177 protein-coding genes, 2 tRNA genes, 16 pseudogenes and 2 other annotated features (2 of these 197 running past the window's edge) are annotated in these 230,686 nt (G+C 42.9%); of the genes and pseudogenes, 81 read left to right on the forward strand and 114 right to left on the reverse strand.

The annotated features are described in order from the left end of the window. Positions 1–684 carry the 3' portion of a glycerophosphodiester phosphodiesterase gene (locus tag JMX03_RS08125; protein WP_201595997.1) on the forward strand. It extends 93 nt beyond the left edge of the window, so only the last 684 of its 777 coding nucleotides appear in the window; the start codon falls outside the window, past its left edge; the stop codon is at positions 682–684. 681 nt (positions 685–1,365) lie between these two features. Continuing rightward, positions 1,366–2,544: an acyl-CoA desaturase gene (locus JMX03_RS08130; RefSeq protein ID WP_406947742.1), complete on the forward strand. Its 1,179-nt coding sequence runs from the start codon at positions 1,366–1,368 to the stop codon at positions 2,542–2,544. Between the two features lie 302 nt (positions 2,545–2,846). Here JMX03_RS08130 and tnpA (JMX03_RS08135) read toward each other — a convergent pair whose 3' ends face one another. Then, entirely contained in the window at positions 2,847–3,245 is a 399-nt protein-coding gene (gene tnpA / locus JMX03_RS08135) for an IS200/IS605 family transposase (protein WP_068405507.1), read from the reverse strand. 83 nt (positions 3,246–3,328) lie between these two features. Between tnpA (JMX03_RS08135) and JMX03_RS08140 the strand changes: the two genes are divergently transcribed. The 10 genes and pseudogenes from JMX03_RS08140 to JMX03_RS15335 form a co-directional block, all read left to right on the forward strand. Next, entirely contained in the window at positions 3,329–4,636 is a 1,308-nt protein-coding gene (locus JMX03_RS08140) for an RNA-guided endonuclease InsQ/TnpB family protein (protein WP_201596001.1), read from the forward strand. A gap of 137 nt (positions 4,637–4,773) precedes the next feature. Continuing rightward, positions 4,774–6,246: pseudogene (locus JMX03_RS08145) on the forward strand (protein adenylyltransferase SelO). Positions 6,247–6,692: 446 nt separating this feature from the next. Continuing rightward, complete coding sequence (locus JMX03_RS08150; RefSeq protein WP_201597922.1) at positions 6,693–9,008, forward strand: NADP-dependent malic enzyme; 2,316 nt, start codon at positions 6,693–6,695, stop codon at positions 9,006–9,008. A gap of 165 nt (positions 9,009–9,173) precedes the next feature. Next, a complete protein-coding gene (locus JMX03_RS08155) occupies positions 9,174–10,361 on the forward strand; it encodes a tRNA nucleotidyltransferase (protein ID WP_201596003.1) in 1,188 nt (395 codons plus the stop codon). A gap of 50 nt (positions 10,362–10,411) precedes the next feature. Further along, positions 10,412–11,209 (forward strand): pteridine reductase, encoded by a 798-nt coding sequence (locus tag JMX03_RS08160; RefSeq protein ID WP_227695489.1) that lies wholly within the window; start codon positions 10,412–10,414, stop codon positions 11,207–11,209. A 78-nt stretch (positions 11,210–11,287) separates the two neighbouring features. After that, positions 11,288–11,364, forward strand: a tRNA-Ile gene (locus tag JMX03_RS08165). Between the two features lie 170 nt (positions 11,365–11,534). Beyond that, entirely contained in the window at positions 11,535–12,806 is a 1,272-nt protein-coding gene (locus tag JMX03_RS08170) for an integrase family protein (RefSeq protein ID WP_201596005.1), read from the forward strand. An 86-nt stretch (positions 12,807–12,892) separates the two neighbouring features. Continuing rightward, positions 12,893–14,173: pseudogene (locus JMX03_RS08175) on the forward strand (IS256 family transposase). 43 nt (positions 14,174–14,216) lie between these two features. After that, positions 14,217–14,414 (forward strand): annotated as a pseudogene (locus JMX03_RS08180) (transposase); the annotation flags it as partial. Positions 14,415–14,861: 447 nt separating this feature from the next. After that, a pseudogene (locus JMX03_RS15335) lies at positions 14,862–15,072 on the forward strand (restriction endonuclease subunit S); the annotation flags it as partial. 353 nt (positions 15,073–15,425) lie between these two features. On the opposite strand, the pseudogene JMX03_RS08190 reads toward JMX03_RS15335, so the two are convergent. Then, positions 15,426–15,968 (reverse strand): annotated as a pseudogene (locus JMX03_RS08190) (IS3 family transposase); the annotation flags it as partial. An 82-nt stretch (positions 15,969–16,050) separates the two neighbouring features. Here JMX03_RS08190 and tnpA (JMX03_RS08195) point away from each other — a divergent pair. The 5 genes from tnpA (JMX03_RS08195) to JMX03_RS08215 all read left to right on the forward strand — a co-directional run bounded on the left by tnpA (JMX03_RS08195) (position 16,051) and on the right by JMX03_RS08215 (position 20,727). Beyond that, positions 16,051–16,446 (forward strand): IS66-like element accessory protein TnpA, encoded by a 396-nt coding sequence (gene tnpA / locus JMX03_RS08195; protein ID WP_201596007.1) that lies wholly within the window; start codon positions 16,051–16,053, stop codon positions 16,444–16,446. Continuing rightward, positions 16,443–16,787: an IS66 family insertion sequence element accessory protein TnpB gene (tnpB, locus tag JMX03_RS08200; RefSeq protein ID WP_201594492.1), complete on the forward strand. Its 345-nt coding sequence runs from the start codon at positions 16,443–16,445 to the stop codon at positions 16,785–16,787. Before tnpA (JMX03_RS08195) ends, tnpB begins: the two co-directional genes overlap by 4 nt. A 42-nt stretch (positions 16,788–16,829) precedes the next feature. Next, a complete protein-coding gene (tnpC, locus tag JMX03_RS08205; RefSeq protein WP_201596009.1) occupies positions 16,830–18,587 on the forward strand; it encodes an IS66 family transposase in 1,758 nt (585 codons plus the stop codon). A gap of 1,018 nt (positions 18,588–19,605) precedes the next feature. Beyond that, positions 19,606–20,091 carry a hypothetical protein gene (locus JMX03_RS08210; RefSeq protein WP_201596011.1) on the forward strand — a complete coding sequence of 162 codons (486 nt, stop codon included), beginning with the start codon at positions 19,606–19,608 and terminating at the stop codon, positions 20,089–20,091. A 69-nt stretch (positions 20,092–20,160) separates the two neighbouring features. Beyond that, complete coding sequence (locus JMX03_RS08215; RefSeq protein ID WP_201596013.1) at positions 20,161–20,727, forward strand: hypothetical protein; 567 nt, start codon at positions 20,161–20,163, stop codon at positions 20,725–20,727. Between the two features lie 114 nt (positions 20,728–20,841). Here the strand turns inward: JMX03_RS08215 and JMX03_RS08220 are convergent. From JMX03_RS08220 to JMX03_RS08260, 9 genes and pseudogenes are all read right to left on the reverse strand, one after another. Beyond that, a protein-coding gene (locus tag JMX03_RS08220) for an IS3 family transposase (protein ID WP_227695493.1) occupies positions 20,842–22,061 on the reverse strand; the annotation gives its coding sequence in 2 pieces (ribosomal slippage) (positions 20,842–21,776 and positions 21,776–22,061; 1,221 coding nt in all). Next, positions 21,670–21,786 (reverse strand) — a sequence feature (AL1L pseudoknot). (Overlaps the previous gene by 117 nt.) A gap of 341 nt (positions 22,062–22,402) precedes the next feature. Continuing rightward, positions 22,403–23,521 carry a 5-methylcytosine-specific restriction endonuclease system specificity protein McrC gene (mcrC, locus tag JMX03_RS08225; RefSeq protein ID WP_201596017.1) on the reverse strand — a complete coding sequence of 373 codons (1,119 nt, stop codon included), beginning with the start codon at positions 23,519–23,521 and terminating at the stop codon, positions 22,403–22,405. Further along, positions 23,511–25,559, reverse strand: a complete 2,049-nt coding sequence (locus JMX03_RS08230; RefSeq protein WP_201596019.1) for an AAA family ATPase — start codon at positions 25,557–25,559, stop codon at positions 23,511–23,513. The genes mcrC and JMX03_RS08230 overlap by 11 nt, the downstream gene beginning before the upstream one ends. 101 nt (positions 25,560–25,660) lie before the next feature. Next, on the reverse strand, positions 25,661–28,807 hold the full coding sequence (locus JMX03_RS08235; protein ID WP_201596021.1) for a DEAD/DEAH box helicase: 3,147 nt from the start codon (positions 28,805–28,807) through the stop codon (positions 25,661–25,663). A gap of 87 nt (positions 28,808–28,894) precedes the next feature. Continuing rightward, positions 28,895–29,642, reverse strand: a pseudogene (locus tag JMX03_RS08240) (IS5 family transposase). A gap of 105 nt (positions 29,643–29,747) precedes the next feature. Continuing rightward, positions 29,748–31,121 (reverse strand): EH signature domain-containing protein, encoded by a 1,374-nt coding sequence (locus JMX03_RS08245; protein ID WP_201596023.1) that lies wholly within the window; start codon positions 31,119–31,121, stop codon positions 29,748–29,750. A 5-nt stretch (positions 31,122–31,126) separates the two neighbouring features. Further along, on the reverse strand, positions 31,127–31,861 hold the full coding sequence (gene zorB1 / locus JMX03_RS08250; RefSeq protein ID WP_201596025.1) for a type I Zorya anti-phage system protein ZorB1: 735 nt from the start codon (positions 31,859–31,861) through the stop codon (positions 31,127–31,129). An 18-nt stretch (positions 31,862–31,879) separates the two neighbouring features. Then, positions 31,880–33,952, reverse strand: a complete 2,073-nt coding sequence (zorA, locus tag JMX03_RS08255) for an anti-phage ZorAB system protein ZorA (RefSeq protein WP_201596027.1) — start codon at positions 33,950–33,952, stop codon at positions 31,880–31,882. A gap of 374 nt (positions 33,953–34,326) precedes the next feature. Further along, complete coding sequence (locus JMX03_RS08260) at positions 34,327–34,815, reverse strand: hypothetical protein (protein WP_201596029.1); 489 nt, start codon at positions 34,813–34,815, stop codon at positions 34,327–34,329. A gap of 160 nt (positions 34,816–34,975) precedes the next feature. Here JMX03_RS08260 and JMX03_RS08265 point away from each other — a divergent pair, with 160 nt between their 5' ends. The 8 genes from JMX03_RS08265 (at position 34,976) to JMX03_RS15145 (ending at position 48,859) form a co-directional block, all read left to right on the forward strand. After that, positions 34,976–37,759 carry a class I SAM-dependent DNA methyltransferase gene (locus JMX03_RS08265; protein WP_201596031.1) on the forward strand — a complete coding sequence of 928 codons (2,784 nt, stop codon included), beginning with the start codon at positions 34,976–34,978 and terminating at the stop codon, positions 37,757–37,759. 63 nt (positions 37,760–37,822) lie between these two features. Beyond that, entirely contained in the window at positions 37,823–40,024 is a 2,202-nt protein-coding gene (locus JMX03_RS08270; protein ID WP_201596033.1) for a DEAD/DEAH box helicase, read from the forward strand. Further along, positions 39,978–41,369, forward strand: coding sequence for a GIY-YIG nuclease family protein (locus tag JMX03_RS08275; protein WP_201596035.1), 1,392 nt, complete (start codon positions 39,978–39,980; stop codon positions 41,367–41,369). The genes JMX03_RS08270 and JMX03_RS08275 overlap by 47 nt, the downstream gene beginning before the upstream one ends. 308 nt (positions 41,370–41,677) lie before the next feature. Next, positions 41,678–43,138, forward strand: coding sequence for a DUF3375 domain-containing protein (locus JMX03_RS08280; protein ID WP_201596037.1), 1,461 nt, complete (start codon positions 41,678–41,680; stop codon positions 43,136–43,138). A gap of 65 nt (positions 43,139–43,203) precedes the next feature. After that, on the forward strand, positions 43,204–44,178 hold the full coding sequence (locus tag JMX03_RS08285; RefSeq protein WP_201596039.1) for a DUF4194 domain-containing protein: 975 nt from the start codon (positions 43,204–43,206) through the stop codon (positions 44,176–44,178). Between the two features lie 11 nt (positions 44,179–44,189). Beyond that, entirely contained in the window at positions 44,190–47,579 is a 3,390-nt protein-coding gene (locus JMX03_RS08290; RefSeq protein WP_201596041.1) for an ATP-binding protein, read from the forward strand. 4 nt (positions 47,580–47,583) lie between these two features. Next, a complete protein-coding gene (locus JMX03_RS08295) occupies positions 47,584–48,570 on the forward strand; it encodes a DUF3322 domain-containing protein (protein ID WP_201596043.1) in 987 nt (328 codons plus the stop codon). Between the two features lie 13 nt (positions 48,571–48,583). Next, entirely contained in the window at positions 48,584–48,859 is a 276-nt protein-coding gene (locus JMX03_RS15145; RefSeq protein ID WP_265090463.1) for a DUF2220 domain-containing protein, read from the forward strand. Positions 48,860–49,666: 807 nt separating this feature from the next. Here JMX03_RS15145 and JMX03_RS08305 read toward each other — a convergent pair. After that, positions 49,667–50,758: pseudogene (locus JMX03_RS08305) on the reverse strand (FAD-binding oxidoreductase); the annotation flags it as partial. Positions 50,759–50,824: 66 nt separating this feature from the next. On the opposite strand from JMX03_RS08305, the gene JMX03_RS08310 reads away from it, so the two are divergent. Continuing rightward, positions 50,825–52,380 (forward strand): IS3 family transposase gene (locus tag JMX03_RS08310; protein ID WP_201596047.1). Its coding sequence is split into 2 segments (ribosomal slippage): positions 50,825–51,290 and positions 51,290–52,380, totalling 1,557 coding nucleotides; the frame shifts between segments, so codons are not numbered across the junction. A 36-nt stretch (positions 52,381–52,416) separates the two neighbouring features. Here JMX03_RS08310 and JMX03_RS08315 read toward each other — a convergent pair. The 4 genes and pseudogenes from JMX03_RS08315 to JMX03_RS08330 form a co-directional block, all read right to left on the reverse strand. Next, positions 52,417–52,731 (reverse strand): annotated as a pseudogene (locus JMX03_RS08315) (FAD-binding oxidoreductase); the annotation flags it as partial. 85 nt (positions 52,732–52,816) lie between these two features. After that, entirely contained in the window at positions 52,817–54,283 is a 1,467-nt protein-coding gene (gene hglS, locus JMX03_RS08320) for a 2-oxoadipate dioxygenase/decarboxylase HglS (RefSeq protein WP_227695499.1), read from the reverse strand. A gap of 70 nt (positions 54,284–54,353) precedes the next feature. Next, positions 54,354–55,625: a 2-aminoadipate transaminase gene (locus JMX03_RS08325; RefSeq protein WP_201596049.1), complete on the reverse strand. Its 1,272-nt coding sequence runs from the start codon at positions 55,623–55,625 to the stop codon at positions 54,354–54,356. Between the two features lie 300 nt (positions 55,626–55,925). Further along, positions 55,926–56,858 carry a LysR substrate-binding domain-containing protein gene (locus tag JMX03_RS08330; RefSeq protein WP_201596051.1) on the reverse strand — a complete coding sequence of 311 codons (933 nt, stop codon included), beginning with the start codon at positions 56,856–56,858 and terminating at the stop codon, positions 55,926–55,928. A 384-nt stretch (positions 56,859–57,242) separates the two neighbouring features. Between JMX03_RS08330 and JMX03_RS08335 the strand changes: the two genes are divergently transcribed. After that, positions 57,243–58,517 (forward strand): dicarboxylate/amino acid:cation symporter, encoded by a 1,275-nt coding sequence (locus JMX03_RS08335; RefSeq protein ID WP_201596053.1) that lies wholly within the window; start codon positions 57,243–57,245, stop codon positions 58,515–58,517. 969 nt (positions 58,518–59,486) lie between these two features. Here the strand turns inward: JMX03_RS08335 and ppc are convergent. From ppc to JMX03_RS08380, 9 genes are all read right to left on the reverse strand, one after another. Beyond that, a complete protein-coding gene (ppc, locus tag JMX03_RS08340; RefSeq protein WP_201596055.1) occupies positions 59,487–62,261 on the reverse strand; it encodes a phosphoenolpyruvate carboxylase in 2,775 nt (924 codons plus the stop codon). A gap of 166 nt (positions 62,262–62,427) precedes the next feature. Further along, entirely contained in the window at positions 62,428–63,570 is a 1,143-nt protein-coding gene (gene lldD / locus JMX03_RS08345; protein WP_201596057.1) for an FMN-dependent L-lactate dehydrogenase LldD, read from the reverse strand. A 251-nt stretch (positions 63,571–63,821) separates the two neighbouring features. Beyond that, positions 63,822–65,063, reverse strand: a complete 1,242-nt coding sequence (gene fucP / locus JMX03_RS08350; RefSeq protein WP_201596059.1) for an L-fucose:H+ symporter permease — start codon at positions 65,061–65,063, stop codon at positions 63,822–63,824. Positions 65,064–65,105: 42 nt separating this feature from the next. Further along, entirely contained in the window at positions 65,106–65,441 is a 336-nt protein-coding gene (locus tag JMX03_RS08355) for an L-rhamnose mutarotase (RefSeq protein WP_201596061.1), read from the reverse strand. 58 nt (positions 65,442–65,499) lie between these two features. Beyond that, positions 65,500–66,276: an SDR family oxidoreductase gene (locus tag JMX03_RS08360; RefSeq protein ID WP_201596063.1), complete on the reverse strand. Its 777-nt coding sequence runs from the start codon at positions 66,274–66,276 to the stop codon at positions 65,500–65,502. 66 nt (positions 66,277–66,342) lie between these two features. Beyond that, positions 66,343–67,167 (reverse strand): amidohydrolase family protein, encoded by an 825-nt coding sequence (locus JMX03_RS08365; protein ID WP_201596065.1) that lies wholly within the window; start codon positions 67,165–67,167, stop codon positions 66,343–66,345. Positions 67,168–67,352: 185 nt separating this feature from the next. Further along, positions 67,353–68,639, reverse strand: a complete 1,287-nt coding sequence (locus tag JMX03_RS08370; RefSeq protein WP_201596067.1) for an L-fuconate dehydratase — start codon at positions 68,637–68,639, stop codon at positions 67,353–67,355. 149 nt (positions 68,640–68,788) lie between these two features. Further along, positions 68,789–69,631 carry a fumarylacetoacetate hydrolase family protein gene (locus JMX03_RS08375; RefSeq protein WP_201596069.1) on the reverse strand — a complete coding sequence of 281 codons (843 nt, stop codon included), beginning with the start codon at positions 69,629–69,631 and terminating at the stop codon, positions 68,789–68,791. A gap of 58 nt (positions 69,632–69,689) precedes the next feature. Then, a complete protein-coding gene (locus JMX03_RS08380; RefSeq protein WP_201596071.1) occupies positions 69,690–70,442 on the reverse strand; it encodes an SDR family oxidoreductase in 753 nt (250 codons plus the stop codon). 143 nt (positions 70,443–70,585) lie between these two features. On the opposite strand from JMX03_RS08380, the gene JMX03_RS14990 reads away from it, so the two are divergent. Both JMX03_RS14990 and JMX03_RS14995 read left to right on the forward strand, forming a co-directional pair. Continuing rightward, positions 70,586–70,921: a FadR/GntR family transcriptional regulator gene (locus JMX03_RS14990; protein WP_227695509.1), complete on the forward strand. Its 336-nt coding sequence runs from the start codon at positions 70,586–70,588 to the stop codon at positions 70,919–70,921. Then, the gene (locus tag JMX03_RS14995; protein ID WP_227695518.1) at positions 70,903–71,307 is read left to right on the forward strand and encodes a FadR/GntR family transcriptional regulator; all 405 of its coding nucleotides are present in this window, start codon (positions 70,903–70,905) and stop codon (positions 71,305–71,307) included. The genes JMX03_RS14990 and JMX03_RS14995 overlap by 19 nt, the downstream gene beginning before the upstream one ends. A 1,108-nt stretch (positions 71,308–72,415) precedes the next feature. Here the strand turns inward: JMX03_RS14995 and JMX03_RS08390 are convergent. The 3 genes from JMX03_RS08390 to JMX03_RS08400 all read right to left on the reverse strand — a co-directional run bounded on the left by JMX03_RS08390 (position 72,416) and on the right by JMX03_RS08400 (position 76,660). After that, positions 72,416–74,098, reverse strand: coding sequence for an NAD-dependent malic enzyme (locus tag JMX03_RS08390; protein ID WP_201596073.1), 1,683 nt, complete (start codon positions 74,096–74,098; stop codon positions 72,416–72,418). Between the two features lie 508 nt (positions 74,099–74,606). After that, on the reverse strand, positions 74,607–75,674 hold the full coding sequence (locus JMX03_RS08395; protein WP_201596075.1) for a maleylacetate reductase: 1,068 nt from the start codon (positions 75,672–75,674) through the stop codon (positions 74,607–74,609). 68 nt (positions 75,675–75,742) lie between these two features. Next, positions 75,743–76,660: a LysR family transcriptional regulator gene (locus tag JMX03_RS08400; RefSeq protein WP_201596077.1), complete on the reverse strand. Its 918-nt coding sequence runs from the start codon at positions 76,658–76,660 to the stop codon at positions 75,743–75,745. A 192-nt stretch (positions 76,661–76,852) separates the two neighbouring features. On the opposite strand from JMX03_RS08400, the gene JMX03_RS08405 reads away from it, so the two are divergent. The 5 genes from JMX03_RS08405 to JMX03_RS08425 all read left to right on the forward strand — a co-directional run bounded on the left by JMX03_RS08405 (position 76,853) and on the right by JMX03_RS08425 (position 81,530). Further along, positions 76,853–78,013, forward strand: coding sequence for a muconate/chloromuconate family cycloisomerase (locus JMX03_RS08405; protein WP_201596079.1), 1,161 nt, complete (start codon positions 76,853–76,855; stop codon positions 78,011–78,013). A 32-nt stretch (positions 78,014–78,045) separates the two neighbouring features. Further along, positions 78,046–78,336: a muconolactone Delta-isomerase gene (gene catC / locus JMX03_RS08410; RefSeq protein ID WP_201574503.1), complete on the forward strand. Its 291-nt coding sequence runs from the start codon at positions 78,046–78,048 to the stop codon at positions 78,334–78,336. A gap of 129 nt (positions 78,337–78,465) precedes the next feature. Next, positions 78,466–79,389: a catechol 1,2-dioxygenase gene (catA, locus tag JMX03_RS08415; protein WP_201596080.1), complete on the forward strand. Its 924-nt coding sequence runs from the start codon at positions 78,466–78,468 to the stop codon at positions 79,387–79,389. 304 nt (positions 79,390–79,693) lie between these two features. Beyond that, the gene (locus JMX03_RS08420) at positions 79,694–80,521 is read left to right on the forward strand and encodes a SphA family protein (RefSeq protein WP_201596082.1); all 828 of its coding nucleotides are present in this window, start codon (positions 79,694–79,696) and stop codon (positions 80,519–80,521) included. A 61-nt stretch (positions 80,522–80,582) separates the two neighbouring features. Beyond that, positions 80,583–81,530 carry an IS256 family transposase, variant Zn-binding type gene (locus JMX03_RS08425; RefSeq protein WP_455233743.1) on the forward strand — a complete coding sequence of 316 codons (948 nt, stop codon included), beginning with the start codon at positions 80,583–80,585 and terminating at the stop codon, positions 81,528–81,530. 183 nt (positions 81,531–81,713) lie between these two features. Here the strand turns inward: JMX03_RS08425 and JMX03_RS08430 are convergent, their stop codons facing one another. The 3 genes from JMX03_RS08430 to JMX03_RS08440 all read right to left on the reverse strand — a co-directional run bounded on the left by JMX03_RS08430 (position 81,714) and on the right by JMX03_RS08440 (position 86,192). Beyond that, entirely contained in the window at positions 81,714–83,168 is a 1,455-nt protein-coding gene (locus JMX03_RS08430; RefSeq protein ID WP_201596084.1) for an aldehyde dehydrogenase family protein, read from the reverse strand. A 156-nt stretch (positions 83,169–83,324) separates the two neighbouring features. After that, the gene (locus tag JMX03_RS08435; protein WP_201596086.1) at positions 83,325–85,127 is read right to left on the reverse strand and encodes an acyl-CoA dehydrogenase C-terminal domain-containing protein; all 1,803 of its coding nucleotides are present in this window, start codon (positions 85,125–85,127) and stop codon (positions 83,325–83,327) included. Between the two features lie 63 nt (positions 85,128–85,190). After that, entirely contained in the window at positions 85,191–86,192 is a 1,002-nt protein-coding gene (locus JMX03_RS08440) for a TRAP transporter substrate-binding protein (RefSeq protein WP_201596088.1), read from the reverse strand. Positions 86,193–86,273: 81 nt separating this feature from the next. Between JMX03_RS08440 and JMX03_RS08445 the strand changes: the two genes are divergently transcribed. Then, positions 86,274–87,829, forward strand: a protein-coding gene (locus tag JMX03_RS08445) for an IS3 family transposase (RefSeq protein WP_201596090.1) whose coding sequence is annotated in 2 segments (ribosomal slippage) — positions 86,274–86,739 and positions 86,739–87,829 — 1,557 coding nt in all. Because the reading frame shifts where the segments join, the coding sequence is not laid out codon by codon here. 649 nt (positions 87,830–88,478) lie between these two features. On the opposite strand, the gene JMX03_RS08450 is transcribed toward JMX03_RS08445, so the two are convergent. The 17 genes from JMX03_RS08450 to JMX03_RS08530 form a co-directional block, all read right to left on the reverse strand. Further along, a complete protein-coding gene (locus tag JMX03_RS08450) occupies positions 88,479–89,384 on the reverse strand; it encodes an MBL fold metallo-hydrolase (RefSeq protein ID WP_201574496.1) in 906 nt (301 codons plus the stop codon). Positions 89,385–89,414: 30 nt separating this feature from the next. Beyond that, positions 89,415–89,870, reverse strand: coding sequence for a MarR family winged helix-turn-helix transcriptional regulator (locus JMX03_RS08455; protein WP_201574494.1), 456 nt, complete (start codon positions 89,868–89,870; stop codon positions 89,415–89,417). 50 nt (positions 89,871–89,920) lie between these two features. Further along, the gene (locus JMX03_RS08460) at positions 89,921–91,816 is read right to left on the reverse strand and encodes a feruloyl-CoA synthase (protein ID WP_201596092.1); all 1,896 of its coding nucleotides are present in this window, start codon (positions 91,814–91,816) and stop codon (positions 89,921–89,923) included. Between the two features lie 511 nt (positions 91,817–92,327). Beyond that, on the reverse strand, positions 92,328–93,158 hold the full coding sequence (locus JMX03_RS08465; RefSeq protein ID WP_201574490.1) for a p-hydroxycinnamoyl CoA hydratase/lyase: 831 nt from the start codon (positions 93,156–93,158) through the stop codon (positions 92,328–92,330). 667 nt (positions 93,159–93,825) lie between these two features. Then, entirely contained in the window at positions 93,826–95,118 is a 1,293-nt protein-coding gene (locus JMX03_RS08470) for a TRAP transporter large permease (protein WP_201573378.1), read from the reverse strand. Continuing rightward, the gene (locus JMX03_RS08475; protein WP_201596094.1) at positions 95,115–95,642 is read right to left on the reverse strand and encodes a TRAP transporter small permease; all 528 of its coding nucleotides are present in this window, start codon (positions 95,640–95,642) and stop codon (positions 95,115–95,117) included. The genes JMX03_RS08470 and JMX03_RS08475 overlap by 4 nt, the downstream gene beginning before the upstream one ends. 227 nt (positions 95,643–95,869) lie before the next feature. Further along, positions 95,870–96,523, reverse strand: coding sequence for a 3-oxoacid CoA-transferase subunit B (locus tag JMX03_RS08480; protein WP_406947704.1), 654 nt, complete (start codon positions 96,521–96,523; stop codon positions 95,870–95,872). Next, entirely contained in the window at positions 96,520–97,191 is a 672-nt protein-coding gene (locus tag JMX03_RS08485; RefSeq protein ID WP_201596096.1) for a 3-oxoacid CoA-transferase subunit A, read from the reverse strand. The genes JMX03_RS08480 and JMX03_RS08485 overlap by 4 nt, the downstream gene beginning before the upstream one ends. 45 nt (positions 97,192–97,236) lie before the next feature. Beyond that, a complete protein-coding gene (pobA, locus tag JMX03_RS08490; RefSeq protein ID WP_201596098.1) occupies positions 97,237–98,424 on the reverse strand; it encodes a 4-hydroxybenzoate 3-monooxygenase in 1,188 nt (395 codons plus the stop codon). Between the two features lie 58 nt (positions 98,425–98,482). Continuing rightward, on the reverse strand, positions 98,483–99,103 hold the full coding sequence (gene pcaG, locus JMX03_RS08495; protein ID WP_201596100.1) for a protocatechuate 3,4-dioxygenase subunit alpha: 621 nt from the start codon (positions 99,101–99,103) through the stop codon (positions 98,483–98,485). Between the two features lie 3 nt (positions 99,104–99,106). Then, positions 99,107–99,835 carry a protocatechuate 3,4-dioxygenase subunit beta gene (pcaH, locus tag JMX03_RS08500; protein WP_201596102.1) on the reverse strand — a complete coding sequence of 243 codons (729 nt, stop codon included), beginning with the start codon at positions 99,833–99,835 and terminating at the stop codon, positions 99,107–99,109. A 63-nt stretch (positions 99,836–99,898) separates the two neighbouring features. Beyond that, entirely contained in the window at positions 99,899–101,071 is a 1,173-nt protein-coding gene (pcaDC, locus tag JMX03_RS08505; protein WP_201596104.1) for a bifunctional 3-oxoadipate enol-lactonase/4-carboxymuconolactone decarboxylase PcaDC, read from the reverse strand. Positions 101,072–101,073: 2 nt separating this feature from the next. Beyond that, complete coding sequence (gene pcaF, locus JMX03_RS08510; RefSeq protein WP_201596106.1) at positions 101,074–102,282, reverse strand: 3-oxoadipyl-CoA thiolase; 1,209 nt, start codon at positions 102,280–102,282, stop codon at positions 101,074–101,076. Positions 102,283–102,588: 306 nt separating this feature from the next. After that, the gene (locus tag JMX03_RS08515; RefSeq protein WP_227695522.1) at positions 102,589–103,380 is read right to left on the reverse strand and encodes a class II aldolase/adducin family protein; all 792 of its coding nucleotides are present in this window, start codon (positions 103,378–103,380) and stop codon (positions 102,589–102,591) included. A gap of 59 nt (positions 103,381–103,439) precedes the next feature. After that, complete coding sequence (locus tag JMX03_RS08520; protein ID WP_320158305.1) at positions 103,440–104,327, reverse strand: TRAP transporter substrate-binding protein; 888 nt, start codon at positions 104,325–104,327, stop codon at positions 103,440–103,442. Between the two features lie 209 nt (positions 104,328–104,536). Further along, positions 104,537–105,592 carry a TRAP transporter substrate-binding protein gene (locus JMX03_RS08525; protein WP_201596110.1) on the reverse strand — a complete coding sequence of 352 codons (1,056 nt, stop codon included), beginning with the start codon at positions 105,590–105,592 and terminating at the stop codon, positions 104,537–104,539. Between the two features lie 225 nt (positions 105,593–105,817). After that, positions 105,818–107,188 carry a lyase family protein gene (locus JMX03_RS08530; RefSeq protein ID WP_201596112.1) on the reverse strand — a complete coding sequence of 457 codons (1,371 nt, stop codon included), beginning with the start codon at positions 107,186–107,188 and terminating at the stop codon, positions 105,818–105,820. Between the two features lie 48 nt (positions 107,189–107,236). On the opposite strand from JMX03_RS08530, the gene JMX03_RS08535 reads away from it, so the two are divergent. Continuing rightward, complete coding sequence (locus tag JMX03_RS08535) at positions 107,237–108,025, forward strand: IclR family transcriptional regulator domain-containing protein (RefSeq protein ID WP_201596114.1); 789 nt, start codon at positions 107,237–107,239, stop codon at positions 108,023–108,025. A 296-nt stretch (positions 108,026–108,321) separates the two neighbouring features. Here the strand turns inward: JMX03_RS08535 and JMX03_RS08540 are convergent, their stop codons facing one another. Further along, positions 108,322–109,986, reverse strand: coding sequence for an alpha-keto acid decarboxylase family protein (locus tag JMX03_RS08540; RefSeq protein ID WP_201596116.1), 1,665 nt, complete (start codon positions 109,984–109,986; stop codon positions 108,322–108,324). A gap of 272 nt (positions 109,987–110,258) precedes the next feature. Between JMX03_RS08540 and JMX03_RS08545 the strand changes: the two genes are divergently transcribed. Next, a tRNA-Gly gene (locus tag JMX03_RS08545) sits at positions 110,259–110,333 on the forward strand. Between the two features lie 376 nt (positions 110,334–110,709). Here the strand turns inward: JMX03_RS08545 and JMX03_RS08550 are convergent. Continuing rightward, entirely contained in the window at positions 110,710–110,937 is a 228-nt protein-coding gene (locus JMX03_RS08550) for a helix-turn-helix domain-containing protein (RefSeq protein ID WP_201596118.1), read from the reverse strand. Positions 110,938–111,134: 197 nt separating this feature from the next. Here JMX03_RS08550 and JMX03_RS08555 point away from each other — a divergent pair, with 197 nt between their 5' ends. The 8 genes from JMX03_RS08555 to JMX03_RS08590 all read left to right on the forward strand — a co-directional run bounded on the left by JMX03_RS08555 (position 111,135) and on the right by JMX03_RS08590 (position 117,603). Next, positions 111,135–111,350, forward strand: coding sequence for a hypothetical protein (locus JMX03_RS08555; protein WP_201596120.1), 216 nt, complete (start codon positions 111,135–111,137; stop codon positions 111,348–111,350). 16 nt (positions 111,351–111,366) lie between these two features. Beyond that, a complete protein-coding gene (locus tag JMX03_RS08560; RefSeq protein WP_201596122.1) occupies positions 111,367–112,611 on the forward strand; it encodes a site-specific integrase in 1,245 nt (414 codons plus the stop codon). Continuing rightward, positions 112,608–112,901 (forward strand): hypothetical protein, encoded by a 294-nt coding sequence (locus JMX03_RS08565; protein WP_201596124.1) that lies wholly within the window; start codon positions 112,608–112,610, stop codon positions 112,899–112,901. Before JMX03_RS08560 ends, JMX03_RS08565 begins: the two co-directional genes overlap by 4 nt. A gap of 114 nt (positions 112,902–113,015) precedes the next feature. Continuing rightward, a protein-coding gene (locus JMX03_RS08570) for an IS3 family transposase (protein WP_406947705.1) occupies positions 113,016–114,235 on the forward strand; the annotation gives its coding sequence in 2 pieces (ribosomal slippage) (positions 113,016–113,292 and positions 113,292–114,235; 1,221 coding nt in all). Next, positions 113,291–113,407 (forward strand) — a sequence feature (AL1L pseudoknot). It overlaps the preceding gene by 117 nt. A 38-nt stretch (positions 114,236–114,273) precedes the next feature. Continuing rightward, complete coding sequence (locus JMX03_RS08575) at positions 114,274–114,711, forward strand: hypothetical protein (RefSeq protein ID WP_201596128.1); 438 nt, start codon at positions 114,274–114,276, stop codon at positions 114,709–114,711. Positions 114,712–114,853: 142 nt separating this feature from the next. Beyond that, on the forward strand, positions 114,854–115,915 hold the full coding sequence (locus JMX03_RS08580) for a WG repeat-containing protein (RefSeq protein ID WP_201596130.1): 1,062 nt from the start codon (positions 114,854–114,856) through the stop codon (positions 115,913–115,915). A 211-nt stretch (positions 115,916–116,126) separates the two neighbouring features. Continuing rightward, positions 116,127–117,101, forward strand: coding sequence for a WG repeat-containing protein (locus tag JMX03_RS08585; protein WP_201596132.1), 975 nt, complete (start codon positions 116,127–116,129; stop codon positions 117,099–117,101). Positions 117,102–117,345: 244 nt separating this feature from the next. Then, entirely contained in the window at positions 117,346–117,603 is a 258-nt protein-coding gene (locus tag JMX03_RS08590; protein WP_201596134.1) for a hypothetical protein, read from the forward strand. On the opposite strand, the gene JMX03_RS08595 is transcribed toward JMX03_RS08590, so the two are convergent. After that, positions 117,600–119,154 (reverse strand): IS3 family transposase gene (locus JMX03_RS08595; protein WP_201596136.1). Its coding sequence is split into 2 segments (ribosomal slippage): positions 117,600–118,698 and positions 118,697–119,154, totalling 1,557 coding nucleotides; the frame shifts between segments, so codons are not numbered across the junction. The genes JMX03_RS08590 and JMX03_RS08595 overlap by 4 nt on opposite strands. A 559-nt stretch (positions 119,155–119,713) precedes the next feature. Between JMX03_RS08595 and JMX03_RS08600 the strand changes: the two genes are divergently transcribed. The 9 genes from JMX03_RS08600 (at position 119,714) to JMX03_RS15340 (ending at position 130,554) form a co-directional block, all read left to right on the forward strand. Next, entirely contained in the window at positions 119,714–120,481 is a 768-nt protein-coding gene (locus tag JMX03_RS08600; protein ID WP_201596138.1) for a hypothetical protein, read from the forward strand. A gap of 35 nt (positions 120,482–120,516) precedes the next feature. Then, positions 120,517–121,203: a hypothetical protein gene (locus JMX03_RS08605; protein ID WP_201596140.1), complete on the forward strand. Its 687-nt coding sequence runs from the start codon at positions 120,517–120,519 to the stop codon at positions 121,201–121,203. A gap of 122 nt (positions 121,204–121,325) precedes the next feature. Continuing rightward, positions 121,326–122,396: an HNH endonuclease gene (locus tag JMX03_RS08610; RefSeq protein WP_227695531.1), complete on the forward strand. Its 1,071-nt coding sequence runs from the start codon at positions 121,326–121,328 to the stop codon at positions 122,394–122,396. Positions 122,397–122,401: 5 nt separating this feature from the next. Continuing rightward, positions 122,402–122,872 (forward strand): class I SAM-dependent methyltransferase, encoded by a 471-nt coding sequence (locus tag JMX03_RS08615; protein WP_201596142.1) that lies wholly within the window; start codon positions 122,402–122,404, stop codon positions 122,870–122,872. 327 nt (positions 122,873–123,199) lie between these two features. Then, positions 123,200–127,210 carry an ATP-binding protein gene (locus tag JMX03_RS08620; protein WP_201596144.1) on the forward strand — a complete coding sequence of 1,337 codons (4,011 nt, stop codon included), beginning with the start codon at positions 123,200–123,202 and terminating at the stop codon, positions 127,208–127,210. Continuing rightward, positions 127,194–127,901, forward strand: a complete 708-nt coding sequence (locus JMX03_RS08625; protein ID WP_201596146.1) for a hypothetical protein — start codon at positions 127,194–127,196, stop codon at positions 127,899–127,901. Before JMX03_RS08620 ends, JMX03_RS08625 begins: the two co-directional genes overlap by 17 nt. 1 nt (position 127,902) lies before the next feature. Continuing rightward, complete coding sequence (locus JMX03_RS08630) at positions 127,903–129,294, forward strand: hypothetical protein (protein WP_201596148.1); 1,392 nt, start codon at positions 127,903–127,905, stop codon at positions 129,292–129,294. Beyond that, a complete protein-coding gene (locus JMX03_RS08635) occupies positions 129,291–130,235 on the forward strand; it encodes a DUF7281 domain-containing protein (RefSeq protein WP_201596150.1) in 945 nt (314 codons plus the stop codon). The genes JMX03_RS08630 and JMX03_RS08635 overlap by 4 nt, the downstream gene beginning before the upstream one ends. A gap of 100 nt (positions 130,236–130,335) precedes the next feature. After that, on the forward strand, positions 130,336–130,554 hold the full coding sequence (locus JMX03_RS15340; RefSeq protein ID WP_227695919.1) for a 5-methylcytosine restriction system specificity protein McrC: 219 nt from the start codon (positions 130,336–130,338) through the stop codon (positions 130,552–130,554). A gap of 85 nt (positions 130,555–130,639) precedes the next feature. On the opposite strand, the gene JMX03_RS08645 is transcribed toward JMX03_RS15340, so the two are convergent. After that, positions 130,640–131,425, reverse strand: a complete 786-nt coding sequence (locus JMX03_RS08645; protein ID WP_227695532.1) for a Y-family DNA polymerase — start codon at positions 131,423–131,425, stop codon at positions 130,640–130,642. 435 nt (positions 131,426–131,860) lie between these two features. Between JMX03_RS08645 and JMX03_RS08650 the strand changes: the two genes are divergently transcribed. The 4 genes and pseudogenes from JMX03_RS08650 to JMX03_RS15000 form a co-directional block, all read left to right on the forward strand. Then, the gene (locus JMX03_RS08650) at positions 131,861–132,112 is read left to right on the forward strand and encodes an IS630 transposase-related protein (protein WP_201596153.1); all 252 of its coding nucleotides are present in this window, start codon (positions 131,861–131,863) and stop codon (positions 132,110–132,112) included. After that, positions 132,109–132,594, forward strand: coding sequence for a winged helix-turn-helix domain-containing protein (locus JMX03_RS08655; RefSeq protein ID WP_201594188.1), 486 nt, complete (start codon positions 132,109–132,111; stop codon positions 132,592–132,594). Before JMX03_RS08650 ends, JMX03_RS08655 begins: the two co-directional genes overlap by 4 nt. A 44-nt stretch (positions 132,595–132,638) precedes the next feature. Continuing rightward, positions 132,639–133,145: an IS630 family transposase gene (locus JMX03_RS08660; protein WP_201596154.1), complete on the forward strand. Its 507-nt coding sequence runs from the start codon at positions 132,639–132,641 to the stop codon at positions 133,143–133,145. 13 nt (positions 133,146–133,158) lie between these two features. Beyond that, a pseudogene (locus tag JMX03_RS15000) lies at positions 133,159–133,299 on the forward strand (IS630 transposase-related protein); the annotation flags it as partial. A 28-nt stretch (positions 133,300–133,327) separates the two neighbouring features. On the opposite strand, the pseudogene JMX03_RS08665 reads toward JMX03_RS15000, so the two are convergent. The 10 genes and pseudogenes from JMX03_RS08665 to hsdR form a co-directional block, all read right to left on the reverse strand. Beyond that, positions 133,328–133,519, reverse strand: a pseudogene (locus JMX03_RS08665) (transposase); the annotation flags it as partial. 362 nt (positions 133,520–133,881) lie between these two features. Further along, on the reverse strand, positions 133,882–134,175 hold the full coding sequence (locus JMX03_RS08670; RefSeq protein ID WP_201596155.1) for a YkgJ family cysteine cluster protein: 294 nt from the start codon (positions 134,173–134,175) through the stop codon (positions 133,882–133,884). Then, on the reverse strand, positions 134,175–137,723 hold the full coding sequence (locus JMX03_RS08675; RefSeq protein ID WP_201596156.1) for a GTPase: 3,549 nt from the start codon (positions 137,721–137,723) through the stop codon (positions 134,175–134,177). Before JMX03_RS08675 ends, JMX03_RS08670 begins: the two co-directional genes overlap by 1 nt. A gap of 141 nt (positions 137,724–137,864) precedes the next feature. Next, entirely contained in the window at positions 137,865–138,386 is a 522-nt protein-coding gene (locus JMX03_RS08680; protein ID WP_201596157.1) for a hypothetical protein, read from the reverse strand. A gap of 4 nt (positions 138,387–138,390) precedes the next feature. Further along, the gene (locus JMX03_RS08685) at positions 138,391–139,266 is read right to left on the reverse strand and encodes a GTPase (protein ID WP_201596159.1); all 876 of its coding nucleotides are present in this window, start codon (positions 139,264–139,266) and stop codon (positions 138,391–138,393) included. Positions 139,267–139,427: 161 nt separating this feature from the next. Continuing rightward, positions 139,428–140,072, reverse strand: coding sequence for a DeoR/GlpR family DNA-binding transcription regulator (locus tag JMX03_RS08690; RefSeq protein WP_201596161.1), 645 nt, complete (start codon positions 140,070–140,072; stop codon positions 139,428–139,430). 110 nt (positions 140,073–140,182) lie between these two features. Then, positions 140,183–141,019 carry a restriction endonuclease subunit S gene (locus JMX03_RS08695; RefSeq protein WP_265090497.1) on the reverse strand — a complete coding sequence of 279 codons (837 nt, stop codon included), beginning with the start codon at positions 141,017–141,019 and terminating at the stop codon, positions 140,183–140,185. Positions 141,020–141,037: 18 nt separating this feature from the next. Next, positions 141,038–141,514 (reverse strand): annotated as a pseudogene (locus JMX03_RS15150) (restriction endonuclease subunit S); the annotation flags it as partial. A gap of 61 nt (positions 141,515–141,575) precedes the next feature. After that, positions 141,576–143,165: a type I restriction-modification system subunit M gene (locus JMX03_RS08700; RefSeq protein ID WP_201596165.1), complete on the reverse strand. Its 1,590-nt coding sequence runs from the start codon at positions 143,163–143,165 to the stop codon at positions 141,576–141,578. A 164-nt stretch (positions 143,166–143,329) separates the two neighbouring features. Beyond that, positions 143,330–146,926 carry a type I restriction-modification system endonuclease gene (gene hsdR / locus JMX03_RS08705; protein ID WP_201596167.1) on the reverse strand — a complete coding sequence of 1,199 codons (3,597 nt, stop codon included), beginning with the start codon at positions 146,924–146,926 and terminating at the stop codon, positions 143,330–143,332. A 715-nt stretch (positions 146,927–147,641) separates the two neighbouring features. Between hsdR and JMX03_RS15005 the strand changes: the two are divergent. From JMX03_RS15005 to JMX03_RS08720, 4 genes and pseudogenes are all read left to right on the forward strand, one after another. After that, positions 147,642–147,746, forward strand: a pseudogene (locus JMX03_RS15005) (IS5/IS1182 family transposase); the annotation flags it as partial. Beyond that, positions 147,726–148,088 carry a hypothetical protein gene (locus tag JMX03_RS08710; RefSeq protein WP_201596169.1) on the forward strand — a complete coding sequence of 121 codons (363 nt, stop codon included), beginning with the start codon at positions 147,726–147,728 and terminating at the stop codon, positions 148,086–148,088. The pseudogene JMX03_RS15005 and the gene JMX03_RS08710, both read left to right, overlap by 21 nt. A 108-nt stretch (positions 148,089–148,196) precedes the next feature. After that, entirely contained in the window at positions 148,197–148,514 is a 318-nt protein-coding gene (locus JMX03_RS08715) for a DUF1244 domain-containing protein (protein ID WP_201574472.1), read from the forward strand. A 301-nt stretch (positions 148,515–148,815) separates the two neighbouring features. Then, a complete protein-coding gene (locus JMX03_RS08720; protein ID WP_201596171.1) occupies positions 148,816–149,343 on the forward strand; it encodes a peroxiredoxin in 528 nt (175 codons plus the stop codon). Positions 149,344–149,737: 394 nt separating this feature from the next. Here JMX03_RS08720 and JMX03_RS08725 read toward each other — a convergent pair. The 13 genes and pseudogenes from JMX03_RS08725 to rluF form a co-directional block, all read right to left on the reverse strand. Beyond that, positions 149,738–150,163 (reverse strand): annotated as a pseudogene (locus JMX03_RS08725) (NAD(P)/FAD-dependent oxidoreductase); the annotation flags it as partial. A gap of 63 nt (positions 150,164–150,226) precedes the next feature. Continuing rightward, positions 150,227–151,030 carry an IS256 family transposase, variant Zn-binding type gene (locus tag JMX03_RS08730; RefSeq protein WP_455233744.1) on the reverse strand — a complete coding sequence of 268 codons (804 nt, stop codon included), beginning with the start codon at positions 151,028–151,030 and terminating at the stop codon, positions 150,227–150,229. A 159-nt stretch (positions 151,031–151,189) separates the two neighbouring features. Further along, positions 151,190–152,062 (reverse strand): NAD(P)/FAD-dependent oxidoreductase, encoded by an 873-nt coding sequence (locus JMX03_RS08735; RefSeq protein ID WP_265090464.1) that lies wholly within the window; start codon positions 152,060–152,062, stop codon positions 151,190–151,192. A 100-nt stretch (positions 152,063–152,162) separates the two neighbouring features. Beyond that, positions 152,163–153,188, reverse strand: a complete 1,026-nt coding sequence (locus JMX03_RS08740; protein WP_201596173.1) for an ornithine cyclodeaminase family protein — start codon at positions 153,186–153,188, stop codon at positions 152,163–152,165. 141 nt (positions 153,189–153,329) lie between these two features. Then, positions 153,330–154,733 (reverse strand): FAD-binding oxidoreductase, encoded by a 1,404-nt coding sequence (locus tag JMX03_RS08745; RefSeq protein WP_201597939.1) that lies wholly within the window; start codon positions 154,731–154,733, stop codon positions 153,330–153,332. 208 nt (positions 154,734–154,941) lie between these two features. Next, on the reverse strand, positions 154,942–156,228 hold the full coding sequence (amaA, locus tag JMX03_RS08750; RefSeq protein WP_201596175.1) for an L-pipecolate oxidase: 1,287 nt from the start codon (positions 156,226–156,228) through the stop codon (positions 154,942–154,944). A 15-nt stretch (positions 156,229–156,243) separates the two neighbouring features. Beyond that, on the reverse strand, positions 156,244–157,446 hold the full coding sequence (gene nhaC, locus JMX03_RS08755; protein ID WP_265090465.1) for a Na+/H+ antiporter NhaC: 1,203 nt from the start codon (positions 157,444–157,446) through the stop codon (positions 156,244–156,246). 26 nt (positions 157,447–157,472) lie between these two features. After that, entirely contained in the window at positions 157,473–157,700 is a 228-nt protein-coding gene (locus tag JMX03_RS15010; RefSeq protein ID WP_227695538.1) for a hypothetical protein, read from the reverse strand. A 191-nt stretch (positions 157,701–157,891) separates the two neighbouring features. Continuing rightward, positions 157,892–159,382, reverse strand: a complete 1,491-nt coding sequence (amaB, locus tag JMX03_RS08760) for an L-piperidine-6-carboxylate dehydrogenase (protein WP_201596177.1) — start codon at positions 159,380–159,382, stop codon at positions 157,892–157,894. Positions 159,383–159,541: 159 nt separating this feature from the next. Beyond that, the gene (gene hglS, locus JMX03_RS08765; RefSeq protein WP_406947743.1) at positions 159,542–160,930 is read right to left on the reverse strand and encodes a 2-oxoadipate dioxygenase/decarboxylase HglS; all 1,389 of its coding nucleotides are present in this window, start codon (positions 160,928–160,930) and stop codon (positions 159,542–159,544) included. Between the two features lie 133 nt (positions 160,931–161,063). Beyond that, a complete protein-coding gene (locus JMX03_RS08770; protein ID WP_201597941.1) occupies positions 161,064–162,335 on the reverse strand; it encodes a 2-aminoadipate transaminase in 1,272 nt (423 codons plus the stop codon). Between the two features lie 209 nt (positions 162,336–162,544). Further along, positions 162,545–163,474 (reverse strand): LysR substrate-binding domain-containing protein, encoded by a 930-nt coding sequence (locus JMX03_RS08775; RefSeq protein ID WP_201574458.1) that lies wholly within the window; start codon positions 163,472–163,474, stop codon positions 162,545–162,547. Positions 163,475–163,797: 323 nt separating this feature from the next. Continuing rightward, positions 163,798–164,796 (reverse strand): 23S rRNA pseudouridine(2604) synthase RluF, encoded by a 999-nt coding sequence (rluF, locus tag JMX03_RS08780; RefSeq protein ID WP_201596181.1) that lies wholly within the window; start codon positions 164,794–164,796, stop codon positions 163,798–163,800. Between the two features lie 281 nt (positions 164,797–165,077). Between rluF and JMX03_RS08785 the strand changes: the two genes are divergently transcribed. Continuing rightward, positions 165,078–166,073 (forward strand): diaminopimelate dehydrogenase, encoded by a 996-nt coding sequence (locus JMX03_RS08785; RefSeq protein ID WP_201596183.1) that lies wholly within the window; start codon positions 165,078–165,080, stop codon positions 166,071–166,073. 280 nt (positions 166,074–166,353) lie between these two features. Here JMX03_RS08785 and betT read toward each other — a convergent pair whose 3' ends face one another. The 17 genes and pseudogenes from betT to JMX03_RS08870 form a co-directional block, all read right to left on the reverse strand. After that, a complete protein-coding gene (gene betT, locus JMX03_RS08790; protein ID WP_201596185.1) occupies positions 166,354–168,399 on the reverse strand; it encodes a choline BCCT transporter BetT in 2,046 nt (681 codons plus the stop codon). 276 nt (positions 168,400–168,675) lie between these two features. Continuing rightward, positions 168,676–170,376: a choline dehydrogenase gene (gene betA, locus JMX03_RS08795; protein WP_201596187.1), complete on the reverse strand. Its 1,701-nt coding sequence runs from the start codon at positions 170,374–170,376 to the stop codon at positions 168,676–168,678. 116 nt (positions 170,377–170,492) lie between these two features. Beyond that, positions 170,493–172,031 carry a betaine-aldehyde dehydrogenase gene (gene betB / locus JMX03_RS08800; protein ID WP_227695541.1) on the reverse strand — a complete coding sequence of 513 codons (1,539 nt, stop codon included), beginning with the start codon at positions 172,029–172,031 and terminating at the stop codon, positions 170,493–170,495. Positions 172,032–172,171: 140 nt separating this feature from the next. Then, positions 172,172–172,744 (reverse strand): TetR/AcrR family transcriptional regulator, encoded by a 573-nt coding sequence (locus JMX03_RS08805; RefSeq protein WP_201596189.1) that lies wholly within the window; start codon positions 172,742–172,744, stop codon positions 172,172–172,174. A 516-nt stretch (positions 172,745–173,260) separates the two neighbouring features. Then, on the reverse strand, positions 173,261–173,974 hold the full coding sequence (locus JMX03_RS08810) for a DarT1-associated NADAR antitoxin family protein (RefSeq protein WP_201596191.1): 714 nt from the start codon (positions 173,972–173,974) through the stop codon (positions 173,261–173,263). Between the two features lie 612 nt (positions 173,975–174,586). Beyond that, positions 174,587–175,846, reverse strand: a complete 1,260-nt coding sequence (locus tag JMX03_RS08815; protein WP_227695543.1) for a YeeE/YedE family protein — start codon at positions 175,844–175,846, stop codon at positions 174,587–174,589. A 279-nt stretch (positions 175,847–176,125) separates the two neighbouring features. After that, complete coding sequence (locus tag JMX03_RS08820; protein WP_201596193.1) at positions 176,126–176,773, reverse strand: glutathione S-transferase; 648 nt, start codon at positions 176,771–176,773, stop codon at positions 176,126–176,128. 98 nt (positions 176,774–176,871) lie between these two features. Beyond that, positions 176,872–178,191, reverse strand: coding sequence for a short-chain fatty acid transporter (locus tag JMX03_RS08825; protein ID WP_201574444.1), 1,320 nt, complete (start codon positions 178,189–178,191; stop codon positions 176,872–176,874). 144 nt (positions 178,192–178,335) lie between these two features. Beyond that, positions 178,336–179,466 carry a CaiB/BaiF CoA transferase family protein gene (locus JMX03_RS08830; RefSeq protein ID WP_201597947.1) on the reverse strand — a complete coding sequence of 377 codons (1,131 nt, stop codon included), beginning with the start codon at positions 179,464–179,466 and terminating at the stop codon, positions 178,336–178,338. 16 nt (positions 179,467–179,482) lie between these two features. Continuing rightward, positions 179,483–181,654, reverse strand: a complete 2,172-nt coding sequence (locus JMX03_RS08835) for a 3-hydroxyacyl-CoA dehydrogenase NAD-binding domain-containing protein (RefSeq protein ID WP_201596195.1) — start codon at positions 181,652–181,654, stop codon at positions 179,483–179,485. A gap of 57 nt (positions 181,655–181,711) precedes the next feature. Continuing rightward, entirely contained in the window at positions 181,712–182,920 is a 1,209-nt protein-coding gene (locus JMX03_RS08840) for an acetyl-CoA C-acetyltransferase (RefSeq protein ID WP_201596197.1), read from the reverse strand. A 102-nt stretch (positions 182,921–183,022) separates the two neighbouring features. After that, a pseudogene (locus JMX03_RS15345) lies at positions 183,023–184,173 on the reverse strand (acyl-CoA dehydrogenase family protein). 229 nt (positions 184,174–184,402) lie between these two features. Beyond that, the gene (locus JMX03_RS08850; protein WP_201596199.1) at positions 184,403–184,906 is read right to left on the reverse strand and encodes a hypothetical protein; all 504 of its coding nucleotides are present in this window, start codon (positions 184,904–184,906) and stop codon (positions 184,403–184,405) included. 317 nt (positions 184,907–185,223) lie between these two features. Further along, positions 185,224–185,808: an alpha/beta hydrolase gene (locus JMX03_RS08855; protein ID WP_201596201.1), complete on the reverse strand. Its 585-nt coding sequence runs from the start codon at positions 185,806–185,808 to the stop codon at positions 185,224–185,226. Positions 185,809–185,865: 57 nt separating this feature from the next. Beyond that, entirely contained in the window at positions 185,866–186,780 is a 915-nt protein-coding gene (locus JMX03_RS08860) for a hypothetical protein (RefSeq protein ID WP_201596203.1), read from the reverse strand. A 559-nt stretch (positions 186,781–187,339) separates the two neighbouring features. Beyond that, positions 187,340–187,561: a hypothetical protein gene (locus tag JMX03_RS08865; protein ID WP_201596205.1), complete on the reverse strand. Its 222-nt coding sequence runs from the start codon at positions 187,559–187,561 to the stop codon at positions 187,340–187,342. A gap of 15 nt (positions 187,562–187,576) precedes the next feature. Beyond that, complete coding sequence (locus JMX03_RS08870) at positions 187,577–187,942, reverse strand: hypothetical protein (protein ID WP_201596207.1); 366 nt, start codon at positions 187,940–187,942, stop codon at positions 187,577–187,579. A 223-nt stretch (positions 187,943–188,165) separates the two neighbouring features. Here JMX03_RS08870 and JMX03_RS08875 point away from each other — a divergent pair. Next, positions 188,166–189,447 (forward strand): annotated as a pseudogene (locus tag JMX03_RS08875) (IS256 family transposase). Positions 189,448–189,638: 191 nt separating this feature from the next. Here the strand turns inward: JMX03_RS08875 and JMX03_RS08880 are convergent. Then, positions 189,639–190,346: a hypothetical protein gene (locus tag JMX03_RS08880; RefSeq protein WP_201596209.1), complete on the reverse strand. Its 708-nt coding sequence runs from the start codon at positions 190,344–190,346 to the stop codon at positions 189,639–189,641. 455 nt (positions 190,347–190,801) lie between these two features. Between JMX03_RS08880 and JMX03_RS08885 the strand changes: the two genes are divergently transcribed. The 6 genes and pseudogenes from JMX03_RS08885 to JMX03_RS08905 all read left to right on the forward strand — a co-directional run bounded on the left by JMX03_RS08885 (position 190,802) and on the right by JMX03_RS08905 (position 195,651). Then, the gene (locus JMX03_RS08885) at positions 190,802–192,001 is read left to right on the forward strand and encodes a sugar transporter (RefSeq protein ID WP_201596211.1); all 1,200 of its coding nucleotides are present in this window, start codon (positions 190,802–190,804) and stop codon (positions 191,999–192,001) included. 474 nt (positions 192,002–192,475) lie between these two features. Next, positions 192,476–192,916: pseudogene (locus JMX03_RS15350) on the forward strand (YbfB/YjiJ family MFS transporter); the annotation flags it as partial. 46 nt (positions 192,917–192,962) lie between these two features. Beyond that, the gene (locus JMX03_RS15355) at positions 192,963–193,184 is read left to right on the forward strand and encodes a hypothetical protein (RefSeq protein WP_227695545.1); all 222 of its coding nucleotides are present in this window, start codon (positions 192,963–192,965) and stop codon (positions 193,182–193,184) included. A 132-nt stretch (positions 193,185–193,316) separates the two neighbouring features. Next, positions 193,317–194,000: a glutathione S-transferase family protein gene (locus JMX03_RS08895; protein ID WP_201596215.1), complete on the forward strand. Its 684-nt coding sequence runs from the start codon at positions 193,317–193,319 to the stop codon at positions 193,998–194,000. Between the two features lie 23 nt (positions 194,001–194,023). Further along, on the forward strand, positions 194,024–194,884 hold the full coding sequence (gene yghU, locus JMX03_RS08900; protein WP_265090498.1) for a glutathione-dependent disulfide-bond oxidoreductase: 861 nt from the start codon (positions 194,024–194,026) through the stop codon (positions 194,882–194,884). A 182-nt stretch (positions 194,885–195,066) separates the two neighbouring features. Further along, a complete protein-coding gene (locus JMX03_RS08905) occupies positions 195,067–195,651 on the forward strand; it encodes a TetR/AcrR family transcriptional regulator (RefSeq protein WP_201596219.1) in 585 nt (194 codons plus the stop codon). A 36-nt stretch (positions 195,652–195,687) separates the two neighbouring features. Here the strand turns inward: JMX03_RS08905 and JMX03_RS08910 are convergent, their stop codons facing one another. From JMX03_RS08910 to hppD, 8 genes are all read right to left on the reverse strand, one after another. Further along, the gene (locus tag JMX03_RS08910; RefSeq protein WP_227695547.1) at positions 195,688–196,428 is read right to left on the reverse strand and encodes an ABC transporter ATP-binding protein; all 741 of its coding nucleotides are present in this window, start codon (positions 196,426–196,428) and stop codon (positions 195,688–195,690) included. A gap of 28 nt (positions 196,429–196,456) precedes the next feature. Further along, positions 196,457–197,689: an ABC transporter permease gene (locus tag JMX03_RS08915; protein ID WP_201596221.1), complete on the reverse strand. Its 1,233-nt coding sequence runs from the start codon at positions 197,687–197,689 to the stop codon at positions 196,457–196,459. Continuing rightward, positions 197,686–198,990 (reverse strand): efflux RND transporter periplasmic adaptor subunit, encoded by a 1,305-nt coding sequence (locus JMX03_RS08920; protein ID WP_201596223.1) that lies wholly within the window; start codon positions 198,988–198,990, stop codon positions 197,686–197,688. The genes JMX03_RS08915 and JMX03_RS08920 overlap by 4 nt, the downstream gene beginning before the upstream one ends. Before the next feature lie 149 nt (positions 198,991–199,139). Next, complete coding sequence (locus JMX03_RS08925) at positions 199,140–200,000, reverse strand: HpcH/HpaI aldolase/citrate lyase family protein (RefSeq protein WP_201596225.1); 861 nt, start codon at positions 199,998–200,000, stop codon at positions 199,140–199,142. Between the two features lie 257 nt (positions 200,001–200,257). Beyond that, positions 200,258–201,661, reverse strand: coding sequence for a Na+/H+ antiporter NhaC (nhaC, locus tag JMX03_RS08930; RefSeq protein ID WP_201596227.1), 1,404 nt, complete (start codon positions 201,659–201,661; stop codon positions 200,258–200,260). A 92-nt stretch (positions 201,662–201,753) separates the two neighbouring features. Beyond that, positions 201,754–202,095 carry a 4a-hydroxytetrahydrobiopterin dehydratase gene (locus tag JMX03_RS08935; RefSeq protein WP_201574416.1) on the reverse strand — a complete coding sequence of 114 codons (342 nt, stop codon included), beginning with the start codon at positions 202,093–202,095 and terminating at the stop codon, positions 201,754–201,756. A 142-nt stretch (positions 202,096–202,237) separates the two neighbouring features. Continuing rightward, positions 202,238–203,053, reverse strand: coding sequence for a phenylalanine 4-monooxygenase (gene phhA / locus JMX03_RS08940; RefSeq protein WP_201596229.1), 816 nt, complete (start codon positions 203,051–203,053; stop codon positions 202,238–202,240). A gap of 231 nt (positions 203,054–203,284) precedes the next feature. Beyond that, positions 203,285–204,385, reverse strand: a complete 1,101-nt coding sequence (hppD, locus tag JMX03_RS08945) for a 4-hydroxyphenylpyruvate dioxygenase (protein ID WP_201596231.1) — start codon at positions 204,383–204,385, stop codon at positions 203,285–203,287. Positions 204,386–204,533: 148 nt separating this feature from the next. Between hppD and JMX03_RS08950 the strand changes: the two genes are divergently transcribed. From JMX03_RS08950 to JMX03_RS08985, 8 genes are all read left to right on the forward strand, one after another. Beyond that, on the forward strand, positions 204,534–205,463 hold the full coding sequence (locus JMX03_RS08950) for a LysR family transcriptional regulator (RefSeq protein WP_201596233.1): 930 nt from the start codon (positions 204,534–204,536) through the stop codon (positions 205,461–205,463). A 156-nt stretch (positions 205,464–205,619) separates the two neighbouring features. After that, positions 205,620–206,816 (forward strand): amino acid aminotransferase, encoded by a 1,197-nt coding sequence (locus JMX03_RS08955; protein WP_201596235.1) that lies wholly within the window; start codon positions 205,620–205,622, stop codon positions 206,814–206,816. Positions 206,817–207,087: 271 nt separating this feature from the next. After that, on the forward strand, positions 207,088–209,274 hold the full coding sequence (locus tag JMX03_RS08960; protein ID WP_201596237.1) for an FAD-dependent oxidoreductase: 2,187 nt from the start codon (positions 207,088–207,090) through the stop codon (positions 209,272–209,274). 214 nt (positions 209,275–209,488) lie between these two features. Continuing rightward, positions 209,489–210,796, forward strand: a complete 1,308-nt coding sequence (locus JMX03_RS08965) for an ABC transporter substrate-binding protein (protein WP_201596239.1) — start codon at positions 209,489–209,491, stop codon at positions 210,794–210,796. Beyond that, a complete protein-coding gene (locus tag JMX03_RS08970) occupies positions 210,793–212,565 on the forward strand; it encodes an ABC transporter permease (protein ID WP_201596241.1) in 1,773 nt (590 codons plus the stop codon). The genes JMX03_RS08965 and JMX03_RS08970 overlap by 4 nt, the downstream gene beginning before the upstream one ends. 117 nt (positions 212,566–212,682) lie before the next feature. After that, complete coding sequence (locus JMX03_RS08975; protein ID WP_201596243.1) at positions 212,683–213,327, forward strand: ATP-binding cassette domain-containing protein; 645 nt, start codon at positions 212,683–212,685, stop codon at positions 213,325–213,327. 191 nt (positions 213,328–213,518) lie between these two features. Continuing rightward, positions 213,519–214,160: a CDP-alcohol phosphatidyltransferase family protein gene (locus JMX03_RS08980; RefSeq protein ID WP_201596245.1), complete on the forward strand. Its 642-nt coding sequence runs from the start codon at positions 213,519–213,521 to the stop codon at positions 214,158–214,160. A gap of 50 nt (positions 214,161–214,210) precedes the next feature. Continuing rightward, the gene (locus tag JMX03_RS08985) at positions 214,211–215,002 is read left to right on the forward strand and encodes a sterol desaturase family protein (RefSeq protein ID WP_201596247.1); all 792 of its coding nucleotides are present in this window, start codon (positions 214,211–214,213) and stop codon (positions 215,000–215,002) included. Between the two features lie 7 nt (positions 215,003–215,009). Here the strand turns inward: JMX03_RS08985 and JMX03_RS08990 are convergent, their stop codons facing one another. From JMX03_RS08990 to cobT, 3 genes are read right to left on the reverse strand one after another with little or no spacing between them, the layout of a single operon-like run. After that, positions 215,010–215,570, reverse strand: a complete 561-nt coding sequence (locus JMX03_RS08990; RefSeq protein WP_201596249.1) for a histidine phosphatase family protein — start codon at positions 215,568–215,570, stop codon at positions 215,010–215,012. Positions 215,571–215,605: 35 nt separating this feature from the next. After that, complete coding sequence (gene cobS / locus JMX03_RS08995) at positions 215,606–216,502, reverse strand: adenosylcobinamide-GDP ribazoletransferase (protein WP_201596251.1); 897 nt, start codon at positions 216,500–216,502, stop codon at positions 215,606–215,608. After that, the gene (gene cobT / locus JMX03_RS09000) at positions 216,502–217,569 is read right to left on the reverse strand and encodes a nicotinate-nucleotide--dimethylbenzimidazole phosphoribosyltransferase (RefSeq protein ID WP_227695556.1); all 1,068 of its coding nucleotides are present in this window, start codon (positions 217,567–217,569) and stop codon (positions 216,502–216,504) included. Before cobT ends, cobS begins: the two co-directional genes overlap by 1 nt. Before the next feature lie 110 nt (positions 217,570–217,679). Between cobT and JMX03_RS09005 the strand changes: the two genes are divergently transcribed. Continuing rightward, positions 217,680–218,879: a glycerate kinase gene (locus tag JMX03_RS09005; protein ID WP_201596255.1), complete on the forward strand. Its 1,200-nt coding sequence runs from the start codon at positions 217,680–217,682 to the stop codon at positions 218,877–218,879. Between the two features lie 2 nt (positions 218,880–218,881). Here JMX03_RS09005 and JMX03_RS09010 read toward each other — a convergent pair whose 3' ends face one another. After that, positions 218,882–219,751: a LysR family transcriptional regulator gene (locus JMX03_RS09010; protein ID WP_201596257.1), complete on the reverse strand. Its 870-nt coding sequence runs from the start codon at positions 219,749–219,751 to the stop codon at positions 218,882–218,884. 90 nt (positions 219,752–219,841) lie between these two features. Between JMX03_RS09010 and JMX03_RS09015 the strand changes: the two genes are divergently transcribed. Then, a complete protein-coding gene (locus JMX03_RS09015; RefSeq protein ID WP_265090470.1) occupies positions 219,842–220,345 on the forward strand; it encodes a lactoylglutathione lyase family protein in 504 nt (167 codons plus the stop codon). A gap of 371 nt (positions 220,346–220,716) precedes the next feature. Then, the gene (locus tag JMX03_RS09020; RefSeq protein WP_201596259.1) at positions 220,717–221,541 is read left to right on the forward strand and encodes an enoyl-CoA hydratase; all 825 of its coding nucleotides are present in this window, start codon (positions 220,717–220,719) and stop codon (positions 221,539–221,541) included. Between the two features lie 59 nt (positions 221,542–221,600). Here the strand turns inward: JMX03_RS09020 and JMX03_RS09025 are convergent, their stop codons facing one another. The 9 genes from JMX03_RS09025 to JMX03_RS09065 form a co-directional block, all read right to left on the reverse strand. Next, positions 221,601–222,761 carry a flavin monoamine oxidase family protein gene (locus JMX03_RS09025; protein WP_227695564.1) on the reverse strand — a complete coding sequence of 387 codons (1,161 nt, stop codon included), beginning with the start codon at positions 222,759–222,761 and terminating at the stop codon, positions 221,601–221,603. A 70-nt stretch (positions 222,762–222,831) separates the two neighbouring features. Continuing rightward, positions 222,832–223,536: a cupin domain-containing protein gene (locus tag JMX03_RS09030; RefSeq protein ID WP_201596261.1), complete on the reverse strand. Its 705-nt coding sequence runs from the start codon at positions 223,534–223,536 to the stop codon at positions 222,832–222,834. 35 nt (positions 223,537–223,571) lie between these two features. Then, positions 223,572–223,985 carry an alternative ribosome rescue aminoacyl-tRNA hydrolase ArfB gene (gene arfB, locus JMX03_RS09035; RefSeq protein WP_201596263.1) on the reverse strand — a complete coding sequence of 138 codons (414 nt, stop codon included), beginning with the start codon at positions 223,983–223,985 and terminating at the stop codon, positions 223,572–223,574. A gap of 166 nt (positions 223,986–224,151) precedes the next feature. Beyond that, positions 224,152–225,678, reverse strand: coding sequence for an acetyl-CoA hydrolase/transferase family protein (locus JMX03_RS09040; RefSeq protein WP_201596265.1), 1,527 nt, complete (start codon positions 225,676–225,678; stop codon positions 224,152–224,154). A 206-nt stretch (positions 225,679–225,884) separates the two neighbouring features. After that, positions 225,885–226,313 (reverse strand): tetratricopeptide repeat protein, encoded by a 429-nt coding sequence (locus JMX03_RS09045; protein WP_201596267.1) that lies wholly within the window; start codon positions 226,311–226,313, stop codon positions 225,885–225,887. A 370-nt stretch (positions 226,314–226,683) separates the two neighbouring features. Next, the gene (locus tag JMX03_RS09050) at positions 226,684–227,169 is read right to left on the reverse strand and encodes a hypothetical protein (RefSeq protein ID WP_201596269.1); all 486 of its coding nucleotides are present in this window, start codon (positions 227,167–227,169) and stop codon (positions 226,684–226,686) included. 194 nt (positions 227,170–227,363) lie between these two features. After that, the gene (locus JMX03_RS09055; protein WP_227695566.1) at positions 227,364–228,401 is read right to left on the reverse strand and encodes a histone deacetylase family protein; all 1,038 of its coding nucleotides are present in this window, start codon (positions 228,399–228,401) and stop codon (positions 227,364–227,366) included. A 281-nt stretch (positions 228,402–228,682) separates the two neighbouring features. Continuing rightward, the gene (locus JMX03_RS09060; protein WP_201596273.1) at positions 228,683–229,444 is read right to left on the reverse strand and encodes an SDR family oxidoreductase; all 762 of its coding nucleotides are present in this window, start codon (positions 229,442–229,444) and stop codon (positions 228,683–228,685) included. A gap of 72 nt (positions 229,445–229,516) precedes the next feature. Further along, positions 229,517–230,686 carry the 3' portion of an acyl-CoA dehydrogenase gene (locus JMX03_RS09065; protein WP_201596275.1) on the reverse strand. It continues 663 nt past the right edge of the window, so 1,170 of the gene's 1,833 nt are visible here — the last part of the coding sequence; the start codon falls outside the window, past its right edge; its stop codon occupies positions 229,517–229,519.

Here is a 230,686-nt window from a genome sequence, read left to right on the forward strand (position 1 = left end):
CGCTTACAGTCACGCGGCTTGGCAGGGGTTGAGCTTGATGTGCAGCTAACCTCTGATGGCCACTTGATTGTCTTTCATGACGATACCCTACAGCGGCTATGCGGGCTACAGTCACGCGTTGATCAGCTGAGTTTGGCTGAGATTCAGCGCCACTTACAGTTTGGGCATCAAATTATTACCTTAGATAGATTAGCTCAAGCATTGCCAATATCGGATCAAACATTACCCCTACAAGAGCAGTCAGCGCTGGCTCAATTTGCCCATATCGAGCTGGAAATCAAAACTCATGACAGGACAAACTATCCCAAATTGATTGGGGCATTGACGCGTTATTTGATAGATACTCCGCTTGCCAGCTTACCTATCGTCCTGACCACCTTTGATATACAACTCCTTGCCCAACTACAGCATAATACCCTACTGTCAAAAATCCCACGTGGCTTGCTCATTCGCACGCCAGAATTGCTCGCTTCTGCACCAAACACTGCGCTACAACTGGGCTGTACCCAGTTAGGTATCCACTACCCACTTCTGACTCAAGCTATCATTGCCAATGCTCATCGTTACGGCTTGCCCGTGAGCGCGTGGACGGTCAATGATATCGAAACCATCAAACAGCTAGTAAAATGGCAGGTTGACTTTATCATCACCGACATCCCAACACAGATTTTGTCGCCTGTTTAACCCCCCTGTCTCATTTCAAAACGCGCTTTGATGGTTTCTCAACTTCATGGCGTAGTTGTTGTAGCATAGGTGTCATGGCCTAGTTTTTTATAGCTTGGCAACAGAGCTGATACACAGACATGATAAACTCACTCTCTATAGAATACGATAGTGTCCATTTGTATGAACCTCTTATCGAGCAATACTCTGTATTTGTATAAAAGACTGATAAATATCAGCTTTTTCAGTCACCTTATGAGCTAACGATGAGTGGTCATTGAGCTACAAGAATTCGCTTATCGTTACACTTTTGCTTAATTCCTGAAAGCTAGTAAGGTATTAATCTCATATAATCTATATATTCATACAAGTTATTGTTATTTAGCAATATTTTTCTAGTGTATGACTGTTCACTTTCTCCTCTATTTAGGTTAATATAGGGCCTGAAACTAATATCGTTAGGAATATTACATGATTGCAAAAAAAGCAATTGGCTTACCGCTTAAAGGCTTACGTTTCGCTATCAAATCTGGCGACACCATTTTACAAAATGCGACCGTACAAGCGTCGCGTTTTAAGACTTGGTTTGATGATGCCAAAGCGAAAGGTGCGCTCGATGAGCAGCCTACTACCAAACGTAGCTATGCAAGCACAGCTAACCCAAGCGATGTCGCATTGAACGATGAGGCTGTGACTTTAAACGTGCGTGAGCTTGAATTTAAAAAAGCACCGATAAACTGGATACCTGCAGTGTTCTTGGTATCGACGCCGATTGCTGCGGCAATCATCACACCATGGTATCTTATGACTCACCAAGTCAGTGCGCCAGTTTGGGGCGTCTTTGGTGCCTTTATGGTGTGGACAGGCCTTAGTATTACGGCAGGCTATCACCGCCTCTTGGCACACCGTGCCTACAAAGCGCACCCTGTCGTCAAAAACTTTTTATTGCTGGGTGCAACCTTAGCAGTACAAGGCTCTTCGTTTGATTGGGTCTCTGGACATCGTAGCCATCACCGTCATGTCGATGATCGCCTAGATGATCCGTACTCAGCTAAGCGTGGGTTTTGGTTTAGTCATATTGGCTGGATGCTACGCAACTATCCAAGTGGTAAGTTTGATTACAAAAACATTCCTGACTTGACCAAAGACAAAGTGCTGCAAATCCAGCATAAATATTATGGTCTGTGGGTACTGGCTACCAATATTGGTTTGGTATCAGCAGTTGGTTGGTTGATCGGTGATGTCTGGGGCACCTTAGTATTGGCTGGCTTGCTACGTCTGGTACTGACTCATCACTTCACCTTCTTTATCAACTCACTGTGTCATATGATTGGTAACCGTCCTTATACGGATACCAATACGGCGCGTGACAACTTAATATTAGCCATCTTTACTTGGGGTGAGGGTTATCATAATTACCATCACTTCTTCCAATACGACTATCGTAATGGGGTTAAGTGGTGGCAGTACGACCCAACCAAATGGTTGATTGCTGGCTTGTCAAAAATTGGCTTAACCACTGAGTTACGTACTGTAGATGACACAACTATCAAACATGCTGAAGTACAGATGCAGTTTAAGAAGGCTCAGAAAACAATTGATGACTTAAACGCTGACAACATCGACGTACCTCATGCGATGCAGAGCTTCCAAGATCGTATTAAGTTTGAATACGATGCCTTTACGCAGACTGTAGAAGAGTGGCAAGCGCTAAAAGCGAAAGCCGTTGAGATGAAAAAGACTGAGTTTGCAGATCGTTTACATGAAGTAGATGACAAGCTGAAGCTTGAATATGCCAAGATTGAAAAGAAAATTCATGAGCATAATGATAACTTAAAAACAGCTTTCCGCTCGATTGGTCATAGCAGCAGAGCCGCATAAGCATGGCTGATTGAGTCTTGATTGAGCACAAATATTGTAACGTTTCTCCTACCCTCTATCTGCTACAGATAGAGAGTTTTTTATGTCTTAAAATTAATAGAAACATCTATCTAAAGCCTTTAAAAAGTAAATTACAAGATACGGACAGAGCCTTGTGATGTCGTATTCTAGCTATGTTATAGTGAGGTTATTTACTTTTATTGATGAGGCGCTTAGTCCTTCATTGATTAAAAGCATTTGTCTATCAATCTAACGAAAGAGGACTCCACCCGACGCTAGGGTGGAGGTGAATTTCGTATAGCCTAACTCTGCTGATTTTGAATGTATTGCTTAATAATCTCCAACGGCGCTCCGCCACATGAGCCGGCAAAGTAAGAGCGTGACCACAAAACAGGTTTATTGTAAGCTGCTCTTAGGTCGATAAAGTTGGCTCTCATGCGCCGACTTGTGACCGACTTTAAATTATTAACCATCTTACTTAGTTGTACCGTTGGCGGGTATTGAATCAGCATGTGAACATGATCGCCTTCACCGTTACATTCCTTGAGTTCTGCACCAAAATCCTTGCATATCTCAGCAACAACTTCTTTAAAGTATTGACGATGATTATCAGCTAAAACCTTTTTGCGGTACTTGGTGATGAACACCAAATGCACATGCAGATTATAAGCAGAATGACGGTTTTTATATATCTCACTCATTATAATAAATACCCTTTATTGTTTATGTTATATAGTATAACATGGTATAAATAACGAACACACTGACCAATAAAGCGTTCATTATGAAAATTAATAAAGCATATAAATTTAGGCTTGAGCCTAATGCAGAACAAGAGGTTATCTTAAATAACCTTGTTGGTTCTGCACGTTTTGTTTGGAATCAAGTGCTTGCGGTATCGTTTGAGATGTTTGCTAAAAATGAGTTTATTAATGCAACCAATTTGGTTAATAAAATCATGGATATTAAAGCAAATCCTGAGTTTGCGTTCTTAAAAACAAGCTCTAACGCGGTGTCTTTACAACAAAAAATTCGTGATCTCGCTTCTGCTTGGTCACGCTTTTTTGACCCTAAAGCTCACGCACGATTGAAAGAGAATAAGAAAAAACCTAAAAAGCCTAAGTTTTTCAAGCTTACTGATGGCACAGAAATCCAATTACGCCCACTAATGCCAAGATTTAAACGCAAATCAGATGGGTGTGATTCAATACGCTTAGTGCAGTTTGATAAATATTGCCGTGTTGAAGGCAATCGTGTCAAACTACCGAATAGTGTAGGGTTTGTGAAGTTTAGAAAATCGCAAGACATTCTTGGGATAATTAAAAACGTCACCATCAGCAAGAAATCCGGTCATTGGTACGTGTCGTTTGGCACAGAGCGGGAGTTGGCCCAAAACCCAATTCATCCCTCTAAAACCGCCGTAGGGATTGATTTAGGGGTCGCTAAACTGATTGCTACCTCAGATGGCCAAGTTATCAAACCCAAAAACAGTTTTAAAGCCAATCAAATTAAACTGGCTGCATTACAGCGCCAACTCAGTAGGAAAGTCTTATTCAGTCAAAATTGGAAAAAGCACAATCGCAAGATTCAAAAACTCCATCATCACATCGCCAATATTCGCCATGATTACTTGCACAAAATCACCACCACAATCAGCAAAAACCACGCCATGATTGTCTGTGAGGATTTAAAAGTAGTTAATATGTCGAGATCTGCCAGTGGTTCGATGGAGAAGAAAGGAAAAAACGTCAAAGCCAAGTCAGGATTGAACAAATCCATTTTAGATCAAGGTTGGGGCATGATGATTGATATGATGGATTATAAGCAGCAATGGCACGGCGGGTTACTGATTAAAGTAAACCCGCGTTATACAAGCCAAACTTGCTTTAAATGCAAGCATGTTGCAAAAGAAAATAGACGTACCCAAGCAAAATTTGAGTGCGTTGAATGTGGTTATATTGCGAATGCAGATGTTAATGCAGCTCGTAATATTCTTGCGGCAGGACATGCCGTTTTGTCTGTCGAGGGAAGATGCAGTAAAGGTCGCCCGTTGAAGCAGAAAACTTGCGACGGTCGTGAGAAAGTCGCCTAAGAGCTTTTGCTTTTAGAATCCCCCGCTTGAGCTTGTCGAAAGTGGCGGGAGTATGTCAAAGTCATTTGTTTTACAATCATCTGCTTAAAAGTCACAAAATATAAATACGTCTTTACCTAATTAGGAACCGCTTATCTATGCGCTACCATAATACTTACGTCCATCTAGATCCACGCTTATATCATCAGCAGCCACCAACACCCTTAAAAAACCCAAGGGCTGGACACTTCAACCTGTCAGTCGCAGAGCAACTCGGCTGGACAGAGGATGAAGACCTAATGGCACGCTGGGTCGATATCCTCGGTCCAGGCGAGTTGATCTGCGACTGACAGTTTGAACCTCTAGCCATGGCCTATGCAGGTCATCAGTTTGGACAGTGGGCGGGACAGTTGGGCGATGGACGCGGCTTACTCATGGCGCAAGTATTAGATGATAACGACCAATTGCAAGACTTGCACCTCAAAGGCAGTGGCTTGACGCCTTACTCAAGAATGGGCGATGGACGAGCCGTATTACGTAGTACCATTCGTGAATACTTGTGTAGTCATGCGCTCAATCAGCTTGGTATCCCCTCCTCTAACGCCCTTGGATTTGTGGTATCTGACACACCCATACGCCGCGAACGTATGGAAGCAGGTGCGGCATTGATGCGGGTGGCCGATAGTCATATTCGCCTTGGCCATATAGAGTGGATCGCAAGCTTCGCACCTGACTTGCTCAGTGAGTTTACCGATTATATGATCGATACTTATTATCCAGAGTGCCGAGACAGCGAAACGCCAGTGTTGGCATTTTTGCAAAAAGTGGTCGAGCGTACGGCACGCATGATTGCTGACTGGCAGCTGATTGGTTTTGCCCACGGGGTCATGAATACTGACAACCTTTCAATCACCGGTAGTACCATGGACTTTGGCCCGTTTGGCTTTATGGAGCGCTTCAATCCTGCTTGGATTAACAACCACTCTGACCATACTGGACGCTATGCCTATCAAAACCAGCCAGCCATCGGACACTGGAATCTCAACACTTGGCTTCCGCACTTTATGCGCTTAGAGGGCGTGACTCGCGAAACGCTGGCCGATTGCCTAGCACCTTATGAAGCCACCTTTATGCAGCACTATCAACAAGGGCTGTGCCGCAAGCTTGGGCTACCACATCAAAGCGAAAGCCTAGCCTTAGCTTTTGAATGGCTGACGTTATTAGAAGACAACTTGCTAGATTATACCAATGGCTTCCGCGCTTTATTAGGATTGGTTGCCCCAGATGAGCACCCTTATGAGCAGCAATTACTGCTGACATTGATAAGCGAGCTCCAAGGTGAAGCCTTACAAGCTTGGGAGGATTGGTCAACACGCTATTTGGTACAGATACAATCGTTTCCAATTGAACAAGTCATCAACAGCCTCAAGACCAACAACCCAGCTTATGTACTGCGCAATAGCATGGCGCAGCGTGCTATTACTGCCGCTGAACAAGGACAGTTTGAAGAAGTGGCTCGATTATATGACCTGCTTGCTAGCCCATATACCGTACAGGATATCGCCACAGCATTGGATAGTAGCCCACCTGCTCCTAATGCGCCGCAAATGCCGATAAGCTGCTCCTCCTAAATGCTTGATTATGTTTGCTTGTGTGTTCTGATGATTAGCATGGGCTTATAACCAAAGACTGACGGTTTGTATTTTTATTGAAAAAAGTTAAGTTTTTTATCACTATCAACTGGCTAAATGTTCGTTATCAATTTATGATATATTTTGCGCATCCCATCATAGTTGACTAGGCAGTGAATTAGCAAAAATGCTAGAATGGTTATTTTTGTTAGCTTGCTGTTTTAGGATGTCAACTAAGCGCAGATTATCGCCAGTTTACTTTTGCATTACCTTTTAATAATTTACTTGCAGCTGCTTGGTTTATATCGGTCTGTTAGCGCTTATTCATAGCGGATTTGATTGCCATTAAGCAAACTGCACTTAATGATTTTTAGGTCAGGCGTTAACTCATTTATTTGTCACATTTTATTTTATTTCAATTTATTCCAACCATGGCCATTACTATGATGAATGACGATACCAATTTGAATACGGATAATCCTAATATGGAAAAAGAGCAGTTTGAACAAGCAGCTCTGCATTACCATGAGTTTCCTAGACCTGGTAAAATCTCGGTCACCCCTATCAAGCAGCTGGCAAACCAGCGTGACTTAGCACTGGCTTATTCGCCAGGTGTCGCAGTGCCTTGTCTTGAGATCGAAAGAGATCCAAAGCTGGCTGCCAAATATACAGCACGTAGCAACTTGGTTGGTGTTATTACTAACGGTACTGCCGTACTGGGATTGGGTAATATCGGTCCGTTGGCCTCAAAGCCAGTGATGGAAGGTAAAGGGGTACTATTCAAAAAATTCGCTGGTATTGATGTCTTTGATATCGAAGTGGCACAAAACGATCCTGACAAATTCATCGAAGCCGTTGCTGCTCTTGAGCCAACATTTGGCGGTATCAACCTAGAAGATATTAAAGCACCTGAATGTTTCAAAATCGAGCGCGAATTGCGTAAACGTATGAACATTCCAGTATTCCATGATGACCAACATGGTACTTCGATCATTGTTGCCGCTGCCATGCTCAACGCTTTATTATTAACAGGCAAAAAAATCGAAGAGATTAAAGTTGTCTGCTCAGGCGCTGGTGCAGCTGCCATCTCATGTCTAGACCTAATCTGCGCCCTTGGCGTTGATGCTCATAACATTCTAGTATCTGACTCACGCGGTATCATTAGTACCAGTCGTGAAAACCTTGATGAATCCAAGCAGCGCTATGCTCGCGACACTGACGCCACTACCATAGAAGAAGTCATGGACGATGTGGACATGTTCTTGGGTCTATCTATGCCAGGTATCTTGAGCACAGACATGGTTCGCCGTATGGCAAAAGATCCTATCATCTTTGCACTTGCCAACCCAATCCCTGAAATCATGCCAGAACTGGCCCACTCTGTACGCCCAGACGTGATTATGGCAACTGGTCGTTCAGACTATCCAAACCAGGTCAACAACGCCTTATGTTTCCCTTACATCTTCCGCGGTGCATTAGATGTAGGCGCAACAACTGTCAACGAAGAGATGAAAATCGCTTGCGTACGCGCAATCGCTGCCATGGCACACGTTGAAGCAACACCAACCACCAACGTCAAAGACATTGAAGCGATGAAGAGCTTTGGTCGTGACTACCTCATCCCAGGACCACTAGAGCCAAACTTAATCATCGAGATTGCCCCTGCTGTTGCAAAAGCAGCGATGGACTCTGGTGTGGCAACACTGCCGATTGAAGACTTTAATGCTTATCGTCAGCGCTTATCTGAGTTTGTATACAACTCCGCATTTGTAATGAAGCCAATCTTTGCCCGTGCTAAAGCAGATCCTAAGCGTATCGTATACTGTGAAGGTGAAGATAGAAACGTGCTATTGGCTGTACAGGTGGTCGTTGATGAACATCTGGCTCAACCAATCCTAGTTGGCCGTCCTGCCATCATCGAAAAAAATATCGAAAAACTGGGCTTACGCCTAAAAGACGGTGTCAACGTCACTATCGTCAATCAAGATGATGACCCACGCTATAAAGAATACTGGAAGGGTTATTACGAAAACAACAAACGCAATGGCGTTAGTATCGAGCTTGCCCGCCGTGATGTGCGCCGAAAAACTACTCTAATTGGTTCGCTATTGGTCGAAAATGGCGATGCTGATGGTATGATTTGTGGTACATTCAGCCATTACCATTTACACTTAAAATACGTCCAAAACGTGATTGGCAAAAAAGCGGGCGTGAGTGACTTTTATGCGATGAATGCAGTGCTCATGCAAGATCGCAATATCTTTATCGCTGATACTTATGTGCATGAAGACCCTACTGCTGAGCAATTGGCAGAAATGACAGTACTGGCTGCTGAACAACTACGCCGCTTTAGTATCACCCCGCGTGTGGCTTTGGTTTCGCACTCAAATTTTGGTACTTCTGATCGTGCCAGTGCAGTAAAAATGCGCAAAGTCTATCAGCTCCTAAAAGAGATGGATGTAGACTTTGAGTTTGATGGTGAGATGCAAGGTGATGCGGCACTCAGTGAACAAATCCGCTTAGAAGACTTCCCATCAAGTGAATTTAAAGGAGCGGCAAACCTGCTGATCTTACCAACACTTGACGCGGCAAACATTGCCTTTAACTTGCTAAAAACGGCAACTGCCAGTGCTTCTATCGGCCCTATCTTGTTAGGGGTGAACAAGCCTGTTCATATCTTAACGCCATCAGTGACAGCTCGCCGTGTGGTCAATATGACTGCGCTTGCAGTTACTGAAGCACAAGACTTAGAAAGTGAGTAAAAACAAGATCTAAAAGACTCGCTACTAATCATTATTGGTAGTGGTCTGTTATACTAAAACCAGTCAACGCCGTCGTAATAAATGGCATTGACTGGTTTTTTTTGCCTGAAAAAACCGTTTCTAAACTCAAATATGAATGCGTTCAATAATAAAAAAGAGGATGTCATGCAAGTTTATCTCGTTGGTGGTGCTGTCCGTGATCAGCTATTAGGTCGTCCTATTACAGACAAAGACTTTGTCGTCGTCGGTGCCACAATAAAAGAGATGCTAGCGGCAGGCTTTCAACAAGTCGGCGCAGACTTCCCAGTATTTTTGCACCCAACCACCCAAGAAGAATATGCATTGGCTCGTACTGAGCGTAAGCTTGGTCACGGCTATCAAGGCTTTAGCGTGCATGCCAGTCCTGATGTCAGCTTAGAAGAGGATTTGCAGCGCCGAGATCTCACTATCAACGCCATGGCGATTGAAGTGACTAGCTTAACTGACGATACCCCACTGACCGGTAAGGTGGTTGATTATCATGGAGGGCTTGATGATATCGGTAGCAAAACCTTACGACATATATCAGTGGCTTTTAGTGAAGATCCACTACGGGTACTACGAGTCGCGCGCTTTTATGGACGCTACTATGATTTGGGCTTTCAGATCGCTGAAGAGACCCTCTCTCTGATGCGAGAACTGGTCAGCTCAGGCGAGCTTGCACACTTAAGTGCAGAGCGTATCTGGCAAGAATCAAGCCGCGCGACGATGCAAAGCTCTCCGCAAGTCTACTGGCAGCAGCTTTATGCCATTGGCGCTTTGACTGAACACTTTGCCCCCTTGCACGATGCTTGGGATGACGCAGATGTCAGAGAAACCATACAGACCGCATTATACTTTGCCGGTCAGATGCAATTGAATTTATCGCAGCGTTGGGCACTACTGATGGCAAGCCTTGATAAGCCGTTGTTTCATAAAATATCTGATAAAGAAACTCATACTGCAAAAGAGATCATTAAAATAGGCAACAGTGCCAAAGTCCCCAAAACACACGCTCAGTTTGCCACTTTATTCGTAGCCCAAGCTCAAAGGTTAAATGTCATAGAAAAGTTAAACGCTGCCGAAAAGATCGATCTGATACAAGCTTGCAGTGCTCATAAAGACCCGAGCAAGCTTTCACAACTATTGGTCACCAGCCATGTATTGCAGTTGGCACGTCAACACAGACAGATGATGCTCGCTCTCAATAGCTTCCATGCAGTCACCATCGCTGATATCGACCCTGAGCTAAAAGGAGCGGCGATTGGTCAAGCCATGAATGAAAAACGTATCGAGCACTTGCTTGCTATGGCACACTCTAATAATCATAGCTAAAACCGTCTTGGCTAAACGAAATACGATTAGACGATGGAAACTTTATTTTTATGACAATGAAATTGACTGTAAAGCCTGATAACAGCCCTGTAATGCTAGTCACTGGTAGTGCCAAACGTATTGGCGCTGCTATCATTGGTGCCGCACATGAGCAAGGATATCGTGTCATTATCCATTGCCATAATAGCCAACAACAAGCTCAAGAGTTGGCAGATGATCTCAATAACATTCGCTCTGCTAGTGCTGCTGTCGTCACCGCCGACCTAGCACTAGTCAACGATGACAGCTCATTACATCAATTTGTCCAAACTATTATAGCAACATTTGGTCAGCTTGATGTATTGGTGCATAATGCCTCACGGTTTTATCCAACGCCTGTGGGCCGTATTGGCTATGATCAATGGGACGAACTCATTTTGACCAATGCCAAAGCGCCCTTGCTACTCAGTCAAGCCCTCCTACCCTATCTACAAGTACAGCACGGATGCATCATCAGCCTGCTCGACATTCATGCTCATGATAAGCCGTTTAATGGCTATACTGTTTACAATATGGCAAAGGCTGCCCACCGTATGATGGTACAATCTCTGGCGCTAGAGATGGCGCCTCATGTTCGCGTTAATGGCGTTGCTCCAGGAGTGAACATCCTACCTGACACAAATAGTGATCAGGCACTAGATAGTGAGCTGCAACAAAATGTCACCAACTCCATTCCTTTGCAGCGCATTGGGACACCAGAAGATATTGCCCAGTGCGTGCTTTATTTGGTTCAGGCCAGTTATATCACTGGTGAAATCATCGCTATAGACGGTGGCCGTGGCCTAACTTTGGCGGGTAATGGCCATTAATCATTAATAATGTCAAAACTATGCTTATTTGTACTTGAAAATTTAAAAAAATCAGGTATCATTGTGCGTCTAACGTTAGGGCCCATAGCTCAGTTGGTTAGAGCAGAGGACTCATAATCCTTTGGTCGTAGGTTCAAGTCCTACTGGGCCCACCAACTTCAAACCCTTACAGTCATTGACTTGTAAGGGTTTTTTATTGTCTAAAATTTATGCGAACGCATGGACTTAGTTGGTTTTTTGATACTATCTTGATACTTTGACCCTTATAGTAATTAAAGTATGATACTACTAACACTATGGTTATATACTGCTGCATGGGTGATATATGAAGGTTAAACTTACCAAAAAATTTATAGATTCAGTAGACTATACCGCTAAAGGTACTGAAATCTATATGGACGATGTGTTAACTGGTTTTGCGCTACGTGTGGGCAAACAATCCAAACGTTATACATTACATAAGCGTATTAACGGAAAGCTATATAGAGATGAAGTGGAAGAAACGCACTTGATTACGCTAACCGAAGCACGTGAAAAAGCCAGCATAATGATGGCTAATATAAAAAAAGGTCTGCATGTTTATGACGGGCTTCATGAGGTCTTGGAAGAGCCGAAAGATAAGACCAATAATGTACCAACACTGAGAGATGCATATACCTACTTTAAATCAGCAAAGACTAGCTTAGCTAAAGGCACTATTGACACTTATGATGGTCAAATACTAAACAAGCTAGATGATTGGCTAGATATATCTTTAAATGATATATCTAAGTCAATGATAAGTGATAAGCATAAAGAGATAAGCAAGCATAGTAAAGCTCAGGCTAACGCAACTATGAGAGCTCTAAGGTCAGTTTGGAATTATTGTCGTGATAGCTTTTTAGATGATAACGAAGACTTTTTAATTAAAGAGCAACCAGTACGCATACTTAACGCCAAGAAAGATTGGAATATAATTAAGCCGCGTACTAAACATGTTGAAGAAGAATATTTAGGTATGTATCTCAAAACACTTTTAAATTATGTTGATAGAAGCTCACACCTGCAAGCGCCCCATAGCAATAATGCACGAGATATCATGCTACTTTTTATGTTCACTGGTGTGCGTTTAAATGAAGCGCAGCCCTTAAAGTGGTCTGACGTCGACCTTATAGCTGGCAGGATAGTATTCAAAGCTACAAAAAATGGTTCTAATTATCATATGCCTACTAGTGATATCTTACAAGCTCTGCTTGAAGAAAGATTCAGATTAAGCGCTGGCAAGCAATGGGTATTCCCGAGCAACTTGAAAGCTAGCGATGACCATATAAAAGATTTAAGCCGTAGTTATAAGGCCATAAGTAATCAAACAAACTTGTATATTACACCACATGATTTGCGCCGCACTTTTGGAACGGTAGCTAATAACTCAAGCATCAGCTATCCAGTCCTTAAACGCTTGCTCAATCACCGTGAAGCTAAATCAACCGATGATGTTACCCTGCAATATATCCAAGTGTCACAGCGGCAACTAAGAGACGCTTCAAATTCAATAGAGTCTTTCTATTGTCGGCATGCTGGCATGACACAAAGTGATTTTATAAAACAACTTATATAAAGAAATACTTCACTTGTCATATATTTGCATGAGCCTTTCCTAAAAAGTGTGTAACTGCTTATAATCCACTAACAGGAGAATAAGCAATGACTAACCAATCTGACATCAAGAAACTGGCTGAGCAAATGGCCAGCAGCATGAAAAGCTTCGATGACATCAAAGACTTTCAAAAGCAGCTCATGCAATCTTTTATCGACACTGCCCTAGAAGCAGAAATGGAAGACCACCTCGGTTACCCCAAGCATGAGAAAGCCGATAAACCTAATAAGCGCAACGGGCACACTAAAAAGACCGTCCGCAGTGACACAGGCGATCTTGAGATATCCACCCCAAGAGACCGTGATGGCGCTTTTGAACCTGCCTTAGTGCGTAAGCATCAAACCCGTATTAGTGGCCTTGATGACAAGATCATATTTCACTACAGGCATAGCCTTCCGTCTTGCGCTTCGGGCAAGTGTCTCCCAGACACTTGCTGATCCTCGCTCATACGCCAAAGGTCAAACCACCACCGAGATTGTAGAGAGTATCAAAGAGCTCTACGACGTCGACATCTCAAGCAGCTTGGTTTCCAGAGTCACTGACAACCTCTTGGATGACATCACCGCTTGGCAGAACCGGCCACTGAGCAGTGTTTATCCTATCGTCTACTTAGACTGCATTGTCGTCAAAGTTCGTCAGGACAAGCAGATCATCAACAAAGCTATCTATCTGGCCTTAGGCGTTGCTCTTGATGGTAAAAAAGAGCTGCTTGGCATGTGGCTATCAGAGAATGAGGGCGCTAAATTCTGGCTGGGTGTTCTCACTGAATTGCAAAACCGCGGGGTTCAAGATATTCTTATTGCCTGTGTAGACGGCCTAAAAGGCTTCCTGATGCCATCAATACGGTCTACCCTAACGCTCAGGTTCAGCTGTGTATCGTGCATATGGTGCGCTATTCGATGAAGTTCGTACCTTGGACGGACAAGAAGGCCGTAGCAGCTGATTTAAAGGCCATCTACGGTGCTGATACGCTTGAGATGGCAGAGGCCAATCTTGAACACTTTGATGAGGTGTGGGGCGATAAGTATCCGCATGTCATCAAGTCTTGGCGTAATAACTGGGAGGGCTTAACGGTATTCTTTGGCTACCCTAAAGACATTAGAAAAGTCATATATACCACCAATGCTATCGAGTCGCTAAACAGCGTGATTCGAACGGCGGTGAATAAGCGTAAGGTGTTTCCCTCTGATCAGGCAGCATTCAAGGTAGTATATCTGGCAACCCAGCAGGCATCGTCAAGGTGGTCGATGCCTATTCGTAACTGGACGTCTGCTCTGAATCGCTTTATGATTATGTTTGATGATCGTATCAGTAAGCATTTAATCTAAACGGCAGTTACACAGAATTCGGGATGGTCTCGCTCAGTCAGTCATACCTGTTAAGTCGAACTCTAAAAGCTGTAACGACACACTAGATTGGTATTTGTATCGTTGCCGTCATTTGGTAGAAAACGCTTTTGCTAGATTGAAACATTTTAGGGGCATTGCCACGCGATATGATAAGCTCAAAGATAGCTATGCAGCGGCGGTAATGCTCGCTTGTGTCTTTATCTGGTTGCCCCTGATTTGAATTCTATACACACCCTAACTGGCAAGCGGTTTTTTTCAAGTATAAGAAAGAAAGCACTAGACACTGATGAGCAGTTAGCTGCAAGTCAGAAATATGGAGTTATTCCACAGTCATTAATGATGCGCTTAAATATCAATATTCGATTCAAAAGTTATGTTAGCGTTAAAAGGTACGGACTCTTTTCGTCATGTTGAAAAGGATAACTTTGTAATCAGCCTTAGAAGTTTCGAGGGCGGGATTGAGCACAGTGACTATACAGGCTGTGTGTCGCCTGCATACACTGTACTAAAATCGAATATTGATATTAAAGCGCAGTATTTCAAATACTTGTTTAAAAGTGGACCATATATTTCTGCGCTTCAATCCTCTACTGATAGTTTAAGAGATGGTAAGTCGATTTCATACGATCAGTTCGGGGCAATTCCTTTACCTAAATTAAGTATAAAAGAGCAAGAAAAGATTGCCAGCTTCCTAGACTATGAAACCGCCAAAATAGATATCCTTATCGAAAAACAGCAACGTCTTATCGAATTGTTAACCGAAAAGCGTCAAGCGGTGATTAGTCATGCGGTGACCAAAGGTTTAAATCCTGATGTGCCCATGAAAGATTCGGGTGTTGAGTGGTTGGGTGAGGTTCCTGAGCATTGGATTAGTGCTAAGTTAAAGTATTACACCAATCAAATCGTCGATGGAGCTCATTTTACGCCAACTTATACAGATAGTGGGGTTCCCTTTCTCAGAGTTTCAGATATTCATGGAAGTACTATAGATAAAAGCAATATTAAATATATACCTTTAAGAGAGCATAAAGTACTAATTGAACGATGTAACCCAGAGAAAGGTGATTTATTACTGTCTAAAAACGGAACTATTGGTGTGCCCAAAGTTGTTGATTGGGACTGGGATTTTAGTATATTTGTCAGTTTGTGTTTGATCAAATTCAAACCTAAACTTCTTTCGAGTTATGACCCATGCTGTCAAATCCGTAGAACCAAACTTGGGAGATTTTAATTACGCAGCCTGACGATAGTAGTCAAACCACACCTGTCTTGGCGCTCGATAGCCCAAGCCCTTTTGAATCCTAGTCTGATTATAATACAGCTCAATATACCCAATGATATCGCTAGTGGCTGCAAACCTCGTTTTATAATCTTGATGATATACTAGTTCATTCTTCAAGACGCCCCAGAAGCTTTCTATAGGTGCGTTGTCATAGCAATTACCTTTGCCGCTCATTGAGCCTGTAAACTTATGCTGCTCGATAATCTTATGGTACGCATGGCTACAATATTGGCTACCTCTATCTGAATGAACAATCAGTCCTTGAGTAGGTCGTTTGTTCTTGATTGCCATATTGAGTGCACGGCATACTAAATCAGCGGTCATGCGCTTATTGATAGCGTAGCCGACAAGCTCTTTGGTGTATAAATCTTTCACTCCAGCTAAATATAACCAGCCCTCAGCAGTCCAGATATAGGTAATGTCGCTGACCCATGCTTCGTTAGGACGCTTAGCGTCAAACCTCTGATCTAAAACATTGTCATAGACCAGCTTGGTAAGCATCCGACCATCCCATCTTTCCCTCACTTAAAAAATGCGAGATAGTGTCCATGAACAAATAATCGTGGACACTAACATGACAACACAACCACCTAACAAACCCAAACGAAGAACTTACAGCGCTGAGTTTAAAGAACTTTTAGTACAAGAAGCTGAAAGTTCAGGGCGATCAATTGCCAGTATCGCTCGAGAGCATGGCATTAACCAAAATCTTCTACATAATTGGAAACGCCAGTATCAGCGCACGCAGACTCAAGCTGACACATTACCTGGTGCTATAAACAGTCCTCATGATCCAAACCCGCACTTTATCCCAATCCATCTTGAACCTCAAGCAACTCATCTGTCCTCACCCTCCGTCATACAAAACATCAAACTGCAAATCAGAGCCCCAGGACCTGGGTCCATAAGCCTCACTATTGCCCAAATAGACACCCAAAGTTTGATTGACCTACTACGAGGCCTACAATGATACCCATCACTCACATCTGGCTATCCACCGCGCCCATGGACATGCGATGTGGCAGCGGCAAACTACTGGCGCACATCATCACCCAGCACCAAGGCATCCGCCCTCACTGTGCCTACCTGTTTTACAACAAAGCAGGCACACGCCTAAAAGTATTCATTCATGACGGACTTGGGGTTTGGCTTTGCAGCCGTCAGCTAGACGACAGCAAGTTTCATGGCTTAACCAAGCAGCTCACCCCCACTCAAACCGGCATCAGCATCAACCGTGAGCAATTTAATGCCTTAATCAGTGGATTGCCTTGGCGTAACATGGGCAAAGATACATTGACCCCCATCCTATAAATACCCGATGACAGGCAAATAAAACTCTGGCAACATAGCACCATGACTGTTGCCACTCTATCCGACTTATCGAAAGACCCCATTTACGCCGAGCTCCTGGTGAAAATCCACCTGCTTGAACAGCGTAATGAGCACCTGCAACAACAGATTGTTCAAACGAACACAAGCCACGATCAACTACAGCAGCTTTTTAACCAAGTGGTTGAAGAAAACCACAAGCTATATGAACAAGTGCTTGAACTCATCGAAAAACAAAAGCGGCTCATCCATCAACTGTATGGACAAAAGAGCGAAGGCTTAAGTGCCAAACAAACCCACTTAAATCAGGAAGCTGCGCAAGAAGATTTATCTGCACTAGAACAAATCCGAGATGACTACCGCAGCGACTTAACCCAAGATCAGCTTGCCAAGCTGCCTGCGATTGAACGTACTGAGGCAGAAACCCTCATTAATGAGGGTGAGCTTAAAGCCGCCAAAGAGATCACAGATGAGCTGCCAGCTTCAGCCACTGATCAGCCTAAAAAAGCAAAGCGTGCTAAATACACGGTTATTCCTGACAACCTTGAGGTGAAAACCTGGGTTCATGAACCACTCACCACCGTCTGTGACTGCGGCTGTCAAATGAAGCGAATTGGGGAGGATAAACAGGACAAACTTGGCATTATCCCTAAGCAGTTTTATATTGAGCGTCACATCTACCCAAAATGGGTATGCCGTGAGTGTGAGATCATTCATCAAGCGGCGGCACCCAAGCAAATCATTAACAAGAGCATCGCCACCCCTGAGCTGCTTGCTCACATTCTCATTAGTAAGTATGCAGACCATCAGCCTCTATATCGGCAGAATATTATCTATCAGCGAAGTGGGGTAACTATCCCCGATGCTACTATGGCAGACTGGGTAGGACGCTGCGGCGTTGCCCTTGAGCCTTTAGTCAGTCGCTTGCATGAACTATTACTGTCTGAGCCTATCTTACATGCCGATGAAACACCGGTGTCTATCATGAAAAACCCTGTGAAAGCCGGCAGTAAATCATTAAAGAAAGGCTATATTTGGGCGTATCTCACGCCACAGCACAACTCATTAAAAGCGGTGGTGTATGACTTTGCCCAGAGCCGTCGTAATGAGCACCCTAAAGCCTTTTTAGACAAATGGCACGGTAAGCTGATTTGCGATGATTACAGTGGATATAAGTTTTTATTTCATCAAGGCGTGAGCGAAATCGGTTGTATGGCCCATGCACGGCGTAAGTTTCATGAATTGCACGTTACTGGACAAAGTGTTATTAGCATTGACGCATTAGCGTTATTTAGGCAGTTGTATGCGGTTGAACGTGAGATTGATGAGCGATTTGACAAAAACACATCCCTAATGCCAAGAGATCCCCAGATAGTCCGGAAAATCAGGCAAGAGAAAGCCAAACCGATTGCGGATAAGCTGCACCAATGGTTACAAGAAAAAAGACAGTTAACCACTAAGAATGCCAGTATTACTAAGGCGATTGATTATTGCCTAAAACGTTGGCAAGCGCTGACTTGTTATTTGGATGATGGGAGGTTGCCGATTGATAATAATTGGGCGGAAAATCAGATGCGCCCGTGGGCGCTTGGGCGTAAAAACTGGTTGTTTGCCGGTTCGCTACGAAGTGGGCAGCGTGCTGCGAATATTATGTCAATCATTCAATCCGCTCGCTTAAATGGCTTGGATGTGTCTGCCTATTTGACAGACGTGCTAAGACGCCTGCCTATTCAAGATGATCTAGATGAGTTGTTACCTCATCTCTGGATGCCATCGCAATAGGGGATGGTCGGATGCTTACCCAGCTTGTTGTGGTTTGAGTCAGTAGTGACTTTAAAGCGCTTATGACGACGGCATTTGATGCCGTGTTCCTCTTTGATGAGCTATGCCGTCAAATCCGTAGACATTAACTTGGGAGATTATAATTTTAAAAATTTTTGATCTGATGTTTATTTTTATTAAGGGTTATTTTTGAAATTAATATCAATAGCGAAGAATTATTCAATGGTAAATTAGACCAAATATTAATCTAAACTATATCTTATCAGGTGGCACACACACCAATGATATGGTGTCCAAAATATCAATAACACATCCATATAACATGGATTTGCTTTACTCTGATGAGTCGAAAACCCCCTATATGCTATTATTTGTACAACGTAGCAGGCTGAAGTATGAAATTGACTTTTCTCAAGTTATGTTGTTGATATTGGAGTTTGACATAGGTAGCCTCAGGTTTAAATCTCTGCCAAATACATAAAGCGGCTCTAGCATACGAATTTACATACAAATCATCCTTAATAGGATTGGCAAGTTTTTGCCTAACCCTAATTTTATTATTTTTCATCGTTTTTATAAAAATAGTGAATATAATTCATGTTATCCATTAATCATGTAGGTGTTAAACGCTTTAGTATTGTGGTGCTTAAAATTGGAGAATGGCTACTAGTTTTAAATATTTTCAGATTATTTTAAGCACAAAAGAACCTCTTAAAGCCACAATTGATATAGCTTTAAGAGGTCATTATTTTTTAGGATTTTACTAGATGATGAGCTCAAAGATGAGGTCTTGGGGTTTGGATTTTTACTTTAGTATTTTTATTCTTAACCTCTTAAGCTCTGAAACCGACTAATAGCCTTCACTACTAAAAACGGGGATATGCTTTAGGAGTTCAAATTCGATTAGCAACCGTTCGTCGGTTAAGAAAATAACCGGTATTTCAGACGCTATAATCAACTCATCAGCAAGGCACTCATTTGCTTTTTCTGAAATTAAAACTCACAAAAGGATATATTTATGAAGCTCAAAAAAATACTGATGATTACTCCATTGTTATTACTTTCTATTAACGCTATTGCCGGCATGGGTGATGTTAATGGCAGTACCAAATGCACCACCGTTGATTCTATTAGTAAGAAGAAGGCTCTCGTAAAAGCTTGTACTTACGATGGTGCAGTAGGAGGAAGTATGAGTTATGCAATTAGCCAACTAAATTTTAAACTGCCTAATGGTAGTACTTATCGTACCGTCAATAATGCTACGTTTGATTTTGATAAAAATGGAAACGTCCAAAATTTAAAAGAAAGTATTTCAGTCAATGGTAAAGCAGCTGAAATAATAAATTTACATCATAAAACATTTAAAAAAATCTCTGATAAAGAAATAGAAAATCGTTATGAAAAGAAAAACCCTAACTTTTCTGATGTTTTACAATGTTTCAAATACATCAAAAAAGACACTGCTTTCTGTGTGCCTTATGAATTTATTAGCAGCATCTCATAACAAGTATTTGAATATAATACGTTCTTTACTCTGTACTTTAACTACCAACATTTATCTACTGGAGCAATTATGAAATCCATATCTATAACTTCTTTGGCCTTATTAGCGACTGCATCTCTACTATCTACTACTACTCTAGCCGCCCCCATCTCTTCTAAAAATATAAGCAGCTACAAAAGCAATGATATGGTTCATGTGTTTGGCTGGATGGAAGATGCTTGTTCTGGTGAAAAGCCACCTTATAAAAAGATTGCTGCTAAAGACACAGCATTTACAGACAGCATCAGAGGCCAAAAAGCTTATGACAATTTCGTAAAGCCAAAAGCGCAGTGGTTATCAGAATATCGAAATATGATAAAAGATGTGAAAATGAAAAAAGGTGAACCATACACTGAATACCGGGTAATTTTTAATAAAGGCGTTACCTACCGCAGTCAGCCTCTAGAGGAGTATATATTCAGCTTTATACCTGAATCATCAGGGGGTGAAACTGTTTTAAAGTTTGCATCGACTGCGACTGTACCTACCATTATGCCGAATTCTCAAACTCGAACCATGGAATACTGGGGTGAAATGGAAAAAAGAGGGGCCGAATACGACTCTAAAAATAAAACGGTCACCTGCGAGTTTTGGTAAATAGGATTTTTGAGTAATGACCTTTGCTGTCAAATCAGTAGACATTAACTTGGGAGATTATAATTTTAAGAAATTTGAACCGCCCCGACTTTATCGGAGAGTGATTTACTTGAGTCAGGCAGCTTTGTCTGACTCACAAAGACTATCATAGTATCGTCTCTCAAACTCAAAAGGCGACACATAACTAATCGTACTATGAATGCGAGTTTTGTTAAACCAATCGACCCATTCTAGGGTTGCTAATTCAACATCGTTCACACCTTGCCACTGCTGTTTTAAATATTCAATCACCTCTGTTTTATAAAGCCCGTTAACCGTTTCAGCCAACGCATTATCGTATGAATCACCCGTTGTACCAACAGATGCAATGACGCCAGAATCAGCCATCTTATCAGTATAGCGAATGGATAAGTACTGAACGCCGCGATCACTATGATGAATCACATCTTTAGGATGGTTTCTGTCTGCAATGGCTTGGTTTAGTGCTGCCATCACCATATCAGTGTTCATACGATCTGATACTTTCCAGCCAACGATAGCGCGAGCAAACACATCAATGATAAAGGCGGTATAGACCCAACCACTCAATGTCTTTATATAGGTAAAATCAGCTACCCATAGCTGGTTAGGGCGATAGGCATTAAAGTTACGATTAACCAAATCATCAGCACGCTTTTGATCGTCACGAGACTTAGTCGTTATCTTACCTTTACCTCGCCAAACACCCTGCATGCCATGCTGCCGCATTAACCGCTCTACAGTGCAGCGTGCAGGATGTATACCCTCTGCTTTCAACTGTTTCCAGACTTTACGAGTACCATAACGGCACTTGCTATCACTCCAGATCCGCTGGATTTCACCAAGGTAGAAGTCGTCATGCTGACTACGCTGTGAACGCTTTTCAGGACTCAATTCTAGCTCTTTAGCACGATAGTATGTGGATGGGGCAATCGGCAAGACTCTACAAATAGCTGGAATGCCATAAATAGATTTATTCTCGTCGATGAATTGAACCATCACTAAGGTTTGCGGTCTATTTCCGCCTGGGCGAAAAAAGCGGCTGCTTTCCTTATGATCTCATTGGCTTGCTTTAATTCTTTGTTCTCACGTTCAAGCTCTTTGATACGCTCGGCTTGGCTTTGAGCTTGAATCTTTGCAGGAATGGTTTTATCAATGTGCTTTTTATGCCATGATCGTAGGGTCTCAGGCGTGCAACCTATCTTTGGTGCTATGGCTTTGATGGCAGACCAGGTGGATGGATAGTCGTCTTTAGCTTCAATTAGCATACGGACGGCTCGCTCTTTCATTTCAGGGGTATAGTTTCGTGTTTTCATTGTCGTATTCTCTCAGAAAGTTGAGTCTCCGACAATCTCGGGGCGGTTCAATTTTGATCTGCAGTTTATTTTTATTAAGGTATAGTTTTAAAATTAATATCCATAGCGAAGAATTATTCAATGCTAGAGTAGACCAAATATTAATTTAAACTATACCTTATCAGGGGGCATATACCCCAAAAACCATGGTGTCCAAAATATCAATAACATCTCCATATACCATGGATTTATTTACTCTGATGAGTCTAAAAACCCCTACATACTATTACTTGTATAGCATGAAAGGCTGAGGTATGAAATCCGATTTTCTCAGGTGATGTTGTTAATATTGGGGTTTGAGTTTAATTAATTCTGATGACTTTTAACAACTGCTCTCGAATTCCCACAGCAGATGTTGCCAGATTCACAGTAGAAAATTGAATTTTATGGTTATCAATAACAACATACTCATTCACATCTTCCCCTATCGAAGGATGAATAAATAGACCACTAGCATTCTCATTAAGAGGGTCATTACTGTCCTCTTGAGATCTTAGGTAGGAATACATCTGATACAGGTATCCACTTCTTAATGTTTCATCTCGATACCACCCACTTGTAACCACAGCATTGAACTTAGTATCGATAACGATGCGATGTGCTGATTCAATATTATCAATGATGATGTCCGTCTTCATATTAGGAAGGATATTATCCATACCTAAGCTTTTATCACTTATTTGCCACTTAAGCACTTTCCCCGAGCTTACTCTATAACATTGATTTGACAGAACCGTAGCATAAAATCCAGCTACCCCTTTTTCAAAGAGTTTGCGCAGCCACGGTAGATTGTCTCTCTGTGCTGAAGACAACTGCCTTGTACCTTTAGATTCTGTTGGTAAGGCCAGATTAAACGCTAGATGTGCAGCCGTTACCATTGGCTTATCTTCAGCATCATGTCTCCCAAACCTATCCACTGATACCTCACTACGACTGGGGCGTGTTTGACTGACACCCATTCGTCTTAGACGTATATCTAGCGATCGACACCAATGAGCCAAATCTTTACGTTTAACGACTTTAGAGATAGCCTCAAGAGCCGCTCGGACATATCTATTACGCGGCGTATCAATAGTTAGCTCATCAAAGCAGCAGGCGACCTTACCCCGCTCAAGCAACCTGCCTCTTTCAGTACCTATAAGGTCTATTCTGCCACGTACACGACTGAGCACAGCATCACGAGACTGATAGCTATAACTTAGGTTACGTTGAATGCGATGTTCGACCCGTCGACAAAGCATTTCGGCGATTAAGTCTGGAATATCATCAGGGTTCTCTTCAACTGCAATATTTGCAACGTCAAGCTCTCTATAGATATCTGATGCATAGAACATAAGAAGCCAAAGATTACGAACAGGTATCTTGCCTATATAGTTAACATCATCAGAGGACTCTATAGCTATGTCTTCTTTAACTGGCATATACTTGCAACCCTTCAGTCAAGCGCTTTTGGGCTTTTCGAGATTTCTCAAGATCATCGAACCAATACTCATCGAGCAAAGGACCTATCTCTGTTTCTACCACTTCAACGAACCACTCTTTAGCATCTGTGATATTCATACCAACGGCTGGCGTCACATAACTATGACCTATTTGGAATTGAGCGCCAAGACTAGGATCTTTAGTAATCTCATCATTCAAAGCACTAATTCGCTGCTCAATGTTATCTAAGAATTCTGAGTCAATACCATTCTTATCTCTTACCCAATCACGCCAGGCTTTACCAAGTATCGGTTCAAGATCGATAAAGGCAAAACGACGACGCAAGGCCAGATCAACCAATGCAAGCGAGCGGTCAGCAATATTCATTGTGCCGATGACATATAAATTACTAGGTATATAAATACGTTCACCAGCAGTTTTTCTATAAGACAGTTCTAACGCTTCATCTGGCGATCTTTTATCGGCCTCAAGTAACGTGAGCATCTCACCAAATACTTGAGCCGGATTGCCTCGGTTAATCTCTTCGATGACGATGACATATTTTGACTCAGGATCATCTATGGCAGTTTTAATCACTTCCATAAAAGGACCATCTACCAATGTCAGCTTGCCCTCACCTGATGGACGCCACCCGCGAATAAAATCTTCATAGGATAGGTTTGGATGAAACTGCACAGCTCTTACCTTACTGTCGTCACGTTGACCGATCAAAGCAAAGGCCAATCTTTTTGCAAGCCAAGTTTTGCCAGTACCGGGAGGACCCTGTAGTATAATGTTTTTCTTAGCTTGAAGACGCTTAAGTACCATCTCAATCTTAGATTGAGGTAAAAAACATCCGTCAGCTGTAATATCATCAATAGAGTAGCTGTCAGGAGCTACCAGTGTATCAGTCTCAGAATCCGTTTCGACATCAAGATCATTGACCAGATCCTCACTTAGTAAGCGATATACTCCCTTACCAAGTGACTTCATTTCTCCATCTTTGACCATTTTGTTTAATAGGTATTTAACATCTCTTTCAATATCACTGTTCTTAGGGTACCTTTCTTTAATATCATCAGTAAATCTTTCTAAAAACTCATCTATCGTAAATTCATAAGACTGCTTTTCATTACAAAGCTGTTTTACTTGAGAAGGAATCATCTCTTTCCAATTCTTTTTAGAGACTTCATCAGTCTTACCCGTACCATGCGCATCATCTAAAACCGTCTCTGATCTATCTAAATCTAATAAGCTATCACCCATCTCATAAACATAAAACATCTTATCAATTACACCGAAGTGTCTATCTTCACTCTCCAATCCAAGCTCATCAAAAATAGTGGAATCTAACTGCTTTGCAAGTTTAATATAGGTTTCAGGATTACTATTATTTTTTCGCAATTTTTCTAAACCAACAAATTTAAAGCCTTCTGAACAATAACCATTGGTCAATGGAAAAGCAGTTGGGAAAATTGGATAGATAATATTGGCAACTATATTGGTGGTAATGTGGTTCACACTAAAATCCAAGCCTGAATCTAAATATAGTTGTCTTGCTTTTTCTTTATTAGCTTTATCAGACTGGTATAGCTCAGATAGACATTCGATAAGATGTTTAAGATTAGTAGCAAATTTAATATATTCTATTTTTAGAATATCACTTAAGTCTGCGTATTTAATGACTCCAAAGCTTCTATAGAATCCGCCAGCAGCAACCGATGACGATGATATATCATGCTCTTTAGGAGGGTTTAAATCTTTAATCTTATCCAAATAACAATCTTTAGCCACTATCATATGATTTTTTATAACGGAGTTCTTATCTTTTATGAGGTCTAGCTTCTTTTCAAATGGAACACCTATACTGAGTTTCAAAATATTTACTACAAAATCTACTGGATGATTATTTATCTCATCATCAGTGGTCTGATTAACATATGCCATTATAAATTCTGCTGAAAGCGTGGCACCTAGCTTTTCAACTTCGATATAATTGAGGTCTTTTGTTCTATCATACAAATTTTGTAAGTTCATTTTTACCCTATTCAAGATTAGTGGCTAATTTTGAGTTGATTCTGCTAGATGAAAATTTATTGATACCAGTGCTTAAGCGCCTTTTTTGTTAAAAGTCTTACTCAATAAACCGACTGAATCAGCTCTTGTGTGATTTCAGTGTTTGGTTCTAACATATCATCAGCAAGACGACGCTTACTAGATAACAGCTTGTCCAGTTTAACTTCAAAGGTTTCAAAATCCTGTGCTGAGATAGACGGATAGTACACATAGACCTCTTTATCTTGTCCAATACGATACGCCCTATCTGTCGCCTGGTCTTCTTTAGCGGGGTTCCAGCTCCTTGTATAATGAATCACATGATTTGCCTTTTGAATATTCACTCCGAAGCCAACTGCCGCCGTGGATAAGATAATTGCATTAAACCCTTCTATTTCTTGAAACTTATCAATAGTTGCTTGCCGAGTTAACCCTTTTTTACTGTCGGTATTTGTGTCGCCGTTTACAGTCGTCACATTTAAACCATATCGCTCAAGTAAAAGTCGCTTTATAAATACTTGAATGTCTCTAAACTCAGTAAAAATAATAACCTTCTCATTTTTTTGTTTTATGAGCTCTAAAGTCTCTATTAGCCATTTAGCTTTAGGCGAGTCATTGATCGTTGCTTGCTGATGTAGCTTTAAGGGATGGGCACAAATCATCCGCATATCATGTAACGCTTTCAACATAACGCCTTTATTGCCTTGCTCAGATAGACTTTGAGTGTCATTAGATACTTGCTTATACAACGTACGCTGTAACTGTGAAATTGCAATATCCTTACAGTCATCAACCTCATGCTTCGCTGGCAACTCAGCGACGTCGTGTTTCATACGTCTTAACACTTGCGGCTCAATCAATTGACGAAGATTGTTAATTATTGCGCTATTCTCATCCTCTTTTCTCTCAATAGGTCGGCGGTACTCTTTGTTAAACTCAGTTAAAGAGCCGAGCAAGTTTTCTTGTATAAAGTCAAACAAGCACCATAGATCCACCATTGAGTTTTCTACAGGTGTGCCGGTACAAGCAATCTTAAAGTCAGCTTTTTGGGCTTTAGCAGCTTTGGTGACCATAGCGGTGGGTACTTTAATTTTTTGTGCCTCATCGCAGACCATAACGCTCCAGTCCACTCTCCCTAAGGAGAACTCAAGATCTCGCATGGTTTCATAAGTGGTGAGCACAATATCTGCACTGCCCAACCAATTATCTTCAAGTAGCTTTGTAATGCCATAATCATCTCTTAGTTGAGAAGATATTAAGTGCTTAGGTATTTTTCGCTGTTTTAAATTATCACCATATAGACTCAACACTTTGCCAAACTTGGCACTAAAAAATCGATTGATTTCAGATTCCCAGTTTTCTAGCAACGACACGGGCGCTACCACCAACGCAGGTTTTTTATCTTCTGCTGTTTCTAGGATTTCTCCGATAAAACAAAGTAACTGCAGCGTTTTTCCTAGTCCCATGTCATCGGCTAGCAAGCAGCCACTCACCTGCATAGGCGCATATTGATATAGATTTTGTAGCCAAGCAACACCATACTCTTGATGCTTTTTCAAGCTAAACTCTTGGTCTCTAAAGCTTGACGGCATTCTCGCTGCTGGGCGATTTTTTTCATCAAGGCTCAGTATTTCAGCTCGTTGCTTGGTAAAACCAGCCTCATCAATATTATTGGCAATCAATAAGGTGGATTTTTTCTTTTTTTCAGCTGCATCTGGTTGCTCTTGCTCAGTATTACTCTCAGCTGCATTCTCATTTTTTGAGTCACAAAGCTCATCTAGCAAGCTCTTTGCTTCGTCTAATGTAATAGATACATCGCTATCTGGATGTTGTACGAAGTCCGACCCCTTTAATTCTGCCTGCTCGATGCGCTGCTTAAGTCGTTCGGTAGTAGTCTCAATATCATTATTAGCAGTCAGCTGAGATAAAGTAGCGGACTCTTCAATAAGGTTCTGTGGTAACCATTGTGACTCGCCACTATCTTTTTGAATGGCTTCAGAACTCAACTTTTCGGCTTCACCAATACCAATTACTCGAGCGCTGTAATTATTTAAATCTAGTACATTTTTAGCTTGCAAATCATCTTCATACTGCTGAATATTTTCTAGATCATTTTTAAGTGCGGCTACTTGATCATCTAAATAGCTGGTTCTATCGATGTTATAGCCCGCCCATAGAAAAATAGGAGATGTTTTCTCATAAGCAGCTATAAAATGCTCAGCCTGCACTACATTGGAGAGCGCTAATAAAATAGGGTCTTTTTCTCGATTTGAGTTTTCATGCAGTGTCAGCTGAGCTGAAATAAAATATGATGATTCATCGTAAGCTTTATCTATACTCATACGATAGCTATAGATTTCCGCCTCTTCTTTCGACTGCTCGAAACCCTCTGAAGATATGACTTCAACTGCGTCATCACCTAACTGAGAAAAAGGGTTATGCAAAAAAGTCTGTGCACGCTCACCAGCTATGCGCCGATTGGGCATTTTTTTGATTTCACTGAGTACGCTTTTGACTTGTGGCTCGATGATGACGTGCGCTAGACCGCCTTCTGGCAAGCTGATCGTATATTCACTTTGAACGTCATTATAGCTATCGAAAGTTTGTAGCCAGTTTGCAGGCGCGTCTTTAAAGTCGGGCTGTACTTCAACTATCGATTCTGTGCTCACTAAGTTTTTACGAAGATTAAGTTGCAGTTCCTCTGGGGCGAGCACGATAGTTTTACGTAAAAACTCGTCTAAATTGGCTTCACTTTTGTTTGCTAGACTACGTATCTGTGCCCAATATTTTTGATTTAATGCTTTGTCTTTATCCGTGACACGAGAGAATGCTTTGATTTTTTCAACCAGTTTCCAGACCGACTCGCTTAATAGATATTCTTCTCCAGCAATACTAACAATAGCGCCTTCTCGTTTGACTGACCCTTTAAATTTAATCTTATTTTTATCACACCAGCCATCAAGAATGATTTGGAAATCTTCGTCACTGAGACCATTTTCACTACGAATAACTGGGTATAGCTCACTTGATACTGGTAAGCTCAATAAGTCGATAACACTATCATGTTCAGGGTCTTGCTGTATCTCAAAAAGAGCCTCCCATGGCAAGATATAGCCATCATCTGACTGATAAGCGAGCTCTTCATCCGTTAAGCTTTCCCAATAAAAATCTGCATCTGTTTTGGCTGCCGATTTATAGCTATGTTTTAAACCAATGTCATCATATTGCAATGGCGCAGGCTCGACACTATTGACTACAGTTTCTGATGTTGCGGTCTGCTTATTTTTATTTCTTTTCCAAAATGCTAGGGCGTGTCATCAATTAAGCCAAACGACACAAGAAACTAAGTGAATGGCACTAAGGAAATGACTGGCTAACTTATCATAGCGAGTGGCAATCGCACGATACTGCTTAATCTTGGCAAAGAAGTTCTCTATTAGGTGCCTCGCTTTATAAAGCTCTTTATCGAAGTCTCTTGGCTGCAGCCGATGACACTTAGATGGTATAACTGCATTACCTTGCACTGCTTTAATCGGTTCAATAACGCGGGCATCAGCATCGTAAGCTTTATCGGCAAGCCACGTTTGGCTAATACTGACATCAAGCAATTCATCTGAGCCACACAGATCATGAGCTGCCCCACCTGTTAGATAAAAGCCAGTAGGATTGCCTAGCGCATCTGTTCGAGTATGTATTTTAGTCGTCAGTCCACCTTTGCTGCGTCCAATGGCTTGATCCCTTTTTTTCCAGCACTGTGCTGGTGGGCTTTAACAATCGTGGCATCTAGCATGGCATATTCGTCATCGGTTGTTCAGAGAGTTGATTAAAAACCTGCTCCCATACGCCTTTTTTTGACCAGCGACTAAAACGAGTATGAATCACTCTGAAGTCGCCAAAGCGTTCAGGTAGGTCACGCCAAGGTATGCCGGTCTTGTAACGGTACAGAACCGCTTCTACGAACAAGCGGTTATCCTTTGCAGTAACACCAACGTCACTTGGTTTACCAGGTAGAATGTCTTTAATTCTCTCCCATTGGTCATCACGTAGGGCATGTCGTCTTGTCATAGTCATTGAGCTCAAATTCCTAAATACGATCTAAGTATAGCTTATTCTGAAATATCTATGCTAATTGATGACACGCCCTAATTTCATTAAAGATACTCTATAGTTTTAATCTGGAAATATTCCTAATTCTTGCAGTCTGCGATCGAAGGATTTCTCCCAAGCTCCTTGATGTGATAAGTAAAACTGAGCCTGAGAAGTTGACTTTAAGCTAGTAATCTCTACTTTACCTGTTTTTCCCTGAAAAGGAGGGTACGGAAGCTTACGATAAAAGTAGGTCGCATTATTCATTTCAGAGAACTCTACTATATAGAACCCCCCTATTTTTATCATAAAAGCGTTTGCAGCATTACTTTTACCAACAATCCTTTTAAATCGCCCAGCATTATTTCTCTTAAACTCTGCTTGTTGCGCTGTTGGATAACGCATTGCTTGATCATTTAAGAATATTTCTGAAAGCGTGACTTGTTTGAGAAATCTCATCCAGTAATTAAACCTTCGAACATCGGCACTACTACCAAAAACGGTAAAGAAGGCTTCTAAATCTGCTCTAACAAACCATTGAATCACCATTTTTTTGGTATCCAGGCTGACGTTACGCCAGCCTGCCGATGAGTCGTATTGAGGATTACCCCACTGCGTCAAACAGATGCTCTTTAAGACTTCATGTACTATCGTACGTCTTGAGGTTGTTGCATAACGTTCAAGTAGCGCTGTTAAGATGTCTTTGGTATAGATTGGGTTTTGTTCTAATAAACGCAGAAAGCGAGGGATGGCTTCGAGGTAATCGTCCTCTCTCATCGTTTTAACAGACTTGATAGATGAGCTTACTAAACTATCCCAAAACCAACTATTCGGTGCGATACTTAGGCTTTCTAGCTGACTACTTACTCTTTCCTCATCGCTATTATGTAAAAAGTTACGAATGAATTTTTTGGAAGGGTCTGCTGATAGTAGTTCAGGATGTTCAGTTAACGTCGTTAGCCATTTTTTAGGACGTGTGGTGGTTTGAAATAAAGAGGAACGGTTGGTACTTAAGATATTTTTGAGCCCAAGCCAGTTATTAGGCCGTTTGTTAATTTCATCTTGCTCTACTGCAAAATAACTATAAAGCAAAGGAAAATAAACGGCCTTAAGCAATTCAGGCTTCATGTTATTAAACTGCTCAACCAGCTGGCTACCTATGAATGTAAATAAAATTTTATCTTCGTAATTTGACAGTTTCTTACTCAGTGACCATGCTAGATTCTTCCAATCACGCTTGGTCAGATACTCTGTGCCATGTCGCTCTAGCTTTTTAATAGAATTGATAATTTTTGCTTCAATAGGCTGAGTATTTTCCATATCATCAAACTTACGCTCAATGATATCTAAGGTCTTTATCAATTTATGCGGTCTAGCAAATTTGTTTTGTGCTTGAGCAGGCTCAGAAAACCTCTCAACGCTCTGGTTTAGTCTTTGCTTTAAATCAGCGATACTCATCACATCTACCTTGGCAACTGACAGCTTTCAACAGCAATAGAATCAAAGGTTGGTTGATCCTCGATATCCTCTTGTTCTTTTAAGCCATAAAACTGCATTCGTAGCTCAACGCGGCGTGAGGCTTCTTTACTGTCTTTTGCAGCGTTAAACGACACTCCACCTGCTAAAAACAACTGCTTTATTTGACTTTCTTGCGCAGCAGTTAAATTAAGCTCTGGGTTGAATTTTGGGTCAAGCAAACTACACATGACCCATTCTGAGCGCCGCAAGCTTAAATTTAGGTTATATAAATATGAGCCATCCGTATCTGTAAAGCCTTCAATCACGATTTGTTTGAACCATTTTTTGCCATTTTCACTATTGGCTGCATCTAAGACTACAGGTACTAGGGCACTTAATGCTTTTACACCTTCTGAATTTAATCGATAGTCATTATGACCAAAGCGGCCAGCTTCACCAAAATTAATACGGTTTTCTTTACAGTCGACGGTAACCAGTTGATCTTTTAAAGTAGGATCATCTTTAATACTGGTACAAATATCTAAAATCTCTGAGCTGCGCTCTTTTTCTGCTTGGGTGGCTTCATTGATCTTTTTGGTCACTACCATTAAAGACACCGCCATCACCACCAAAAACAAGGTCATAAGCGCGGTCATCAAGTCAGCAAATGATATCCAAAAAGGTTTCTCACCCTCATCTTTTGGACGGTGCTTTTTTGCGTATCTATTATTACCAAACATTAGCGATACACTCCAAAATTACAGTCTGACTTTTTGGGTCAAATCTTCAAGATCTTCTACCACATTCCCTAGACCCTCGACACCCGTTGCAAGACGTTTGACCGCCTGATCAAGGGTATTATCAAAGGATACCAGTGACTGGTTTAGGCTACTTTCAACAGAGCTACCAAAACTATCAAAGCTTTTCACTAATACATCGCTGACTTCTGTTAGATACTCTTGCATCTCTGCCTTCACTTGATTAAGCGCGGTTGTCATACCTTGCATATCATTAAGCATTTGACTGCTCATGCCTGCCTCAGATTTTGATTGCTGAATGAGACCCTCGAGTGTTTTGATGGCAAGATTAACGCTATTTTGAGAGTTCTTATAATCTCTGACCAACTCAATCAAGTTGCTGCTGGCGTTAGTCATATTGATTGAGGTGGTATTAACCTGTGCAATAAGTTCTGAGGATTTTTCAGTAACCGTACTCAGCGAACTACCCGCTGTCGTAAACTGCTCGGACGCTCTGCGCATTTTTTCTGCGCCCTCGTTCATACCAGTGATACTGTCTGTAGTGACTTTAGACAGTTTCTGGATATTCTCTTTATGCATTTGAACGGCGTCTTGGCTGTGCGCTATCAGCTCTTTAATCTCGCCACCTAAGTTATCAATGAGCGTTGTTGACTGCTCGTGCAGTTTTTGTTGGTTGTCTGATATTAGGCGATCTTGCTCGATGCACTGTTCGGCAACATTTGCCAGCAGACCTGACATGGAGGCGCCCAAATCTGAGACGAGCTCTGACATCTTACTATTTAGCTGTTCTGCAGCTTGTAATCCTTGCTCACTCATCTTGGCGGAACCTGTAGATAGGTTTTCTACCATATCGTTCATTTGAGCTGCCATCTCATTTTGCTTTTGATGGATACTCTCCATCATGTTTGTCATTTGCGTCTCTAGCGTCTTCGTTGATGTTTCACTATTGACTTGCATATCTGTAATGAGCTGAGAAAACCCTGACTGCATCTCACGCATAGCGGTGACAGACTGCGTCATCATCTCACTCATGCCATTCATTTGACTGCCAAATGTCGTTTCAAGCTTACTCATAAAGGCGGTCAACACATCAGTCATTAGTTCCTGTACTGCTGATCCTTGATCGCCACTCACTTGCTGCACGCTCGAGGCAATCTTATCTAAAGGACCTTGCAGATTATCGGTAATAGACTCGCCAATCTGGGTTGCCATCGACTGACTGGTTTGCGCATAAGACTCACTTAAATGAGTCGCAAAAGCTGTCTGATTCTTTTTATTCTCATCAACCAGATTGGTCATCATGACCTTTAGCTCATTTACTAGACTGTCTTTGAGCTGGCGAGCATTGGCTTCGTTTGCTTGCGACGATTTTAATAGTTTGGCTAAATATTCCTCACCGCTGTCATCAGGAATAAAGGCATTATCAATAGCTGTGTTTAACCGCTGTAATTGCGCGTAGCACTGTCTCAGCCATGACTTTTCACGCCATGTGATAAGCATAGCGACCAGAATAGCCAATCCAGACGCCATGAATGCCTCAGCAACGCCAGTCAGTAGCAGATTTAGACTGTCTTGAACCGTGTCAGGACTGCCAGCAGGATCAAAGGCTAGTAGACCGATGAGCAAACCTGCAAAGGTAACAATAATACCGACACCTGTAATCATGCCGGGCAAATGCTTATAAAACTCTACCTTTAATGGTACATCTACGACGATGGATTCTGTAAAAAACGCTTCACTTGGTACGGTTGCATGTGAGTGAACAACCCTATCTTCCCCATCTACAGTCTCATAAGTATCATGGAAGGTTTTTTTGTAATTCGACCAAGCCTGTCTTAATGACAAATGACTACTAAACTTCTCATCTAATAAACCCTTATTTATTCCAGATTGATCATCAATGGCTTCTAGTTCATCGGCGACTTGTGATAGCTTATTATTTAATGCTCTTGCAGGTCTTAAATAATTAAAGAAAAATCTAACACCTACATAACTAACAAAAATCAGAATTAATGTTGGGAACAAATAATACTCTTGCGAGACTTGCGCTATTTTTAACCAATTTAAATCCATCGATACCATCCGTCTAATCACATAATAGCTTGAACGCTTTTATAGTCATTCCGTTTTATTTGACTACAGTAAAACCAGAATTAGCTCAATAAAAAGACCGCCATCAAAGTTTCATGACAGCGACCCACATCTTCAATTACAAGCTGTAACTCATAAAAACACAATGGTAACATGAACAAATGACTAGAAAATGATTGAAAAAAATAGTATTTAGGAAATAGAAGATAGTTCTGAGGGTTTATGATTATGGTAGAGAGGGAGTAGTAGACATCATACTCAATGATAATTATGAAATCTAGGTACCTTTTATAAGGCAGATATAGGTAATTTGACTCTGATGATGTTTAGCGAATTTGGAGGTCTTACCCGTATTATTAAAGTTGAAAGCGTTTCAAGTCAGGATATAACTGCCTAGTCAAATCATAAATCTCATCTTCTGCCGCAATACCTTTTTTATCAGGATTTGGATAAAGAGCAGCAGTAAGAATCAATCGAGGAAGCTGCAAATACTCAGCAAACACTCTCTCCAGCTCTTTTCTTAGAAATTCAAACCAAAAAGTAGTAATTTCTGCGGGTGTATGAGGGTCAGGTATCACATACGTAAATAAATCTGCATTAAGACAATACTGCATACGGAACGACGCTGCCATACGATCATGCAACCACTGCAAAGTTCTATGATCAAAACTTACAAGCCCATCACGCAAGTCACTCAACTCTGTACGAACATTAACCACGGCTTCAGCTTCACGATGCTTAGCACTAGCAAAGTCAATGATGATTCGTAATGCTTCTCTATAGCAATCATGTTGGATCCATCCGATACGGGTAGAATCACCGTGAAAATAGTCACTAACTATCATTACCAAGTCTCATTAATAAAATTCTAGTCTTATTATTGCAAGTGATAAGATGCTGTATCACCTCATTCAAAGCAACTAAACCTTTAAATCTTCTAAGATAGCGCTATAATTGCACATTAGCCTGCTTATTTACACCCGTAATTCATCTACAGAGACAACCATGGCATTTAACCAAACCCAGTTTTTTGAAGATTTAGAAAAATTAACCACCAAAGTCATTGTTAAGAATAAAAAAGACGACTTTATATACGATTTTCTAACGCTGCTAGATGTCTCAAAATCTACGATAACCTCACTTAAAAAGAATGACGGTCGTTTTAACGTCGCAGCCAATCCTGAGGCTGGCGAGGTTGCCAATAAGCATCGTATCTACTTTAAGCCTGTAGATGAAGATCAAGACCTTGCTAAAGCACTAAGTAAGGTGATGAACAGCCCAATCATCAACCAGCACAAAATCCGTATGGTGATGGTAACGGACTTCAACACCGTACTGATTAACGACACTAAGTATGATGAGACGCTTGACTGCGACTTTACCGATCTTTATAAAAACTACCATTTCTTATTGCCACTTGCCGGCCTAGAGCGTGCACGTGAGTACTCAGAGCACCCTGCTGATGTACAAGCGTCAGAGAAAATGGGTCGCTTGTTTGACCATATCCGCAAGCTTAACGAGTTTAATACTGCTGATGACTTACATGCTCTCAATATATTTTTGACGCGACTACTATTCTGCTTTTATGCTGAAGATACGGGTATTTTTAAAGCAGACCAGTTCTATGACGTGATTGATAGAACCACCAATATAGATGGCAGTGACGTCGATAGCGTCTTGTATGAGCTGTTTGAGGTTTTAGACTTACCTGAGTTTAGCACCGAGCGCGATGCCAAGCCCACTCACCTAAGCGCATTCCCCTATGTGAACGGCAGCTTGTTCGAATATCAGTTTGCCATTCCGGAGTTTGATGCGCGTACCCGCCGTATCTTACTAGAGTGCGCACGTTTGAGCTGGGCCGAGATTAACCCCGATATTTTCGGTTCCATGTTTCAGGCAGTGATTGACCCTGAGCAGCGTGGCAGCTTAGGACAGCATTACACCAGTGTTAGCAATATCATGAAGGTCATACAGCCACTATTCTTATATGAGCTACGTGCAGAGCTAGACACGGTCATAGCGCTGAGTCATGACAATCGCCATAAGAACAATAAAGCCGAACGCTTAGATGCCTTACTTACCCGTATAAGCCAAATCAAAGTATTTGATCCAGCTTGCGGATCAGGCAACTTTTTGATCATTGCTTATAAAGAGCTGCGTAAACTAGAGATTGATGTATTAAAAGCACAACGCGACTTACTAGGCTCTAAGGACAATCTGCTGGGTCTAGGCTTTGATAGTGTGGTCAGCTTAGATAATCTGTACGGTATCGAGTATGACGACTTTGCCAGTCAAATTGCGCGTTTGTCACTATGGCTCGCTGAGCATCAGATGAATGTGCTATTCGAGCAAGAGTTTGGTGCATCTCAGCCAATGCTGCCACTCAAAGACAGTGGGCACATTGTTTATGGCAATAGCTTGCGTATCGATTGGAATGAAGTATGTCCAAATAATGGCAGTGATGAGATTTATATTATTGGTAATCCACCGTTCAAAGGACGGAAAAATCGTACAGAGGACCAAACAAGAGATATGGAAGTAACTTTTAAAGAATTTAAAAACTTTAAAAATCTTGATTATGTCACATCATGGTTTTGGAAAGGCGCACAGTATATTGCAGATTCAGATGCAAAACTCGCGCTCGTATCCACAAGTTCAGTTGTTCAAGGGATACAAGTTTCAATATTATTCCCTGATATTTTTGAATTAGGAATAAGTATCGATTTTGCTTATCAGTCATTCCCTTGGAAAAATAGCGCTAAAGATAATGCAGCTGTACACGTAGTTATAATTGGCCTATCACCAAAAACCAATAAAAATAAGAAAATATTTAAGCTTATAGGTACAAATTGGCATACAGAAAATACTGACAGTATTAACCCTTATTTGATGACTGGCAATCCTATAGCTGTTATCTCGCGAACATACCCATTTACTGATATTTCACAAGTTGTTGATGGGTCTAATTACACTAAGTCAGAACCTCTAATCATGGATACTGAGCAGAAGAACGAAATCTTGAACAAAGAGCCCGATTTAGAAAAATGGATTAGGCCTTTGCTTGGCTCTAAAGAATTTTTGCACGGCATTCAAAGGTGGTGCTTTTGGCTTGTTGATGCATTAGAGGACGACATTAGTAATTCTAAAATACTAAGCGATTTAGTAGAACAAGTTAAAATTGATAGACAAAATAGTAAAAAGAAAGATACTAGAGAAAAAGCAGTATTGATTCCTCACCTATTCCCTGAAATAAGACAACCTACGGATGGAAGTTATCTTCTAATTCCGAAAGTATCTTCGGAAAGGCGATTTTATATTCCAATAGGTTTTTTCGATAGCAATGTCATTGCTACAAACAAGGTGAGTATTATTCCTAATGGATCATTATATGATTTTGGATTAATAACTTCTAAAATGCATAATGAATGGATGCGGCTGGTAGCTGGTCGATTAGAAAGCCGTTATAACTACTCAGGAACCATCGTCTACAACACCTTTCCCTTCCCTGACGCCACAGACGAGCAGAAACAGCACATTGAAAGTCTTGCGGAAGAAATTCTACTCGCTAGAGCCAGTAATGCTGGCATGACATTAGCTGAGTTATACGATCCGGATAAGATGCCTGAGGACTTAAAACAAGCGCATAGCAACCTCGATGATGCGGTGGACAAGCTGTATCGCATGCAAGGATTTTCCAATACCGAAGAGCGCTTGGCGCATTTGCTGGCACGTTATGAGCAGCTTATCGAAGCGGAAAAGCAAAGTAAAATCAAAAAGAAGGCTAAGTAGCTCTTTATACGAGCCGCAGCCTAAAAAATAATGCCACACATCTTGTCTATAGTAGAGTAAACCATGTCTCAGCCCGTTAATATCTTAAATCAAACTTACGCCCGCACGGGTCAAAGCAAGACACATAATTCGATGGGTATGCGTGAAATGCAGGCACGTGCGTTCGAGAAGCGTAATAGCCAATATTTGCTTATCAAGTCGCCACCTGCCTCTGGTAAATCACGCGCCATGATGTTTTTGGCCTTAGACAAGCTTATCAACCAAGGGATAAAAAAGGTCATCATTGCCGTGCCAGAGATGAGTATTGGTAAATCCTTTAAATCAACAGCGCTTAGTGACTTTGGTTTCTTTGCCGATTGGGAGGTGGCTGATCGCTATAACTTATGTTTAAGTCTCGCTCAAAGTGATACTCGCAAAACTGCTATCTTCTCAGAGTTTATCACTTCAGACGTCAATGATAATTCTCTTCCCCAAGTCCTAGTCTGTACTCATCACAGTTTTAGATATGGCTTTGATAAGATTATCGAAGATGGCGGCAGTATTGAGCTATTTAACGATGTACTTATCGGTATTGATGAATTCCATCATGTATCAGCAGATGACTCTAACCGCTTGGGAGCCATACTCGATAGCATTATGACGCAGACTAGCGCGCATATTGTGGCAATGACGGGTTCTTATTTCCGTGGTGACTCAGTGCCTATCTTGTCAGATAGCGATGAAGAAAGGTTCGATAAGGTGACTTACACCTATTACGAACAGTTGAATGGTTATGAGCACCTAAAATCATTAGGACTCGGCTATCACTTTTATAAAAAGTCATTCTTTGATGCTTTAAACGAGTGCTTAGATACCAGTAAAAAGACCATCATTCACATTCCTAACGTCAATAGCTTAACCGCTGAGACAGACAAGTATGAGACTGTTGGTCGCATCATAGATATTATCGGTGAAAGTGAATCTCGTGATGAGAATACTGGTGTCATCACAGTACGAACACACGATGGCAGACGCTTACTACTCGCAGACCTAGTCACTGATGACGCCATAAGAGTGAATACACAGGCTTACTTAGCGGATATTACCTCTCGCGAGCAGATGGACATCATCGTAGCTCTTGGGATGGCAAAAGAAGGCTTTGACTGGGAATATTGTGAACACGTATTAACCATTGGTTATCGCGGTTCTCTGACCGAGGTAGTGCAGATTATTGGACGCTCAACACGCGATAGCGCAGGCAAACACCATGCCCAATTTACCAACCTAATCGCTGAACCAGAAGCGGATAAGTCTGAGGTGACAAGCTCTGTTAATGACTTACTAAAAGCCATTACCTTGTCGCTGCTTATGGAGCAAGTGCTTAAACCTAATATCAACTTTAAACGTCGTAGTGAGATAGACATATTAAGCACGTTAGACTTGCCGGCAGGTACCATTATTATTGATGATACTATCAATCCTCCCTCTGATCGGGTGATGAATATACTTAACCAAGACCGTGAAGAGATATTGGCTCAGCTATGCCAGAACGCAGATCATATTAAAAAGTATATCGCCGCCGAAACCAATAACGTCGAGACCGAGGCTGTATCGGATACCGTCATCCCAAGTATTATTCGTAGCAAATACCCGACATTAGATGCCAATGAAGTACGGCAAGTACAAGAAGGCGTCATGCAATATATGGCCATTAACCGCCAAGGTGGCGTGGTTGAAGGTAAGGATATCCCTGAAGATGCGATCATCGAAAATGAGCGCTGTTTCATTAAGCAAGGCACAGAGTATGTAGATATCGCTACTCTAAATGCTGAACGAAAAAGTCAGCTCAATGAAAACGACATTATTAAAGAGCGCCACCTGCCAGCTAACGCAAAAATATATAACCCTAAAACCAAATCAAGCAGCAGCAATGACTCAAATCCTAGCAACGGCTTTGTGAAGGTTGGCAGTAAGTTTGTCAATGTGAACAACCTTCCCATCGATCTCGTGAAATCGGTCAACCCCTTTCATGATGCGTATGAAGTCCTCTCCAGAACCGTCGATAAAGAAGTGCTACAAACCATTAACGATGTCGTGCATGCCAGCCGCTCTACCGTCACTGAGGCAGAAGCGGTACTAATGTGGCCAAAGATAGTTGCGTTCATAAAAAATAAAGGTCGTCAGCCTAATAGAAATTCAGAAGACGCTATCGAGCGGCGCATGACTGAAGTTATCTCCTATGTCAGAAACCAAAAAGCTAAGCGAGAAGCCAATAGTCATGATTAAACTCGATGAAATCTATCAAAGTCGTGAGTACAAGACACTAGACGATATTTTTTTAAATGACAGTACTGGTCTACTAGACGATATAAAGCCTGCTACCAAAAGCTCGGCAAATAACAGCGTTTTAGCGCAGCAGTTTGACAGTATTAACGTTTTTATCGATCAACAGGGGCGCGTGCCTAGTAGCAGTGCTAGCGATATTAATGAAAAGATAAATGCTCGCCTCTTAGCTACCATACAAACCAACCACGCAAACTCGCAAGAATTGCTAGCTTTAGATAAGCATGGTTTATTGGCTACGCAAAGTACTACTTCTACCCTATCTGACGACAAACCGACTCTCTCAGATATAAGCGTGAGTAATAAAGATGATGGTTCTGAAAAGGCAGTCAGCGCTAGCACTAAAGAAGCTGAGCAGGTAACCGTGGCTGTTAGCGAGCCACCTGTTATTTACAGTCTAGATGATATTTTCAACAGTGATGACCTAGGGATTTTTGACAACATCCATTCTGAAATCTTAGTCAGTGATAGTCAGCTCAATTCTCGCAATACTTATGACCAGTACGATGATGAAGAAATAGCAACTCGTTTTGAATGTAAGGACTTTTATAAGTTTGAGGCAACCTTTGAGCGTATATCTCAAGCCATTCAAACGGGGGCTTTTACTAAAACTAACTTTTCATCAGTGAAAGATATCAACATTGGCAGCGTCTTCGTCTTAAACGGGATTTTGTGTTATGTAGCGGATATATACCAAGCAGAGAATCGAAAGAATGAGCGTAACCAGCAACGACTTCGTCTGGTATTTGCTAATGGTACTGAGTCTAATATGCTCATCCGCTCATTGGCTACCGCTCAATATAAATACGAAAACAGCTACCAGTTATTAATCACTGATCCTGACTGGATGGATGATGAGCTCGCCAAAAACTTTGGGGACGAGCGACAACTTACCGGTGTCATCTATGTTGCTAAGCTGACTGAGACCCCAAATGACTTAGCGCACTATAAACATCTGCACAAAATTGGCTTCTCAACCCTTACAGGAGAAGCGCGTACTAAACACTCGATTAGGGATACTGCTTTCTTGCAACAGCCCGTAGATATCATAGCTGAATGGCAAGTCTATGATGCCAATGCTCGTAGTGTGGAAAGTGTCTTGCATGCCTTCTTCTATGATCAAAGAGTCAAGGTATCTTCAAAAGCAGCAGATAATAATCTTTACAAGGCTACAGAGTGGTTCAATGTTCCCCTTGATGAGATTGAAAAAGCCATTAACTTAGTTATCGCTGGGGACATTAAAGACTATCGAATGGATAGTGCAGCTGGCAAGGTGGTTTTGAAGTAATGAGCGCTTGCAGCATTAACTTATATCCATATGTTTAAAAGTTATCAGATGTGATTACCTATAATATTACGGGTCTATAAATAGCATTTATAGACATACTGATTATCAACCACAATATGAAAATACTATGGTGATAATTCATCTAAGCCTGTTTATATAAAGCTAGCATTACAACTTGCTAATCATAATATTTGTCAGGTGGTTTTGTAAAAGTCGGGGTTTGATAATAATAAAAATAGACTGACAAGCATATTTGTCATATTAAATAAATTTGGGGTTAATTTTCTCTATCCGATAAGGAATCTAGTGTGAGTTTTCAAGGTCTATCTGCTAAGTATCGGCGCTTATATCAAGAGCATGCAGGATGGCGACTGATGCGAGCAGACAATGCACCGCACATAATGGCGTTTATCTCTGATCTATTCAGTGAACATAGCGAAGTGCCCTATAACCGAGCTAAATTACTATTAGAGGCGCAAATTGAACACAGTCGTAATCTTGGTATTTGGGAAACCCAAACCAACGCTACTGCTTATCTTAATCAATGGATAGCTCAGGGCTGGCTTCGTGAACTTGATGATCTATTGACCAAAACTGATGCAACAGAAATGGTGATACGCTTTTGTCGTGGGCTAGAAGAACGTAGTATTGGTGTCAGTGCCTCGCACTTGCGTATCGTACAAGAAGCTGTTCGTGATTTTGTGGTTGTTACCAATGAAGATACTGATAGTCGAGTTAAGTTACTTGAAGAGAAAAAAGCAGCCATTCAGCGTCAAATAGACGATTTGCAGGCAGGTGTGGTACATACGTTGAGCGACAATGAACAGCGTGAATATATCCGTGAAATATACCAGCTTGCTTCACAACTCACCGGTGATTTTAGGTTATTAGAAGAACAAATACGTAAACTTGATAAAGACATTCGCATACAGATGATCGACGACGCTACTTCAAGAGGCAATCTGCTAAATGAAGTTATGAAACAAGAAAATGTGTTATCAGAGACCGAAGCTGGCAGTGCTTTTGAAGGGTTTTTTCAACTATTATGTGATTATAACCGTGTCACAGAGTTTCGTGAGCAATTGCAGTATGTCTTACAAACACCAGCAGCAAAGCATTTAAGCTTACATCAACGTCAGTTTTTAGCGGATTTGATAGCAGAGCTGAGCCGTGAGAGCGAAAGAGTACTTCGCATTCGCAGACGTACCGAACAAGAATTAAGAGCCTATATTGAAAGCGGCGCAATGAGCGAAAACCGTACCGTAGGCAAACTCATCAACAAGCTTGAGCAGTTGGCGGTAACCTTACGTAATGAAGAGTGCAACTTAAAATCAAACACCTCATCGTCATTGTCTGTGGGTAAGATTGAGTTGTCATCTCCAGACTCAATCAGACTAAAACAACCCGATGAGCGGCTACAAATGGGCCTCACAACACCTCATATTAATAGCCGTGAGCCAAGCGTCAAGATGCTTGCGAGTCTAAACTCAGTTAAAGTGCAAGAAGTGGCCATAAAAGTAAAGTCTATGCTCATGCAGAACAGTCCGCAAACCATTTCTCAGCTTATTCATCAACTACCCATTAGTGAAGGGCTTGAAGAATTGGTTGCTTATATTCGTATTGCCCGCGCCGTAAAAGCTACTGAGCTTGCATCAATGGAGGAAGTTATCATTAATGACAATCAAGGCAATATGTTACGTGCCAGCATACCAACAATGCTACTAACGCCTTCTTTATTCCCTGAAAATATTGAAGATTTATCGCTGTAACCATACCTTTTAATAAGGCTAGTTATAAAATACTAATGACGACATACTGAATATAGAGGATTAGAATGAGTGTATCCAATCATTTTTTTGACATGGTCATTGGTACCAACAGTGACACTGCCGTTAGTAGTAATCATGATAAGGAATCTACATCAACGAATGAAAACGAAAATATTAGTCCTGATGGCGGAAGTGTTAACGATGAGTCTGCGATTAAAAATACTATGCTAGACCCTATGCCTGGCGATGCCAGTCGCGTCTTAGTACATATTATGCGCCATGGGGTTATTTTTCATGCGCAAAAACCTAATTTATATCATTCATTATGCCGATATCAGTCGATGATTCAGCGCCATTTGTCTGAGGTCTACTTAACCTTAGTTTTAGATGAGCGGCAAGGTATTGCTTTTATTGCTCGTTCTGATAGTGAGACTTCAGGTAGCAGCCAAGATAGCTTTGATTCAGCAAGTACAAGCGGCCCTAAAGACCTGTTAGCAGATGAGCTTATAGATAGTACTGATGATCACACTCATTCGCTGATTAGCAAACGCACACTAACCTTATATGACACCTTGATATTATTAATGTTGCGAAAATATTATCAAGAGCGCGAAACCAGTGGCGAACAAAAAATCATCATCGACATTGAACGCCTGTCATCGCTACTTACCCCTTTTTTACCATTAACTGATCATACCAGCCGAGATCTCAAAAAACTGAGCGCGCGACTCAAAGAGCTTAGCCGTCGCCATTTATTAAGTAGCATTCGCGGCACTGATGATCGTTACGAGATAACGCCTTTGATTCGTTATGTGGTCAGTGCTGATTTTTTAGAGAGTATGCTCGATGAATATCTGCGCTTGGCACAAGGTACAACAAATACAGAATTAGAGTCACCTACTTTTGAAAATGACGATTTCGAAGATAAAAAATATTCTCAAGATGACTCCTTAAACAATCAATCTGTTAACAAAATGAAATCCAAAAAAACCTCCAACAATCAATTTATAGACAATCAGTCCGATTTATTTGGCGAATGAGGATAAATATAATGCAACAATCACCAAATGACGCGACTCTGAATATCACGCCACTTAGCCAAATACGTTTAGCTAAACTTTCTGTATTTAATTGGGGATCATTCAATGGATTACATACAGCCAATATTGACATGGAAGGAACCCTTATCACAGGAGATAATGGCTCAGGTAAATCCACCTTAATTGATGGATTAATGGCACTGCTCATGCCTGCTGGTAGAGCGGCTTTTAATGTCGCAGCAGCGCAAAATGATAAAAGTGACCGCTCACTAATCAGCTACATGCGCGGCAGTTTTGGCTCAGCGCATGATGGTATCAACACTAAGGTAAAAAGTAAGCGCGATAAAGGCGTCATTACGGGACTATCTGCTGAATACCTCAGTGACGATGGTCAGAAAATGACTTTATTGGCCCTATTTTGGACAACGGTCGCTAGTAACTCGTTAAGTGATGTGAAACGACTTTATGTCGTAGCACAAAAACAGTTGCCATTGGCAGAGGTGTTAGATCAGTTTGCTCAAGGCAATGTCCGTAAATTAAAACAATGGTTAAGTATGCAGCCAGAGGTAACTTGCTGTGATGATAATTTTAGCGACTATCAAGAGCTGTACCGACGCATGCTCTATATGGACAACCCAAATGCGCCGGCCCTACTCTCACGAGCGCTGGGTCTAAAAAAGATTGATGATTTAACTGAGCTGATTCGTACGTTGGTACTTGAGCCAAGTGGCATTCGTGACGACGCCAAAGAGATTGTGAAAGAATTTGGTGATTTGGTTGCCATTCACACTCGCCTGCAGGATGCCAAAGAACAAGTTACCCACCTTGAACGCTTACCAAAGCTTGCTGATGATATTGCAAAAACGCAATTGATTATTGACGACACTACTAAGCAAAAACAAGCATTACCGATCTATTTTGCTCAGTGCTACGCCAAACTGTATCAACAAAAGCAACAGCAGTTGTCACAACAACTAGAACAGTTAGAGCGCGAGCTTTCACAAATTGAACAACAAGAGCGTGATACCACTGACACAGTAAATCGCTGCCGTGATGAATATATGAACCTCGGCGGCAACCGTATTGACAGTCTAAAAAAAGACATTCAAGCCACTAAAGATACCTTAAACCGCACCAACGCCACCGCCTCTCGTTACCAAACACTATGCCGTAACCTAAATATTAAAACCACTTTAGATGAGCAGACCTTTCACAGCAATATTACTCAAGCTAATGGCGTACAAGAACATCTCGCTAAGCAAGAAGCAGACCGTGAACGTGAATTTGGTGACTGTGCCATTGCTTTAAATGAAACTGAAGAACACCATCGAGAGCTATCACAGGAAATTGAAGCGCTTAAGAGCCAACCCAACTCTAATATTCCACCTAAGTTTAATCAACTAAAAGACGCTATTTCCCGTAGCTTAGACATTGATCCTAATACACTCATGTATACCGGTGAATTGGTCGATATAGAAGAAGACGAACAAAGCTGGCAAGGCGCTATCGAGCGAGCGCTTGGAGGACTAAAAACCACATTACTTGTGCCAGAAGAGTACTACTCGCTTATTACTAAATGGCTCAATAGTCAGCACACAGGGTTACATGTACGTGTACAAGTGGTATTAGATAACCATGATACTAACAGCCATAATGAATTTAAAGCTGAAGGTTTTTTGCGTAAGCTAAAATGGCGCACTCACCCTTATTGTGACTGGCTCAAAGCATTTTTATCTCGTTATGATTTACTGTGTGTGGCCAACACCGAACAGCTCGACCGCACTACTTTTTCAATGACTCAGCAAGGATTGATTCATAAACACAAAGGACATTTTGATAAAAAAGACTTACAAAGTATTGATGATAGACGTCACTGGCAACTGGGCTTTAGCAACAAAAATAAGCTAGCTTTGCTGCAAATAGAAATAGAGCAGCTCAAAACAAAGCTGCAAGAAGATAGTAAGCACTGGAAAGATGCACGCGCAGCCATGCATAGTGTGAGCGAACAAATATCCTCATGGAAGAAGCTAGAGGAATTTGAATGGTCACAAATTAATGTACCGTATTGGCAACAAAAACTGGAATATGAGGAACATGAGCTGAGCGCTATTGAAAACGCCCAAGGCGATTTAAAGCAAGCGAAAATCCGCCTTGATAGTGCTAAAGAATCCTTGTCTAGAATTGCTCAAGATAAAAAAGAAAAGGTGCGCCAAAACGGTGCAAAAGAGCAAGAGCTATCATCTTTGCAAAAAGAACTTGATAGCTCTAAGAGATTGGCTGAATTAGGATTAGATGAGCAGGTAAAACAGCAGTTGACGGCTTTGATTGGTGATATTGAGCTTAACGACCTCAGCTATCAAACGAAAATAACCAATCAGTTTGAAGAAAAAATAGGCGAAAACCAAGGTAGGCTCAACAAATATACTAATGCAGCTATCGGCGTTATAAGTAGCTATAAATCAAAACCACAATGGCAAGCTTATACGGTTGAATGGGAAACGGGGCTGAATGGTATGGATGACTATATCGCCCATTTGAACCAATTAAATAATGAGGGTTTACCTGAATTACTGGATGAATTTAAAAAACGCTTAAACAAACATGCCACTCAATCGCTGGCACGTCTAAGCAACCATTTATCCATGGTGCATGATGACATTCGTCGGCGTATTGGACATATCAATGAGGTGTTAAAGAAAACTGAGTTTAGGCAAGACTCTCATCTTAAGCTCAGTTTAAAACGTGAAAACTTCTTGCATGTACAAACCTTCAACCAAAAACTCAATCAGGCTCTCTCTGCGGTGAACGACGATGACCACACAAGAAGGTTTTACCTGCTCAAAGAAGTCATTGACATATTGGATAAAGCTACTAGCTCAACTTCGAGTACCACCCTTGAAAGCTTACGTTTATTAGATCCTCGCTATCAGCTGGCATTTTTTGCTGAAGAAATTGATAACGATACACAAGAGGTCTTGGATGTGCTTAGCTCATCAAGTGGTAAATCGGGCGGCGAAAAAGAATCTTTTGCAGGTATGATTGTAGCAGCAAGTCTAGCTTATGTTTTAACACCTGATGGCTGTGATATGCCGATATATAGTACCGTGTTTTTGGATGAGGCTTTTTCTAATACTGCCGAACAAGTCAGCCGCCGTGTGCTAAAAGTATTCAAAAAGCTAAACATTCATGTCAACTTAATCACCCCATTTAAGAACCTAAATTTGGCACGTGAATCTGCCAAAAGCTTACTGATTGCTGAGCGTAACCAAGAACATCATGAAAGCCGCTTATGCGAAGTTACTTGGAAAGAGGTGGATGACATCCTGGCAAAGAATAAGCTTGACCAGTCCTCCCAAGACAACCAAGAAATTGCAGAATTAGGTATTGAGCTTTATGACTAAAGGGATGGTAACTATAGAAACACCAAATTGGGGTTTGATGCCTGCAGCAGTCATCACACAACTAAAAAAGCGTGAGTGGGACAATCTATCACGCCTTAAAGCCCGTTTAAAAAATGAAAGAGCCTTCCCTATTGTCATAAGCCTAAAGCCTCCCAAAACAGGTAATGAATTACTCAACCATACACTGCATTTCCACGAGTTTGTGCAAGCGTGGCGCAATTTTGCTTTCGACGATATGGTGCAATGGCAGAATAGTAGCTTTCGGCATTTTTCTGAACAGACCATTCCTATCACTTTGATCATTCCTAATATTCAAGTAATGTCTGAAATATTAGGCGCATCGGCACGCCAGCAGCTTAAAGACTGGCAAAAAAAACTAAGCTACCTTCATACCGAAATGTCTAAAGGCATGATAATGTCATCTGCTAGCAGTACAGATAAGATTGCAGATAGCTGGCAAGAGACTTTATTTTTCGCTCTCATTGAGATGTTAGAGGTTATTGATAACTTAAGTGCTGATGATCTAAAATTACTGGTTGCGCTTATACCGCAATTAAAAAAAGGAATGGGTACTGGGCTATACTTGCGTGCATTGCCAGTATATTACGTTGATACCAAATTTATCGAAAGCTATCACAAACTTATCGAAACCATACTGGAAGCCTTTTATTCTGGGCAAGTCAAAGAACAAGGCTTAGCTTCTTGGCTCGGATGTTTGGATAAGCCTAAAGGCTGGTTAATGGTACGACCTTTGTGCCCTGATACAAAATATGCTTTATCTGGCTTGCCTATTTTAAGATTACCGATAGATGTTCTACATAGCCAAGCGCTGCCTGCTAAACATATTTTAGTCGTAGAAAATGAGCAATCTTGCTTGGCGCTCCCAGAAACAGAAAATACTATTGCAGTTGCAGGTGGTGGTAAAAATATTAATTGGATGGATGCTGGCTGGTTACAACCAAAAGAAAGTGGCGTACTGGGGCGATATTGACTCTGAGGGTTTGATGATATTAAGCCGGGCTAGAAAACATTGTCCAAAGTTGACCGCTATCATGATGGACGACCAAACGATAAAACAGTTTATCAATCGTATGGTAGATGAGCCGGACTCTATAAATCATGAGCCAACACACTTAACTCATGACGAGTTAACATTATTTACAGAATTGCGCCAAGGAATATATGGCTTTAAAAGGTTAGAGCAAGAAAGACTGCCAAGTGAATATATTAAGCAAGCAATAGACAAGTGGCTCAATAGGCCTATCCCATATTCTTTGTAACTGCCATTCATTAAAAGTACTAAAAGGGTTTATAACAGTTTATTCTTTAAAATTTGATTCTTTTATCTATAAATATAGTCAATTATTTTCAAAAACAAAACGCGATTATAAGTAAAAACTATGATATTTACCTATAATCGCATTTCATGGCGATTTATTTTCGTTGTTACTTATAGTTATTTAGTTTTGAGCGTTGTATTGTCGAATGACATTAACAAAGATATAGAGCTAACTATGCATATTAAAAGAAAAAAGTGGACAGAGTACACGAGTGATGAACTAGCGTTCATGAGAGAAGCTGTTGCGAACGCTTCTGCTGATACTCCATTCTCACCTGAGTACGCCGGCGCGTATCTGAACAAATCCCCCAGTACGTTACAGTACATGCGCTGCCATAAGTCTGATGCCATAACATACAGTAAAATTGGCGGCCACATTGTATATCGGCGCAAAAACCTGGATACTTATCTGGATAGCTGTGAGAAAAAATTCACATCCAACCTTTAATTAATGACTATAAATAATCTCTAACTTGTCCATCAACAAGCTACTTTTTTATTAGCTTATTGATGGACAAGTTAGAGATTAAAAGACTTCACTATAGCATTCGTACATTTTTTTGATTGCAGTTGCCATGAGCTATGCCTAAGAAAACAGATATAAAGTTTCTTCGACATAGCTCATGTTTTCTTAAGATAAAATTAACAATAGTGGAATTTGAATTCTCCATATAAAAAAGACGCTAGACTTAATGTTTAGCGTCATTTTTTATGTCATCAAACTTATTGTGATAATAAATTGAAGCAATTACATATCAAAAATCTTACCACGGTTCATAATATTATTGGGATCAAATACTTTTTTCACTGCGCGTAAATACTCAATCTCAGTCTCGCTACGGCTATAATTCAGATACGGCTTTTTGGTCATACCAACGCCATGTTCTGCAGAGACCGAACCGCCGTATTTTTGTACCGTTTCAAACACGTATTTATTGACGATTTGACACTCGCTAAAGAAATCATCTTTGCTCATGTTTGCAGGCTTTAAGATATTCAGATGCAAGTTACCATCACCGATATGACCGAACCAACAGACCTCAAAGTCAGGGTAGTTGCTACTGACGATATGATCAATCTCGGCGATAAATTCAGGCACATAGCTGATAAGTACCGAGACGTCATTCTTATAAGGGGTAAATACTGAGATGGTTTCAGAGATATACTCGCGCAGCTTCCACAGCTCTTCAGCTTGCGCCAGACTCTGACTCATCACCCCATCGACGACCCAACCTTGCTCCATGCACTCCTCAAAGATAGCCATGGCTTTGTCCATGATCGGCTCATACGGCGCCTCAAACTCTAGCAGGGTATAAAACTTGGTGCGCGATTCAAACGGCTCTTGTACTTGACCGTGCGCCATCAGCTTATCAATCGCCACATCGTCAAAGAACTCAAACGCGGTCAAATCAATTTTCGCTTGAAAAGCCGATAGCACATTCATGACATCATTAAAGTTGTCCATGCCTAAGACCATGACGTTTAAGTCTTGCGGCTGACGCTCAAGCTTGATTTGTGCATGAGTGACTAGACCAAGCGTACCTTCGCTACCGATAAATAATTGGCGTAAATCATAACCAGTCGCGTTTTTCACCATACCGCGATTGAGCTGCAAGATATCGCCTTTTCCCGTGACAACCGTTAAGCCCATAATCCATTGACGGGTCATGCCATAACGAATCACTTTGATACCGCCAGCGTTGGTGCCGATATTACCGCCAATTTGACTGGAACCCGCTGAAGCAAAGTCGACGGGATAGTAAAGCTCTTTTGATTCGGCGAATTGTTGCAGCTGCTCAGTGACCACGCCGGCTTCAATCTCAACCATGCGGTCAGCAGGACCCCCTATGGCAGGATAGTTGTCACCCCTAAAGAATAATCCAAATGGGGGCAACAAGGACACAACATGCCACGTTATAGTGAAGAACGTAAACAAACTATACTCAGTAAACTGCTACCCCCACTGAGTCTAACTATTGCCGAAGTTTCAAGAGATGAAGGCATCGGACTACAGACCCTGTATAATTGGCGTGCCCAAGCTAGAGAACAAGGTCACCCTATGCCATCAAACCACAAAACCCCCGATGACTGGTCAAGCGAGACCAAACTTGCCACCGTCATAGAGACCAGCACCCTAAGCGAAGCTGAGCTTAGTGAATACTGCCGCAGCAAAGGCCTCTATGCCGAACAAATCAAAGCTTGGCGCATGGACGCCCTCAAAGGCTTTAGTAGCAGCAAACAACAAAGCCTTAAAGACAAGCGTCAACAACAAACCGATCGCAAACAGATCAAGCAGCTAGAGCGTGAGCTTTCTCGAAAGGAGAAAGCCTTAGCTGAAACCGCCGCCTTGCTGGTACTGCGAAAAAAGCTGGATGCGTTTTGGGAGGAGCGCGAGGACGACTGACCTCGCTTCCAGAGCGCAAACAATACATCGCATGGATACAAGAAGCCAATCAATCAGGTGCCAGAGTGACTCTTGCCTGTATTGAGGTGGGCATCAGCATACGCACCTATCGGCGTTGGTACCGTGCTGGTCACCTCACGCACGATAAACGGCCTGACGCCGTGCGATTAGCACCCAAGAACAAACTGACAGAGGCGGAACAAGCTGCCATTATTGCCGTATGCAATCAGCCCCGCTTTGCCAGTTTGCCGCCCACCCAGATCGTACCGACTCTGCTGGATGAGGGGGTATACTACGCCTCTGAATCCACCTTTTACCGAGTGCTTAAAGAGCATGAACAACTGGCTCATCGAGGTCGTGCTCTGGCCCCTCGAGTATCTAAAGCCCCAACAACCTTCACCGCGAATGGCCCCTGCCAAGTGTTCTGCTGGGACATCACCTATTTGCCAAGTCCAGTACGGGGGCAGTTCTATTATTTGTATATGATTGAAGATGTCTATAGCCGTAAGATTGTTGGCTGGGAGGTTTATGACCACGAGTCAGGTGTACTGGCAGCCCAGCTACTTGAGCGTACCTTAATCAGTGAGAATGCGCTGCACACCGGTGTGGTACTACATTCAGACAATGGGGCACCGATGAAAGCACAAACCATGCGCATGAAAGCGTATGAGCTTGGGGTACTCACGTCATACAGCAGACCGCGGGTCAGTAATGATAATCCTTTTGCAGAGTCGCTATTTAAAACCTGCAAGTATCGCCCTAATTGGCCCACCGAAGGCTTTAAAAGCGTTGAGGCGGCAAGAGCATGGGTGCTGACATTCACACGTTGGTACAATAATGAGCACAAGCACAGTCAGCTTAACTTTGTGACACCGCATCAGCGTCATACGGGTGAGGATAAGGTGATACTAGCCAAACGTCATGAGACGATGCAGCGTGCTAAAGCTGAAAATCCCATACGCTGGGGTAGTCAAGAGGTAAGGAACTGTAAGCCTGTGGGTCCGACAACACTAAATCCTGTAAAAGAGCAACAACAGCAAAGATTAAAAGCCGCTTAATTCGGCTTATGGTGACAACTACCTTGAAAAACTCCGAGGATAAAACTGTCCAATATGATTCATCTTATCCATACTAACGACAATCTCACCATTGGCAGCGACGGCACCCGCAGACAGACCGGTACGACCGCCACTTGGCGTTAAGACAACATTGTGCTCATTGGCAAGGAGGACAATCGCTTGCACTTGCTCGGTGGTCTTTGGAAAGATAATGGCAGCAGCGGCAGGCGCAAAGTGCTTGGTCCAGTCTTTGCCCCAATGCTCGAGGCTCTCAGGGTCGGTTTTGATTTGGCTGGGGTCGAAATGATGGACATCAATGAGAATTCTCAGAAGTTTATTCACTAAAAACACTTCCTAATATAATGAATTAGATTTATGAAGCTATTACTAGATTAATAAAACTAATCTAGTAATAGTAAATTATATGTACCAGTATTTATATAGAAGATTTTAATCTACATAAGCATTCGTGAAGGCTTTTAGCTTGTTGATCAGCATACAAAGCTAATTCATCATACACATGTACTCCGAGTGCTTTTTCAAATTCGTTTTGATTTGAATTACCTTCATAACTGCTTTGTTTATCATCGTGAAGATTAGACTGAAAAATTCCTGCAGCGCTTACTGGTAAAAAGTCCTCATAAACGATGGGCTCAAGACGAACAATACCTTGCTCAATCAATTGAGTCATAGTTTTCTTTGAGATAGAGTCACCCGAATAACTCTCTTCTAAAGAATTTAGATTTAACTCATAAGCAGCGCTACTTGGATATGGAGAATCATTGACCGCTTGATAGTAAAAGTAGGCTAGTCCTTCATCATGTAGTGTTCGATAGTCATCGGGAAAGGCTTTAAATACACTCTCTAAAATTTGATAATACTGTAAAGCATTGCTTTCGTTCGGAGTTACGCCTAATTGGCTGCGTGCTTGACTAAGCAGCTGGTCATATAGCGCTCTACCCTTTGGCGTTAATGCCACACCGCGCTGCTCAATCTCACCAAATCGTGCAGTATGATGACCCTCTTCATACTCGCCATTTGGATTTTTAAAACTAACCGTTTCTTCTAGCGCTTTAAAACTTGTCTGTCTTAATAAAATTGGACAATCCCGTTTTGGTGGCCCTTCAATAATTGCTTTTGGCGGAATACCTTTTGCCTGCATACCTTGCTGTACAGTATCTATATCCAGCGTTCTAGGGGTCAAATGATTAATATGCGGGCCTTTAAAGCCAACTACGTCAGCAATAAGGCCATGTTGCTCTAATAAGCGTTGATATAGCTCTTTTGACACCGGCGTTTTATCATGCCAGCGAAAGGTCTCTAAAGCCTCTGTTACAAACTGCTCACCTTCCTCTGACGTTAAACCGCCCTGCTCTTCAAAGCGTTCAATAAGTCTAATAACATTAGCGGTAAATATTTGACGATTAGCTAATGCCGCTATGGCTTCTTTTTTTAATACTTCATCACCAATTAAATCTAAACGCAATAAAGAGGTGAAAACTCGAAATGGGCTTTGATTTAAGTCTTGTGCATCAATGGCCCGAAAAGCAGTAGAGTGAACTGGCACACCAGCGGGTGCTAAATCATAATAGCCAACAGGATACATACCCATGACGGCAAAGAGACGACGCATCATGTGGAGCTCAGCCGCTGTCCCCAATCTAATCGCTCCGTGACGCTCCATACTGATTCTATCAATCTCTCCAGTGTGCTCTAACTGCTCCTTAATCTCTGGATGTTGGGTTAGCATCTCCGTATTTACTTCAGCGACTAAATCGAGCAAATCGCCATACAATGGGACTTCGGATTGATACATGGCTGACATCGCCATTGAAAACTCATGGCGAATAGCATTGCTACCCTTTAACTTATTACTTTCCATAACATTTTTATTATTGTTCATAAATATTTATCCTTTTTAAATATTAAATACAGATATAAACTGCGGCGGCAACAACCATTAGGAGTGCAAATTAGACAGCAGGGCTTTCATCAGGAATAGCGCCGAGCACCTTCTTTAAGATATCGAGGCCGGCTTGTAGGGTTTCAGGCTCGATCGTCAGTGGCGGTAACAGACGAATAATATGTCGATGTTTACCACTAGGCATGAGCAATAGGCCCTGCTCACGCGCTTGGTTTAAAACGCGCGCCATTATACTCGGATGAGTGCCATATTCAGAATGACGAAGCTCAATACCACGCATAGCACCAATACCAGTGAGGCCATATAGCCAAGGAGAGACGCCTTCCTCTTGCCACTGAGCAATGGTATTCTCAATCGTTTGTGTATATTTATCAGCAGATTCCCATATCTTGTCCTCTTGCATGATATCTATAGTCGCATTTGCTGCTGCACATGCGACCGGATTACCTGAATAAGTACCTCCTAAGCTACCTTTAGGTAAGCCATTCATCACACTAGCTTTACCTATTACAGCACCTAAAGGCAATCCTCCTGCGATACTTTTACCTAGTAGTATCATATCCGGTTCGATTCCTAAGTGCGGAAATGCAAATGGTGACCCTGTACGACCATAGCCCGATTGAATTTCATCCATAATCAGCAAAATACCGTGGTCATCACAGAAAGCACGTAGATATTTAGCGAATGATGGCGACATTAATTGGAAACCACCTTCACCTTGTACGGGCTCTGCGATAATGGCGCCAATATTGTTGACATCCGTTTCTACTTCGAATAAACGGTTTAAAGCAACAATGGCCTGCTGATCACTAACTTCATTGTCTGGGCTGGGAAAAGGAATATGGTAGACACAACTCGCCAAAGGTCCCAGCCCGCGCTTATAGGGAGCAACCTTACCATTCAGATTAACAGCAGCAAGTGTACGTCCATGAAAGCCACCATCAAAAGCAATGACGCCGACACGATTGGTTTTGAGACGCGCAACTTTTATGGCATTTTCAGTGGCTTCTGCACCGCAGTTGGTGAGCATACCTGCAAGCTCACCACTAATAGGTATGATTTCACATAATCGCGGCATAAAGGTTTGATACGGTGTATGAGCGGCCGCATTATAGGCATAATGAATGAGGGATTGGGTTTGGTTAATAATGGCACTAACAATTTGAGGATGACAATGACCAAAATTTAAGACCCCTATACCACCCACAAAATCGATATAGCAGCGGTCATTAGTGTCCCAAACTTTTGCATTAACGCCTCTAGTCAAGGTCACTGGATGTACCATCGTAAAAGCATCTGTAACATTATGCATCTTATCCATGAGCTCTTTTCTCTTCCTTAAGTTAGATGCTCATTTCAACAAAATATTAGCTACTCAACAAACGAATAATAGTTGTACTTGCATTCCTTTTATTCATTACAACAACAATCTCATCCGGCAGTACTATTAAAAATAGCAGACCCTATTATTTATATATATTAACTTTGAAATATAGATCTCGATCAAAACTATATTTTTAGTTGAGTTAAAAAGTAATTAATTTTGATTTAAATATATGTTTGATAAAGTCTTAATTTAGGATTAACTCTATATAAGCAACAATAGTTAGAAAGTTCATCTCTATTCATTACTAGGCTCAATATAACTTTCGATATAATTTGAAAGCCACTCCAAAACCATCCTTACTTTGTATGAGTTACCTAAGGATAGCGGATATGTAACATAGTATGAGCCTCGACCTTGCATTACATAGTCAAATACCTTTACTAGATCTTTAGTTTGCAACTCAGATTCTATAAAATGAGATGGAACCAAAGCTATACCGTAGCCAGCTAAAGCTGCTGAAATACAGGCTTGAAAGGTATCAAAACGTGGCCCATCGATCGTTCCTTCAATATTAAGGTCCTGCTGTTTAAAGTATTCATACCATGCATTAGGCCTTGAGTTAAACTGTATGAAATTATAGTTATCTATATTTTTAAAGCACATATCTCGATTTTGAAAATATGTCGGATTACATACAGCAATGCTATACTCATCGAATAACTTAACACTCTCCATTCCGTCCCAAATTCCTGTACCGTATAAAAAGGCAATATCTACGTTTTGATCTTCTGAAAAAAACGGGCCTACCTGCTCTATTATCTCTAAATTAATTGAAGGGTGTTCTTCACCAAATCCCTTCAAAGCAGGTATCAACCAACGAGAAGATAATGTAGGATGCGAAACAATTCTAAGTAACTCACTATCATCATTGTGTGACAGTAAATTAGTGGTCGCTGCCTCAATATGTTTTAGGATATTTAATACTTCAATATAGTAAACTTTGCCGGCAGGTGTTAACGAAATTTGCCTTGATGTTCGATAGAACAAGGCTGTATTTAACATCTCTTCTAATTGAGTTACTTGTTTACTAACGGCACTCTGAGTCATATGCATTTCTTGAGCGGCATAGGTAAAACTAGAGTGCCTAGCAGCTGTTTCAAAGCATTGTAAAGCTTTAGTCGAAGGATAAGCTCTAAAACCTAAAGAACTACTCGTATCAGTTTTCATAATTTACTCTTACTCCAAAATATTAGCTATAACTATGTCCATAAAATCTATATCTTCATTGGTAAGAAAAAAAGGAATGCTTTCCATAATTTTATTCGCTTGTTCCAACAATTTAGGATGTTTAATATCTTTAAATCATATGTAGATGCTACTTTTAGGTATGCAAAACTTAACTGTAGAAACATTTAGCTAAAAAACATGAGTTATAAAAAAGTGGGCAATGGAGTTGCCTACAGTCACAGTACCCTCCTAGCTACACTAAAATTAATTTACATCAAAAAGGAGTGGACAATGGAATGTCTGCAATCACAATATTCTCTTGACCATCTCAATAAAATCGCTTTTGCAATATCTATTAAATATTGTAAATAATCGGAGATAGCAATGAGAAAAATCTGGCGTTGGTACATGAGTATGTCGTTCATGGTCAAAATGACCGGCGGCTTTTTAATCGGAATCTTGCTTGGAATTGTGCTTGGTGAACATAGTAGCTTTCTAGCGCCACTTGGTACCCTATTTTTAAACCTATTGAAAATGATCGTGATCCCGCTTGTAATATTTTCTTTGATGGTAGCGGTTAATCACTCAAACCCTAAAGAGTTAGGTCGTATAGGATTAAAAATATTTCCCTTCTACCTTTTTTCCACAGGTATTGCAGTAGTAATCGGCATCATCTTAGCTAAAGTCACAAACCCAGGGGCTGGTTTTTCTTTGCCTACAGAAGTTGTTATGGATACTCCTGTTCGCCCATCCTTTATAGATACAATACTGAATATGGTGCCGAGTAATATTTTTAATGCTCTTGTTCAAGGTAATATTCTAGCAGTAGTTTTTGTTTCTGTCATAGCTGGCTTAGCTATTTTGTTTATGCGCCACTCATTGGACAAAAAACAGCAAGAAATGGGCGAGTTCTTATTTAAACTCCTCGAAGCTTGTAATGAAGTCATATCTAAAATTCTTAATGGTATCTTAATATATGCCCCTATTGGAGTGTTAGGTATTACGGCTAATACATTTGGAACTCAAGGACTAGACACTGCTATCGCTCTTGGGAAGTTTATCGGCACTTCATACCTTGGAGTAATTATCCTGGTTGGAGTGGCGTTCCCAATAATGATGAAATTGTTTGGTATTAAAGTTATCCAGTTCTACAAGGATATTAAAGAAGCTGCTTTTACATCATTTGTTACTAGTAGTAGTATCGGTACTTTACCAGTTACTATTAAATGTGCAGAAAAGGCCGGTATTGGTGAACGAGTTGCAAAGCTCACATTGCCTATTGGCGCAACAGTAAATATGAATGGTACAGCAATACGGTTTGGTGTTGCAGTTATCTTTGCCGCAGAAATTATGGGGATGACTTTATCAACGCCAGAGTTGGCTACTATCGTTATAATCGGCACTATGGCAGCTATCGGTACTGCTGGCGTACCAGGGGCTGGATTGATTGGTATGTCTATCGTCTTTACACAAGCAGGCTTACCAATTGAGATTGTGGCACTGACGGCAGGTATTAATATCTTAGTAGATATGATCTTCACTTTTGGTAACGTTGTTGGAGATTTAGTTGGTGCCAAAATAGTTGATCAGACTGAGAAGTGGAAAGGAGATACTGTTGAGGAAAACCAAGTAATTGTCACTTCAAAAGCTGTAATGTAAGGAGCTAATTATAGTTTATTAGATTCTGATAAGTAAGATCAATGTAGGTTTATTAGCGCTACATATAACTCTCGGTGAAAGAAAAATATTCACTATCATATCAACTTATCAATCAACTTTGATTAACTTACTTTAATTATTAAGCTTAATTGATAATAGGCCTAATATACAAAAACCCTTACAGCTATTAGCTTGTAAGGGTTTTTATTGTCTAAAATTTAGTAAAGTATAACTATATAAAAATTATTTAATACTTTGTTATCTGAACCGCCCTGACTCTATAGGAAGCTTCTTTAATGGTTGGATTAAGCTTTGCATTTGCACTGAGACAGGAATGGCTTGGTCTATGTGTTTTTTATACCATGATCGCAGGGTTTCAGGTGAGCTGCCCATCTTTGACACTATGGCTTGGATAGCTACCCAAGTGGAAAATAGTTGTTTGCTACCTCAGTCAGCATGCGAACGGCGCGCTCTTTAATCTCGGAATTTTAGATTTTGGTTTTCATTGTTCTACTCTTTCAGAATATTTAATCTCAAGCGGTTTAGTCCAATTTTATTATGCTAATACTGGAAGTATGTAGCTTGATTTTTATCGTTAAGATACTTGATTAAAACCTCCCAAATCTATTCCTACATATTTGACAGCATAGCTTAACGGACCCCCTACCTTCAAACCCGTATAAACAAATTTTGGTTATGCAGCCTGACGATAGAAATCCATCCACATCTGTCTTCGTAATCTATAGCGCAATGGAATTAGTGAAAACTGAATTATTCCATACAGAGTGATTTGTCATAACGTTTCTTATAAAAACAAAGATTAGTCCCTTATACAGATGTTCAACTACTAGCATAGCTCAGATATCTAAATTAGTTGCCCTCTATACCTCCTCAACCTTCTTAATTTAATTAAAGGAAGTCAATGTATTTAGGTTATAAGTTAGATATCTGAACGTAATTCTCTATTAATTAACCCGTATTGCGTAGACCCGCTGCCAAAGCATTGATACTACGGATTAATGGATCTTCAACAGCAAGATCATCGTCATCATATATAGCGTCTTTTTGTCTGGCACGTTTCAACAACTCGATTTGGATATAATTAATCGGATCTAAATAAGCATTTCGCCATTGTAGGGACGCGGCAAGGCTTTGCTGATGCGCCAATAACGATGTCTGATTGAGCAAAGAGTTCAAACCTGAGAAGGTTAGATGATGCTCATCGATTACCGCTTGCATAATCTTTTCACGTAATCCCTCATCTTCACATAACTGACTATAAGCCTGAGCAATGCTCATCTCAGACTTAGTAAACGCCATTTCAATATTGCTAATAAATACGTTAAAAAATGGCCAGCAACTGTTCATCTCTCTCATTAAAGCTTCGTCTTCTTTAACGCTATGAAGAGCACTACCTACGCCATACCAAGCTGGTAGGGTAAAGCGCGCTAAAGACCAACCAAACACCCAAGGAATCGCCCGCAAGGTTGTCTTACTTGGCAGCCCTTTGTTACGGTGCGCTGGGCGCGAGCCTATATTTAATAAAGAGATTTCCTGCACTGGTGTCACTTGTGAGTAGAACTGATAGAACCCTTCGGTATGGTCCGTAAGCGTACGATAACTTTGTTCACCCGCATCTGCTAAACGTGCAAAGAGTGCTTCATAAGTTGGCAGCTCAGGTGGCTGCACTACAAATCTTGTTGAACACGCTTTGAGGGTACCAGTGATGCCCATGGTAAGCTCAAATACAGCGGTATCGGTGTTGGCATATTTGGCATAAAGGACTTCACCTTGCTCAGTGACTTTAATTTCTCCATGCAGTGTCCCTGCGGGCTGAGCGGCAATTGCATTATGTGTTGAGCCGCCACCACGACTGACAGAGCCACCGCGCCCATGGAAAAGGCGTGTTTTGATGCCATATTCAGCAGCGATACGATTGATGGTTTGCTGCGCGCTATAAAGCTGCCATGCAGACGTAATAATACCGCCATCTTTCGATGAATCTGAATAGCCTAACATGATTTCTTGGGTATTATCTGAGTGCGCAAGCAACCCTCGATATAGCGGATTGTCCAACACGGCAGGTAAGATCTTATCGATATTTTTAAGATCTTCGATGGTTTCAAACAAGGGTGCGACGGGTAAGTCAGCAGACAGCTGACCTGCATCATCAACCCTGCATAAGCCTGCAAAACGCATCAGTAGTAAGACTTCTAATAATTGACTGGCATTATTGGTCATCGAAATGACATAACTGCCAAACGTATCTTGCCCGACCAGCTTACGTAATGTTGCCACTGAGTTCATCAAGGCTAATTGTTCACGGGTTTTATCAGTCAAGTTATCGGTATAAATGAGCGGTGTACCAGGCTTTTCAAGTAAACGCGTCAACCACTCTTGGCGCTCGGTTTCACCCAGAGTCTGATAGTCTGGTAAGTTCGAGGCATTGGCGAAAATATCGGCGATCACTTCACTATGATAAGACGACTCTTGGCGGATATCGAGTGCTGCCAAATGAAAGCCACAGGTTTTGACCAGACGAATCGTATCGAGTAATAAGCCTTCGCCATGTGCTTTGTCATGAGTATTGACACTTTGACGGATGATGCGTAAATCTTCTAATAGCTCTTGTGGGTTGGCGTAAGCATCGTGTGCGGCGTCAAGGTCTGCACCTTTACTTTGAATGTGACGATTGGTCGCTTTTATTTTGGCAAGGATAATCGATAACAACCTTCGGTACGGCTCATTGTTGTAATCATCAGGATTATAATAAAATACTTTTTGATCGAGAGTGGCGTATTCCTTTATACGAGCATAAACGTCTGGTGCAATCTCAATAATGGTATCGCTGTGAATAAGTTCACGGCGCAGTTTTTTTAGCAGCACTTGATAATGACGCAGCACGGTATCAGCATGCATCAATACGGCCATTTCTGTGGTGTCATGAGTGACAAAGGGATTGCCATCTCTGTCGCCACCTATCCAAGAGCCAAAACTCATAAAGGCAGGTAATGGGTAGTCTGTTAGCTCTGGATAAATATCAACAATGGCGTCTTTAATATTACGATAAACCTTTGGAATGGCATTGAATAAACTGGCATTAAAATAATGCAGGCCATTATTAATTTCGTCATAGACTAAAGGCTTACGCGTACGCACTTCATCCGATGACCATAATAAATCAATCGTCTGCGCCGTTTTCTCTTTCGCTTGTTCGTAGGCAAAGCTGTCTTCTGCAAGATTGTTTAAGGCATCGCTGTGCGTAAACAGACTTTGTAATAGATTCATGGTCGTACGGCGGCGCGCTTCAGTAGGATGGGCGGTAAATACGGGTATAAATTTCAGCTGCTCAATCAGCTCTTGCATTTGGGCAGGTTCAATATTGCGTTCGCGACATTCAAGCAAGGTGCGGCGAAACGAGCCTTCCCAGCTTTGATCGGATTGCATACGCAAGGCATGACGCTGCTCGCGTAAGTAATTTTCTTCACTTAAATTGGCCAAGAAGAAATAGATAGAAAAGCTGCGGATGACGTTTTTTAAGGTTTGATTGTCTAAAGAAGCAATGAAGTCGATGAGTTGTTGCTGGTTCGCGTCGTTAGGCTCACGGCGTTGTTGAATAAAACCTTTACGCAGGGTTTCAATCGTATTAAGTGTTTCTTCGCCCGTCTGGCGAGAAATTGCATCTCCTAGGAATGAGCCTAATAAGCTGATGCGTTCGCGTAATACGTCGTTATCGATAGTCATCCTTAACCTTCTCGTTAAATTAGTGGGTGAAATAGTCGTGTGGTTTTAAGAGTAATTATTCTATGACAAGCCACTTAACATGTTTATGTGGTTCTTGAAGCTCTCGGTAATCATCATTCAAGACAATAAGCTGATTTCATATATTTATAGGCTCTGCACGCTCGGTTTAATTACTCAGTTTGACCAAACAGTCTGAGTTAATATCAGAAATAGTTTTGGCGCCAGTCAAGGTCATCGCGACGCGTATTTCTTTATCTATCAGCTCTAGCAGATTACTTACTCCTGCACCGCCATCCGCCGCTAAAGCATATATAAATGCGCGTCCTAGCATACAGATATCAGCCCCTAAAGCCAACATACGTACGACGTCTAAGCCACTGCGTATGCCAGAGTCTGCTAAAATTTTAATCTCTCCTTTGACGGCATCGGCAATAGAAGGCAGAGCACGCGCACTTGATAAAACACCATCCAACTGTCGTCCACCATGATTGGACACAATTATACCGTCTGCACCAAAACGTACAGCGTCTTTGGCATCTTCTGGGTCCAAAATACCTTTGATGACCATAGGCCCATCCCAGTATTCACGAATCCAATCTAAATCTTTCCAAGAAATAGAGGGATCAAAGTTATTACCTAGCCAGCCTATATAGTCCTCAAGCCCTGTAGGCTTACCTAAATAAGTAGAAATATTACCCAAATCATGCGGTCGACCTTGCAAGCCCACATCCCAAGCCCATTGTGGATGCGTCACAGACTGTAAGTAACGGCGCATAGCTGAATTTTTACCACTCATACCAGAGTGCGCATCGCGGTAGCGTGCCCCTGGTACTGGCATATCTACCGTAAAGACCAATGTCGAACACCCCGCAGCTTTGGCACGCTCCAGAGCATTTCGCATAAAGCCTCGGTCCTTTAATACATAAAGCTGAAACCACATCGGACGGTTGATTTTAGGTACCACTTCCTCAATCGGACAAACAGAAACCGTTGACATTGTAAACGGAATGCCTTTTTGATCGGCTGCCATAGCTGCCTGTACTTCTCCGCGGCGGGCATACATGCCCGTCAAACCGACGGGTGATAACGCTACTGGCATAGACAGAGTTTCATTAAATAACTGCGTCTCTAAGCTCAGTTGTGACATATCATTCAGTACACGTTGCCTAAGAGCAATCTGTGATAAATCTTCAGTATTACGTTTTAAGGTATATTCATCATAAGCACCGCCATCTATATAATGAAACAAGAATGGTGGCAGTCGGCGCTTGGCAGCAGCTCTGTAGTCATTTGCAGATGAAATAATCATACGTTTGCCCTTTTGTATTCTATTCAATCTCTAGATCAATTCTGGAAACTCAAATTATGAGATGTGTTTTCGCACAAATATTTTTAATTTAATAAGCGATAACGCCAATGCACACTAAATCTGATACATGGCGCAAATCACTAGTATAAATTACTTTCTGAAAATCTTAGTAGACTCATAGCAGAAGTAAGTTTATGCCAGTGATTATGCAGCAAATATATATAAAGTGGATTGCCTGTATATACGCCACTTTAATTAACTACAGTTTCTGCTTTAACTAATGCTGTATTTTTATAGCTGAAGGCATAAGCTAACACTATAAGGAAACAAACTAATGGCAAGACATAAGCAATATGAGTCCCAAAATGATCAGCCATTTTACCCATAAAGTATGGCATCACAGCACCACCTACAATTGCCATAATCATAAACGAACTGCCAATCTTAGTTTTAGAGCCTAGATTCTTCACGCCCATTGCAAAAATGGTTGGAAACATGCTCGACATAAAGAAGAAAACTGCGATTGCAGCAATGACGGCAATATAATCAGCGCCTGAAAGAATCACACCACAGAGTACTGTATTAATAATGGCGTAGATCATCAACAGTTTGTTTGCCGCAATTTTAGACATCAATGCAGTGCTTACGAAGCGTCCAATTAAAAATGCAAGCATCGCAATGGACAAAAAGTAAGCACCTTGCTGGCTCGAACTTTGAGGCCACGTTTCTACCATCAGGTTAATGAAGAATGCACCCACACCAACTTGGGCGGCCACGTAGAAAAACAGCGTAATGACACCAAATTTAAATTCGCTATGTGACCACAATGAAGCGCTATTATTTCCAACATTAGCTGCATCGAGTTTCGCTTCGTTTTCACGTAAGTCTGGTAGTTTGGCTTTGGCAAAAAATGCAATTAGCACAATAACAACAAGCGCAATGCCAACATAGGTATAGGTTACCGCAGTAAAATCGCCTGAAGCTGCTTTACCGCTCTCGCTAAAGAAGAATAAACCGCCAATTAAGGGACCAAAAAACTGGCCAAGACCATTGAATGACTGAGACAAGTTCAGACGCTGTTCTGCGGTTGCAGGATCACCCAGTGCAGCCGAATATGGGTTGGCTGCTGTTTCTAGACAGCCCAAGCCTAAAGCCAGTACAAATAATGCGAATAGAAAAAAGCCGAAAGTTAACTGCATGGCTGCCGGTACGAATAGCAAAGCACCAATAGCATATAAGGATAAGCCTAAAAGAATACCAGCTTTATAGCCTTTTTTATCGATAAACAAACCTGCAGGTAGGGCAATAACAAAATAGGCGCCAAAATAGGCGGCCTGAATTAAGCCTGACTGCGCTTTAGTAATGTGCAATGCTTCCTGAAAATGCTTATTTAAAACATCGACTAAACCATATGAAAGGCCCCACATAAAAAACAGTGTAGTGACCAAGATAAAGCCCAATCGGAATTGTGGTTCCGTTATTTTTGCCTTCATGTTTTGCATCCTTGTAGATTGTTACGTCCTTGTAGTTTTGATTTATGGGTTTAAATCAAATATTTTTTTCATCTCTATCCACTTTTCATTTGCTGTAGCGCTTTGTAATGGCTGCTGAAACTGAGACATCAATATCTCCCATTCCACATTTTTCGGCTCAGACAGCGCAATCTTGTTGGCTACAGCTGGATCATAATCATCTCGAGTGTCCATGATCATAAAAAGGCGGTTTTCTATTTGCCAAATTTGCATATCTAGCACACCGCGCTGCTTAATATTGCTAGCAATTTCAGGCCAAATATTTTGATGAAAATGCTGGTATTGCTTTACTTTTTCTACATCCTTGATGAGATCAAGCGCTAAACAATAGCGTTTCATTTAAGCTCTCCTGCTTAAGGTTTTCTAGCGAGACTAACTCATGGCCAAGCCCGTTTAATTAAGTCAATGCTCGATCTAAGTGGGTATAACCGCCATCTACAAATAGCAATTGACCGGTGGTATGCGACGCGCGTTCTGACAATAAAAATACTGTAGTGTCTGCGATTTCTTGATCGGTAGTCATGCGATGACCAAAGGGGATATTTTTGGTAATTTGATCCAATTTTTCTTGCGGATGATCAAAGCTATTAATCCAACGCTGATAAAGCGGTGTCATGACTTCTGCTGGTAATACGGCATTCACGCGCACACCATCATTGCGATACTGCGCCGCCCACTCTCGAGTTAGCGCCAAACGACCCCCGTTAGATGCTGCATAACCACTGGTATGGCCTTGACCAGTTACCGCCACTTTAGAGCCGATATTCACGATACTGCCTTTACTGTCTTTGAGATGAGCAATGCAGTAATGCGCCATAACAAAGTAGTGAATTAGATTTTTATCTAGCGACTGTTTAAAAGCTTCTACACCTTCTTCCAGGCCCACATTATCATTGACACCAGCGTTGTTGACTAAGCCATCAAGGCGACCATACTTCTCAACCACCAACGCCACTTCTCGCTTGCACGCCTCTTCATGCTGCAAGTCCAGCTTATGGAAGGAGTAGACAGCTTGCTGTTTCTCTAACGCTTCGATAAACGCCGGATTTAAGTCTGAACGCCCAAAGATAGCCACTACAGCCCCTTCTTGCGCCAACGATAAACTGATAGCGCCGCCAATACCTGCACCACCACCTGTCACGATAAATACTTTATTCTTTAGTTTTAAATCCATTTAAACGTACTCCTGATTTTTTTTGATATTAATGTCTCGAATTCACCTGAACTAACTTATATATTTTTATAATTTATACAGGCGCTGAGCGGTACCACTCTCGACTTGTAGACGCTCTGAATCACTCCACTCCCGTGACCACTGTTGCCAAAAATCCATCAACTGCGTATAAGAATGCGTGGCATAAGACACGGGCCAGTCTGAACCCCAAACCAAGCGCTCTGGACCAAACAGCTCTAATGCCATATCCAGATGGGCTTGGAAATCTTCTGCCTTACAGTTGGGACCACCTTCAGTGACTAAGCCGGAAATTTTTAGATTGACATGCTCTAATGGCACAATGCGTTTCATCATTTTGATCCAACACTCAAAATCGGCTTTGCTATACATTTGCGGCTTGGCTAGATGATCGACCACCAGCTCATAGCGGTCATGACGCTGGCAAAATTGTACGGCTGCATCGAGATCTTTTTGATGGATTAGCACACCGTATAACAATTCTGCCTGCTGAATTTTTTCAACGCCTGCGTTAAACCCTTTATGATGGGTCATATACGCACTAGGATTTTTTTCGTCCTGTAGCATATGGCGAAAGCCTTTCATCTTTGGATTACGCTTAAAGACCTCCAACTGCTTATCGGCATCCCGTTCAAAATCAAACCAACCAACGATCCCTTTTATCAACTCATGTTGCTGGGCAAGGTCATTGAGGTAGTCATTTTCTGCTGCACATGGTCTTGCTTGCACTGCGATAATACCGTCGATATTGTCGGTAAGTTGAGGGCATAAATCCTTTGGCAACATATCCTTTGCAATGGGCGCTAAATCCCCCTGAATCCAAGGAAAATCATCCGCAGAATACTGCCAAAAATGTAAATGGCTGTCGATCACGCAACACTCCTTGTTAACGGCTTTTTATATATCTGATAATCTCGTTTAAGCAATCATAAAAGTATTAATTCGAGAAAACCTCATTGCAATCTTTGATTTAACACTTCCTTGACTATTCGCATACCAGTAATCCTTTGATATGAATCGCTTTAAATTCTCTTAAAGCGATTAGACTTATCTTTTATTTATGCCTGTTCTTTGCGGAATAAATACTGTTGAATGGAAGCAGGCTTCATTTCAATTGAGAAGCCTGGCAACTTCGGTGGCATATAAGCAGCGTTTTCAATGACACAAGGCTCAACGAAATGCTCATGTAAATGATCGACAAATTCTGTGACACGGTCATCTTTCTTGGCAGAGAACCATAAATAATCAATCATGGATAAATGCTGAACATATTCGCACAAGCCCACACCACCGGCATGTGGACACACTTTCAATTCATATTTTGCGGCCATTAATAACACAGCCATCACCTCATTAATACCGCCCATACGGCAGGCATCAATCTGCACTACATCGATGGCTTCGCGCATAATGAACTGCTTAAACATAATGCGGTTTTGACACATCTCTCCTGTGGCGACCTCAATAGGAGCAATGGCCTGACGGATAGCACGGTGGGCTTCTACGTCATCTGGAGAAGTGGGCTCTTCAATAAACCAAGGCTTGGCAAACGCCAATTTCTGCATCCAATCGATGGCCTCTTGACGTTCCCAAATTTGGTTAGCATCGACCATCAAGTGGCGGTCTGGGCCCATAATTTCACGGGCAATACTCACGCGGCGAATATCTTCTGCCACATCACGGCCGACTTTTAACTTAATGTAATTAAAGCCTTCGTCTATCGCTTCTTGACACAGACGGGCTAGCTTTTCATCGCTATAACCCAACCAGCCTGCAGAAGTGGTATAACAGGGATAGCCTTCTTGCAGCAGCGTTTGCTCACGCTGATCTTTAGAGGGGGCATTCGCTTTTAATAAGGTCAGCGCTTCATCAGGAGTAATACAGTCGGTGATATAACTGAAATCAATACATTCCACTACTTGTTCAGGGGTCATGTCAGCTACCAGCTTCCACACCGGCTTACCTTCACTTTTGGCCCATAAGTCCCAAATGGCATTGACCACTGCGCCGGTTGCCAAATGCATTGCGCCCTTGTCCGGACCAATCCAACGCAGTTGGCTGTCTGATGTCAAATGACGCCACATTAAGGCTGGGTTTTGTTTAATTTCATCGATATCTAAGCCGACGACTAGGTGACGCATCGCTTCGATAGCCGTACAGCAAATCTCATTGCCACGGCCAATAGTAAAGGTCAGGCCATGACCGGACAGCGCCTCATCGTCTGTTTTTAAAATGACGTAAGCGGCAGAGTAATCTGGATCAGGATTCATAGCATCCGAGCCATCTAGGTGTTGCGATGTGGGGAATCTAATGTCTAAGACTTCAAGATCTGTAATTTTAAGCATGATAAAAATCCATTTTTAACGTCATTTTTGGCGAGTAGCATCGATAATTAACATCGACAAGTCATATTTTTTGCAAACAAAGCCTCTACATGCATCGATTACCATGCAAGTGAAAAACAGGAGGCTAGATTTAAATTACGGAATGATAGTTATTGGGCAGCAATCACGTTTTGATGCTGCTCGCCCAACCCTTCAATACCAAGGCGCATCACTTGTCCCGGCTTGAGATAAACGGGTGGAGTCTGCCCTAGGCCGACACCTGGCGGAGTGCCTGTCGAAATCACATCACCGGCTTGTAGGCACATGAATTGGCTGAGATAGCTAACGATGGTTGGGACATCAAAAATCATAGTATTGGTATTACCGTCTTGATAACGGTGACCGTCTACTTCCAACCATATTTTTAAATTATGAGGATTTTCTATTTCATCTTTGGTCACTAACCAAGGACCGGTTGGACCAAAAGTAGGACAGCCCTTGCCTTTGTCCCAAGTGCCTGTACCTTCAAGCTGAAAAGCTCGCTCAGATACATCGTTAATGACGCAATAACCCGCTACGTGGTCCATAGCTTTTTCTTTATCAATATAACTGCCGTCCTTACCAATGACTATACCAAGCTCAACTTCCCAATCGGTTTTAAATGAGTTGCGCGGAATCTCGATATCATCGTTTGGTCCAACCACTGCGCTGGTCCATTTATTAAATACGACGGGTTCATCAGGCACTTCTGCACCCGTTTCAGCCGCATGATCTGAATAGTTTAGGCCGATACAGATAAACTTACCGATATTATTCACACACGCGCCTATCCGTACATCGGCGTCTACTTTCGGCAATGTACTGAGATCTAAAGCACGGATTTTATCCAACTCAGTTGCTAATACTGGACCATTAATGTCGCTGACCACTGTAGATAGATCACGAATGTTGCCATCTTGATCCAAAATACCTGGTTTTTCCTGTCCCTTTACACCAAATCTTAAAAGTTTCATTGCTGTTTCCTTTAATATCTCGATTTTAAAATAGTTTTTTAATCAGTCGAACATGGCTTTAATTTGACCAACCACCGTCAATCATATTGATTGTGCCTGTGGTAAACGCAGATTCATCGCTAGCCAAGAACAGCGCCAAAGCAGCAATCTCTTCTGCCTTGCCGACTCGGCCCATTGGCTGACGCGCCACAAATTGCTGGTACACCTCGTCTACGGTTTTATTTTGCTCTTTCGCTTGTGCTTCAATACGTTGATGCAACGATGGTGAATCTACTGTACCTGGGCAAATAGCATTGCAACGAATGCCCTGCTGGATATAGTCTGCAGCAATAGCTTTAGTCATTCCCAAAACAGCAGCTTTAGTCACGCTGTAGGAAAAGCGGTTTGGTACGCCTTTTATGCTCGATGCCGCAGAAGACATATTGATGATAGAAGCATTGCCCTTTTTGAGCATCGCCGGTAGAAACGCGGAAATCATGTGGTACATCGAGTCCACATTAATCTTAAAGGCACGGTCCCACTGCTCTTGGTCGCATTCTAAAATTGAACCTGCAGGCACCCAGCCCGCACAGTTGAACAATACATCCACGTCTTGATATTTTTTTGCAAATTCAAATATTTGCTCTTTATTTGTGACATCTAGATTTTCAACTGTAATGTTGTCGGACTGTGCTTTCAGCTCATTAAGCAGTTCTTGATTAATATCCGTAGCAATCACATGCGCGCCCTCACTTGCAAATGCCAATGCAGTGGCTTGACCAATGCCCTGAGCAGCTGCAGTGATGACACAATTTTTATTTATTAATCTCATTTTTCTTCCTTGATTTTTACTTTATAATAAACTAAGTTCGAAATTGAACAGACCAATAAGCGGTCCAACCAGTAAGTGGTCCAACCAATTTACAATGTTTTTATTAAATTGGCAAGACCAATTTTTAATTTAAGTTGAAATTTATGCAGAATACTCGTATTTATCAAAATATATTTAATAAAATTCAAGACGATATAAAAGCTGGAGTTTATAAGATTGGGTCTAAGCTTCCACCTGAAAGGGACTTAGCACTTCAACTAGGCGTTAGCCTCACCTCAGTTCGAGAAGCTATGATTGCTTTGGAGGTCAATGGAATTGTTGAAGTGAAATTAGGAAGTGGCGTATATGTCATCAATGATCATCAAGATGCTGCCAATCCACAGACAGGGTTTAATACAACAGTGCATCCGTTATTGCTGCCATATTTACAAGAAGATGCAGTAATACGCCCTTCGAAATATTGGAAGCGCGACTGCTGATTGAGCCTCATTTAGCAGAATTAGCCGCCAGAAACCGTACAGAGGAACAATTAGAGAGTATTAAAGAAGCTTTTTTAATGAATGTTCGGGATAATTTAGAGCATTCTACCGAGCATATTGGCGACCGTTTATTTCACATCCGCATTGCTGAGTCTAGCCAAAATGATGCCTTCGCCTTTTTTCTCAATTTCTTGCTCAGTAAACACTACACAGAATTCTTTAGCCGAATGCGTAGTTTATATACTCCCGAAGATATGCCACTACGCTCACAGTTGGAACATCAAGAAATCATGACAGCCATTCAAAATAAGGATGCTCAATCAGCCCACAACGCGATGAAGAAACATCTGCAGAATGTAATTCATATATTCGAAGGTTCTCAATGAACCGCCACGATAATATCGAAAGATTTTTTAGTGGAATCAGGCGGCTTTTCCTGACGGGATTAAATTCTCATAATACTGCTAATCGAAAAGTGGCACATGATTAGGCACGGCTGTATATGAGCTATGCTGAAGAAAGCATAGAACCAAACTAGATAAACTAAGAACTCGATAATGAATTTGTTATGGTTAAGGAAGTGCAAAGCTACAGTACGGAATTTGAAGCAGACGCTCTCAAGAAGATAACAGACAAAAAGGTAATCTAAGTGCGACAGCTCGTCAGTTAGGAATAGCGATACAAACGTCATGTTCTTTAATCTCGGTGGTATAGTTTCATACTTATTTAAAATGCTCTGTCGCCGAGACTCCCTCCAAGCAGTTTACCTCCTAATATATTTTAGCTAGGCCATATCTAAAAACAAGTCTATCTTGCTCTTAGCTTTCTTGATACTTTGAACTAAATATTTATCCTTTACTGTTAATCATTAATAGATAGTAGCCATAACTATTTAGACTTTCAGAGAGTATCAATACTATTAATTTGATACTATTTTGATACTCTAAATTTATTGATAAGCATATCTACTTGTTGATAGGTATATTTTTCTTTTAACCTAATCCTTTAACAGGAAAGGCTTTCAGACAATAATTGCAGCTAATTATCGCCATCCATTGTGTATTGTTGTTGTAAAAATAAGGACTCATAATCCTTTGGTCGTAGGTTCAAGTCCTACTGGGCCCACCAAATTCAAACCCTTACAGTCATTGACTTGTAAGGGTTTTTTATTGCCTATGACTTAATGAAATCTAACAAAAAAGCCCAATGCTACTTTATATAGCACTGGGCTTGTCTGCATCTAACACCACTTCCAGAAATTAGAGTATAGTCAGCTGAATGTAAAATTGTTATGGATTTAAACGCGCTACTGTTATAAATTTTACTTGCGTGCTGCGTACACAGAGGCTGCGCAAAATTCATCCCAGTAGCGCTATGACATTTTTAGAGTGTATCGACTATAACGCGTAAAACTTGTGCAAGTACTACTCCTAGTAGGCTTAGCAAGTTTGACAAAGTTAATCGTACTTTTTGGGTTTGGTATAATTTGCAAAGTTAAAAAGAAGTACGACGATAGTTACGATACTCAGGTAACCAAAAATTCGCTTTTAATCGGCGTTCTAGATTCTCCGCCGTAACTGGTAATGCAAGCTTATCTTTAACCGCTTGTAGGGCTACGGCATAAGCGATTTCTTTACTAATTTCTTGAATAAACCTAATTGGCGGTAGTATGGCACCGGGTGCCTTTTCGTACTGCACTGAGATATCTGCGAGGGCTTGGCTTGCCGCCATTAACATATTGTCGCTAATACCTGTCGCCCGTGCTGCTAAAACACCAAGACCGATACCAGGAAATATATAGCTGTTATTACATTGAGAGACCTCAAAAGACTGACCGTTAAAAGTGGTATTAGCAAATGGGCTACCTGTTGCGATAATGGCGCGACCATGGCTCCAATTCATCACCTCTTGCGGTGTGGCTTCGACACGCGAGGTAGGGTTTGAGAGCGGTAATACAATTGGGCTTTCAGTATTAGCGCATAAGGACTCAATCACCTCTTGAGTGAACAAACCTTTTTGGCCGCTAACACCAAATAATACCGTTATCTTTGCTTGTTTGACCACTTGTGCTAAACCCAGTTTTTGACTCTTGTCCCAATGTTCAATAGCGGACTGCTTTTGCACCAACGGCTCTTGGAATCTTTGTAGTTCTGTCATGCCATCAGTGAGCAAACCATAACGATCAACCATAAATACTTGGCTACGAGCCTGCTCTTCAGTCAATCCTTCGCGCTGCATTTGGCGAATGATATGCTCCGCAATACCGCAGCCCGCTGACCCTGCGCCTAAGAACGCTATTCTTTGTTGACTTAGCTTTTCACCTTTATTTAGGCACGCTGCAATCAAAGTACCGACCGATACTGCAGCAGTCCCTTGAATATCATCATTGAAGCAGCATAATTGGTCACGATATCTATTCAATAACGGCGTGGCATTTTCCTGTGCAAAATCTTCAAATTGTAATAACACCTCTGGCCAACGACGCTTAACGGCTTGAATGAATAAATCGACAAATTCATTATATTCATCGCCAGAGATGCGTGGATTCCTCCAGCCCATGTACATAGGATCATCAAGTAGCTGTTGATTATTGGTACCGACATCTAGCAAAATGGGCAGACAGTAAGCGGGGCTGATGCCTCCACAAGCCGTGTACAGAGCCAATTTACCAATGGGAATCCCCATACCGCCAATACCTTGGTCGCCTAAGCCCAATATACGTTCACCATCAGTGACTACGATTACCTTGACATTTTGTTTGGTGGCGTTTTGCAGCATATCATCGATTTTATGACGCTCAGGATATGAGACAAATAAACCCCGTTTACGGCGATAAATTTGCGAGAATTTTTCACACGCTTGACCAACCGTTGGCGTATAAATGAGCGGCATCACTTCCTCTATATGCTGCTCAAGCAAATGATGAAATAAGGTTTCATTGGTATCTTGTATATTACGCAGATAAATATGCTTATCCATTGCATTGGTGAATGAGCGCATTTGGTGATAAGCCCGCAGAGACTGCTCCTCAATCGTTTCAATGTTGTGAGGCAATAGCCCTGTTAAATTAAAGCTATCACGTTCTTCTGATGAAAAAGCACTACCTTTATTCAGTAAAGGAGTCTCTAATAGAGCGGGTCCAGCAACGGGAATATATAAGGGACGCTTGTTTGGCATAATAAAATCTTCTTATTAAGGACGTATGAGTAAAAACAATGCTAATGCTGCATTATACATAGCATCCGCCCATACTTAACAATAGATAACAAATCATTTTGAGTGAGCATGGCTCTAAAGTTTATTACTTATACATTTACCTCAAACTAATGTTGTTTTCTTTCCGGAAGTGGATGAAAGGGGTCGATTAACAAGTCAATATTCTTAGTCATTCAAAGACTATTAACGCTATTGATTTTGATACTCTAAATTTATTGATAGGTATACCTACTTGTTAATAGCTATGATCATCTTGTACTCTACACCTTTACATCAAGGAACTTTCAACCCATAGTTGCAGCTATTTATCGGTATATATTTTGTTTATGGTTATTGTAAAAATAAGGGTTTTTAATCCTCCGATAGTAGGTTCAAGTCCTACTGGATCTGCCATATTTATACCCATAAAGAACAAGCCTTTTTCATAGGATTATGAGAAGTTGCGGACTATGTAGAGTTATGGCAATTCTTAAGCAGGCGGCAAACCTTTATAGGCTTTTTGTAATAGACCTTCTAGCTCGTCGTAATGGTATTCACGAGGATTATAATAAGGACTGTCACACACAATCCTTGCTACTTCCGCTGGACCTGTTTCGGGCAAACCAATATCTTTTAGTGCTAATTCAATACCTAAAGACTCGTTTAAACGGTAGATTGCTATACCAACTTCTTCACGGCTACTGACACCCAAAGCCTCTACCAGTCTATCCATGGCTTCACTATCAGCATGGCGGTTGTAATGGACTGAATACGCAAGCGTAATGGCATGAGCCTGCGCATGCGGTAAGTTGAAAGTTCCCCCTAAGGTATGACAAATTTTGTGGTGAATGGCCATACCAACTGAGCCAAGACAAACGCCAGCCAACCATGCACCATAGCTTGCTTTTTGACGGGCTGAGATATTCGTAAGGTCTTTGACAATCACAGGTAAGGCAGACTTGAGCGCTTTGATAGATTCAATCGCCATCAGACTGACGATAGGGTTTTTATCCTCAGCATAAAGTGCTTCTACCGCGTGCGCCATGGCATTCATACCTGAGCACGCTGAGATATCGGCAGGCAAGGTTAGGTTTAGCTCTGGATCATAAATCACCACCTTAGAGAGCACATGACTGTCTCTCCCCGTGGTCTTTAGATTGTTTTCTGTCAGACCATAAATGGTTGTCATCTCACTACCGGCATAGGTAGTCGGTATGGCAACGATGGGCAGCTGCATCTTCAGTGCTATCGCTTTAGCAAGGCCAATCGTAGAGCCACCGCCCAAAGCCAGACAGCAATCAATGTCATGGTCTTGGGCAAATGCTACCGCCTTGTCTGCCACTGCTATTGGTACATGCATGACGGCGTGCGGGTACACGCCTGCACAGATCCCTTGTAATTGTTTTGCCAGTTTATGACCCGCCTCTTTTTGACCAGGCGTCGTAATAATCAATACTTTATGATAACCCTGATGCAGTAAGATATCTTTGGTTTCAGCTGACTTCCCTACACCAAAATGAACGTCAATGGGTAGAGCTTTATAATGAAAGTGTTGCATAAGATCGTCCTTAATCCTTACGGTCTATTGAATTCGATATTAAAAGACTAAGCGTGTAAAATGGTTGCTCAAATTTGCTCACGTTTATAAACAAAGCCTTCTTCTTCATAAACCTGGTACGTGACTTCTAACAAGGTTTTCAATAGCGCTGACTTGTCAAAATGCCGAACGTTCATAATCACAGGCGATGTTAGAAGTCCTTGCTCGAGTGGCAGATAGCCAATTTCTTGACCGCGTAGGTTTTGCAGTGATTTGGGCACGATGGTCATACCCTCGCCTGCCGCCACCAGACCCAATGCCACATGCATTTCACTCACCTCAAAATAGCAACTGGGCTTTAAGTTATTTGCTTCGAACAATCCTAATATATAATCAATAAAACTGGGGCGCGGCGTCTTCGGATAGAGTAATAAATTCTCATTTATCAGATCCGCAATATCAACGCTAGTGCGCCCTTCTTGAATGATAGGATGGTTGATGGGTACAGCCACCACTAAAGTCTCTTCTCTTAATAATATACGTCTCACAGAGGCATCTTCAAATAACAATCTGCCAAAGCCCACATCGATATCTCCACTGGTCAACGCCTGTGTTTGCTGCCATGAGTTAAGCTCATGCAGCTTAATCTGCACGGTGGGATAAGCTTGGCGAAAGCGAGAGATTATCTTTGGTAGTGTGCCATACAAAATTGAGGCAACAAAGCCTATCGATAAGGAGCTATCAAAGCTGCCCTTGCGCATGGTCATGGCTCGTAAATGATCAGACTTTTGCAATATTTGTAGGGCATGCTCATAGAAGAAACCACCTGCCTCAGTTACTTTAAGAGGACGCTGATTACGATCAATTAAAGTGACGCCCAACTCTTCTTCTAGCTGTTTTATTTGTCGACTAAGCGGCGGCTGTGAGATATATAAACGCTCCGCCGCTTTATTGAAGCTTTTTTCCTCCACTACCGCCACAAAATAACGTAAATGCCTAAGTTCCATTGGCTACCTCTTGTTTTAATGAGCGACTTGCTATTTCGAATACTTTCAACTAAAAATTTTATCGGTAAGTTATAACCATAGTATACCCAAAAGGTATCAATATTTGTTAAAACAAGTCTTAGACAAGCTTAACCACAACGCCTATAGTGATATAAAGAATGCAGAATTACTTATTAGCGCTTGAGGATAGATATGATTCGTTCAATTAATACCTTGCTGGTACCGATACCGACTATTCGAGAGCATAAGCTTGCTTGTACAGTCATGAGAGAGCAGGTGCTGGTATTGGTGCATATCCAGACCGAAGATGGCTATGAAGGTTGGGGCGAAGCGACTACGATCGGTGGCCTAAGCTATGCTGAAGAAAGTCCTCATAGCATCAAAACCAATATTGATACCTACTTTACGCCGCTGCTATTGACAGAGCAGCCCGCTACTTCTGCCAAAGCCATGCAGCTCCTCAATCTGCATATCAGTGGCAACCGTTTTGCCAAGTGCGCGATTGAAACGGCCCTACTCGACATCGAAGGCAAACGCTTAGGCCTACCTGTCAGTGAGCTGATCGGTGGGCGTGTCCGGGATCGTATCGAAGTGGCATGGACGCTTGCCAGTGGTGATACTGCAACTGATATCGCTGAAGCCAAGCAGATGGTCGCACAGAAGAAACACCGTATCTTTAAGCTAAAAATCGGTAGCAATCCTATTCTTGATGACGTCAAACACGTATTGGCAATCAAACAAGCCATGCCTGATTGCCGCATTACCGTCGATGTCAATCAAGCATGGACAGAGCTTGAAGCCATGAAAGGGATTAGCTTACTCCAAGCTGGCGGCGTTGATCTAATAGAACAACCTGTATCAATGCGTAATAAAGCAGCACTCAGACGCTTAAAAGAACACTTTGAGGTTGCCATCATGGCGGATGAAATCGTCCAAGATCCTCAGAACGCTTTTCACTTAGCAGCCGATCACTGTGCTGATGTCTTTGCCGTAAAGATTAATCAAGCTGGCGGACTAAAAGCGGCTTGCCTCATCGGTCAAATGGCACAGCTAGCAGGTATTGAGCTCTATGGCGGCACGATGCTTGAAGGTCCTATTGGCACAGCCGCATCAGCGCATGTGTTTTCTACTTACCCTAGCCTAGGCTTTGATACAGAGCTTTTCGGGCCACTATTACTAACCGATGATGTGCTGGCGCAACCACTTGATTATCATGATTTTGGTCTAACGGTGCCTACAGGCGCTGGACTGGGTATCGAAGTCGATAAGGACAAGGTCTACCACTATGCTGAGCACAATGCTGCAGCCCTACCCAAGCTTTCTGAATCAGAGAAATATACTGCTAAATCTTAATTGCAACAACAATAACTAATAAGGAAGTAACTATGTTATATCACGTCAGAATGGATGTTTTAATCCCAACAGATATGGATGCTGATAAAGTTAATGAGCTCAAAGCCACCGAAAAAGCCCTCTCACAAAAGCTGCAAGAGCAAGGTAAGTGGCGTCATATTTGGCGTTTGGCTGGCGAGTACTCTAACTTCAGTATCTTTGATGTCGAAAGCAATGAAGAGCTACACGATATCATGATGTCGCTACCGCTTTATCCCTATATGAAGGTCGAAGTGACGCCTTTATTACGTCATCCCTCATCTATCCGTGATGACGACAGCTAAAACTTAGTAACTAAAACTTAGCAACGGTTTAGTAAAAAATTAATATTGATACCCTTCAACAGATCGAAAACATTGAGTAAGACTACTCAATTACATACCTTTTAAATAGTCCTCAACAAGGAGAGAGACATGGAACACAAGCAAATTGAAGCATTGGCCGAAAAGTTTGTTAAAGGCAAAATCGACTATCCTGAGCAAGTCAATCCACGCGTGCAAGAGATTACTCTACGTATCGTCACTGACTTGATGAAAACCATCAATGACCTACATATCACTGCTGATGAATACTGGAGCGGTGTGGAATACATTGGTGACTTAGGCAAAGAAGCAGGTCTGCTATCGCCTGGTCTGGGTTTTGATCATTTTATGGATTTGATGATTGAAGAAGATCTGAAAGCAGAAGGTCTTGATGGTGGCACAGTACGTACCATTGAAGGGCCTCTCTATGTCGCTGGCGCGCCAGAAGAAAAAGGCTTTGCTCGCTTAGATGATGGCACTGAAGATGGCGAAGGTACGGTGCTATTTATGCAAGGCACCGTTTATGGTGAGGATGGTAACCCTATCCCCAATGCCAAGGTTGAGGTATGGCACGCCAATAGCTTAGGCAACTACTCTTTCTTTGATGAGTCGCAGTCTGAGTTCAACTTACGTCGGACGATCATCACCGATGAAAATGGTAACTATGGCTTCCGTAGCATCGTACCACTGGGTTACTCTGTACCGCCAGAAGGTATGACTCAAAAGGTATTGAGTGCGCTTGGTCGCCACGGTCATCGCCCTGCGCACGTGCACTTCTTTGCCAGTGCTGATGGTCATCGCAAACTAACCACCCAAATCAATATCGATGGCGACGAGTATCTATGGGATGACTTTGCCTTTGCCAGTCGTGAAGGATTAGTTCCAGAGATTACGATGGTTGACGATGCTGACAAGCTTAAAGAAAAAGGTCTGGATAAGCCATATGCCAGTATCGATTTTGATTTCCATTTAGTTAAAGATATTGATAAGCCAGTACAAGGCAGTGAAGTCGAGCGCCGCCGAGTTCAAGGTTAAACGTCGCTGATGACAAATCAGATTTAATTGTGCAGCTTGATGTTAACGCTGTTTTAGCATCAAGCTTACCTAATACTCTCTAATATTATTAGGACAAAGTCTGAATAACCCAAACTTTAGTTATAAAACTTTTCTATTATCTCCTACCTTAATCCCCTAACCTGCAAACTTCTTGCACGACTCATCACTAACTTTTGCAGCCATGTTTTTAAAGCTTAAAAAACTTTTTTTGCAAGAACCTTTGTCCTAAAAATCATCTTGGTAGATATTCTACTATATACGCAAACATGAACAAGGATGTTCTATGAAAAACCCTCTCAAAAAACTGACTTTACTCATTGCCGCTTCTAGCTTACCATTCATTGCCTACGCTTCTGACTCCCACTATGTACCAGGTATTGAAGGCGTCAAAGGTAGTGTTGTGCCGCCACCTGGTGTTTATTACAAAGGCTATGTCGTAAACTATAACGCTGATAAAAATGAAGCATTACCCGCTGACAGTGAGGTCACCGTTACTGCGCTTGCTAGTAGAGTAGTCTGGGTGACTCCGCAAAAACTATTGGGTGGCGATCTAGTACTGGAAGCCATCGTGCCTATGTTACAGACTGATCTCAAAGTTGGTGGGCAAGATATCGACAAACGGACAGGTCTAGGCGATCTTTATGTAGGCGGCGTATTGGGCTGGCACGGTGATAGATGGGATGCAACCACTGGTATTGGCTACTGGGCTGATACAGGAGATTATGATAGTCATCGATTTGCAAGCCCAGGCAAAGGCTATGATTCAGTCATGCTGACCCTTGGCGGTAATGTCAAACTCAACCAACAAGGCGATATTAATCTTAGTGCTTTGGGTCGCTATGAGATGCCTGATGGTGATGATCTAAATGATGAGTTAATCATTGAGTGGGGTCTAAGTAAAAGCTATGGCTTGCTCGATGTGGGCCTTGTAGGTTACAACACCTTTGAGACCGGCGACGGCGAAGAAGAAAGAAATGCGCTTGGTCTGTCTGTAGGATACTTCTCACCTGCCAATCTACTGGGTGGTGACATAGCAGCCTACAAAGAGTATTCAAACAAAGACACTTTTGAAGGTCAAGTGATACGGGCCTCCCTAACCAAAGTTTTTTAACATTTTTAGGTGTAATGGACAAAATTCATGCTGGTGTAGGGTCTAACGCTATATACTGTCTATATTTGCAAGGAATCAACGCTATGAATCAAAAAACTGCCCTTTTTGTAGTAATAAACACACTAAAAAGAATGGACGCAAACTAGGCAAACAACAGTACCAATGCCTATCTTGCAAACGGCAGTTTTTAGGGGGCACAAGACTCAATAACCAAATGCTTTGGACTGAATATACGCAAGGGAAACAGACGTATAAACAACTGGCTGACAAGTACCACTGTAGTCTTAAAACCATTCAAAGACGCTTAGACAAAGTGAGTATTGAGTACCAAATCAAACGACCTAAGCGTGCTAATATCATCATGGACACGACCTATTTTGGCCGTGGGTTTGGTCTCATGGTATTTATGGACAACGCCACTAGAATGGTTCTCCATTACGCTATAGTCAGTCATGAAACCAATAGTGCCTATAAGCAAGGGGTTGATTACTTAAAGGTGCTAGGCATTGATATACAAAGCATCACCTGTGATGGTAGACGAGGACTTAGAACGCTATTTACCAGTACTCCTTGTCAGATGTGCCAGTTTCATCAGATACAAATAGTGACTCGCTACCTGACTCGTCGCCCTAAGAATATCGCTAGCATTGAGCTTAGGCAGCTTACTTTGACCCTAACACAGCTTGATAAAGCCGCGTTCATAAAGTGCTTAGATCACTGGTACCTGACTTACGAAGCCTATCTCAGTGAACGTAGTACCAATGAGGATACGGGTAGAACTTGGTACACGCATACGCGTCTTAGAAGTGCTTATCGTAGCCTGCGAACCAACAGTGATTGGTTGTTTACTTATCAAGAATATGAGCACTTAGATATACCAAATACAACCAATACGCTTGAAGGTTTATTTAGTGAGCTCAAGCGGCAATTACACAGTCATCATGGCTTAAATGAGCACCGTAAGTTACGGTTTATTAAAGACTTTTTACTCTCAAAGTCACGCAAATAGCATGAATTATGTCCATTAGCGACTACCTTCTACTTTTTAGCATGAATTTTGTCCATTACACCACAAAATTGGATTTCTAAGGGAACATATTAGAAACAAAAAAACCATGACGACCTTATTATAGGCCATCATGGTTTTCTTAAATCACTAGCAACACTGACGATGCGTGGATTTGACTACCCCTTAAACTGGATACGGACGTTGCTGAGTCTGTACCGACACCCACTGATAAGTGGTGAACTCATCAAAAGTGATATGGCGACCGAAACGGCCAACACCTGAGGCCTTTTCGCCACCAAAGGCAATGCGCGGCTCATCATTGACACTCTGGTCATTGATATGAACCATGCCCGTCTTCCAGCCAGCGGCAAACTTCTGCGCACGGGCGATATCAGCAGAGTGCACTGCGCCGCTCAAGCCTGCACTGGTGTCATTGGCCAGACGCAGGGCATCTTCATCACCTGTATGCGAAATCAAGGTGGCGACAGGACCGAACATTTCGGTACGGGCAGAATAGACACCATTGCTGCCTTTTAAGACATACGGATAGACAAGAGCGCCTTCGCGTTTGCCTTCAAGTAGCATTTCCGCACCCTCTTCGATTGCCCGCTTGACAGCTTCTTCAACACGCTTCGCTTCATGCTCGTCGATTAGGGGTCCGACCAGTACATCCGCTTGTGAAGGATCACCTACTTTTAGGCCTTTAGTATATTTGACAAACTTTTCTGCAAACTCATCAAAGACAGATTCATGAACGATGATGCGGTTCACTGACATACAAATCTGACCACTGTGCAAGAAGCGACCAAAGACCGCTGAGCGCGCGGCATAATCAACATCGGCATCTTCTAGAACGACAAACGCATTGTTACCACCAAGCTCTAAGATGGAGCGTTTGATTTCACGACCTGCCATTTCTCCTATGCGCTGTCCGACTTCAGTAGAGCCTGTAAAGGAGATAATATTGGGAATTGGATGTGTATAGAGGGCATCGCCAATCTCAGATGTCTTGGGTACAACAACTGATAGCGCACCCGCTGGCAATCCTGCTTCTTCAAATATTTTGGCCAGTAGGATACCACCGGTAATCGGCGTGGTAGAGGCAGGCTTTAGCAATACCGTGTTGCCACTGGCTAAGGCTGTTACGACTGAGCGCATAGCTAGGAACATTGGGAAGTTAAAGGGACCGATGACGGTCACTACTCCGGCAGGTTTACGAATGATGTGGTTTATTTTATTGGGGACGGCTGAGCGCGCAACGGTAGTTTCCAATAAAAACGGATATTCTGCTGCAACTTTAATCACGCCAATACAAGCATCGACTTCAACATTGGCTTTTATCACGGTAGAGCCAGACTCACGTACCAGTAAATCAATGAGCTCTGCACGGCGATTTATCATTACTTGCGCTGCTTGCTCGATAATTTGGCTCATGGCATAAGGGTTGGTCTCACGCCACTGTTGTTGTGCCTTTTCAAGCGCCTCATAAGATTCGTTGAGATCGTCTAGGCTGGCGGCTTTGAAGGTTGCAATCTCTTCACCAGTGAAGGGGTTACTGGTTACGATTTCGTGGCTTGAGGTACCATCGCGCCATTCACCATTGATGTAGTTATGATGTAGATTGTTATAGTTAGACATGTAAATTCCTTTTTTAAATGACTACAGAAACTGCTCTTATTTACTTAATATGGAAAACTTATCATTTTCACCCTTTAAGCATAATAGCAGGGATTTTGTCAGTAGTACTAGAGCGTGTCCTAGATACTTAACGACGGGTTTATATTAACTTTTGATTCACATATGATTAAAATAGGCCAAGTCAAAGGCCATCATAGACTCACTTCCTGCTTGAGCCATTGCTATATTTGACTGCATACGAGGTAAAATATGATCGATAAAATAATCTGCCAATTTCAATTTATTAGCATAAAACACTTCATCCTTGCCTTGGCAGGTCTTCACGATCATCACATACATATAAGCAAAACAAAGATAACCGACAGCATGTAAGTAATTCACGGCACAGCCATTCACTTCATCTTTACGCTCATTGATGTTCATTAATAACGTTTTGGTCAAACATTCAATATCATTGGCAGCATTCAATGTGGCCTGTTTGATGCCATGCTCGGCTTGCATGTTCGCAATATAACCGCGTATTTCAGCTAAAAAATCAAAAAGCATTGCGCCACTATCTCTGGCAACTTTTCGCCCTAATAAATCTAATGCCTGAATGCCGTTAGCGCCTTCATAAATCTGTGCAATTCGAGCGTCGCGCACAATCTGCTCCATGCCCCACTCACGAATATAACCATGACCGCCAAATACCTGCTGGCAGTCAACCGTTGCTTCGAAGCCTTTATCGCTCAAAAAGGCTTTAGTGATCGGTGTCAATAAAGCAACACGATTATTTGCAGTTTCGACGATTTGCTTGTCATTACTATATTTTGCAATATCCAACTGTTTGGCAACATACATCGCAAAGCAACGAGAGACTTCGGCATGGGATTTTGCATTGAGCAGCATCCGACGTACATCTGCATGGTGGATTAAAGCATCTGCTGGCTTATCAGGGTTTTTTATACCTGAGTCACTACGACATTGTAATCGATCATTAGCATAGGCGACTGCATTTTGATAAGCCAACTCTGTGACACTAATTCCTTGAACCCCAATAGCGAGACGTTCGTAGTTCATGATAATGAACATAGAGGCAAGCCCCGTGTTTTCCTCACCCACCATCCAACCCTTGGCCTTGTCAAAATTTAAGACACAAGTGGCTGAGCCTTTGACACCCATTTTATGCTCGACAGAACCGACAGAGGCAGCGTTGCGCTCACCACTCTGATAGTCACCATTGTCGTCTTTTTCAACCAAGTATTTCGGCACAATAAATAAAGAAGTACCCTTAGAACCAGCAGGTGCGCCTGGCGTTTTCGCTAATACCAAATGGATAATATTTTCAGTCAAGTCATGGTCGCCAGCGGTAATAAAGATTTTACTTCCCGTAATATCGTAGCTTCCTTCTTTATTAGGAACCGCTTTGGTTTTGATAAGTCCTAAATCCGTGCCCGCATGTGCTTCGGTCAAGCACATAGTGCCTGCCCATTCACCTGAGTATATTTTCTCTAGATAAATATTTTTTAATTCTTCAGAAGTTGATTCTAATAGACATAGACCTGCACCTAGGGCAAGATTGGGATAAAGTGCAAAAGCTTGATTGGCACTAAACATCATCTCTTCTTGAAACATAGATACCATCTTAGGAAAACCTTGCCCGCCATATTCTGACGTTGCACCTAAGCCAATCCAGCCTGCATCTTTATACTGTTCATAAGCTTGTTTGAACCCTGTTGGCGTCGTTACCTTGCCATAGCCTTCTGAATCGTGCGAAAAGCCCACACCTTCTTCATCACCACTACGGTTTAATGGCAGCAGGACGTTTTTAGTGAATTTCGCTAACTCCTCAAGTACCATGTTTACAGTATCCATGTCAATGTGACTGAGGCTTTCATTCGCTTGCCAAAATGATGGTGCCTCAAAAACTTCGGTAAGTAAAAATTGCATTTCTTGTAAAGGAGCGTTGTAGTTACGCATAAAACTTCCTTCTTTTAGAGGATAAAATGAAATAACGGACTTTAACGTCTATATGAATAACTTTTAAACCTTACAAAAATCACTGGCTTCTTTTACTTTTTTATATATTGCATCAGCATCGGCACCATCTCGACTCACTGAATCAAGATATTTTTGGGTTCCTTGCTTTAATGGTCCCGACCAAGCAGGGTCATTTAGTGGGTCAAGAATATCAACGATAGTACTGCCTGCCTCTTTAGCATCTTGGAGTGCTTCTATATCCATTTTACTAATCACATCACCTACCATTTTAGAAAAAATCATACCCGAGTTATCATCCAGTACTTTTTTCAAGTCATCAGGTAATGAATCATACTTTGCTTGGTTCATATTCATAACAAAGCTTGATGAATACAAGGGAATATTAGTGTGATTATCAATGAGTTCGTTTACACGAAATATTGGCACACCATCCCATGGCAAGCTCAGTCCATCGATGACGCCACGCTGTAGAGAAGTGTAAATATCGTTCGCAGGTAATCCTACAGGTGCTGCGCCCATAATTTCTATGATGTCACCAGCTACGGCAGATGGGCGGCGGATACGCAAGCCTTTCATATCTTCAGGTGTGGCGATTAACTTAGTGCTATGTAGCACACCCGGACCCAGACCATATAGAGCTAAGACGTGAGAGTCTTCATATTCACTAGAGATAGTACCGCTATCATATAATGTCTGCATAAGACAGCTCATCTGCGAAGCTGAGTTTGACATACCAGGTAATTCAGCAATTTGTGATATTGGAAAACGACCACTGGTATAACCTTGCAGCTGTATACCAATGTCTACCCTACCATTCACTGCTGCATCATAAGTCTCAGACGCTTTACTTAGTGTGGAGCTAGGAGAGTTTTCGATTTTAATACGGCCATTCGACTCTTCTTCTATTTTTTTAGCCCAAGGTTCAAATGCTTGAGTATTCATTGCTGATGGAGCAGGCATAAAGTGCGACATACGTAATACAACCACTTCATCAGAATCAGAACCTTTAGTTTTTGAACCACTATCACAAGCCGTTAGGCTCATTGGAAAAATAAAAGACCCCCCTATGGCAGGATAGTTGTCACCCCTAAATAATAATTCCAAAGGGGACAATGAGGACACATCATGCCACGATATAGCGAAGAACGTAAACAGGCTATACTCAGCAAACTGCTACCCCCGCTGAGCCTAAGTGTTGCCGAGGTTTCAAGAAGTGAAGGCATCGGATTACAGACCCTGTATAATTGGCGTGCCCAAGCTAGAGAACAAGGTCACCCCATGCCAACGAACCATAAAACCCCTGATGACTGGTCAAGCGAAACCAAGCTTGCCACCATTATAGAGACGGCCACCCTAAGCGAGAGTGAACTTAGCGAATACTGCCGCAGCAAAGGCCTATATGTTGAGCAAATCAAAGCGTGGCGTACTGACGCCTTACAAGGCTTTAGCAGCAGCAAACAACAAAGCCTGAAAGACAAGCGTCAGCAGCAGAGCGATCGCAAACAGATCAAACAACTCACCCGAGAGCTTGCTCGAAAAGAAAAGGCTTTAGCTGAAACTGCCGCCTTACTGGTACTGCGAAAAAAGCTGGATGCGTTTTGGGAGGAGCGCGAGGACGACTGACCTCGCTTCCAGAGCGCAAACAATACATCGCATGGATACAAGAAACCAATCAATCAGGTGCCAGACTTAACCTTGCCTGTATTGAAGTTGGCATTAGCATCCGCACCTATCGGCGCTGGTACCGCGCAGGTCACGTGAATGGTGATAAACGGTGTGACGCCGTGCGCCAAGCTCCTAAGAATAAACTGAGCGCCTCTGAACAAGCCGCCATTATTGCCGTGTGCAATCAGCCCCGCTTTGCCAGTCTGCCGCCCACCCAAATTGTACCGACCCTGCTTGATGAGGGGATATATCATGGCTCAGAGTCTACCTTTTATCGGGTGCTGAGGCAGCATGAGCAATTGGCTCACCGCGGTCGTGCACTTGCCCCTAAAGCCTCAAGCGCCCCAAAGACCTTTACTGCCACTGGCCCTTGCCAAGTGTTCTGCTGGGATATCACCTATCTGCCAAGTCCGGTACGGGGTCAGTTCTATTATTTGTACATGATAGAGGATGTCTATAGCCGTAAAATTGTTGGCTGGGAGGTTTATGACCACGAGTCAGGTGTACTGGCAGCTCAGCTGCTTGAGCGTACTTTAATCAGTGAGAATGCATTGCACACTGGGGTGGTGCTACACTCAGACAATGGGGCACCGATGAAAGCTCAAACCATGCGCATGAAAGCGTATGAGCTTGGGGTACTCACCTCTTACAGCAGACCGCGTGTCAGTAATGACAACCCGTTTGCAGAGTCTTTATTTAAAACCTGCAAGTATCGCCCTAATTGGCCCACCGAAGGCTTTAAAAGCGTTGAGGCGGCAAGACGATGGATGCTGAGCTTCACGCGCTGGTACAACAATGAGCATAAGCACAGTCAGCTTAACTTTGTGACGCCCAATCAGCGCCATACGGGTGAGGATAAGGAAGTACTGGCGAAGCGTCTGCTCACGATGCAGCGCGCTAAAGATGAAAACCCGATACGCTGGGGAACTCAGGAGGTGAGGAACTGCGAGCCTGTAGGGCCAACAACGCTAAACCCTGTAAAAGAGCAACAACAGCAAAGATTACAAGCCGCTTAATTTAGCTTGATGGTGACAACTACCTTGAAAAACTCCGAGACAATGCAAATATGGGAAGCAGTTTTCGAAAGTTAAATTTGGTCTTGGGACTAAAGCTATTGTTAGACATAATCAAATCCTTTTGATTGAACGGTTGAGAGTGATATCGCCTTCTTGAATCACACATTTACTGACTCAGAGAGCTTCTCTTATTAATAAACTTATTCAGCTCATCAGTAATAGTAGGTTATAAAGAAACTTTATAACTAAAAATGATATTATAAATAAAATACCTCAAAAAACCTTTATTTGGGGATATGATAAGTCCTAACATCATTACTTGTCAAATAATTAAATCAAGAAGATTGACAATATTTTAACTATACTTCTATTTTTTAGTACAAGCTATTACTTACAAACTTGATTGTTTGTGAGTGCTATTGAAGTAAATTTTATTAATAAAATGGAATGTAGGGAGCGCGTATAATTTTACAGAAGGTATCTTTTGCGCTAGTGAATTTAGAGGGAGAAGTCACTTTATTGGTTATTAAAATCAAATCTGAAGGTAGGTTTGTTTCTGCAGATAAATATCATTCAAATGGCTAACCATATACAAGCTTAGCCATTTTTAACCCATTTAGAAGCTCATCGATTGAATTGAGGACATGTCCTAGTACTCATCTAGATCATTTGCTAACACCACTTCCCCATTATAAAGCGCTTTTATCTCTGAATAAGCCGTTTCAATAGGGGCGCCATAATGTAAAACATGAGTTAAGACCAGTAAGTTGGGCTTAGCTTTGTTGGCTATTTTGGCCAGTTCGCTGGTCAAAGTATGAGATGAATGGTGATAAGCTTGCCAATCAGGCGTTAAAGCTTTCCAACCTTTCTCACTGATGACTTCATGAATTAAGATATCCACACCTTTTGCTTTTTCGGTTAGGGTCTCACTGTAAGTCGTATCGCCTGAAAAAACTATCGTCTTATCAGGGGTCGTTATTTTATAACCATAGGCAGGTTCTATATCACCATGATTAACGCTAAAGGCTTCTACTGTGACATTGTTGTTATCAAAAACAATACCGTCTTTGGGAATTTCATTCACTGCAACTTTATACATGGTTGGGTCACTGACAGGCTGATTACCACCAGTACGTAGGTCTATATCTAGTTTCTGCATCTCATAATAGCCATTGGTCATATCTTGCAGACCCTTTGGTCCGTATGCATTTAATCGATTCTCACGCCTCCACCAGTAGGTAGCAGCTAACTCTGAATAATCCATAGTATGATCGCTATGTAGGTGTGACAAGAAAACATGCTTGATCATGGGGGGATTTAATTCAGGCGCATTCATAGTTTTCCACGCTTGAATGGCACGTTGCACTGTCCCATGGCCTGCATCGAACAAATATGCTTCATTGTCATAAATAATAGCGAGTCCCGAACCAGCTCGTTCAGCATTGGGTACAGGCGTACCCGTCCCGAGCATAATGACTCGAGTTTCAGCTTGTGCCAGGCTTGCTGAGAACGTAAAGATAACGAAAAGCGAGATCCATTTCATAATTTTGTTCATAATATATTCCCTTTTTAATTTGTCATACCTTTAAGCATCCTCTTTGAGATTCGCTATCAATCGTTGGACAGTGGCTTTTAGCATTAGCACATTCTCAGCTGGTATCCCTGCCAACATTTTATTCTCAAACTCCATCGATTTCACCTTACATCTTTCATAGATTTCCTGCCCTTCTGACGTCAGTCCAATAAGGAGAATACGTCCATGATTAGGATCATCACATTTGCTTATCCACCCCTTTTCTTCCATCGTTTTAATGATTTGATTAGAGGCTTGAGGACTGATAAATGAACGTGAAGCCAATTTAGCATTTGCCATCTCACCATGTAGGTGTAGATTTGATAGCATGGTAAACTGGGGTAAGCTCACTCCCATTTCTGATAGTGCTTCGCTAAGCTGTTGATGAATAAGCTTATCTAGTTTTCCTATACTATAACTCACGGTTGGGGCATTGCTGATAAGCTTATCTAGTGCTATGTTTTTCAATTTACTTTCCTTACTCGGCAATGTTAAATACTCTGGTGACGCATGTTAGGCTATTTGGCTAAAAACCTCAATTTATCTACTTCTTGTCCGTATAATGCATTGAGTTCTTGCTTTCTATTGTTGCGTAATTTTCGTTGATTGAGCGTTCCCTTATCTGTTTTCTCACCTTCAACAACACTGGCTTGATTTTCCATCAGATAGATACGGGCGATCCTTTTTGAACTCGCGTCACACCCATCGTTAATCTTGTTCATAAAGTCGCTAAACCATGTTTGTACTTTATCGTGTTCTAGCACCTCTTTTAGCTCGGCATCGCTCAGCCCTGTTAGCTTCCGAGCGGCTTTTTCTTTTATAAATACCAAAGCACCGATTTCGCTTTTTCCTTCACCAGTCAATACTGCGTCTTCAATCAAATCAAGGCCTTGCATTACTATGCGGCCTCTTAACTCCCCAACATTGACAAAAGTACCTGTCATTAATTTAAAGTCTTCAGCAATACGGCCGTCATATACCAAGCCCTCTAAAGGATCGTCAGGGTTATAAAACACTAGCCCATCCCCTGTACAGTAAAAACCTTCTTCATCAAAGCTAGCAGAAATATTGGGGTCAGTAGAGTCATGTCGCCAATACCCTGACATAACATGTGGCCCTCTAATACGTAACTCTAGTTTGTCCTGTACAGGAACAAGTTTGATCTCAACTCCAGGAGCAGGAAAACCAACAAAACTGGCAGTAGCATTCGATGGGCCTGTTGTAAAAGTACAAGATGGTGAGGTTTCAGTCATGCCCAACCCTGCCATAATGCGAATTTTTTCGCCGCAGTGTTGGTAGCTGATGTCACAAAGTTGTTGCCAAAGCTCTGGCGACAATCCTGCTCCACCAAAAAAGTATAAGTCAATGTTTTTGAAAAAGTTATCTCGCAATACCTTATCTTCTTCCAAAGCATTGGCAAGCATAGCCCAGCCTATTGGTACGTTGAAGTATTTGCTTGGAGAAATCTCTTTAAGATTACGAATTGTCTCGTCAAATTTACCTACGACAGGACGGCCATCATCAATATAAAAAGTCCCGCCATTATATAAGGCAACGCCAAGGTTGTGACTACCTCCAAAAGTATGATACCAGCTCAACCAATCAATCAGCACCAGCGGCTCTTCTTCTGTTAAGCGTAGCGTTTGCTTAAGCATTTGTTGGTTACTACACAGCATACGATGGGTAGTCGGTACCACCTTAGGATCGCCTGTCGAACCTGAGGTAAACAGGAATTTTACAATACTATCGGTGTTGATCTGATGATGTTTTTGCTCAACTTCCTCAGTTGCGTTCGTCATCACAAAGTCGTTGAAATGAAGGCATGATTCGCCATCAAGGTCTCCTGTCGAGGTGATGATAGGTTTATCTAGCTGACCACACGCCTTGAGCTGACGTAAAAAACCCTTGCCATCACCAGCATAAAACAGCGCTGGTGTGAGTTTATCAATTACGTATTGCAACTTATCAGGCGTTTTGGCGAGTAATGAATAAGCAGGTGCGATCAAAGTGAAAGGAGCGCCAGCAAGCATGGCACCAAACATCAGCAAGAATACTTCCAATGAGTTTTCAGACAATATCATCAGTGGGTTTTCTGCTGAAAGGTCGTATTCAAGCAATGCTTGAGCGATGTTTCGAGTCTTCTGTAGTACTTCACTGTAGGTGATTTCTATCCAGTCGCCGCGTTCACCCGTTTCGGTATTGAGCTCACGTTGGGCGATAAGTATTCTGTCAGGATATTTTTCAGCATACTCATATAGTTTATCGAATAGACACTCTGGATAGTCCTGCAGTTCCTCAACAGCGTTGATATAAATAATCTCGCCTTCTTGTGCGCTTTTATAGTGAACTGAAACTTCGTGACTACCAACAGAAACCGCTCTTTCTGGGTAGCTATGATAGGTAAATTGGGCCATGAAGTACTCCATTAGTCTTGATTAACTTCTTCCTTGTTTTTTACTGCATCATATCGGATATGTATTTTGGCGTATGCTCTTCAGTGTGTTCACTGAATCAAAGCTACTAGAGTTGATGTAACAGATTCCGCTTTCGATGCAGATGGTAAAACTTATATCCTTTACCATTTTTGACTAAAGACTATGAAAGCAGCCCGAATCCTATCGAGTTGACTTTCGTAATAGCCTTGTCGCCACCTATTTGTCGTTTTAAGAAACAACTGTGGCTGAAAGGTTTTCAATATATGGCTTCATCTCTGGGGAAATACCATTAAGCCAGTTCAGGCTAATAGGTACGTAACGAATGTTGGAATTCCTTTTCCAGAATGGAGCTAAAGTTAGTCGAGCTTATTTCTCTGCTATTTCTTGAGTTTAAAAAATATTGAGATCCCTCTATCAAAAAGGGACCTCAGGATATAAAGATTGGGATGAATTATATGCTTTTTCTCATAAAACAGAAGGTGTAAAAATTTTAACGCTTATAGGTTTGTAATCCTGGTTTGATGCTTTTTTCGTCAAGGAACTGACGCATACCTTCAGCACGACCATTTTCTGGATCACGCATGAGACACTGATCAAGCTTAGCGTAGAGATAGTCTTCGTTTTGATCCCAAGTAAGCTCTCGGCAGCGCTTAAAACCATTTTTTGCATAGCGTAGAACCACTGGGTTTTTCTCTAAAAGAACTTTTGCAACTTTCTCTACTTCAGCTTTCAGCTCATCAAGTGGCACACTCTTATTTACCAAACCCATTTGTTCCGCTTTTTTACCTTTAAATGGTTCGCCCGTCATAATGTAATATAAAGACTCGCGGTGACCCACAGTGTCTGCCATCGCTTTGCTAACGAGGTTGCCTGGAGGGATACCCCAGTTGATTTCTGATAGACCAAAGGTTGCTTCATCGGCACAATAAGCTAGATCACAAGCGACTAGTGGCGAAAAAGCACCACCGAAACACCAACCGTTTACCATAGCAATGGTCGGCTTATTGTACATACGTAAAAGCTGCCACTGCCATCTACAAGCGTCTCTACGCGCTTTCTCTTGAGCAATTTCAGGTTGCCCATCTGTCTCACGGAAATACTCTTTGAGATCCATACCTGCAGTCCAAGCACTACCTTCGCCTGTAATAACGACCACACCTGCATCTGGATCTTGCTCTAGAGTCTCTAACACCTCTATCATTTCTCGGTTAAGCGTTGGACTCATGCTGTTGCGCTGATCCGGACGATTTAGTGTCACCCAAGCAATGTTTTCGTTTACTTCTACTTTGACGGTTGTCCAGCGATTTTCATAATCTGACATAGTGTGCTCCTTTGTTCGTTTGATTACTTTCCTTGGTAGGTTTAAGTAAGATTACCCCCACTATCAACATCTATCATCAAGTAATTAATTGTATGAGTTAAAAAATCAATTATGTATGACGGGCTATTGATGTTTAACTCATATTATCAACAAACTTTATAACTTGCAAAGACTTTTCTGAGAACTATAGGATATTTGTATTATTAATCATTCACTCTTAAAGTATAGATCACGGATAATAAACATCGAAATCTCCTAAGATACAGCTGTTTCTATATATTTTCTATTCAAACACAATGAACCCACCCCCAAAGCAACTTGATAAATTAAGAATATATAAAATAAAGCTAATTGATAAAAATGGTCCTGTCATAGATTGGATGAATGCTTAAGTAAACGTAGCATTAACGTGTAACGACTAAGACTGCATATATCAAAAAGTAAAACCACTAAATACCCATAGTTAAGGAATTTTAAAATCGCTACAAGGCGACCGACCGCAGATAGTACACTGAGTACATCTAGGGCGGTTAACACCGTAGCGGTTTAAAAGTACTCTGACTATACGTCACATATATTCACTGATCTATCTCACTCATACTTATATGCACAAAAAAAGCCATGTCATCACAACATGGCTCTCATTAAACAACAACAGCAATCAACCCTACGCCCCAAGCAGTCCTAATGAAATCACCGGGAAAGCCAGCAAGATAGCAAGCCTAACAAAGTCAGAGACAATAAAGGGCGCCACCCCCTTAAACATATCCGACAGCTTGATATGCGGTGCCACCGCCTTAATCACAAAGATATTCATCCCCATCGGCGGCGTAATCAGTCCAAGCTCTACCGTAAGTACCGCAATGATACCAAACCAGATCGGATCAAAGCCCAATGCTAGGATGATAGGGAACACCACCGGAATGGTGATCACCAGCATCGCCAAGGCATCCATAAACAGACCGAGCAGGAAGTACATCAGCAAGATAGCAAGCAGAACAATCATCGGACTGACGGCCAGTCCTCCAATCCAGGTGGCTAACGAATAAGACAGACGCGAGACTGAGATGAAATACCCTAGGGCTTCTGCACCCAGTAGCATAAAGAACACCACGGCAGACAGTGCTAGGGTTTCAATCAGTGACTGCTTCAGTCCTTTTAGGCGCATGCCTTTGGCAGCGGCATAAGCCCATGAGGCAAAGGCGCCGACTGCTGCGCCTTCGGTTGGGGTAAACAGACCAAAGAAGATACCGGCAATGATGACGACGAAGATAAAGCCAAAGGGGATGAGTCCGGTTAGGGACAGCAGTTTGTCTTTCCAGGGTGTCTTCTCGCCGCGCGGGGCGAGATGCGGTTTCCAGCGTACCATGATCATGACGGTCAATGAGTACATGACCATGCCAAGGATGCCTGGTAGGAAGCCGGCGATGAACATGTCACCGACTGACTGTTCGGTTAGGATGGCGTAGACCAGTAAGGCGATACTGGGCGGAATCATGATGCCAAGGGTGCCACCAGCGGCTAAGATGCCACAGGCAAAGCCGGGTTGGTAGCCGTATTTCTCCATTTGCGGTAAGGCGACACGGGTCATGGTTGAGGCGGTGGCAAGGGAGGAGCCTGAGATGGAGGCAAAGATGCCTGAGGAGCCAATGCCTGCAATACCTAGGCTGCCTCTGACGCCACCAAAGATGGTGCGGGTGGATTCAAAGAGTTTGCCTGCCATGCCTGAGTGGGTGGCAAAGACGCCCATTAAGATGAATAGTGGGATGGCGCTGAAGTCATACTTTGCTAAGACGTCGACTGGGAGGTCTTTGAGCATTTGTAGGGCCCCGTCTGGGGAGGTGACGGCGCCAAAGCCGACGAGGCCAACGCCGAGCATGGCTAGGGCGACGGGTACTCTGACGACGACCAGTATGATCATGACGATTAAGCCGATGGCTCCGATAATTTCTGGGCTCATGCGCCTGCCTCCTCGGCGTCAAAGAATTCGCCTGTTTTAAAGATGTTGATGGATTCGATCAATGAGCGGATGGCCAGTAGTAGGCTGAGTACTGCGCTGAGCACGTAGATGGGCATCATGGAGATTCTAAGGTCTTGGGTGACTTTGCCAAATTCTATGGCATCTAGGGCGCTTTCATATAGTCCCCAGGTGAAGACGAGTCCGATAAGGAAGAAGCCCATCATGAAGACGCCCATCATGTAGCCTTTGAGGGCTTTGGACATTTTTTGGGTGAAGACGTCGACGATGATTTGTGAGCGTTCAACAAAGGCGGCAAAGGCGGCCAGTAGGGCGAAGAGCATGAAGTAGGAGACGATCTCGACGCTGCCTTTGACGGTGAAGCCCATGTCGCCGCCGGTGAGTTTGAAGATGTAGCGGGCGCCGACGTCAAGGATGGTGACGAGGACGATGATCACTAGGCTGATGCCGCCGATAAACTGACACAGCCTGGAGATGAGGGTGCTGAGTTTGGTTAAAAGTATCATAAGAGTATGCCTTGTAGGTTAGACTTTACAGGTGGCGCTGGCGGCCATATGATCTGAGAATAGAGGTGCTTTGACCTCCCCTGTATTATTAAGGCTAGATACTTTACTATCAGCGAAGCGAGACATTGTAAGTCTGGTTGTGTTGCGTGAAGTAGCTTTCGCTACTTCACGTTTTGAATTTGTTTTCATCATGGAATCCCTTCTTGATGGTTAGATATTGAAATTTATTACGTGTTGTCGATTAGTTTAGCGCCTGTCTTATCTTGCAGCTCCTCAAAGGTTAAGCCATCGATCATTTCGCGTACGACCAAGCCTTTATCAGTGACATTAATCACTGCCAGATCAGTGTAGATGCGATTGACGCACTTTTCACCAGTGATAGGCAGCTTAAGCTTTTCAACAATTTTAGGATCGCCATTTTTGCTGACATGATCCATCATGACATAAACCTCTTTCGCACCAACCGCTAAGTCCATCGCCCCACCTACTGCGGGAATATCTTGTGGTCGACCTAAAAACCAGTTAGCAATATCGCCATTCTCAGCGACTTCAAAGGCACCTAGTACACATAGGTCGATATGACCACCGCGAATCATTGCAAAAGAATCGCCGTGATGGAAATAACTACCGCCTTCTAGCAAGGTGATATATTGTTTACCAGCATTGATTAAATCGCCGTCCTCTTCACCCTCAGCAGGTTCAGGGCCCATGCCCAATACACCGTTCTCACTGTGTAAAAAGATATCTTTATCATCTGGTAAAAAGTCGGCAACTTTCGTGGGCTGGCCAATACCCAAGTTTACGTACATGCCTTCTTCAATATCTTGAGCAACGCGGCGGGCGATCTCATCTACTGACCATGGTGTCTGTTTAGTCATCATGCTTTTGCTCCAATACAAACGACTTCATGAACGAAAATACCTGGGGTGACGATATGCTCAGGATCTAAAACGCCAAGCTCCACCACTTCGCTGACTTGGGCTATCGTATGACTGGATGCAGCAGCCATAATAGGCCCAAAGTTGCGGGCAGCTTTATTGTAAATCAGGTTACCCCAACGATCGCCTTTCAATGCTTTAATGAGCGCAAAATCGCCTTTGATAGGGTATTCCAATACATAGTTGACACCATCAATGGTGCGCGTCTCTTTACCTTCAGCAAGCAAGGTTCCATAAGCTGTCGGGGTATAAATCGCACCAAGGCCACTACCGCCTGCTTGAATGCGGGCAGCCAAAGTACCTTGTGGCACTACTTCCAGCTCAATCTTGCCTGCTCGGTAGAGATCATCAAAGATATATGAGTCGTGCTGACGCGGGAAAGAGCAGATTATCTTACGGACACAGCCTGCCTTTAGTAACGCAGCTAACCCTGTATCACCGTTGCCTGCGTTATTATTAACAATCGTTAAGTCTTTTGCATTACGCTCAATCAGCGCGTCAATCAATTCTGCTGGCTGTCCAGCCAAACCAAAGCCACCTATCAAGATGGTGGCGCCATCATTGATATTGCTGATGGCTTCGGCCGCAGATTCTGTTATTTTGTTTAACATTGATTTGTCCTATAAAAAAGAAGCAAAAATCTGAGTCTGAATGGCTTATTCTAGCTCTTCAAACGGTAATCCAACGTAGTTCTCAGCAATGGTTGTCTTCCCTGCTTCTGAGTGAATGAAATAATCAAACTCAGCTTGTTGGACACGGAAATCAAAACGACCAGCACTTTCAAAACGGTGTAAGAACATGGTCATCCACCATGAAAAACGTACCGCTTTCCAGACACGGGCTAAGCAAATCTCTTGATAGCGTGGAATCAGATCCGTACGGCCTTCGTTATAGATTTTGACAAACAGACGGAATGCTGTTTCTACATCACTGGCGGCAAGGTTTAAGCCTTTAGCCCCTGTTGGTGGTACGATATGCGCCGCATCACCCAACAAGAATATTTTGCCATACTGCATGGTTTCACAGACATAAGAGCGCAGGGGTGCGATGCTCATCTCTAACGCAGGACCTGTGACTAAGCGCTCTGCCATTTCTGGTGGAATACGGCGCTTTAACTCATCCCAGAACTTTTCTTCATTCCAGTTTTCCATGGTATCGGTATCAGGCACTTGCAAATAATAACGACTGCGGGTCTCTGAACGCATTGAGCACAAGGCAAAGCCTCGCTCATGGGCACAGTAGACCAGCTCATCATGTACTGGCGGCGTATCACTCATCAGACCGAGCCAGCCAAAAGGATAGACCTTTTCGTACTCTACCAGCTTGTCATGTGGAATGGATTTGCGCGTTACGCCGTGAAAACCATCGCAACCAGCGATATAGTCACAATCGATACGGAACGGCTCATCATTATGATGGTAGGTCACATAAGGGTTGTCTGAATCAATGTCGTGTAGCTTGACGTTATCAGCTTCATAGACAGTGACGCCGCTAGCTTTTTCACGCTCTTCCATTAAGTCGCGAGTCACCTCTGTTTGACCGTAGACGATGACGTGTTTGCCGCCGCTGTACTTTTCTAGATCTAGATGATGATGCTCACCTTGGAAACTAAAATCAGTCCCCGTATGGATAATACCTTCTTTATCCATACGCGCGCCCGCACCTGCTTCACGAATCAAGTCTGCTGTACCTTGCTCTAAAACACCGGCACGAATACGACTTAAGACATAGTCTCCAGATTTTCTTTCTAAAATAATATTATCAATTCCCGCTTTGGTCAGTAATTGACCGAGCAATAAGCCTGATGGACCGGCGCCGATGATGGCAACTTGAGTTTTAGTCATGAAATCCCTCTCATTATCTAATTAGAATGTTGATTAATATTTATAGAAAATATTGATGTTAAAAGTCAAAAAATACCGTTTCACCGTCACCTTGTAGGTAAATATCAAAACGATAACGCGGCTTACCCTCGCCTGCTTTGACTGCTATTAAGGTCTGACGGCGTACGTCCGATGGAATACCATTCAGGATTGGGCAGTTATCATTGGCCGCTTGTTCGTCATCGAAATAGGCTCTGGTTTGTAGATGGATATTGATACCACGGGCAAACACTGCGATATTGACATGCGGCGCCATTGGCTTACCATCAAAATCTACTTGCCCAGGTTTGATGGTATTAAAATGAAAATCACCGTTTACTGCACAGGCGCTACGCCCAAAACCACTAAAAGGTTTTTTATTATCAAAGTTGGCAATATAGTTGCCTTGACTGTCGGCTTGCCAGATTTCAATTAAGGCATCACGCACCAAGTCGCCATTGCCGTCATACACCCGACCAACCAACTCAATATGCTCACCTTCGGCGCCTTCTTTGGCCAAATCCTGCCAGATCTCATCTGCTCGTGATTCAAAACCAGCAATCTCTAACGCCAAGCCGATATGTACAAAAGGCCCTGCCGTTTGCGATGCTGTTTCGCGCAATAAACCCGTTTCATCTTGTAATTTGTATTGGCTATACATGTTTTACTCCTCAAAATAGGTTTGTAATGCGCCGCGAACGACAATGTCAAAACGATACGCTAAGCAGTCCATGGGTTTACTCATGGCCATATCTAAGCGTGCAATCATCGTTTCAACGGCTTCTGGATCTTTTAATACTTGTACAATAGGGCACAGCGGAATGAGAGGATCACCTTCAAAGTACATTTGGGTGATCAAACGCGTTGAGATCGAAGGCCCCATGACCGACACGTGAATATGCGCTGGACGCCAAGTATTGATATCATTGGGCCAAGGATAAGGGCCTGGACGTACGGTACGAAAGCGATAACGACCATCAGCATCGGTAATACAACGACCAACACCACCAAAGCTCGGGTCTAATGTGGCTAAATAACCATCTTTTTTGTGGCGGTATTTACCACCCGCGTTTGCTTGCCACATCTCAACCAAAGTATTAGGCACCGGCTTACCGAATTGATCAATCACACGGCCATGCATAATAATGCGCTCACCAACAGGCATGCCTGCTGCAGACCCTTCGGTACGAAAGTTCATTAATAAATCATTGTCGTATTGACCAAGCTCTAAACCATCAAAAACAGGACCACTGCGCTCAGAAGGACTGGCATTTTGGATGCTGACCAGTGCTTGGCGCGGCGAACGCGTCACCGATGTTTTATAGCTTGGCGTGTATTGTGCTGGTTGCCATGCCCGATCACGAGCAATAAAATAAGGATACTTTTGACTCATTATGGTTTTCTCCATTCTTATAAAGCGACCTTTATGTAGACAGTTTGCTTTACAGTGTTAATTTTAAGAAGTTGCATGGCCCCAGCCATTGTCCTTGGCCAAAGAAAAAGCATGGTTGGCTGCTGGTACGCCAGCATAAATAGACACATGCATCAGTACTTGACGCAGCTGATCTTCATTGATGCCTAGACGCTTTGCAGTACGCAGGTGCAAACCAAGCTCTCCATCACGTCCTAGTGCTGCTAATATGCCTGTGGTAATCATGCTGCGTTGCTGTACCGTAAGGCTTGGATTTCCCCATAACTCGCCCCAAGCATTACGGGTGATAAACTGCTGAAATGGATTGTCTAATGTGGTCGCATTTTTAGAGGCTCTTTCGACATGCTCCTCTCCTAAAATACGCTTACGCTGTACCAAACCTTGCTCATAGCTAATACCCGTTTGACCAACAGTCGCGCGATCTGCATGGGTTTGATTATGCTCAACCAATAGGCTTGGCGCCTCAACCGATGGCACATGACCTACCCCTGCAAAGACGCTTAGGCTGGCATCAGCAAATTCAGCTTTCAGTGACTCTAAAGCAGTGACAGGCGTTGAGACATCATCTGCACCCGCTATCAATGCCACACCATTAGCATAATCCGCTAGCTTTCCGCGATTATCGACCTCTGCTAATGCTTCACAAAGCTTGGCATAGCTTTCATCATCGCTGCGTGACAATTGTACTTGCCAGCCTTGTAATACATCAGGATTCTGCTCGACATAACTTGGTGAAAACCAGCGCGGCACAATGGCTTCTGCCATTTCAGCCAAGCCCAAGCGACGCACATTGTCAGCACGCTCAGCCCAAGCTTCTTTGGTGCCGATCACCGCACCGGTATTGGTGAGCCAAACTTGCTCTAAACGCTGCGGTGCTATCTGGCATAAGCTTTGACCAATGACACCGCCAATTGAAGTACCAATAAAATGAAAGCTATCAATGTCTAAAGTGTCAGCCAAAGCAAGAACATCGCGCGCAAGCAGTTCAGCTGTCAGTCCCTCTGCCGCAGCGCCGCTACTACCGTGTCCCGGTAGATCCCAGCGAACACAACGATAATGCCCATGTAGCTCATCACAGACTTCATCCCAAACATCACGGCTCATTCCCAATGGATGCGCCATAAATAATGCCGGTAAATAGGTTTCGCCACTATCTTGATAGCCAATCAGGTGAGCGTCTGTTGTCAAAAATGCCATTACTATTCTCCTACTCTTGAAACGACCAAGGCAATGCCCTGCCCAACCCCGATACACATGGTACAAAGCGCCCGCTCTTTTTTGCTATGCTGTAATTCATGGATAGCCGATATTAATATACGCGCGCCCGATGCACCCAGCGGATGACCCAAAGCAATGGCGCCACCTCTAGGGTTAATGCGTTCGTCACGATCATCAAGTCCCAACTCACGGGAACAAGCCAACGCTTGTGCAGCGAAAGCCTCATTCAGTTCGATGATATCGATATCATCCAAACTGAGATTGAGCCGCTTTAATAGCTTTTGAGTGGCAGGTACCGGTCCGATACCCATGATCGTTGGCAAGACACCGGCCGTTGCCATGCCTTCGATTTTTGCCACAGGCGTCAAGCCGTATTTCTTTACGGCGGCGGCACTAGCAACCAACATCGCGGCAGCACCATCATTAATACCTGAGGCATTGCCTGCGGTGATTGTGCCATTCTCATAGATAGGGCGTAGCTTTGTTAAAGCGGCCATATCAGTATTCGGACGTGGGTGCTCATCTTTATCTACGACGAGTGGCTCTTGCTTACGCCTCTCGATAGTAATAGGAGTGATCTCTGCGTTTAGACGACCGTCATTTTGTGCTTCGGTGGCTTTTTGTTGCGACCATACTGCAAAAGCATCTTGATCTTCACGCGAGATATTGTATTTTTCCGCTAGATTCTCTGCGGTACGTGGCATCGCTTCTGTGCCATACATCTCATCAAGCTTTTTATTAATAAAGCGCCAGCCCATGGTCGTGTCTTGTAGTTTCTGACTACGATCATAAGCTTTTTCTGGTTTACCCATCACAAATGGCGCGCGCGTCATCGACTCCACACCGCCAGCCAGTGCCAACTCTATCTCACCACTGGCAATCGCGCGAAAAGCCGTGCCCACTGCATCTAAACCAGAGCCACACAAACGGTTGATAGTCGTTGCCGGCACTTGCTCTGTTAAACCAGATAGCAAGCTACTCATACGGGCAACGTTGCGATTGTCTTCACCACTTTGGTTGGCACAGCCCATGAACACATCTTCGATCGCGCTATGGTCAAATTCAGGTGCATCTGCCAATACAGACTTAATCACTTGTGCAAGCAAGTCATCTGGACGGATATCAGCCAAAGAGCCACCATAGCGGCCTACCGCTGAACGTTTTGGATGACAAATATAAACTGCTGTCATGTTTCTCTCTCCCTAGAGATGATGTTAGGTCGGTTCATTTCTCATTGTTCATTGTCGTGACTTAACTATTACACGATTCGATGATCATCACAATTTAATAACACTCATGACTTAACGATGATCACTACCAAAAACAATCACGACCAAATTTGTTCTATATAAGAATTGTTGTTCGTATAGTGAATTAACTTAACCCTTTTCTAGCCTTCTGTCAATATGGTTGACTTGTTTTTCAAAAAAAAACCTACGGATTACCGTAGGTTTTATTCATTTCAAAAAACTGTATAAGTCATTTGCATGGTCTTGTTATCTAATCCAGTTAGGATCAAGCCTACTCATCAAACGATAATACGCTGGCCACTCAGGCAGTCTAACCTCAGCACCGCCTTGGGCGTCACCACCTTCAAACTGCTCTCTGGTTTTAATCATGGCTTCTTCACTGGCTTGCAGTAACTCACTGCCTGATGCCATGACTTTTAACTGAACCTGACAGCCTTGTATAATTTGGTACATTCGCATAAATGCCCAAGCCACATCAGGCCCAGTAGTAACAACTCCATGATTGTTAAGCATCAAGGTGTGATTGGTCGGGCCTAGCGAGTCTACCAATCTTTGCTGCTCGCTTTCATCCAGTACGATGCCTTCAAAGTCATGGTAGCCAATACGATCGTAGAACATAAAGGCTTCTTGATATAAGGGCATAAAGCCACACTTGAGCGCACTTACTGCTTGAACATCAGGATTATGGGTATGCATGACGCAGTGAACATCAGGTCTACCCTTATGCAAGGCCGTATGAATAACACTACCAGCTTTATTGATAGGATAAGGTGAGTCATCAACTTTATTGCCATCAAAATCTATTTTTACCAGATTTGAAGGGGTGATTTCACTGTATAGAAGACCAAAGGCATTAATGAGTAAGTGCTCAGTACCTGGGATTCTATATGAAATATGATTATAAACTTGAGTCGTCCATCCATAATAATCAACCATCCTATAGCACAGTGCTAACTCTACTCGAGCCTTCCATTCAATATCGCTATAACCTGCAGGCGTCACTGCTGAGGCAAAAATATCTTTCATAGTCTGATCCATAATGTCCTCCATAACTCTTATCAACGATATGCTTTTTTGACTAAGAACTCTGCTACGCTTTAAACTTTACAAGCCGCACTGGCTGCTTGAGCTTTTTCATAGACACCTTGCGCGTCCAGTCCTTGAGCTTCAAGATTGTCTAAATAGCTTTGAATCTCTGTCTTGAGTATACCGCTCCAAGCAGAATCGTTTAATGGATCAGGAATCTCTATCATCGTATCACCGCGAGCTTTGGCCTCAGCAATCACTCTGGTATCTTCGCTATCAAATAAATTACCTGCAACCTTTGCCATCTCCATGCCTGAGTTGTCATCGATGACTTTTTTGAGATCATCAGGCAAGCTTTCATACTTACCTTTATTCATCGTCACAAGCAAAGCTGAGCCATATAGAGGCATGGTCGTATGCGTATTGGTCAATTCAGCCAACCTAAAAGCACCTGCCGCATCCCAAGGCGTACTCACGCCATCAATGACGCCACGCTGCAAAGACGTATATTGATCAGATGCTGGCATACCAACAGGGGTGCCACCAGCCGCTTCGATAATGTTAGCCGCTATCTCTAACGGGCGGCGAATACGCATGCCTTTTAAGTCTTCTGGCTTGCGGATAGGCTTATCAATAGTATGAAAAGCGCCAGGTCCTGACGCCATCATAAATAACGGGTGCGTGTCCTCATACTCACTTGCTATCACATCATCATACAAAGTTTGTAGCATACAGCTTAATTGAGTACCTGAGCTTGACAGACCTGGCAGCTGAGTAATCTCAGTCAATGGAAAACGGCCACTGATATAGCCTTGAACCTGAGCGCCTATATCAACCGTGCCTTTAGCCGTTGAATCATAAGTGATGTCAGGCTTACTCAAGGTTGCTGAAGGATAAATCTCAACCTTGAGCCTACCAGCTGATTCGTCTTCGATTTGTCTGGCCCATGGCTCAAACACATCCTTATGTAGCGCGGCTGTAGAGGGCCAAAATGAGAGAACCTTAAGATTATAGCGTCCTCTTTAACCGCCCCTTCAGGCTGACCTGAACAACTTGCAAGACCCATAGCAGACGCTACCAATAAAAACATAGCACTGGTTTTAAATTTATTAGACATTGTTATTTCTTCCCTGTAAATAAACTGTATCTAATTTTTATTATACATACTTTAGGACTTACAAGCCGCACTTGCTTCTTTGGCTTTTTTATAGACCATTTGTGCATCTAATCCAAGTGCTTCAACGTCTTTTAAGTACTTTTGCGTGCCTGCTTCTAATGGGCCTCTCCAAGCAGGATCATTCAATGGATCAGGGATGTCTATCATCACATCACCTTTCGCTTTGGCTTCAGCCATAAACTTATCATCTTCTGCATCGAACACTTTACCGGCAAGAGCCGCCATCATTTTTCCAGAGTTATTATCGATGACCTGCTGCAGATCCTCTGGCAACCCTGCATATTTATCCTTGTTCATAGTGACCACAATAGCCGAGCTATAAAACGGAATATTGGTATGGGTGTTTGAAAGCTCAATCAGTTTAAATGACCCCATGGCATCCCATGGCAGACTCAAGCCATCAAGCACACCACGTTGTAGTGACGTATATACGTCAGTAACAGGCAAGCCTACAGGTGTACCACCTGCCGCTTCAATGACGTCTCCAGCGATGGCAGATGGACGGCGAATACGCAAGCCTTTCAAATCATCTGGTTTGTTGATAGGTTGGTCAACCGTATGAATACCTCCAGGACCCGTACCCATCATAAATAGTAGGTGTGTGTCCTCATACTCACTTGATATCACCCCATCATCATACAAGGTCTGTAGCATACAGTTCATTTGCGTTGCTGAGTTAGATAGACCTGGAAGCTCTGTGATTTGAGTCAATGGAAAACGGCCAGCGGTATAGCCTTGAAGCTGCGAGCCTATATCGACCATGCCTTTAGAGGCTGCGTCATAGGCAGCGTCGGCTTTACTGAGGGTTGCAGAAGGGAAAATCTCAACTTTCAATCGTCCGTCTGACTCTTCTTCAATCTTTTGCGCCCAAGGAGCAAAAACCTCTGTATGCGTCGCTGAAGTCGCTGGCCAGAAATGGGCAAAACGTAAGGTAGTGGTTTCTTTAGAGTCTACAGCACCATCACTAGCGGTATCATTTGATTGCGAGCAACCAGCGATACCAATCATAGCGGCTAAGGCCATACTAAGTGCGAGAGTCTTCTTCATCATGAAATCCTTTTTGATGGTTAAATATAATTCTAGTATAAAGCTCTAGTATCAAGTCAGGCGCAGCTTGCTTGATGGCAATCATGAAAACAACTTTGAGGAAATGCACAACCAAACCATTAGGAGTCGGTTTTTTTGTTCTTCATTAGAATAGTTGTTCGTATATCGAATTAAGGTAACCCTTTTCTATCCTTGTGTCAATCTCGTTATTTGATTTATTACCCTCTATTTATCATCTTTTAGAGTCGGAATTAATTTTTCAATGGTTTGTAATATCATTTGGCACTGTCTATCTGCAGCACCGCTATAGGTTAAAGGCGATAGAATGGCTTTAAGTTCAGCGCTATTGTTATTGGCATCGCTATCTATAGACTGCGCTTCTAATAAAGCTAAGAGTGTCTGCACAAACCCTTTGTGTTCGCTATGCGCTTCTTGGCTGGCTTGCTCTATCAAAGGATAAGCTTGCTGTTGGTTGTGTAAGAAATAGCGCTGCAAAGGCTCAATAAGATAAGCGTCGCTATTTAAATCAAGGTTGGCGGCCATGCGTTCTGGATAGACTTGCAGACCTTGTAGCAAAGTCTTCAGATAGGCTGCTGCACCTGCGACTAAAGCCACTCCCTCGGTTAAAGGTACCCAACTGGCATGCCATTGGCCTAATGCACGCTCAAAAGGTTGAGCCGTTGTATTACTAATCACACTCAGATGGCCATGCATTCTTAAAGTGGCTGTCTTAATTAAGGCACACAATACAGGATTGCGCTTATGGGGCATTGAAGATGATCCGCCCATCCCTTTAATCGCAGGCTCGGCCACTTCACCCAACTCAGACTGACACAGTAATGCGATGTCATCAATGATATTTTCCATCGCGCCTGCACAGGCATCTAATGCGGAAGCGATCGCATGAATCGGTTGCCTATTGGTATGCCAAGGTAATAATGGCAGTGACAAACCAAGTAGTGTGGCGACTTGCTGGGGTAGCTCATACTGCTCATTCTCTGGATCACTGACCCCAACAGGCCCACCCCATTGCAAATAAAAGCCTGATTGCTCTAATTGTGCTAAATTTGGCATCACAGCGATTAATGATGCCGCCCACTGTGATACTTTTACGCCAAAAGTAATCGGTAAGGCTTGTTGCAATAACGTCCTACCCGCCATCGGTGTCGTGCTGTGAGCTTCTATCAATACAGCGCACGCTTGCAGCACATCGATCAAGTCATGATTGATGCGTGTTAGTGCTGGCTTAAGCATCATCATCATCGCGGTATCAACCACATCTTGACTGGTGACTGTTTTATGAAAATAAGGTTTTATTTCTGGAGGTAACAAAGATTTGGCTTGGGCGACAAAAGGAATGGCAGCATTGCCACCCAAATAAGTTTGTGACCCAATCGCCTCAATATCAAATAAATCTATCGTTAATGCTTGCTTAGTTTGCTGTAGAATACCTGTAGGAATGAGGCTATGATGTTCTCTGGCTTCTATGATAGACAGCTCAAAATCCAACATCGCTTGCACAAACAAACGATCAGAAAAATCTTGGGCAATGTCAGGATGTACAAAAGGCTGATTGATTAATTGAGTAATGTGCATTTAAAAACCCTAATTTTAGTCATCATTTATTGGTAATTATTAAACATCATGCATAAAGAACAAGATAAGAAAATACCCTTCGATAGTCCAGACTTTGTGGCCTCTCTTGCAGCAGGTCTAAACGTATTACTGACTTTTGATGAAAGCCACTCTAGCATGACACTGAGCGAAGTCGCCGAACGTGCCAATATAGACAGAGCAAAAGCCCGACGCTATCTATTAACCTTGCACGCGCTTGGTTACGTGCATAAAGACAAGCGCCAATTCAGCTTGACACCGAAGACGTTAAGCATTGGTGCCAGCTATTTGGGCGGCGTACATCATCATGATATTATTCAGTTTTATCTTGAGCGCGTGACTGAGCAGACAGGAGAGTCTTGTTCTTTTGCGGTATTGGATGGCGATGATGTGGTTTATATCGCCCGCTCTGCCGCCAAACATCGCTTATTGTCTATCAGCATCTCAGTTGGCACAAGGCTTCCTGCTGCCTATACCTCGATGGGCCGTGCTATTCTTGCCAACCTGCCTAATGAACAGCTTGAAAGCTATGTCGATAGCGTTGAATTGGTTTCACACACCCCCCACAGCATTACCGATCGCAATCAGTTTCTGCAAGCGCTACAACAAGCAGCAGAGAAGCAATATGCGGTCGTAGATCAAGAGCTGGATACGGGCTTACTGTCTCTAGCACTTCCCGTCTATAAGGCAAACAAGGAACTCATTGGTGCCATTAATATTAGCACTAACGCCTCACGTATTTCCCATGACGCTCTAATGGAGCAGTTTTTGCCCATATTACGGGATTGCGCGGCACAAATCCAAACCTACTATGTTTAAGGGCAGTTTAAGCAAAAAATTTAGTTTAAGCGCAAAATTTAAGTACAAGATTTAAGTACAAGCTAAAAATCACCCTACCTAACTAGCCGCTATTTAATAGTTAAGCATACTGTGGACTTATGAATGAAAAGCCATGTCGACCACCTGTTAATCGCTTAATTTATCATATTAATGAACGCCTAGAGCACAATAACTGACAATAAAAAGTAAGCGTCATCAGACATAAAAAAGCCCTACTCAGCTTATTGCTGAATAGGGCTTTTGGATTCTAAAACCTAAGGTATTTATGAAACGACTTATGATGGCTTAAGCGCCGCACTGATATCTGCCAGTAGTGGCGGGATATCATGCTTATCTGCAATTACTTCTAACATCACTAGTTTGTCTGTCGTTGCAGCCGCTTTTTCAAGGGCAGACTTCAACTCACCAGGCGTTTCTGCTTTGAGAATTAAGCTGTTTTCTTCGGTGGCACCAAAGGCTTTTGGCATTACCTGCCAGTCGCATTTAGGGATGTCATTATAGGGTTGGTTTTCGCCATGAATGGCTCTCTCAACCGTATAGCCGTCATTATTGACCAATACAATCACAGGGTTAATGCGCTCTTTAATCATCACTGCGATCTCTTGTACCGTCAGTAAGGCTGAACCATCCCCAATTAATAACACACTACGCTTGTTCGGCGAGGCAATGGCAGCGCCCAAACTTGCTGGCAGCGTATAACCAATGGACCCCCACATCGGTTGCCCATAAGAGGTCACCCCTTCTGGCAGACGCACATCACTGATACCAAAGTAAGCCGTACCTTGATCAGAGAACACCACGTTATTATGATTTAAGTGATCGGCAATGATATGCCAGAGGTCATCTTGACGAATCGGCTCATCGTCTTTACCGTTTTGCTCGTGCGGCTTCATCTCTTTACAGAACTGCTTGGGTACAATTTCAATACCCGACGTCATGACTTCATGCAATGCTTGCAAAGAGTCCTTTAGCGAAATCGGAGCAAAGTTTCGACCGCTGATAGATGCACGCTCATAATGCAAATCAACCACCACCTCCTCATTGATGTCTTGGCTAAAGCCTGCCGTGGTGGTATCGGTGTAATGCACACCAACTTTTATCAAACATTCGCAGTTCTCTACGGCATCTTTGACGACTGGACGTGACGCCACACCAGCGTAGGTACCAGCCCAACGCTCGCTGTTCTCATCAAGGAGTGTTTTACCCCATGACAGCGTGGTGTAAGGAATGTCGGTGTCAGCAATGAGGGCTTTGAGCTGATTTTGCAGTCCTAAACGATGCACCATCAAATCTGCCATAAGCGTGGTAGTTTTGTTCGGTAAAAACTCTATCAACGCTTGTTTAAAGTCTGTCAAAGCTGCTTGACTGGTGATATCTTCTTGACTGTCATCAAGCTTGGTCGTCGGTGGGTAAATAGGCGTTTTTGCCACATCTGGTGGTAGTAGCAAATAGCCTGGACGATGCTTTTTGAGTATTAAGCGAATGACTCGATCAATCTCTGAGGCAGCATTTTCTGGTGTGATTTTGGCACGCGCCACAGTGACCGGCTCAACCATTTTTATAAAGTGGTTAAACACGCCATCACCAAGCGTATGGTGGATGCGGCGCTTTGAATCTTGTAGCGCTGTGCTGGGTGCACCGACGATATGCAATACTGGCGCGTACTCGGCAAAAGAGCCTGCCGTGGCATTAATCGCTGATAGCTCGCCCACACCAAAGGTCGTCACCATGGCAGCAAACCCACGCTCACGTGCGTAACCATCGGCAGCGTAGCCAGCATCTAGCTCATTGGTATTACCCACCCAGCGCAACTTATCAGAGGCGATAACATTGTCTAAAAACGTTAAGTTAAAATCACCAGGCACACCAAATATCTCAGTCGCACCCGCCTCGGCGATGCGATCGAATAAATAATCAGCGATGGTATATTGTTGAGTCATTTTTCATCCTTTGACTTATCATTATAAGTATTATTGATTGTGAATTTGATTGGGGCTAATTATAAAATGCATACCTGCTCATTTATTTTTTACAAAGCTTTTGGAATATATATTATAAAAAACTGTTATAACATATATTCGTAGCCAGATAATATGCCTATTTTGCTAAATTTTACTTTTTTTCGTGATGGGTGTTGACAGTTCAAAAAAAATGCGTATAATACGCCTTCATCATCTGATGTTACGTAGCTAACAAATAACTTGATGATTCAGCGGGATTAGCTCAGTGGTAGAGCACAACCTTGCCAAGGTTGGGGTCGAGAGTTCGAATCTCTTATCCCGCTCCAAATATCTAAGAAGCCTCACTTAACAGTGAGGCTTTTTTTTGTCTATTTTTCGGGGGTTGCAGAGAATAATTCAAATAATATTCTTAGGCCTAGTTAAGTTTATCTAACATATTAAAAGCTCAAAAATCAGCACCGTGACCAAAACGTGACCATTTCGTGCCCACGCTATAAACACTGATTTCGTAATTGACCCCAACTTACTATTCCCATCTTTATAAAGAACAATGCTAAAAAATATTTTCTTAGCATCATTTCCCCCTTTCAACTGCTCCTGTAAGTTGAGTTCATAGCATGACCAAAACGTGAAAAAGTTAATATTATAAATAAGGCCCTGTAACTTATTTCTCTACGCATCTATTTTAAGTTTTAAAGATCCTCAAGATTCTTCATCATCATCTTTAGTATTTGGCTTATAAACAAACAAGTCACCCACCTGCACGTCCAAAAATTCACATAACTGATCAATAGTGTTGAAATCAATTCTTGATGATTCATCATTATATAGCTTATGCAAGGTTGATTTACTCATCCTGGTTGCTCTTACTACATCCGCCACGCGTAGCTTTTTCTCTGCCAAGATTATAGGAAACCTGGAAATGATCATAAAAAAATACCTCTTTTCGGGTAAAAATGCTTTACATTGAGGTAAAAAGGTAATATAGTACACAAAACGGTTACTAATTACCTTTAAGCGGGTAAATAGTGACCGATATTTCAAAGCTGCATTTTTACAGGTTGATAAAATAATTTTTATTCTATCACTTAATGCGATGACTTAATAACTGAAAAGAGGTAAATACTATGAGTAACACTTATTTAACAACTGATGAACTAGCTGAACTTATCAAATACGATCCGCGTACCATTCGCAATCAACTGAAAGACACTGTATTGATTGAAAACATCCATTACATACGTCCCTTTGGCGGTCGCAAAATTTTGTATGTCTGGGAGCGTATCGAAGAGGATATGTGTAAGCCTGTCATGAGTGCTATTAACGGTATGGCACTTCAATAATATAAGGAGAATTACTATGGCTACTATGCGAGGACGGTTTGGAAAGCTAGTCGTTGACTTCCGCTATTTAGGCAAGCGCTGTCGAGAAAAGACTAGCTTGGAAGACATTCCAGTTAATCGTAAAAAATTAGCGCAAGTAATGAAAAAAATGGAAGCAGAAATAACCTTGGGCATTTTTGACTATGCCGCTTACTTCCCAAAGAGTGAGCGGGCACAGGAAATGATGGCACTGGCTGATAGAGCGGAGGCTTGTATCAGTCGTAATCCAACCTTTAAGCAGTTTTCAGAGATTTGGTATGAGGAGAAGAAGATTGAGTGGCGACCGAGTTATCAGTACAAGGTGCAGACGATCCTTGATAAGTATCTGTTACCTGAGTTTGGTGGCAAAGCGGTACATGCCATAAAAAAACCAGACTTGCTGACCTTCCGTAGCTCCCTCGCCAAAGTTCGTTACGGTAAAGATGGCCAGTCAAATCTGTCAGTATCACGAATCAACGAGATCATGGTACCACTGCGTATGATACTACAAGAAGCAGCCGATCGCTATGAGTTTGAGACGCCTTATAAAAACATCAAGACACTCAAACAAGCTCGTCCAGATGTAAACCCATTTACATTGAGTGAGGTATGGCTGTTTTTAAAGCATGTGCGTGCGGACTATAAGCCCTACTACACTATCCGCTTCTTTACGGGGATGCGTACCAGTGAGATTGATGGGCTGAAATGGGACTGTGTTGATTTTGATCGGCGTGAGATTCGTATTCGCGGTGCATTAGTCAATGGCGAGATGGGTCCGACAAAGACGCTTGGCTCACAGCGTGATATTGCAATGTCGCAGCTGGTATACGACGCCTTACAGGAGCAGAAGCGACGTACCTACGGTAAATCAGAGTTTATCTTCTGTAATAGTCAAGGTAACCCTTTGGAGTATCGTAATGTGAATCGGCGGGTATGGAAACCCACCCTTGCCCTCCTCGGTCTCAAACACAGGCGCGCTTATCAGACTCGGCATACCGCAGTGACACTTTGGCTGGCTGCTGGTGAAAATCCTGAGTGGATAGCTCGGCAGATGGGTCACAGTAGTACTGAGATGCTGTTTCGGGTATATAGCCGCTATGTGCCTGACGTGACTCGCCAAGACGGCTCAGCGATAGATAACTTACTGCTAGCAAGTAAGGAGAAGCTCATAGGCGCATCGAATAGCTCTGAGACTATAGGCTTAACCACAAATGTTCAAACGGACAAGGAGACGTCACAATGAAAATCATCAATTATGACAAACTGTTTGGCGAGTTTAAGCCTGATGGTGCGATTAGTAAGGATGCTAATCAGATTGCTAATGCATTGATGCGTGAGTTTTACGTTCCATCGGGTTATAACCTAGCACGCTTCTTGGGAGTGAAGCACTGCTTTAATAACGATATTGCGATGCGGGTATGGGTGCAGAAGCGCTTAGATGTGAATTTTGACTATATTGTTGAGGATATGAGTGATCAGCTTCACAGGGAGTTTTATAAGCTATTACCGCAGTCTAGTTATAGCGGCTACTAAGGAGAATATGATGAGCGTAAAGCTTCAGCCGAATATGACGCAGAATGCGCGAGATCTAAGAATCTGAACCGCCCCGGTATTGTCGGAGACTCAACATTCTGAGAGAATACGACAATGAAAAGACAAACCTACACTCCTGAGATTAAAGAACGCGCCGTTCGCATGCTGATTGAAGCGTCGAGCGACTATCCTTCTACATGGTCAGCCATTCAGGCCATAGCGTCAAAGATTGGCTGTACGCCTGAGACACTGCGATCCTGGCATAAAAAGCACATAGACCAAACTATTCCCGCCTCAGTACAAGCTCAAAGTGACAAAGAGCGTATCAAAGAACTTGAACGAGAGAATAGAGAACTCAAGCAAGCCAATGAGATTATACGTAAGGCTGCTGCTTTTTTCGCCCAGGCGGAGCTCGACCGTCCACCCAGATAATGGTTCAGTTTATTGATGACTATAGAGGTAGTTATGGGATCGAGCTGATTTGTAGAGTACTACCGATTGCCCCGTCAACCTATCACCGTGCTAAAGACCTAGAGTGCTGCCCTGAAAAGCGTTCACTGCGCAGTCAGCATGACGACTACTATCTCAGCGAGATTAAACGTATTTGGCAGAATAGCAAGTGCCGCTACGGCGCTCGCAAAGTCTGGCAGCAGATGAAAGCTGACGGGTTAAAGGTTGCTCGGTGTACCGTAGAGCGTTTAATGAGCCAGCATGGCCTACAAGGTGTCTGGCGCGGTAAGGGCAGGATTACCACCAACAGCCGTGACGACCAGAAGCGTGCTGATGACTTGGTTAATCGTAACTTTAGCGCTCATCGCCCTAACCAGCTCTGGGTGGCGGACTTCACCTATATCAAGACGACAAGCGGCTGGGTCTATACCGCTTTTATTATTGATGTGTTTGCTCGCGCTATTGTGGGCTGGAAAGTATCGAATCGCATGAATACCGATATGGTGATGGCAGCATTAAATCAAGCAATAGCAGACAGAAACAATCCCAAAGACGTGATTCATCATAGTGATCGAGGGGTTCAGTACTTATCTATTCGCTATACCGATAAGATGACGGACTCTGGCGTGATTGCTTCTGTTGGTACAACAGGCGATTCATACGATAATGCACTGGCTGAAACGGTCAATGGACTCTATAAATCTGAGGTAATTGACTATTTAAAGCAGAACTGGACTGGTGTGAACGATGTTGAACTGGCAACCCTTGAGTGGGTGGATTGGTTTAATAAAACCCGTTTACATGGCACGATTGGATATGTGTCACCCTTTGAGTTTGAAAAGCGGTATTATGATAATTTAATCCTGTCAGGCATTGCTGCCTGACTCAAGTAGATCAGCCTCCGATATAGTCGGGGCGGTTCATGATTTTTTTGATGGGTTGGATGGAGGATGCTTGTCAGGGTAGTACACCACCGTACGACAAGATATCAGATCGTTATTATGCCTTTAAAGACACGGTTATCGATATGGATAACTCACGTGCCAGACCGTCTACTCAATGGGCATCAGAGTACCGCACTCAAATTCAAAATATCATAAAAAGTACAGATGGCTCTTACGTCACTTTTTCACTGCAGCTAAAAAACGCCTACTATCGAAAACAACCTTTAAAAGCCATAGAGATTGGCTATCGCGAGGGAACTGAAGGCGCTCATGCAAAACTAATCTTTGCACCATCTGCAAACGTTCCCGCCATCATTTCAAACTTTAAAGCTCGTAGAGTTGAAGGCATGGGTGGTATGTATGATAGTGGCGCTACTTTTAATGCTAGAGAGATCAGCATTAATTGTGAGCTGTAAGTCATCGCCCCTCAGATAAATGCATAAACAGCTTCTTAATGAGCGCGTATCTTAATTAGGAAGCTGTTTGCTACCAAGATTTGACGCTAAATTGCTATTAAGCTATCAATAAACACCATAAAAAATAAAAAGGACAGCTCGTATGCTACGGAAACAATTGATTGTTTTGTCAGTAATGACAAGCCTTACCCTCAGCGGTTGTAGTAAAAATGAGTCGGTTTCGGATATCGAAAAAACCAACAATGATATCAGTGTCGAAACAACTGAAGCTCCTATAGCGCCTGGGCAAGAAACCATAATATCAGAGGAAGAGAATTTAATTACCCCTGAAGATAAGCCTGATTTGGTTCACTACACAGTACCAGGTGGTGAGTATTCAGAACAATGTGGCTTTAAGAATGAAGCAGGTGACGTAATAGTAAAAGCAGAATATGACTTTTGCGGTGGTTTTAATGAAGGAATGGCTTACCTTCTAAAAAAGAACATGAAGTCTGATTCTGATGGAGGCTATTATATTGGATATGTCAATAGCTCAGGTGAGATAGTTATACCAGTAGATATAGCAGCCGATTACGGTTGGATGTTGGATGCTAGAGATTTCTCTGAAGGATTAGTAGCGGTATTAAAAAAAGATAAATGGGGCTATATGGACAAAAAAGGCAATACCGTAATCTCATTTGAATATGAGACTGCATCTGACTTTTCTAATGGTTTAGCTACTGTATCAAAAGATTATAAGTACGGCGCTATCAATCACAATGGTAAGGAAATTATCACCCTTAAATACGGTCATCTAGGTGAATTTGAAGAAGGTTTGGCGGCGTTTAATGCAGTAGATTCAGATAAACAAGGGTTTATTAACACCAAAGGCAAAGTAATAGTAGATCCAGTTTGGAATCAAGCAATGCCCTTCTCAGAAGGCCTAGCTGCTGTCGCTAAAGGCGATTATGAAAATGCCAAGTGGGGATTTATCGACACTACAGCAAAAGTGGTGATAGAGCCTAAATACGATTATGTTTCTATTGATCCAGGTGGTGACTCACCTGATGTCATTGGCGGCTATTTTAAAAATGGCACTATAGAAGTTTATCAAGAAAATGAGAATGGCCAAGTAACCGCGATTACTATTGATAAAAATGGTAAAGAGCTTAAGCGTAAGAATTATGACTACTTATCAGACGTACTTGAACAGAGCTATAACTAATCACTCAATGAGGCGTAAAAATAGTCTATTTATTTAAAACTTGAGTAAAAATAAATTTGTATATTTGTCTTTTATTCAGCCGAAGATCCCTGTTTTAAAGACTCGGCTAGAATTACCGTTCGTCGGATTACTAATTTTAAGCTAAAACAGCCGCTATAATTTCAAATGTAAATCGCACTTAAACAAAATTTAACTATTAGGAATGTCACTTATGACTTTATACCCTACCTGTCTGCTCCCTGTAACTGCCATAATCAGTTTAACTGCTTTTGCACTACCTGCTCAGGCATACGAAGGTGAATGTAAGCCACCAAAAACGAATTATAGTAGCGTTTCCTGCACCTCTGATGACAACTTATTTGTTGCAGACAATGACAACTATAGACCTCAAGCTTTGTTAAATAGACAAGGCAAAGTGGTAGCAAGTCTAAAAGGCTATGATGTTATCGATCACTGGGGTATCAAGGATGGCGTTTTTGCGGTAATGAAAAACGGTAAAGTCGGCTACATGAATACCCAAGGTAAGCTGGTAGTACCAACTATTTACGATAGTATGCAAGACCCTGATGATAAATACGATGAGACTTGGGCTGAATCACCATCACAAAATCGTATCGTAGTATCCAAAAACGGTAAGTTAGGCATTATCGATACCTCTAATAAGGTCATCATGCCTTTCACTAATAAATACAACTCTATTGAGTCGTTCAGTGAAGGTATGGCTCCAGTAGTATCGAAGTCTTATAAATGGGGCTTTATTGATACCGATGGTAAAGAAGTTATTGCGCCTCAATATGATGCTACTAATGGTCACTTTGGCGGTGTTTATGGTTTCTCTCAGGGTTTAGCTGGTATGAAAAAGGGTGATAAATGGGGCTATATTACTAAAACAGGTAAAGTCGCCATCCCCTTTGTCTATGATGAAATACGTCCGTTTAGCGAAGGTATCGCTGGCGTTTTGAAAGGTGGTAAATGGGGGTTTATTGATGGCGCGAACAAAACCGTGATTCCTTTTAAATATTCAGATGATAATGTTGAGCGCTATAGCGTTAACTATATGGGCGCAAGCTATTTTATTTTTGAAGATAATGTAGCACAAGTGGCCACTATAATCAGAAAACGGTATGTATCAATAAAGCGGATAAGAAGGTGGCTTGTCGATAGATTGGGTTGGCCTTATTGCTAGGAGCAGGTTAACTCAATTTACTTTTCTATATTCTGTATAGTCATTATTCAATGTCAGTTAATACAATTTTATTGTGATTAACATATCAATAATATAATAGACATTTTAAGCATTAAAAGATAAAAAGCTCTTGAAGCTATATTGTGTCAAATGCTGGAGAATAAAAATTTTCAGGTGAGCCAACTAATACTAGGGTTTTTATCTACTAAAATTTAGACTTAAAAAAAACAAAAGGAAAATGCTTATGCAAGTTACTAAGAAAGCAATCATTGGATTAGCTTTATCTGCTTTAAGCTTCACCACTGTGAATGCCACAATCAAAAATGCTGGAGATTTCTTCAATCAAGCGGAAGTAGAGCTTTTTGACATACCAATAGGTGATGGATACCGATCGACAACTTGGTACTCAAAACCGTTTACCGTGGACTCACCTAGTGATCGTAGTAAGAAACCTAGAGTTACGGAGTTTTTCAAGGTAGTTGTCACCATCAAGCTAAATTAAGCGGCTTGTAATCTTTGCTGTTGTTGCTCTTTTACAGGGTTTAGCGTTGTTGGCCCTACAGGCTCGCAGTTCCTCACCTCCTGAGTTCCCCAGCGTATCGGGTTTTCATCTTTAGCGCGCTGCATCGTGAGCAGACGCTTCGCCAGTACTTCCTTATCCTCACCCGTATGGCGCTGATTGGGCGTCACAAAGTTAAGCTGACTGTGCTTATGCTCATTGTTGTACCAGCGCGTGAAGCTCAGCATCCATCGTCTTGCCGCCTCAACGCTTTTAAAGCCTTCGGTGGGCCAATTAGGGCGATACTTGCAGGTTTTAAATAAAGACTCTGCAAACGGGTTGTCATTACTGACACGCGGTCTGCTGTAAGAGGTGAGTACCCCAAGCTCATACGCTTTCATGCGCATGGTTTGAGCTTTCATCGGTGCCCCATTGTCTGAGTGTAGCACCACCCCAGTGTGCAATGCATTCTCACTGATTAAAGTACGCTCAAGCAGCTGAGCTGCCAGTACACCTGACTCGTGGTCATAAACCTCCCAGCCAACAATTTTACGGCTATAGACATCCTCTATCATGTACAAATAATAGAACTGACCCCGTACCGGACTTGGCAGATAGGTGATATCCCAGCAGAACACTTGGCAAGGGCCAGTGGCAGTAAAGGTCTTTGGGGCGCTTGAGGCTTTAGGGGCAAGTGCACGACCGCGGTGAGCCAATTGCTCATGCTGCCTCAGCACCCGATAAAAGGTAGACTCTGAGCCATGATATATCCCCTCATCAAGCAGGGTCGGTACAATTTGGGTGGGCGGCAGACTGGCAAAGCGGGGCTGATTGCACACGGCAATAATGGCGGCTTGTTCAGAGGCGCTCAGTTTATTCTTAGGAGCTTGGCGCACGGCGTCACACCGTTTATCACCATTCACGTGACCTGCGCGGTACCAGCGCCGATAGGTGCGGATGCTAATGCCAACTTCAATACAGGCAAGGTTAAGTCTGGCACCTGATTGATTGGTTTCTTGTATCCATGCGATGTATTGTTTGCGCTCTGGAAGCGAGGTCAGTCGTCCTCGCGCTCCTCCCAAAACGCATCCAGCTTTTTCGCAGTACCAGTAAGGCGGCAGTTTCAGCTAAAGCCTTTTCTTTTCGAGCAAGCTCTCGGGTGAGTTGTTTGATCTGTTTGCGATCGCTCTGCTGCTGACGCTTGTCTTTCAGGCTTTGTTGTTTGCTGCTGCTAAAGCCTTGTAAGGCGTCAGTACGCCACGCTTTGATTTGCTCAACATATAGGCCTTTGCTGCGGCAGTATTCGCTAAGTTCACTCTCGCTTAGGGTGGCCGTCTCTATAATGGTGGCAAGCTTGGTTTCGCTTGACCAGTCATCAGGGGTTTTGTGGTTCGTTGGCATGGGGTGACCTTGTTCTCTAGCTTGGGCACGCCAATTATACAGGGTCTGTAATCCGATGCCTTCACTTCTTGAAACCTCGGCAACACTTAGGCTCAGCGGGGGTAGCAGTTTGCTGAGTATAGCCTGTTTACGTTCTTCGCTATATCGTGGCATGATGTGTCCTCATTGTCCCCTTTGGAATTATTATTTAGGGGTGACAACTATCCTGCCATAGGGGGGTTATGACAATTTTTGTTGAGTCAACAGGATACTATGGTGCTTTTGCTAACCCAGTAACTATAAATTGTTCAGAACCTACCAAATCCTTTATTCACCTATTGAATGACAATAAGAAGATCAGTTTAAAAGAGTCTATGTCTTATCCCGACACTCCTGAAAAAACTTTCGATACGACTTTCAAGAAACGTATAGATAGAGATATAGTTGAGGCAATTTTCTCTCATTATTGTTCATAAGTAGAATATATTTTAAAAAGAACAAGATATATTTAATTGACATTATTCTTTTATTAGTGAAAATTACTAATCTTAACCTTCATACTTACGGTTTTTAATAAAATCTATGCTTTCATTATCAACTATATAGGAGCTAGCTATTTTATATTTAATAAAAGTATTAGTTGAGATTAGTATTTATATTTACTGGTCTCAACTCACTAAATAACTAGATTCAAGTTTTTAAGTTAAAAATTTATATTTTAAGGAAATTTTCAATGCAAGCCAATCACATTTTATCCATATTTGCCCTAGCTAGTCTTGTTACTCTCACGGGTTGCTCTGATAAGACGCCAATAGAGGAAACGACTGATGTCGCTACTCCTGAAGTAGCAACTTCTACAGAAACGGTTGTTGCTGAATCAGATGCCACTACTGAGTCTGTAGCAGAGGTAGAAGTTGTCGAAGTGATTGATGAAAACCCTCCTAAATTTGCTCAAGTCACTGACTACTTAGCACTAGAACCAGAATCCAGTTGGAATTGGGAAAAGCTGGCTAGTATATCTGCTGTTAAAGAGTGGGATCCTAAAACACCTACTAAAGATGAGTATTCACCTGAAAAGAATCAATACTACATTTGGGGCGGTTTAGATGACGTTGGTGGCATGAGAGTTATAGGTACAAAGGCACAACCCGAAATAATAACTATCGGCTCTGGACAGTCAGTAATGGAGGATGAGACGGGTAGTAAAGTTTATAAAGTTGAAGATCTGTTTAGAGCGAGTGAGCTTACTCGGGTAAAGTCAAACTGCGATAAAGGCGAAAACGAGCTTTTCTCACAACAGTTTTATAAATGGGAAAAGCCAGGACATCAGCCACTTTATATCTATTCCATCATAGACCAAGCCAATGCTGGCACCTCAAGCGATGTCGGCATTGCCAAAAGCTTAGCTACCTTTTTTGAGTCTGATTATAGTGACGCGCTTTATGATCTGAGAGCTTCAGATGCTGACTACAACGATGTCACTTGTACGTTTGATCTTTAACGCATCTCAAATCTAAAAAATTAATGGACTAAATTATGAAAGCAAATAAAACAATAGTGACACTCGCTATCGGCGCCCTTATCACTTTATCTGGCTGCGCTGAGAGTCAAACCATGGGCAGTACCGTAGTCAATAGTGTGGGCTCGCTAGTAACAGAAGTAGTCAATGGCACGGTAGAAGGCGTTAGACAAGGATTAGGAGGCGCAGCAACTGCTGCCACTAAAGACAGTAGTACTAGCAACACTCATTCCGCTTTGCCTGCAAACGATATGGTATATCTATTCGGCAGCATGGAAGGAGGTTGCTTAGGAAAAGACATGCCTTTTCAGACATTTGACCAAAGTACGTTGACGTTAGAAGATAGCATTAAAGGCGTGAGTAATGGCTATAATTATTATGTTAAGCCAAGATCAGAATGGCTATCAGAATATCGTGATACGATAAAAAATGTAAGAATATATGAAGGTAATGAATATACACAATATCACGTGATCTTTAAAGATGGTATAAAATATCGTGACCAACCATTAGAAGAGTACATTTTCATGTTCCGTCCTGAATCTTCAGGTTCTGGTGAAATCTTAAAATTCTCGCCAACCGCCAATATCGCTACTATTTGGCCAAATTTTAGGTCTTATAAGATGGAGTATTGGGGTGAAATGATAGATATGGGCGCAACTTATAACCCTAAAAATAAAGCTATCACTTGTCTATTTGACTAAACACCTTTTAATCTTTACAACGTTTGCAGCTTAATTAATCTTAAGCTGTAAATGATTACTATGACTTTATTAGGATTATTTAACGATGTTTATACTAGAATAAGAATATTTTGAGAAACATAATGACCACGGACATCCCAGCTTTTGACTTTCAGATAAAGTTTATAAAATACATCCAGTGGTTGCTGGAGTCTGGCTCATATACCTCAACCTATAAGTTTGCCTTACTCATGTCACTGGTGAACGTTGCGATTGAATCAGGAATTCATGGTAACGAGACATTATTTATCAGCTATGAGCATCTGGCTGAACAGTATATCAAACTTTATTGGAAACAGTCCCTACCTTATACGCATAACCATAGCTCTAATGAAGAAACCGCTTTTATTTTGTCTCAGAATACTGGACGACAAGCTGCTATCATTAATAGTATTGTTGAGCTGCAAGCTAAGCAAGCCAATATCAACAAAGCAAAAGTGCATCATACACAAGAATGGCAAGCCCTCAAAAAATCAGTCGCTCAAACCATCCGCAAATATCCGGCTAAGTTTTTGCAAACCCCTGAAAATATAGAACGTACCTTTTTGTACCATTACGATGACAAGAATAACAAAGGCGTTTTGCTCAATCAGGGGATAGCCTACTGTCTGGCTCATTTTAGTCACATTATCTTTAAATTATGTCAACAATACTGGACTGATTTCGTTCGCAGTAATAAGCACAATCACTTGGTGTTTGATCAAGATACTGATCTAAGACACTTTCTATTTGGTCAATCGCGGCAAGCCTTATCCAGTCTTTTGCCCATGCTAATAGATATACAAGACTGTCAATGCTTTTACTGCGGCAGGCCTTTAAGTAAAGACATGGAGGTCGATCATTTTATCCCTTGGTCAAAGTATCCTAACGACACCGCGCATAACTTTGTGCTCGCCGATCGCCGTTGTAATAATGCTAGAAGAGACTACTTAGCAGATATTCCTTTTTATGAGCGTTGGTTACATCGTAACTCTATCTATCATCAGGAGATCAACAGCTTTGCTATAGGGAAAGGCTTCGTTGCAAACTATAATAAGACTAAGAAGATCAGTGAATGGGCATATAATTTGGCAATCGAAAATGGGGACTTGGTTTGGCAACCGCCAAAACAGCTCGAGATTATCAGTAAAGCAATGCCTAGCTTATCATTATGACAGATATGCAGCGACTCACTAGACAGTACTATGCTGACCATGCGATAAGCTATGCTAATAGTACCTATCAGGTCGATATGAAAGAGCTCTATCAAATATTTATTGATAATCTACCTGATAGCAATCAGCATATTTTAGATATTGGCTGCGGTTCAGGTCGTGATGCCGCGCATTTCGCAAACTTAGGTTATAAGGTTATGGCTATTGATGGTAGCCAAACGCTAGTCGATTGGGCAGAGAGCCATTATAATGAGCAAGTTGAGTGGCAATGTATGACCTTCGAACAAACTCCATTTCAAGTTTGGTATAAGCGATTTACAGGTATTTGGGCATGTGCTTCTTTGCTTCATGTACCTTACGTCGAACTGCCTTTCTTATTCAATAATTTGCTTAATACACTGAAAGATAATGGGGTTTTTTATGCCTCTTTTAAATATGGCGATCGGCGAGCACAAAGTTATGCGCGGTGTCGTTAGGATACTTTGACATGAGGCTCGTATTGATAAGATTATTGCAAGTCTAGATAATTCTATTACTCTTATGACTTGGATAACTGAAGACCAAAGAGCTAATATATCAAAGAAATGGCTAAATTTAATGATCAAAAAGCATAATAATCAATTATTATCTGGTAATGACACATTTCTTAAATGAGTTGCTAGCTCATTGTTATCCGGTATATAGCTTATAGGCTTAGCCTAAATGTGCTTTAATAGTAGTGTTTTAAAAACATCAGGTTAATTTATTTTACTGATATGACCATATAACTAAATATTTAGAACTAAAAATATTAGAGAGCTTTTATGACAGTGACAGGCTTGACCTCTATTATATTGCATGACTCTTATTTTAGAGGCAAACGCACTCGTATCAATTGTAACGGACATACCAATAACACAGGTGATAATGGTGCTGGCAAGACATCAGCGCTCATACTCATTCCCATCTTTTATGGTCAAGAGCCTAACAAGCTCATCACCCGAGCTGGTAATAAATCCAACTTCGTTGAGTATTACTTACCGTCCAATCAAAGTCTGATCGTTTATGAATACACGCGTCAGCAAGCAAGTGATATTCAAACTTACTGCGTGTGCTTGTACCGTAAACGCAACGAAAACCACTATGCTTATCGCTTTATCAGTGGCCGCGCGGAAGACACTATCTTTCATCCAGATATTGCCCATCTTTTTACTAAAAACGATTCTAGTCATGACATCTTGCGAGAGCTCTATGTCAAAGACGGTATTGAGGTCAGTAGCCAAATCGATAATATTATCGATTATCGGGACATTATCCAAGGGGATTATCAAAATCTGCGTAAGCGCAATAAAAAATCTAGCTTTATCAGTTACCCAAGAGCTTATGGCATTGCAAAAGAGCGCGTACAGCATCTTGGGGTCTTAACGTCAGTTGTCCTGCGCCATGACAAACTCTTAGCGCATTTTAAGACCATGCTCGTCGATTGTTTTTTAAGAGATCAAATCAGCTTTCAGCAAACCCCTATTCATAGCAAAACCAACAACAAAAGTAGTCAAAAAAATGAAGGGTTGATTAATGATCTGCGCAGTCTTAAAGCCTTTGAGCAGCATCGCGAGGCTATCAAAAATGCCAATCAAAATGCCATAGACTTATTAGAGATTTGGCAGTCTCTTGCCTCCCATAGCCATATTAGCAAGCGCTATATTGCAAAAATAGCAGAACATAGGACGCAACTGCTTAGTTTACAAGCGAGCCTTAATAAACAGTACCACTCTGTTCAGCAGTCGTTTGATAAGCAAATTGATGCCCTTAAGACGGAGCAAAATGACTCAGAGATAAATTTAAAATCAAAACAAAAATACTTAGCAAGCTTACAGGCGCAAAAAGATAGTTTTGAGCAGCAAGACATTGAGCAAAAAAGACAAGCCCTCTCCAATCTTAATGAGTACGAGCAGCAATTAAGGCAGCAGTTGACTCTACTTGATGATTTACAACAGTCGTTTGATAAGCAAAAACGCGACTATGACTCCAAGCGGTTAACACTCAGTACTGAGCTTAACGATACTAGCAGCCGTATCAACTTACAAATTGAGCAGATTAGGCAGAGTGCTGAAGAAGAACTACGTCAAACTGAGTCCGATAAAGACAATCAACAAAATAAAAATGAAGCTCGTCTGCGCGCTCGCAATGAACTACATCAAGAGCAACTGACAAGTCTGCAGCAGCAAGCCCGTCCTATTGAGCTGGCAATAGAGATGATCGCTCATAAAGTACTGACTCCCGATGAGCAGGCCTATAAAGATCAGCTAGACGATGAGCTCACGCAAGCCAATAGCCAGGCTAGTCAATGGCACTCAGAGTTAGAGACTCTACATCATGAATCGGCTGATCTAGATAAGCAGATACAATCGCAAGATGAAGAGGCGCAGCGCTATGAACAGCTGGCAAAAAAGATAAAAGATAAAATTAAAACGCTTGAAAAACAGTTAAATCCAGAGAGTGGCAGTTTATTGTCGTTTATGAAGTCTAATGCCTCAGCAGGGACCTCTAACTGGCAACAAGATATTGCCAAAGTGATCCACCCTGAGCTGATCCATCGCACAGATCTAAGTCCGCAGTGGCAAGCTGAATTGAGCGACGATATATATGGGTTAGCGCTCAATCTTGACGCTATTGAAACGCCTGAGTTTGCTCAAAATGATCTGGCATTGCGAAGTCGTATTGATGCTCACGTTATGGAACTTACAGAAGTTGAGCAACGTTTACAAGATATTGCACAAGCGACGACGCTTCTTCGACGCAAACGTCATAGCATGGATGCGCAAAATTCATCTATTAACAATAAACTCGCTCATAATAAGGACGCTATAGACGCTATCAAAAGCCGTCAAGGTGAGTTTGAGCAGATCTGTGCTACAAAACGCCTGCAACGCCTCGAGGAACAAGAGACAAAACTTAGCGAACATAAGAATCAAGTGCGCCTGCTCAAAGAAAAACAGTCTCAAGAGCAACAACAGATGATGACAGAGAGTCGTCAGCGCTTAGATACCTTCAAAGATTTAATGGAATCAATTAAGCGCCGCCGAGATGACCAGATTGAAGAAAAGAAAAAGCTCATCAGTGATGCTGAGAAAAATAAAAACCAGCAAGAGTCTTTGTTACAACAATCGTATCAGCAAGCCCTTAAAGAAGAAGGCGTCGATACCGATACCTTAAACCAAGTTAAGAGCGAGGCAGAGCGGTTACAAGCGCGTTATAACACAATCAAAGCTTATGAAGGACTGGTTGAAAAATATGAGCGCTGGCTAAAACTTGAATGGGTTGAAGCGCCTAATTACCAAGCGCAAATTCATGACTTGACCGATAAGTTGATGAGCTTAAAGGATGCTATCGATACCAAACAGATGGCAAAAGAACACGCTTTAACTAGAAAAAATCATGAGCTCAAACAAGTGAGCAAACGGCTTCACCACTTAGGCGTTCAGCAAGCAAGTGTGGAGACTTGGCAAACCAAAGCTCGTCCCTATACTTCTTATTTACGAGAGCTTGAGACAGTCTATCAGCAAGCCAAGCTGGCTGATCAGTTGCCTGCCCTAGCACAGCTACGACATCACTCTAGCTTAAATTTTAATGATGCAAACACACAAAATATTGATCTTACTGCTTTAGAGTCTGAGACCCGACTCCCTGAATTGTCGCTGAATTTAGATAGCGATGACGTCCCTTGGCTCACCAGTATCAATAAACTGGTTCCCGAATGCCAACAAGCACTCGATAAGATCAAAAAAACAGCGAGCACCCTACACAATGACATGACCCAGCATCTAGGCAGTCAGGTACACCAAGCATGGCAAAATAGACAAAACCAATATAGATATCAACGTATAAAAGAGTCTAATAGCACTCAAAATCAAGAACATGATACGCACGTATTATCGCCCGAAGTAATCGCCTTACTCGATGTGATGTCGCTACAGATGGTGGTCAATGAAGATCTAGTACAATTAGAAAAAATCATTCACAGCTCATTTGTCACTATCGGTCTCGATATAAGTAACTATTACGGCTCTTTAAACAGCATAAAGAATAAAATCAGTACGATAGGTAAAAGACTGGCAAAAGATATCAACACTCAGCATAAATTTGAGGCGTTAAGTGATATTCGTATTGAGCTGAACTCCAAGATACATGAATATGCAATCTGGAAAGACTTAGAGCGCTTTGATCGTCATTACCAAGACTGGGAGCTTACACGCAATCAGCTACCAGACGAGGCCTTTATCAATAGCTTTGAGCAAGTCATCACTTCATTTAAGCAGTCGCAGATAGACCTAAATATCGATAGCTTAGTCGAGATGACCATTCAGATCACCGAAAATGGTCGGCAAGTACCTATCAAAACCGATAATGACTTACAAAATGCCAGTAGCACTGGGCTATCGATGCTTGCTGTCATCGTGGTGTTCTGTGGTATGACACGCTACTTGTGTCCAGATAGAGACGTCACCATACACTGGCCACTCGATGAAATCGGTAAATTATCGGGTAAAAACACCGTTTTACTTTTTGATTTGATGAAACAGTATAACGTCACCTTATTCTGTGCTCAGCCTGATGCGACTCCAGCGCTCAATCGCTTTTTTGTCAATAAAAACCTGTTAGATCTTAAAGAGGGCGTGCGTCAGTTTGAAGTCAAGCGAACCACTACGCGTAACCCTTTATTATCTCTAGCTGATACACAAAGCTCGGCTCATCATGCAACTACTCTCACCGATACCGCTTTACCGCAGGCCCCTATGTTAGCTGAGGAGGTCAATCATGAGTCAAACCTTTAGCCAAATTACCCTGCATTTATTATCAGGACATATTATCGATAAAATGACTCAGCCGGCTATGATGAGTTGGCTCGAAGAAGAAGACAACCTTGCCAGTATGCAAGATTATTTATCAAAGATGAATCGTCAAGTGTTATTGACCTCAGATAAACAAGGCGCTTACTTAGGCTATATGGATATCAATGAGAAAGACAGTAATAAAGCCATCCGTCAGTCGTTTAATAAGATGAGCGTGCTACTTTACCCGCTCATCTTGTGGTTGCGTTTGGTACGCGGTGCTACCGATAGCAGTCGTCCTCTACAAGCAGGTGATATGATTAAGCTATCTGATTTGCTCGCTAGCATCGAGTCCTCAAAGCAATTAGAGCTACAGCTGGCCGATATCACAGCCAAACTTGGTCGCCAAACTAAAGAAGCCAAAAAACAACTCAATAGCCTCGTTGAGTACCTTGAAAACGAAGGCTACTTACATTCAGTCAGCTCAACTGGCGCGTTATATAAAGCCACTGCAAAATGGTCGCTACTCTACGATCAATTAGAATACATTAGTAAGTATCAACACTTGCATCCCTCTAAAGACGAGCAAGATGGTGCTCAAGACAGTTATCAAAATAGCTTTGAGTTGTCTGCTACCGACGTCAATACGCCTGCAACAAGTATCGACCTCAACGATGACGAGATTGAGACTTAGTATGGCGAATCCTAATTCATATCATACGCAAGCGTCGAGCAATCATCATGCGAGCCATAAAAGCGCTGAGCACGAGCAAGCCTACTTGCCAGCGGTAGATAGTAAAAAAGCCACTAGAGCGTTATTAGCTCATATCGACATCGCTACCTACGCAAGTCTTGAACAAAGTGGCACCATTGATGACATTGCTAGTAATGAGAAAGCCATCACTACCTTAGCCAATAACAAGCTTGGCTTTATGATTGATGAGCTACACGGCTTTCAACTATCAGGCGCGGTCAATCGCTATATTCAGCATACCACCCAAACCAGCCGGCTACGCGCCTCGAGTCAGACTCTGGCAGGTCTGGTTGAAGAGCTTGAAAGTAAGATTGAGACCTATCATACCTTGAAACAACGCGGTAGTAGTGATGTCGATTACTTTGAAAGCGATATCAAAGAGTGGGTCGTACAAATCATTGATGAGATGGCACAGGCGACCTTGCACTTCTCTTATCAAGTGCACAATGTGCTCAACGTCATTGCTGATCTGGATGTGCGTATCCATGAGAACGAGAATGCCCTAAAAACTATCGATAACTTAAACATTGTTTTTCGCCATTTAAGCGTGGACAAGCTTGCTACCTTGTCGAGAGACGATGATTTTTTGCAGCCCTTATTATTAAGACTGCTCAAATCCAAAATTGACCAATCCATTGCAGAGCTGATCCAAGCCGGTCATCAGCTTCGGCATAACTTGATGCAACTGCAACAAGACAGACGCATGCAAGCGCTCAATCAAGTGGTTGACGACTGGTATCAACATTTTACCAAAAACCCCACCTTTGCCCCTGATGTTAGCTTGATCATGCATGGTGCGCCTTGCTTCAATGTCGCCGAGCCGCTCACTCTGACTACCCATCCTGATCTAGACGACCCTACCCATGATGCTTTTATCTCCCAATTTGGCGAGCAAATAGCCGATCAGTTAAAGCCCTTATCTGGTCAAGATGATGGCACCCTTGCCGATAAAGACAATAAAGCCGTCATTGATGATGTGAGTCAACAACAAACTCAAGTAGTGAGCATATCGCCATTTTATCAAGCTATTGAACAGTTCTTTGAAGCCTTAACATTAATAGATGGCTTAGCAACACTATCTGGTATGCAAGCTTGGCAGACGTTTTTCGGCGATGCTAATAGTATAACTATCGATGATATAGAGATTACTTTAGAAGACTGGTTGCTAGGTCTGGTCAATCATTTCTATACTCATCAAAGTATCTTTGAGCCGAAACTTGATTTGAGTTTTGAGGAGCGTGCGTTAGCTCATTACACGGGGAATCATATCGTTGCCGATATCACAGTCAGTCATACAAATGCAGCCTCCGCCTTTAAAAGTGAATTACTATGACCATTAAGCTGACCCGTCAAGAGCAAAAGGTGATCGAAAAGCTACTGGTTAAACGGCCAAAAAGATGTAAAGCCAATAAGACGCTATTAAAGCTAGTCGGGCAAGGATTTGGAGAATTATGTGCAAACCATACTATAACCTACAGCCAAAAAGACTTTGCGGATCTGGCAACCATCATCGACAAACAAAACATCGCAGATGATCAAACCGCACCTAACCCGCTAAATGCCACCTCCAATCGATTAGAGGTCGCTACGTACCGCGCTGATGAAAAATGGAGCCAAGCCAAAGTCTTTGCTCAGCAAATACTTATCGTTGGAATGGATTGCCCAATTCCATTATCAAAACCTAGCAGCAATGACACGCCCCCAAATCCTGCTCAGCAGGCTGTTGATCAGTATGAGCGCTATGATATACCTGCGACACCTATCGGCGTATTACCTTCAGTGCTACCTGAATTTTTGGATATCAGTCGGTTTAACAAGCTAATCATTATCGAGAACGGTCAGCTGATGACGCATTGGTGGCAATGGCGCGGTAGTTTACCTGCTAAATGGCAAAGTAGCTTACTAATCTATAGAGGTCATGGGGATAATTTGTCTTGGCTTTTAAGCATTCTGCCAAAACTACCAACTGCTTGTGAAGTGTTATTGAGTTTTGACTTAGACTTGTCAGGACTTAGAATGACGAGCCTCTATGCAAAGCTATGTTCTGGCAACGTTAGTACATTACTGCCTGAACTAATCTTTGCATCACAGCCTATTATACCGCTTTACAACCAGTCACATAAAATCACTGAGCAAATTGATGGTGCTCCTGCTTCATCTTTGCTAGATCCTCTACAGCCTGTCTATAAGACACTTGTCGATCACAATATCGCATTGATGCAAGAGCATTTATTGCAAGACGTTACGGTAGAGTGGATCGAAATCGTGTTGTAATCTATTTAATATGGAAGCGTTACCATCAGAGTGAGAATCGTTACCTGATGGACACGAAATGGAAGTGAATTGACAGCTCTAATAGCGAAAAAACTTTGATCTGAGCCAAAGTGATATTTATCAAATGTTTGCTTACGGGCATAAGTACCTATCTGGCAGTGGTGATTTGATACTTATTTATCCTAAGCACGAGAAGCTTGTCCTACCCATGCCTTACTTTAGGTTAGATAAAAGCCTACGGCTTTGGGTCATTCCCTTCTGTATAGAGTCTGATAGGTTAGTTCATGGAACATGGATAGAGCATTTTTCGCCACTTTAGATAAATTCATCCCCTGAATTCACGTCGATTATTTTCAGTACTACTATTGCTCTATCTGCTAAAAACTTAAATGTACCTCTTACCCTCACCGCTTAAACCGCCTAATACTACTCGCCACCACCCCAAACAACTCAAGCGATCCTTTAACCACGATGTCAGTATAGTTGTCATTGTGCGCTCGCAGTATGATGTGCTCACCAAGTATCAATTGCTTGGCAGTAAAGCCATCATCTACCAGCGCAATCACAATGTCTTTATGACAAGCTGTCAGTGTGCCCATTTCATTAAGCCTAACTTTATAACGACGACCCACACCCCAGACCTCACCAACATCGGTGATTTGCATGATACGTCTTATCCATCTTAGATTATCTAACACGCAAACGCTTTTAGTGGCGGGATGCTTCTTAGCGGCATAATTAGCAAGCTTCGCCATGGTATTAGTACTACTCATACCCACACATACTGGAATGCCGGTGTACTGCTCGACAATAGCTTTGAGCTTAGTACCATACGCGTTTAGATCAGTCATCGCAGCCAGATAATCAGCTAAGTATAAAAAGGCTTCATCGATAGAATAGACTTCAACGGTAGGACACAGTTTCTCAAGCGTACTCATCATCCTGTGAGACATGTCAGCGTACAGGGTGTAGTTTGAACTAAATACGATAACGTCGTTCTTCTTGCAAAAGTCTTTGACCTGAAAGTACGGCACACCCATCTTGATACCGAGTAGCTTTGCCTCGTTTGAGCGAGCAACCACGCAGACATCATTGTTAGACAGCACTACTACTGCCTTACCTCTTAGATCAGGACGAAAGAGCTTCTCACAGTTGGCATAAAAGCTGTTGCAGTCGATGAGCGCATACATAGCTGTCTCAGTATGTGAAGGACAAAAAAAGGTATACCCAACCACGAGCACTTACGTGATCAGAGATATCTTTGATTGTAGAGATAACATGCTTGAGAATTTAAGAGTAAATAAACTGTAGACGACGATGGTTGTCGTGAGGGTTTGAATAATACTGTGGAATCGTAAATTTCTAACTAGTAATTATACTCAACATTGAATAGAATCTATATTCACAATTCACAAACACTCTACTCTTTTTTATTAATTAATAATGGCGGTTTAATCATGGCAGTAGAATCAAAATTTCGTGAAGATACAGTTATCTATAAGCTGACCTAATTATTACTCATTAAAAAAATCATAAAAACTGACAACTGTTTTAAAAGTTTATATAGTCTAACCCAAATAAAACCGATACAATCCTATTAACAATTGCATTTAATGAAATAAACGATGACTTATTCAATAGACTATCGCAAACAGGTACTTTCTAGCATCGCTGATGGTATGACCATACGAGAAGCTGCGCTATTTTATGGACTTAGCACCAGCACCATTCACAGCTGGCAGCAGAACCTAGCTCCTAAAACAACCAGAAATAAAGCCCCAACTAAAATACCTGATGACGCATTGATTGAAGACGTAAAAAGATACCCAGATGATTATAATACCAAACCCAAAATATATAGTATAATCCACTTATGACTATACCAATACATAACCTAGAAGACCATGACTTTGGCAAACACTCAAAGACTGAGCGCAATCCCAGAGCCCGACTACGCCTGCTCATCTTATACCAATATAGTATAGGCAAAGCCACCAACGATATTGCCAAAGACCTCTGCATACATCCTGAAACTGCCAGACGGACATTGAAGCGATATTATGAACGAGGACTTGAGAGTCTCTACGATCGTCATCGTCGAGGTCGTCGCAGCAAATTGGCAGAAGCAGACACAGCCGCTTTTAAAGCCATGATAGTCTCTGAACAAGAAAAGCGCGCTGGCGGTCGTCTAACCGGCAAAGACATTCAGCAATTGGCTAAAGAACACTACAACGCTCACTACACCGTTAACGGTATCTACGAGCTACTCAAGCGTATTGATATGAGTTGGATAAGTGCTCGTAGTCAGCATCCAAAAGCCGACCCACAAGCTCAAGACGCTTTTAAAAAAACTTTATAGCACAGGTTAAGGCGTCACTGCCTACTGATGTGAGCCTAGATCAAGTGGATATCTGGTTTCAAGATGAAACTCGAATAGGACAACAAGGCTCATTGACCAGAGTTTGGCATTACCGCGGTGGGCGACCTCGACTGATCAAGCAGCAACAGTTTCATTCCGCTTATCTGTTTGGTGCCTTTTGTCCAGCGACAAAGAAGGCTGTCGGCTTAGTACTGCCTTTCGTTAATAAACACACCATGTTATTGCATATGCAAGAGATTAGTAAAGCCGTTCCAAAAGGACGTCATGCGGTGGTGGTGATGGACGGCGCATTATGGCATCAACCAAGCTTGAAGCAGGCTAATGTCACTATGCTTAAACTACCGCCTTATTCACCTGAGCTCAATCCCTCTGAGAGAGTATGGCAGTACCTTAAGCAAAATGAGCTATCTAATCGTTGTTATGACAGTTATGAGGCTATTGTCGATGCCACTTGCTTGGCTTGGAATAATTTGCTTAAACAGCCACAAAGAATTCGGTCGTTAACTGCTCGTACCTGGGCGCAACTTTAATTGTTGGGTTTGGTATAACTATGAAAGAGCTCGTCGCTTGAACTGTAGTCAAACGGGTATCTTTAATGCTTTAAAGCGTCTTGGTATCAGTCAAAAAAAAGACCTTAGAACATCCAAAAGCGTGTCCGATAAAAAGAGCGGTATTCCAGAGTAGGCTTGATCGCTTTACGCAGCAAGGCTATCCCATTGCGCTTGTTAGGCTTATCGACTTTCTCATGCTTAGGATAGCCAAGATGCTCTTCCATCTCAGCTTCAAGAGCGGTATCTATAAAGGATTGCATGAGCTGCTTCTGGAAGTCTTTGATGTCATCGAAGCTTTTCATGCTACCAGCCATTTGCTCGGCCAGTTTCTTGATGTCAGTTTGGTTAGTCATTGCTTATTCTCCGGTTGGTGGATTATAAGCAGTTACACAAAGTTTGGGAAACTCGCATAAAAATTAATAAGAAACCTATACCACGTTCTCTGATCCTACAGGGCTTTCAAGACTTCAATAATTGTTTAAATCTTAATCAGCATACTTTTTGATACACCACCAGAATTTAATCTAAATGGCAGTTACACAGAATCTGGGATGGGCTCCTCGATCTTCAATAGTATTCTCATAACTACCCTTTGGCATCGGTAATCCACTCTGTTTGTAACTGTTCTTATTTATGGGGGGATTGTTTTGATTTTACTCAAACCTTAAAAGCGATGAAAAAACCTGAAACCTTTATAATAAGAAGTTTCAAGTGATTATTTTTTAATACTATTTTGGATGGCGTCCTTTCCAAGGTTTGTTTTGCTATTTAGCTCACCGCAAACTTGAAGATTAAGTTCAACAAATTCATCCCACTCATAGATTTCGATTAAATTGGCTTTATAGTAATCCTCTACTCTACAAACTAAAGGTCTATCTTCATAAATAGTGCAGAGCAAGGTGCTTTCATTGAAATGACGACAAGCACCATCCCCTCTGTCCAAAAATTTAGTTTCCTCGCTTTTATGCACATTTTTACAACATTGGCCACAAGCAATACATGGAAACATCAAGAAGCCTTACTAGTTAAATTTTTCTGAATGCCATACAAGCGTTCGAGTAGAATACTGTTAATTTTGTCAATCTCGCTAAATTCATTTTGTAGTAAATTTAGTTTTTCAATAATATTATTATAGAAATCATCTATTACATTATAAAATGAGAATATAACATCTCTTGCAAAGGTTTGAGATATTTCACTTGAGATATCTTCAGTTTGTTGCTCCCACCTTTCATACGCTCGCTTTTGGGCTTCTTGTTGCTGCATCAATTGCTTAGTTTCTGGATCAGTACCGAAAATTTCACGAGCTGACATAGCTATTGTTACTGCGACTCCTATATAAGGGATATACTTAGACACCGTTTTTGCTGCAATTTTTTCAATCACTTCTTCGCTAATATTTTTCATCAGTTTTGGCATCGCAGTTTTAAGTGCTGTAAGACCCATTACAATGTGTTCTACTTTGACACTATCTTGCAAAGACTTGGACAGGCTATCCATCTTATCAAGTTCAATTTTGACGCTATTAGAGTCCTGTTCAAAAGTAAAACTCTGAGAATCTTCATTATTTAAATTGCTATCTATAACAGAGTCATCAAACTTAGGTTTTACATTAAGCTCAGGAATTTTAGCCTGTAAATTATCGACATCGGCCTTAATTGCTGTTCCCTGAATATCAATATCATCTTTCAATTCAGTGGATAATATCTCACAGCTTTGCTCAAGCTCTTGCCGAATAACAGACTTAATATCTGATTTCTCGTTGTAAAGCCATTTTTTTATTTTTTGATATAACTCTTTTTCTTTACTTTCAACATTACCACGCGTTTGCCTTCTTAATTTAACTCGATTATTTGTAATATCTCTTATCAACTCATCGTAATTTTTTACGATATTACTATCTGTAGTTGACTCAAGATCACTTACAACATCATCTAGATAAGATAATAAAGTTTTTGCTAAACGCTCATTAATATCGAAGCTTGTGATTGTTGCTAGAAAGTCATTAAGCTTTGATTCAAAATCTATATAACCTGTACTATTTAAGAAGCCTGCTGATCCACTTTTGCGAGCAGCAAGCGCAGCTTTAGCATTTAATCTTGAAATAGGGATTTCACTTAAAATACTATCAAGCCCAAAACTTGGCGCTAACTCTTGGATTTTTTGATGAGTCTGATCTTTTAAAACTAGATAGTCTTCATCGGATAACGGATGTTTCTCATTAAATACTAAAAATACTTTTTTATTTTTAGCCAATAGCTCTAGCATCGCATTAAGCGTTTTTTGCTCTTCAACCACACCAATTGGATTCACAACAAAAATAATAGCATCTGCTTTTAGCATCTCTTGTATAGTAATCTTTTCGTGTTCTGCAGGTGCATCTATACCTGGTGTGTCAATGATTTTATAACTACCACACGTGTACTCTGCTATCGTATCGGTGACAGGAACATCGCCAACTTCAGCAACTGCCTCACCCACCATAGCATTAATTAAGGTGCTTTTTCCCGCGTTATAAACACCATACACCATCACTTTTAAATCTGGATTAGCAATTTTATCTTCAAATATGGCTTGTACTTTGGAAAAGTCATTATCCTGACTATTCAATTGAGGGCTGTCTTCGACGATAGCTTTAAGCTCTTTATAATCATTAATCAGTTGTTTTAGTAAATATTTATTTTTCATATGTTTATGTCCGTCCAACCTATTTAATTGTGATTCTATTGAGTGAGTTAAGTAACTAAAATAATCAGACATTTCAATAGTCTCATTTTTTAATGATTTTATTAAAGATTGTAATTCATTCAAAAAGTTATCGAAGACATTTGCTTTGTAACTATTCATCTGATTTTCGATAGACTGTTTGGTTATCTCAATAAATCTTTGCTCTATCTCTGCAAGATTATCGCCAACATTAACATCAAACTCACCTTCCTCAACAGAAGCACTTCTGCCAGTTGCTCCACCAGCCAAACCACCTAGTGCACCTCCTATCGCAGATCCCACTGGACCACCAACTAAAAAGCCAGCTCCCGCACCTATCAATGACCCCAAACCAGAATTTCGGCCACGAGTACTTTTTATGACTTTAATAATTTTTTTGCGTTTTTGCGTTTCAATTGCAAATTCAGGTAGCTTGTATAATGTACTGTGATCAATAACGTGCAATACATTATCATCAAAACCTTGTGAAAACTCCTGTAATAAGTTTTGAATAGCTGCATCAATTAAAGAATTTTGCTTGCTATTAATCTTATTTTTTAAAGCATCAAAATAAGTGTTAATTTTTAACTCATCATCTCGGGGGTCTTCAAGAATACCTTTAAAAGAACTTCTAATTACATCCGAGATTTCTTGTTTAATTTCTGCAGTTTTTATAAGTAATTTACGATCAATCTCAGAATCTAAGCTTGCAAACTTAGTAGAAAAGTCATCAATAAAATCAGCATACTTTTCAACATCCTTTTTGAATTCATCTAAAAAGCTCAAGAAAGCGTTGAGAGGAACCTGCTGTTTGAGTTTCACACCACTAGATTGACTCACCTCTTCTAATACGTCAAAAAGCTCACTCATACCACTGTCTTCAAAATCTTCAGGCGAGTCTTGGTTGTCTTGCGCATATCGTGCTGAAAAAGAAATAATATCGATATTGTTGGCATTATCTTTTAGACCATCAATCTTTAGAAGCTCGCTTCTAATGTATTCACGTTGCTCTTTTCTGCGTTGCTCACTTTTCATGACAACTTTATTTAGCATGGTCTGGGTATCTTCGTCCCAATCAATCTCGGTATCATCACTACCTGTAATTAACAGTAAAAATCTCTTATCAGATTGATATAGTTCCGCAATCTCCGCCAAGTCAGTTGCTCGGCCTGGTGAGTCTGATTTCATCGTGTATAAAATAAGGTCTGAATGCTGTACATAGTCGCGAGCAAGTTGATCATTTTCGCTATTTTTAGAATGCAGCCCTGGTGAGTCTATCCAAGTAAGTCCTGGTAACTTAAAGCCTTGGATCGTACTTGTCGCTTCAGTGGCACCCACTCTAAACTCTTTATTACCCTCTGCTTCTTTTAGCGCATCACCACCTTTGACATCCGTTCTTTTACCTGAAAAGTAGATGGGCTGAACACTGGCTGGTGTTTTGTTTTTCAGCTCTGAATCTGGATCAGTATGACCCCAAGCAACATAATTACCTAATGAGCTTTTGCCAGACTTTACTTTGCCATACACAAATACCATAAGGGAGTCATTAAATCCTTCACGGAACCTTACGCCAGTATCTTGTTTATCAATTCGATTCCGCCAATCTTTATTGGTTGATTTGATGACATCTGAAAAAACAAGCAGCTGTTTTGATAATGGGTTATTTTTCGCAAGCTTATTCTTTGCTATGGTTAGCTGCTTATCTACGTTTGACTGAAATTTCTGACATTCTTCTCTAAATCGCGTTTCATCTTCCTCTGCAGCCTTTAAAGAATCATCGAATCTTTTCTGTAAGCTTTCAAAACTATTAAGGAACTTCGCTCTTCGCTCAGTTTTATTATTATCCATCATCATTACTCAATTAGTTACTTTTACCTATCCATATTCAGCCATATAGCACATTGTTTTAAGACAAAAACAGTTCTGCTATCGATCTCATGCTTTACACTACTCCATATTTCAGAGCAATATAAAATCACAGTATTGACTTTGCTAGCCTAGTTCTTTGATTAAGTCGTCAATTTTTTTGGTCTGTTTTTCTAAAGTGTCAATTGCTTCAGAAATTTGGATAGTTTCTGTCTTAGGCTCTATATATCCGCCATAGAGTTGGTCGAAAAGGACAACATTAGAATGAAAACTATCTAAAGTGCTTTTGTTCTGAACAATCTGTCGCGTTAGCACATCTTTATAGCTACCATCAGGATTCATCTCAAGTTCAGGTACAACCTCTATAATGACCATGCTTTCTTGTACATTATCGACTTTTGCCATAGTACGTAATAGGCTTGTCATTTTTTTACCATCAAGCTCTAGACGTTCATTATATGAAGCATCTAAAGCCTCCATTCTCTCCTCACGTTGACGCTCTGCTCGCTCTCTCGCGGCTCTTCTGCGCTCTGCATCTTCATTATCACTATAACTGCTTGATGAACTACTACTGTCATCACTAAGTGCTGCTATCGTAGCGGTAGCGACAGCTACCACTGCTCCTCCAATTAACCATGGTAAGGCCATAACTCTATTCTCCCATCTCTAATTTATAGTGTTCTTTGGATATATCAACCATAAAGCTTTTTAGATTCTTCATTGTAGAACTAAAGCTTTTAGCATCTGCTTCAATATTACTAGCTTTTTCTTTATATTTATTCAAAACCTGATCTAGTTGTTTTTTCTCTTCTTTTAATTGCTTTATGAGTTGCTGCTTCTGTTGTAGTTGTCTTTCTGCGCGAACGTCTTGCACAGACACTGACAATTTCTGTAAAAGGTCATGCAGGCTATCAATGTTGCTAATTTTAATAAGGCCTTCAATGTTCTTTTCAGCGCCCGTCTTATAAACCGTATTAGAAACTGCAATGCATTTGGGCTCAAATCCTATATATATCTCGCACTGTTGTAGCACCTTGTTTCTAATGTCTTCTAGTTTCTTATCCTCTTCTTTATCAACTTTACTGAGTACAACAATGATATTATCGCTTGCGTATTCACCAAACGAATTAACTAGATTCTGAAGAAACTCAATCTCTACAGCTTCTAATTCACCTTGTAGTTGATGCACAAAAAGGACAATGTCGGCTTTTCCAACACCTTTCATAGCAGTTAGGTTGTCTTCAGTGGATGCATCTAGACCTGGGGTGTCAAGAAAAACAAAGTCATCTGTTTCAAACTTTTTGACTTCGGCAGTTTCACGAAAATCATTTGTCTTAAAGTATTCACTGTCAATATGCTCAGTTAGCATGTTGAGCAAATAGCTTTTACCAGCGTTCATCAACCCCCAAGCTACCACAACTGGTTTAGACGTTCCTTCCGATTTAGCCTGCAACAGAGTATTGCCTTGCTTCAGAACAACCTCGCTATTTTTAATGGTTTTTTTATACCGTTTCTCTAAATTATCCATATTTAACCTATTTTAAATTTTTAATTATTGGCATATACCTATATTCAGACTATAGCCTTACAAACTGAACTCTTAATCTCATAAACCCCTTTTCCATTCAAATTATTTGATACTCCTTATCGGTATTAAATGTTTGAGTAGTCTTATACTCAAAAAAATGATTAGAGCTTATCCTTCAAAAGCTTACTTAAAAAACCAAGCTCTTTAACCTCTAGCTCCTTAGCGAGTGTTGCAATAGCTTTCAGTTCTTCTTCAGACAACTTATTATATAGATTGTCATCAGGATTGATCTTTACTTCACTTTTCCTGTTTTTCTTTTTAGCCATGTTTATTCGCAATCTAAACAAGATGCGTTGTAAAGGAGATATCGGAGCAATATTCATGCCAGTACTTATAGCAGGCTTTTTTTCTGCTTTATCCAATGCCTCAGCCTGTGCCAGTCCTACCACAAAATGTGATTTTTCAAATAGTGGCTCTAACTGGCGGTACAGATCATCGGGTATGATACCTTTTAATTCGGTCTCAACGATGCGTAATGCCAATGCTTGGGCAATGCTTAAGGTATGGGTAGATGTGTTTTTTAGGCGCTTCCAGCGCCAACTGTAGGGCTTGTCGTCGGTATGTACTTCTAAAGGGACAATTTCGTTAAGTAAATTTAAATCTCTTTGTATCGTACGTATTTGTACATCCATTCCTTTGGATTTTAGGTGGGTCTGAATGTCTATGGTAGACACATAGTTACTTTTAATAAGATACTGAATAATCAGTAGTTGACGCTTGATGACATTGTTTGCAGTATTGTTCACGTAATTCTCAACCCTGTTCTAAACGATGTCTCAAGCATAGCAAATGTCATCCGCTATACATATACAAAACCATTTCGTAGCGTCTTATAATGTCGCAGTATTTTTAAGCCTTATTTTTTCTTTTTGGTTTTGTTCGCTTTTTTTTCGGCTTCAATCTTAGCCAATAGCGCCTCAGCACTATTTTCACCGCTGATCAGATCAGGATTTTGCTCGCGCCACTCAGCGGTCAAATTACCTGTAAAAGCTTGATGCAAAATAGACTGGGTTAGGTTATCGACTCGGGCCTTGGCAATGGCTACATTTTTTTCTATTTGATCGGCGTGAGCAAAGAATAGGTCAATAAGTCTAATTATTTCCTTTTGCTCTTTAATGGGAGCGGTAGGTGTGGGAATCTTGTTTAAATCTTTTTGATTAATCTTAGGTAGTACACTTCGACTTTCTGCATTTGAAGCCCAATGGGTGAACTTTGCTGAAAGCATCCAATACCATAGGTATTTTGTCTCTATTTTAGAATTAATGGGATACATATCTGCACTACACAATCCATTAAATTCAGCTATGACGACCTTACAAAGATAAGGCCGGATTTTAGAATAAATAATCTGACCTTTTTGAAATCCATGTTTAGCACTTTTGACATTATCATCTTCAATAGTAGATATTTCAATAACTTTACCCTTATTACTCGCAATATGGTTAGGAGCTAAATGAATAGCTTTAGGTGTTAATTTAGGATCCTCAAGATTTGAGGCAATTTCAGCTACTGCTTCAAACTTTAACCATTGCCAGTTTATAGGCAGTTTTTGTAATTCTTCAGTTCTAAACTTATTCAGTTCCGCTTGGTTAGAAAAAGCACCACCTATATCACTATTATTTTTTCTCCAATCATCCGTCAAACTTCCATTAAATGCATCATTTAAAACAGACTGCCGAAACTTCTCAATCAACTTAGGTATGGCATCGAGTCGGGCTTGGGTTTGGGAGACGGTTGTTAAGTATTGATTCAATATTTGTGATATCACTTTCTGTTCATTTAATGGCGGTAGAGCAATTTCGATATTTTCGATAGCCTTGGCTGAAATATTAGGCTGAGCGCCTCCATAGGCAATATCATATATTGTTTGCTTTAAACTCTGTATCAAGTAATTCCTAAACGATTCAGACCTTAAGCTCTGGCTAACAAACTTTATATTACCAACTCGTTGGTTTTGATAAGTTTTTCCATCTTCTCGATATACCCCCATTTTGCCAGTAGTGGCTCCTGACATTGCTATCAACAAATCACCTTTATTAATAACGAAAGATTCTGCTTGCTCATTTGCTTTAACAAAGACTGAGTTCTCTGTTGATACCGTATTGTCTTGTATATCACCAATTCTAATTAAGGGTACGTTTTTATTGTCTTGTAGTAAGTATTCAGCACTCTTAAAGGCATATCCGTTTTTAAGTACACATAATTACCTAGCTTAGTACTGACCCACCCCTCAGGCAATGCTAATTCACTCATTGCTGCACCTCACTATCCAAACCCAACACATCAAGCAGTAGCTTCTTTTGAGCACTGGCTTCATCACCTTGACCTAAGGCCTGCATCAGTTCATCTAGTTGACGCAATGCTTCAGTCAGCTCGGTCATCGCCTCGCCTGCCAGCACATGCGGCTCAGGCAAATCCTCTGCTGAGATATTATCGCTGTCACGTATCCAGCTGATATCTAAGCTATCGGCTTTCTCTTCGCTGATCCACTCACGGCTAAACACCCGCCAGCGGCTGTTTTCCATATTTTGCTCAGCCGTCTCATCCTTATCTCCATCATCTTCAGGAGCGAATGACCAGTCGCCCTCTACTCGGGGACTTGTTCCCTCTGCCTTGTCGCCATATAGCGCTTCAAAGGGCGCGAGATGCTGCGGGCTAAACGGCGTGCGCTTACCGAAGCTTGGCATATTGGTACGCAGATCATAGACCCAGACATTCTCAGTACAGCCTTGGTCTTGGTCAGGATTAGCGGTAGTACCTTTGGTAAAGAATAAGACGTTGGTCTTTACCCCAGCGGCATAAAAGATGCCAGTGGGCAGACGCAGGATAGTGTGCAAATTGCACTTGTCCATCAGGTCACGGCGAATATCAGTACCGATGCCCGCTTCAAACAGTACGTTATCCGGCAATACCACCGCTGCCCGCCCGCCTGGCTTTAGATTGCGATAGATGTGCTGTAAGAACGCCAATTGCTTGTTACTGGTCTTATACGTCAAGTCATCACGGGTAATACTGGCGTCACCGCCTTTTGAGGTACCAAATGGTGGATTGGCTAAGATGACATCAGCACGAGGTAGACTGGCACCTGCTTCACCTAGAGCGTTACCTTGATGAATAACGCCTTCATTGTCTCCTTCCATACCATGAAGCATACAGTTCATGAGTGCTAGACGGCGAGTATTGGGCACTAGCTCGACACCGACAAAGGCTTTGGTTTTTTGAAACTTCGCCTGCTCAGGACTTAGGTCAAACAAGTCATCAGTCTCAGACTTGATATAAGTATCAGCGGCGATTAAGAACCCTGCGGTACCGGCTGCAGGGTCTTGAATGACCTCGCCGGCTTTGGGTTGGATACAGCGGACAATACTATCGATGAGCACACGCGGGGTAAAGTACTGACCAGCGCCTGATTTGGTCTCGGTTGCGTTCTTCTCCAGCAGACCTTCATATAAGTCGCCCAAACCATCGTTTTGAATACTAAACCAATCTAGAGAGTCTAAGCTTTTCACCAGTTGCTCTAAGTGGCGTGGCTCTCTTAAGCGGGTATAGGCGTCGTTATAGATAGTAGCAATAAGCTGGTCATCACTCTTTGACAGATCGAGCAGCACTTGCTTATATTTATTGAGTAGATTAAGCCCAGATAACTCGTTGATATCTGTCCAGCGGCAGCCCTCAGGGAGCTTATGAGCGACCAATACGCCTTGTTCTGTATTTTCATATTCCATCTTGATGAATAACAGTAATACCAGCTCAGTCACATAATCACTGTAATTGATACCATCATCTCGCAGGACATCACATAGGTTCCAAAGTTTTTGCACGATATTACTGGTACTCATATAACTTCCTAATTCTATTTATGTCGTTGTTGTCTTAATAAGCTGTTTTAATAAATGCATAAGCGGCGCTAAGTATAGTGACTTCGAGCCAGTCTTTCATCATTAAAATGGCTAGACTGGCTAATAAACGTCAAATGATGTCGCTCATTATCATCTTCGTAAGACTATGCTTGCCATAACTCTTCATTCATTTGCTCTAGTACGTCGTCAAGACGATCTTGCAGGATTTTGTTAAACTGCTTCACTCCGCCTTTACTTGAGAAGCGCTCATTAATGAATTGCTTATCCACCACCGTCTCATATTGGAGCTGTTTGGCCAATCTATCTAGCCATTTACGCTGCAGTGGTGTCCAAGCTTGGCTGGCATAGATACTTTGCATCGCCTGATTCACACGAGTTTCAAAGGGTATTAAAGGCTCTCCTAATGCCGCACGCCTAATATGACCCACTAAGCTGGAGGCTATGTCCTGATTGGTCTTATTACGCCAAGCAGATCGAAGCTTGGCTTCACTATATCCAGCATTACCCAGCATGATTTTGACCTCTGTCAGATCTTGACGCGTTAAATTCCTAGGGTTAGTCGCTATAACGGTCAATGCTACTGAGTCGTTTAGATTGTTATTAATGAATTTATCAAAGCTTTCTAGGTAGTCTCCTGGACGCTCATGCTCACCATAGCCTTGCGTTCTCTCTAATAGCTCATCTTCACCCTCATATATCACTGGCATACGCTCTGAGCCCGCTAAATATTTCACTTCTGTTAGCTGACTTATCAAGTTGCTGTGTTTGGTTAAGAATGCTTTGGCGTTTTCCACACCCCCTTCATGTAGCGATTGATGCAGCTTTTCAGGTGCCACGCCCCATATATCTTGCAGCTCCTCTAACTTGGCTTTTAAATCTGGATTGTGCTCAGATTTTTTATCAGCGCGACGCATCACTCGCATAATCTTTTGTGACAACTCATCTAACACCTCTTGCTGGTGCTGATCGATCTGCTCCTTGGATATAACAAACCCATCATGATTAGAGTCATCATTGATCTCTAACTCATCCTGCGATTGTGCATCTGTGTGCTGATTGTCCAATTGATAGTTTGAGACCTTTTCAGCTACCTCTGGTAACGCCGTACTTGGTTCATTACTAACTAACTCATCAATGAGTTGATCAATAGTGATATTTGGCTTTTTCACCAGTGGCTTCATGGTATTTACTTCTTGGAGTGAAGCAAACAAATCGACTGGATCATAGACTTTAAACACCGTTTTACCAATGTCATCACAGCGCCGGGTTGCACGCCCAATCATCTGCTCAAACAAAATGCGCGACTTCACGCGGCGTAAAAACACCAAGTGACAAATCTTTGGCACATCAATGCCCGTTGTTAATAAGTCTACGGTAATGGCAATAGTCGGGAGTTTCTCATTTTTATAACGGCGAATTAACTGCCCCACTTTATCACTGGCACCGGTTATCTTTTTCACAGAATCGACATTGTAGTCATCACCATACAAATCAGAGAACACTTCGTCGAGTAAGTTCTTGACCATATCTGCATGCAGGTCAGTGGCACAGAATATTAAGGCTTTTTCTTCACCATTAGGATCGAGCTCTTGGGCTAATTGCTCACAGATAACGCGGTTAAACCCTTCTGTAATCACAGTACGGTTGAAGTTTGCCACCTCAAAATTGAGTTCGTCTTCAAGTTCAGCAGTATCTACCATACCAGTCAAAGCATCAATACGCGCAACTTCAGCACCTTTTTCTAAATGAATGCCATTTTTGGTTAATAGGGTTTCATAGCGAATAGGTGGCTCATAATCGATCAACCAATCTGCAGCGACAGCTTCACGATAGGAATAGGTATATACAGGCTTGCCAAATATCTCACTGGTATGCTTGGCTGGTGTTGCGGTTAGGCCTATTTTTACCGCATCAAAATAGTCTAAGGCACGGCGATAAGTGGACAAATACTGGGTATTATCTCGTACAGCAAGCTCTCCCTCACTCATTTCTTGATCTAGGGTATAACCCCTATGCGCTTCATCGACAATGATACAATCATACTGATCTACCGTTGGTGGCACCTCACTGTCGAATATTCGCCTGACCATAGCCTGCACTGTTGCTACTTGTACTCGGGTTTCAGCTTCTACCGCCATGTCTCCTAGCTCAGTGATGTTATATATCTTTGATAGGGTTTGATTTTGCTCAAGCGTCATTTCTTGCATACTGTCAAATGCCTGCTCTCCAAGCGCTGTTCTATCTACTAAGAACAAAATACGCTTAAAGCGTTCAGCTTTTAAAAAGCGATAAATAAGCCCAATGATGGTTCTAGTCTTACCCGTACCCGTTGCCATAGCAAGCAGACACTTATTACTGCCCGCTTCTAAATTTGCCTCAACCGCTTTGATGGCATTGACTTGATAGTCTCTTAAGCCTAGATAGCCAAATGGTTCAGCATCAAGCTTTTCTTCTGCTAAGTGCACATCTCTTTTTAATAGGTCTAGTAAGCCTTCAGGGCTGTAGAAGTTTTCTAAGGCTCTTGACGGGTTGCTCGACTTTCTAACATCTCTAAACCATATTCCTGAAAACTCTTTTAATTGTTTGATATAGGGACGTCCGTTACAAGACAGCACGAATGGAATATCAAAATCGACATTATGATGCCAATTAAATCCTGAACCTATCAGTTCCCAAGCAGGTTTCATGGTGTCAGTAAACTCAATACCCTGAGCATAACGCTCTGCTTGTTGCAGCTTACTTGCAACATTGGCATTTTGACGCTTAGCTTCGATGGCAGCCACTGGAGTCAGCCCGATAAACAGTATGTAATCAGCCTTACCGTTTTTCATTCTCCACTCAGCGATGGCTTTATTTTTGCCTACTTCTGGCAACTCCCCTTTTGCTTGCGTCATCAGCTCACTATCAACCAACCACCCAGCTTTACGCAGCTGCTCATCGATTAAAATTCGTGCATCGCTCTCATCAGGAATAAAGTCTGCTAACTTCACTCTGGTTGGTAGCTTATTACCTTGCTCTATAGATCTTTGTAGTTCTTCTTGTAAAGTTTGAACCTCCTTTTCAAACCTCAACTCTAATATCAATAGCTCTTCTTCTTGCTGCTTATATTGCTCAGCTAACTGATTTCTTTCTTCTTCCATCATTTCAGCTAACTGCAGATACTCTTCTTTTTCTTTATCAATTAAGGCGGCTTCTTGTTCTCGCAGCTGTATTTGCGTCTCAATATCATTGGATTCATTGGCGGCATTTTTAAGCTGAGCAGAAAGCTGACCTATCTTTTGATGTAACTCTATTAACTGTTCACTGGGGTCAGGAATATTTATAAAAGGCTTGGGTTTAAAGTTTTTTGCATGGTTTCCATAGTTTTGGTGATACCAGACACACAAAGATCTAGCAATTTTTAAGGCCTCAGACGCTTCGTGGTGACTGGTTTTAAATTCGTGAATAGCCTCGTTACCATCTTTACGAAGCTTATGAAATATGTTTTTTATATTGTAATCAAGGTGAAGCTCTCGAGAAAGCTTACCAATCAGTTGAGACTGAGTAGTTTCCTTATCGAAATAAATATTATTTCTATTGGCTGTATCTTTAGCTAGCGCCTCACCAAGCTGCCTCATCTTTACCAAAGTAGTATTTGGATCGCTTCTAAATACGCGCTCAGCGTTACGAGCCAACTCTAAAAAAATTGGATCATATTCTTCCATAAAATAAAAATTTGAAGGGTTTTTATTATTAATCATCACCTAGCCTATTATATTTTTTATATTGAGGTAGTCTGTCTACGATAATCTTACTACGGCCTCAAACTCGTTTAGCATACTCAGTTATAGCTTACACTGAGTTCCCCTGTATCGATCTTATTATAAATGAACAATATATTTTAGCGTTGATATTAAACCTGAATCTCAACTCAGTCAAAGTTTATACTCAAAATAAATTTAATACTCAAAAAACTCTGTTTACTATATGGTTTTTCTTAATTCCTGCATCTACAAGCTTATTTAATTGAACACTACCTCTCTTTTTATAATGTAGATAAAGCAACCAAGTTTAATAATGGCCTAGACAAACTGTTTGTAATGTATGCTGTTGAATAGTGGAGAAGAGAATATGCTAGTAACTGGGGCTAGGCAGATTTACTGAACTCTATCAAAATTAGACATGGTGATATCAGTAATCAAGATTTAATGAGTATTACTAAAAGTGGCAGTACCAAATAGGATCGAGAGATTAGTCTTACAGCTTTAAATCATAGAAGCGCTATGGGCTTGTTTTTACGTGAAGGTGGCTTGCCGACTAATTACTTTAATACTTCTGGAGGGTAGCTAGACTTACTCTATGGGGCTATGGAAGAAAAAGCCGAAAATAGTAATGCTCTTTTAATTCTTGACACAAAATCATTGAGCCTCCTGTTTGTACTCATTAGATGTGGTAATCCTCCCAAAAACAATATAATTAGTAGAAAATCCTTTTGCAAAGTTAAAAAACTACAATGCTGTTGCAACTAGATTTGATAAACTCAAGCAAAGTTATAAAAATATGGTGGCTTTAGTTTGCGCTACTTTTCAAGACATTGTCCAAAAAGACTGGCAACGTCAATTTACCGCTATTTGGGCATGCGCTTCATTACTCCATGTGCCTTTTACAAAGCTTCCTGAATTAATAGATGGATTACTACACATGCTTACAGACGATGGTGTGTTTTACGCATCGTTTAAATACGGTAATAGTGAGCGCGTGAAAGATGGTCGCTTTTTTTGCGATATGAATGAAGAGCGTTGGGAAGCTCTAAAACAAAAAATTACTGCTGAATTCAAAGATAAAACTTGGCTCACCACTGACCAAAGAGCAGATAGAAATGAAGAGTGGTATAATATTATCATTAAAAATAAAGGGCTTTAGGAGGCAGATAATCAGTAAGCAATAGAATAACAGCTTATCATTATCTCTAAAGCACCCTGTATAAAAACAAACACACCCAAATATACATTAACAATTAGGAAAAACCTTATGGCAAAATTAGAATCAAACATCGAATTAGAAGCCGCAGCATTTCGTCGCTTATTAGCTCACTTAGACGAGCGTAAAGATGCACAAAACATTGACATGATGAACCTTGCCGGCTTTTGTCGTAACTGTTTATCCAAATGGTATAAAGCGGCTGGTGAAGAACGTGGTATTGACATTGATTATGAAGATGCGCGTGAGCTCGTTTATGGCATGCCCTACTCTGAGTGGAAAGAGAAGTATCAACAAAAAGCCACACCAGAGCAATTAGCGCGCTTTAATGAGATTGAAGCTGCCAAGAACAAGAGTGATAAAGAGTAACAGTAGTTTGCCCGCACTCCATGAGCTATGCTTAGAGCAAACAATAAAAGGCATTACTAAAAGACTGAGATAGAAAGTAAACATTGCCGCTAAATATTATCTCGTCAAGATGAATGCTATCTATACAAAAGCCTTTACTAATAGTAGCTATTTGCCTGTAAGATCTAAAAAAAGTCATATATTTTGATAGCTTATATAGTGAATATCAGCTTAAAGGTTTGCTTATGAACTACTATAACTATTATCATATAAATGCTGGATTTTGAAAACAAAAAGACAATAACCTAAATCGGAGTAAATAATGATTACCCATGTACCTGATGTAACTTTTAAAACTCGTGTTCGTGATGAATCTATCGGAGGAGACAACCCATTCACATGGTATAACCTAACCACGGATGAGTTATTCGCCAATAAAAAAGTGGTCGTGTTCTCACTACCAGGTGCCTTTACGCCAACTTGTTCGACCAGCCATCTACCTCGCTACGAAGAGCTTTACGATGAGTTTAAGGCGTTAGGCGTAGATGAAATAGTTTGCGTTTCTGTCAATGATGCGTTCGTCATGTACCAATGGGGCCTAAAGCAAAACCGTGAAAATGTTTTTTTGCTTCCTGATGGCAATGGTGAGTTCACCCGTAAAATGGGTATGCTTGTTGATAAGAGTAATCTTGGCTTTGGTATGCGCTCATGGCGTTATTCGATGTATGTCGACAATAAAGCCATCAAAAAAGTGTTTAAGGAACCTGATTTTGGCGACAACTGCCCAATAGACCCCTTTGAAGTATCAGATGCAGACACCATGTTAGAGTATTTGAAAAGTAATGCTTAACCACATTGACGCTTGACTGTTGTTATCAAGTGTTATCAGGCGTCGATAGATGCTCTAATACTATCGAACTGCCAAGCTGCATAGTCCTTAGATATAAGGGCTACGCAGTTTTTACCAGAACAATTAGCGCGCTTTAACGAGCTTGAAGCTGCCAAAAACAAGAGTGATCAAGAGTCACAGTAGTTGCCCGCACTCCCTGATCTATACTTAGAGCAAACCATAAAAGGCACTACTAAAAGAGTGAGATAGAAAGTAAACATTGCCGCTAGGATAGCCCTAAAGCTTTACTTATACCATTTCTAAAAATCAGAGTAACGCGGAAAACTTATGCAAGTACTACTCCCAGTAGGCTTAGCAAGTTTGACAACGTTAATCGCACTTTTTGGGTTTGGTATTAATACTCAGGATCAAAGCGCTTACTACTAAAGGGTTGTGCATCAATAAATAAGGGCTTACCATGAATCATCTCTTCAATGAGCCGTCCTGTTACAGGTCCGAGTGTCAGACCTTGATGAGCATGACCAAAAGCAAACCATAAGTTATCGTGTTGTGATGCAGGACCAATAACGGGCTTCATATCAGGCATACAAGGTCTGGTACCACACCATGCTTCAGACTCTACAGCCGTTTCAAGCGGTATAACTTTTTTTGCATAAGTGAGTACTGTTTTTATCTGCTCGAAGTTTTTTGGCGCATCCAGTGTTGCCATTTCTGCCCCAGTAGTAACTCTGATACCCTGCTCCATAGTACCCATCACAAAGCCTTTCTCTACATCAAACAAGCTATGAGAAAATGAGTTTTTCTCCGTTATTTCAAAATGTGGTGTAATGGACAAAATTCATGCTAAAAAGTAGAAGGTAGTCGCTAATGGACATAATTCATGCTATTTGCGTGACTTTGAGAGTAAAAAGTCTTTAATAAACCGTAACTTACGGTGCTCATTTAAGCCATGATGACTGTGTAATTGCCGCTTGAGCTCACTAAATAAACCTTCAAGCGTATTGGTTGTATTTGGTATATCTAAGTGCTCATATTCTTGATAAGTAAACAACCAATCACTGTTGGTTCGCAGGCTACGATAAGCACTTCTAAGACGCTTATGCGTGTACCAAGTTCTACCCGTATCCTCATTGGTACTACGTTCACTGAGATAGGCTTCGTAAGTCAGGTACCAGTGATCTAAGCACTTTATGAACGCGGCTTTATCAAGCTGTGTTAGGGTCAAAGTAAGCTGCCTAAGCTCAATGCTAGCGATATTCTTAGGGCGACGAGTCAGGTAGCGAGTCACTATTTGTATCTGATGAAACTGGCACATCTGACAAGGAGTACTGGTAAATAGCGTTCTAAGTCCTCGTCTACCATCACAGGTGATGCTTTGTATATCAATGCCTAGCACCTTTAAGTAATCAACCCCTTGCTTATAGGCACTGTTGGTTTCATGACTGACTATAGCGTAATGGTGAACCATTCTAGTGGCGTTGTCCATAAATACCATGAGACCAAACCCACGGCCAAAATAGGTCGTGTCCATGATGATATTAGCACGCTTAGGTCGTTTGATTTGGTACTCAATACTCACTTTGTCTAAGCGTCTTTTGAATGGTTTTAAGACTACAGTGGTACTTGTCAGCCAGTTGTTTATACGTCTGTTTCCCTTGCGTATATTCAGTCCAAAGCATTTGGTTATTGAGCCTTGTGCCCCCTAAAAACCGCCGTTTGCAAGATAGGCATTGGTACTGTTGTTTGACTAGTTTGCGTCATTCTTTTTAGTGTGTTTATTACTACAAAAAGGGCAGTTTTTTGATTCATAGCGTTGATTCCTTGCAAATATAGACAGTATATAGCGTTAGACCCTACACCAGCATGAATTTTGTCCATTACACCCAAAATGTTGATGATAGCCACGCATAGGAAACAAAGGAATATTGTAGCCCAGCGGCTTGATTAAATCAGCTGACCATGGGCCTGCCGCAACAACGACATCCTGACATGAGTAACTTTGATCCTCGGTCACAACTTGCCAACCACTCTCTGTCTGTATTATGTCTTTTACGCTTGACTGCTTTATATCTCCCGCCATTTCTTCAAAGCTTTTTACATATGCTTTTACAAGCCCACCAGGATCTTTCACTTGCCAAGAATTTTTCCAGTGGATGCCGCCGATATAGTCGGTAAAGTTTACATTTGGCTCTAATTCTTTTAAATCTGCTAGCGATAGCACCTGATACTCTACTCCTTGATCGGCCGCTTTTGGTGCTTTATTAATGGCTTTTTCAAAACTACTGGATTTACGATGAAGCTCAATCCAGCCTACTTTACTGACCAGCTCATTAGCGCCTGAGGCTCTAATCATAGAATCATGCTCATTTGTGCAGTGCTCAATAAGAGTAGCCCACTCTTTATCGATTGCTTCGACCTTTTTTATACTAGAATTCGCCCAGTACTGCAATAAAGGACGCTGAAGACCATATATAGCCGACCAACGATAGCGAATATCCGTACTTTTATTCGGTAATACTCTGAATATCTCTTTAAAACTTCTAGGAAAAGGTTTGGTATTTACCGCTTCTCTAGTAATGATACCTGCATTACCATATGAAGTTTCTTCTCCGGGTGGTTTTTTATCTAACAGAAGAACTTGAGAGTTATTCTGTTGTAGGTGCCAGGCTATAGAGGTGCCCACTATGCCTGCACCGATAACAATCACATCATAGCGCATACTCATACTCTCAGATAACAAGCTGGTTTTATTAATCTAACTTCACCACTTTAAAAAGGTCTGTCTTAAGATCAATCAACTGATTATGAGTGAATCCTTATCACTCAACAAACCGACCCAAACCTTCTTTCTGCGCTGTTTGAGCGACCTTTAAGGCGACTGCTGCATCAAAGCTTGCTGCTCCAACTGACTTAAACAACGTAATGCCCTTATCTTGACTTAAATCGATACTAATCTTCTTATTCACCAAATCATTCAACGTACCCGTTAGCTGATCCCATGTCCAAGTACTGTTAATATCATCATGAGCTTGTATCAAGTCCCCCGCCTCGTGTAAGCCACCTTCAGCATCATCGATAATGACAGAGGTGCTGGCCTCTATAACAGAGTTGCTAACTTCCTTCATGGTGGGTTGATAAGCGCCAACCGCATTAATGTGAGCATCTGGCTTTATTTGCGCGGCTTCGAACAATCCTTTGGTTGCTCTTGTAGCAAGATTAATAATATCTGCGTCTTTGATAGCACGCTCGATATTTTCATAGACCTCAAAGTCAACTTGCCACTGTGGGTATTCTTGTTTAAATTTCTCCTGAAACTCATGTGCCGTCTCAGTGGTTCTATTCCAAAGGTTAACCTGTTTGATATTTGGACGTACAGTGAGTATGGCATTGAGCTGCTCATACGCCATCCCTCCTGTTCCTATTACAGCCACTGCACTACTGGCTGGGTTCGCTAGATACTTAGTAGCTATCCCAGATAGTGCTGCTGTTCGTACTTGGGTGATATATACCCCATCCAAAAATGCGAGCATCTCTCCTGTCTTATTATCTGATACAGTGATTGTTGCCATGGTTGTTGGCTTATTGCGCTTGGGATTGTCTGGACAGATAGTAACCAGCTTCACAACTGCATACTCGTTATCACCGTCGAACACTACTGAAGGCATTGATAAATGCGAGCCTGATGTATTCTTATTACTGTCTTCAAAAGTAGGAATAACTAGGCGCTCAGGTGTCTTAATCCATGTTGGATGCTCGCCTTGAGTTTTGAGTAAATCTTCAATAGCACTGATTGCCATTGGCATCGTAAGCTGTTTTTTTACGGTATTAATATCTAAAATCTGCATAATTACCCCTAAAGTTGCCTGTCATTTTATTATTACGGTGCGATAAAGCTAAAGCATAAAGATCTAACCATCAATCAACCAAAGGTGAGTACAAGACGGCATAACCCTTAAAAATTAAGCATATTGAATACATAATCCTTTTTATTGAATATCAAAAATCTTGCCACGATTCATAATATTGTTCGGATCAAACACCTGCTTAATTTGCTTAAGATACTCAATCTCAGTCTCACTGCGGCTATAATTGAGATAGGGCTTTTTAGTCATACCCACACCATGCTCAGCAGAGACTGAGCCGCCATACTTTTGCACCGTCTCAAACACCTGTTTATTCACTACCTGACAAGCGGCAAAAAAGTCATCCTTGCTTAAAGTTTCAGGCTTAAGTATGTTTAGATGCAAGTTACCATCACCGATATGACCGAACCAGCACACTTCAAAGTCAGGATAGTTGCTACTGACAATGTGGTCAATCTCTTCGATAAAGTCAGGTACATGGCTTATCAGTACTGATACATCGTTTTTATACGGGGTAAAGACTGAGATGGTCTCAGAGATATATTCTCGTAGCTTCCACAGCTCTTCTGCTTGCGTCAGACTCTGACTCATCACCCCATCGACCACCCAGCCTTGCTCCATACAATGCTCAAAGATGGCCATGGCTTTATCCATGATGGGCTCATACGGCGCTTCAAACTCTAGTAAGGTATAAAACTTGGTGCGTGATTCAAACGGCTCTTGAACTTGACCATGCGCCATCAGCTTATCAACTGCCACATCATCAAAGAATTCAAAAGCGGTCAGGTCAATCTTCGCTTGAAAGGCAGACAGCACATTCATGACATCACTAAAGTTATCCATACCGAGGACCATGACGTTTAAGTCTTGGGGCTGACGCTCAAGCTTGATCTGAGCATGAGTAACAAATCCAAGCGTGCCCTCAGAACCAATGAATAGCTGACGTAAGTCGTAGCCAGTGGCGTTTTTGATCATACCGCGATTCAGATGCAGAATATCACCTTTACCAGTGACCACTGTCAGCCCCATGATCCATTGACGGGTCATGCCATAGCGTATGACTTTGATGCCGCCGGCATTGGTACCGATATTGCCGCCCATTTGACTAGAGCCAGCAGAAGCAAAGTCGACAGGATAGTAGAGGTCTTTTGACTCAGCGAACTCTTGCAGCTGCTGAGTGATGACGCCGGCTTCAATCTCAACCATGCGGTCAGCAGGATAAAACTGCCCGATATGATTCATTTTATCCATACTGACGACAATCTCACCGTTAGACGCGACTGCGCCTGCAGACAGACCGGTACGACCGCCACTTGGGGTTAAAACCACGTTGTGCTCATTGGCAAGGAGGACAATCGCTTGCACTTGCTCGGTGGTCTTTGGAAAGATAATGGCAGACGCAGCAGGAGCGAAGTGCTTGGTCCAGTCTTTGCCCCAGTGCTCTAGGCTCTCAGCATCAGTTTTGATTTGGCTGGGGTCAAGTTGATGATCCTGTTGCAGCGTATGCAAAACTGTATCGATAGATATCTGTAAGGGTTTGATAAGATCATTCACTGAATATATCCCTTAGCATAATGAATAAAGAAAAAAAACAAGCCTAACTATTGCCTAATATGACCATATTGGTTTTTATATCAGTAATAATATATGCGGCTTGTCATCAAATGGAAGGTTAAATTATCTGATTACACTATTTACACTATTTACACTATTTACACTATTTACACTATCTACACTATCTGATAATCTTAAGACATTGACCAGCATGGTATAAGGTCAGACCAAGCTCAGTAAATCCAGATTTTATCCCTCCAAAAGAGACTTTCGCCTCCTCTAAAGTCTTAAAGGGTAAGGGAATACTGTCTCTATTACCCGTCATTATATACTCTGCAAAGCACTTACCCATTAGCGTGCCTGTGGTAATACCGCGTCCGTTATAAGCCGTTGCTGTCAGCAAACCCTCATCAGGCTCCATCACTCGAAAGATATGGTCTTGCGTAAAACCAAAGCTACCACACCACTCATATTGCCAATTAAATGCTGGCAAATCTGGATAATAGCTTTTTTGTACAGCATTGGCCCACGACTGATAAAAGGATTTTGGTTTAAGCTGCGTACCACCAACCGTTCCCAATAATAAGCGATCATCGTCATCGCGGCGAAAGCTAGATAAGGCCAAGCGCGTGTCCCATGCACCTGTTCTATACGGCAAAATACGATCTGCCGCCTCTCCACTGAGCGGCTCAGACGCAATCTGATAGTAATAGACCAGATAAAACGTCTTGGCAATTTCTGTCCATTCGCCTTCGGTATAAGCGTTGGTAGCAATAATGACGCGCTCAGACTTTACGCGGGCTTTAGCAGTCCTTGTGTACCAATGGCCATCTACTTTCTCTAATGCTTCAACAGCTGAATGCTCGTAGATAGTGACTCCAAGATCTGTCGCTACTTTGGCAAGTCCTCTGACATAAGCCAATGGATTGATGGTGCCAGCACGGTGATCTAGCAGTGCCTTATTGATGCTTGTGGTACCACAATACTCATGGCATTTGCTTCCAGTTAATACCTCAACATTTGCACCGCGACGGCTAAGCTGCTCGTATCTGATATCGACATCGACTTCGCCTTTGGCATTATGTGCCATATGGATATTGCCAGCACGCGTCGCTTGCGCATCAATGTTGTAGCGTTCAATCAAATCAAATACTAGGCTTGGTGCTTGTCCAAGCGCTTCAGTCAGACGCTCACCTGCTGCCTCGCCTAGAGCAATATTCAAATCATCAGGGCGCGCCCATGTTCCTGCATTGACTAGCCCGACGCTTTTACCTGAACCGCCACTACCAATCGTTTGGCTCTCTAATACGATAACTTGGACGCCTTTTTCGGCCAGATGAATCGCAGCCGACAACCCTGTATAACCTCCACCTATGATGCAGATAGTCGCTTCAGTATCACTACTCATCTGGCTGTAAGTATCAATAAGGGGCGCAGTCATATTCCATAAACACTGCTCTTGCAACATCTCATACTCCCTTTATCACACTTCACTGATTGAAGAAGTCGTATCGAGCTTTTCTACAGATGGCTCTTCACGTGGTATAAATTTATCAAGGAACGCCCATAGCAACCCAAATAGAGGCGACAACCAACAGGCAAAAGCAAAGGGTGCATAAGTCAGCGTTGCTATACCCAATGTGGCGGCGACAAAGCTACCACCCATATTCCATGGGATAAGCGGTGATAACAACGTACCAGCATCTTCGATCGAGCGAGTCAACGTCGTGCGCTTATAGCCCATTTCTTTATATTTATCTTGTAATAAACGACCTGGTAGAACACAAGTGGTATAAACGTCACCGATGAGTGTACCAACACTCAGGACACTGCCGTATGTCGTAAAAATCAACCCTAAGCGTGATCTCACAAAGCGATTAATCTTGGCCATGATGGCTTTGAGGGTACCGTAATGCTCAAGTGCACCGATAAATCCCAAGGCGAAGATGGTCAAGCTAATGACCCATGTCATTGACATCACACCGCCTTTTGACAGTAATTGATCAACAACCTCAAAACCCGTCTCACTGACAAAACCATTTTGTAAAACATTGAAAACATCACTAACACCAACACCCTGCAAAAAGACTGCAATCACAGAGCCTACAAAAACGCCACTTAATACCGTCGGTATCGCTGGCATTTTCATAACCGCTGCTGCTACAACGACAACAGCAGGTAGTAAGGTAATAATACTCAGGTTGTAGTTAGCAGCTAAACTGTCTTGTAGCGCTTGGATAGAAGACAAATCAATACTATCATCGCCATAGCCCATACCAATCCAAGCATAGATAGCTAAGGCTGTAATCATCGCTGGGACAGTCGTCGGCAACATGCCCTTGATATGATCCCAAAGCTCAACACCCGCAGCCGCAGGAGTCAGGTTAGTGGTGTCTGATAATGGTGACATTTTGTCTCCAAAAAAAGCACCTGAGACAATAGCGCCACCAGTAAAATGCGCCGGGATACCAAGCCCCATTCCAATACCCATCATTGCCAACCCTACGGTACCGACCGTACCCCACGAGGTACCAGTGGCGACAGAAATGATGGCACATATTGCACAAACAGAGACTAAGAAAGTGGAAGGAGAAAATATACTAAAACCATAATATAGGATGGTCGGGACTGACCCTGCGATAATCCACGCACCAATGAGCATACCCACACCCATCAGAATAATCATCGCTGGTAAACCAATTTTGATTACCTTTAAAAACGCTCCTCCATACCTTGCCAGCCACGGCCACGCATCTTCATAAATAAGCCAGTGATCAAGATGCCACAAGCTAATGGGATGTGAGGGGTAAAGTCTTTAAATACGAAGAACTGCACCATGAGAATCATGGCAGTCAATACTAGAGGGGCAATATCAAGTAAGAAGCTAGAAGATGGACCATAGCCATCATTAGCAGGGTCGTGCGGTTTATCATCAATCATGATAGTTCTACCTTCCTTAGTAGTAATCAATAGTCATCGCAACCTAATCCGTAGTTGCTTATTACTTGTAAAAATTAAAGCAATTTTTGCGGCTGCTAAGCATATTCCACCTATACTTGGCAGCCTACAATTCATTCAAGCCATTCAAATAAATCAATATTTAAGAAAACAAAGAGACATATTGCCTTGTACTAACCGAAACTAATACCTTGCGCCAGTGGTAGCTCTTTTGAGTAGTTGATGGTATTGGTTTGACGGCGCATATAGACTTTCCAAGCATCCGATCCTGACTCACGACCACCGCCTGTTTCTTTTTCACCCCCAAACGCACCACCAATCTCAGCGCCACTGGTGCCAATATTGACGTTAGCTATCCCGCAATCACTACCGCGATCGCTTAGGAAGGTTTCAGCCTCACGCAGATCATTAGTAAATACACATGATGATAAGCCTTGTGGTACATCATTTTGCATCTCAATTGCTTCATCGAACTCTTTGTAAGTCATGACATATAGGATAGGCGCAAAGGTCTCACTTCTGGCAACGTCATTTTGCTCATCAAACTCGACAATGGCAGGCGTCACATAATAGGCATTTGGATACTTATCTTCGAGTACACGCTCGCCGCCTGTGACTGTACCGCCTGCTTCTCTCGCCTTTTTCAAGGTTTCTTGCATATTATTGAAGCTGTCTTCATCGATAAGCGGACCTACCAGATTGCCCTCTAGTGGATGGCCAATGCTGACGGTCTCATAAGCGGATTTGATGCGTGGCAAGATATCTTCTTTGATAGACTCATGCACGAATAGACGGCGTAATGTGGTGCAACGCTGACCTGCGGTACCGACTGCTGAGAACAAAATTCCACGTAACGCAAGATCCAGATCAGCACTTGGCGCCAAGATCATGGCATTATTACCACCAAGCTCAAGCAAGCTCTTACCAAAACGATTCGCCACTTTTGGTCCTACTTCTCTACCCATACGGGTACTGCCCGTCGCACTAACTAAGGCAACATCTTTATTTTCAACCAAGGCGTTACCGACATCTGTCTTACCCAGTAGTACTTGAGATAGATGCTCTGGCGCATCACCAAACTTAGCTAAGGCTTTTTCAAACATTGCTTGACACGCCAAAGCAACCAAAGGGGCTTTTTCTGAGGGTTTCCAAACGACAGGGTTACCACAGACGATAGCAAGCGCTGTGTTCCATGACCATACAGCGACTGGGAAGTTAAAGGCGGAGATCACCCCAATCACACCAAGCGGATGCCATGTCTCACGCATGTGGTGACCTGGGCGTTCTGATGCGATCGTTAGACCATATAGCTGGCGTGAAACGCCGACAGCGAAGTCGCAGATGTCAATCATTTCTTGTACTTCACCTAGGCCTTCCTCTTTAATCTTGCCAGCCTCAAATGACACTAGCATGCCTAAGTCTTCTTTATGCTCACGCAGCACTTCACCGAGCAAGCGAATTAGCTCACCACGTCTTGGAGCAGGAACGATACGCCACTCTTTGAATGCTTTTTTGGCATTGGCAATCTTAGTATCGACATCATCAACACTGTCCAAGGTAATCTTGCCAATAACAGAGCCATCAATAGGGCTGTTCACTTCAAAGTCGCCATTTTGGTATTGTTCTTCTTTGACACCCATAGCGGACATATACTGCTTAATCATAATCAATCCCTTTATGTTGGTTAATACTTCCTTGAAAGACTTATTAACTTACCTTGCAACAAGCTAAGTTGCAAAATAATTAATTTCTTACTGTCATTCCTTTTTGGAATGACGCGCAAATAATTCGCTTATCAATATGCATTTTTAGGCACTGCTACTCTAAGCATGGTTATTTAATCTCATCAGACACGCTTTAAGACTCTGCGCTTGTATTGTTTGATATAGCTCAAGCTCGTCGTGAACACGTGCACCCAATGCGCTCTCAAACTCCTGTTGGTTTGAGTTGCCCTCATAACTGCTTTGCTTGGTGTCATGCAGATTGGACTGAAAAATTCCTGCGGCACTCACTGGCAAAAAGTCCTCGTAAACAATAGGCTCAACCCTGATAACACCTTGCTCAATCAAATCAGCCATGGCTTGCTTTGATATAAAGCTATTCGAGCTACTTGATTCTGAAGCGTTTACGCCTAGCTCAGAATCAGCACTGCTCATATCTGCGCTACTATCACTGGTTTGATAGTAAAAATAAGCCAACCCTTCATCATGTAGCGTTTGATAGTCATCGGGGAACGCTTCAAATGCACTCTCTAAAATTTGATAATACTTTGCAGCATTGTCTGCATTCGGAGTCACGCCCAACTGATTGCGAGCTTGACTAAGCAATTTGTCATACAACTCTCTACCTTTGGGGGTTAAAGCCACCCCGCGCTGCTCAATCTCACCAAACCGTGCAGTATGATGACCCGTTTCATAGCCACCTTCTGAGTTTTTAAAACTAACCGCCTCTTCTAATGCTTTAAAGCTCGTTTGTCGTAATAAAATCGGACACTCTCGTCTGGGAGGCCCTTCTATGATCGCTTTTGGCGGAATACCTTTTGCCTGCATACCTGCCTGTACCGCATCTATATCCAAGGTTCTAGGGGTCAAGTGATTGATATGAGGCCCTTTAAAACCAACGACGTCAGCGATTAGTCCATGCTGCGATAATAGTCGTTGATATAGCGCTTTTGAGACTGGAGTCTTATCATGCCAGCGAAAGGTTTCTAGCGCTTCTTTGACGAACTGCCTTGCATCATCAGCCGTTAGACCCCCCTGCTCCTCAAAGCGTTCAATCAGGCTGACCACATTACCAGTAAAGATATTGCGATTATTCAGAGCTGCTATCGCTTCTTGCTTTAGCGCTTCATCACCAATCAAATCTAAACGCAAGAGAGAGGTAAACACGCGAAATGGGCTGTTATTTAATGATTGGCTATCAATCGCTCTAAAAGCAGTAGAGTGCACAGGCACAGCGGCTGGTGCCAAATCATAATAGCCAACAGGATGCATGCCCATCACAGCAAAAAGCCTACGCATCATACTAAGCTCAGCAGCTGTCCCCAACCTAATTGCACCATGGCGCTCCATATTGAGTCTATCAATCTCTCCGGTGTGCTCAAGTTGCTGTCTAATCTCAGGCTGCTTGTTTAACACCTCTGTATTTACTTCAGTCACTAATTCAATGAGGTCACCATATAGCGGTACTTCTTTTTGGTACATCTCTGACATTGCAATAGAGAAATCATGGCGAATATCATCGCTATTTATAAATGTATTTTTCACAGGCATTTATCCTTTTTAATTAATATTTTTTAGGTAAGTAAGGTTGGGGAAGTAATCATAGTAATATCGCAAGTCATAGCTATGACTGTGGCGCTTCATTAGGGATAGCAGCGAGCACTTCTTTTAAAATATCGAGTCCAGCTGTTAGCGTCTCAGGCTCAATCGTCAGCGGTGGTAATAGGCGAATAATATGTCGATGCTTACCACTTGGCATGAGTAGCAATCCCCGCTCTCGTGCTTGCTTTAACACATAAGACATGATGCTTGGGTGCGTGCCATAAGCAGGATGACGCAGCTCGATACCGCGCATAGCACCTACTCCTGTGAGTCCATGCAGCCATGGAGAGACTCCTTGCTGCTGCCAATCACTCACTGTATCTTCGATGGTCTTTGCATAATGCTTGGCAGACTGCCACACCTCATCTTCTTGCATGATATCTATAGTGGCGTTCGCTGCGGCACACGCCACTGGATTACCTGAATAAGTACCGCCCAAACTCCCTTTTGGCAGACCGTTCATAACACTAGCCTTGCCTATTACCGCACCCAATGGCAGGCCTCCTGCGATGCTTTTACCCAGCAATATCATGTCAGGCTCAATCCCTAAATGCGTAAAGGCAAAAGGTGTACCCGTACGACCGTATCCTGATTGAATCTCATCCATAATGAGCAAAATGCCATGCTCATCACAAAAGGCGCGCAGATATTGGGCAAACGTCGCTGACATTAACTGAAAGCCACCCTCTCCTTGTACTGGCTCCATGATAATGGCACCGATGTTATCGACATCCGTCTCCACAGCAAATAGACGCTCTAAAGCGTCGATAGCCTGCTGATCACTAATATCACTGTCGGGACTGGGGAAAGGAATATGGTAAACGCCGCCCGCTAAAGGCCCTAGCCCTCGTTTATAAGGAGCGACCTTACCATTTAGATTAACCGCTGCAAGCGTACGCCCATGAAAGCCACCATCAAAAGCGATGACACCAGTACGACCTGTCTTCATGCGAGCGATTTTTATGGCGTTTTCGGTGGCTTCTGCACCGCAGTTGGTCAGCATGCCTGCAAGCTCACCTTGGATAGGAATGAGCTCGCACAATCTTGGCATGAAGGTTTGGTACGGCATATGAGCAGCCGCGTTGTAAGCATAATGAATAAGCAACTGTGCTTGAGTGATGATCGCGCTGACGATGCGCGGATGACAATGACCAAAGTTCAGCACACCAATACCACCGACGAAATCAACGTAGCAGCGGTCTTTATCATCCCAAACTTTTGCATTGACACCTTTCGTTAAAGTCACTGGATGCACCATCGTAAAAGCATCGGTGACATTGTATAGCTGATCCATGAGCATTTCTCATCTTCCTTGAGTTAGACCTTCATTTCAGCAAAACCCCGTGTTATCAGCAAACGAATAATAGTTGTGACGCCATTCCTTTTTGTCATTGCAAAAAAAACCAGCATATAGCTGGCTCGTTTGTGTCTCTATTAGCAGGGCTTTCTACGCTTATCGCTAGTCAAAAGGTGAAAGTAGGTTTTATGGTTGAAAATATAAAATCATAGAACGTGTTCATTTGATTCTTCTAGATAATTCGAGACCCATTCCAAAATAACCTTGACCTTATGTGAGCTACCCATAGATAAAGGGTAAGACATGTAATAAGAACCCCTGCCTTTGGCAGCATAGCTCCATGCTGTCACCAGTGCGCCCGACTGCAACTCTGGCGCAACTAAACGTAGTGGCACTAATGCGATACCATATCCCTGTAAAGCAGCAGAAATAGTAGTATGAAAAGTATCAAAGCGTGGGCCCACAAAGGTTGCATCCATACTGATGTCTTGCTGCCTAAAATACTCATACCAAGCACTTGGCCGCGAGCTAAGTTGTAATAGCGTGCAGTTATCTATGTTGTTTGTGCATGGTGCTTTGTCTGTTAAATATTCAGGATGACAGACAGCCACACTATACTCATCAAACAACTTAATCGCCTCCATGCCAGCCCATATTCCATCACCATATAAAAAGGCGACATCGACATTTTGATCCTCAGAAAAAAATGGCCCAGCCAACTCTTTGATATTTAAATTAATCAACGGATGTGCTTGGCTAAACCCACTTAATGCAGGTATCAACCAACGAGAGCAAAAAGTTGGGTGCGAGACGACCTTAAGCACCTCTGAGTTGTCACTATTTGACATCAAGCTGGTAGTCGCTGCTTCTATATGTTTAAGAATGTCTAATACTTCAAGATAATAAGTCTTACCAGCTGGCGTTAAGGATATTCGATGCGGTGTACGATAAAATAGTGAGAGATTTAACATCTCCTCGAGCTGAGCGACTTGTTTACTAACAGCACTTTGAGTCATATGCATCTCTTGAGCTGCATTGGTAAAACTTAAGTGCCTAGCAGCCGTCTCAAAACACTGCAAAGCAGTTGTCGAAGGATATCTTCTAAAAGCAAGGGAGGTTTTTATTTTATTGTTCATAATTTATTCATTCTTTTATACTGTTTAAATAAAAGTAAGTAATATTTGCCAATCTCAATAGCAGGTCTATCTGGAATAATGTTGCACGGCTCTTTTCATTATTAAATTCTTTGACAATTAACAATAGTCTAATTTGAAATCCTTCATTGTTTCTATCTGCTTTATTTTATCCATTGTTTTCTGATACTTTTAGCCCTCTATTTTAGTTTTTGTTTAAAGAAAACAGGCAATAAGTATTAAAAATCCAGACAGCTTAAGTTGTCTGGATTTTTGTACAGCATCTTTAATCAAGTGTCCTAATTAATTGAGCGCTACAAAGCAATTTATGGTTTTGAAGAGCGCTTAGACCCTCGGCCTTTTGCAGGGCGCCTGCCATTTGCTGCAGGTTTGCCACTCCCTCCAGACTTCTTGCCATGATCATAAGGACGCCCATCCTTACCTCTAGAACCCTTTGGTTTTCTAGCACCATCTTTGGGATGTTTAGTATTTTCCTTTGCTGCGCCTCTTGGTTTTGGAGCCGTCTTTGACTTTGACGAGGTATCAGTACGAGGTTTTTTTCGGGGTGAATTACGAGATTTCTTGGCCGGAGCGCTGTCATTGGCAGAAGAATCTTCTATAGATTTAAGTAATACAGACAACTCTTTTGGGGTTAAATCTCGCCGATCTCCAACTGGCAGACCCTTAAGGTTCACATTCATAATTCGCGTACGCTCAAGCCTCACCACTTCATAGCCAAAATACTCACACATGCGACGAATTTGACGGTTTAGTCCCTGTACTAGTGTGATGTTAAATACGTTAGTCGTCACCTTAGTAACGGGGCATTTTTTTGTCATTGTCCCCAAAATAGGCACACCACCGGCTAAACCTTCAATAAAACTATCCGTTATCGGCTTATTCACCGTCACCAAATACTCTTTTTCGTGATTATTACCTGCACGTAATACCTTGTTGACCAAATCGCCATTGTTGGTCAAAAAGATTAAACCTTGGGAGTCTTTATCCAAACGACCAATCGGAAAAATACGTAGACTATGTCTAACAAAATCAACAATATTGTTTTTCTCTGAGCTTTCCGTAGTGCTCACAATGCCCACGGGCTTATTCAATACAATAAAAACAAAATCATCGGTCTCTCGTGGCTCAATGAGCTGTCCGTTAACTTTTACCGTATCTCCAGCAACCACTTGCTGACCTACTTGAGCACGCTTGCCATTGATGAACACATTGCCTTGTTCAATAAATCGGTCAGCATCTCTTCGAGAGCAAATACCGCTTTCGCTGATGTATTTATTTAAACGAGTCGAAGAAGTGTTAAACATAAAGTGCCATTTTCACCTAATAAAAAGCCTTTTTTACTGAGAAAAAGACTAAATTGAATGGATAATTAACAACGAGATGGCTCACATTATATAGCAAACTCAGTGCCCTTTTCAGGAGAGATGGGAAAACTTCCTTCTCATTCTTTAGAGCTACAAACAACCTATTTTGGTTGCAAGTTAAGAGCCATCACTTGTAATAGTAGTTATCTATATTATACTATTTCCCAAAAGTATCACTTCTCGTTTAGAAGATCCGCTACACCAACGTAAGGCTAATCATAATGACCCCAGTAATTAGAGTCGCCATCGCCGGTTACGGCAACCTCGGCCGCGGTGCCCAAGCCGCCATCAAACACTGCCCAGATATGCAGTTAGTCGGAGTTTTCAGTCGCCGAGACCCCGCCTCAGTCACCTTAATTGACCCTAGCGTGCCCGTGTACGCCATGGACGATATTGCACAGTATAAAGACGACATAGATGTGCTGATATTATGTGGCGGCTCCAAATCTGATTTGCCCGAGCAAGGCCCTGCACTCGCCAGTTTATTTAATATCGTCGACAGCTTCGATACTCACGCCAAAATTCCTGAGTACTTTGCCGCGCTTGATGCGCCTGCCAAGAATGCTAACAAAGTCGCCATGTTATCCGTCGGTTGGGATCCAGGTCTGTTCTCTATCAACCGCTTATACGGTGAAGCCATTTTACCAGTCGGCGAAACCTATTCCTTTTGGGGCAAGGGCTTAAGCCAAGGGCACTCAGATGCCGTACGCCGCGTGGATGGCGTCAAGTCAGGCGTGCAATACACCCTTCCCTCAGAATCTGCTATAGCACGGGTACGCAGCGGCGAGCAGCCCACACTCAGCACCCGCGAAAAACACACCCGCGAATGCTATGTAGTGCTAGCAGATGACGCCGATGCCGATACTGTGCGCAACGCCATTGTGACCATGCCAGACTACTTTGCTGACTACGACACCAAAGTGCACTTTATCGATCAACAAACTTTTGAGCGCGATCATCAAAAGATGCCCCACGGCGGTTTCGTCATTCGCAGTGGCGTGACTGGCATCGACAATGAGAAAAATGATCAAGCAATGGAGTTTTCCCTAAAGCTAGGCAGCAACCCTGAATTTACTGCCAGCGTACTCGTAGCCTACGCCCGCGCCACTTATAAAATGAACTTGGCAGGGGAAACTGGTGCGAAAACCGTGTTCGACGTCGCCCCTGGCTTATTATCGCCGAAGTCTCCCGCGCAGCTGCGTAAAGAACTGCTGTAAATACTGGCTTTCAACTAGAAACGATAAACCTCTCAGCTAAAAAGAAGAAGCACCGAGCCTGTATGGCTTGGTGCTTTTTTTGTGGTCTAATCTTTAACATCACTACTGCAGCTTATGCTATTTATCTAAATTATCAGCCAAGATACTCTATAGTATCAGAAGCCGTATTAATGAGAAAAAAATTACCCTCACCAGCTGTATGCAACTGACGAGGGTATCTCTTACGAGTTTTTATTCAAAACTTAGTACGTCATATTACAGTAGCGAATTGATGAATCAATTAACGCTCTAAATGTAGATACTGCAGATGGCACTCGTACTGATGTAGAATATCGACCAGCACTTGCTCCTTTGTGTAGCCAACCAAGTCATACTCTTGCGAACCATCACTTAAGAACACTTCAGCACGATAGTAAAATTCTGCATGCTTGGTCGAGGTATTCAGCGTAAAGTTAGGGCGCTCAGCTTTGATGAGATTAACTTCATACACAAAGTCATCTTCATCGCCATGACCGACACGCAGTTTTACGCCATCTATCTGACCCTCATCTTGACCCTTACCAGCATCTATACTTTCACTGATATTATCAAGATTGCGGATATCTAGAGAAGTGTTAAGACCGCCCGCTTTCAGCTCTTTTTCAACCTCGGTCATCGCTGGCATGACAGTGTTTTGCAAGAACCTTTCCACTTGTGCGTGCCCAGGGAAGCTGACAATACGTTGCAGACGCGCTTTCCAGCTTTTACCGCTATCGAGCACGTTTGCAGTACCAAGGGTGCTGGCTTTGCGTTTATTACCCTCTTCTTTTAGCGACTTCCACATCGACATCATGTAAAGAACTAAAATAAGCGAGAACGGCAAACCGGCAATCACAGAAACTGACTGTAATGATGCAAAGCCACCTGCGAACAGCAAGCCTAGGGTAATCAAACCCGTTGCCGCCGCCCAAAACAAACGCAGCCATACAGGCGCGTCAGTATCATTGGTCATGCCTCTTGAGCTTAGATTCGCGAGTACTAAAGCGCCTGAGTCAGCTGAGGTCACAAAGAATATAAGACCAATGACCACGCCTGCGAATGACAAAATATCACTGTAAGGAAAGTACTCAAACAAGGCAAACATGCCCATCGCTGCATCATTAACAGCGATTTCGCCAAGCTCAGTTGCCCCATTGGCGACTAGGTCTATGGCTGAATTACCAAAGATAGAGAACCAGGCAAAGATGAAACCAAGTGGGATAAACATCACACCAAACACAAACTCACGCAAGGTACGGCCACGGCTGATACGCGCAATAAACAAACCGACAAATGGTGCCCAAGCAACCCACCATGCCCAGAAAAATATCGTCCAGCCTGATTTCCAATCGGCACCAGCAGTACCGTCATAGGCATAAACATCGAATGTTTTGAACACGATAGTTTGGAAGTATTGACCGATACTTTGGGTAAAGGTATTGAGCAAGTACACGGTATTACCCATGACCAAAATCGCGATCAACAGCAATATCGATGACAGCATATTAAATTCAGATAGACGGCGCACCCCTCGCTCTACGCCTGTCATCGCAGAGATAGCCGCAGCAGTAACTACGCCCAAGATAATAAGGCTCTGCACCATTTTGCTAGACTCGATACCGAAAACATGCGTTAAGCCCGCATTGGCCTGCAATACCCCAATCCCTAGGCTAGTCGCAATACCCATCAGCGTACAGACGACACCAAAGGTATCGATACCATCACCAAGCCAGCCCTTGATTAAACGCTCGCCAAAGATAGGGGTTAGCGGTGAACGTAGTGCCAACGGCATGTTTTTACGATAAGCAAAGTACGCCAATGCCATACCGATTAAGGCATAAATACCCCAACCATGTAGACCCCAATGTAAAAAGGTCTGCGACAGTGCTTCACGCATGGCCGCCTCACTGCCAGGCTCAAGCCCTGTATGCGGCGTCAAATAATGCATCAACGGCTCAGACGCACCAAAAAACAATAAATCAATGCCGATACCAGCAGAGAACAGCATTGCCGCCCATGCTAAAAAGGGAAACTGGGCTTTTTCGTGGTCTTGCCCAAGCTTGATATCGCCATATTTAGAGAAGCCAACAAACAAAGCAAAAATACTATAAGCGGCTACCACCAGCATGTAGTACCAGCCAAAACTCTCTGATACCCATGCCATGCCAGCGCTTAGTAATGTCTCGCTATAATCTGGAAACATGATCGTCCAGATTATCAATAAAATAGAAATAATAGCTGAGCCTAAAAAAACCGTCTTATTTAGAGTCAGGGATTTCGTCGCATCTTCTGATGGCGAGCTGTACATAAAAGACCTCAATAGGTAAATGGAACAGGTCTGATATTGCTTTGTCCGTCATAACTTTATGACTGATAACCACATAAGATATGTATAACCACATGACGCACAAAGCAGTACCAATAAATAAAAACTGCTGGGTAGCTAGCAAAATATAAGCGGATTTAACCGTAATGGTATTCGCCTTCTTAAATTTTGGCGCTGATGAAAAAGGCCTTTACTTAGAAAGGCCTTTATTATGAAATTATCTTATATAACTATTTATTTAGTATACCTTCTAGTCGTTTAAACAACATAGCTATAATCACGCATCGGCTCGGCTCTGAGCGGCGCACCATTGGCGACATAATAGTCTGCCGTTGAGCGTGGCAGCTGCACGCCACGCATCTTATCAACGATTTTTTCTGCAAGCATAATGGTGGTCGCGTTAAGATTACCACTAATTATATTTGGCATGATAGACGCATCGACCACGCGTAGGCCATCGATACCATGTACCAGCCCTTCACCATTAACCACTGAATCATTGTCTTCGCCCATCGGACAAGTACAAGATGGGTGATAAGCCGTCTCACTGTGGTTACGAACGTACTCATCCAACTGCGCATCGGTCACCAAATCATCGGTCGGCGCAATAGCACGACCGCGATAAGGGTCAAGCGCTGGCTGATGCATAATCTCACGCGTGATACGCATCGCCGCGCGGAACTCTTGCCAATCTTGCTCATGCGACATATAGTTAAATAAGATACTTGGATGCGCGCTTGGGTCTTTTGAGGTCAGCTTAACGCGACCACGACTTGGCGAGCGCAATGAACCTACGTGTGCTTGGAAGCTATGGGAGTTCACCGCACTGCGACCATCGTAACGCACCGCTAATGGTAGGAAATGATACTGAATATTAGGATGGGTAAACTTCTCATCGGTACGGATAAAGCCGCCGCCTTCGAATTGATTAGACGCGCCAAGACCGGTACCCATAAACAACCATTCAGCACCAATTGCTGGCTTATTCCACCATTTATTGGCAGGCGCAATTGAGACCGGTAGCTTACATTCGTACTGCATATACAGCTCTAGATGGTCTTGTAAATTATTACCGACACCCGGCAACTCTAAAACCTCGTTGATACCCAAATCTTTAAGCCATTGACCAGGACCAATACCTGAACGCTGTAATAACTGAGGTGACGCAATCGCGCCCGATGAAACAATCACTTCACGAGACGCGTAGAATTTTTTGGTTTGACCTTGGTGTTCTACTTTGACACCGACAGCGCGCTTACCATCAAATAAAATCACATCAGTCAATGCACCCGTTAAAATGGTGATATTACTGCGCGGTTTGGCACGGTCAAGATAACCACGAGCCGTTGATGCGCGGCGACCATTGGGTGTCACAAAGCGATCCATTGGCCCAAAGCCTTCTTGCTGATAGCCATTTAGGTCATCTGTGCTTGGATAGCCAGCTTGTACGCCCGCTTCAATCATCGCTTCAAACAGCGGATTGACTCCTGGCTTTGAAGTGGTCATCTCAACCGGACCACCGACGCCATGATAATCGTTTTCGCCAGCGTCGCAGTTTTCTAGCTTTTTAAAATACGGCAGGCAATCTGAATAAGTCCAATCTTCCAAGCCTTTGATTTTCGCCCAATCGTCAAAATCGAGCGCATTGCCACGGATATAGCACATACCGTTAATCAACGATGAGCCACCAAGCCCTTTACCGCGACCGCAGTCCATCACGCGATTATTCATATTCGGCTCGGGATCGGTTTTATAGCCCCAGTTATAAGTGGTGCCTTGCAACGGCATCGCGAGCGCCGCTGGCATTTGGGTGCGAAAGTCTAAGCGATGGTCTGGACGACCCGCCTCTAACAGCAACACCTTAATGTTGGCATCTTCGGTCAAGCGCGTGGCCAGCACGTTTCCTGCTGAGCCTGCACCAACAATGATGTAGTCATACTCAGGTGTGGTTGTTGTCATAAAATGCTCCATAATATTGAAAATAAATCATTTAATATCAGTAAGATTGAATCAAAAGGAAAAATTAGCCCAAATGAATCAATCTTACTGATTAAGAATCTTCTCAATACAAATTATTAAAATACAGACTCAAACGCGCCCAACTCTACTTGAATAGATTTGGTCTGAGTATAATGCTCAAGGGCTTCAATGCCATTCTCACGGCCAATACCCGAATGCTTATAACCACCAACTGGCATTTGCGCAGGTGATTCACCCCACGTATTTAACCAGCAAATACCGGCTTCAATCTGACCGATCACTCGATGTGCGCGAGTCAAATCAGCGGTCACCACCCCTGCTGCCAAGCCATACTCGGTATCATTGGCACGGCGAATGACTTCTTCTTCGGTCTCATAAGTCAATATCGACATCACTGGGCCAAAGATTTCCTCACGTACGATAGTCATATCATCGCTGCAATCGGTGAACACAGTCGGTGCGACAAACGCGCCATTGGCAAGCTCGCCTAACGTGATACGTTCGCCGCCAGTCAATAGACGCGCGCCGCCCTCTTTACCTTGCTCGATATAGCCAAGCACTCTTTCCATATGCGTAAAGCTGACCATTGGACCCATATTGATGTTCTCATCCATTGGATCGCCCAATTTGATACGCTCCACACGCTTCAAGATAGCCTCTTCAAACTTGGCTTGTAGCGCTTTAGGAATAAACACGCGCGTGCCATTGGTACAGACCTGACCACTGCTATAGAAGTTCGCCATCATCGCAATGTCAGCAGCGGTATCGATATCGGCATCTTCAAATATGATTAATGGCGACTTACCACCAAGCTCTAAGGTCACATCTTTAAGAGACGATGATGCTGCGCTCGACATGACTTTTTTACCAGTCGGCACACCGCCAGTAAACGATACTTTGGCAATATCAGGATGCTGCGTTAATGCTTCGCCAACTTCGTAGTTACCCTGCACGACGTTAAAGACGCCATCTGGTAAGCCCGCTTCGGTAAATATTTCTGCAAGTTTTAGGGCGGTTAATGGTGTAACTTCTGATGGTTTAAAAATCATCGCATTACCTGCGGCCAACGCTGGGCCTGCTTTCCACATAGCGATTTGGATAGGATAGTTCCATGCACCAATTCCAGCGACCACGCCAAGTGGCTCCTGACGGGTATAGACAAAGCTGGTATCACGCAGCGGAATCTGACGACCTTCAATCATCGGTGCAAGACCTGCATAATACTCAATGACATCGGCACCAGTGACGATATCGACATATTTGGTCTCAGAGTAAGCTTTACCTGTGTCTTTGGTCTCAAGTAACGCCAGCACATCATTGCGTTCGCGCAGGATGGCTACTGCGTTTAATAGAATACGACTACGTTCAACTGGCGTCATCGCTGCCCAAACTTTTTGACCTTTTTGCGCCGCAATAACGGCTTCATTAATCTGCTCATCGGTCGTTTGCTGAATGGTAGCTAGCACTTCACCCGTCGCTGGATTAATATCTTCAAAGATAGCTAATGAATCATCAACAGCCAGATAACGCCCGTTAATATAAGCGGTTTGTACTTGTTCTAAATCGATAATGTCTGTTAAGTTACTTAGATTTGGGTTCGGATTTAGGTTTGGGTTTGTCTTTGAATCTGTCATGAGTTCTCCTGTCGACGACTGGCAACAGCTTTATACAAAAGCTAATACCGAATAATTTCGTCATGGTTTAAGTTTTAAAAAATAAAATTTACGTGGTTCTTTCTTAAGGTTTCTTTAATGAGTTATTTGAGAGCGGCGTTTTAATCATCCTCAGGTTGCGTCATCTTTATCAAACGCGCACGTAATGATTTTTTGTCTGATATATTAATTCCTGAAAAATCAGAGAGCCAAATCCCATCAGCGACCAAACGTACCATACACAAGGTTTCAGTATTATCGGTTGCTTTATGCTTTTCCAATTGTTCATTCGACCACTCAGCCCATAGCTCACGCAGTTTTCTATCACCTAGCATCAATACGTATAAAGTGGCTTGACTATTAAACTCTTTTTGCCCTTTTTCACCGAGACTGATAGTGGCATCTATATAAGCGCGGGTAAAAGAGCCATAACGCACAGGGTCTTTCGCCATAGCTTGATTCACTTCTGCCTCAAACTTGGCCATCGCATCATGAAACACTTCAAGAATGAGCGCGTTCTTAGTGGTAAAGTGATGCATTACGCCACCTTTGGTCACCCCGACCGCATCAGCAACGGCTTGGAAGGTCACTTTAGACAGCCCCTGCTCCAACGTGATTCTTGCCGCCTGATCTAGTAGTGCACGCCGGACCACTTCTGGCTGTTTTTTACGTTTATAAGCATTTTCTGTTTCCATTTTTATTTCCATGTTCATTTTTACCTACCTGTCAGTGCACCACAGAATTAGACAGTAAGTTCATGACCACGACACCGCCAACAATCGTAGCGCTCATATTTAGAATACCTGTCTCAAATCAAGTACATCGTCTTGATTGACAATCAGTCAATAATGTATATTAAAGAAACCATATGGTCGGTATTTTATAGAAGTAATCTAACAATGTACAGGTGAAAGACGATGACGCCTGCTTGGCTAATATAAAAGTAAGTTAGGTATGTCCGCCACAGCCAGATCTTTTTTGGATGATGTGTTTGTACTAGAAAACCTTTTTTTCATCTCATTTTGATATTATTAATGCTTTCAATAAGTTACGCAGGCCTGAATACTAAGTAGCAGCTTATGTTCATCTCATAGGAAACAGCAAAAATACCGGCACAGATGAACGAAAAAAGCTACGATACAAACCTTCTGCATCGTAGCTTCTAGAAAACTAACTAATCTCTTGTTACAAATTTAGAGCTGGTTGAGCTATCAAAACCAACCTTCTTCTAACAGATGCTCTGTATTACTCAGTTTAAACTCAGTATGCAGATCATAAAACGTTCCTGGGTCTTCAACATTACCCAGTAACTCTCGTTTATTGAGCGCCACAAACATCGCCAGCGAATAAGCCGCACAATGAATAGACTTTTTTGGATTAAACGTAATATCAGTAAAGGCTTGATATTGCATGACTTCCTCGGCTAGCTGAGAGTTTTGCTTTAGCGCATTGATATACAGCCAATCGTAAAACGCAGTTAGCGGCTCAACACCCCACTCCACACCAAAATCATTGTAACCAACAAGCTGACCTGAGTCTTGTAAGCGCTCGTCTTTTTTGGCATGTCTTGGCGCGGCTGTCAGCAAGTCAGTATAGGGACCACCCTGCTCAAAAACCTTACTGGCCTGAAAGATGTTTTCGACACTATACTGCCCGCCGCTATGCTCATCAGTGAGCTTTAAGCTGAGTGGACTCAGTAAAAAACTTAACTTATTACCTGACTTACTAGAGAGCTCTAAGACGTTATTAAAGCCATATTTCTTGCGAATGACTTGATGCAGGTCATTGATGGATTTTTTCTTTTGGCGACTGGCAAACCCCACATGGCGCTCAAACCTAACCATGTCCGTTTTTACCAGATTGTCACTGTTGACTCTAGGCATAAATACGGGTTTTTGCTCTACAGCGTTTTTACTTTGTTCCATAATTTATAGTCTTTATTTCATAACGATGGGCATTATATCAATAGTTTTGTATAAATGCTCTTTGATAGCAGCTCTTGCATAAATAGCGTTTAAATAAACAGCCTTCTAAACACATTTCTATCTTATAATTAATGATTAATCACAGTGAACTGCCTCGACGATATCTTAGACTGCTTCATTAGAGTCATGGCTTTTTATGTTTGAATCCAATTCACATAATATATAGATTTAAACTCAAAGGGTGATATATAACCAATCGTAAGATGCAGACGCTTCTCATTAAACCCACCTACCCAATATTTAGTTGTAAACTCAGTACCTTTTAAATTCTACCACCTGTTCAGCTAGTCTGGATAAAATATAGAAACAAACTTGGCAAACTAAGGATATTAACAGGAGCCTATCATGGCTAAGAAAATGAGAGCTATCGTAACATAGCAAAACTGAACAACTTGACTAGGCGCCTTCATATGAAAAGGTCTTGCCGATAATTACACTGGCTTCAAACTTATTATTAATGCTTAAAAAAAGCAAAATAAAAAAAGGCTCATAATTGTTTATGAGCCTTTTTAGACAGGAAATCTTTATCCCGATAATGACTGATGACTTATATCAACAAACAGAATCATTGGATTTTGGCACTGATAGCCCAAAGAGTGGACGCAAGTACAATGCTAAGAAAGTTCCTACCATTGCGAGTATGCCCCATATATAACCGTGCAAGCTGAAGGAAGCAATACCACCAAAGTAAGCGCCGATATTACAGCCAAATGCAAGACGTGCACCATACCCCATCATCAATCCACCAATCACAGAAGCAGCAAAATTGCCTGCCGTAATCTGCGTAAATTTGAATAAACCACCTGCGGCCGAAGCGATAAACGCACCAATGATAATGCCGATGTTCAGTACAGTCGTTGAATCTGTAAAAATAGAAGCATTAAGCGCGGCGGCGTTGGCCCCCTGCCAATAGCCCCAACTGGCTACATCAACACCCAAGCCGCTAGCAATTTTAGAACCCCATAGAGTAAAAGCTGAAGTAATACCCCAAGGCTGGCCACGCGTTAGTAGAGTCAGCGCATTCAGTAGTGCCAAAATAATCGCTGCTGCAAACAGTGGCCAAGAACCGCGGAAAATACGTTTCCATCCAGCTTCAGAAGGTACGGGTGCCATTTTAGGTGCATTTCTTTTTTTCTCAATAATCAACGTCACCCACGCGATTAAACCGAACAACGCAAGCGATACTAACCAAGCGCCTGTATAACCAAGACCTGTAGAGGTCGCCAGTGAATAAGGTGCATAAGCTGGCATCTCTTCTGTCCAAAATGGCAGATGACAAGCGCCAATTGTGGCTCCAATTATAAAGAAAATGAAAGTTATGAACATAACAGAACGCCCGCCTCCTACAGCGTAAAGCGTACCAGAAGCACAACCGCCACCCAGTTGCATACCAATACCGAAAACAAAAGCCCCGACCACTAAGCTAACGCCTAATGGTGATACATAGCCTGCAACCGGCCCACCAAAAATCGTGGTGCCATAGGCAAGGATGGGCGCGAATAGCGTTACAGCGACTGCTAACATTAACATATGTGAGCGCATAGCCTGGCCATTGCCTACCGACATCATACGTCTAAAGGCCGAGGTAAAACCAAAACGCGCATGAAAAAGGGTATAGCCTAACAAAAAGCCTATGCCGAGAAGCAGCGATTGTGATATATGCTGAGTATTAAGTAAATACATCAACAGCAGCACTCCTGCAATTGCGCCTCCTACTATTAATATTTTCTGCGGTGCATTTAAAGTAAGACTCTCTCTAACGATAGGATCTTTTGTATCGTTCACGGGTTGAACTCTAGCAATAGTATTCAAGGAAATAACATCCTTCTCCGATTCATTTGATCAGATATGACTTTTATAAGATTTTATAGGGGAATATTAAATGTGGATTTTTGGAGCTTGGCAGGGTTCTACAATGAGTAACCATCAACGCTACATATTAATCTTAATACCGTCAAAGTAAACATGAGAACACTAGAAAAATAAGAATTAGCATATGACAATATGGAATAAAAGAAGATTAGCTAATATGAGGCAGTGAGGTGAATATTTCGCAATTTCAACTATGCCTTCAAACCTTTACATTTAACACTAAGAAGGAAATATCACCACCTCATCGTCTTCCTGCCAAGGCTGATACTTCGTCATTACTTGCAAAAATATCGGATACTCCAGCCAGTGTTGTAGCCAACGCTGCAAGTTTGGATACGGCAAGTCGTAAAACACTTCGCGATCCACATGGGCGAATTGACGCACAAAAGGCATGATACCTATATCCGCAATGGTCACTTTGTTCCCAAGTAAGTAGGAGTTTTTAGTTAGCAGCTCCTCTAAAGTCTGTAAAAACACTTCGCCGCGTTGTCGATACTCGGTTTGGGTCATTTCAGGATGACGATCAGCATACTTGTATCGATCCAGCCAATGTTTAAATTCATTATCGTTTTTATCGATCAGCGCATTGGCCTCATGCAAAACTTCAGCCGCAAGCAAGCCTTGCGGATCATTCTGCGCAAGCGCCCATGTCATTATTTCTCTACTCTCTTCAATCACTTTACCATCAGTAAGCTTTAGAACAGGCACAGTGCCTTTGGGGCTAATCGCTAACATCTGTGATGGCTTGTTCTTTAGTACTATTTCCCGCAGCTCTACTTGCTGCTCAGCAAACAAAATACCAAGCCTAGCACGCATGGCATAAGGACAGCGACGAAAAGAATACAAGAGAGGCAAGGAGGCAGTCATAATTTTTCTCACGATAAAATCAATAGGCTAACATAAAAAAAGACCTTACCTCTAAAACAGGTAAGGTCTTAGTTTTAAGACTTACTGATAAAACTCACTTATAGAAACAACAATCCCAGAGCAATCACTACGCCGCTGACAAGCAGTACGATGACACAAAATCCCATGATGTCTTTGGCTTTGAGTCCTGCAATTGCTAGCGCCGGCAATGCCCAGAACGGCTGAATCATGTTTGTCCAAGCATCGCCCCATGCCACCGCCATGGCCACTCGTGAAGGGTCACTACCCAGCATTTCCGCCGCTTCTAACATGATTGGCGCTTGCACTGCCCATTGCCCGCCCCCTGATGGGACAAAGAAGTTGACCAGTCCTGCACTCAAAAAGGCAAAAAGTGGCAACGTTTGCGCTGTCGAAACACTGACAAAGGCTTCTGACATCACCCCAGCCAAACCAGACGCGGTCATCATACCCATAATGCCTGCATAAAACGGGAATTGGACGATAATACCGCCCGCGCCTTTGACGGCTTCTTGAATAGAAATTAGATAGTTGCGGGGCGTTCCATGAAATATGATGCCAAGGAATAAAAACATAAAGTTAACTAAATTTAGCGTTAAAGCAAAACCATTTTGTACAAAGTAATAAATAATAAAAGCAATGCCCAGTAGGCCTATAATCATTGACAAAATCCAGCTGTTTTCCAAACGCTCTGCTGGTGTCATATCTGATTTTGCTGGCAGCGCTTCGGCGGCAGGTTCTACTAGCAGCTTCGGATCTACCGTCACCGTATCTTCTTTTTTTGGCATCATCAGACGGTTTAATAACGGTACCACAATCACCAATGCCGCAATGATGATTAAGTTATAGCCAGCAAAGATGGTGGCACTCGTTGGGATAACACCAATGGTATCAACGAACGGATGACCTTCTGTTGCAATAGACAAAGGAATCGATCCAGAGAAGCCTGCATGCCAAATGATAAAACCAGAATAGGCACTGGCAATGAGCAAACGGTAATCGACGTTTTGTACCCGCTTTGCCAACTCTTTTGCAAATAACGCCCCGATAACCAGTCCAAAACCCCAGTTGATCCAGCTTGCTGCTAGAGACACTAGGGTTACCAATATAATCGCGCTACCGGGCGAAGTTGCGAAACTGGCAAGCTTGCCAAGCCCCTTTTTAAATATCGGACTACTTGCTAGCACAAAGCCAGTGACCAACACCAATACCATTTGCATCGAAAATGCCAGTAATGCCCAAAATCCATCACCCCAATACGCCACCATCTCTACAGGAGACGAGTCGGTTAACCCCAAACCCATTACAAAAATGACTAAAGTTAAAATAATGACAAATAAAAACGGATCTGGTAAATACTTTTCCATCAAACTATTCGAGAAGCGGGTAATTGCTTTCATTTTTAACTCCCTTTTTATTTAGATATTCCCTTAAATCCCAATGCTACCTCATTATGGCTTTTTATTGTTAATTATTCGGCAATAATACATCTGTCCGATGCTGTGCAGACTGTATTGTTCATAATAAGCATACTGAGCATGGACTTACTCCACCAACTGCCACCCAGGCGTTGAGTAGTATTGGTCTTGATGAGCAAATAAAGGATGCGCTTTTGCTTCTTGTAGGCTAAGCACAGGGGTGACGCAAACATCAATGGATGCAAAGTGCTGCTGCCAATGGGCGAGTGGTTTACTGGAAAAGGTATCACTCACTGCCTTTGCTGCTGCTAGGCTCTCAGGGGAGTTGGGCATGACGCCAAGTTGCCAATGGCTCTCTTTTAACTCTGGCAGCTCCAACGCCTCGCACAGTCCTTGCCAAAACTTTAGCTCCAATGATCCAACTGCCATATAGCGATTATCAAGGGTTCTGTACAAACGATAGCAAGGCAATAGCCCGCCCAAAAAATCAAGATGCGGTGGCGGTGTCTGTCCTGAAAAACTTTTGACCAGTGCGCCCGTTTCCTTTGGCATGACCAGATGCTGATATAAGCTATGGGTCATACTGACCGCAATATGTCGACCCTTGCCTGTACGCTGAGCGGCAAACACTGCAGCGAGCAAGGCAATGACGGCAGTATCACTACCACCCGCTAAGTCTGCAAACTGCACATTGAGCATGGCCTGCTCACCGTTTGCTGTTTTTAGTTGATCAAGGACACCACTCATCGCCATAAAGTTAATATCATGGCCAGCTTTATGCGCCCAATCATGACTGGCTCGTGGGTGATTGATCGTACTTTCATCTATAGCACTCCCTTCTATTGCAGCGCTCTCATTGGCATCTTTAGCCGTCACGCCGTAGCCTGTAATCGACACCATCACTAGCTTTGGATTAAGCGCATGCAGCGTCTTAGCACCTAGTCCCATACCTGCTAAAACACCAGGGCGAAAGCTATCGAGCATAACATCGGCATCTTTGATATGCGCCTTAATAGCCGCAATGCCTTTGGGGTCGCGAAAGTCATGTTTTTCGGTAGCCTTGCCATGATTTAATGCGGCAAACAGCTCCCCAAAGGCTCGGGCAGGGTCGCCATTTTTCGGCTCAATCTTGATGATATCAGCGCCCAAATCAGCAAGCAGACGCGTGGCAAAAGGCCCTGGTAAGTTACGCGTCAAATCGACCACTCGTAGTCCTTGTAAGCAGTCAGCCATTGAGTTTATGATTGAATCAGTCATCAAGCCAGTCATTAAATCAGTCATCAGAGAACACCTCACCTTTAGCCGCCATATCGAGCACTATTTGCGCTGGCTGAAAACGCTCGCCGTATTGCTCAGCAAGCTCACGACTACGGGCGATAAACGCCTCTAGCCCCATGGCATTGATAAACTGGAGGGTACCGCCATGGTGCGGTGCAAAGCCCCAACCAAAGATGGCGCCAATATTGGCATCAGCGACAGAGCGCACAACATTTTCTTGATAGCATTTAGCCGACTCATTAGCTTGAATAAACATCAAGCGATCGATTAACTCTTGCTGTGATGGTTGCTGTGCGCTTGGTGGGTATAAATTCAGCAGCTCAGGCCACAAGTATTTATCACCCTCATCAGGATACTCATAAAAGCCTTTGCCGTTCTTTTTACCTTCGCGATTATGCGCTTTGACCAGTGTTTTGAGTATCTCGTATGAAGGACGCACAGATACGGGCTTACCTTCGGCTGCCATATCCAACTGCTGCTGTTCGCTCACGTGCAGCGCCAGACTGAGTGACACCTCGTCTTGTAATGCCAGTGGCGGCATCGGCATACCTGCCTTTAGACCAGCGACCTCGATACTGCGTGGATGCACACCCTCACCTAACATTGCCACGCCTTCAGACACATAAGTACTAAAGACTCGTGAGGTATAAAAACCGCGACTGTCATTGACGACGATCGGTGTTTTGCCAATTTGCAGCACATAATCAAAGGCTTTTGCCAAGGTGGCATCATCGGTTTGCTCACCCATGATAATCTCAACCAGTGGCATCTTGTCGACTGGCGAAAAGAAATGCAGCCCGATAAATTGCTTTGGGCGCGTACTGGCTTGAGCCAATCCAGTGATAGGTAATGTCGAGGTATTAGACGCATAGACAGCCGACTCAGCAATTACCGCTTCACTTTGCTGGATACACTTGGCTTTGATTTCGCGGTTTTCAAACACCGCTTCAATAACAAGGTCACAGTCTGCTAAGTCATCATAAGAGACGGTCGGCGTGATGCGATTTAGCAATGCCTGCTTTTTCTCTGCTGTCGCGCGCTGACGGCTAATGGCTTTATCCAAAATGGTGGCAGAATAATCTTTACCTTTTTCAGCACCTGCCAAATCGGTATCGAGCAGTACCACCTCTATGCCCGCTTTGGCAGTGACATAGGCGATGCCCGCGCCCATCATGCCCGCCCCCAAGATGCCAACTTTTTTGGTTTTATAGCGCTCAAAGCCATCAGGACGTGACTGACCTTTTTTGATACTGTTAAGCTGCGTCCAAAGGGTATTGATCATATTTTTAGATTCAGCAGACAACACACAAGCGGCAAAATAACGAGACTCGAGCTCAAGGCCAGTATCGATATCTACAAGTCCGCCTTCAAACACAGAAGATAAGATATGAGTAATCGCTGGATAATTGCCGTGGGATTTTTGATTGGCCATGGCGGGTGCCACAGAAAAAACTTGTACGTTTTTGGGATGGTTGCTATCGCCACCTGGAATTTTAAAGCCTTTTTTATCCCACGGCTGCTGCGCCTCAGGATTGGCTTTTATCCAGTCTTTGGCCTGCTGTAGCATATCTGCTTGATCAGTGGCAATGGCATCAATCAGACCGATGTCTTTAGCAGCATCTGGACGTAGCTCTTTACCTTGCGTCATGAGCTCAAGCGCCGCTTGAATACCAACCAAGCGCGGTAGGCGCTGAGTACCACCGCCACCTGGGAGCAAGCCTAATTTGACTTCAGGCAGTCCCAATTTGGTTTTAGGAGCGTCAATAGCGATGCGATAATGACAGGCTAAGGCCAACTCCAAACCTCCACCCAGCGCTGTGCCAGTCATGGCTGCGACGACTGGCTTACCTGATGTTTCAAGTTTGCGTAAACTACCTTTGAGATCTTCGACCAACTCAAAGGCTTGCTCAGCGGTATCAATATTAGCCAATTGGTCGATATCAGCGCCAACGACAAAGGTTTCTTTTGCTGACGTCAGGATCAAACCTTTGGCAGCCTCGTCATTGATAAAGCTATCGGTCATCATAGCAAAGGCATCTGTAAAGCCATCACCGATGACGTTCATTTTGCGGTCGCTTTGGTCAATCGTGACAGTAATAATTCCATTATCAGATTCGGCAGAAAAGTGATTCAGTGCATTGATGGCATCTATGCTATTTGTGCTCATGTTAAGTCCTTTTAATATTATTCTACTTCGATATATTTCAATAAAAACTTATTAGCGCTACACGCGCTCAATGATGGTGGCAATCCCCATACCACCGCCGACGCATAAGGTTATCATCGCGGTTTTGAGATTGCGGCGTTCTAACTCATCAAGGACGGTGGTCATCAGCATCGCGCCCGTGGCTCCAAGCGGATGACCCATCGCGATAGCGCCGCCGTTGACATTGACAATATCCAGCGAGATACCCAAGTCATCGGCAGTATTGAGTGGTATGGCAGCGAAAGCTTCATTAATCTCCCACAAATCGATATCGGAGGCTTGCATGCCCGCTTTTTTGAGGGCTTTTTGGCAGGCAGGCGTCGGCCCTGTCAGCATAATGGCTGGCTCTGAGCCAATGACGGCAGCCATGGTGATTTTGGCGCGGGGTTTTAGACCTGCTTTTTTACCAGCGGCAGCGCTACCAACCAAGCAAATCGCCGCACCATCGACAATGCCCGATGAGTTACCCGCATGATGCACATGATTGACGGCTTCGATGATGGTATATCTGTCTAAAATCACACTATCGAAACCCATCTTGCCAAATTTAGCAAAAGAAGGGTTGAGAGCCGCTAACGCCTCGGTACTGGTATTCGGACGGATGGTTTCGTCTTTATCCAATAACAACATGCCATTGATGTCAGCAACAGGGACAACGGACTTATCATAATAGCCCTGCTTCCAAGCGTGCGCGGCCCTTTGATGCGATTCAGTAGCAAACTCATCCACATCCCTGCGACTAAGGCCTTTTAATGTCGCTATAGTATCTGCACCAACCCCTTGCGGCACATAATGCGTCGCCTCATTGACCCGTGGATCCATATACCAAGCACCGCCATCAGAGCCCATTGGCACGCGGCTCATAGATTCTACGCCGCCTGCGACTACCATATCCTCCATACCAGACATGACTTTGGCGGCAGCCAGATTGATAGATTCAAGGCCTGATGCGCAAAATCGAGATAAGGTAACGCCCGCCACACTTTGCGCCCAGCCCGCATCTATCACCGCGATACGCGCAATATCAGAACCTTGCTCACCGACGGGTGTTACGCAGCCAAGTACCACATCGTCAACTAGGCTAGTGTCTAAGTTATGGCGCTGCTGCATCTCCTTTAATAACGTACGTGTTAGCCAAATCGGTGATGCTTGATGCAAGGAGCCGTCCTTTTTGCCTCTACCACGCGGCGTGCGGATAGCATCATAAATATAAGCAGTCTCAGTCATAAAAATTCCTTTTTTTATTTTTAAATCATTAATAAGTCTACATCTTTCTTTATTTGAAATATGCTTAGCCATAAACCCAGATAAAAAATAAGTGACCACCGTTTACATAAAACGTGACGCCAGCTCTTTCATGATCTCATTGGTGCCACCGTAGATCTTTTGGACTCGAGCATCGGCATACAAGCGGGCGATTGGGTATTCGGTCATATAGCCATAGCCACCAAATAGCTGCACGCATTCATCAATCACCTCACACTGCTTTTGGGTGACCCAATACTTAATCAGTGACGCATGTGGGACGGTTAACTTGCCTTCTAACATGGCATCGACAGCGGCATCGCACATACTACTGGCAGCGAGATAATCCGCGTAGCACTCTGCCATCTTAAAGCGGGTGTTTTGAAAGCTCCAAACCGGCTTACCGAAGGCTTCGCGCTCTTTGACATAATCTAACGTCAAATTAATCGCCAACTTCATCGCACCCACACCTGATAGAGCAATGATAAGGCGCTCACGTGGTAACTCTTCCATCATCTGAATAAAACCTTTGCCCTCAACAGCACCTAACAAATTTTTTGTGGTACACGGACATTACTAAAAAACAGCTCTGAGGTATCCTGTGCGCTCATGCCGACTTTGTCGAGATTGCGACCACGCTCAAACCCGTCTACTTTGTCAGTTTCTACCACGATAAGCGAGACGCCTTGCGCGCCTTTTTCACGATCAGTCTTACACGCCAGCAAGATTAGATTGGCATGCTGACCATTGGTAATAAAGGTCTTGGAGCCGTTGATGATATAGTCATCGCCGTCTTTGACCGCGTAGGTTTTGATGTTTTGTAGATCAGAGCCAGTGCCAGGTTCGGTCATGGCAATGGCAGCGACATACTCGCCCGTTGCCATCTTAGGCAGCCACTCTTTCTTTTGCTCGTCAGTGCCATGCGTCAAAATATAAGGTGCGACAATCCCCGAATGCACCATACCGCCAAAGCCTGGTTGATTGGCCTGTGCTTGCGCATAAAGCAGCGCTGCCTCATGACCAAAATCACCGCCACCACCGCCATACGCCTCGGGTATGGATGCGCATAAGAATCCCATCGCACCCGCCTCTTCCCACGCTGCGCGGTCTATCATGCCGTTTTTGCGCCATTCTTCGTCCTTTGACTCCCAACTTTTAAACATTTTAAACGCGCTGTCATAGACCATCTGGTGCTCTTCGGTCATCCAGTTTGGGGTGAATTTTTCGATACTCATGGTGTCTTCCTTGACGATTTTGGATGGTTGATGTTGAATAAATAAAAGTTAAACTCGCACTTTTTGGGTTTGGTATGAGACTCATACTAGGACAGTCAACTCACTTGCGCAAGACGCTATTGAAAAGCAGTGGTACAAAAAAAAGCCTCACTATAATAGTGAGGCTGTGCTATGTTGTTATGTTTGAAAGTTCGCTGTTTACGACTAAAAAACCTTTAAGTAATTCTTCTTAAGCGTTGCTGGCTTTTGGTCGTTCATACGCTACTCTATCGAAATCGAACGCTTCATGCTTTTGTTCGACAATCAATTGATGGCTTTCATCGGCATCACCAGATATCCAGTTTGCACTATCAAACTCAAAGTCCACTTCTGCTCGTAAGCGATATTTGGGGGAAAAGTCTGGATAATGCGCCAACTGATATTTAATCTGGGCGATATCTTCTACGAATGGCTCATAAGGCAGCTCAAGTACCGCAAATAACTTGGCCAAAAACGCATCGGGGGTAAAATATTTATCCATATAACTACCATCAAGCCCAAGGTAACGATTGCACAATACATGACGTAAGCGCTCACAAGCAGGGATAGTATGCCCTAACGGATAGCCCATCGCTTTGATAACATCTTGTGCACGCAGCTGCTGCGTGTCGATTTGAGTAATAATATACTGAGCAAGAGAATGCTGCGGATGATAACGGCGAGTGTATTTGGATTGACTGCTTGAGTGGCTCATAGTATTGAACACCTTAGATTCCTAGCACTCCGACAAAAAATATAAAATCAGGCACAAATGAGGATGTCGGAGTACAGGCTCATGCGCTTTACCAGAATTTTTTTATATCGTGCTGGAAGTTGCAAGGTTTGTGCGCCATCATTCAATTGAGATCATAATCGTCAATAGTGATTAGCAACATAAAACTGTTAAACCCACGATAACTTGTCCAACGATGATAGCACATCAGGTGACAAAAAATAAATACTGATATGTGTGACTGTTTGTGAATAATTATTTTAACGTCAAACATTTGCTATTTAGATGAAGTACATCCCTTAATGTTCACCATGATATGTCGCCTCGTCCATCCAAACGATAGGGTCTTCACACAGATGGACCAGGTGATACCAGATATCACTACTGCGGGCGATACGGTGATGACCGCCTGCAAAATAATCGACTTCCCAGCTATCAGGCAGATTGACTAAGGTTCGTCTAGCAACCGCCACCTCCAAGCTTTCATCGTCGACTTCCACCATGACTCGCATCATCTCAGTGTTCGATGTGGGGAACGACAGCTTCATATCTGCCACTGCCGGAATACGGTCGGCTAAGACCTCACTAGGATAGATACAGGGCGCAATCAATAACGCCCGTAAGTTATATTTATGGGCGAAATGATTGGCAAACCAGCCACCAAGCGAATGCCCTGCCAGCACCACTCGAGGATACTGTGCCATTTTCTCAAGGATTAGGTCGTCGTAAATCTCAAATATTTCTGCAAAATTGTCTCGGTAATTGACCGTTTGGCAATATTTAGGCTCACGCGTGATACAGGTATATTTACTGGTCTCATTGCTTGAGTCTAGACCATGAAAAAACAATAAAAACGTGTCATTATTTTCGATAGGAAACATCATAACCTTCTCCTTTTTTCATTATTATTTAGATTTATTTTTATTAAACTGGCTTATAAGTTAAACCGCTTTTTGGCTAGCAATCTGCGCTTGATATAAACCCAAAATCTCCTCACAAGCCTGCATTGAGATATTTTTTGCAAAGCCTTTGTTAAACCAAAAATCATAAACGGTTTGGACAATATCTTTCACTGCTTGCGCATCCTTTGGCTTCTGCTCTTTTAATTTACGCGCAATGTCTTGTGCCTGTATATCCGACTCGCTATAGGGCGCGCTCCAGCCCACGCAATATCGATAGAGCACATCATTAATAGCCAATACGTATATGGCATTTGACACACCAAATGAGCCAATAAGCCGCTCAAACAGCGCACAGCGCTCTTCATAAATACTGACCTCTATTGGCATATCGGCTCGCTCAAACAGACAATCAGCACTGACCATGTGCGAGGGCTTACTAAAATCCTCCCACAGTAGTGGATAAGACCCACCAATACCGCCCTTTTCCACCACGTTAAAGCGCCAAATGGCGTAATGCGTCTCCGCCCCCTTAAAGGGCAAATGTATCAGCCACTGCATCAGCGCATCACTGTCATAAATGATATGACTGCTACCAATACGCACCCCTTGCTTGGGTAATACATCGGTGTATAAACGGTCCATGTCATTACTATAAAGCTTTACTTTATTTAAATTCTCTTCACTGACATCGCCTAATTTAGCCCTTGCCTCTATTATATTTCGATAGGGTTCAAATGGCGCTACAAAGCTTAGCGTCTCATCGGTATTGTTCACAAAGTAAATATCATCTTCATAATCGTCCACAGAAACGCTCTTAAGATAAAATAATGGCATGTTTCGTACTCGTCCCTGCTCATCACTTGCCAATGCCGTTAAACCAGACAGCTTTGCGCCATCTGCCCACTGCACATTGTCTAACCGCTTTTGCTCAAATTCATACGTTAACTTTGTCATAGTCATATCCTTATTATTTTGATTTTGGTTTGTTTGTCACTTTTTTTTGGTTGCTCTTTGCTTGATGCTGATCTTGAGCAAGCCAAGTCTGTTCGCCATTTTATTAAATGACGTTATTATCTATAAGTTAGTATTTATAAAGAGAAGTAGATTAATCGATTTGGCAAGGCAGCAGTTTTATGGTGAACTGGCTTTTAGGCGCTGCTTTTTATTGTCGCATCATCAACATTTTTGCAAGACTAACGAGCGTTTTTGTGTTCAATCTTTATGCTTATTAACAACTATGGTTTTTGGGTTTGTGCAGGCGAAGGTGTTTAGGATTAAAGAAAAACAATATTATTAAAAACAACTCAGTTAAGAAGTGAGGCGTTGCGCCCCGAGGGTTAACTGTTTGCCCAGTCATTTTTGCCTGACTCAATAACTATAGTATAAAATTTGATAAAAATAAAGCGCTTTGATATTACCTGCGACAGCTGGTGTCGCCTAGCTTCTTTTAGTAGGTCTGTATCATTCACCGAGCATGTACTTATCAGATATGTAAAAAATGTATTAAAGGCAACTAAGCAAAATCAGCGGGGATATAAAGGTATTCTTTTTGACCATCATCATTTTCAGACGACACTCGATAGCCATTGATAACCCCATCAAAAGGGATATTTCCTGTCATAGCCGTGTAATGCGTTCGAACCACTTCATCAATCACTTGTCGCTGTTGGCATCTATCAAATAAGCGCACCTCATCATCCAACCGTACTGTTCTAAACTTAGAAACAGCCATCATGCTCATAAATGAGGGTTAGAAGTTATCGCTAAAAGTAACATCTGCATAAACGATGGGCATGGTGGCATTGAGTACCTTATGCGCGTACTGCTCCAACTGCTGTAAAAGTGGCAAATATTGATCTTTCTCAATATCTAACACTCTACACAGAGCATGAGCGAACTCAGCGGATGAGTACTTAAAATCATAACTGGTTTTGGTCAGCCCTAATTCTGGCGACGACAAGACATGCTCTAAACGCTTTAAGGCTCTAGTTTGGGTTTTAATGTGAGTCTGATAGCCCATAGACTGGATTATTTGGGCATGTGATAGGTTTTTTTGGTCAACCCGCTGTAGGATTAAAGCCTGCAATGTGCTTGCATATTGACTAGAATGGGGCATGGGATGTGTCCTTATACTCTGGCGAATGTAACTGTACTTATAAAGGTAAAAGCACAGTTACTTTGCTGAAAGATGCAGAGTAATAAGGGGTTGTGCGTTTTACCAGTGGTTGTTTTTCATCGTGCTGGAAGTAGCGTTAAACCCACGATGTGCTTACATAGTAGCAAGGGAGTTTCCCAAACTCTGTGTAACTGCTTATAATCCATTAACAGGAGAATAAGCAATGACTAACCAATCTGATATCAAGAAACTGGCCGAGCAAATGGCTGGTAGCATGAACAGCTTTGATGACATCAAAGACTTTCAAAAGCAGCTCATGCAATCTTTTATCGACACTGCCTTAGAAGCTGAGATGGAAGACCATCTTGGATACCCCAAGCATGAAGAAGCAGACAAGCCTAATAAGCGCAACGGTCATACTAAAAAGACCGTCCGTAGCGACACAGGCGACCTTGAGATCTCCACTCCAAGAGACCGCGGTGGCAGCTTTGAACCTACACTAGTGCGCAAGCATCAAACCCGTATTAGTGGCCTTGATGATAAAATCATATTTCACTACAGGCATAGCCTTCCGTCTTGCGCTTCGGGCAAGTGTCTCCCAGACACTTGCTGATCCTCGCTCATACGCCAAAGGTCAAACCACCACCGAGATTGTAGAGAGCATTAAAGAGCTCTACGATGTCGATATCTCAAGCTCTCTTGTCTCAAGAGTCACTGACAATATTATTGACGATATCACCGCTTGGCAGCACCGGCCATTGAGCAGTGTTTATCCTATCGTCTACTTAGACTGCATCGTCGTCAAAGTACGTCAAGATAAGCAGATTATCAACAAGGCAATCTATCTGGCGCTAGGCGTGGGACTTGATGGTAGAAAAGAGCTGCTTGGCATGTGGCTATCAGAGAATGAAGGCGCTAAGTTCTGGCTTGGCGTTCTCACTGAACTACAAAACCGCGGGGTACAAGATATCCTAATCGCTTGTGTCGACGGTCTAAAGGGCTTTCCTGATGCCATCAATACGGTTTACCCCAACGCTCAGGTTCAGCTGTGTATCGTGCACATGGTACGCTATTCAATGAAGTTTGTACCTTGGACAGATAAGAAGGCAATAGCGACTGATTTAAAGGCCATCTACGGCGCTGATACGCTTGAGATAGCAGAGGCCAATCTTGAACACTTTGATGAGGTGTGGGGCGATAAGTATCCGCATGTCATCAAGTCTTGGCGTAATAACTGGGAGGGCTTAACGGTGTTCTTTGGCTACCCTAAAGACATTAGAAAAGTCATATATACCACCAATGCTATTGAGTCGCTAAACAGCGTGATTCGTACGGCGGTGAATAAGCGTAAGGTATTTCCCTCTGATCAGGCAGCGTTTAAAGTGGTATATCTAGCAACACAGCAGGCATCCAAGAAGTGGTCGATGCCGATTCGTAACTGGACGTCTGCTCTTAATCGCTTTATGATTATGTTTGATGATCGTATAAGCAGGCATTTAATCTAAAGGGCAGTTACACAGAATTCGGGATGGGCTCAGTAGTAAGGGTGATACTGTCTGTCTAGATAGGTGTTAATGCAATACGACAGCTAATGTCGCTTATAAAAGAGTATCATCAGTCATATTAATGATGCCTCTCGTCAAGACATAAGGGTGTCCTAATAGCAATAATGAGCACCCTACAACTAAGCTCCAGTCTATTCAGCATCATCTATTAGGGTATTCAGCGTGTCTGCCATGTCATCATCAATCAGATTGTCTTCAATATAATTGACCAATTGATGTATGGTGTTCAGATCCATCTCTCTGATACCTAAGCTAATCAGCTCTTCGTTGATAGACGCTAAGCTTGCTATATTGTCAGAATCGTCTTCAAAATCGCCTAATACAGGCTCTTCGAACCCAACATTTGCTAGCCAGTATATTTTTTCTAGCACGGTGTTTCTTTCGGTCAAGGTAGAATAACCGTCGCCTTGGATAAATAAATTAAAGTGATAAGGTATCTCTATATCATTGATAAAAAACGTGCGCATACAGTCTATCGTATAGGCTTGGTTGTCTAGGCTTTCATCACCTTCTTCGTCTCCGTCTACTTCAATCTGCTCTGTGACTAAGCTTCCTACTATCTGATAACCGCCTGCTTTTACTTTGTGATTATAGATGATAGTAGCGTCAGCTATGGCATCAAAAATGACCGCACTGATGTCTAACGTGTTGTTATCGATATCATAAAATCTTTTCAGCGCGGGTAAAAACTCAGTTAGCTGGTCTTCAGGCACTTGCGTGAGAAACTGCTGCTCATATATCTTTATCATGTCTTCAGGAGCATAGGTATTTACGTTGTCTGTCTCGTTTCTGCCGGTAGGTTGTAGCGGCAAAAAATTATAAGGATTATCTTTGGTCATACAGGACTGCCTTGTTATATAAGTTTGCGATATTGGATGTCTGTGGCTATAATTTTCGGCTCATATTGGCTATTATAGTGTCGCAGAATCCATAACGCCTATTATCCCTTATTCGATGGCTTTTAGATATACAGTCTGTTTGAGCAAAATCCATATTATTGACAGCTATACAAAAAGCTTTAGTTCGAAACAAGCGATAGCGCTTGGCAAAAGTTATAACTTATCTCAATTTATAACTTTAAAAATGCCTAATTAACAATCCTTAGCAAAAAAGCCCTTTCACTAATGCCTTTGACTTGGTATCTTGCCTCGCCACTCTTATATCGCCAAAGGTGTGTACCACACAGCATTTTTACTCCGCTATTGGCTAATCTTCTTATTGTATTAGGGCTTGTACTCATTTTTATTATTTGTCGAGCGAAGACACGCCCTAGCATTTTCTCGTATTGGATCTTATGAAACACAATCTTGAGGCGAGCTCAGATGCTCGTCGGACTCAGTATTTTCAAGTATTCTTGATGGGCGTCAGCGCATTTATTATGAATACCACAGAATTTGTTCCCGTCGCCTTATTAAGCGACATTGCCCAAGACTTTTCTATTACCACAGCAGAGACGGGCTGGATGCTGACGCTGTATGCGTGGATTGTCGCTGCCATGTCATTACCGCTGATGCTACTGACCAGTCGATTTGAGCGTAAAAGCTTACTCTTAGGCTTGTTTGCGGTATTTATTGCCAGTCATGTGTTGTCCGTGTTTGCATGGAGCTTTGATGTACTGCTCATTAGCCGCGTAGGTATTGCACTATCGCATGCGATATTTTGGTCCATTACAGCCGCGATCGCCATACGCGTGGCACCTGAAGGCAAGAAGGCATTAGCACTTAGCGTACTTGCGACGGGTACCTCATTAGCGATGGTGCTAGGTGTGCCTTTAGGGCGCTTGGTCGGTCAATGGTTTGGTTGGCGCGCGACGTTTGGCGGTATTGGCGGTATTGCCTTTATCGTATTTGTGCTGCAAATGAGACTGTTGCCAACATTGCCGAGCATGTTTGAAGGCTCTTTTAGAAAAATTCCAGAACTGCTGAAAAACCCATTATTGGTCTGCTTGTATTTGCTCATCCTACTGGTCTTTACAGCGCACTATACCGCTTATTCTTATATCGAGCCTTTCATGCGTCAGGTCGGCTCAGTCAGCGAAAACTCGGCTACTTTTGTCCTGCTGCTGTTCGGTGTCGCAGGGATTGCAGGCAGTGTGATATTCAGTCGCTGGGGTGATAGGTTCAATACCAGATTGATGCTGATATCTACTGTTCTGATGCTCCTCTCTATGCTCGTGCTGTTGTATGCCGTGACCTCTATATGGGCGCTTAGTCTAATTGCCTTACTATGGGGTGCTGCGCTTATGCTGCTTATTATCTCCATGCAAGCTAAAGTCATTATGGTCGATGTCAATGCACAAGACATGCTGATGTCGATGTTTTCAGGCATTATCAATTTGGGAATTGGTACGGGTGCGCTATTCGGCGGTTATGCGGTGACGCATCTCTCGATATCAAGCGTGGGCTATGTCGGGGCAGCTATCGCTAGTGCGGCGCTGCTACTGATGCTATTTATGATAAAGCGCTTTCCTGAGTTAAGTAAAAGACTCGGCTAGCTTAAAAGCCAAAGTTGTAGCTAAAGTCAAATAGCAGCAATCAACATGTCAGCCACTTTAATGGGCTGGCATTTTTTTTGGTGTTGCTTGTAAAAATCATTTCAACAATCTAGTCAAATACTAATTGAACGAACGTTCAGGTGAAGCTATACTCGTTTGAAATAGGCATGATTATTCATAGGGTATAGATACAATCAATTGCCATATCGGAAGAAACAGGTATCACAGCCTAGTTGACACAAATAGCTAAGCAAGGAGCGAAAGCTATATGAATAAGATTCAAAACAGGGAAGTATTTTTCTTCGATCTAAATAAAATTATGACGAGCATTACGAACTTTCGAATTCTTCAACTTATCGGAGATTCGTGATGCATGATGAAATCATTCGACAAGAAGACCAAGATAGCACTCCTCCTATCAGACTAGGCGGTTTAAATTATGCTTGGATTGTAGCCGCTACAGGCTCTATAGCAATGTTCTGTGGACTTGGCTTAGGACGATTTGCATTTGGTATGTTGCTACCATCAATGTCTTCTTCTTTGGGATTAAATTATACTCAAAGCGGAATATTGGGCTTCACTAACCTGATAGGATATCTGGTTGCCGTTCTTTTAAGCCCGCTCATTATACCTCGATTTGGTACTCGAATCACTGGTACTGCCAGCCTTCTCTTAATCGCCGTCTCTATGCTCGGTATGGCTTTTACCACAAGCTTTCCCCTACTCTGCGCACTTTACGTATTGACTGGCATCGGTAGCGGTGGCGTGGTCTTACCGATGATGAGCGTGATGTCACATTGGTTCTTCCCTTCACATCGTGGGCTCGCCTTAGGACTCGTCATGGCAGGCCCTGGATTTGGCATTATTCTATCGGGCTTCGTCGTACCAAAACTCTTACCTACCTCTGGTCTACTGTCTTGGCAAATGGGTTGGCTTAGTGGTTTGGAGCGTGCCTGTCATTATGGCGGCCTGTGCTGGCGATTATTTTGGAGCTGCAGCGGCGGCAAGTGCGCTGGCGGCGCTGACTTTTGCCTTTTCGGGTGGACAGGCTCTTGGGCCAGTGGCAGCAGGTTATCTCGCAGAAATCACGGGAGACTTTAGCATCAGTTATATGGTGTCTGGCATCGCAGCTTTTATCGCGATTGGACTTGCTTTGTTGTTACGTCCGCAAAAATCTGTTTAGTAAGAGGCCTTTTTATAGTTAACTCCAATTAAATGAACGATTGCTCAAAACAACTTGAACGGTCGTTCATTTTTCTTTATAGTGGTTGTAAGACTAACACCTAAACCTTTCGAGCCGTCTAAGGATACCAACATGCTTAAGTTTTATTTTCACCAAACACCTAACCCTATGAAAGTGGCTCTTTATCTGATGGAGACAGGTTTAGCGTACGAATTAATGCCAATAGATACCATGAAAGGTGAACAACATACGCCTGAGTACCGCGCGATTAATCCGAATGGTAAAACCCCAGCTATCGAAGATGATGGCAACCGTGTCTTTGATTCGACGGCTATTTTGATGTACTTAGCTGAAAAAACAGGCCTGCTGGCAGGAAAGCCAGAGGACCGAGGTGAAATGCTCTCATGGCTAATGTTTGTCGCGACTGGATTGGGCCCATTTTCTGGTCAATCTGTGCATTTTAGACATAAAGCACCCGAAAAAATACCTTATGCGATCAATCGCTATCTTCGTGAGGCTGAGCGTCATTACGAGGTGCTAGATAAGCATATGGAAGACCGTGAATATGTAGTTGGTAACGACTACTCTATTGCTGATATCTCCGCTTGGGGCTGGGTCGATAAAGCAACGTTTGTATTAGGCGAAGAAGGATTAAACAATTACCCTAACCTCAAACGTTGGTTTGCTAGTATAAACGCTCGTCCTGCGGTAGATAAAGCGCGCAATATTGCTAAAGACTTTCAGTTCAAATCTGACTTTGATGACGCAGCTGCACGTGCCCTCTATCCACAAAACTTTGCGAAAAACGCTGAATAGCCACAGACATAAGAATAGGAATAATAATGGAAAACCAATATATACCCCCAAAAATCTGGACGCATGACGCAGAGAGTGGCGGTAAGTGGGCCAGTGTGAATCGTCCCGTTTCAGGTGCTACCCATGAGAAAGAATTACCAGTGGGCAAACATGCTTTGCAACTGTACTCAATGGGCACGCCTAACGGTCAAAAAGTCACTATCATGCTAGAAGAGTTATTAGCATTAGGCAAAGACGCAGAATATGACGCCCATATGATTAATATAGGCGAAGGCGATCAGTTTTCATCAGGCTTTGTAGATATCAATCCTAACTCTAAAATCCCAGCTTTCGTTGATTACTCTGGCACTGAGCCTGAAGCGGTATTTGAATCTGCTTCTATTTTAGTTTATCTTGCTGAAAAGTTTGGGGTCTTGTTACCTGAAAAAGGCAGCAAACGTACCCAGGTCTTTAACTGGTTATTTTGGTTACATGGTTCTGCGCCCTACTTAGGGGGCGGTTTCGGGCATTTTTACGCTTATGTACCCGAAAAGTTTGAATATGCCATCAATCGCTTTACAATGGAAACCAAGCGCCAGTTAGACGTGCTCGATAAGCAATTGGCAAAAAATGAATTTATTGCTGGTGATGAGTACAGTATTGCTGATATTGCCACTTGGCCTTGGTATGGCAACTTGGTGTTGGGTAATCAGTATGAGGCAAAGGACTTTTTGCAAGTCGATGATTACACCCATGTCCAGCGCTGGGCAAAAGCCATCTTAGCGCGACCAGCCGTACAGCGTGGCCGCATCGTTAACCGTACTCACGGTGAACAATGGGAACAACTGGAAAATCGCCATAGTGCGACAGATATCGATAAAGTGTTGGCGTTAAAACCAGAATAATCAGTTATTAACAATGGCATATTCTGACTAAAAGATGAATTTGACCACACATCGTAAATAAAAACCAAGTGACAGGTTATCAATTCCAAATGATAATAGTGTGACTTGGTTTTCCAAATTTTATGACACAGTTTTAATAAAACAATAGTTTTGATAAGACAATAGCTTTCAAGGTGAAAATTATGAGTGCACAAGCGAAGTTTAATCGTGATGATGTCATCGAAAAAGCCAAAAATCTCTATTGGGAAAAGGGCTATCACGCCACCTCTATGAGAAATCTGCAAGATGTCGTTGATATGCGCCCCGGTAGTATTTATGCCGCTTTTGGTAATAAAGACAATTTGTTTAAAGAGGCATTAAATCGCTATGCGGAAGAAGGTGCTGCAAATCTTGCCAATAGTATTGCCCAAGAAAAAACAGTAATTTCTGGCCTAAAACGCTTCATTCGTAGCGTCACTGTTTGTAGCAAAGGCACTGCACCCAGCGGTATGTGCATGGTAGTCAAAACCATTGGTGAGCTCACGCAAAACGATAGTCCAGATTTGCTTGCTCACGCGACAAGCATTTTAGAACGTGTTGAATCCTCTTTTGTTAAGACCTTTCAGCAAGCCATTAATAATGGTGAAATTAGCAGTGATAAAGATCCAGCTGAACTGGCCCGCTACTTTCAAATTCAAGTCATAGGTCTGAGAACTTATGCGCAAGTGAGCAGTGATACGGATGCGGTAGAAAAGTACATTGATGGTATATTCGAAGGTATTCTTTAAGAAGGTATTTTCTAATAAGATATCTACTAATCTTATTTAGCGTTTAGCATTCAAAGTATCACTTTCAATCAGCCCATCTACCAGATTGATGGTACGATCACAGGAAGCTGACAATCGTGGATCATGTGTGACCAAAAGCACACCACAGTCGCGCTCACGATTGACCTTACGGAACAGCTCAAACACTTCAGCAGCCGTCACTGTATCCAAATTGCCAGTCGGTTCATCCGCTAATAGTAATGCAGGGTCAGTGATAAGCGCCCGAGCAATGGCCACTCGCTGTTGTTGCCCACCCGAAAGCTCGTTCGGCTTAGTATCAGCAAACTTCTCAAGCCCAACCGCAGCCAGCAAGCCTCGTGCTTTTTGTATGGCGTATTTATCTGGTCGGCCTCGGGTCAACATCAGTGGCATGAGTACATTGTCTATCGCTGTAAACGCTTGAATCAAATGATGAAACTGAAACACAAAACCAATGCTATTACCACGTAGCGCGGTACGTCCAACGTCATCCATGTCGCTAGTCGGCTGACCGAGCAGATAGAGCTCACCACTGGTCGGCTTATCGAGCAGCCCAAGCACGTTTAGCAGAGTACTTTTACCAGAGCCAGAAGGGCCGATCAGTGCCGCAAAGTCACTGTTATCGATGCGTAAGTCGATGCCATGTAACACCTCTATCTCATTAGGTTGGCCGATGTTATAAGATTTACGCAACGCCTCTAAACGCAGGACTTCATGAGTGTCGTTAGCCTTATTATCGGGCATAAAGTTATCAGGCATAGAAGTAGGCTCATTTTTGGACTCATTATTAGACATAGCGAATGGCCACCACCGGATCTAGTGCTGCTGCCCGCCGTGAAGGTATAGCAGCCGCTAATACGCCTGTGAGCGTTGCTAACAGCATTGCCAACAACACTAGCTCTATAGACACGGTTATATAAAACAAGCTTGGGCCAAAGGTATTAAACCCCCATATCAGTATATAACTGGCAGCACTGCCCAGTACCGATCCAAGCAAGCCAAATACAGCGCCTTGAATTAAGAATATTCGTAAGATTTGCTGACGGGTTGCGCCAGTGGCACGCAAAATCCCAATCTCTCTAGTGCGCTGTACGACACTAACAGATAGCACACTCGCAATACCAAAGGCGACCGAGATGGCCACAAAGACAATAATCATATTGGTAGATAAGCTTTGCGCAGAAAGTCCACTCATCAATTGTGCATTGGTCTTAATCCAGCTTTCAGCCTGCAATGAGGTCAAGCGCCCTACTTGTTCTGCGATATCTTCTGCCGCAAAGATATCTTCAACGGTCAAATCAATGACGGTGACCCCACCCGGCAGACTGAGTAATGACTGGGCTTGCTTTAGATCCAGATAAACATAACGAGCATCCAACTCGCGCACGCCCAGCTCAAATATACCTGCGACGTTGACCACGGTGTTGTCTTGTTGACCCGTATCGAGTCGCAGCTTACTACCCACTTGCACACCGAGATCTTTGGCAAGCTCACTGCCAATCATGACATTGTCAGCGCCAACACGTAACTGACCACTGATTAGGTAGTCTTCGAGCGGTATGATTTTTTGATAACGTGCAAGCTCGGTTCCGACCAGCACTACCGACTCTAGTGCTTCACCACGCCTGACAAAGGCTGGGCCTGATACTATTGGTGATACGGCATTCAGTATGGGTAATTGATCCAAGGTTTCGGTTATTTGCTGCCAGTTATTAATTGAGCGTAAGCGCTGCGGCCTTTTATCTTCTTGAATCAGCTGCACTGTACCTGTTTCTGATGGGGCTGGTGGCGCTACTTGATTGACTTCATCTGGTGATACCAAGCGAATATGTGACTGACTACCAAGGGTGCTGTCTATCAAATTGGCTTGCAACCCTTGGATCAGAGCAGTAATAAATACGATCACCGCCACGCCGATGGCGACCCCTACCGTTATCATGAGCGACTGTACCCGCCCCTCGCGTAAAAAACTGAGCGCAATGGTTGCGTCAATCCATAGTCGCCCAAAGAGGTTTTTCACTGTGAATTCACCGATGCTTCTTTCTGAGGAGCCTGCTCATCACTAATTAGACCCTCGCTACTGGAATCTATGCTACTTAAAGCGCTACTGTTTGAATCGCTGGTATTTGCATCAATAATACTAACCACAAACGGCATGTCTTTTGCTACAACTCGTACTCGCTCACCATTGGCTAAAGAGGAAGTTGCATCGGCCATTACTTGGTCGCCTGCACTCAATCCTGCGACAATCTCTGACATGGCCAAACCGCGTAAGCCCAAGGTTACCTGCTGACGTTGTACCTTGCCGTCACGCAATAATAGTACGATTGCCTTGTCCGCTTGGACATTTGCTAAAGCATCATTGGCAATCACTAGCGCCTGCTCGCGGCGGCCTGTTTCGATATTTACTGATACCGTCATGTCCTGACGCAAAAACTCAGGCACTGGCTCAACGCTTAATCTCACCTCAACCGTGCCACGCTGCGGGTCAATGCTCGGTGCGATGAAGTTAATACGAGCAGGAAAGGGACGCTCTGGATAAGCATCAGCAATGGCAATAGCATTTTGCTGTAGTGCCAACCGCGATAAGTTGCGCTCATCAAGCGGCACATGGATTTCTGTGCTGCCATCAAGTGCAATGGTGAATAAGGTACGCCCGGGCTGGACAAAATCGCCAGGCTCTACATCACGGGTCAATACCGTGCCTGATACCTCGCTACGTACTTCAGTTTTGTTGAGCTGAGCTTGCAGGGCCGCCAAGCGTTCACGAAGTAGCGCTTCTTCCACCCCGCCAGCGGCTAGCGCTTGCGCTCTTAGACGTGCTGCCTCCAGAATAGTGCGGGCGACGTTTTCAGCCTGTACCGCCTGCTCCATCTCTTCAGCCGATATCGCTGAAATCGCTGCCAACTCGCGCCTGCGGGCGACGTCACGGCTAGCTTGTGCCAACTGTACTTTCGCTCTGTCTAACTCGACTAGCGCTTGTGGCCGCGTACTACTTGCCAGTGCTTGCAGCTCGGTTTGTGCTTGGCGTACTTGAGCTGCGATATCATCTGAACTTAGTACCAGCAATAAATCACCTTTGGCAACTCGATCACCCTCCTGTACCAAGCGCTCAAGTACCACGCCAGAGACCTCACTGCCCACTTGCGTGCGCGACACTGTCACTACTTGACCTGTCGCAACTACTGTCTGTACTAATGGCATAGATACAGCGGTATAGCTTTGCACTAATGGCCCTTGCCACCAACGAAATACTGCAAAACCCACGGCTAGCATCAGTAGTATGATCACAAGCACAGATTTATAGCCTATAGCGCGCAATAGGTTTCTCCAGTTCACATTAACAGCAGGTATATCGCTAAAAACTTTAAAATAAGTACAGTGTTGACTTCACCATGATAGACGTCACTTGCAGTGTTGTAAATCAGGATTTTATATGTCTAGTCGGATTTGAGCACAGGCTTTCAACGTTAATCTTTTTGCTTACCTAACAGCTCCATACAACGCTGAATCACAGGCGCGTCAACCATTTCACCGTCTACTTTAAACACTGCTTGCCCACTGCGCTGATACTCCTCTACCACACGCTGAGCAAACTCAATCTCAGCAGCTGTCGGCTTAAGCGCTTGCTGCACTATAGCCACTTGCTTGGGATGAATACAAAGCATCCCTGACATGCCCATCTGCGACCACAGCTGTACGCGAGCACTCAAGCCGTCGCTATCATTAAAATCAGGATAAACAGTGTCAATAGGCGGCGATAGTTGATTGATTTTTGAAGTAAGGATGAGTTGATAGCGAATTTGATTGGCCACGATATCCGCTGCTGACGTCCCTACTTGCACTCGCAAATCATTGCATAAATCCAAAAAGCCATAACTAAACGCGACCAGCCCTGACGCCTTGGCCATGACATCGACTTGATACAAGCCAATGGCGCTTTCTATCAACGCAATCACTGGCAAACCTGTACGCTGATAAAACTGTTCAATATCTATAGCTTGCTCGGCTTTAGACAGTATCACGCCTGCCAGATTGGACAGCTGCTGACAAAGCTGCACATCTTTGGCAAACTCATCACTCCCTGCTTTATTTATGCGCACCCAAACCGCTTGATAATCGGCACTATCATGATAATTTTTTAGACCGTCACGGGCTTGGGCTTTGTCTGTTTGCGCAACCGCATCTTCTAAATCAACAATCACAGCATCCGCACCACTGGCAAAGGCTTTGGCGACCAGCGCCATTCTTGTGGCAGGCACAAACAGCCATGTCTTGTTATGAGCAGTACTGGCTAAATTATTATTGATATTATTAATAGGTGCTTGCATGCGTACATCCTTCCTTAGACATAAATTCTACAATATGAGTAAATCAGCTTAGTGTCTTTTGACTCTAACAGACACTGAGCCTGAACAGAACAACCAAACGTTACAACCTTAAAACAACCTTAAAATAACAGCTAATAAAAAACCAGACAACATGATGCTGCCTGGCTTCGATGATAACAATATGAATATAGCATAGATTTATTTAGTCATTAGCGCAAAACGTGTCTTTAAGATAAGAAACGCTATCTCTTGACTAACTAATTAGCTGCTTTTTTACCCTCATCTGTGCGACTGATCGTCAAACCTGTAAAACCAAATATCAAGGTCAAAAACAGCGACAGGTAACAAAAGAAGGCATAAGGCAGATAATCGAGCACGGGCACACCCAAAGCCTGACTGATAAACACCCCGCACACACTCCAAGGTACGAGCGGATTGATGACTGTACCCGCGTCTTCAATGGTACGTGATAGGTTTTTGGGGTGTAAATTCAAGCGCTCAAATATCGGACGGAACGCGGTACCTGATAATAACAGACTCAAATACTGCTCGCCGATCAGCACGTTGATACTCAGCGCCGACATGGCAGCGGCAAATATGGCACGTCCTGAAGTGGTCAGCTTGTCTTTGATGCCTGATAATAAGGCTGGCAAGATTCCTAAGGCCGTCAATAACCCACCAAGGCTGAGCGCCAATATCACAATTGCTTGGGTAAAGAACATGCTTTGCACACCGCCGCGCGAGAGCATACCGCCCACTTCCCCAAGATCTAATGCTTCAGCGGGCGAATAGCCTGCAAAGAAGTACCCTCCTAGTTGCCCAAAGCTTGGCGAGCTATGCAAGTAGGTGACAACCAATGCCGCGATGATGGTACAGATAATGGTATAGATGGCATTGACTCGAAATACTGCCAGTCCTATCAGTACCACAAATGGCAATACGGCATAGCTATGTACCAAGCCACTTTCAATCAGCTGACCTTGCAAGACGGTCACTTGGCTTAGATCGCCACTGACAGTCTGTCCAGAGAAGAACCAGAATAACATGACGGTCAGTATCCATGCCGGCACCGTGGTGTACATCATGTTACGAATATGCTCAAACAAATCAATACCTACCACCGATGAAGCGATGGTACAGGTATCAGATAATGGGGACATCTTATCACCGAAAAACGCGCCCGACACTATAGCGCCCGCCGCAATAGCGACGTTGGCATCAAAGGCATTACTCATCCCAATAAAAGCCACGCCAAGCGTCGCTGCAGTGGTGAGACTACTGCCCAAGGCGATACCAATAATAGAGGTCAATATAAAGGCGGAGATATAATAGAATTCTGGCGATATCAACTCAAAACCAAAATACATGAGTGTCGGTATGGCGCCAGACATCATCAAGGCGGCAACCATCAAACCAATAAAGAAGAATAGATATATCGCACCAATACCGCTCATGACGCCAGATGCCATCTGTTCTTGCATATCATTGAAGCTCAGGCCTTTAAATAGACCGATAGCCAGTAACACACAAATAGCGAGTATTAATGATAGATGAGGTAGCCAGCCAAAGCCAATCATGGTGACGCCCATGATAGCGATGACAATGGTAGAAATCATAAAGGCCAATTTAGGCGATATTTGAGTTAATATTTTTGGCGGCATCACACATCCTTAGGTTGCCAGTTACATCTGGCGTTAGGGTTGGCTTTGAGTGGGGCAAGTTTAATGAGTTGCTATGATTATTGCCACCCTGATTACTTACCTAACAGGCTATCGGTCTTGGCAGCCATGACAAAGTCATTGCGATGCAGACCTTTAATACTGTGTGACCACCAAGTGACGGTGGCTTTGCCCCACTCGACCAAGATGCCTGGATGATGCCCTTCGGCTTCAGAGATGTCTGCAAGCTCATTGGCAAACGCCATCGCTGTGACGAAGTTTTTGAATTTATATTGGCGCTGCAATTGCTTGATACCATCAACTTCAATCAGCGACCAATCTGGAATTTGCTTTAACAGCTCGCGTGCCTCAGTATCGTCGACTGTTGGTGCGCCGACACGGCAGGCTTCGCAGCTAGATTGTGATAATGCAGTCATAATAAGTTCCTTTTATTTTAACTATTAAGTTTTTATAAAATCTACGTCCATGTTAACGCTGTTATCATCAGTGCCTTTGAAACACTAAATATTAAATACTGTTGATTAAGCCATCTGCTTAGATTGCCTATTGATGAAACCCTCAGTTAGTTTCGACTGAATACGTTGGTTCAAAGAGTCCAAGTGACATCGCCTGCTTAACCACTCCCATGATATCGCTATCAACGATGTCAAATAGGGTATCCAAATCATCAATCACATAATAAATCGGCTGGATATGGTCAATTCGATAAGGCGTACGTAGCACATCAAGCAAATCAAATGCTCGGTGTTCAGGTTGGGATTGGCTTTGAGTCTCATCACTGAGCGCATAGAGGGTTTCAGAAGGTGAGCTTAAGATGCCGCCGCCATAGATTCTGCGGTCTTTACGGCTATTGCCCACTAAGCCAAACTCAATGGTAAACCAATACAGCCGTGCCAAAAACCATCTTTCTTCTTTTGTTGCACTCAGCCCAAGCTTGCCGTATGTCTCATTAAAAGCAGCAAACGCAGGATGGGTCAGCAGTGGACAATGTCCGACGATTTCATGAAAGATATCAGGCTCTTCGATGTAGTCCATATCATCAAAGCGGCGGATAAAAGTCGCTACAGGAAAGCGCTTATCGGCCAGCAGTTTAAAGAACTTTCCAAAACTGATGAGCGCAGGCACGGCAGCAGTCTGCCAACCTGTGGTGGCTTGCAGTACTTGATCGATATCTTGTAGTTGGGGAATACGTGTGCTGGGTAGATCTAACTTTGTTAAACCCTCTAGATATTCTGAGCAGGCACGGTTTGGTATTTGCTTGGCTTGACGCTCAAGCAAGGCCTGCCACATGGCATTTTCATCATCACTATAATGAATATCACCATTGGCATCAGGCTGATGCGACACGTAGGGTTGCTTGTTTTGGCGTTCCATGCCGATGTTCCTTTTCCATTCGTTCATTCTATTTGAACCATTACTTTAGATTTATTACCTGAATGATTACAAGATTGATAGTGACCGTATCAATCATCACTAAATCAATCATTATTCAATAAGCTGCTACTAAATAAACAGCTACTAAAGTTAATGGTGGCAAGACAAACTCCTTTTGCCCTGCCATGTTTGTTTCATTGACTGACGGACTCGCTATAGCTAGAAATGATACTACTCTGCTTCCGTCTCTGGCTGACCGATGGCACCGCGGCGCATTTGGTCACGCTCTATCGATTCAAACAGCGCTTTAAAGTTACCTTCACCAAAGCCTTCTTCGTAATCGCCTTTGCGTTGGATAAATTCAAAGAATACTGGGCTACCCAGAATGGTTTCTGAGAATATCTGTAATAGCAGACGCGGTGTGCCGCCTTCAGTGGTGCCATCTAACAAGATACCACGAGTTTGCAATTCAGCAACGTTCTCGCCATGGTTTGGTAAACGTTCGCTCAGCATTTCATAGTAAGCAGCAGGTGGCGCTGTCATTAGTGGGATACCAGCTTCTTTAAGCTTGTCGATGCTGGCGAATAAGTCATCACTGGCTAAAGCAATGTGCTGAATACCTTCACCGTTAAACTGCATCAAATACTCTTCGATTTGTCCACCACCCTGCTTAGACTCTTCGTTTAACGGAATACGAATTTTGCCGTCAGGTGCGGTCATTGCTTTACTGGTCAGTCCCGTGTATTCGCCTTTAATATCAAAATAGCGAATTTCACGGAAGTTAAAAATGCGCTCATAGAAGTTCGCCCAATAAGCCATACGGCCACGGTAGACGTTGTGCGTGAGATGGTCGATGACTTTAAAGCCATAGCCAACAGGGCGTCTATCAACCTCTGGGAAAAACTCAAAATCGACGTCGTAGATAGATTCACCATCTTTAAAACGGTCAATCAGATAAATCAGTGAGCCGCCGATACCTTTAATAGCAGGAAGCCTCAGTTCCATGAATCCTGTCGGTACCTCTACTGGCTGGGCGCCATTTTCAATCGCCAGCTCGTAAGCTTTTGTAGAGTCTTTAACCCGAAAGCCCATGCTACATGCCCCTGCACCATGCTCTTCCACGAAGTAACTGGCTGGGCTTTTTGGTTCACGGTTGATGATCAGGTTGATGTCACCTTGACGGTATAGAGATACGTCTTTGGATCTATGGTTGGCAACATGAGTAAAGCCAAGCTGCTCAAATAGCGCTTCCACCGCTTCAGGGTTGGGCGAGGCGAATTCAACAAAATCAAACCCTTGTAATCCCATTGGGTTTTCGAATAAATCTGCCATTGTAATCATCCTTAATTTCAATTAGTGAGGTAAAAATCAGTGTAAAAAGTTGTATATATCAATAAATGTTATTGACGATGTATTTATATTAGATTAGCTTCATTTATAAGGCCAATCGTATTTTATGATTTATTTATCAGGTTTTCTTATGAATATCAGCATTCGCCAATTGAACGCCTTTATCAAAGTCGCTGACAGCGGTAGCTTTACCCGTGCCAGTGAGCAGTTATATTTAACCCAGTCTGCCGTCAGTGGATTGATCAAAGAATTAGAATCAAATCTGGGTATTGTGTTATTCGACCGCACTACCCGCCAGTTATCTTTGTCGGTAGTAGGACGACATTTATTGCCGCAAGCACGTCGAGTACTGAATGAGATGCAGCTGTTTGAAAATGAAGCGAGCAGCCTGATGAGCTTAGCGCAAGGTCAAGTGCGACTGGCAGTCTCGCAGTTTGCTGCCTCCTCCATGCCTGCAGTCATCGCTCAATTTGCCAAAGAATATCCTGATATCAGCGTGTCTTTATTGGATTGCTCTGCAGAAAACGTCCTACAACACATTCAGGATATCGAAGTAGATTTGGGCGTCGGTACCGAGCTTGGTTTTATGGAAAATGAGGATGACATCAGGGCTGATTTGTTATATGAGCTACCGTTTTGCGTCGTCATGCCTGACAACCATCTGCTAGCGCAAAAAAGCGAGCTCACTTGGCAGGATTTCATAGACAACCCTTTGATTACTTTGCAGGGCCCTTTTCTTGAGCAAGTAACCGCTGAGCTTGATGAAACCATTGCAGCACACATCCAGCAAGCGCGCTATAAGGTAAACTTTATGTCGACAGCGCTTGAGATGAGCCGCCAAGGTTTTGGTATTACCTTGTGCCTGCCTTATATGCCTGAAGTGATTGATTGGGTAAGTGCCAATGGCCTACAAATGCGGCCGCTATCTCAGCCTATAAAAACACGGCGGTTTTTTATTTACCAACGCTCCTCTCGAGCGATGTCACCCGCTACTATCGCTTTTAAGCAGTTTTTGCAAACCTATTTTTCCAATCACTTTAATGACTTACATCAGGTTTAACTGGGAGATGTGCGAGAATTAAAAAGATTGAAAGTGACTCATCATACTGTTTGGCTAATAAAGAAATTACGTTAGAGATAAATCTAACATTGAGTTAATCGTCAATCTGGTTTATGCTTTTTAACGGCTTTGTCTCTATTCTTGTAAGGAAAAAAAATGTTTGAACGTATTGACTACTATGCTGGTGATCCAATCTTAGGGCTAATGGGCAAGTTTGCACAAGATAACAATCCAGATAAAGTGAATTTGGGTGTGGGTGTGTATTATGACGAAGACGGCAAAATGCCAGTGCTTGAGTGTGTAAAAATCGCTGAAAAGCGCATTGCAGACCCAATCTCTCCTCGTCCCTATTTACCAATGGAAGGCTTGCCTGGACATCGTAAAGGCTGTCAGGATCTTTTGTTCGGTAAAGATGCCCAAGTCTTAAAAGACGGCCTCGTCGCTACCATTGCTACTATTGGTGGCTCTGGCGCATTGAAAGTGGGTGCTGATTTTATTCATCAGTGGTTCCCGCAATCCAAATGCTACGTCAGCGACCCTACTTGGGGCAACCACATTGCCATCTTTGAAGGCAGTGATGTTGAAGTCGGCAAATACCCGTACTACGACCAAGCCACTGGCGGCATCAAATTTGATGAAATGATTGCGTTTTTTGAAACATTGAACAAAGACGATGTGATTTTATTGCATCCTTGCTGCCACAACCCAACGGGCGTGGACCTGACTCAAGAGCAGTGGGATAAAGCACTAGAGGTCATTCAACAGCGCGAACTGATTCCATTTATGGACATCGCTTATCAAGGCTTTGGCGAAGATATGGACAGCGATGCTTATGCCATTCGCAAAGCTGTGGATATGGGTCTGCCATTATTTGTGAGCAACTCATTCTCCAAAAACCTATCACTATATGGTGAGCGTGTCGGCGGCCTGTCCGTGGTTTGTCCAACAGCAGATGAAGCTGAGCGCGTCTTCGGTCAACTGACGTATACAGTACGCCGCATTTACTCAAGCCCGCCGTCACATGGTGGCCGTGTGGTCGATATCGTCATGAATGACGAAGCCCTGCATGAGCAATGGGTTGGCGAAGTCTATGCGATGCGTGACCGCATCAAAGCGATGCGCATGAAGCTAAAATCCGTGCTAGAAGCTAAAGTCCCTGGTCGTAGCTTTGATTACCTCACTGCTCAAAACGGCATGTTTAGCTTTACAGGATTAACGCCTGAGCAAGTCGAACGTATGAAAGATGAGTTTGGCATCTATATGGTCTCCAACTCACGCATGTGTGTGGCTGGCTTAAATAATGCTAACATTGACTATGTCGCCAATGCGATGGCAGAAGTATTAAAAGACTGATCCTTTCAACAGTATTTTAGATAGATATTTTAATAAAAAGGTTGGGCGTTGGCTCAGCCTTTTTTTATTTGTCTTTTTTATCGACCTCAGGTTTGTTAAACATTCACATGTCTACTCATAAAGCCATAATATAATACGCTGATAAGAACTTGAGCAATCGCTCAATAACACGTACAATACTTTTTAAGAAGCTCATCAAGCTACTCCATAAATAAACACTTGGTATCAGTAAACACCTCTTTGCTTGCCCCACTATTTAGCCGGACATTTCATGATCAAAAGAATATTGTTAATACTGTTGATATTGATATTAGCGGCAAGCTTTTTTTATTTTGACCTAAATCAATTATTGACGCTTGACGGCTTAAAAGGGTCGATGGCGCAATTTAACGACTATAAAGCGCAATCACCGCTATTGATTATCGGTGGGTTCTTTTTACTTTATGTCGTCGTCACCGCCCTATCCTTACCAGGTGCAGCTATTTTAACCTTAGCAGCTGGGGCATTATTTGGCTTATGGCAAGGCTTATTGGTCGCCTCATTTGCCTCTAGTATTGGTGCTACCCTCGCCTTTTTAACCTCACGTTATTTATTGCGTGATACGATTAAACAGCGCTTTCCGGAACGATTAGCAGCCATTGACACTGGGGTTGAAAAAGAAGGCGCTTTTTACTTATTCACCCTGCGCTTAGTACCGATATTTCCGTTCTTTTTGATTAATTTACTCATGGGCGTTACCGCGATTAAAGCGTGGACTTACTATTGGGTCAGCCAAGTCGGTATGCTCGCAGGTACTTTTGTATTCGTTAATGCTGGCACGCAGCTGGCGCAAATTGACAGCTTGTCAGGGATTTTATCGTTTAATTTGATTGTCTCATTTGCGTTGTTAGGTTTCTTCCCATTAATAGCAAAAGGGATATTAAATATGCTAAAAAAGCGCCGCGTCTATAAAAACTATAGCAAACCTAAAAAATTCGACCGTAATATGATTGTAATTGGCGCTGGTGCTGGCGGGCTAGTCACCAGCTATATCGCGGCGACCGTCCGAGCAAAAGTGACCTTAATCGAAGCGGGTGAGATGGGTGGCGACTGCTTAAATTATGGCTGTGTACCTAGTAAAGCTTTGATTAAAAGCGCAAAAGTCGCAGAACAGATGCGCAATGCTGAGCGTTACGGCTTAGAAAATACACCACCAGAGTTCTCATTCAAAAACGTCATGAGCCGTATCCATCAAGTCATCGCTGATATCGCGCCAAACGATAGCGTCGAGCGTTATACGGAATTGGGTGTCGAAGTGTTAAAAGGCTACGCTAAATTCATCGACCCGTGGACGGTAGAGATTGCGCTAAACGATGGCGGCACGCAAACACTAACCGCACGCTCCATCGTTATCGCGACTGGCGCGCGTCCATTTGTACCAGACTTGCCAGGTTTGGAAGAGACTGGCTATGTAACCAGCGACACCATATGGAATAAATTTACTGAGCTTGATGAAGCACCGAAAAAGCTAGTGGTACTTGGCGGCGGGCCAATCGGCTCTGAGCTGGCGCAAGCTTTTGCACGCTTAGGCTCCAATGTGACTCAAATCGAAAGAGGCGCGCGTCTTATGAAAAAAGAAGACGTGGAAGTCTCTGAATTTGCACAGAAAGTACTCGTCGAGAGTGGCGTGAATGTCTTAACCTCGCATCAAGCGATTCGCTGTGAAGCGCGCGATGGTAAAAAGTTCATTATTGTTGAAGCGCAAGGCGACAATGCAGTTAAAAAAAGCAGTACAGATAAGCAAGAAATCGCTATTGAATATGACGAGTTAATTTGTGCCGTTGGACGCAGTGCGCGCTTAGAAGGCTACGGCTTAGAAACATTAGGGATTGAAACTGAACGTACCATCGAGACCGATGACTATTTAGAAACCCTCTACCCCAATATTTACGCTGCTGGTGATGTCGTTGGTCCTTATCAATTTACTCACGTGGCCTCTCATCAGGCATGGTACGCGGCCGTAAATGGTTTGTTTGGACATCTAAAGAAGTTTAAAGTAGATTACCGTGTGATTCCGTGGACGACTTTTATAGACCCAGAAGTCGCGCGCGTTGGCTTAAATGAGCAAGAGGCTGTTGAGAAAGGCATCGACTTTGAGATTACCCACTATGACTTTAAAGATTTAGATCGTGCGGTGACGGAAAGCGCCAACGATGGCTTTATCAAAGTCATTACGCCAAAAGGCAAAGATAAAATACTCGGCGTGACCATCGTCGCTGAGCATGCTGGAGACATCATGCCGGAATTTATACTCGCTATGAAGCACGGTTTAGGATTGAATAAAATACTCGGCACCATTCATATGTATCCAACGTGGGCGGAGGGTAATAAATACGCGGCTGGTGAATGGAAGCGCAATCATGCGCCTGAAACGGTATTAAACTGGCTTGAGAAATATCATACATGGCGTCGAGGTTAATTAGCCTTCCAGTGAAACTCGATGCTGTTGCAATTCATTAATTTCATCGTCTTTTAGACGATCGATTTTTTTAGAAATAAGTGCTGTTGGGATAATTTTTTTGAAGCCTCTGGAGTGACGAAGTCACACAGCAAGCGAAGAAAATTTGTACCAACAACACGCTTCAGAACCTATAACTGAATGACATTTAACACGGGTTATAACGAGAACATAAATGTACGTTATTAAATCTTTACTAGCTTTGCCAACGCTAAAACATCTAAGCCGCTATAGCACCTATGCTATGGTGCTTAGCGTTTGCATTGGCATATCAGCAAGCACTGCCTCACCCACTACCGATGACCTTAATCAAACTTTATCATCTTGGCAGCAGATAGAAGCCCAAGGTAAAAACCAAGACGTTTACTTCTATGCATGGGGCGGTGACCCGCAAATAAATGCCTATTTACAGTGGGCGGCTAAGCAAGTCGATGACAAATATAATATCAACCTAGTCCATGTCAAATTGAGCGATACCAGTGAAGCCGTTAGTCGTGTACTCGCAGAAAAATCTGCCAACAACAATGATAAAGGCAGCGTTGATCTCATCTGGATAAATGGCGCAAACTTTGCCACCATGAGTGAGAATTCATTATTACTGAAACAATGGGCGAACAAACTGCCTAACTTCTCGCTGACCGATCCAGAGAATAATCCTGCCGTTCACTTTGATTTTGGTGTACCGACCAATGGTATGGAAGCGCCATGGGGACAAGCTTCACTAACCTTTTATTACGACAGCTTATCGACCGACAAGCCACCAACCACTTTAAATGAGCTGGTCAATTGGACGGTGCAAAACCCCGGGCGTTTTAGCTACCCAAAGCCGCCTGACTTTTTGGGTATGAGCTTTTTAAAATACGCTTTAGTCATGCTGCACGAAAAGCAAGATGGCAAAACAGGCGAAAATATCAAAGCACAGCTCAACCTGCCAGCCACTGAGCAAAATACAGATATTATATTAGCCCCTTTGTGGACGTTTTTAGATGATTTGCATCCAACTCTATGGCGTAAGGGTGAGCAATTTGTGCAAACGGGCGCGCACATGCGACGTCTGGTCGATGATACCGAGCTTAGCTTAGCCTTTAGCTTTTCCGCGCCTGAAATTCCTGCAGCCGTGCAGCGTTATGATTTACCCCAGAGCATTCGTAGCTATGCCATGAGCGATGGCAGCTTAAGTAACACCCATTTTGTGGCGATTCCTTATAACGCCAGCCATCCGCAATCCGCGCAGCTGGTGGCAAACTTCTTGCTAAGCCCAGAAGCACAGGCTAAAAAGCAAACGCCTGCTGTGTGGGGTGATAAAACCGTACTCGTCCAATCAACGCTCGACCCTGAGCAACAAGCGCTATTCGAGACTAACAAACCCCATCCGAGCGCCCTACCTGTTGACGCTATAAAACGGACCGTGAATGAACCACATCCGAGCTGGGTTGATGCCATTATGCAAGGCTGGCAAACACGTTATGGGGTCAGCCCATGAGTAAAGATTCTAATAATAAAACGGCTGATGCAAATACGAAAACGAAAGCACCTTATCAAACAGACCTATCTACGCGCATCTTTACGCACATTGTATCCTTAAGTCCGAAATTTTTATTGCTACTGCTAATATTACCGGTACTCGGTGGTTTACTCAGCGTGCTGTTACCTGCCTTTAGCTGGGTACCTGCACTTGAGAAAACGACTGTTAGTCTACAAGGCTTCCATGATCTTTGGCAGACGCCTGGTCTTACTCAAATGGTCGCTTTAAGTATAGCTACTGGATTGATAAGTACGTTACTCGCTTTTGTGATGACCTTAATGATTTTGGCGGCGTTTTTTAATAGCGTTTGGCTGACTCGTATTGAGCGTTTGCTTAGTCCAATCTTGGTCATTCCTCATGCAGCAGCAGCCATAGCGGTTGGCTTTTTAATTGCGCCTTCTGGTATGTTTTCACGCCTCATCTCACCATGGCTAAGTGGCTGGGAATTGGCGCCAGGCGGTATATTTCCACATGATCCCTACGGTATCAGTATTATCTTTGGTTTAACGTTGAAAGAGCTGCCATTTTTATTACTCATGGCACTAGGCGCTTTGGCGCAACCAGAGCTTGGTAAAAAGCTACGTCAGCAATATAAAGTCGCGTTAAATCTCGGCTATTACCCCATTACTGCCTTTTTTAAAGCGGTACTTCCTGTCCTCTATCCTTTTTTACGTTTGCCTATCTTAGCCGTGCTTGCCTATGCCAGTGCCAGTGTCGAGATGCCATTGATACTCGGTCCAAACACGCCGCCAACGCTTGCGGTTACTATCATGCAATGGTTTAACGATGTAGATTTAAACCTACGTATAAAAGCTTCGGCAGGCGCGTTATTACAATTGGCGTTGACGGGTGGCCTAATCGCCTTGTGGCTTGGTAGCGAAAAAGCGATAAAAGCTTGCTTTAATGGCACATTGATAAATGGCAAGCGCCACTATGCCGATGCACTCTGGCAAAAAATCACCGCCACGCTGACCACTGTGGTGATTGGCTTTATTTTGCTGGCGCTCATTGGTCTGGTCATGTGGTCAGTGGCTGGTTTTTGGCGCTTTCCAGCCGTATTGCCAGAGCAGTTGGTGTTATTACATTTTCAAAGTGCCTTTACGCAAATGGGTACGCCATTATTTAATATTCTTGCTATCGGTATCGTGAGTACCGTATTTGCCATTATGCTGACTTTATTATGTTTGGAAGCCGAACAACTAAGTAAAAAGTCTCTTTCAAAATTTACCAGTTTAATTATCTATTTGCCACTGTTAGTGCCCAGCATTGCCTTTTTATTTGGTTTGGTATGGTTACAGCAGTTGGTAAATAACCAAACAGCGTTTTTTAATGTGGCATTTACCCATCTGCTCTTCGTGCTGCCCTACGTGTTTTTATCGCTTGCCAGTAGCTACAGGCGTCTAGACCCTCGTTTTGCTCATGTAGCCGCGAGCCTTGGTGCGACACCGGTCAAAGTATTTTTACAGGTGAAATTACCGCAACTGTTTGCGCCGCTGTTAATTGCTATTGCCCTTGGTTTGGCCATTAGCTTTGGTCAGTATTTGCCGACATTATTGGCAGGCGGCGGACGTATCGCCACCATCACCACCGAAGCGGTGACTCTCGCAAATGGTGCCAGTAGGCGCACCAGTGCGGTGTACGCCATCATCCAAATGATACTGCCATTAATTGGCTTTATATTGGCATGGGTATTGCCGAAGTATTTCTTTAAAAGTGGCACTCGTTAGAAATAACATCTATAAGCGCTCCACTTTAAAGAAACAGCCTACATTCGTCCATATTAAGTTAAGAGTCAGATAGCTGTGAAAATATCAGTCGTTAAAAACGTACATAAAGGGTCCTTGATGCAATCATCTTTACAGATAAAAGACTTACAGTTATATCGAGAAGGCACGCTACTACTCAGCCTAGATGAGCAGATTGCTGGTGGCGAAATATTGACCGTCATGGGCCCATCTGGCAGTGGTAAATCGAGCTTATTGAACTGGCTAACAGGCACCTTACCAAATGGTTTTACCGCTACTGGTGAGGTCTGGTTAAATGATAAAAATGTAGGCCATCTGCCGACGCACCTGCGCCATATTGGAGTACTGTATCAAGATGCCCTACTGTTTTCGCATTTATCGGTAGCGGGTAATATTGCTTTTGCGATGCCTAAAAATAATAAAATGGGCGATAGAAAACAGCGTAGTGAAAAAATAGAACAGGCGCTGGCACAAGTGGGATTAGCAGGCATGGGAAATCGCCATCCTGACAACCTATCGGGCGGACAACAAGCACGAGTGGCGCTACTGCGCACATTGCTCAGCGAGCCAAAAGCGATACTACTTGATGAGCCTTTTAGCAAGTTAGATACCCAACTTCGAGTAGATACGCGGCAACTGGTATTTAAGCAAATTCGTACTCATAAACTTCCCGCCATCATGGTCACGCACGATCATAGCGATGCTGAGGCCGCAAAGGGTAAAGTGATTCATTTAGACTTGTAGTTTTAGATCTAAATGAGTCACTTTAAAACAAAATATAGCCGATTCATTTAAAACCGAGACGATGCTACTGGAATGAATTTTACTTGCTTGCTGTGTCTACGCTGACAGAGGCTGCGCAAAATTCATTCCAGTAGCATGCAGGTATTAGTGTATCGATTTTATTTAGAACCTATCATACAAAAGGCAAGCGCATGCTAGACAAATTTCTCACGCCCATGATTAAGCCGATACTAGCCCCTGTGGTCATTGTATTGCACAAGCGCGGTATTACAGCTGATCAGCTCACGGTAGCAGGCTTTTTAATCGGCATGTTAGCCTTACCATTACTTGCGTTTGAGCTGTGGTATGGCGCACTTGCAGCGATTGTATTGAATCGCATTTTTGATGGTCTTGATGGCGCGCTAGCTCGTCATGCACAGCAAAGCTCAAGTGCAGGCGGCTACTTAGATATTACGCTCGACTTTTTATTTTATGCAGCAGTGCCGCTGGGATTTATCTTGGCAAATCCTGAACAGAATGCCATTGCAGGTGCTTTACTACTCGCCGCTTTTATTGGTACAGGCTCTAGCTTTTTAGCGTTTGCCATCGCGGCGGAAAAGTTTAAACTGGATAAACCACAGTTTAAGTATAAAAGTTTTTATTATTTAAACGGTTTGACGGAAGGCACCGAAACCATTGCGCTGTTTGTTGCCTTTTGCCTTTGGCCACAGCACTTTGTACTACTCGCTAGCATTTTTGCCACGGCCTGCGCGATTACGATTTTTACCCGTATCCATGGCGGCTATCATACCCTTAAACAGTTAGAGGCTGATGCTATAATCGGTTCAAAATAAAAAAATATGGTCACAATATCCTGCTGGTTTAAACCCTTAAGAGGTAAGCAATGACTAATGAAGTATGGTGGCGACTTGGGTTCTTTTTGAGCATTTTAGTGATTATGATGCTGATTGAATGGCGCATGCCTGCCCGTAAAGCTCCCATCAAAAGCCGTAAACGCTGGTTTGCTAACTTTGGCTTGGTGTTTGCGTCATCCGTTATTGCTCGTCTAGCGGTGCCTGTCGGTCTAACCGCTGTGGCGCTTTATAATCAGCAGCATGGGATTGGTCTATTCAATACTATCGACTTGCCAAGCATTGTTGTCATCATATTAAGCCTAATATTGCTCGATATCATCATTTACTGGCAACATCGATTATTCCATCGCGTGCCTATTCTATGGCGTTTGCATAAAGTCCATCACGCTGATGCGCATGTTGATGCCAGTATAGGGCTTAGGTTTCATCCAATTGAAATCGTTTTAAGCATTTTAGTGAAGCTCGTTGCCGTCAGCTTATTGGGCGTCCCTGCCATCGCAGTACTGATTTTTGAGATTGCGCTAAATGGCTTAGCGATGTTTAACCATGCCAATATTCGTTTGCCACCCGCCCTTGAAAAGCCACTGCGCTTAGTATTGATGACGCAGATTTTGCACCGTATTCACCACAGCCAACGCGTCAGTGAGACCAACTCAAACTATGGCTTTAGCGTTATCTGGTGGGATTGGATTTTTGGTAGTTATAAAGACGCTGCGCAGAAGCCTGACGAAAAGCTAGATATCGGGCTAAAAGAGTACCCCTCACCCAAACAAAACGCCTCGCTATGGGGATTGCTAGCGATGCCGTTTAGAAATAAATGAGCCATAGCTAATTGTTTGAAAGCTCCAAACAACTACACTCCCTATAAGCAACCGAAGACGGCCAATCAGCTGCTATCTGCGGTACATCTTGCCCAGCATCCATCATCTTGGCAGCATTAATCCAGCCCGCATGACCTATTGCTAGTATTGGGGTGTTGCCTTGTTCAGCAAAAACTTTATTCAACCACCCTTCAACACGGTCAAATAGCTGCTGCAAACTTTCCCCATTATCGGGCGTAAAGTGCGCAAAGTTATCACACCAGTCATCAATCTCTTGCTTAGCGATTTGCTCCCAAGGGCGACCATCCCATTCGCCAAAATTAATCTCTGCAAGCTCTGGCGCAATTCGACATTGAAAGCCACGTTGCGCCAGTATCTGCCCGACTTTTAGTGAGCGTTGTAATGGACTTACCCAAATGACTTTAGGTAATTGGTGCAGAAGCACAAAGCGCTCGATTTGATTGGCAAGGCGCTTTAATTTACGCCTATCTACTCCTATGTCCGTTTGCCCAATACAGATACCCTCAGCTGCGATGGGCTTAGGATGACGCCAGATATAAAGAGTCATAGATTAATTAGCCTTTTTTAAAGATTTCTTTTGAATTATAAAAAAGGTATAGCCGCTGCCAAACCTGCATAAATAGCGACTTCACTCAGCTGTTGTGTCGCCCCTAGTCCATCGCCAGTATAGCCATCCAGACGCCTACGTAATAAGCGCCGCATATATTCAGTGGCAACTAAAGCCAATATCAAAGCCAATAACCACTGATCGATGCTAATCTGCTGTATGGCATTAGGAAATATAACCATTACTAAAACTCCTGCCACGAGCAACCAACCGCTACTGAATAACCCTTGTAACGCTGTCAACTGCTGCGCCATAGGTTTGGCCTTGGCATGTTCTATCTGACCGCCATACGGCAGCAGCGCAAGCAGGCTAATACATAGCAAACGCGACGCAGTATGGCCAATAATCAGCGCGACGATAGCTACCGATAACGGCATGGTGGCTAATAAAGATATCTTTAGCAATAGCGCAGAGACCAGACCTAACACGCCATAAGTCCCTAGGCGTGAATCTTTCATAATGGTCAACGTGCGCTCACGTGTCAGACCGCCGCCCAAACCATCACAACTATCCGCAAGACCATCTTCGTGAAAAGCGCCCGTAAGCTTAATCCCGAATACCGTACTCAGCACCGCAGCAACTAAGGGCGTGAATAAAACACTGCCGAGCCAAAACACGCCAGCGCAAAGTAGTCCAACCAGCAAACCGACTGCGGGGAAATGACGGCTGCTCTGGTGTAGCCATTGCGGATTGTAGTTTTTGAATGGCGGGACTGGCAATCGGGTCAAAAACTGAATAGCGACCAGTAACAATATCCATTCATGCTTTATGAATTGACCAACGCTTTTAGGCGAAGACTGCTGTGACGGCTCTGGCTGATTTAATGACTGTTTTGATTCTTGCTTTGATGGTTTTTTTGATAATTGTGACATTAACTGTTTTGCTCACTAATACCCGCGTCACTAAAGCTTGCCATCTCATTGATAATGGCACAAGCGGACTGCAATAGTGGATAAGCAAGCGCCGCGCCGCTACCCTCGCCCAAACGCATACCCATATTAAGTAATGGCTCAGCATTAAGTAATTTTAATAAATGTGTATGCCCCGGCTCGACTGAATGATGGGCAAATATGGCGTATTGAGCGACACCGGGTGATAGGCGCTCCGCAACCAGTAAAGCGCTGCTGGCAATAAAGCCATCGATTAATAAAATACGGCGTTCGCTAGCGGCCTGAATCAGCGCACCTGCCATCATGGCTATCTCAAGTCCACCTAATGCCGCGAGCGCGTCCAATGGAGACTGCGCCTCATTATGACGCACTAATACTTGCGTTAAAATATCCGTCTTATGCTGTAGACCTGCATCATCGAGACCGGTACCACGACCAATACAATCAGCAATCGGCACATCACCTAATCTCGCCAGCAAAAGACTCGCCGCTGAAGTGTTGCCAATGCCCATCTCACCGACGATCAACAGATTACCTGCTAAATCTTCGGCCACTTTCATACCGTTCTTTAGCGCTGCCAAGCATTCCGCTTCGGTCATGGCAGGTTCTGTTAGCGCGTCTCGGCTACCATGACGGACTTTATAATTGAGCAATTGCGGGTGGTCTTTGAAAGGAGAATTGGCAAAATCCGCATCTACCCCAGCATCGACTACCTTTAGCTCAATACTATGCTGACGCGCCAAGACATTGATAGCAGCGCCACCTTGCAAGAAATTATATACCATTTGCGCGGTGACGACACTTGGATAGGCTGAGGTTCCATGCTTAGTTAAACCATGGTCAGCGGCAAATACTCGAATCTGTGGTTGGGTAATATGCGGTGTAAGCGTCCCCTGAATCATGCCCAATTGCAGTGCCAGTGTCTCTAAGCGACCCAGTGCGCCAAGTGGTTTAGTTTTTGAGTCTATAATTTGTTGTAGTTGCTGACGTAGTTCATTATTTTCTGTATTGGCAATGGTTGGCGCGGTAAAAGTGGTCAAGGCTATCATCCTAAAGGTTATAAATGGAACAGGGCACTATGGTAGCAGATTATCCCATTTATAATGATATGATTAGACTAGTTGCACGACCCAAACTTGCATAATTCCAAGAGCACTTCATGAAAATTTTAATCGCCCCTGACTCATTTAAAGAAAGCCTAGAAGCAATCGAGGTGCGCCGCGCTATCCAATCTGGATTTAATCAGGTTTTTCCCAATGCCGACTATAGTTTATTGCCCATGGCAGATGGCGGTGAAGGCACCTCTGCGGTGTTATCCTACGCGCTTGGTGGACGCTGGAAAAACGTGTTTGTGAACGATCCATTAATGCGACCGATTACTGCCAAGTATCTGCTATTAGAAAATGAGACTGCGATGATTGAAATCGCGCAAGCCTGCGGTCTGCATTTATTAACGAATGAAGAAAGAAATCCACTCATTACTAGCAGCTACGGTGTTGGCGAACTTATCGCTGATGCTTTAGATGAAGGCGTCAAACGCATCATTATCGGTCTGGGCGGCAGTGCCACCAACGATGCAGGACTCGGTATGCTCATGGCACTAGGAATGATTTTTTGTGACGATGAAGGCACGCCTTTGGCACAAGGTGGTAGCGAGCTTGCTAACTTGCAACAGATAGACGGCGCAAAGCTTCATCCCAAGCTGCAAGATACCGTCTTTGAAGTGGCCTGCGATGTAACCAATCCATTATGCGGCGAATCTGGCGCGAGCGCTATTTTTGGCCCGCAAAAAGGCGCCAGTCCCGAGCAAGTCGCACTATTGGATAAGGCATTAAGTCACTTTGCGATGGTATCTGGACAGCAGGGCTATCAGGACTGTCAAAATATATCAGGCGCAGGGGCAGCAGGCGGTCTTGGTTATGCCTTAATGACCTTTTGCGGCGCCAATCTTAAATCAGGCTTTGATACCGTCGCTGAGACTGTCAGTCTAGAAGAGCACATCGCTAGCGCTGATTTGGTCATTACTGGTGAAGGCAAGCTTGATGCGCAGACTTTAATGGGTAAAGTTGCTGGTGGTATTAGCATGATGGCAAAAGCAAATGGTAAACCTATAATCGCTATTTGCGGTAGCGTTGATACCTTAAATCCTACTCAGACTACTGGGTTTGACGTCGTCATGCCGAGTATTCAAAAGCTGGACACCCTTGATAACGTACTAAACAATGCTTATGAGAATATTGAAACGACTGCGGTCAATATTGCCGCTGCCATGAAGCTAGGGCAAAGCATAGGGCAGAGAATTAGCCCACAAGTTAATTCATTGACCACCATAAAATCTAAATATCGCTACTCTTTATAATTTTACAACCACTTTTTTACCTCGTTAATAACGATTTGCATTCTATTGGGTAGGGCTTGCTGGCGCCGTACGGCGAGATATAGTGTTTCACTCACTGGTATTGGCAAGCGATGACTGTTAATAAGCTCAGGGTTTGCGTACGCTGCAACCGCGTGTGCTGGTAATACGGTAAAGCCAAGCCCCCTACTGACAGGCTCCAAAATCAAGCCAATTTGATTAGAAAATCCTTTTTTCTTAAAGTCATTAATATGCTGGAACTCGCTATAATTGGCGCTCAGCAGCATACTGGCATGATGGGCACCATCAGGGTGATCGACAAACCCAAGCGCTATGAGTTTCTCCCAGCTTGGCTCATCAGTCATCGCAGGCGTTACCAGTATCAGCGCTTCTTGAGCTATTGACTGGCAACTTATCCCCTCGTCATCTGAGATATCCGTCATAAATCCAATATCAATGTCGTGTTTCGTAAGCGCTCGCTCTATATCGCTATTTGGCGCAAAGCGATAATCAATCACCAACTGTGGATACTGTTGTTGTAAGGTCAAAAGCTGCGGATATAACTTTAAGCCCACGCTACCAGGGGACATCAGTCGCACTAACCCTGCAAAGGCAGGGTCATCACCGATACGCTGTTCTAGATTTGCTAGACGCTGCAAGATATCATCCGCTTCCCTGTATAGCTCTTCGCCGGCATCCGTTAATGAAAACTGCTTCCCTTGGCGAATGAGCAAGTCGACATCTAACTGACTTTCAAGCTTACGTATGTGCTGACTCACGCCTGACTGGGTCATATGTAGGCGCTCGGCAGTGCGGGTAAAATGCCCCACTTCAACAAGGGTACAGAACGTACGTAGCCACGTGATATTCATCATTACGATACATACTTATCTTTATAATAAATGATAATTTTACGTAATGGATATAGCTTTGTAAACTACTCCCATATCAAAACAGGAGTATGAATGATGAATAACGTTTATCCGAGAAGCTTTTCGCACATTGGTCTTTCCGTCCCTGACCTAGAAGCAGCGGTAAAATTCTATACTGAAGTGATGGGTTGGTACACCATCATGGAGCCGACCGAAATTGTTGAAGATGACAGCCCGATTGGTGAGATGTGTACGGAAGTCTTTGGCTCAGGTTGGAGCAGTTTCCGTATCGCTCATCTCTCAACTGGTGACCGTATCGGCGTTGAAATCTTTCAATTCAAAAATCAAGAAAACCCTGAAAACAACTTTGAATACTGGAAAACAGGTATTTTTCACTTCTGTGTTCAAGATCCAAACGTGGAAGAGCTTGCTGAGCGCATTGTCGCAGCAGGCGGCAAAAAGCGTATGGAAAAACCGCGTTATTACTACCCCGGCGAAAAACCTTACCGTATGATTTATATGGAAGACCCGTTTGGCAATATCGTTGAAATATACAGCCACAGCTATGAGCTTATTTATAGCGAAGGCGCGTATTAGATATAGCGCTTAAGAGTAAAGTAACGGTTTATGTTAAAAGTTAAAAAAAATCGGACTTATCTCTACATGTCGATTTATTCTTAATAAAGATACCAATAGCGCACTCATAATATGAGTGCGCTATTTTTATATGGGCAATTTCAATATCAGCAACCTATTGTATAACTTGCACGCCATGCTATCATTTAAGTGAATGAACAGAACACCAACTATAGTCAATACTAAATAAAATCGATACATTATTAATAGTCACGTGCTACTGGTATAAATTTTACTTGCTTACTGTGCCTACGCCGACAGAGGCTGCACAAAACTTACCCCAGTAGCACTGTATCGTTTCTAGAGTAAATCAACTATATCAAGGATGATAAATGAATACTACAAACACAGACGCCCCTACTACTGATACCAACGAACCGTTAGTTATCAGAGAAGACAGTAAAGATTCAAGCGGCGTCGTCACCCTCACTTTAAATCGCCCTAAACAATTCAACGCGCTATCGGTCGATATGTTATCCGCTATGCAGGAAGAGCTGGACAGCATCGCCCAAGATAGTAGTATACGTGTGGTCGTCATTGCCGCGAATGGCAAGGCGTTTTGTGCAGGTCATAACTTGAAAGAGATGCGTGCAAACTCGGACGAGGCATTCCACAGCGCATTATTCAAGCAGTGTAGTCAGATGATGCTGACCATCAATCAGATGCCGCAAGTAGTGATTGCCAAAGTACAGGGCATCGCTACCGCCGCAGGCTGTCAGCTGGTCGCGGCCTGCGACTTGGCAGTGGCCTCTGATGACTCTAAGTTTGCGACTTCTGGAATAAATGTCGGACTGTTTTGTTCAACCCCTGCCGTTGCCGTCAGCCGCAACTTATCTCGCAAGCAAGCCTTTGAGATGCTTATTACAGGCGAATTTATCGATGCAAATATGGCCTTGCAGCAAGGACTGATTAATCGTGTCGCGCCAGCGGATCAGTTAGATGCAACGCTGCAATCTTTAATCAATGCCATTACCGCTAAATCCTCTGTCGCCGTCAAAACGGGCAAGAATATGTTCTACAAACAATTGGACATGGGTTTAGCCGATGCTTATGAATATGCTGGGAAGGTAATGACTTGCAATATGATGGCAGACGATGTCAGCGAAGGCATTGACGCCTTTATCGAAAAGCGCCATGCGGTATGGACGGGGCGTTAATCGCTTCATTATTTAGAAGAACGCTACTTAAAAACAATACTATTAATTAAATTAAAAAACTACATACCTTCAGGCAAGCTTTTTACCGCAAGGCTTGCCGCTTCAATAGCACCAGCAATATAACCAGAAAACTGTGGCGACCATTCACTGCCTATCCCCGTTAGGCAATCACTCCAGACACCTGATGTTGCCTTAGAAACAGGTGCCACTGCATGCTGACCATCACTACTTGCGTCGGCAGTCGTTGCGGTGAATTTATCTTGTGACCAGTCTTTCAGGTACTCAGCTTTGGGCGTGTCTGCCTGCTCGCCAAATAGACGTACCAATTGCGCACGGCAATGTGCTTTTAACACCTCTTCAGAGACGCTTTGGCGTACGGAGGCAGGTACTCCTATAAAGCCAAACAACGCACCCCTGCCACCCATGCTAGAGGCATCATGAATCTCAACCATTGGCCCTTGCGAGCTACGCGCGGCTCCTGAGAGACCTAGCTCGCGCCAAAAAGCCGTATCGTAAACGGCAAAATACTTGGCATGGGGCGCCATCCAAGTCGCTGTGTTGCGCCATTGGGTTATCATATCGGATGGTAAAGACGGCTCAAACGTTATACTGTCTTCCACCAACCGTGGTGGTAGCGCCAGTAATACATGCTGCGCTCGCCAAGTCGTGAATTGCCCAGACGTGTCTTCGCTGGTTATCTCTATGTGCTCACCTGTTCTATGCAACCGACGTCCAATTTGACCTGTAACAATTTTTGGAACATCAAGACGACGATATAAAGCATTAATCAATGCGGCCATACCACCGACTAGACGCATCGAAAGTGGCGAGCTTTTATAGCCTTGCATACGCACAGCAGGCTCGTTAGGAGCGCGCTCAACCATCATATCGCCCTCTTCAAACTGTGCAAAAGTCTCTAGCTGCAATTCATTGACTAGATCGCCCAACTGCGGCTGATAATCAGGCCAAAACCAAGAAGGTCCTAAATCAAAGCTATCTACCTCTTGTGCATTCTCAGATCCAGAATGTTGTGAAATCGGTTGCTCTAAGGCTGAATTTTTTAAAAGCTTACTAGCGAGAATGCGACCACCCAAAGTATCACGCGCTTCTAGCAATATATAATCAATGCCTTTTTGCTCTAATAAATAAGCCGCATACAGACCGCTTAAACCACCACCGATAATTGCTACAGGTACACTTATCATATCTACTTTTTGCATAGGATTTTTCTTTTTATTATTTATTGAAAGCGCTTAACATCTTAAATTATGGATAACATTCTTTAGCTTATTAAACGTCTAAACCTTCAACATCTGCGCCAATGACGTGCGCAAGATGTCCGGTCTTCAGGTAGACGGTAGCGCCTTCCTCGCCTGCTTTTATTTGTGGCTGCGCACCTACGGGCCAGCGTAGCCAGCTACCTTGTTTATAGGTTTGATCGCCTTCTATCAAAGTGCCTTCTACTACTAACAGCTCTGCACCGCCTGCAATCGCTTGAGTCATAAGATCTTCTGTGAACAACGTGTCACTTGCATTTAGACGCTGTAAACTCGCTTGTTCGCTATCATCCGAGAATAAAGCACAAACCTCACGTTTGCCAACTCGTTGCCAGTTGGCGCTATCGTGCGTATCGATAGCGACATGACGCTCTTCAGATGGTGACATCTGTCGCAGTTTAACAAAGATAACCGCACCTTCATCGCTATAAGGCGTATGGCCTGATGCTGGCGGATTACGTAGATACCAGCCAGCTAGATAATGCTTATCATCAGCAGAAAAAATACCCGACAATACCAAAATCTCCTCGCCACCCGGATGCTGATGATGCGGAAAATGCGAGTTAGGCGCATAGCGCACAAGGCTAGTCGCCCGCGCCTTCTCTGCGCCCACGCGATCAATCATGACGCGCTCGACACCATTCTGCGGTGATTTAATCCATTGATGTTGCTCAGCCGTTAGCTCAGCACGACGTGAAAAATCTGCATTAATTAGCATGGGATATTGTCCAAATTCGGTTTGATATAGCCAGCTTAAAAGTCCACCTTACCGCGTAAGGCTTTGGTTTTGCCGCGCTGCGTCTTTTGATCGACACGTTTGCGCATAGCATTTCTGCTAGGCTTAGTGGGTCTCCGAGCTTTGGCGACTTGGGTTGATTGTAAGATAAAGGCTTTAAGACGTTCAAATGCATCAATCTTGTTGCGCTCTTGGGTACGGTATTGCTGAGCTTTTAGCACAAAGATGCCGTCTTTGGTGATACGGCTGTCTTTGCTGTCTAATAAACGCTGTTTTTGCACATCACTCAGACTTGAGGCGTTGATATCAAAGCGCAGATGGATAGCAGAGGAGACTTTATTGACGTTTTGTCCGCCTGCCCCTTGAGCGCGGATGGCGCTAATCTCGACCTCACTCTCGCTTAGGCTAATATTATTACTTATAAAAATCATAGTTGTCTTTTATTTCTTTTAAATAATGGTTTTTAAATGGTTCTCTTCTATATGGGGCGTGGTTAAGCATTTATAAATGGGTATAAACACTAAAAAGCCCCTTATCTCATCAAGATAAGGGGCTTTAATTTACATCAATATTTGACTATCAGTCATAGATAAGCGCTTACTTAATACGCATATCACCCGTCTCGACAAAACGCTGATGCCATGACAGCGCTTCATTCAAAATATGCGGCGTTTGTAGGCCACCTACTTTAGCAGCACGGTCATAGTAGTCTTGCAGCATTGGGCGATAATCTGGATGTGAGCAGTTATCGATGATAGCCTTCGCACGTTGACGCGGCGACTTACCACGTAGATCAGCAAAGCCTTGCTCAGTGACGACAAACATCACATCATGCTCAGTGTGGTCGTGGTGCGATACCATAGGTACGATGGCTGAGATAGCGCCATCTTTGGCCGTTGATGGACTCACGAAGAACGAGAAATGCGAGTTACGAGTGAAGTCACCTGAACCACCGATACCGTTCATCATCTTGGTACCCATGATATGGGTTGAGTTGACGTTGCCGTAGATATCCGCTTCGATCATCGCATTCATCGCGATAATACCAAGACGACGGATCACCTCTGGATGGTTGGTGAACTCTTGCGGACGCAAGATAAGCTTATCACTCAAAAACTCGATGTTGTCATTGAAGCGCTGTAGCGCATCTGGGCTAAACGACAGTGCCGTGGCCGAAGCTGATTTCATCTTGCCGCTCAGTACAAGATCAAGCATACCGTCTTGCAGTACTTCTGTGTAACCCATCAAGTCGTCAAACGGGCTATCTTGTAGACCCATCAGCACCGCGTTTGCTACGTTACCCACACCAGATTGTAATGGCAATAGGTTTTTTGGTAGGCGGCCTTGTTTTACTTCATGATCTAAAAATTCAATGATTTGCGAAGCGATGGTCTTTGATTTCTCGTCTGGATCTGCAAATTTACTATTGCGATCTGGCGCATCGGTCATGACGATACCGATGATCTTATCAAGGTCACACTCTAGGTACGGCGTACCAATACGGTCATCTGGTTTGACAATAGGAATCGGCTGACGATGCGGTGGCTCACCGAGGTCTGCAGGGATGTCATGCATGCCTTCTAACAACATGCTTTGACGCGCGTTGACTTCGATGATGACTTTTTTAGCTGTTTTCAGCCATTGGTTATTGGTACCAATACCCATTGAAGGAATGATCTTACCGTCTGAGGTAATGCCTGTCGCTTCAATCAAGGCGATGTCCATATCACCATAAAAGCCAAAGCGAACTTGCTGCTCAAAGTGTGATAAATGCATATCTACGTAGTGAGTGTTACCTGCGTTGATGTGGTTACGCATGGCAGGATCGGACTGGAAAGGCGCACGGAAATTCACACAGTTGGCTTCTGCTAGTACACCATCACAATCATGAGCAGTTGACGCCCCTGTTAGCATACCGATGCCAAACTCTTCGCCATTCGCATGAGCTTCTTTAGCACGGTTAGCAATAGCGGTAGGTACAAACTTTGGATAACCTGCGCCTGTGAACCCTGCGATACCAAGCGTCATTCCATTTTTTACAAATGAAGCGGCCTCTTCAGCCGACATGATCTTTGCACGCAAACCTTCGTGTTGAACACGCGCTTCATGGTTAGTTGTATTCATACTGTTTTCCTAGTAACTTCCCTATTAAAATTAGCTCTCAATACATTACATTATAATGAATATGGTATTGAGGAAAATTTGAAACGAACCCGTTAACACGATTTCGTAGCAACATTTTGGACAATTTCAGCACAAAATACAAGTAGATTGGCTAAAGTATGGTCGATTTAATTCAATTCTTTCGTCTTATGCTCAGTTAATAGCATTTAAGTTTCATTGGCGAGCCATTGAGCAAGCAGCTGATCTATCTCAACTTTGAACTCTCTGTCTTCAATTTTATTGGCGCTTATTTTGGCATTTTGCAGGCTCTTGATAGCAGCGTCCTTTTGACCCAATTCATATTGCAACTCAGCCATAGAAAAAGCAATCGATGCCATGTGATCTTTAGAGTTAATCGCAGTCGCTTTGCCGAGCGCTTTTTCATAAATCACCAGCGCTGCATCCAAATCCTCAGTGAAATCAGCGAGCGTTTCCCACTGCTCAGGATGATCTTTATCGCTCTTTTCGTTCTCAATACACAGATCTTTTAGCTGTGCATACAGCGCATCAAACGCCTGTTGGTCATTTTTGCTGTCAGCTTCTAATAGCTGCTCCGCTAACACATAAATGGATTTATATATTTTGGTATTAATCATGACTCGTGCCCTGTTATCAAAGGTATCATTTATGATGGCGTGTTTCGTTTAGGGTGATTATAGCCCAGATTGGAGAGTTAGGGCTGAGACTTTCACTCAGTCTATGCAATCATTGGAGTCTAAGGCAGTTTTATACCAAACCCAAAAAGTGCGATTAACTTTGTCAAACTTGCTAAGCCTACTAGGTGTAGTGCTTGCGCAGGTTTTCCGCGTTACTCTAATTTTTGGAAATGGTATTAGTACAAAATTGAGTATAAAAAAAGAACACGATATCAATATCGTGTTCTTTTTTATTAGCAGTACCCAGTTGTGGGTGATCAACACGCCCTAAGGCTTTGTCAAAACACCAAACACTTTTTTATGTTCTGTATTAAAAGCTTACGACTTGGGTCTTGCCATCGACCATCAGCGCACCAATCTCAGCGGGATCAGCGGCAGTCACACCATCGATCAATATTGACTGATCTGCACCTTTGCTAGGCAAGTAGATAGCACAGACTTCGACTTTGGTCTTGGTGTTTTTCATGATCGTTTGCATGAGGCCTTGTGGGCTCATATTTTTGGGTGGCTGCCCTGTCGTGGCACTGGCAGGGGCATCACGTAACGCCATATCACCTGCTGGACCACACAATAATACGCGAGTATCAGCGCCTTGTTGGGCTGATTGCATGGTCAGTACCATCGACATTAGCTGTACTTGGGCGTCGTCTGAGGTGACGTTAATCAATACCGATGGCGTCGGCGTTTTGACTTCAGGGGTGGCCTGAGCTTTTTGAGACATCGCATTGGTCGCGGTGCAGCCAACCATCAGTGAGGTCGCACCGATGGCTAGTACAGTGGCAAGGATTTTTTTCATCATTCTCTCCAATTATCATCCATTATTAAAAAACTATCCGTTATTAAAAGGTATCAGCTAAAAAGTTATTGGCTTATTTGCAGTCTATCTTTTGATTACTCTTAAATATACATTATATTTAAGAGTATAACGTAAATTGGAGTAATACGCGAATTATACTGTCCAGTAAAAATCATTGATATTATGAGTTTCTGCTAGCTATCTTCTGCTATCAATCCCGATAAAAATGCCTGCAAGTTGTCATTGAGCTTTTGGATGTAATAGCCACCTTCAACCAGCACAATTAAAGGCTTGTTCAATTCTTTCATCTTTTGCGCTAAGATTTTGAAGCCTTCTGTACTGACTTTACATCTTGCTTCTGGGTCATCCTTGTAAACGTCAAACCCTAAAACATGAACGATGACATCGGGGTCAAAGGTCTTTATGCTCTCGATGGATTTATCGACATAAGCAAAGAATCCTTTCTCATCAGTGCCATGCGGCATCGGGAAGTTGATGTTATAGCCATAACCTGCGCCCTCGCCTTTCTCAAACTCATGACCAGTGACAGCAGGATAAAAGTTAACGGGGTCGCCGTGGACGGAGGTATAAAGGACGTCTTTGCGGTCATAGAATATCTCTTGAATGCCTTGACCATGATGCATATCGGTATCAATGATGGCTATTTTGGCGTATTTTTGCCGTAAGTGCTCTGCGATGATGGCAGCATTGTTTAGATAACAGAACCCGCCTGCCGCGTTCTTACGCGCATGATGACCAGGAGGCCGTGAAAAGCAGAGCTGTATATCGCTATTGCCGCTGTCATCGTTGAGCAAGGCTTCAGCAGCGTTGAGCGCTGTCTGCGCTGACCAGTAGATGGACGTCCATGAATGCTCGCTGATAGGCGCGCTATCATCAGCTTGATATTTAGCTGCCTTTGCCATGATACCCAGTCCAGGATTATCATAAGGCACAAAAATCCCTGTCTGCACTTGCTCCCCTAGGTCCTCATCAACTGCCATCCATTCATCATAGCCGTGCTTTAAAAACTCAACATAGCCAAAGTCATGTACCGCTAAGATGGGCCCGATTCCTATCTCTTTGGCAGTCGTCACCTCAAGCCCTAACGCTGCGGGTGCTTTTAACATCTCCACCATACGTTCTGGTATCTCTAGCGGCTCATGCATCTTTCCGTATGAAAAGTAAGGCAAGGGTCTATGCAAACTTAGATTTTCATGACTATATATCTTCACTCTATACACTCCGTTGTTTGGGGTAAATTCCATTTATTATGTAGCAACCATTGAATATATGTCAGTGCCTAGATAGTGTCAAATGATATAAAACAAGCATTAAAGGCACGTTGTTTGTTCGATAGCATCTACTGATAGCGTCTCCTTATGAAAACTTGGATTTTAGGTATTTTTATGGTAAAAAAAACCGCATGATATCAGCATCATACGGTTTCTCTACTTTAAGCGCTGTCTCTATTATTTTAAACAACTCATTTATCACCAAGCTAGGTTTTTTGTGACTAGGCCAGCATACCACCATCGACAACGACTGTTGCACCTGTGGTATAGCTTGACGCGTCAGACACTAGATATAACACTGTGCCAGCCATTTCATCAGGATGAGCAACGCGCCCTAACGGTATCGCATGCAGCGCAATCTTTAGGACTTTGTCATTGGTGGTCAAGGCGGAGGCGAACTTAGTATCGGTGAGACCCGGCAATAAAGCATTGACACGAATATTTAATGGGCCACATTCTTTGGCAAAGGCTTTAGTCATACTGATAACCGCTGCTTTGGTAATTGAATAGATACCTTGCTTGTCACCTGCAACCAAGCCATTTACCGAAGCGGTATTTAATATCACCCCGCCGCCCTGCTCGCGCATCATTTTTCCCGCCGCCGTCGACATAAAGAAATAACCGCGGATGTTGACCTCTACCGTCTTATCAAAAGCTGCTAAGTCCGTATCTAAAATATGCCCATAATACGGGTTTGCTGCGGCGTTATTCACTAAGATATCAATCTGACCGAACTCACTTTTGATATAATCAAAAATCGCCTCAATCTGATCCATCTCTCCCACATGACAAGCAAAGGCACTGGCCTTACCGCCATCAGCATTGATGCTATCAGCGACTGCTTGGCACGCGTCGATTTTACGGCTAGAGACAATCACATGTGCGCCTCTTGATGCCAGTAGACGCGCGATAGACTCGCCAATGCCGCGGCTGGCGCCAGTAACCAAAGCAATCTTGCCTGTTAGATCAAATAAGTCCTTCATCGTATTTCCTTATATTTTTAAAAGTAAGTGTGGGTTTAAAGATAAGCTGTTTAGATGTGTTAAACCGTCAAACTAAAACCAATCGGCTTGCATGTCTGTGCAAACAGCATTGTCATTATTTAGCAGTGCAATATCGCGTTTGATTAAGGGCAATTCCCAATCGATAAAGTATTTTGCTGCTTGTATTTTTCCATGATAGAAGTTTTGTTTTTCAGTATCTTGTGTGGCGCTGTCGTTAATTTCGCTTAGCAATTGCTCAGCTTTACTTGCTTGGCGAATCCAAATCCAGCTGACCACGATAGTAGCAAAGATATTCATCAATGCTTGCGCATTACCAGTCAGTGTGATGGCTTTTTCGGTTTGCAGGATTTTGCTTAAATGCAGCAACACTTCATGCAGATGACCCATATAAGACGTCAATTTACCTGCAAGTTTGGCGGCTTCTGGTGTGGTTTTTAGAGTACTGGCAGTCTCTAAATCTTGCGTGATTTCACGTTTTAAGATTTGAATGCCAAGTCCGCCTTTTTGCCACAGCTTACGAAATGACAAGTCTAACGCTTGAATACCATTTGTGCCTTCATGAATGGGATTGAGACGGTTGTCGCGCCAAAACTGCTCGGCTTGATATTCACGCGTGTAGCCTGCACCGCCCAACACTTGGATACCCAAGTCATTGGCTTTTGGCCCATATTCAGAAGGCCATGCTTTTAATACTGGCGTGAGCAAGTCTAACAATTCTGACAGCTCGTTTTTGAGTGTTGCATCTTCACAAGTATTGATACGATCAATAAGGTTTGAGCCGTATAAACACAGTGAAATACCGCCCTCGCTATAAGCTTTTTGCGCCAGGAGCATGCGCTTGACGTCACCATGATTGATAATCGCCGTTGCTGCATCTTCAGGTTTGTTGTTTGGGGCGATTCTGCCCTGCGTTCTGTCTTTAGCATAATCGAGCGAATACTGATAACCACGATAGCCAATCATCGCCGCGCCAAAGCCAACCGCGATACGCGCTTCGTTCATCATTTTGAACATATAACGCAGACCAAAATGCTCTTCGCCGATAAGGTAACCCCGACACTCGCCTGTATCGCCAAAACTTAATGCCGTAGAAGTCGCCCCTCGGTAACCGAGCTTATGAATCAGCCCAGTTAAATGTACATCATTGCGCTCGCCGACCGATAAGTCATCATTCAAGCGATATTTTGGCACAGCAAATAAAGAAATACCTTTAACGCCACC

It is taken from the genome of Psychrobacter fulvigenes, assembly GCF_904846155.1.
Lineage (GTDB): Bacteria > Pseudomonadota > Gammaproteobacteria > Pseudomonadales > Moraxellaceae > Psychrobacter > Psychrobacter fulvigenes.

Excerpts from the sequence above, each read along its gene's own strand:
- tnpA (WP_068405507.1), bottom strand. The coding sequence starts at position 3,245 with ATGAGTGAGATATATAAAAACCGTCATTCTGCTTATAATCTGCATGTG.
- JMX03_RS08140 (WP_201596001.1), top strand. The coding sequence starts at position 3,329 with ATGAAAATTAATAAAGCATATAAATTTAGGCTTGAGCCTAATGCAGAA.
- JMX03_RS08150 (WP_201597922.1), top strand. The coding sequence starts at position 6,693 with ATGAATGACGATACCAATTTGAATACGGATAATCCTAATATGGAAAAA.
- JMX03_RS08155 (WP_201596003.1), top strand. The coding sequence starts at position 9,174 with ATGCAAGTTTATCTCGTTGGTGGTGCTGTCCGTGATCAGCTATTAGGT.
- JMX03_RS08160 (WP_227695489.1), top strand. The coding sequence starts at position 10,412 with ATGACAATGAAATTGACTGTAAAGCCTGATAACAGCCCTGTAATGCTA.
- JMX03_RS08170 (WP_201596005.1), top strand. The coding sequence starts at position 11,535 with ATGAAGGTTAAACTTACCAAAAAATTTATAGATTCAGTAGACTATACC.
- tnpA (WP_201596007.1), top strand. The coding sequence starts at position 16,051 with ATGACAACACAACCACCTAACAAACCCAAACGAAGAACTTACAGCGCT.
- tnpB (WP_201594492.1), top strand. The coding sequence starts at position 16,443 with ATGATACCCATCACTCACATCTGGCTATCCACCGCGCCCATGGACATG.
- tnpC (WP_201596009.1), top strand. The coding sequence starts at position 16,830 with ATGACTGTTGCCACTCTATCCGACTTATCGAAAGACCCCATTTACGCC.
- JMX03_RS08210 (WP_201596011.1), top strand. The coding sequence starts at position 19,606 with ATGAAGCTCAAAAAAATACTGATGATTACTCCATTGTTATTACTTTCT.
- JMX03_RS08215 (WP_201596013.1), top strand. The coding sequence starts at position 20,161 with ATGAAATCCATATCTATAACTTCTTTGGCCTTATTAGCGACTGCATCT.
- mcrC (WP_201596017.1), bottom strand. The coding sequence starts at position 23,521 with ATGCCAGTTAAAGAAGACATAGCTATAGAGTCCTCTGATGATGTTAAC.
- JMX03_RS08230 (WP_201596019.1), bottom strand. The coding sequence starts at position 25,559 with ATGAACTTACAAAATTTGTATGATAGAACAAAAGACCTCAATTATATC.
- JMX03_RS08245 (WP_201596023.1), bottom strand. The coding sequence starts at position 31,121 with ATGAGTATCGCTGATTTAAAGCAAAGACTAAACCAGAGCGTTGAGAGG.
- zorB1 (WP_201596025.1), bottom strand. The coding sequence starts at position 31,861 with ATGTTTGGTAATAATAGATACGCAAAAAAGCACCGTCCAAAAGATGAG.
- zorA (WP_201596027.1), bottom strand. The coding sequence starts at position 33,952 with ATGGATTTAAATTGGTTAAAAATAGCGCAAGTCTCGCAAGAGTATTAT.
- JMX03_RS08260 (WP_201596029.1), bottom strand. The coding sequence starts at position 34,815 with ATGATAGTTAGTGACTATTTTCACGGTGATTCTACCCGTATCGGATGG.
- JMX03_RS08265 (WP_201596031.1), top strand. The coding sequence starts at position 34,976 with ATGGCATTTAACCAAACCCAGTTTTTTGAAGATTTAGAAAAATTAACC.
- JMX03_RS08270 (WP_201596033.1), top strand. The coding sequence starts at position 37,823 with ATGTCTCAGCCCGTTAATATCTTAAATCAAACTTACGCCCGCACGGGT.
- JMX03_RS08275 (WP_201596035.1), top strand. The coding sequence starts at position 39,978 with ATGTCAGAAACCAAAAAGCTAAGCGAGAAGCCAATAGTCATGATTAAA.
- JMX03_RS08285 (WP_201596039.1), top strand. The coding sequence starts at position 43,204 with ATGAGTGTATCCAATCATTTTTTTGACATGGTCATTGGTACCAACAGT.
- JMX03_RS08290 (WP_201596041.1), top strand. The coding sequence starts at position 44,190 with ATGCAACAATCACCAAATGACGCGACTCTGAATATCACGCCACTTAGC.
- JMX03_RS08295 (WP_201596043.1), top strand. The coding sequence starts at position 47,584 with ATGGTAACTATAGAAACACCAAATTGGGGTTTGATGCCTGCAGCAGTC.
- JMX03_RS15145 (WP_265090463.1), top strand. The coding sequence starts at position 48,584 with ATGATATTAAGCCGGGCTAGAAAACATTGTCCAAAGTTGACCGCTATC.
- hglS (WP_227695499.1), bottom strand. The coding sequence starts at position 54,283 with ATGAACAATAATAAAAATGTTATGGAAAGTAATAAGTTAAAGGGTAGC.
- JMX03_RS08325 (WP_201596049.1), bottom strand. The coding sequence starts at position 55,625 with ATGGATAAGATGCATAATGTTACAGATGCTTTTACGATGGTACATCCA.
- JMX03_RS08330 (WP_201596051.1), bottom strand. The coding sequence starts at position 56,858 with ATGAAAACTGATACGAGTAGTTCTTTAGGTTTTAGAGCTTATCCTTCG.
- JMX03_RS08335 (WP_201596053.1), top strand. The coding sequence starts at position 57,243 with ATGAGAAAAATCTGGCGTTGGTACATGAGTATGTCGTTCATGGTCAAA.
- ppc (WP_201596055.1), bottom strand. The coding sequence starts at position 62,261 with ATGACTATCGATAACGACGTATTACGCGAACGCATCAGCTTATTAGGC.
- lldD (WP_201596057.1), bottom strand. The coding sequence starts at position 63,570 with ATGATTATTTCATCTGCAAATGACTACAGAGCTGCTGCCAAGCGCCGA.
- fucP (WP_201596059.1), bottom strand. The coding sequence starts at position 65,063 with ATGAAGGCAAAAATAACGGAACCACAATTCCGATTGGGCTTTATCTTG.
- JMX03_RS08355 (WP_201596061.1), bottom strand. The coding sequence starts at position 65,441 with ATGAAACGCTATTGTTTAGCGCTTGATCTCATCAAGGATGTAGAAAAA.
- JMX03_RS08360 (WP_201596063.1), bottom strand. The coding sequence starts at position 66,276 with ATGGATTTAAAACTAAAGAATAAAGTATTTATCGTGACAGGTGGTGGT.
- JMX03_RS08370 (WP_201596067.1), bottom strand. The coding sequence starts at position 68,639 with ATGCTTAAAATTACAGATCTTGAAGTCTTAGACATTAGATTCCCCACA.
- JMX03_RS08375 (WP_201596069.1), bottom strand. The coding sequence starts at position 69,631 with ATGAAACTTTTAAGATTTGGTGTAAAGGGACAGGAAAAACCAGGTATT.
- JMX03_RS08380 (WP_201596071.1), bottom strand. The coding sequence starts at position 70,442 with ATGAGATTAATAAATAAAAATTGTGTCATCACTGCAGCTGCTCAGGGC.
- JMX03_RS14990 (WP_227695509.1), top strand. The coding sequence starts at position 70,586 with ATGCAGAATACTCGTATTTATCAAAATATATTTAATAAAATTCAAGAC.
- JMX03_RS08390 (WP_201596073.1), bottom strand. The coding sequence starts at position 74,098 with ATGCCAAACAAGCGTCCCTTATATATTCCCGTTGCTGGACCCGCTCTA.
- JMX03_RS08395 (WP_201596075.1), bottom strand. The coding sequence starts at position 75,674 with ATGCAACACTTTCATTATAAAGCTCTACCCATTGACGTTCATTTTGGT.
- JMX03_RS08400 (WP_201596077.1), bottom strand. The coding sequence starts at position 76,660 with ATGGAACTTAGGCATTTACGTTATTTTGTGGCGGTAGTGGAGGAAAAA.
- JMX03_RS08405 (WP_201596079.1), top strand. The coding sequence starts at position 76,853 with ATGATTCGTTCAATTAATACCTTGCTGGTACCGATACCGACTATTCGA.
- catC (WP_201574503.1), top strand. The coding sequence starts at position 78,046 with ATGTTATATCACGTCAGAATGGATGTTTTAATCCCAACAGATATGGAT.
- catA (WP_201596080.1), top strand. The coding sequence starts at position 78,466 with ATGGAACACAAGCAAATTGAAGCATTGGCCGAAAAGTTTGTTAAAGGC.
- JMX03_RS08420 (WP_201596082.1), top strand. The coding sequence starts at position 79,694 with ATGAAAAACCCTCTCAAAAAACTGACTTTACTCATTGCCGCTTCTAGC.
- JMX03_RS08430 (WP_201596084.1), bottom strand. The coding sequence starts at position 83,168 with ATGTCTAACTATAACAATCTACATCATAACTACATCAATGGTGAATGG.
- JMX03_RS08435 (WP_201596086.1), bottom strand. The coding sequence starts at position 85,127 with ATGCGTAACTACAACGCTCCTTTACAAGAAATGCAATTTTTACTTACC.
- JMX03_RS08440 (WP_201596088.1), bottom strand. The coding sequence starts at position 86,192 with ATGAGCCTAACGGCTTGTGATAGTGGTTCAAAAACTAAAGGTTCTGAT.
- JMX03_RS08450 (WP_201574496.1), bottom strand. The coding sequence starts at position 89,384 with ATGAACAAAATTATGAAATGGATCTCGCTTTTCGTTATCTTTACGTTC.
- JMX03_RS08460 (WP_201596092.1), bottom strand. The coding sequence starts at position 91,816 with ATGGCCCAATTTACCTATCATAGCTACCCAGAAAGAGCGGTTTCTGTT.
- JMX03_RS08465 (WP_201574490.1), bottom strand. The coding sequence starts at position 93,158 with ATGTCAGATTATGAAAATCGCTGGACAACCGTCAAAGTAGAAGTAAAC.
- JMX03_RS08470 (WP_201573378.1), bottom strand. The coding sequence starts at position 95,118 with ATGAGCCCAGAAATTATCGGAGCCATCGGCTTAATCGTCATGATCATA.
- JMX03_RS08475 (WP_201596094.1), bottom strand. The coding sequence starts at position 95,642 with ATGATACTTTTAACCAAACTCAGCACCCTCATCTCCAGGCTGTGTCAG.
- JMX03_RS08480 (WP_406947704.1), bottom strand. The coding sequence starts at position 96,523 with ATGATGACTAAACAGACACCATGGTCAGTAGATGAGATCGCCCGCCGC.
- JMX03_RS08485 (WP_201596096.1), bottom strand. The coding sequence starts at position 97,191 with ATGTTAAACAAAATAACAGAATCTGCGGCCGAAGCCATCAGCAATATC.
- pobA (WP_201596098.1), bottom strand. The coding sequence starts at position 98,424 with ATGACTAAAACTCAAGTTGCCATCATCGGCGCCGGTCCATCAGGCTTA.
- pcaG (WP_201596100.1), bottom strand. The coding sequence starts at position 99,103 with ATGTATAGCCAATACAAATTACAAGATGAAACGGGTTTATTGCGCGAA.
- pcaH (WP_201596102.1), bottom strand. The coding sequence starts at position 99,835 with ATGAGTCAAAAGTATCCTTATTTTATTGCTCGTGATCGGGCATGGCAA.
- pcaDC (WP_201596104.1), bottom strand. The coding sequence starts at position 101,071 with ATGGCATTTTTGACAACAGACGCTCACCTGATTGGCTATCAAGATAGT.
- pcaF (WP_201596106.1), bottom strand. The coding sequence starts at position 102,282 with ATGACAGCAGTTTATATTTGTCATCCAAAACGTTCAGCGGTAGGCCGC.
- JMX03_RS08515 (WP_227695522.1), bottom strand. The coding sequence starts at position 103,380 with ATGGATCAGACTATGAAAGATATTTTTGCCTCAGCAGTGACGCCTGCA.
- JMX03_RS08525 (WP_201596110.1), bottom strand. The coding sequence starts at position 105,592 with ATGAAGAAGACTCTCGCACTTAGTATGGCCTTAGCCGCTATGATTGGT.
- JMX03_RS08530 (WP_201596112.1), bottom strand. The coding sequence starts at position 107,188 with ATGCACATTACTCAATTAATCAATCAGCCTTTTGTACATCCTGACATT.
- JMX03_RS08535 (WP_201596114.1), top strand. The coding sequence starts at position 107,237 with ATGCATAAAGAACAAGATAAGAAAATACCCTTCGATAGTCCAGACTTT.
- JMX03_RS08540 (WP_201596116.1), bottom strand. The coding sequence starts at position 109,986 with ATGACTCAACAATATACCATCGCTGATTATTTATTCGATCGCATCGCC.
- JMX03_RS08550 (WP_201596118.1), bottom strand. The coding sequence starts at position 110,937 with ATGATCATTTCCAGGTTTCCTATAATCTTGGCAGAGAAAAAGCTACGC.
- JMX03_RS08555 (WP_201596120.1), top strand. The coding sequence starts at position 111,135 with ATGAGTAACACTTATTTAACAACTGATGAACTAGCTGAACTTATCAAA.
- JMX03_RS08560 (WP_201596122.1), top strand. The coding sequence starts at position 111,367 with ATGGCTACTATGCGAGGACGGTTTGGAAAGCTAGTCGTTGACTTCCGC.
- JMX03_RS08565 (WP_201596124.1), top strand. The coding sequence starts at position 112,608 with ATGAAAATCATCAATTATGACAAACTGTTTGGCGAGTTTAAGCCTGAT.
- JMX03_RS08575 (WP_201596128.1), top strand. The coding sequence starts at position 114,274 with ATGATTTTTTTGATGGGTTGGATGGAGGATGCTTGTCAGGGTAGTACA.
- JMX03_RS08580 (WP_201596130.1), top strand. The coding sequence starts at position 114,854 with ATGCTACGGAAACAATTGATTGTTTTGTCAGTAATGACAAGCCTTACC.
- JMX03_RS08585 (WP_201596132.1), top strand. The coding sequence starts at position 116,127 with ATGACTTTATACCCTACCTGTCTGCTCCCTGTAACTGCCATAATCAGT.
- JMX03_RS08590 (WP_201596134.1), top strand. The coding sequence starts at position 117,346 with ATGCAAGTTACTAAGAAAGCAATCATTGGATTAGCTTTATCTGCTTTA.
- JMX03_RS08600 (WP_201596138.1), top strand. The coding sequence starts at position 119,714 with ATGCAAGCCAATCACATTTTATCCATATTTGCCCTAGCTAGTCTTGTT.
- JMX03_RS08605 (WP_201596140.1), top strand. The coding sequence starts at position 120,517 with ATGAAAGCAAATAAAACAATAGTGACACTCGCTATCGGCGCCCTTATC.
- JMX03_RS08610 (WP_227695531.1), top strand. The coding sequence starts at position 121,326 with ATGACCACGGACATCCCAGCTTTTGACTTTCAGATAAAGTTTATAAAA.
- JMX03_RS08615 (WP_201596142.1), top strand. The coding sequence starts at position 122,402 with ATGCAGCGACTCACTAGACAGTACTATGCTGACCATGCGATAAGCTAT.
- JMX03_RS08620 (WP_201596144.1), top strand. The coding sequence starts at position 123,200 with ATGACAGTGACAGGCTTGACCTCTATTATATTGCATGACTCTTATTTT.
- JMX03_RS08625 (WP_201596146.1), top strand. The coding sequence starts at position 127,194 with ATGAGTCAAACCTTTAGCCAAATTACCCTGCATTTATTATCAGGACAT.
- JMX03_RS08630 (WP_201596148.1), top strand. The coding sequence starts at position 127,903 with ATGGCGAATCCTAATTCATATCATACGCAAGCGTCGAGCAATCATCAT.
- JMX03_RS08635 (WP_201596150.1), top strand. The coding sequence starts at position 129,291 with ATGACCATTAAGCTGACCCGTCAAGAGCAAAAGGTGATCGAAAAGCTA.
- JMX03_RS08645 (WP_227695532.1), bottom strand. The coding sequence starts at position 131,425 with ATGTATGCGCTCATCGACTGCAACAGCTTTTATGCCAACTGTGAGAAG.
- JMX03_RS08650 (WP_201596153.1), top strand. The coding sequence starts at position 131,861 with ATGACTTATTCAATAGACTATCGCAAACAGGTACTTTCTAGCATCGCT.
- JMX03_RS08655 (WP_201594188.1), top strand. The coding sequence starts at position 132,109 with ATGACTATACCAATACATAACCTAGAAGACCATGACTTTGGCAAACAC.
- JMX03_RS08670 (WP_201596155.1), bottom strand. The coding sequence starts at position 134,175 with ATGTTTCCATGTATTGCTTGTGGCCAATGTTGTAAAAATGTGCATAAA.
- JMX03_RS08675 (WP_201596156.1), bottom strand. The coding sequence starts at position 137,723 with ATGATGGATAATAATAAAACTGAGCGAAGAGCGAAGTTCCTTAATAGT.
- JMX03_RS08680 (WP_201596157.1), bottom strand. The coding sequence starts at position 138,386 with ATGGCCTTACCATGGTTAATTGGAGGAGCAGTGGTAGCTGTCGCTACC.
- JMX03_RS08685 (WP_201596159.1), bottom strand. The coding sequence starts at position 139,266 with ATGGATAATTTAGAGAAACGGTATAAAAAAACCATTAAAAATAGCGAG.
- JMX03_RS08700 (WP_201596165.1), bottom strand. The coding sequence starts at position 143,165 with ATGAGTACCAGTAATATCGTGCAAAAACTTTGGAACCTATGTGATGTC.
- hsdR (WP_201596167.1), bottom strand. The coding sequence starts at position 146,926 with ATGATTAATAATAAAAACCCTTCAAATTTTTATTTTATGGAAGAATAT.
- JMX03_RS08710 (WP_201596169.1), top strand. The coding sequence starts at position 147,726 with ATGGTGGCTTTAGTTTGCGCTACTTTTCAAGACATTGTCCAAAAAGAC.
- JMX03_RS08715 (WP_201574472.1), top strand. The coding sequence starts at position 148,197 with ATGGCAAAATTAGAATCAAACATCGAATTAGAAGCCGCAGCATTTCGT.
- JMX03_RS08720 (WP_201596171.1), top strand. The coding sequence starts at position 148,816 with ATGATTACCCATGTACCTGATGTAACTTTTAAAACTCGTGTTCGTGAT.
- JMX03_RS08735 (WP_265090464.1), bottom strand. The coding sequence starts at position 152,062 with ATGCGCTATGATGTGATTGTTATCGGTGCAGGCATAGTGGGCACCTCT.
- JMX03_RS08740 (WP_201596173.1), bottom strand. The coding sequence starts at position 153,188 with ATGCAGATTTTAGATATTAATACCGTAAAAAAACAGCTTACGATGCCA.
- amaA (WP_201596175.1), bottom strand. The coding sequence starts at position 156,228 with ATGTTGCAAGAGCAGTGTTTATGGAATATGACTGCGCCCCTTATTGAT.
- nhaC (WP_265090465.1), bottom strand. The coding sequence starts at position 157,446 with ATGATTATTCTGATGGGTGTGGGTATGCTCATTGGTGCGTGGATTATC.
- JMX03_RS15010 (WP_227695538.1), bottom strand. The coding sequence starts at position 157,700 with ATGATTGATGATAAACCGCACGACCCTGCTAATGATGGCTATGGTCCA.
- amaB (WP_201596177.1), bottom strand. The coding sequence starts at position 159,382 with ATGATTAAGCAGTATATGTCCGCTATGGGTGTCAAAGAAGAACAATAC.
- hglS (WP_406947743.1), bottom strand. The coding sequence starts at position 160,930 with ATGTCAGAGATGTACCAAAAAGAAGTACCGCTATATGGTGACCTCATT.
- JMX03_RS08770 (WP_201597941.1), bottom strand. The coding sequence starts at position 162,335 with ATGGATCAGCTATACAATGTCACCGATGCTTTTACGATGGTGCATCCA.
- JMX03_RS08775 (WP_201574458.1), bottom strand. The coding sequence starts at position 163,474 with ATGAACAATAAAATAAAAACCTCCCTTGCTTTTAGAAGATATCCTTCG.
- rluF (WP_201596181.1), bottom strand. The coding sequence starts at position 164,796 with ATGTTTAACACTTCTTCGACTCGTTTAAATAAATACATCAGCGAAAGC.
- JMX03_RS08785 (WP_201596183.1), top strand. The coding sequence starts at position 165,078 with ATGACCCCAGTAATTAGAGTCGCCATCGCCGGTTACGGCAACCTCGGC.
- betT (WP_201596185.1), bottom strand. The coding sequence starts at position 168,399 with ATGTACAGCTCGCCATCAGAAGATGCGACGAAATCCCTGACTCTAAAT.
- betA (WP_201596187.1), bottom strand. The coding sequence starts at position 170,376 with ATGACAACAACCACACCTGAGTATGACTACATCATTGTTGGTGCAGGC.
- betB (WP_227695541.1), bottom strand. The coding sequence starts at position 172,031 with ATGACAGATTCAAAGACAAACCCAAACCTAAATCCGAACCCAAATCTA.
- JMX03_RS08805 (WP_201596189.1), bottom strand. The coding sequence starts at position 172,744 with ATGGAAACAGAAAATGCTTATAAACGTAAAAAACAGCCAGAAGTGGTC.
- JMX03_RS08810 (WP_201596191.1), bottom strand. The coding sequence starts at position 173,974 with ATGGAACAAAGTAAAAACGCTGTAGAGCAAAAACCCGTATTTATGCCT.
- JMX03_RS08820 (WP_201596193.1), bottom strand. The coding sequence starts at position 176,773 with ATGACTGCCTCCTTGCCTCTCTTGTATTCTTTTCGTCGCTGTCCTTAT.
- JMX03_RS08825 (WP_201574444.1), bottom strand. The coding sequence starts at position 178,191 with ATGAAAGCAATTACCCGCTTCTCGAATAGTTTGATGGAAAAGTATTTA.
- JMX03_RS08830 (WP_201597947.1), bottom strand. The coding sequence starts at position 179,466 with ATGACTGATTCAATCATAAACTCAATGGCTGACTGCTTACAAGGACTA.
- JMX03_RS08835 (WP_201596195.1), bottom strand. The coding sequence starts at position 181,654 with ATGAGCACAAATAGCATAGATGCCATCAATGCACTGAATCACTTTTCT.
- JMX03_RS08840 (WP_201596197.1), bottom strand. The coding sequence starts at position 182,920 with ATGACTGAGACTGCTTATATTTATGATGCTATCCGCACGCCGCGTGGT.
- JMX03_RS08850 (WP_201596199.1), bottom strand. The coding sequence starts at position 184,906 with ATGAGCCACTCAAGCAGTCAATCCAAATACACTCGCCGTTATCATCCG.
- JMX03_RS08855 (WP_201596201.1), bottom strand. The coding sequence starts at position 185,808 with ATGATGTTTCCTATCGAAAATAATGACACGTTTTTATTGTTTTTTCAT.
- JMX03_RS08860 (WP_201596203.1), bottom strand. The coding sequence starts at position 186,780 with ATGACAAAGTTAACGTATGAATTTGAGCAAAAGCGGTTAGACAATGTG.
- JMX03_RS08865 (WP_201596205.1), bottom strand. The coding sequence starts at position 187,561 with ATGATGGCTGTTTCTAAGTTTAGAACAGTACGGTTGGATGATGAGGTG.
- JMX03_RS08870 (WP_201596207.1), bottom strand. The coding sequence starts at position 187,942 with ATGCCCCATTCTAGTCAATATGCAAGCACATTGCAGGCTTTAATCCTA.
- JMX03_RS08880 (WP_201596209.1), bottom strand. The coding sequence starts at position 190,346 with ATGACCAAAGATAATCCTTATAATTTTTTGCCGCTACAACCTACCGGC.
- JMX03_RS08885 (WP_201596211.1), top strand. The coding sequence starts at position 190,802 with ATGAAACACAATCTTGAGGCGAGCTCAGATGCTCGTCGGACTCAGTAT.
- JMX03_RS15355 (WP_227695545.1), top strand. The coding sequence starts at position 192,963 with ATGGCGGCCTGTGCTGGCGATTATTTTGGAGCTGCAGCGGCGGCAAGT.
- JMX03_RS08895 (WP_201596215.1), top strand. The coding sequence starts at position 193,317 with ATGCTTAAGTTTTATTTTCACCAAACACCTAACCCTATGAAAGTGGCT.
- JMX03_RS08905 (WP_201596219.1), top strand. The coding sequence starts at position 195,067 with ATGAGTGCACAAGCGAAGTTTAATCGTGATGATGTCATCGAAAAAGCC.
- JMX03_RS08910 (WP_227695547.1), bottom strand. The coding sequence starts at position 196,428 with ATGCCTGATAACTTTATGCCCGATAATAAGGCTAACGACACTCATGAA.
- JMX03_RS08925 (WP_201596225.1), bottom strand. The coding sequence starts at position 200,000 with ATGCAAGCACCTATTAATAATATCAATAATAATTTAGCCAGTACTGCT.
- nhaC (WP_201596227.1), bottom strand. The coding sequence starts at position 201,661 with ATGCCGCCAAAAATATTAACTCAAATATCGCCTAAATTGGCCTTTATG.
- JMX03_RS08935 (WP_201574416.1), bottom strand. The coding sequence starts at position 202,095 with ATGACTGCATTATCACAATCTAGCTGCGAAGCCTGCCGTGTCGGCGCA.
- phhA (WP_201596229.1), bottom strand. The coding sequence starts at position 203,053 with ATGGAACGCCAAAACAAGCAACCCTACGTGTCGCATCAGCCTGATGCC.
- hppD (WP_201596231.1), bottom strand. The coding sequence starts at position 204,385 with ATGGCAGATTTATTCGAAAACCCAATGGGATTACAAGGGTTTGATTTT.
- JMX03_RS08950 (WP_201596233.1), top strand. The coding sequence starts at position 204,534 with ATGAATATCAGCATTCGCCAATTGAACGCCTTTATCAAAGTCGCTGAC.
- JMX03_RS08955 (WP_201596235.1), top strand. The coding sequence starts at position 205,620 with ATGTTTGAACGTATTGACTACTATGCTGGTGATCCAATCTTAGGGCTA.
- JMX03_RS08960 (WP_201596237.1), top strand. The coding sequence starts at position 207,088 with ATGATCAAAAGAATATTGTTAATACTGTTGATATTGATATTAGCGGCA.
- JMX03_RS08965 (WP_201596239.1), top strand. The coding sequence starts at position 209,489 with ATGTACGTTATTAAATCTTTACTAGCTTTGCCAACGCTAAAACATCTA.
- JMX03_RS08970 (WP_201596241.1), top strand. The coding sequence starts at position 210,793 with ATGAGTAAAGATTCTAATAATAAAACGGCTGATGCAAATACGAAAACG.
- JMX03_RS08975 (WP_201596243.1), top strand. The coding sequence starts at position 212,683 with ATGCAATCATCTTTACAGATAAAAGACTTACAGTTATATCGAGAAGGC.
- JMX03_RS08980 (WP_201596245.1), top strand. The coding sequence starts at position 213,519 with ATGCTAGACAAATTTCTCACGCCCATGATTAAGCCGATACTAGCCCCT.
- JMX03_RS08985 (WP_201596247.1), top strand. The coding sequence starts at position 214,211 with ATGACTAATGAAGTATGGTGGCGACTTGGGTTCTTTTTGAGCATTTTA.
- JMX03_RS08990 (WP_201596249.1), bottom strand. The coding sequence starts at position 215,570 with ATGACTCTTTATATCTGGCGTCATCCTAAGCCCATCGCAGCTGAGGGT.
- cobS (WP_201596251.1), bottom strand. The coding sequence starts at position 216,502 with ATGTCACAATTATCAAAAAAACCATCAAAGCAAGAATCAAAACAGTCA.
- cobT (WP_227695556.1), bottom strand. The coding sequence starts at position 217,569 with ATGATAGCCTTGACCACTTTTACCGCGCCAACCATTGCCAATACAGAA.
- JMX03_RS09005 (WP_201596255.1), top strand. The coding sequence starts at position 217,680 with ATGAAAATTTTAATCGCCCCTGACTCATTTAAAGAAAGCCTAGAAGCA.
- JMX03_RS09010 (WP_201596257.1), bottom strand. The coding sequence starts at position 219,751 with ATGATGAATATCACGTGGCTACGTACGTTCTGTACCCTTGTTGAAGTG.
- JMX03_RS09015 (WP_265090470.1), top strand. The coding sequence starts at position 219,842 with ATGATGAATAACGTTTATCCGAGAAGCTTTTCGCACATTGGTCTTTCC.
- JMX03_RS09020 (WP_201596259.1), top strand. The coding sequence starts at position 220,717 with ATGAATACTACAAACACAGACGCCCCTACTACTGATACCAACGAACCG.
- JMX03_RS09025 (WP_227695564.1), bottom strand. The coding sequence starts at position 222,761 with ATGCAAAAAGTAGATATGATAAGTGTACCTGTAGCAATTATCGGTGGT.
- JMX03_RS09030 (WP_201596261.1), bottom strand. The coding sequence starts at position 223,536 with ATGCTAATTAATGCAGATTTTTCACGTCGTGCTGAGCTAACGGCTGAG.
- arfB (WP_201596263.1), bottom strand. The coding sequence starts at position 223,985 with ATGATTTTTATAAGTAATAATATTAGCCTAAGCGAGAGTGAGGTCGAG.
- JMX03_RS09040 (WP_201596265.1), bottom strand. The coding sequence starts at position 225,678 with ATGAATACAACTAACCATGAAGCGCGTGTTCAACACGAAGGTTTGCGT.
- JMX03_RS09045 (WP_201596267.1), bottom strand. The coding sequence starts at position 226,313 with ATGATTAATACCAAAATATATAAATCCATTTATGTGTTAGCGGAGCAG.
- JMX03_RS09050 (WP_201596269.1), bottom strand. The coding sequence starts at position 227,169 with ATGAAAAAAATCCTTGCCACTGTACTAGCCATCGGTGCGACCTCACTG.
- JMX03_RS09060 (WP_201596273.1), bottom strand. The coding sequence starts at position 229,444 with ATGAAGGACTTATTTGATCTAACAGGCAAGATTGCTTTGGTTACTGGC.